193 protein-coding genes, 2 tRNA genes, 1 pseudogene and 1 riboswitch (1 of these 197 running past the window's edge) are annotated in these 230,686 nt (G+C 42.5%); of the genes and pseudogenes, 91 read left to right on the top strand and 105 right to left on the bottom strand.

Annotated elements, in window-relative coordinates; genetic code table 11:
- The 4 genes from BTV98_RS07990 to BTV98_RS07975 form a co-directional block, all read right to left on the bottom strand.
- Complete coding sequence (locus BTV98_RS07990; protein WP_256713873.1) at positions 1-324, bottom strand: hypothetical protein; 324 nt, start codon at positions 322-324, stop codon at positions 1-3.
- 90 nt (positions 325-414) lie between these two features.
- The gene (gene dapA, locus BTV98_RS07985) at positions 415-1,320 is read right to left on the bottom strand and encodes a 4-hydroxy-tetrahydrodipicolinate synthase (protein WP_058367899.1); all 906 of its coding nucleotides are present in this window, start codon (positions 1,318-1,320) and stop codon (positions 415-417) included.
- A 250-nt stretch (positions 1,321-1,570) separates the two neighbouring features.
- Positions 1,571-2,845, bottom strand: coding sequence for a hypothetical protein (locus tag BTV98_RS07980; protein ID WP_075103357.1), 1,275 nt, complete (start codon positions 2,843-2,845; stop codon positions 1,571-1,573).
- Between the two features lie 144 nt (positions 2,846-2,989).
- Positions 2,990-4,447 carry a Do family serine endopeptidase gene (locus BTV98_RS07975; protein ID WP_256713872.1) on the bottom strand — a complete coding sequence of 486 codons (1,458 nt, stop codon included), beginning with the start codon at positions 4,445-4,447 and terminating at the stop codon, positions 2,990-2,992.
- A gap of 785 nt (positions 4,448-5,232) precedes the next feature.
- Here BTV98_RS07975 and BTV98_RS07970 point away from each other — a divergent pair.
- Positions 5,233-7,566, top strand: coding sequence for a cation:proton antiporter (locus tag BTV98_RS07970; protein ID WP_058367896.1), 2,334 nt, complete (start codon positions 5,233-5,235; stop codon positions 7,564-7,566).
- Between the two features lie 287 nt (positions 7,567-7,853).
- On the opposite strand, the gene tmk is transcribed toward BTV98_RS07970, so the two are convergent.
- Positions 7,854-8,561 (bottom strand): dTMP kinase, encoded by a 708-nt coding sequence (gene tmk, locus BTV98_RS07965; protein WP_082637978.1) that lies wholly within the window; start codon positions 8,559-8,561, stop codon positions 7,854-7,856.
- Between the two features lie 101 nt (positions 8,562-8,662).
- Positions 8,663-9,928 (bottom strand): endolytic transglycosylase MltG, encoded by a 1,266-nt coding sequence (gene mltG / locus BTV98_RS07960; protein ID WP_058368424.1) that lies wholly within the window; start codon positions 9,926-9,928, stop codon positions 8,663-8,665.
- 176 nt (positions 9,929-10,104) lie between these two features.
- On the opposite strand from mltG, the gene BTV98_RS07955 reads away from it, so the two are divergent.
- Entirely contained in the window at positions 10,105-10,869 is a 765-nt protein-coding gene (locus BTV98_RS07955) for a DpnI domain-containing protein (protein WP_075103356.1), read from the top strand.
- Positions 10,870-11,017: 148 nt separating this feature from the next.
- Positions 11,018-11,209: a DpnD/PcfM family protein gene (locus tag BTV98_RS07950; protein WP_058367894.1), complete on the top strand. Its 192-nt coding sequence runs from the start codon at positions 11,018-11,020 to the stop codon at positions 11,207-11,209.
- Positions 11,210-11,213: 4 nt separating this feature from the next.
- Here BTV98_RS07950 and BTV98_RS07945 read toward each other — a convergent pair whose 3' ends face one another.
- A complete protein-coding gene (locus BTV98_RS07945; protein ID WP_256713871.1) occupies positions 11,214-12,230 on the bottom strand; it encodes an aminotransferase class IV in 1,017 nt (338 codons plus the stop codon).
- A 2-nt stretch (positions 12,231-12,232) separates the two neighbouring features.
- The gene (locus BTV98_RS07940) at positions 12,233-12,916 is read right to left on the bottom strand and encodes a hypothetical protein (RefSeq protein WP_227511672.1); all 684 of its coding nucleotides are present in this window, start codon (positions 12,914-12,916) and stop codon (positions 12,233-12,235) included.
- A gap of 138 nt (positions 12,917-13,054) precedes the next feature.
- Here BTV98_RS07940 and BTV98_RS13770 point away from each other — a divergent pair, with 138 nt between their 5' ends.
- Positions 13,055-13,177, top strand: coding sequence for a hypothetical protein (locus BTV98_RS13770; protein WP_256713869.1), 123 nt, complete (start codon positions 13,055-13,057; stop codon positions 13,175-13,177).
- 363 nt (positions 13,178-13,540) lie between these two features.
- On the top strand, positions 13,541-14,398 hold the full coding sequence (gene aroE / locus BTV98_RS07935) for a shikimate dehydrogenase (RefSeq protein WP_058367892.1): 858 nt from the start codon (positions 13,541-13,543) through the stop codon (positions 14,396-14,398).
- Positions 14,399-14,419: 21 nt separating this feature from the next.
- On the opposite strand, the gene BTV98_RS07930 is transcribed toward aroE, so the two are convergent.
- The gene (locus tag BTV98_RS07930; RefSeq protein WP_058367891.1) at positions 14,420-15,511 is read right to left on the bottom strand and encodes an FUSC family protein; all 1,092 of its coding nucleotides are present in this window, start codon (positions 15,509-15,511) and stop codon (positions 14,420-14,422) included.
- 419 nt (positions 15,512-15,930) lie between these two features.
- Between BTV98_RS07930 and BTV98_RS07925 the strand changes: the two genes are divergently transcribed.
- Positions 15,931-17,751, top strand: coding sequence for an acyl-CoA dehydrogenase C-terminal domain-containing protein (locus tag BTV98_RS07925; protein WP_075103355.1), 1,821 nt, complete (start codon positions 15,931-15,933; stop codon positions 17,749-17,751).
- Between the two features lie 138 nt (positions 17,752-17,889).
- Here BTV98_RS07925 and BTV98_RS07920 read toward each other — a convergent pair whose 3' ends face one another.
- The gene (locus BTV98_RS07920) at positions 17,890-18,264 is read right to left on the bottom strand and encodes a 5-carboxymethyl-2-hydroxymuconate Delta-isomerase (RefSeq protein WP_058367889.1); all 375 of its coding nucleotides are present in this window, start codon (positions 18,262-18,264) and stop codon (positions 17,890-17,892) included.
- 89 nt (positions 18,265-18,353) lie between these two features.
- Complete coding sequence (gene ybaK, locus BTV98_RS07915; RefSeq protein WP_058367888.1) at positions 18,354-18,842, bottom strand: Cys-tRNA(Pro) deacylase; 489 nt, start codon at positions 18,840-18,842, stop codon at positions 18,354-18,356.
- 205 nt (positions 18,843-19,047) lie between these two features.
- Here ybaK and plsB point away from each other — a divergent pair, with 205 nt between their 5' ends.
- Entirely contained in the window at positions 19,048-21,753 is a 2,706-nt protein-coding gene (gene plsB, locus BTV98_RS07910) for a glycerol-3-phosphate 1-O-acyltransferase PlsB (protein ID WP_058367887.1), read from the top strand.
- A gap of 94 nt (positions 21,754-21,847) precedes the next feature.
- Here the strand turns inward: plsB and ettA are convergent, their stop codons facing one another.
- Positions 21,848-23,509, bottom strand: a complete 1,662-nt coding sequence (gene ettA / locus BTV98_RS07905; protein WP_058369877.1) for an energy-dependent translational throttle protein EttA — start codon at positions 23,507-23,509, stop codon at positions 21,848-21,850.
- Between the two features lie 392 nt (positions 23,510-23,901).
- Between ettA and BTV98_RS07895 the strand changes: the two genes are divergently transcribed.
- Together BTV98_RS07895 and BTV98_RS07890 are read left to right on the top strand one after the other, a co-directional pair.
- Positions 23,902-24,192: a GNAT family N-acetyltransferase gene (locus BTV98_RS07895; RefSeq protein WP_058369875.1), complete on the top strand. Its 291-nt coding sequence runs from the start codon at positions 23,902-23,904 to the stop codon at positions 24,190-24,192.
- A gap of 230 nt (positions 24,193-24,422) precedes the next feature.
- Positions 24,423-24,716 (top strand): 4a-hydroxytetrahydrobiopterin dehydratase, encoded by a 294-nt coding sequence (locus tag BTV98_RS07890; protein ID WP_058369874.1) that lies wholly within the window; start codon positions 24,423-24,425, stop codon positions 24,714-24,716.
- A 136-nt stretch (positions 24,717-24,852) separates the two neighbouring features.
- Here the strand turns inward: BTV98_RS07890 and BTV98_RS07885 are convergent, their stop codons facing one another.
- Positions 24,853-25,008, bottom strand: coding sequence for a DUF1328 domain-containing protein (locus BTV98_RS07885; protein ID WP_021814049.1), 156 nt, complete (start codon positions 25,006-25,008; stop codon positions 24,853-24,855).
- 417 nt (positions 25,009-25,425) lie between these two features.
- Between BTV98_RS07885 and BTV98_RS07880 the strand changes: the two genes are divergently transcribed.
- The 3 genes from BTV98_RS07880 (at position 25,426) to BTV98_RS07870 (ending at position 28,859) form a co-directional block, all read left to right on the top strand.
- Entirely contained in the window at positions 25,426-26,724 is a 1,299-nt protein-coding gene (locus tag BTV98_RS07880; protein WP_083606148.1) for a trans-acting enoyl reductase family protein, read from the top strand.
- Between the two features lie 398 nt (positions 26,725-27,122).
- Positions 27,123-27,953 carry a hypothetical protein gene (locus BTV98_RS07875; RefSeq protein ID WP_075103354.1) on the top strand — a complete coding sequence of 277 codons (831 nt, stop codon included), beginning with the start codon at positions 27,123-27,125 and terminating at the stop codon, positions 27,951-27,953.
- 414 nt (positions 27,954-28,367) lie between these two features.
- The gene (locus BTV98_RS07870; RefSeq protein ID WP_075103353.1) at positions 28,368-28,859 is read left to right on the top strand and encodes a hypothetical protein; all 492 of its coding nucleotides are present in this window, start codon (positions 28,368-28,370) and stop codon (positions 28,857-28,859) included.
- A gap of 131 nt (positions 28,860-28,990) precedes the next feature.
- On the opposite strand, the gene BTV98_RS07865 is transcribed toward BTV98_RS07870, so the two are convergent.
- Positions 28,991-31,507 carry a Tex family protein gene (locus BTV98_RS07865; RefSeq protein WP_058369871.1) on the bottom strand — a complete coding sequence of 839 codons (2,517 nt, stop codon included), beginning with the start codon at positions 31,505-31,507 and terminating at the stop codon, positions 28,991-28,993.
- A gap of 613 nt (positions 31,508-32,120) precedes the next feature.
- On the opposite strand from BTV98_RS07865, the gene ompR reads away from it, so the two are divergent.
- Together ompR and BTV98_RS07855 are read left to right on the top strand one after the other, a co-directional pair.
- The gene (gene ompR / locus BTV98_RS07860; RefSeq protein ID WP_058369870.1) at positions 32,121-32,876 is read left to right on the top strand and encodes a two-component system response regulator OmpR; all 756 of its coding nucleotides are present in this window, start codon (positions 32,121-32,123) and stop codon (positions 32,874-32,876) included.
- Between the two features lie 23 nt (positions 32,877-32,899).
- Positions 32,900-33,598, top strand: coding sequence for an exopolysaccharide biosynthesis protein (locus BTV98_RS07855; RefSeq protein WP_178379369.1), 699 nt, complete (start codon positions 32,900-32,902; stop codon positions 33,596-33,598).
- Positions 33,599-33,644: 46 nt separating this feature from the next.
- Here the strand turns inward: BTV98_RS07855 and BTV98_RS07850 are convergent, their stop codons facing one another.
- The 4 genes from BTV98_RS07850 to ubiG form a co-directional block, all read right to left on the bottom strand.
- The gene (locus BTV98_RS07850) at positions 33,645-33,911 is read right to left on the bottom strand and encodes a DksA/TraR family C4-type zinc finger protein (RefSeq protein WP_058369868.1); all 267 of its coding nucleotides are present in this window, start codon (positions 33,909-33,911) and stop codon (positions 33,645-33,647) included.
- Positions 33,912-34,031: 120 nt separating this feature from the next.
- Positions 34,032-34,820, bottom strand: a complete 789-nt coding sequence (locus BTV98_RS07845; protein WP_075103352.1) for a YciK family oxidoreductase — start codon at positions 34,818-34,820, stop codon at positions 34,032-34,034.
- Between the two features lie 110 nt (positions 34,821-34,930).
- Complete coding sequence (locus BTV98_RS07840) at positions 34,931-35,641, bottom strand: HAD family hydrolase (protein WP_058369866.1); 711 nt, start codon at positions 35,639-35,641, stop codon at positions 34,931-34,933.
- Positions 35,642-35,671: 30 nt separating this feature from the next.
- Positions 35,672-36,469, bottom strand: coding sequence for a bifunctional 2-polyprenyl-6-hydroxyphenol methylase/3-demethylubiquinol 3-O-methyltransferase UbiG (gene ubiG, locus BTV98_RS07835; RefSeq protein WP_227511821.1), 798 nt, complete (start codon positions 36,467-36,469; stop codon positions 35,672-35,674).
- Positions 36,470-36,874: 405 nt separating this feature from the next.
- On the opposite strand from ubiG, the gene BTV98_RS07830 reads away from it, so the two are divergent.
- Positions 36,875-37,495, top strand: a complete 621-nt coding sequence (locus BTV98_RS07830; protein ID WP_058369864.1) for a thiol:disulfide interchange protein DsbA/DsbL — start codon at positions 36,875-36,877, stop codon at positions 37,493-37,495.
- 127 nt (positions 37,496-37,622) lie between these two features.
- Here the strand turns inward: BTV98_RS07830 and yjgA are convergent, their stop codons facing one another.
- The 8 genes from yjgA to mazG form a co-directional block, all read right to left on the bottom strand.
- Entirely contained in the window at positions 37,623-38,135 is a 513-nt protein-coding gene (gene yjgA / locus BTV98_RS07825) for a ribosome biogenesis factor YjgA (protein ID WP_058369863.1), read from the bottom strand.
- A gap of 120 nt (positions 38,136-38,255) precedes the next feature.
- A complete protein-coding gene (rapZ, locus tag BTV98_RS07820; protein ID WP_143505702.1) occupies positions 38,256-39,224 on the bottom strand; it encodes an RNase adapter RapZ in 969 nt (322 codons plus the stop codon).
- Positions 39,225-39,490: 266 nt separating this feature from the next.
- Positions 39,491-40,369 (bottom strand): pantoate--beta-alanine ligase, encoded by an 879-nt coding sequence (gene panC, locus BTV98_RS07815; protein WP_075103351.1) that lies wholly within the window; start codon positions 40,367-40,369, stop codon positions 39,491-39,493.
- 51 nt (positions 40,370-40,420) lie between these two features.
- Complete coding sequence (gene panB / locus BTV98_RS07810; RefSeq protein WP_075103350.1) at positions 40,421-41,221, bottom strand: 3-methyl-2-oxobutanoate hydroxymethyltransferase; 801 nt, start codon at positions 41,219-41,221, stop codon at positions 40,421-40,423.
- Between the two features lie 90 nt (positions 41,222-41,311).
- Positions 41,312-41,842, bottom strand: a complete 531-nt coding sequence (folK, locus tag BTV98_RS07805; protein WP_075103349.1) for a 2-amino-4-hydroxy-6-hydroxymethyldihydropteridine diphosphokinase — start codon at positions 41,840-41,842, stop codon at positions 41,312-41,314.
- A complete protein-coding gene (gene pcnB / locus BTV98_RS07800; protein ID WP_075103348.1) occupies positions 41,835-43,997 on the bottom strand; it encodes a polynucleotide adenylyltransferase PcnB in 2,163 nt (720 codons plus the stop codon). The genes folK and pcnB overlap by 8 nt, the downstream gene beginning before the upstream one ends.
- A 166-nt stretch (positions 43,998-44,163) precedes the next feature.
- Positions 44,164-44,538 (bottom strand): ComEA family DNA-binding protein, encoded by a 375-nt coding sequence (locus tag BTV98_RS07795; RefSeq protein ID WP_075103347.1) that lies wholly within the window; start codon positions 44,536-44,538, stop codon positions 44,164-44,166.
- Positions 44,535-45,401 carry a nucleoside triphosphate pyrophosphohydrolase gene (gene mazG, locus BTV98_RS07790; protein WP_075103346.1) on the bottom strand — a complete coding sequence of 289 codons (867 nt, stop codon included), beginning with the start codon at positions 45,399-45,401 and terminating at the stop codon, positions 44,535-44,537. Before mazG ends, BTV98_RS07795 begins: the two co-directional genes overlap by 4 nt.
- A gap of 154 nt (positions 45,402-45,555) precedes the next feature.
- On the opposite strand from mazG, the gene BTV98_RS07785 reads away from it, so the two are divergent.
- Entirely contained in the window at positions 45,556-47,043 is a 1,488-nt protein-coding gene (locus tag BTV98_RS07785; RefSeq protein WP_058369856.1) for a phosphomannomutase/phosphoglucomutase, read from the top strand.
- A 7-nt stretch (positions 47,044-47,050) separates the two neighbouring features.
- Here the strand turns inward: BTV98_RS07785 and BTV98_RS07780 are convergent, their stop codons facing one another.
- The 20 genes from BTV98_RS07780 to sdhC all read right to left on the bottom strand — a co-directional run bounded on the left by BTV98_RS07780 (position 47,051) and on the right by sdhC (position 76,873).
- Complete coding sequence (locus BTV98_RS07780) at positions 47,051-48,433, bottom strand: UDP-glucose/GDP-mannose dehydrogenase family protein (protein ID WP_075103345.1); 1,383 nt, start codon at positions 48,431-48,433, stop codon at positions 47,051-47,053.
- A gap of 96 nt (positions 48,434-48,529) precedes the next feature.
- Entirely contained in the window at positions 48,530-50,203 is a 1,674-nt protein-coding gene (gene pgi, locus BTV98_RS07775; RefSeq protein WP_075103344.1) for a glucose-6-phosphate isomerase, read from the bottom strand.
- Between the two features lie 19 nt (positions 50,204-50,222).
- Positions 50,223-51,116 (bottom strand): UTP--glucose-1-phosphate uridylyltransferase, encoded by an 894-nt coding sequence (locus BTV98_RS07770; protein ID WP_075103343.1) that lies wholly within the window; start codon positions 51,114-51,116, stop codon positions 50,223-50,225.
- Between the two features lie 35 nt (positions 51,117-51,151).
- Positions 51,152-52,153 carry a glycosyltransferase gene (locus BTV98_RS07765; protein ID WP_075103342.1) on the bottom strand — a complete coding sequence of 334 codons (1,002 nt, stop codon included), beginning with the start codon at positions 52,151-52,153 and terminating at the stop codon, positions 51,152-51,154.
- A gap of 61 nt (positions 52,154-52,214) precedes the next feature.
- On the bottom strand, positions 52,215-54,404 hold the full coding sequence (locus BTV98_RS07760) for a hypothetical protein (RefSeq protein WP_075103341.1): 2,190 nt from the start codon (positions 54,402-54,404) through the stop codon (positions 52,215-52,217).
- Positions 54,405-54,459: 55 nt separating this feature from the next.
- Positions 54,460-56,211 carry a glycosyltransferase gene (locus BTV98_RS07755; protein ID WP_075103340.1) on the bottom strand — a complete coding sequence of 584 codons (1,752 nt, stop codon included), beginning with the start codon at positions 56,209-56,211 and terminating at the stop codon, positions 54,460-54,462.
- Position 56,212: 1 nt separating this feature from the next.
- Positions 56,213-58,573, bottom strand: a complete 2,361-nt coding sequence (locus tag BTV98_RS07750) for a glycosyltransferase family 4 protein (protein WP_143505700.1) — start codon at positions 58,571-58,573, stop codon at positions 56,213-56,215.
- Positions 58,574-58,584: 11 nt separating this feature from the next.
- Positions 58,585-59,505 carry a glycosyltransferase family 2 protein gene (locus BTV98_RS07745; RefSeq protein ID WP_075103338.1) on the bottom strand — a complete coding sequence of 307 codons (921 nt, stop codon included), beginning with the start codon at positions 59,503-59,505 and terminating at the stop codon, positions 58,585-58,587.
- 102 nt (positions 59,506-59,607) lie between these two features.
- Complete coding sequence (gene wecC / locus BTV98_RS07740) at positions 59,608-60,852, bottom strand: UDP-N-acetyl-D-mannosamine dehydrogenase (protein ID WP_075103337.1); 1,245 nt, start codon at positions 60,850-60,852, stop codon at positions 59,608-59,610.
- Between the two features lie 39 nt (positions 60,853-60,891).
- Positions 60,892-62,037, bottom strand: a complete 1,146-nt coding sequence (wecB, locus tag BTV98_RS07735) for a non-hydrolyzing UDP-N-acetylglucosamine 2-epimerase (RefSeq protein ID WP_075103336.1) — start codon at positions 62,035-62,037, stop codon at positions 60,892-60,894.
- A 39-nt stretch (positions 62,038-62,076) separates the two neighbouring features.
- Entirely contained in the window at positions 62,077-63,141 is a 1,065-nt protein-coding gene (gene galE, locus BTV98_RS07730) for a UDP-glucose 4-epimerase GalE (RefSeq protein WP_075103335.1), read from the bottom strand.
- Between the two features lie 418 nt (positions 63,142-63,559).
- Complete coding sequence (sucD, locus tag BTV98_RS07725; protein ID WP_075103334.1) at positions 63,560-64,435, bottom strand: succinate--CoA ligase subunit alpha; 876 nt, start codon at positions 64,433-64,435, stop codon at positions 63,560-63,562.
- Positions 64,436-64,557: 122 nt separating this feature from the next.
- Positions 64,558-65,724 (bottom strand): ADP-forming succinate--CoA ligase subunit beta, encoded by a 1,167-nt coding sequence (sucC, locus tag BTV98_RS07720; protein WP_075103333.1) that lies wholly within the window; start codon positions 65,722-65,724, stop codon positions 64,558-64,560.
- A gap of 222 nt (positions 65,725-65,946) precedes the next feature.
- On the bottom strand, positions 65,947-67,398 hold the full coding sequence (gene lpdA, locus BTV98_RS07715; RefSeq protein WP_075103332.1) for a dihydrolipoyl dehydrogenase: 1,452 nt from the start codon (positions 67,396-67,398) through the stop codon (positions 65,947-65,949).
- A gap of 262 nt (positions 67,399-67,660) precedes the next feature.
- On the bottom strand, positions 67,661-68,926 hold the full coding sequence (gene odhB, locus BTV98_RS07710) for a 2-oxoglutarate dehydrogenase complex dihydrolipoyllysine-residue succinyltransferase (protein ID WP_075103331.1): 1,266 nt from the start codon (positions 68,924-68,926) through the stop codon (positions 67,661-67,663).
- 184 nt (positions 68,927-69,110) lie between these two features.
- Positions 69,111-71,996 carry a 2-oxoglutarate dehydrogenase E1 component gene (locus BTV98_RS07705; protein ID WP_075103330.1) on the bottom strand — a complete coding sequence of 962 codons (2,886 nt, stop codon included), beginning with the start codon at positions 71,994-71,996 and terminating at the stop codon, positions 69,111-69,113.
- Between the two features lie 961 nt (positions 71,997-72,957).
- Positions 72,958-73,668, bottom strand: a complete 711-nt coding sequence (locus BTV98_RS07700) for a succinate dehydrogenase iron-sulfur subunit (RefSeq protein ID WP_058367878.1) — start codon at positions 73,666-73,668, stop codon at positions 72,958-72,960.
- A 179-nt stretch (positions 73,669-73,847) separates the two neighbouring features.
- On the bottom strand, positions 73,848-75,698 hold the full coding sequence (gene sdhA, locus BTV98_RS07695) for a succinate dehydrogenase flavoprotein subunit (RefSeq protein ID WP_075103329.1): 1,851 nt from the start codon (positions 75,696-75,698) through the stop codon (positions 73,848-73,850).
- Positions 75,699-76,079: 381 nt separating this feature from the next.
- The gene (sdhD, locus tag BTV98_RS07690; protein WP_075103405.1) at positions 76,080-76,466 is read right to left on the bottom strand and encodes a succinate dehydrogenase, hydrophobic membrane anchor protein; all 387 of its coding nucleotides are present in this window, start codon (positions 76,464-76,466) and stop codon (positions 76,080-76,082) included.
- Between the two features lie 20 nt (positions 76,467-76,486).
- Positions 76,487-76,873, bottom strand: a complete 387-nt coding sequence (gene sdhC, locus BTV98_RS07685; RefSeq protein ID WP_075103328.1) for a succinate dehydrogenase, cytochrome b556 subunit — start codon at positions 76,871-76,873, stop codon at positions 76,487-76,489.
- Between the two features lie 1,187 nt (positions 76,874-78,060).
- On the opposite strand from sdhC, the gene gltA reads away from it, so the two are divergent.
- Positions 78,061-79,356, top strand: a complete 1,296-nt coding sequence (gene gltA, locus BTV98_RS07680) for a citrate synthase (protein ID WP_075103327.1) — start codon at positions 78,061-78,063, stop codon at positions 79,354-79,356.
- An 88-nt stretch (positions 79,357-79,444) separates the two neighbouring features.
- On the opposite strand, the gene BTV98_RS07675 is transcribed toward gltA, so the two are convergent.
- Both BTV98_RS07675 and BTV98_RS07670 read right to left on the bottom strand, forming a co-directional pair.
- On the bottom strand, positions 79,445-80,395 hold the full coding sequence (locus tag BTV98_RS07675) for a hypothetical protein (protein ID WP_143505696.1): 951 nt from the start codon (positions 80,393-80,395) through the stop codon (positions 79,445-79,447).
- Between the two features lie 124 nt (positions 80,396-80,519).
- Positions 80,520-81,044 (bottom strand): type IV secretion protein Rhs, encoded by a 525-nt coding sequence (locus BTV98_RS07670; RefSeq protein WP_075103326.1) that lies wholly within the window; start codon positions 81,042-81,044, stop codon positions 80,520-80,522.
- Between the two features lie 319 nt (positions 81,045-81,363).
- On the opposite strand from BTV98_RS07670, the gene BTV98_RS07665 reads away from it, so the two are divergent.
- On the top strand, positions 81,364-82,653 hold the full coding sequence (locus BTV98_RS07665) for a replication-associated recombination protein A (RefSeq protein ID WP_075103325.1): 1,290 nt from the start codon (positions 81,364-81,366) through the stop codon (positions 82,651-82,653).
- Positions 82,654-82,746: 93 nt separating this feature from the next.
- Positions 82,747-83,880: a bifunctional 3,4-dihydroxy-2-butanone-4-phosphate synthase/GTP cyclohydrolase II gene (ribBA, locus tag BTV98_RS07660; RefSeq protein WP_075103324.1), complete on the top strand. Its 1,134-nt coding sequence runs from the start codon at positions 82,747-82,749 to the stop codon at positions 83,878-83,880.
- Between the two features lie 106 nt (positions 83,881-83,986).
- Here the strand turns inward: ribBA and BTV98_RS07655 are convergent, their stop codons facing one another.
- The 6 genes from BTV98_RS07655 to BTV98_RS07630 form a co-directional block, all read right to left on the bottom strand.
- Positions 83,987-84,439: a thioesterase family protein gene (locus BTV98_RS07655; protein WP_143505720.1), complete on the bottom strand. Its 453-nt coding sequence runs from the start codon at positions 84,437-84,439 to the stop codon at positions 83,987-83,989.
- 131 nt (positions 84,440-84,570) lie between these two features.
- Positions 84,571-85,515, bottom strand: a complete 945-nt coding sequence (locus BTV98_RS07650; RefSeq protein ID WP_058367768.1) for a hypothetical protein — start codon at positions 85,513-85,515, stop codon at positions 84,571-84,573.
- A gap of 59 nt (positions 85,516-85,574) precedes the next feature.
- Positions 85,575-86,540, bottom strand: a complete 966-nt coding sequence (locus BTV98_RS07645) for a uroporphyrinogen-III synthase (protein ID WP_058367767.1) — start codon at positions 86,538-86,540, stop codon at positions 85,575-85,577.
- 166 nt (positions 86,541-86,706) lie between these two features.
- Positions 86,707-87,732, bottom strand: a complete 1,026-nt coding sequence (gene hemC, locus BTV98_RS07640; protein WP_058367766.1) for a hydroxymethylbilane synthase — start codon at positions 87,730-87,732, stop codon at positions 86,707-86,709.
- A gap of 241 nt (positions 87,733-87,973) precedes the next feature.
- Positions 87,974-88,711, bottom strand: a complete 738-nt coding sequence (locus BTV98_RS07635) for a LytTR family DNA-binding domain-containing protein (RefSeq protein ID WP_058367765.1) — start codon at positions 88,709-88,711, stop codon at positions 87,974-87,976.
- Positions 88,712-89,174: 463 nt separating this feature from the next.
- On the bottom strand, positions 89,175-90,221 hold the full coding sequence (locus BTV98_RS07630; protein WP_227511667.1) for a sensor histidine kinase: 1,047 nt from the start codon (positions 90,219-90,221) through the stop codon (positions 89,175-89,177).
- A 227-nt stretch (positions 90,222-90,448) separates the two neighbouring features.
- Here BTV98_RS07630 and argH point away from each other — a divergent pair, with 227 nt between their 5' ends.
- The 3 genes from argH (at position 90,449) to thiC (ending at position 94,763) form a co-directional block, all read left to right on the top strand.
- A complete protein-coding gene (argH, locus tag BTV98_RS07625) occupies positions 90,449-91,822 on the top strand; it encodes an argininosuccinate lyase (protein ID WP_058367770.1) in 1,374 nt (457 codons plus the stop codon).
- A 234-nt stretch (positions 91,823-92,056) separates the two neighbouring features.
- Positions 92,057-92,347: an oxidative damage protection protein gene (locus tag BTV98_RS07620; RefSeq protein ID WP_058367763.1), complete on the top strand. Its 291-nt coding sequence runs from the start codon at positions 92,057-92,059 to the stop codon at positions 92,345-92,347.
- 90 nt (positions 92,348-92,437) lie between these two features.
- A riboswitch (TPP riboswitch) is annotated at positions 92,438-92,554 on the top strand.
- 235 nt (positions 92,555-92,789) lie between these two features.
- Entirely contained in the window at positions 92,790-94,763 is a 1,974-nt protein-coding gene (thiC, locus tag BTV98_RS07615) for a phosphomethylpyrimidine synthase ThiC (RefSeq protein WP_143505694.1), read from the top strand.
- An 87-nt stretch (positions 94,764-94,850) separates the two neighbouring features.
- On the opposite strand, the gene BTV98_RS07610 is transcribed toward thiC, so the two are convergent.
- Positions 94,851-95,741: a fructose bisphosphate aldolase gene (locus BTV98_RS07610; RefSeq protein WP_058367870.1), complete on the bottom strand. Its 891-nt coding sequence runs from the start codon at positions 95,739-95,741 to the stop codon at positions 94,851-94,853.
- A 322-nt stretch (positions 95,742-96,063) separates the two neighbouring features.
- The gene (locus tag BTV98_RS07605) at positions 96,064-96,954 is read right to left on the bottom strand and encodes a hypothetical protein (protein ID WP_058367869.1); all 891 of its coding nucleotides are present in this window, start codon (positions 96,952-96,954) and stop codon (positions 96,064-96,066) included.
- A gap of 337 nt (positions 96,955-97,291) precedes the next feature.
- Between BTV98_RS07605 and BTV98_RS07600 the strand changes: the two genes are divergently transcribed.
- The 3 genes from BTV98_RS07600 to BTV98_RS07590 are packed head-to-tail and all read left to right on the top strand — an operon-like array spanning position 97,292 to position 100,752.
- Complete coding sequence (locus BTV98_RS07600) at positions 97,292-99,199, top strand: ABC transporter ATP-binding protein (RefSeq protein WP_058367868.1); 1,908 nt, start codon at positions 97,292-97,294, stop codon at positions 99,197-99,199.
- Between the two features lie 36 nt (positions 99,200-99,235).
- Complete coding sequence (locus BTV98_RS07595) at positions 99,236-100,126, top strand: alpha/beta fold hydrolase (protein ID WP_058367867.1); 891 nt, start codon at positions 99,236-99,238, stop codon at positions 100,124-100,126.
- Between the two features lie 8 nt (positions 100,127-100,134).
- Positions 100,135-100,752, top strand: a complete 618-nt coding sequence (locus BTV98_RS07590; RefSeq protein WP_075103323.1) for an alpha-ketoglutarate-dependent dioxygenase AlkB — start codon at positions 100,135-100,137, stop codon at positions 100,750-100,752.
- Between the two features lie 11 nt (positions 100,753-100,763).
- Here the strand turns inward: BTV98_RS07590 and BTV98_RS07585 are convergent, their stop codons facing one another.
- The 3 genes from BTV98_RS07585 to BTV98_RS07575 form a co-directional block, all read right to left on the bottom strand.
- Complete coding sequence (locus BTV98_RS07585; RefSeq protein WP_058367875.1) at positions 100,764-101,759, bottom strand: NADP-dependent oxidoreductase; 996 nt, start codon at positions 101,757-101,759, stop codon at positions 100,764-100,766.
- 79 nt (positions 101,760-101,838) lie between these two features.
- Positions 101,839-102,594, bottom strand: coding sequence for an endonuclease/exonuclease/phosphatase family protein (locus tag BTV98_RS07580; RefSeq protein ID WP_058367874.1), 756 nt, complete (start codon positions 102,592-102,594; stop codon positions 101,839-101,841).
- Between the two features lie 248 nt (positions 102,595-102,842).
- Positions 102,843-103,955, bottom strand: coding sequence for a hypothetical protein (locus BTV98_RS07575; protein ID WP_058367866.1), 1,113 nt, complete (start codon positions 103,953-103,955; stop codon positions 102,843-102,845).
- Between the two features lie 550 nt (positions 103,956-104,505).
- Here BTV98_RS07575 and BTV98_RS07570 point away from each other — a divergent pair.
- From BTV98_RS07570 to BTV98_RS07545, 5 genes are all read left to right on the top strand, one after another.
- The gene (locus BTV98_RS07570; RefSeq protein ID WP_075103321.1) at positions 104,506-106,683 is read left to right on the top strand and encodes a M3 family metallopeptidase; all 2,178 of its coding nucleotides are present in this window, start codon (positions 104,506-104,508) and stop codon (positions 106,681-106,683) included.
- Positions 106,683-106,940, top strand: a complete 258-nt coding sequence (locus BTV98_RS07565; protein WP_058367864.1) for a YheV family putative metal-binding protein — start codon at positions 106,683-106,685, stop codon at positions 106,938-106,940. Before BTV98_RS07570 ends, BTV98_RS07565 begins: the two co-directional genes overlap by 1 nt.
- A 157-nt stretch (positions 106,941-107,097) precedes the next feature.
- Positions 107,098-107,622: a hypothetical protein gene (locus BTV98_RS07555; protein ID WP_143505692.1), complete on the top strand. Its 525-nt coding sequence runs from the start codon at positions 107,098-107,100 to the stop codon at positions 107,620-107,622.
- A gap of 77 nt (positions 107,623-107,699) precedes the next feature.
- On the top strand, positions 107,700-108,320 hold the full coding sequence (locus tag BTV98_RS07550) for a hypothetical protein (RefSeq protein ID WP_227511670.1): 621 nt from the start codon (positions 107,700-107,702) through the stop codon (positions 108,318-108,320).
- A gap of 159 nt (positions 108,321-108,479) precedes the next feature.
- Positions 108,480-109,352: a hypothetical protein gene (locus tag BTV98_RS07545; protein WP_058367861.1), complete on the top strand. Its 873-nt coding sequence runs from the start codon at positions 108,480-108,482 to the stop codon at positions 109,350-109,352.
- Positions 109,353-109,500: 148 nt separating this feature from the next.
- Here the strand turns inward: BTV98_RS07545 and BTV98_RS07540 are convergent, their stop codons facing one another.
- Positions 109,501-110,424, bottom strand: a complete 924-nt coding sequence (locus BTV98_RS07540) for a glutaminase (protein WP_256713868.1) — start codon at positions 110,422-110,424, stop codon at positions 109,501-109,503.
- A gap of 409 nt (positions 110,425-110,833) precedes the next feature.
- Positions 110,834-111,718, bottom strand: coding sequence for a LysR family transcriptional regulator (locus BTV98_RS07535; protein WP_058367860.1), 885 nt, complete (start codon positions 111,716-111,718; stop codon positions 110,834-110,836).
- 100 nt (positions 111,719-111,818) lie between these two features.
- Here BTV98_RS07535 and BTV98_RS07530 point away from each other — a divergent pair, with 100 nt between their 5' ends.
- Positions 111,819-112,265 carry a PACE efflux transporter gene (locus BTV98_RS07530; RefSeq protein WP_058367859.1) on the top strand — a complete coding sequence of 149 codons (447 nt, stop codon included), beginning with the start codon at positions 111,819-111,821 and terminating at the stop codon, positions 112,263-112,265.
- 592 nt (positions 112,266-112,857) lie between these two features.
- Here the strand turns inward: BTV98_RS07530 and BTV98_RS07525 are convergent.
- The 15 genes from BTV98_RS07525 to tpiA form a co-directional block, all read right to left on the bottom strand.
- Positions 112,858-113,883 (bottom strand): RimK family alpha-L-glutamate ligase, encoded by a 1,026-nt coding sequence (locus BTV98_RS07525; RefSeq protein ID WP_058367858.1) that lies wholly within the window; start codon positions 113,881-113,883, stop codon positions 112,858-112,860.
- A gap of 848 nt (positions 113,884-114,731) precedes the next feature.
- Positions 114,732-116,840 carry a polyribonucleotide nucleotidyltransferase gene (pnp, locus tag BTV98_RS07520; RefSeq protein ID WP_075103402.1) on the bottom strand — a complete coding sequence of 703 codons (2,109 nt, stop codon included), beginning with the start codon at positions 116,838-116,840 and terminating at the stop codon, positions 114,732-114,734.
- 623 nt (positions 116,841-117,463) lie between these two features.
- Positions 117,464-117,730, bottom strand: a complete 267-nt coding sequence (gene rpsO, locus BTV98_RS07515; protein WP_075103320.1) for a 30S ribosomal protein S15 — start codon at positions 117,728-117,730, stop codon at positions 117,464-117,466.
- Positions 117,731-118,112: 382 nt separating this feature from the next.
- The gene (locus BTV98_RS13645) at positions 118,113-118,289 is read right to left on the bottom strand and encodes a hypothetical protein (RefSeq protein ID WP_178379368.1); all 177 of its coding nucleotides are present in this window, start codon (positions 118,287-118,289) and stop codon (positions 118,113-118,115) included.
- Between the two features lie 106 nt (positions 118,290-118,395).
- Positions 118,396-118,557: a hypothetical protein gene (locus tag BTV98_RS13640; protein ID WP_156410048.1), complete on the bottom strand. Its 162-nt coding sequence runs from the start codon at positions 118,555-118,557 to the stop codon at positions 118,396-118,398.
- Positions 118,558-118,633: 76 nt separating this feature from the next.
- Positions 118,634-119,158: a type 1 glutamine amidotransferase domain-containing protein gene (locus tag BTV98_RS07510; RefSeq protein ID WP_058367857.1), complete on the bottom strand. Its 525-nt coding sequence runs from the start codon at positions 119,156-119,158 to the stop codon at positions 118,634-118,636.
- A gap of 417 nt (positions 119,159-119,575) precedes the next feature.
- Positions 119,576-120,622, bottom strand: a complete 1,047-nt coding sequence (truB, locus tag BTV98_RS07505) for a tRNA pseudouridine(55) synthase TruB (RefSeq protein ID WP_058367856.1) — start codon at positions 120,620-120,622, stop codon at positions 119,576-119,578.
- Positions 120,623-120,631: 9 nt separating this feature from the next.
- Complete coding sequence (locus BTV98_RS07500) at positions 120,632-121,021, bottom strand: ribosome-binding factor A (protein WP_058367855.1); 390 nt, start codon at positions 121,019-121,021, stop codon at positions 120,632-120,634.
- 147 nt (positions 121,022-121,168) lie between these two features.
- Positions 121,169-123,901: a translation initiation factor IF-2 gene (infB, locus tag BTV98_RS07495; protein WP_058367854.1), complete on the bottom strand. Its 2,733-nt coding sequence runs from the start codon at positions 123,899-123,901 to the stop codon at positions 121,169-121,171.
- Between the two features lie 191 nt (positions 123,902-124,092).
- A complete protein-coding gene (gene nusA, locus BTV98_RS07490) occupies positions 124,093-125,577 on the bottom strand; it encodes a transcription termination factor NusA (RefSeq protein ID WP_058367853.1) in 1,485 nt (494 codons plus the stop codon).
- A gap of 148 nt (positions 125,578-125,725) precedes the next feature.
- A complete protein-coding gene (gene rimP, locus BTV98_RS07485; RefSeq protein ID WP_058367852.1) occupies positions 125,726-126,226 on the bottom strand; it encodes a ribosome maturation factor RimP in 501 nt (166 codons plus the stop codon).
- Between the two features lie 439 nt (positions 126,227-126,665).
- Positions 126,666-126,742 (bottom strand) — tRNA-Met (locus tag BTV98_RS07480).
- A gap of 126 nt (positions 126,743-126,868) precedes the next feature.
- Positions 126,869-126,953, bottom strand: a tRNA-Leu gene (locus tag BTV98_RS07475).
- A gap of 207 nt (positions 126,954-127,160) precedes the next feature.
- Entirely contained in the window at positions 127,161-127,469 is a 309-nt protein-coding gene (gene secG / locus BTV98_RS07470) for a preprotein translocase subunit SecG (RefSeq protein WP_058367851.1), read from the bottom strand.
- Positions 127,470-127,676: 207 nt separating this feature from the next.
- A complete protein-coding gene (gene tpiA / locus BTV98_RS07465; RefSeq protein WP_058367850.1) occupies positions 127,677-128,495 on the bottom strand; it encodes a triose-phosphate isomerase in 819 nt (272 codons plus the stop codon).
- 326 nt (positions 128,496-128,821) lie between these two features.
- Here tpiA and pilB point away from each other — a divergent pair, with 326 nt between their 5' ends.
- The 4 genes from pilB (at position 128,822) to coaE (ending at position 133,620) form a co-directional block, all read left to right on the top strand.
- Positions 128,822-130,525 carry a type IV-A pilus assembly ATPase PilB gene (gene pilB / locus BTV98_RS07460; RefSeq protein ID WP_075103319.1) on the top strand — a complete coding sequence of 568 codons (1,704 nt, stop codon included), beginning with the start codon at positions 128,822-128,824 and terminating at the stop codon, positions 130,523-130,525.
- Between the two features lie 120 nt (positions 130,526-130,645).
- Positions 130,646-131,869 carry a type II secretion system F family protein gene (locus BTV98_RS07455; RefSeq protein WP_075103318.1) on the top strand — a complete coding sequence of 408 codons (1,224 nt, stop codon included), beginning with the start codon at positions 130,646-130,648 and terminating at the stop codon, positions 131,867-131,869.
- 7 nt (positions 131,870-131,876) lie between these two features.
- Complete coding sequence (locus tag BTV98_RS07450) at positions 131,877-132,776, top strand: A24 family peptidase (RefSeq protein WP_075103317.1); 900 nt, start codon at positions 131,877-131,879, stop codon at positions 132,774-132,776.
- Positions 132,777-132,936: 160 nt separating this feature from the next.
- Positions 132,937-133,620, top strand: coding sequence for a dephospho-CoA kinase (gene coaE / locus BTV98_RS07445; protein WP_075103316.1), 684 nt, complete (start codon positions 132,937-132,939; stop codon positions 133,618-133,620).
- Here the strand turns inward: coaE and rlmB are convergent.
- Both rlmB and BTV98_RS07435 read right to left on the bottom strand, forming a co-directional pair.
- The gene (rlmB, locus tag BTV98_RS07440) at positions 133,583-134,353 is read right to left on the bottom strand and encodes a 23S rRNA (guanosine(2251)-2'-O)-methyltransferase RlmB (RefSeq protein ID WP_075103315.1); all 771 of its coding nucleotides are present in this window, start codon (positions 134,351-134,353) and stop codon (positions 133,583-133,585) included. The genes coaE and rlmB overlap by 38 nt on opposite strands.
- Positions 134,354-134,471: 118 nt before the next feature.
- Positions 134,472-134,807: a pyrimidine/purine nucleoside phosphorylase gene (locus tag BTV98_RS07435; protein WP_058367843.1), complete on the bottom strand. Its 336-nt coding sequence runs from the start codon at positions 134,805-134,807 to the stop codon at positions 134,472-134,474.
- A 525-nt stretch (positions 134,808-135,332) separates the two neighbouring features.
- On the opposite strand from BTV98_RS07435, the gene recN reads away from it, so the two are divergent.
- From recN to BTV98_RS07400, 7 genes are all read left to right on the top strand, one after another.
- Positions 135,333-137,012 (top strand): DNA repair protein RecN, encoded by a 1,680-nt coding sequence (recN, locus tag BTV98_RS07430; RefSeq protein ID WP_075103314.1) that lies wholly within the window; start codon positions 135,333-135,335, stop codon positions 137,010-137,012.
- Between the two features lie 161 nt (positions 137,013-137,173).
- Positions 137,174-137,737 (top strand): YqgE/AlgH family protein, encoded by a 564-nt coding sequence (locus BTV98_RS07425; protein ID WP_058367841.1) that lies wholly within the window; start codon positions 137,174-137,176, stop codon positions 137,735-137,737.
- 68 nt (positions 137,738-137,805) lie between these two features.
- Positions 137,806-138,327: a Holliday junction resolvase RuvX gene (gene ruvX / locus BTV98_RS07420; protein WP_058367848.1), complete on the top strand. Its 522-nt coding sequence runs from the start codon at positions 137,806-137,808 to the stop codon at positions 138,325-138,327.
- 53 nt (positions 138,328-138,380) lie between these two features.
- Positions 138,381-138,878, top strand: coding sequence for a hypothetical protein (locus tag BTV98_RS07415; RefSeq protein WP_058367840.1), 498 nt, complete (start codon positions 138,381-138,383; stop codon positions 138,876-138,878).
- A gap of 56 nt (positions 138,879-138,934) precedes the next feature.
- A complete protein-coding gene (gene tusA / locus BTV98_RS07410; protein ID WP_058367847.1) occupies positions 138,935-139,261 on the top strand; it encodes a sulfurtransferase TusA in 327 nt (108 codons plus the stop codon).
- 66 nt (positions 139,262-139,327) lie between these two features.
- A complete protein-coding gene (xerD, locus tag BTV98_RS07405; protein WP_058367839.1) occupies positions 139,328-140,266 on the top strand; it encodes a site-specific tyrosine recombinase XerD in 939 nt (312 codons plus the stop codon).
- A gap of 167 nt (positions 140,267-140,433) precedes the next feature.
- Entirely contained in the window at positions 140,434-140,772 is a 339-nt protein-coding gene (locus BTV98_RS07400) for a DUF3817 domain-containing protein (RefSeq protein WP_058367838.1), read from the top strand.
- A gap of 181 nt (positions 140,773-140,953) precedes the next feature.
- Here BTV98_RS07400 and BTV98_RS07395 read toward each other — a convergent pair whose 3' ends face one another.
- Positions 140,954-143,467, bottom strand: coding sequence for a penicillin acylase family protein (locus BTV98_RS07395; protein WP_058367837.1), 2,514 nt, complete (start codon positions 143,465-143,467; stop codon positions 140,954-140,956).
- A gap of 214 nt (positions 143,468-143,681) precedes the next feature.
- On the opposite strand from BTV98_RS07395, the gene BTV98_RS07390 reads away from it, so the two are divergent.
- Positions 143,682-144,290: a class I SAM-dependent methyltransferase gene (locus BTV98_RS07390; protein WP_058367836.1), complete on the top strand. Its 609-nt coding sequence runs from the start codon at positions 143,682-143,684 to the stop codon at positions 144,288-144,290.
- Positions 144,291-144,366: 76 nt separating this feature from the next.
- Here the strand turns inward: BTV98_RS07390 and lptG are convergent, their stop codons facing one another.
- The gene (gene lptG / locus BTV98_RS07385) at positions 144,367-145,584 is read right to left on the bottom strand and encodes an LPS export ABC transporter permease LptG (protein WP_058367835.1); all 1,218 of its coding nucleotides are present in this window, start codon (positions 145,582-145,584) and stop codon (positions 144,367-144,369) included.
- On the bottom strand, positions 145,584-146,822 hold the full coding sequence (gene lptF, locus BTV98_RS07380) for an LPS export ABC transporter permease LptF (RefSeq protein ID WP_256713867.1): 1,239 nt from the start codon (positions 146,820-146,822) through the stop codon (positions 145,584-145,586). Before lptF ends, lptG begins: the two co-directional genes overlap by 1 nt.
- Before the next feature lie 473 nt (positions 146,823-147,295).
- Here lptF and BTV98_RS07375 point away from each other — a divergent pair, with 473 nt between their 5' ends.
- From BTV98_RS07375 to sstT, 4 genes are all read left to right on the top strand, one after another.
- Positions 147,296-147,901 (top strand): cysteine hydrolase family protein, encoded by a 606-nt coding sequence (locus BTV98_RS07375; protein ID WP_058367834.1) that lies wholly within the window; start codon positions 147,296-147,298, stop codon positions 147,899-147,901.
- Positions 147,902-148,215: 314 nt separating this feature from the next.
- A complete protein-coding gene (locus tag BTV98_RS07370; protein ID WP_058367833.1) occupies positions 148,216-149,886 on the top strand; it encodes a leucyl aminopeptidase in 1,671 nt (556 codons plus the stop codon).
- A gap of 7 nt (positions 149,887-149,893) precedes the next feature.
- Complete coding sequence (locus BTV98_RS07365; protein WP_058367832.1) at positions 149,894-150,373, top strand: DNA polymerase III subunit chi; 480 nt, start codon at positions 149,894-149,896, stop codon at positions 150,371-150,373.
- Positions 150,374-150,695: 322 nt separating this feature from the next.
- Entirely contained in the window at positions 150,696-151,898 is a 1,203-nt protein-coding gene (gene sstT, locus BTV98_RS07360) for a serine/threonine transporter SstT (RefSeq protein ID WP_058367831.1), read from the top strand.
- A gap of 103 nt (positions 151,899-152,001) precedes the next feature.
- On the opposite strand, the gene BTV98_RS07355 is transcribed toward sstT, so the two are convergent.
- Positions 152,002-152,325: a chaperone modulator CbpM gene (locus tag BTV98_RS07355; protein ID WP_058367830.1), complete on the bottom strand. Its 324-nt coding sequence runs from the start codon at positions 152,323-152,325 to the stop codon at positions 152,002-152,004.
- 33 nt (positions 152,326-152,358) lie between these two features.
- Entirely contained in the window at positions 152,359-153,378 is a 1,020-nt protein-coding gene (locus BTV98_RS07350) for a DnaJ C-terminal domain-containing protein (RefSeq protein ID WP_075103313.1), read from the bottom strand.
- A 334-nt stretch (positions 153,379-153,712) separates the two neighbouring features.
- On the opposite strand from BTV98_RS07350, the gene BTV98_RS07345 reads away from it, so the two are divergent.
- Positions 153,713-154,075 carry a septal ring lytic transglycosylase RlpA family protein gene (locus tag BTV98_RS07345; protein WP_058367829.1) on the top strand — a complete coding sequence of 121 codons (363 nt, stop codon included), beginning with the start codon at positions 153,713-153,715 and terminating at the stop codon, positions 154,073-154,075.
- 112 nt (positions 154,076-154,187) lie between these two features.
- Here BTV98_RS07345 and BTV98_RS07340 read toward each other — a convergent pair whose 3' ends face one another.
- The gene (locus BTV98_RS07340) at positions 154,188-156,209 is read right to left on the bottom strand and encodes an ATP-binding cassette domain-containing protein (RefSeq protein WP_075103312.1); all 2,022 of its coding nucleotides are present in this window, start codon (positions 156,207-156,209) and stop codon (positions 154,188-154,190) included.
- A gap of 472 nt (positions 156,210-156,681) precedes the next feature.
- Here BTV98_RS07340 and erpA point away from each other — a divergent pair, with 472 nt between their 5' ends.
- The 8 genes from erpA to BTV98_RS07300 all read left to right on the top strand — a co-directional run bounded on the left by erpA (position 156,682) and on the right by BTV98_RS07300 (position 165,198).
- The gene (gene erpA, locus BTV98_RS07335; RefSeq protein WP_058367828.1) at positions 156,682-157,062 is read left to right on the top strand and encodes an iron-sulfur cluster insertion protein ErpA; all 381 of its coding nucleotides are present in this window, start codon (positions 156,682-156,684) and stop codon (positions 157,060-157,062) included.
- 423 nt (positions 157,063-157,485) lie between these two features.
- Positions 157,486-159,060, top strand: a complete 1,575-nt coding sequence (gene gshA / locus BTV98_RS07330; RefSeq protein WP_083606141.1) for a glutamate--cysteine ligase — start codon at positions 157,486-157,488, stop codon at positions 159,058-159,060.
- A gap of 66 nt (positions 159,061-159,126) precedes the next feature.
- Positions 159,127-159,648: a disulfide bond formation protein B gene (locus BTV98_RS07325; protein ID WP_075103310.1), complete on the top strand. Its 522-nt coding sequence runs from the start codon at positions 159,127-159,129 to the stop codon at positions 159,646-159,648.
- A 433-nt stretch (positions 159,649-160,081) separates the two neighbouring features.
- Complete coding sequence (locus BTV98_RS07320; RefSeq protein ID WP_075103309.1) at positions 160,082-160,744, top strand: copper resistance protein NlpE N-terminal domain-containing protein; 663 nt, start codon at positions 160,082-160,084, stop codon at positions 160,742-160,744.
- 266 nt (positions 160,745-161,010) lie between these two features.
- Positions 161,011-162,543 (top strand): UDP-N-acetylmuramate:L-alanyl-gamma-D-glutamyl-meso-diaminopimelate ligase, encoded by a 1,533-nt coding sequence (mpl, locus tag BTV98_RS07315; RefSeq protein WP_075103308.1) that lies wholly within the window; start codon positions 161,011-161,013, stop codon positions 162,541-162,543.
- 390 nt (positions 162,544-162,933) lie between these two features.
- The gene (locus BTV98_RS07310) at positions 162,934-163,188 is read left to right on the top strand and encodes a GlsB/YeaQ/YmgE family stress response membrane protein (protein ID WP_075103307.1); all 255 of its coding nucleotides are present in this window, start codon (positions 162,934-162,936) and stop codon (positions 163,186-163,188) included.
- A gap of 227 nt (positions 163,189-163,415) precedes the next feature.
- Positions 163,416-163,970, top strand: a complete 555-nt coding sequence (gene def, locus BTV98_RS07305) for a peptide deformylase (protein WP_075103306.1) — start codon at positions 163,416-163,418, stop codon at positions 163,968-163,970.
- A 52-nt stretch (positions 163,971-164,022) separates the two neighbouring features.
- Positions 164,023-165,198, top strand: a complete 1,176-nt coding sequence (locus tag BTV98_RS07300) for a type III PLP-dependent enzyme (RefSeq protein WP_075103401.1) — start codon at positions 164,023-164,025, stop codon at positions 165,196-165,198.
- A 191-nt stretch (positions 165,199-165,389) separates the two neighbouring features.
- Here BTV98_RS07300 and dapB read toward each other — a convergent pair whose 3' ends face one another.
- Positions 165,390-166,220, bottom strand: coding sequence for a 4-hydroxy-tetrahydrodipicolinate reductase (gene dapB / locus BTV98_RS07295; RefSeq protein WP_075103305.1), 831 nt, complete (start codon positions 166,218-166,220; stop codon positions 165,390-165,392).
- Between the two features lie 190 nt (positions 166,221-166,410).
- Positions 166,411-167,547, bottom strand: coding sequence for a molecular chaperone DnaJ (dnaJ, locus tag BTV98_RS07290; RefSeq protein WP_075103400.1), 1,137 nt, complete (start codon positions 167,545-167,547; stop codon positions 166,411-166,413).
- Positions 167,548-167,936: 389 nt separating this feature from the next.
- Here dnaJ and BTV98_RS07285 point away from each other — a divergent pair, with 389 nt between their 5' ends.
- The gene (locus tag BTV98_RS07285; RefSeq protein WP_058367822.1) at positions 167,937-168,596 is read left to right on the top strand and encodes a DUF2939 domain-containing protein; all 660 of its coding nucleotides are present in this window, start codon (positions 167,937-167,939) and stop codon (positions 168,594-168,596) included.
- A 145-nt stretch (positions 168,597-168,741) separates the two neighbouring features.
- On the opposite strand, the gene BTV98_RS07280 is transcribed toward BTV98_RS07285, so the two are convergent.
- Together BTV98_RS07280 and BTV98_RS07275 are read right to left on the bottom strand one after the other, a co-directional pair.
- Positions 168,742-169,818 (bottom strand): disulfide isomerase DsbC N-terminal domain-containing protein, encoded by a 1,077-nt coding sequence (locus BTV98_RS07280; RefSeq protein WP_058367821.1) that lies wholly within the window; start codon positions 169,816-169,818, stop codon positions 168,742-168,744.
- 351 nt (positions 169,819-170,169) lie between these two features.
- A complete protein-coding gene (locus BTV98_RS07275; RefSeq protein ID WP_058367820.1) occupies positions 170,170-170,874 on the bottom strand; it encodes a pseudouridine synthase in 705 nt (234 codons plus the stop codon).
- A gap of 224 nt (positions 170,875-171,098) precedes the next feature.
- Here BTV98_RS07275 and BTV98_RS07270 point away from each other — a divergent pair, with 224 nt between their 5' ends.
- From BTV98_RS07270 to BTV98_RS07240, 7 genes are all read left to right on the top strand, one after another.
- Positions 171,099-171,695: a YigZ family protein gene (locus BTV98_RS07270; RefSeq protein WP_058367819.1), complete on the top strand. Its 597-nt coding sequence runs from the start codon at positions 171,099-171,101 to the stop codon at positions 171,693-171,695.
- Positions 171,696-171,803: 108 nt separating this feature from the next.
- Entirely contained in the window at positions 171,804-172,973 is a 1,170-nt protein-coding gene (locus tag BTV98_RS07265) for a YheT family hydrolase (protein ID WP_058367818.1), read from the top strand.
- A gap of 48 nt (positions 172,974-173,021) precedes the next feature.
- Complete coding sequence (locus BTV98_RS07260) at positions 173,022-173,564, top strand: acyl-CoA thioesterase (RefSeq protein WP_058367817.1); 543 nt, start codon at positions 173,022-173,024, stop codon at positions 173,562-173,564.
- Between the two features lie 175 nt (positions 173,565-173,739).
- A complete protein-coding gene (locus BTV98_RS07255; RefSeq protein WP_058367816.1) occupies positions 173,740-174,117 on the top strand; it encodes a DsrE family protein in 378 nt (125 codons plus the stop codon).
- A gap of 256 nt (positions 174,118-174,373) precedes the next feature.
- A complete protein-coding gene (locus BTV98_RS07250) occupies positions 174,374-175,417 on the top strand; it encodes a nitronate monooxygenase family protein (RefSeq protein WP_075103304.1) in 1,044 nt (347 codons plus the stop codon).
- Between the two features lie 463 nt (positions 175,418-175,880).
- A complete protein-coding gene (locus BTV98_RS07245; RefSeq protein WP_075103303.1) occupies positions 175,881-177,449 on the top strand; it encodes an MATE family efflux transporter in 1,569 nt (522 codons plus the stop codon).
- A 409-nt stretch (positions 177,450-177,858) separates the two neighbouring features.
- Complete coding sequence (locus tag BTV98_RS07240) at positions 177,859-178,113, top strand: DUF2798 domain-containing protein (protein ID WP_075103302.1); 255 nt, start codon at positions 177,859-177,861, stop codon at positions 178,111-178,113.
- On the opposite strand, the gene oppF is transcribed toward BTV98_RS07240, so the two are convergent.
- The 5 genes from oppF to BTV98_RS07215 form a co-directional block, all read right to left on the bottom strand.
- A complete protein-coding gene (gene oppF / locus BTV98_RS07235; RefSeq protein WP_299185812.1) occupies positions 178,107-179,138 on the bottom strand; it encodes a murein tripeptide/oligopeptide ABC transporter ATP binding protein OppF in 1,032 nt (343 codons plus the stop codon). The genes BTV98_RS07240 and oppF overlap by 7 nt on opposite strands.
- Before the next feature lie 3 nt (positions 179,139-179,141).
- Positions 179,142-180,242: an oligopeptide ABC transporter ATP-binding protein OppD gene (gene oppD / locus BTV98_RS07230; RefSeq protein ID WP_256713866.1), complete on the bottom strand. Its 1,101-nt coding sequence runs from the start codon at positions 180,240-180,242 to the stop codon at positions 179,142-179,144.
- 27 nt (positions 180,243-180,269) lie between these two features.
- Complete coding sequence (gene oppC / locus BTV98_RS07225; protein WP_075103301.1) at positions 180,270-181,175, bottom strand: oligopeptide ABC transporter permease OppC; 906 nt, start codon at positions 181,173-181,175, stop codon at positions 180,270-180,272.
- A 78-nt stretch (positions 181,176-181,253) separates the two neighbouring features.
- Positions 181,254-182,174: an oligopeptide ABC transporter permease OppB gene (gene oppB / locus BTV98_RS07220; RefSeq protein ID WP_075103300.1), complete on the bottom strand. Its 921-nt coding sequence runs from the start codon at positions 182,172-182,174 to the stop codon at positions 181,254-181,256.
- A gap of 153 nt (positions 182,175-182,327) precedes the next feature.
- Positions 182,328-184,001, bottom strand: a complete 1,674-nt coding sequence (locus tag BTV98_RS07215) for an ABC transporter substrate-binding protein (RefSeq protein WP_075103299.1) — start codon at positions 183,999-184,001, stop codon at positions 182,328-182,330.
- A 735-nt stretch (positions 184,002-184,736) separates the two neighbouring features.
- On the opposite strand from BTV98_RS07215, the gene BTV98_RS07210 reads away from it, so the two are divergent.
- The 3 genes from BTV98_RS07210 (at position 184,737) to BTV98_RS07200 (ending at position 188,057) form a co-directional block, all read left to right on the top strand.
- On the top strand, positions 184,737-185,714 hold the full coding sequence (locus BTV98_RS07210; RefSeq protein ID WP_075103298.1) for a zinc-binding dehydrogenase: 978 nt from the start codon (positions 184,737-184,739) through the stop codon (positions 185,712-185,714).
- A 289-nt stretch (positions 185,715-186,003) separates the two neighbouring features.
- Entirely contained in the window at positions 186,004-186,984 is a 981-nt protein-coding gene (locus BTV98_RS07205) for a zinc-binding dehydrogenase (protein ID WP_075103297.1), read from the top strand.
- A gap of 53 nt (positions 186,985-187,037) precedes the next feature.
- A complete protein-coding gene (locus BTV98_RS07200; RefSeq protein ID WP_075103296.1) occupies positions 187,038-188,057 on the top strand; it encodes an oxidoreductase in 1,020 nt (339 codons plus the stop codon).
- A gap of 74 nt (positions 188,058-188,131) precedes the next feature.
- On the opposite strand, the gene BTV98_RS07195 is transcribed toward BTV98_RS07200, so the two are convergent.
- From BTV98_RS07195 to guaA, 3 genes are all read right to left on the bottom strand, one after another.
- Positions 188,132-188,506 carry a hypothetical protein gene (locus tag BTV98_RS07195; RefSeq protein WP_075103295.1) on the bottom strand — a complete coding sequence of 125 codons (375 nt, stop codon included), beginning with the start codon at positions 188,504-188,506 and terminating at the stop codon, positions 188,132-188,134.
- Between the two features lie 207 nt (positions 188,507-188,713).
- Complete coding sequence (locus tag BTV98_RS07190; protein WP_075103294.1) at positions 188,714-189,247, bottom strand: NADPH-dependent FMN reductase; 534 nt, start codon at positions 189,245-189,247, stop codon at positions 188,714-188,716.
- A gap of 290 nt (positions 189,248-189,537) precedes the next feature.
- Positions 189,538-191,157, bottom strand: coding sequence for a glutamine-hydrolyzing GMP synthase (guaA, locus tag BTV98_RS07185; protein WP_075103293.1), 1,620 nt, complete (start codon positions 191,155-191,157; stop codon positions 189,538-189,540).
- A 69-nt stretch (positions 191,158-191,226) separates the two neighbouring features.
- Between guaA and BTV98_RS13635 the strand changes: the two genes are divergently transcribed.
- From BTV98_RS13635 to BTV98_RS07175, 3 genes are all read left to right on the top strand, one after another.
- Positions 191,227-191,379 carry a hypothetical protein gene (locus BTV98_RS13635; protein ID WP_178379367.1) on the top strand — a complete coding sequence of 51 codons (153 nt, stop codon included), beginning with the start codon at positions 191,227-191,229 and terminating at the stop codon, positions 191,377-191,379.
- A 72-nt stretch (positions 191,380-191,451) separates the two neighbouring features.
- The gene (locus BTV98_RS07180; RefSeq protein ID WP_083606139.1) at positions 191,452-191,970 is read left to right on the top strand and encodes a cupin domain-containing protein; all 519 of its coding nucleotides are present in this window, start codon (positions 191,452-191,454) and stop codon (positions 191,968-191,970) included.
- Between the two features lie 31 nt (positions 191,971-192,001).
- Positions 192,002-193,876 (top strand): BCCT family transporter, encoded by a 1,875-nt coding sequence (locus tag BTV98_RS07175; protein WP_256713865.1) that lies wholly within the window; start codon positions 192,002-192,004, stop codon positions 193,874-193,876.
- A gap of 76 nt (positions 193,877-193,952) precedes the next feature.
- Here the strand turns inward: BTV98_RS07175 and BTV98_RS07170 are convergent, their stop codons facing one another.
- A complete protein-coding gene (locus tag BTV98_RS07170; RefSeq protein WP_075103292.1) occupies positions 193,953-195,125 on the bottom strand; it encodes a MalY/PatB family protein in 1,173 nt (390 codons plus the stop codon).
- A 343-nt stretch (positions 195,126-195,468) separates the two neighbouring features.
- Between BTV98_RS07170 and BTV98_RS07165 the strand changes: the two genes are divergently transcribed.
- The 4 genes and pseudogenes from BTV98_RS07165 (at position 195,469) to BTV98_RS13860 (ending at position 198,500) form a co-directional block, all read left to right on the top strand.
- Positions 195,469-196,293, top strand: a complete 825-nt coding sequence (locus BTV98_RS07165; RefSeq protein WP_227511669.1) for a hypothetical protein — start codon at positions 195,469-195,471, stop codon at positions 196,291-196,293.
- 578 nt (positions 196,294-196,871) lie between these two features.
- Positions 196,872-197,453, top strand: coding sequence for a hypothetical protein (locus BTV98_RS13550; protein ID WP_075103291.1), 582 nt, complete (start codon positions 196,872-196,874; stop codon positions 197,451-197,453).
- Positions 197,454-197,471: 18 nt separating this feature from the next.
- Positions 197,472-198,083 (top strand): annotated as a pseudogene (locus tag BTV98_RS13865) (hypothetical protein); the annotation flags it as partial.
- Between the two features lie 210 nt (positions 198,084-198,293).
- Positions 198,294-198,500, top strand: coding sequence for a YadA-like family protein (locus BTV98_RS13860; RefSeq protein ID WP_143505716.1), 207 nt, complete (start codon positions 198,294-198,296; stop codon positions 198,498-198,500).
- A 226-nt stretch (positions 198,501-198,726) separates the two neighbouring features.
- Here the strand turns inward: BTV98_RS13860 and BTV98_RS07150 are convergent, their stop codons facing one another.
- Both BTV98_RS07150 and BTV98_RS07145 read right to left on the bottom strand, forming a co-directional pair.
- Positions 198,727-199,674 carry an AEC family transporter gene (locus BTV98_RS07150; protein ID WP_075103289.1) on the bottom strand — a complete coding sequence of 316 codons (948 nt, stop codon included), beginning with the start codon at positions 199,672-199,674 and terminating at the stop codon, positions 198,727-198,729.
- A 102-nt stretch (positions 199,675-199,776) separates the two neighbouring features.
- Positions 199,777-200,595 (bottom strand): crotonase/enoyl-CoA hydratase family protein, encoded by an 819-nt coding sequence (locus BTV98_RS07145; protein WP_075103288.1) that lies wholly within the window; start codon positions 200,593-200,595, stop codon positions 199,777-199,779.
- A gap of 164 nt (positions 200,596-200,759) precedes the next feature.
- Between BTV98_RS07145 and BTV98_RS07140 the strand changes: the two genes are divergently transcribed.
- Positions 200,760-201,440 carry a LysE family translocator gene (locus tag BTV98_RS07140; RefSeq protein ID WP_075103287.1) on the top strand — a complete coding sequence of 227 codons (681 nt, stop codon included), beginning with the start codon at positions 200,760-200,762 and terminating at the stop codon, positions 201,438-201,440.
- A 64-nt stretch (positions 201,441-201,504) separates the two neighbouring features.
- Positions 201,505-202,527: a 23S rRNA (adenine(1618)-N(6))-methyltransferase RlmF gene (gene rlmF, locus BTV98_RS07135; RefSeq protein WP_075103286.1), complete on the top strand. Its 1,023-nt coding sequence runs from the start codon at positions 201,505-201,507 to the stop codon at positions 202,525-202,527.
- Between the two features lie 99 nt (positions 202,528-202,626).
- Here rlmF and BTV98_RS07130 read toward each other — a convergent pair whose 3' ends face one another.
- The 5 genes from BTV98_RS07130 to dnaA all read right to left on the bottom strand — a co-directional run bounded on the left by BTV98_RS07130 (position 202,627) and on the right by dnaA (position 210,841).
- Positions 202,627-203,235 (bottom strand): manganese efflux pump MntP family protein, encoded by a 609-nt coding sequence (locus tag BTV98_RS07130; protein WP_075103285.1) that lies wholly within the window; start codon positions 203,233-203,235, stop codon positions 202,627-202,629.
- Positions 203,236-203,382: 147 nt separating this feature from the next.
- Entirely contained in the window at positions 203,383-205,938 is a 2,556-nt protein-coding gene (gyrB, locus tag BTV98_RS07125) for a DNA topoisomerase (ATP-hydrolyzing) subunit B (protein ID WP_082637935.1), read from the bottom strand.
- 550 nt (positions 205,939-206,488) lie between these two features.
- Complete coding sequence (locus BTV98_RS07120; RefSeq protein WP_075103284.1) at positions 206,489-207,700, bottom strand: DNA replication/repair protein RecF; 1,212 nt, start codon at positions 207,698-207,700, stop codon at positions 206,489-206,491.
- Positions 207,701-207,897: 197 nt separating this feature from the next.
- On the bottom strand, positions 207,898-209,073 hold the full coding sequence (gene dnaN / locus BTV98_RS07115) for a DNA polymerase III subunit beta (protein ID WP_058367792.1): 1,176 nt from the start codon (positions 209,071-209,073) through the stop codon (positions 207,898-207,900).
- Between the two features lie 322 nt (positions 209,074-209,395).
- Positions 209,396-210,841: a chromosomal replication initiator protein DnaA gene (gene dnaA, locus BTV98_RS07110; RefSeq protein ID WP_058368924.1), complete on the bottom strand. Its 1,446-nt coding sequence runs from the start codon at positions 210,839-210,841 to the stop codon at positions 209,396-209,398.
- 597 nt (positions 210,842-211,438) lie between these two features.
- On the opposite strand from dnaA, the gene rpmH reads away from it, so the two are divergent.
- The 8 genes from rpmH to BTV98_RS07070 all read left to right on the top strand — a co-directional run bounded on the left by rpmH (position 211,439) and on the right by BTV98_RS07070 (position 218,815).
- Complete coding sequence (gene rpmH, locus BTV98_RS07105) at positions 211,439-211,573, top strand: 50S ribosomal protein L34 (RefSeq protein WP_007394757.1); 135 nt, start codon at positions 211,439-211,441, stop codon at positions 211,571-211,573.
- 185 nt (positions 211,574-211,758) lie between these two features.
- Entirely contained in the window at positions 211,759-212,130 is a 372-nt protein-coding gene (gene rnpA / locus BTV98_RS07100) for a ribonuclease P protein component (RefSeq protein ID WP_075103283.1), read from the top strand.
- A 1-nt stretch (position 212,131) separates the two neighbouring features.
- Positions 212,132-212,506 carry a membrane protein insertion efficiency factor YidD gene (gene yidD / locus BTV98_RS07095; RefSeq protein ID WP_075103282.1) on the top strand — a complete coding sequence of 125 codons (375 nt, stop codon included), beginning with the start codon at positions 212,132-212,134 and terminating at the stop codon, positions 212,504-212,506.
- A gap of 208 nt (positions 212,507-212,714) precedes the next feature.
- On the top strand, positions 212,715-214,394 hold the full coding sequence (gene yidC, locus BTV98_RS07090) for a membrane protein insertase YidC (RefSeq protein ID WP_058369797.1): 1,680 nt from the start codon (positions 212,715-212,717) through the stop codon (positions 214,392-214,394).
- 197 nt (positions 214,395-214,591) lie between these two features.
- On the top strand, positions 214,592-216,055 hold the full coding sequence (mnmE, locus tag BTV98_RS07085) for a tRNA uridine-5-carboxymethylaminomethyl(34) synthesis GTPase MnmE (protein ID WP_075103281.1): 1,464 nt from the start codon (positions 214,592-214,594) through the stop codon (positions 216,053-216,055).
- Between the two features lie 113 nt (positions 216,056-216,168).
- Complete coding sequence (nrdR, locus tag BTV98_RS07080) at positions 216,169-216,627, top strand: transcriptional regulator NrdR (protein WP_058369796.1); 459 nt, start codon at positions 216,169-216,171, stop codon at positions 216,625-216,627.
- 39 nt (positions 216,628-216,666) lie between these two features.
- On the top strand, positions 216,667-217,722 hold the full coding sequence (ribD, locus tag BTV98_RS07075) for a bifunctional diaminohydroxyphosphoribosylaminopyrimidine deaminase/5-amino-6-(5-phosphoribosylamino)uracil reductase RibD (RefSeq protein ID WP_058369795.1): 1,056 nt from the start codon (positions 216,667-216,669) through the stop codon (positions 217,720-217,722).
- Positions 217,723-218,140: 418 nt separating this feature from the next.
- On the top strand, positions 218,141-218,815 hold the full coding sequence (locus BTV98_RS07070) for a riboflavin synthase (protein WP_058369794.1): 675 nt from the start codon (positions 218,141-218,143) through the stop codon (positions 218,813-218,815).
- A 75-nt stretch (positions 218,816-218,890) separates the two neighbouring features.
- Here BTV98_RS07070 and BTV98_RS07065 read toward each other — a convergent pair whose 3' ends face one another.
- Complete coding sequence (locus BTV98_RS07065; RefSeq protein WP_075103280.1) at positions 218,891-221,749, bottom strand: response regulator; 2,859 nt, start codon at positions 221,747-221,749, stop codon at positions 218,891-218,893.
- 476 nt (positions 221,750-222,225) lie between these two features.
- Between BTV98_RS07065 and fmt the strand changes: the two genes are divergently transcribed.
- The 7 genes from fmt to BTV98_RS07030 all read left to right on the top strand — a co-directional run.
- On the top strand, positions 222,226-223,281 hold the full coding sequence (gene fmt / locus BTV98_RS07060; RefSeq protein ID WP_075103279.1) for a methionyl-tRNA formyltransferase: 1,056 nt from the start codon (positions 222,226-222,228) through the stop codon (positions 223,279-223,281).
- 40 nt (positions 223,282-223,321) lie between these two features.
- A complete protein-coding gene (locus BTV98_RS07055; protein WP_075103278.1) occupies positions 223,322-224,920 on the top strand; it encodes a transcription antitermination factor NusB in 1,599 nt (532 codons plus the stop codon).
- A gap of 189 nt (positions 224,921-225,109) precedes the next feature.
- Complete coding sequence (thrC, locus tag BTV98_RS07050) at positions 225,110-226,531, top strand: threonine synthase (protein WP_058369790.1); 1,422 nt, start codon at positions 225,110-225,112, stop codon at positions 226,529-226,531.
- A 352-nt stretch (positions 226,532-226,883) separates the two neighbouring features.
- The gene (locus tag BTV98_RS07045) at positions 226,884-227,981 is read left to right on the top strand and encodes a LysM peptidoglycan-binding domain-containing protein (protein ID WP_075103277.1); all 1,098 of its coding nucleotides are present in this window, start codon (positions 226,884-226,886) and stop codon (positions 227,979-227,981) included.
- A gap of 29 nt (positions 227,982-228,010) precedes the next feature.
- On the top strand, positions 228,011-229,240 hold the full coding sequence (gene dprA / locus BTV98_RS07040; RefSeq protein ID WP_075103276.1) for a DNA-processing protein DprA: 1,230 nt from the start codon (positions 228,011-228,013) through the stop codon (positions 229,238-229,240).
- A 158-nt stretch (positions 229,241-229,398) separates the two neighbouring features.
- Positions 229,399-230,046 (top strand): L-threonylcarbamoyladenylate synthase, encoded by a 648-nt coding sequence (locus BTV98_RS07035; RefSeq protein WP_075103275.1) that lies wholly within the window; start codon positions 229,399-229,401, stop codon positions 230,044-230,046.
- Between the two features lie 230 nt (positions 230,047-230,276).
- Positions 230,277-230,686, top strand: the 5' end (the start) of a protein-coding gene (locus BTV98_RS07030; protein WP_075103274.1) for a TIGR01777 family oxidoreductase. It continues 550 nt past the right edge of the window; 410 of the gene's 960 nt are visible here — the first part of the coding sequence; the start codon lies at positions 230,277-230,279; the stop codon falls past the right edge of the window.

The raw sequence follows: 230,686 nt of genomic DNA, 5'->3' as shown, positions 1-230,686 counted from the left end.
CTAATTAGCAGGGACAGCAGTTACTGGAACCGCGCGTTCAGGCTTTGGTAGCCGATACTGCTTGCCTGATTCATTCTGTAGTTTGAGCGTGTTTGCTCCAAGATTTGGCGTAGGGTACAAAGGCACAAATGGTGCTGCTTCTTGGGAGACAGGCATCTCTAATGGCGCAAGCTTTTTACTATCTTGGTATTCTAAGCTACCATTGTCACGCTTACCAAGTAGCTCTTTCGTAGCCTGACAGCCACTTAATACTAAAGTGCTACTTAACACTAAAGTCACTATGGCGGTCAATCGTTTTGGGGTCGTTAATGATGCTTTCATCATATTATCTCTCAGAGTTAGCAATCGACACTTATATAGATACGGTACGAATACTGTTCCCAGCGCATCTAATGATTGGTTTGTAGCCGATATTTATAATAAACCTGCCTGTTCTAAGGCAGTATCAATCGTGGCATGGTGTTCTTTGGCCAGCCATACTAGCGGCAAACGAATACCTGTATCTATCATACCCATTTTATGTAACGCATATTTTGCTGGAATAGGGCTCGACTCAATAAATAAATCACGGTGCAAATGCTTAACGACATCATGTACTGCATACGCTGTATCAAAATCTCCACGTAGAGCAGCTGAGAAGGTTTCACTCATCGCTTTAGGTGCGACATTGGCAGTTACTGAAATATTACCCTTGCCGCCCACTTTCATTAAATCAAGCGCAGTGCCATCATCACCAGATAGGACAACCATTCTATCACCGACTGCTTTAATCAATTGCTCTCCGCGTTCAACAGAGCCAGTCGCATCTTTAATCGCCACGATGTTATCAATATCTGCTAGACGCTCTACAGTTTCTTGGGCAATATCGACAACCGTACGACCTGGTACATTATAGAGCATCTGCGGCATATCCACGGCTTCAGCAATAGCTTTATAATGCTGATACAAGCCTTCTTGAGGCGGCTTATTATAGTAGGGCGCAACCAATAAAGCACAGTCCGCTCCAGCTTCCTTAGCATCTTGAGTAAGCTTGATTGCTTCCATCGTATTGTTAGCACCTGTCCCAGCAATGACTGGCACACGGCCATTGACATGCTTGACGAAGTAGCAAATAACATCGCTATGCTCTTGCATAGATAAGGTCGCAGACTCACCTGTAGTCCCAACTGCCACAAGACAATGTGTGCCTTGCTCAATCTGCCAGTCTATAAGCTTGGCCAGACGTTTATAATCGACCGTACCGTCAGGATGCATGGGTGTTACTAAAGCTACCATTGAGCCTTGTAGTCGGGTTTGGATGTCGTCGTATGCTGTACTCATAACTGTGCCTTACTGTATTGTCTTAGCTTTGATTAAAGCTATTACATGATAGGTCGTATGCAAGGACTACTGCCCTGCTTCATATTACTGCTGTTATAAATGCTCGATAGTGTAGCATATTTTGATTTAGTCACTCACTAACAATTGAGCGTCAATTGGCTATTATTTGTAGAGAATAAAAACTTATGTTTTTTGCTACAAAAGTGCGTCTAACACCAATTATTAACCTTGATAAAATTTTTACTTACTTTTAACGAATCGTCAATACATCAATGGTAGGACGACGGAGACGAAATGGCAACCCGCGCGTACCGATGCCACTACTGACAAATACTTGAGCGCTAGCATGCTGATATAAACCGCGTGCATTATCGAAGCCTGCATAAGAAAAAATAGTAGATTTGATACTAGCATCACTATTAGTGCGTTGCGGCTTGGGTAGGTTGCTCAGTTTCTCGCTAGATTTTGCTGATTTTGCCGCCGCTGCTATCAATAGCGGTCTTGGCTTTAATGCTTTTGGTAAATCTGTAATACTATCAAAGCGTGACGCCAAAATAACAACTGGCAGTACCGACTCCTCGATTTTAGTACATAGCTCCGCTTTGTTAGCTACTACGATGATATCGCTATCGGCAGCGTTATTTTGAGTAGGTTTGGGTAACTGAGATGTTTTTGCTACAGGGTTCTTACAAGATTGCTTAGCATTAAATTGTGGGCTGTTGCCCTTATAAGATGACGGCATATCTTGCCAGCCGCACAGCATCGCCACATGCGATGTCAGGTTTGAGCTTTGAGGTTGCGCACTTGGTGTGGCGTTTTTGGCGAGGTGAGTTGCAATCGGTGGTAGTAATCGGCACTGCTGACCAATATAGGTAATGTCGAGTACATCAAAAGCACAAGCCAAAGTATCTTCTAATAAAGGTTGACCTTGCTTGGTCGTATTCATCGACTGATAACGTAAATCCGAGATGCTCATGACGGTATAAACGGGCTTATTGACCCCTTTAAAAAGCATCAACTGCCCAACCAAATCAGCACCCGGATAATAAAGCCAATCACCGGTGATCAATACCGCATCTACCGATAGCTCATTAATCGTCGCCACAAGCTTACGTATATGTCGTGGCTTGCCACTATATAACCCGATGCGTAAATCCGCCAATACGGCTACGCTCAGCGATGTTTTTAGGTCAATATCCACTGTCTGTCGATGTATACGTAAGCGAGTGGGCTGCACGATAACCGTATAAAAATACAACCCCATAGCTACTAACGCTATCAATACTAGCGATAATGGTAGCTGCGCCACTACCGAAGTCACGTTTTGTGTTCGATCAATCACTAACAGCAGTGCCCAAATCGGCATGGTATAGGCTGCATAATATAATGCCAACTTTGGCCAAATGCGCATAAAGCGCTTACTGGGGTTGGCATTAAAGGTCTGTAATCCTGACCACAATACTACGTACGCTAACAGTGCTGTTGCGATAAGCATACTTAGCGTATAAATGGCGTGGTCAATCATGAATACCTAGCTGTAATATAGACGTACAAAAATAAAGAAATACTGATTCTGACTAAAATCAAAAAACCAGCCATTATAAAGGGCGACGTCGATGATAAACAAGTCTCTTTGACGACCCTTTATGACCAGTTGTTATAATTGGCCCTACTCGATACGCAGTCCGATAATCGCTGGTATCCCTTGACGCATCACTTCAATCGTCACCACGCCTTTAGTCGGTAGCGACGAGATAGCATCAGAGAAATCGCTTGCACTGGCTATGGGTTTTTGATGCAAATTGGTAACGATATCCCCTGCCATGATACCTGAACGCGCAGCCAGTCCTGTTGGATCAACAGCGGTAACGAGTACGCCAGTCTTATCATCGGTTGCAAGCTCCGCTTGCTCATCTGGCGTGAGGTTACGCAGACGCAGACCTACACGCACCTCGTTGTTTTGCTGATCACGGCCCTGGGCTTGGACATCACTTGGAGCCTGACTAAGCTTGCCTGAGACAGTCAACTGCTTACCATTACGTTGTACTTGTGCGCGAAAAGTATCATTGGGATGCGCGCGATTGATGAGATTTAATAGGTCTGATGCTCGCATGATTTTGCTATCGTTATACTGCAAAATAATATCACCTGTTTTGAGTCCCGCCTTTTGTGCAGGTGAATCTGGCGATACGCGGGTCAAAAGCGCACCTTGTGGCCGTGCCAACTGATAGACCTCGGCCAAGTTACGGTCGATGTCCTGTGGATAGATGCCTAAGTAAGCACGCGCCACTTCACCGTTAGATTTGAGCTGCTCATAAATATCCATCGCCGCATCTATTGGGATTGAAAACGACAATCCCATGTAGCCTCCTGTACCACTAAATATCCGTGAGTTGATACCGATGACTTCACCGCGCTGGTTAAATAATGGCCCGCCAGAATTACCAGGGTTGAGCGCTACATCTGTTTGGATAAAAGGCACACTGGTCTCGCGTGAGAAGCTGCGTGACTTAGCACTCACAATGCCGGCGGATGCTGAGTAATCAAAGCCGAATGGTGAGCCAATCGCCAATACAGGCTCACCAACTTTTATAAGATTAGAGTCACCAATAGGTAGCGCTGGAAACTGCCTACCTGATACTTTTAATACGGCTACATCTGAGCGCTCATCACTCCCAATCAGCGTTGCATCAAGCTCTGTACGGTCATTTAAAGTGACCGTAATGTTATCTGCGCCTTCTACTACATGATGATTGGTCAGCATATAACCGTTAGAGGTCACAAAAAACGCGGTACCATAAGCATGTTCAATCGTTGGTGTCACCGCCTGTTCAGGGATACGTACGCGATCACCAAAGAACTTGCGCAATAAGTCAGCAGTTTGAGCTTTGGCCAGCTCAGCTTCACTGACAGTCTTGGTTACGTTGACCCGCGCCACGCCTGGCGTTACTTGCTGTACAAGATCAGAGAAGTCAGTAGTAATGACGGCAGCTTGCGCACTAGAGGCAGTCATAGCACTGATAGCTAATGCGCTGACACTTGTGGTCATCGCTGTACTTAGCATAGCTGTCAGTATACTGCGTTGTAGTTTGCGCTGTAGCGGATGAGATAGTGATTGGCCCTTCATCTTGTTATTCTCCATTTTAAACGTTCAATCATTTTGGCTTCTATAGTAAATACTAAATAAAATGGATACACAATCATATGACGCGTGACTGGTGCAAACCCTCTTGCTCATCTCGCTAGTTGGTAAAGGCTTCATAAAATTTATACCAGTCCCACTGTAACTTTTTTATATTGAGCTGACTATATTTTTATCGTATTTACACGTTTATCCTATTTATATTATGCAGTAGAACATTCTTCATAGCTATGTGCCTGCTTCTTTATGCGTGGATGAGTTACCTAAACGAGTATAGAAAAAATCGGTTTATAAGGTGTTCACTTATACTGGCATTTACTACTGCTGCTAGTAGCTCGATATGCTTATACGTAAAGTACGTTTCACACAAGCTAAATTAAATCATGGTATGATAACAAACCAAATAAATCTATTAACAAACAAAAGTTTGCATTTAAAATTATGCTATTTTTACAAAGTTGTCAAATGACAATCTTTATTTCTATTGGTTTGCCCTATCTGTTTGAGCATTATAAGATGACTTATAGCTGTTTTTGAACGCTTTTTCCTATTATATAGATTTCTACTACTATTTTTGCCGATTGCACTATATGGCATGATTACCCCTGTATGATAACCAATAGTAATAAATAAAACCGTTATAACCGTTTGCAATAACCATTTACTATCATAGTCTTAGGGTCTATTTGACGTTTGCAAGAAGCCATTGTTAGATTGTGAGCGCCCCTTAACGTATGTACAGTATGACAAGCTTATAAAAGGATTAATTTATGGATACCGCCCTACTGTTATCCGGCGTGGTTGGGATCGGCATCGCGGCCCAATGGTTGGCTTGGTACTTAAAGCAACCGTCCATTTTGTTTTTGTTGCTGATCGGCATTATTGTCGGTCCAGTATTGGGTTACTTTGACCCTGATTTGGTTTTAGGCGAGCTTATGTTCCCTATTATCTCTTTGGGTGTGGCCATTATTTTGTTTGAAGGCTCGTTGACACTTGAGTTTGATGAAATCAAGCAGCATGGAACCGTGGTGCAGATGCTGGTGTCAATCGGGGTGATTATTACCATTGCGGTAGTGGCACTATCGACCTATCTGTTATTCGATGTTGACCCTCTAATCGCGTTATTATTTGGTGCTTTGGTTTGCGTGACTGGGCCAACGGTGATTATGCCGTTACTACGTAGTGTACGGCCAAATAAGACCATCTCTAATATTCTCAAGTGGGAAGGTATCATCATCGATCCTATCGGCGCGATTGCGGTAGTATTGGTGTACGAGTACATCATCTCAGGCGGTGAAGCCAGTAGCTTTTTATTGTTTGCCAAGATTGTCGTTTTAGCAACAGCACTCGGTATGGCGGGCGCTTGGGTATTAGCATTCTTAATGCGTCGTCATATGGTGCCTGAGTTTTTACGTAATGTCTTTACCCTTGCCTTTGTCTTAGTATTATTTTCGATATCGAACCATTTAGAGCATGAGTCTGGCCTCTTAACCGTGACCGTACTTGGCGTGGCACTGGCAAACTGGCCAAACTTCCCGCGCGATACGATTTTGGAATTTAACGAATCGTTGACTGTTTTATTAATCTCTGTATTATTCATTATTCTTGCGGCTCGTGTAGAGCTGGCAAGTCTTATGAGCGTAGGTTTTGCAGGGATTATATTGCTGGCAATCGTAATGTTCATCGCACGTCCACTATCCGTTTGGGCGTCTTCTATTGGCTCCAACCTAAAGACCAACGAAAAGCTGATGATTAGCTGGATTGGTCCACGTGGTATCGTCGCTGCCGCCATCTCATCGCTGTTTGCCATTCGTCTGCAAGAGTACGACATTCAAGGTGTTGAGCTATTAGTACCGCTGGTCTTTATGGTCATCATCGGTACGGTCATGATTCAAGGCTTGGGCGCAAAAATGGTCGGTAATTTGCTGGGTGTACGTGAGCCTGCCACCAACGGTATTTTGGTCGTCGGCTCAAACCCAATCGCGTTGTTAGTAGCGACGTCTTTACGAGATCAAGGGTTTGATGTGATCGTGGCGCACAATAACTATACCAATATTGCCGGTGCTCGTATGAGTGGCCTACGCACTTACTTTGGTAACCCAGTCTCGGATCACGCCGACCATCATCTCGACTTAATCGGTATCGGCCATCTGTTTGCTATGAGTACAGATAAAGAGCTAAACACCTTATCTGAGATACACTACCGTCATGAGTTTGGTGAACAAAAAATATTTCGTCTAAAGTTCAGCGATGAAAAAGTCAAAAATGAACGTGATACTAAACAGGCAAATTTCCACTCACAGTGGCTGTTTGGCAAAGACGTCACTTATACCAAGCTTGCCAGCATGCTATCTAAAAAGGCGCGTATCAAGATTACCAATATCACTGACAGTTATAGCTTTGAGCAATATAAAGCGGATAACAAGCAATTTGTCCCTCTATATACGCTCGATAAAGAAGGCAAGCTTAGTGTGATTACGGACAAATTCGATGGCAATGTACCCCGTGATCGTAAGCTGGTCGCTTTGGTCGTCGACGACGATATACAGCCAAAGCCTGTAGATGTCACTGACAAGCAAGTACAAGCACGCGCCGTCGCTGATGCACATTTTGAAGCCAACTCAAAAGCGCCTGAAAAACGCAAAGAAAAAGAGATGATTGAAGAAGTAGGCGATGAATTGAAGCAGGACAATGCTACAGCAACCAAAACTGAGTTAGGTGATCAGAGACAAAGTCAACCGACTCAGTCGAATGCTGCATCAGTAACAGAGCCGCCAGCAGAGTCAGATGTCTCGGCCGCTAAAGAGAAACCAGGTAGCTCTGTAGCTAATAGTCAAGAGACTGTCGTCTCAGCATCTAAAGCCGCTAATAAAGCCACTGAGACTACAAAGCCCGCGCAAAAAACATCAAGCTCAGTCGCCGCGTTAAAAGCCAATGCCAACGGTAGTGGCAGCGCACCCAAGAATAAAAAAGGCTCGCTTGATCCAAATCGTCTACCTGATACAGACAAAAATACGGCTTCTAACAAAGCTGCTGATAGTGATGATAGCGCCGACTCCGTTGATACAACCTTAAATAAGAGACCGGACAATGCGGATAAATAGTCCAGATAAACAGTAACGTCAGTTTTTCATAGCAGCAATTTATCTTAATGCCATAAAAAACCCCAGCCATTAAAGCTGGGGTTTTTGTTTAGTAGGTTATAGACTACAGTCAGGTCAATATACAAAAGATACAGCGAGACTGGGATAAATTTTTTGCCGCATCTGTCTGCGCAAGCACAGCACGCAAGAAAAATTTGTACCAGTCTAGCGAATCTATGCAGTGCATCTCTTTTATTTAGTAACGACTATATAAGAGTAGCTATAAACGCTACACGCTTACAAACATCCTAAACAAGCCCAAACTGCGACTCAACCGCTTGCCAAATACGCGCGCTAACCTCCTTGGCAGTGCCTGACGCATCAATGCGACGAATACGCTCAGGGTGCGCGGCAGCAAGCGCAGTAAACCCTACGTGCACTTGGGTAAAAAACTCCATTGCTTGCTGCTCAAAGCGGTCAGCCGCACTACGTTTACCTGCACGGCTCATGCCCTCGAGCACAGGTAAATCAAGCCAAAGTGTCAGCTCAGGCAGCCTTGGGACAAACTGTGCAATAAGCGTCTCAATTTTTGCTAATACCTCACTATTACCCTGCGCACGACCAAAGCCTTGGTAGGCAATAGTAGAGTCCGTAAAGCGATCACAGATGACCCAAGTACCGCGTTGTAATGCTGGGACAATCACTTGCTGAATATGATCGCAGCGAGCGGCAAACAATAGCAACAGCTCAGTGTCATCGTTGATGTCGGTCGTAGGGTCTAATAAAATAGCACGCAGACGCTCAGCGAATGGACTACCGCCAGGCTCACGTGTCCGTAGATAGTCAATACCCGCCGTTTCTAAACGCGTGCAAAGCTGCTCGATAGCGGTTGTTTTGCCCACACCTTCGGTACCCTCAAAGCTGATAAAGCGTCCATTCTTGCTCAGTGTTTTTATGTCGGACGCTCCTTTTTGAATAGCCAGTTGGGTTGCTTGTGTGTTTATGGGTACTGACATGGTATTGCCTTGTATTTCAAAATTGTTTTACTTATTTTTATGCAAAATAAAAATGGCTATCGAGCCTTTAACACTCGTAACCAAGACTCGTTGCTACTCTCTTACTCTGGCGGTATTTGGGACTTTCTTTCACGCATGACTTTTAAGTAGTCTCTTACCGCTTGGTTATGCTCGTCCAAGCTATTGGTAAACTTATGACCTCCATTGCCTGTTGCCACAAAATATAAGGCTTCGCTATCAGCTGGGTGTAATGTGGCTTCGATAGAAGCAGCAGATGGCAGGGCGATAGGCGTGGGCGGCAAACCATCAATCTGATAAGTGTTATACGATGTTTTCTCATCGATGTCTTGACGGCGAATATTGCCATCGTAGCGGCTACCCATGCCATAAATAATGGTCGGATCCGTCTGCATGCGCATCCCTTTATTCAATCGATTGGTGAATACGGCGGCCACCAGCTCACGCTCTTCAGGCACACTGGTCTCTTTTTCGATGATAGAGGCCATAATCAATGCTTCATAAGGCGTCTTATACGGCAAGTCTGGTGCACGGTTTTCCCAAGCTAGGGTCAATGCTTGCTGCTGGCGCTTATATAGATCAGTCAACACCTGCTTGTCACTGGCATCTTCGCCATAATAATAGGTATCAGGAGTGAACCAACCTTCAAGATTGTAGCTAACAATAGGGTCGTCGCTATTGGTCACTGAGTCAGGCAGTATACCCACCAAATCCAGCGCTTTTGCGATACTGGCATTGTCACTATCGGCGGTCAGTACTTCTTTTTTGATACCTGGGTTGTCGCGTAGATTTTGATACAAGTCTTTAGCGGTTTTGCCTTCGATGACTTGTACTTTTACCATCGCCACCTTCGCACCTTGTTGCAAGACGTGCAATGCTTCTGCTATCGTCGGGTTCTCTGGCAATTGATAGATACCTGCATGCAGCGGTGCATCTACTTGCGACTTGATATAAAACTTGGCAATGCTGGCAGAAAACAGCGGGATTTGCTGTTGCCACTGCGGAAGCAAGCCATAATAAGTGTCGCCCTGTTCAATCGTCACCTTTTGCTTGGGCTGCTCGATACGACCAAACAACGTTTGATAAACCATCACCAATAAAAAGGCAGCAATCAGTCCCAATACCAATAGAATCTGATAACCACGCTGCATAAAAAACGACTGGTTGTCTTTTTTGTACTCGCGCGGGGTGTTTTGACCATTGACCAAAGAAATATCTGTCGCTGGTGCTTTGTCGTCAGTCTCAGTGTCTTGAGATGTCTTAGCAGGGTCGTTAATAGTGCCGTCTCGCTTGTCTGATGGAGTATCATTAGGACGTTCAGGAGGCGTTTCAGGTGTAGGCTTGCTCATGGCAACTCGCGAGGCAGATGTTTGCTAGAATTTAGCATTGAACCGTGTGCTTTTCAATGTTATTTGTTTAGCTTATCGATTAACTTGGCATTTAGGCTAAGTTATATGGCTTAATATTAATACCTTTTATTGGGGTTGATACGTCTACATCCTTTTATTAATAATAAAAACTGATTATGAATCTACATTTCGATCAAAGCCTTGCTAAAAACTATAACTCTCAGGCTCAAAAGATTCGGGTACTCAGTGAGGCATGGGTGAAAAACAATGGTTACTGCCCCAACTGTAGCACTCAGCCGTTATTTGAATTTGCTAATGGCAGGCCGGTCGCTGATTTTTATTGTTCAAACTGTGACGAGCAATATGAACTAAAAAGTAAAAAGGCAAAATTAAGCAATATCATCAATGATGGTGCTTATAAAACCATGATTGAACGTATCAATAGTGACGATAACCCAAGTTTTTTCTTTTTGACTTACTCCAAAGAATGCACCGTTAATAGTTTTTTGATCATTCCTAAGCATTTTTTTAAGCCGGATATGATTGTAAAACGTAAACCTTTATCAATAACTGCCAAACGCGCAGGTTGGGTCGGCTGCAATATCGACTTGCGTAAAGTACCAGAATCAGGAAAAGTGTTTTTAGTCAAAGACCAGAAAGTCGTAGCACGCGCAAATGTCACCCAGCAGTTTCAAAAGACCTTGTTTTTACGTGAGCAAACACAGCAGACACGTGGTTGGACGTTAGATGTTTGGCAGTGTATCGATAGACTTGATGACAAGTTTTCTTTGCAGCAGGTTTATTCTTTTACCAATGAGCTCCAGCTCAAACACCCTGATAACAACCACGTTGACGATAAAATCCGCCAGCAATTACAAGTTCTTCGCGATAAAGGCATTATTGAGTTTTTGGGTCGTGGGCACTATCGAAAATTATACTAATCGCGTCTCGTTATACCGCTCAGGTTTAGGCTGTCCTCTTCTATTGCACAAGTCCACGTAACAAAAGACGATCACTTCTTCTAAGACTTTTTGCGATGTTAAAAAGCATAATGTTAAATATATTGACTTAAAATAAGAGAGGAAAGTAATGTCAGATAAAAAAGGCTTGAGAACTTATCAAATAGAGGTCATAGAAACGATGAGCGCTCTAATAGAAGTAACTGCCGAGGATGGCGAAACTGCTATATTAAAAGCGAGCGAAAAATATAGAAACGAAGATATTGTGTTATATCCTGATGATATGCTCGATACCAAATTTATTATATTTGCAGAAGAGTAATCGACTAACCAAACTCTACTACTTCTCCCGACAACAAAGCCAAACTTGTCACTGGCATCACCCCGCGCAAAGCATTACAAAAAAACATCTGGGTTAAATCTAGCAAATCATCATCATTTAACGCGCGCACAATCACTGGCGTCTTGGTCTTAGCGAAAGCATCAATAATGACTTGACGCATCACTCCAGCGACACCGGATTGCGTCAACGGCGGTGTAAACCACTGACCTGTTGATAGAGAATTATCAGAGTAATTGGCATTATCGTTAGAGTCAGTTAATTGAGTGCTAGATAATTGATAAAAGACATTGCTTATCGTGCCTTCCACCCAGCTACCGCTCATATCGCGCAGTAATCCTTCACCAATGGCCAACCCTTCACCAGCATCTAGTTCTACCTCAGATTCTAACGATTTGGCTTTAAGACGTTGGAGCTCACCGCTCGCCAGCACATTATCCAGTCGATTAAGGCTTTTGAGACCCGCTAACGGCGGCGGCAAGCAAGCAAGTTGCGCAGTTAGACATACCGCCGATGTCGTAGGTTGTATCAATACACTGTTCCCATCTGGTAGATAGGTATGCTGCGCGGTATCGATAGTCATAGCGATTGCTTTACACCAAACCTCGCAAGGGCTAGCATCCACATTCGCTGCAAAACCATAACCGCGTACAGCTTGTACAGCACGCGTGACGATGACTTTTATTACGCCTTGTTGTAGCTGCTGAGCGTGGGCTTGCAAAGTGGCGAGTAGCGAGTCGCTATCGATAGCTAATTGTAATGCATGGGCATGAGAGAGCAGTCTTTGATAATGATACTCTGGCCATAATATCGAGCCATCGATGACACCGATGGTAGTAAAGAAACCATCTCCATAAGCCATCCCGCGGTTGTCTGGGGTAATGACAACGCTATCTACATTGGCAACCACATTATCAGACTGCGGATATAGACGCTGCCATTTAGAGGCATGGTTAATAAACTGACTGCTATTGGACTCACTGTTATGGGAATCAGCCATCATACTTAGCTGTCTTCCGCTTGTTGCTCACCTGACTTATTTAGCACCAGCATACAACTATAAAACTCGCATTTGCCAAGCTCTATCTTTTGTCCACCAATGGTTTTGTTTTTTATGATTTGACCTCTGAGCATGTCTGAGATGACTTTTCCGCCATCATCATTCATAAGCTGACGCGCAAGCTGATAGGATTTTTTCGCATGGGCTTTACTCAGCTCTTTTTCTTTATCTGAGTCAGTAGGATTGGCGAAATACCAACCAAGCTCAAGATACTTTTCAGAGTCAATCAAGTCCAGATAAGGCGCATCTGTATCCATAAAACGGTATTTGACTGCTGGGTTGCTGGCATAGTCCAAGCTATTCTCATCGGTCGTAACGACCTTGCCAAAGGTTGATTTGATTTGATCAACTTCTTGTATACTTATAGGCTGGACTTGCTTGTCACCCCATGAGGATACATCATACTTGACTGGAGTGCCTTGCTCAGCTGTCGCCCCATCCAAGTCTGTCTCTGGTGCAGGACTTGCCTGGACGGGACGGGCTTGTTCAGTTGTATTGTCAGAGTCAGCAACATCAGGGGTGACCTCTTGCGTTGGGCCATTACACGCGCTCAATGAGACACCAGCTGCCATCATTATACCGACCGCAAAGGTCTGTAGGCTGTTATTCCACATGGGCAATTTACTCACACTTTTTGGGTCTAAATTATATTAACAAGTCGCAAGCGGTGCGGCTTGTTAATTAAGAATACTTGTTAACATGGTGCGTTATTAATAGATGTCATTATTAATATAATAGGTTATCGGTATAATAAATGAGGTCAATCAATGACCTATATCATAAGGCACTATACCTCAGTTACTACTTATACGGCGATTTCTATAACAAGTGCGCTTGCAATAAATGCGCCATTTATCAGCTTGACTTTGGATCATGATGCCAATATCTAATGTCATCATTATACTGCCCTCATGTCAACAGTGTACCCAACTGCCTAGCGCTTGACTAGCCTTTACGTTACGGATAACAATCCTAGAAGGTGCAAATTTGTTAAAAACATTGTTATCCCCTATGATGAGTAAGTTTTGATTGTTTCTTCTATCTCTTACTGCTTGTTATTTCTTTGTTATCATGGATTCAATATAAAAAGAGCACAAGTTAAAAAGAGCAAAAGGCTGCTGGAATAAATTTTACAAAGCCTCTGTCTGGCAACGCGCACAGCGAGCAAGGAAGATTTATACCAGCGATGAACGTACTTTTATTGTTTTGAACTGCATACATTTTGAACTAACTACATAGCTAGTGGACCGTTTATGACCCAGCATTTTATCGTTATTGGCAATCCCATTGCTCATAGTAAATCTCCTGAGATTCATCAGACATTTGCCGCGCAAGTGGGTATTGATATCAGCTATCGGCGTCAATACTGCCCTGATGATGTCGCAAGTTTTGATGCAGTTGTTGCAGCGTTTTTTAATGGTGGCGGCGTGGGTGCCAATGTGACAGTACCCTTTAAACAGCTCGCTTATGCATTATGCAAATCACAGGGCCGTCTATCTGAACATGCGCGTGTTGCAGGCGCGGTTAATACGTTACTGTTAACCGGTGACGGTTCACCAAAAGATAAGACGCTATATGGTGATAATACCGACGGTCAAGGCTTGGTTAATCACATTACGAGCTTAGGCTGGACGCTTACCAACGCTCGCATCGCTATTATTGGGGCAGGCGGGGCTGCGCGTGGGGTGATACTGCCACTGATTCAAGCAGGTATTGGACAGCTAACCCTTGCTAATCGGACTTTGAGTAAAGCTCAGGTATTGGTTGATGAGCTTAGCGCGGCCAGTAATACAATTAACGAGCATGCAGTTGAAACTTGCGCGACAACTGAGCTGACAGGAACGTTCGATCTGATTATTAATGCGACTTCTATTGGGCTATCGGGCGACACTTTGCCTATCGCTGAAGATCTAAACTGCCATTATGCCTATGATATGATGTATGGACGCGCTCTGCCCTTTTTGCAGCATTTCGCAGCGCGCGGTGCGCAAACCTCAGACGGCTATGGGATGTTGATTGGGCAAGCCGCGTTAAGCTTTGAGCGCTGGACCGCTCATACTATTGATGTAACTCAGGCGACTAGTGCGATTCAAGCGAGTAAGAAGCGTTGAGGAGTTTGCATCCATAAAGTGCTACGATGGCGATGATGAAAAACGTATTAATAGCCATTTTTCTATGCGCCGGAGCGGTACCCGTAGCCTGACTGAATGTATCGCTAGCCCTCCACTCAAGCCTACTACGCAGCCTAGGGCAGTATCGAACATTCGAGCCCGAATGACCTCTTCAACACTTGCCTGCACAAGCGAGGTGACACTGCCATATTCTGCGATAAATATCGTTAACGGAGTGATAAGTATCACGGCCAGTCCGTAATGTCGATCGACCAGCGATTCAATGCATAGCATCATAAGCAATATTGCGAGTGCCACCTCCCACATCGATAGATTCCAAGACAACATCCAACCAGCAACCACCATACCTACCAAGGTGCCCAGCAGACGATGCAACTGTTTAATCCATATCGTGCGCATCTGTATGCCCTGAATAATAATAAAACAGCTGACCGCAGCCCAGTATGGATAAGGCATATCTAGCATCACTGCTATCAATAGTGCCAAGCTGACAAAACTTGCAACGATAATACTGTCACTGATCGTATCGGGCTCATAACGATACTCTGGCACAGTAGTAGAAGGACGCGTCACCAATAAAAACAGCGTGTATAAAAGTGCCATAAACATTGAAAAGCCACTGCCCAACATTACAAGCCCGGTGGCTGATAATATCTGCTCAGCTGAAACAGGAATGAATAGAGCAATCGCACCCGCCATCATGACAAACAGTCCTGCAGGTGGCGGCTGACGATAATAGCGACCAAAAACAACGACGCTAAATGCAATCAGCGCAAATACTGGTAGTTTTAGTAAGGGCACTTGCTGCGCAATCAGTCCGAGCGCAAAGCAAAGCGTCATAGCAAAGCTCCAAGCCATCACCGTCACTAAGCGATAAGGTAATGAGCCTGCAAATGGTAAGTTTAATATAACCATGGCTCCTAAAGACGCCTTAATCCCTGCATGTAGTAAGCCAAAATATGCGCCAACAAAGACGGGGAAACTAATCGCTATAGCGGCGATGATTGGCATGTGCCATGGTCGACGGCTTTGATTGACTGCCAGCAGATGGTCAAGCTCTCCACGAATTAAATGCTTAATATAAGTGAGCATTTATTACCTCTCCTGTTTTTGCGATGTGAAGAACCCAAGTACGGTCATAAACTACTATCCTGATATATTGCTTGAAGCTGTCATTCGTTGATCTGTTTACCTAGGTTTAATCATAAAACCTATACATTAAATTTATAGTTACTCTACAATCTTATAAATTAAATTAATACCTAAACAGATGACTCATGAAAATTGGTTATGGATTATATATTTGTTTCAAAAGAACATTTATACTAATCATATGCACATGGCTAGTACTCATATAGCTTGCGATTTTGCGCAGTAGACTTTGATTATAACGATAATAATCTAATAGCAATAACCAACAGTATTTATTCATTCTTAACTCTAGTACGAATAGAAGCTTATAAGAATTAGCCATCGATCGCACTAGAGCAAACCAACTAAAGAGATCAACTATGTTAACTTACAAAGCTCCTTTACGTGATATTAAGTTTTTGATTAATGATGTATTTGACTTTCAAACGCACTATAAAGATTTAGACAACGGCGCAAATGCTGACCCTGAGACTATCGACATGATCTTACAGGGAATGGCTGATTTTTCAGAAAATGTCTTAGCGCCACTTTATCAACCTGCTGATGCAGAAGGTTGTCATTTTGAAAACGGCGTCGTGACAACTCCTAAAGGTTTTAAAGAAGCTTACAATCAGTTTGTTGAGGGCGGCTGGCAAGGAATCTCTTACCCTGAAGAATACGGCGGTATGAACCTGCCTATGTCTATTAACCTGATTAAAGCTGAGATGATCGGTACAGCCAACTGGCCTTGGGCGATGTATCCTGGTCTATCGACAGGGTGTATCAATACATTGATGCAATATGGTACTGACGAGCAAAAAGAGACTTATTTACATAAGCTGGTTGATGGCTCATGGGCAGGTACGATGTGCCTGACTGAGCCACAGTGCGGTACGGATTTGGGACAAGTCAAATCAAAAGCAATCCCGCAAGAAGATGGCAGCTATAAGCTTAGCGGTACTAAAATCTTTATTTCAAGCGGTGAGCATGACTTAACCGAAAACATCATCCATATCGTACTGGCTCGCCTACCTGGCGCACCTGAAGGCACACGCGGTATCTCATTATTCATCGTACCAAAGTTCCTGCCAAATGCTGAAGGCGAGGTTGGCGAGCGTAATGGCGTCACTTGTGGTTCTATCGAACACAAAATGGGCATCAGCTCTTCATCAACTTGTGTATTGAACTTTGATGATGCCGTTGGTTATCTGATTGGAGAACCAAATAAAGGCCTAAAAGCAATGTTCACATTTATGAACACTGCTCGTATTGGTACTGGTATTCAGGGTTTGGCCCATACCGAGCTGTCATTCCAAAACGCCCTACCCTATGCCAAGGAACGCCGCTCTATGCGTGCCTTATCAGGGACTAAAGACCCTGAAAAAGTAGCGGATGCTATCATTCATCATGCGGATGTACGCCGGATGCTACTGACCCAAAAAGCCTTTGCTGAAGGCGGTCGTTCGATGATTTATCACTCAGCACGTTATGCAGATAAGATGGCGCAAGGCGTGGCTAATGGTGATGATGAAGAGTTTGAAAAATGGGACGATAAGCTAGGTTTTTATACGCCAATCCTAAAAGGTTTTTTAACTGAGCTTGGTATCGAGGCGGCCAAACATGGTCAGCAGGTTTATGGCGGTCATGGTTACATCAAAGAATGGGGTATGGAGCTTATCGCTCGTGATGCCCGTATCGCTACTATGTACGAAGGCACCACTGGCGTGCAGGCACTGGATTTATTAGGTCGTAAGGTTATTTTGCAGTCTAAAGGTAAAATCATCCGTGACTACACGTCAAGTATTATGAAATGGTGCGGTGAGTATGCGCTTGATAAAGACATGCGTAAGTTTGTTTGGGCATTGACTAAGCTATGTGCTGAGTGGAACACGCTTACGGTACGCCTGATGCTCATGGCACGTAAAGACCGTGAAGTCATCTCAGCGGCCTCAGAAGACTTTTTGATGTATTCAGGTTACATCATGATGGGCTATCACTGGGCGCGTATGGCGGCAGTCGCTTATGACAAGCTAAAAAATGGAGGCACTGAATCACCAGAGTTTTATAAAGCCAAAGTTCAAACGGCAGAGTTTTATTTTGACAAAATCTTACCACGTACATCAGGACATGCTGAGAGTATGGTTGCACCAAGTGAAAGTATGACGGCGATGGACATCGAGAACTTTGCCTTTTTAGACTAATCTTAAGTAGCACCTAAGCTTAACTAAACCTAAGAAAAGTAAAAAGCGTCCAACTTATCAATGGCTGGGCGCTTTTTTATACTCTAGGCACTATGTTTCCAAGTATTCTATAAGTGAAAATTTTAATTAAAATAGAACCTAGCTACCGAGTAGCTTTTTTTGATAAATAGGACTGATTTCCTCCACTTCTACGCATACTTGTAGCGCTGCTCTTCCTGATTGCTCTTCGCTTAATGTATTCTCTATCGTCGTCACCAATAGCTGCGCCAATTGGTCAAGGACATCACTGTCACGCCCTGGCATCAATTTTAAATGTGCATAGATAAAACCATGTGCTTGCTCATCATCCTCTACGCCAACCAAAAACGTATCGATAGGGATTATTCGCGCCTTAATATCAGTTGGTTTACCAAAATGACCACTATCCCATAATACTTTATTCAAAGATTTGAGTAACGACTCTTCGTGAGAGATACTGACATTAGGAGACGCTTGGATAGTTAAATGTGGCATAAATACGTCCTTATAATAGATTAAGAAATTTACGTATGAAGACAAAATGAGTACGTCTGGTTATTTTATAGAACTCTCAAAAATAGCCATTATGTATCAGCAATATCTTCAAAAAGAGCGCCAAGCGTTTTAGCCAGTTGTAATGGCGGTAACTCAATCTCAAGCCCGCGACGTCCAGCACTGACATAGATGGTAGGCTGATCTTTAGCCGTTATATCGATTATTGTGATTAAACGCTTCTTTTGCCCAAGCGGGCTGACACCGCCAAGCACATAACCTGTACTACGTGCAACGCGCTTTGGATCGGCCATTTGCGCTTTTTTACAGGGCAGCACTTTATTAGAAGAAAGGGCTTTGGCCATCTTTTTAAAGTTCAAGGTGGTATCGACTGGCACAAGAGCAACAGCTAACGTACCAGTATCTGTCTCTATCACCAATGTTTTGAAAACTTGCGCAGCTTTTATACCCAGCTTTTCAGCAGCCTCTAAACCAAAAGACGTCGCACTGCTATCGTGGACATACTCATGCAGTTGATAATCAAGGCGATACTGCTTAGCTATCTTAATAGCAGGAGTCATAAGGCACTCTCATTAAACTTAAAACAAAAATAGACAATAGTGTTCAATTAACGATATATCAAAGCATTGATATATAAAGGTACTGTTAACTCGAACACGTTGGCATTTATAATATATTCAGCACAGATACCGACACCATATATCGCTTTGATTGCTTTTATGGCATCATAAGCGCATTACATTTTACAAAGTCTGACTTTTGATTATGATACCCAGTTTCCTAAAAAACAAGCTCTTAAAAAACCGAACGTCCAAAGCGCAAGCCACCTCTGAGGCTAGCAAGTCGTCAGCTGCGACGACTTATACCAATGCACCCATCAATCAGTTATACCGAAAAATATCGGGACAAGCACTTGATGTCGCAGTCAAAGCAAAGCTTCTAGGCGAGCTGCCCATATTGGATAACGATGATCAAACGCTAACCTTTTATGTGCTACAAGATTATTCGCGCTCCAATAGTATTTTGATCGATCTGCAAACTGGGGAACACAAGCTACCACCTGCACTGATGAGCGTAAAAGACAGCATACATGATGTCAATGAAAATGCTGGCATCATATTTTTGCATCACCCTAAAGCCAAAGACAATCAATTATCGCCGCGTTTGTCACGTTTGGTTGCGGCCATTCTACAACACCCGGACTTACAAATACGCCTGATACCGGTATCGATTCTTTGGGGCCGCGCGCCTGAAAAAGAGGACTCGTTGTTTAAGTTATTGATGGCAGATAACTGGCAAGATCCAAGTATTACCAAGCAATTATTTAATATCGGTGTGATGGGGCGCGACACCTTTGTCCAGTTCCATGCGCCAAAAGACTTACGTACCATCATTTATAACAGCTTGCATGGTGAGTCATCAGATAAGCTCGGAGTTGCAGACACTGCAGATAGCCGAGATGCACGTCACGCGTTAGTACCAACAGCAGATGCCAACCGTGAGTTGGTACGTGACTTACAGCAACAGCTTCATACATATCTTGATAATCAGCGTACTACTATGCTTGGTCCTGACTTATCAGATCGGCGCAATTTGGTGGATAAGCTGATTTACTCTCCTGCCATTCAACACGCCACGCAGATCGAAGCGGATGAAAAAGGCATTAGTGTACGTGAAGCACGCGGACTTGCTAGGAACTATGCAAATGAGATGGTCAATGATTACTCTCATTCTATCATTCGGGTCTTTGATAAATTTTTGACTTGGTTATGGACGCAGCTGTATGACGGCGTCGACGTCCATCATTTTGAGCGCGTACGTGAGCTTGCAACCGATCATGAAATCATCTATGTGCCCTGCCATCGTAGTCATGTTGATTACTTGCTCTTATCCTACGTTATCTATAAGCGCGGTCTGAGCATTCCTTATGTGGCAGCAGGTGATAACTTAGATGTTCCTGTATTAGGACCTTTGTTACGCGGTGCTGTGGCTTTTTATATTCGTCGTAGCTTTCGTGGTAACGCGCTTTATACCGCAGTGTTACGTGAGTATATGCATACCCTTATCACCCGTAATACGCCGATTGAATACTTTATAGAAGGCGGACGCTCACGCTCAGGACGCTTGTTACCACCAAAGATGGGTATGCTAGCGATGACGGTACATAGCCAGCTACGTCAAACCAATAAACCTGTGGTGTTTATTCCGACCTATATTGGTTATGAGCGCATTATGGAAGGTGGCACTTATATCGGTGAGCTAAAAGGCAAGCCAAAAGAGTCCGAATCCTTAATTGGGTTACTAAAAGTTGGACGCAAAATTGAGCGTATTTTTGGTAATGTGCATTTAAGCTTTGGCACACCGCTGCATCTAAGCGACTTTATGCAAAAATTCGACGTGCCTACTGATAGCTTACCCGCTGATCGTACCGATACGCCACTTGATGAAAAAGCCAGCGCAATGGTTGATAATATTGGCGTGAAGATTATGCAGCATATCAATAAGGCTGCAGTCGTCAATCCCGTATCATTACTGTCCCTAGTCTTACTCTCAGCGCCAAAAGCGGCTCTTGATGAAGACATCTGCCGCGAACAAATCGCTTTATATCAGGGTATTGCGCGTCAAATACCCTACTCTGATGACACGATTGTCACCGATATGAGCCCGCAACAAATCATCGACTATGGCATTAAGCTCAAACTTATTGAGCGTATACCGCATATTTTGGGTGATATCATTCAAGTCGCTGGCAAGCAAGTTGCACTCTTGAGCTATTTCCGTAATAACATTTTGCATGTATTTATTTTATTGTCTTTCTTAGCTGCCTTGGTTGCACGCAATGGTCGCGTCAGTCGCGGTCGCCTCGATGATATCGTTACGCAGATGTATCCTTTTTTGCAAAGCGAGCTGTTTTTATACTATCCAGCGCACGGTCTGATGAATACGCTTAATCAAAAAATCGACAACCTGATCGCTCACGGCCTAATTATCGACTTAGGTGATGGCATGCTCGGTGTACCAGATGCCAACAGCAGCTGTTATCAGCAGTTAGAAGTCCTTGCCGCTCCTGTTGCACAGAGTCTTGAGCGTTACTTTATGACCTTGGCGTTGTTGTCACAACAAGGCTCAGGAAACTTGACCACAGAAGAAGTGGTTGACTTGTGTCATCTGCTTGGTCAACGTTTATCAGTATTGTATGCTGACGATATTCCTGACTTCTTTGATCGCTCCTTGTTCTTAAGCTTTGTCACAGCCCTGACTCGTCTGAACTACTTACAAGTAGATAAAGATACAGGCGTGCTAAACTTCGATCAGCGTATTGACGATATCGCTCATCATGCTAAATACGTGCTAAGCCCTGATATGATGCAAATTTTACAGCAAGTTGCCAGCCTTAATGATGAAGAAATTGCCCATGCAATTACTGAGATTAGTAATAAAAAGCAGCGCAAATTTGGTCTTAAGCGTTAGTGCGTACTCGCTTCTTTATATGCTAATAAAAAAGACCTCTAATAATTAGAGGTCTTTTTTTATTGTATAAAACTTAAGCTTTTTAAGCCGTCAACTAGGTAGAGATTTTCTTATACTTCATACGCTTAGGCGTGGCATCGTCACCCATGGTCTTTTTGCGATAGGTTTCAAACTCAGAGTAGTTACCATCGAACCAGATAGGGCCTTCTTCTTCAAAGGCCAAGATATGTGTGGCGATACGATCAAGGAACCAGCGATCATGCGAAACCACCATGACCGTACCTGGGAATACTTGAATCGCATCCTCTAGCGCACGTAGGGTCTCGATATCCAAATCGTTTGAGGGCTCATCAAGAAGCAAAACGTTGGCGCCCTGCTTTAGCGTTTTAGCCAACTGCAAGCGGTTACGCTCACCACCAGATAGCTGCCCGACGTGCTTTTGCTGGTCTGAACCTTTAAAGTTAAAGCGGCCAATATAAGCACGACTTGGCGTAGTATAGTCACCAACGGTGATAATATCTAAGCCATCAGACACTTCTTCCCAGACGGTTTTATTGTCATCTAGGTTGTCACGTACCTGACCGACATAAGCGACTTTGACACTTTCACCCAAGTCAACCGAGCCTGTATCTGGCGTATCACGTTCGGTAATCATATTAAATAGCGTAGTTTTACCTGCACCATTTGGACCGATGATACCGACGATAGCACCCGCTGGGACGTTAAAGCTAAGGTTTTCATAAAGCAAGCGATCACCGAATGACTTGGAGATATCGTTGACTTCGATGACTTTGTTACCCAAACGTGGACCAGGTGGAATATAAATCTCAGAGGTCTCGTTACGTTTTTGGAACTCTTGTGAGTTTAGCTCTTCAAAACGCTGTACACGAGATTTGGACTTCGCTTGCTGGCCTTTTTGGTTTTTACGAATCCACTCAAGCTCTTTTTTGAGTGCTTTAGCAAACGACTCTTCTTGCTTGTTCTGCTGCTCAAGGCGATTGTTCTTTTGCTCTAGCCACTCAGTATAGTTGCCCTCGTACGGATAGCCATGACCACGGTCAAGCTCTAAGATCCACTGCGCCACATTGTCCAAGAAATAACGATCATGGGTAATAGCCACGATCGTACCGCTGTAGTTCTGTAAGAATAGCTCAAGCCAAGCGACAGATTCGGCGTCCAAATGGTTGGTCGGCTCATCAAGCAATAGCATGTCAGGACGCGACAATAATAGACGACATAGGGCCACACGGCGCTTCTCGCCACCTGACAGTTTGCTAACGTCAGCACCCCATGGCGGCAGACGTAGTGCATCAGCCGCTTTTTCTAGCTGAGTGTTTAAGTTGTGCGCATCCCATGCTTGAATAATATCTTCCATCTTGCCTTGTTCTTCAGCAAGTTTATCAAAATCGGCATCAGGTTCTGCATATTCAGCATAAATCGCATCCAGACGATCAAGCGCATCTAACGCCTCACGCATACCGTCTTCGACATTACCACGGACGTCTTTACTATCATCAAGCTGCGGCTCCTGCGGCAAGTAACCGACTTTCGTACCTGTTTGTGCACGTGCTTCACCGCTAAACTCAGTATCGACGCCTGCCATGATACGTAGCAAAGTCGATTTGCCAGAACCGTTGATACCGAGTACACCGATCTTGGCACCTGGGAAAAATGATAAATTAATGTTTTTTAGGATTTCGCGCTTGGGCGGAACAAGTTTTGACACGTTGTTCATCGTGTAAATATATTGAGCCATTGACACTCCGATAGACTACATAGACGAGGACTGTCATCACAATTAGCGATTATGCTAAGTGAACTGCGCCTCAAAAATCAGGGTTATAAATTGTCTGCTATTATCGCATTGTGGCGCATGCCCTGCAAGCTAACCGCAGCTTTTACAGCTGGTTTTGTGTCTTCTGCAACAAAGCGTGACACCTTTGATATAAAAGCTTCTATAAAAAATAGCATCCTAGCGTGTACACTTAAGAATAATAACGTTTGCTCTATTCACTTTTACTATAAGCCACTGGTCAACGATTTTATTATCACTGATAATTATCATTAAGTTAAATTGTTAGCTTCAAACGTGATGGTATCGATTGTGAATACCATACGCATTTAATTTTAATAATAAAGGAGAGTTTTATGAGTACAGTAAATAGTCAAAAATTGGACATTACTCACAACGAACAAGCAAACCGCTTTGAGACTACGATTGAAGGTCAAACTGGCTATATCAGTTATCAAAAGCGCGGCGTTACTTTGGTTTATGACCATACAATTGTACCGCAAGCCCTAGGTGGCCGCGGAGTTGGTTCAGAATTGGTCAAACATGCCTTAGACTATGCACGTGACCATGACAGAAAGGTTGTTCCACAATGCTCTTTTGTATCTTCATATATCAGCAAGCATCCAGAATACAAAGATCTGCTATAACGTCGGTATAAGACATATTAGTATGACATGATTACGTAGTCTGTCATGGTATTTATCACCATTTAAATGATTCATTCTAATCTTACATAGTAGAACCGATCAACCAATTGTCCTACCTATCTATTTAACCTCACTATATATTTCTTAATGGATATATGGCAGGATATAAAGGATAGGTGGGTTTTTTGTTCTATCTTAAATCGGCAAACATAACAATAAAGGATATCGATATGAGTAGTTTATCCAACAAACAAGTTGATATGCAGCTAGAAGACCTTACCGGTTGGCAGCGTGATGGGAATAGCATAGTAAAAACTTACCACTTTAGTAACTTCGTCGAAGCCATCAGCTTTATGAATCAAGCCGCATTTTATGCTGAAGCACTTGAACATCATCCTGAATGGAAAAATATTTATAATATCGTTGAAGTACGTTTGACGACCAGTGATACGGGCGGTATTACCAGTCATGATATTCGTCTAGCAAAACGCATGGAGCATATTATTCAGCCCAAACGTCTATAATGTCCACGAAAGCACAATGATTGACGTCTCTGATTGACGCAGAGTTGATAAATACAAAAATAAAAACGTCCCCATTTGAGGACGTTTTTTTATTTCACATAAGCGATGATTAACAATTATGAGTACATTATACTGTTTACATTTTGCGGCTAACGAACGCCACAATAAATAGAATAACCGCTACTGCTAAGAAAATGTAAGCCAGATTAGCAGACAAGCCAGCAACACCGCCGAACCCTAATAAACTCGCTAATAAAGCGATAACAGCAAATATAATCGCCCAACGAAACATAATCATTCTCCTTAAATAAAAAGCATCCGACATTTGAATCAAGCAAACTCACGTACATCAGGAATATATTTAGTTGTTAACCTATAAACAATTAGTACTTTCCAGTTCGCTAAATCTCATTACCCTTAGTGCTTATTGTTGTTAATATTATTTCTTATAAGTTGTAGTAGTAGATTAGCAATCTTTTAGAGCAGATAAACGTTCAGTTTGGTAATGATCACGATATGTTATGTAACTTATGTATGCTCATTGCCCCGTTTTGGACAAATTTAGGTTATTACACATTTATTAAACCAACCTATAGGTGATATGGTTTTAAGATTGCCTTGAACTTATGACACTGTTAAATATGTACTTGATGTAAAACCTTAATTATCAGTCTGCTTTTATTTATCTAAAAAATAGTAAGGAAAAAATATGAATAATGATATGGATACTCAAAAACGTACATACGCTGTTGTTTTATACGGCGCAACAAGCTTCGTTGGTCAAATTACTGCGCATTATTTGGCGCAATTTTTGGCAGATAATAGTAAGCAAAGTGATGAAGGTTCACAATCCGTCACTTGGGCTATCGCTGGTCGCGACCAAGAAAAACTAGAAAAACTGCAATCAGAGCTAAGCTCAGCGCAGCAGAATGGAGACTCAGAAGCGAAGGTCGATATTATTGTCGCTAATAGTAACGATGATGCCAGCCTTGATAAGATGACCAAGCAAACACAAGTTATTATCTCAACGGTTGGTCCCTATCTCAAATATGGTGAACCTTTGATTAAATCTTGTACCAAAAACGGTACCGACTATGTCGACCTCACAGGTGAAGCTATTTTTATTAAAGATATGATGGACAAATACCAAGACGCTGCCAAGCAAAGTGGAGCGCGTATTGTAAACTCTTGCGGCTTTGACTCTATCCCCTCAGACCTGGGTGTCTACTATACTCAGCAACAAGCTGAGAAAAAGTTTGATGAGGCTTGTACTGTTATTAATATGAGAGTTAAAGCGGCAAAAGGTGGTTTGTCAGGCGGTACGGTTGCTTCTATGGCCACTATATTTGAAGAAGTCGGTCAAGATAAAGAGCGCCGTAAGCAAGTTGCTAACCCTTACTTACTCAATGACGATAAAGACGCGCCTAACGTACGTCAAGAAAATGTCAGCCGACCTGAGTATGATGATGAACACAAGCGCTGGTTGGCGCCATTTGTAATGGCAAGTATTAATACGCGCATCGTTCACCGCAGTAATCAGCTTCTGGGCTACGAATATGGTCGTGATTTCAAATATGATGAAGCGATGTGGATGAAGGATGGTATGAAAGGCAAGCTGATGAGCTATGGTATGAGTGCAGGATTATTGAGCTTTGCTACGGCAATGGTATTTAAGCCAAGTCGCGAGCTGCTCTCAAAACATATCTTACCAAAATCAGGCTCTGGACCATCTAAAGAAGAGCAAGAAAACGGCTATTTTGATATTCGCTTCTTTGGTGAGACTGCCAACAATGATAATATCAATACTAAAGTTACAGGTGATAAAGACCCAGGTTACGGCAGCACGTCACGTATACTTGCTCAATCAGCCTTATGTCTCGCTCAAGACATTGCTAAAGAGGATGTGTCAGGTGGTTTTTGGACACCAGCTTCTGCGATGGGCGATAAGTTATTGACGCGCTTAGAGGCTCACGCCGGTCTTAGCTTTGAAGTTGTTGACCACCAATAATCACAAAAATATATATCATTAATGATAGCCGCACTTTACTTATAGAGTGCGGCTTTTTTATTTTGAACTTTCAAACATTCAAGTAACTTAACAGCGTCCTTTAATCTTTTAATGACTAAACTGATATCTAGCAAGTTCGCTAAATAAGACGCAAAGTCGTTAATGTTAACAAACGATAATTGTGTATTTTATGCGTAAGCAATATTGCCGATTAATCGTTATATGCCACACAACGACACACTTTGTTAATGCAATGAAACAGCGACAGCCAAATATATCACGTACCCTTAATTAAGTTATCGACCTGTGAAGATTGTGTCTACAAATCTGATTAAATAAAACTTTGAGACAGCGCTTGTATAACAACGATGAATAACAACAATTAAGAGGAGTTTATTATGAAATTAAATATATTAACGACAGCTATGTTAGCGTCAGGCTTAGCTATGTTTGCACATTCTGCCAATGCTGCCATGGTTACTGATGGGCATGGCAATGTAGGCTACGACAGCTATGAAGAATGTGTCACAGCGGTAAAAGACGGCTCTGCTAAATTCTACACCCCTTATACTTATCAAGAGCCAAAACGCCGCCCTGGTGAAGCTTCTGTCAAAAAAATGCTTTTGTCCGAAGTCATGATCCCTCAAAGTGTGGTTAGTAGCAATGATTTGCAGACGTCGGATTATGCAGCGGGTGCTTGTGATTTAGGTGTCGGTCAATCGGATGGTCGCTACGGTGTTTCAGGAGCATTGGTTGGAAAATATGTCCCTATTGCCCCTGATATGCCTGTCAACGTCTACATGGATAATCGTGGTCATCCTGTACGTCTAAGTATGCAGCAGTGCGACAATCATTTTGGTGATAAGTTTCCAACTCCTGTGGTAAGCGAGGCTGTAGCTCCTGAAGCGCAAGTAGCTGTGGCAGAGGTGCGCACTGTAGAACCAGTTGTCATTGAAACCAAACGCGTTATTCGTCCCACTAAATATAGTGTAAAAGAAGTTATTTATGCCCCAGAAGACCAGATTAAACATATTGAAACGGCAGAAGGTACAGCGGTAGCCATCGAAGATGGTACTGAGCGTGCTACGATCATTGGTCAAGAAGCAGACGAGCAAATCGTTGATAAGATCGAAATCAATCAGACGTTTCCAGTCACTCGTGTGCCTAACAATGATACACAGCAGCGTGTCGTAGACCCAAATACTGGTAAATACGTCATTGTAGAATAAAGAGCTGACTTATGATTAAAGGAAAATGTGTCGTATTTGATTAATTTTAAATCGTGGATAAGTTGATTAAATTTTATACAAACTTATAGACACAGCACTTGCATAACGTCACACGAATACATCAATCTGTTAGACCTTTAATGAGTTTACTACTGAAATACCAGCCTGAAAGCTGGTATTTTGCGTGTTGAGATTATAGCTATTTTATAAATCTTTTTACTTATATGTATCATGACAATCTATAAAGCAATTGTCATGATTTTGTTTTATCTACAGTTGACGTTTTAAATATATTACACATCTATATTTAAAACGTTAAGTAGATAGATACCCTTAGGAATAACGCTAAGTAACGATCAAGCTTAAGCGTATTTTAAGCTGATTAATAAAACTTGTGACTCAAGGAATTAACTGATGCAAAATCGTACTTTATCATTGATTATCGGCACAGCTTTAGCTATGCCAGGTATAGCCATGGCTGCTCCTATGGATCAGGGCAATATTACACCAGCAGATATGCGTGTTACTCCTGCTCCCAATACTCTACAAGCTGAGATTGAAGGCCCAGATGGTGAGTTATTGGCCACTCAACCGGGTGAAGTAGAAAGTGATGTAAATGTTGCTGAAACAAACTCTGACGAGATGAACGATCCAAACATGATGGAAAACCCTGAAGAGATGGCCAATCCTGTCTCTGAGCAAGCTGCACCGCAAGCGCTAAACCAACAACATAGCAATAATGAATATCAACCATTGATTGCAGGCGAGGTTCTTAACGATGACCCTAACAGCGCAAACGCAACAGTTACGCTACAAGAGAAAACTAAAGACAACCGTGGTGAGTTACTAGCAACTCAGCCTGCCGAAGTTGAATTTAGCGAAAATCGCCGTGTTGTTCCACGTTAATACTTTTTAACCAATTATGATTAAGTTATAGCTGGTTAAAGATATATAGCTATTGGAAACATACGTGACGTTCATAAAAAAAGGCAGCCACTAGGCTGCCTTTCTTATATATCTCTATTAATTACTTTTTACTACTTCTTAGTTTTCGTCACGCCCGCTTCTTGTAGCAGTGCCCCAAGCGTACCCATTTTACTCGGTAACTCAGTCTTTTCAGCTTTTGACGCCTTACTACGACTATTGGCAGGCTTGTCCTGACGGTTGCCACGTGACTTTGCTGGACGCTTATCCGCTGCCGGACGATTGCTGCGTGGACGACTGGTTTTGTCATCATTACCAGTGTTTGCTGCAGTAGGCTTCGCTGCTGGACGTGCTGGCTTTTCAGACTCAGGTTTCATACTAAAACCAATGCGACCACGTTTTTCATCGATAGAAATGACGCGCACCGAAACGATGTCACCTGGTTTGACACGGTTCATCGGATCGGCAACGAAATCATTGGCCATCTGTGAGATATGTACCAAACCATCTTGATGTACGCCGACATCAACGAAACAACCAAAGGCAGTCACGTTGGTCACGACGCCTTCAAGCTGCATACCCTCTTCTAAGTCCTTGATACTGTTTACGTCTTCACGGAAATTAGCAGTTTTGAACTCAGGACGCGGATCGCGGGCTGGTTTTGCCAGCTCTTCGATGATGGCTTTTACACTAATATTGTCATCATTTGCCGCGAGCGCAGTCGTATCGATAGTATTTAGTACACCATCGTTACCGAGCACCTCTGGCAATGCTTTGTCTGTTTGCGCCAGTAAGCTATCAACCAAATCATAGCTTTCTGGATGCACGCCTGTGGCGTCCAGCGGGTTACTGCCGTCATGAATACGTAGAAAGCCTGCTGCTTGCTCAAAGGTCTTAGCGCCTAAGCGTGGGACGTTTTTGAGCGCCTCACGACTATCAAATGCGCCATGCTCTTTACGGTAAGTGACGATTTGCTGGGCGACATTTTTGTTCAAACCTGCAATGTGCGCTAAAATAGCAGGACTTGCCGTATTGACATCAACACCGACAGCGTTCACGCTATCTTGAGTCACTTTATCAAGGCTATCTGCTAGCTGGCTTTGGTTCACATCATGCTGATATTGACCAACACCAATCGCTTTTGGATCAACCTTTACCAGCTCCGAGAGTGGATCTTGCAAGCGGCGAGCGATAGACACCGCGCCGCGTACAGACACATCTAGATTGGCAAGCTCATCACTGGCAAGCTCGCTTGCAGAATAGACTGATGCGCCAGACTCATTGACGATGACGGCTTTGGCTTTTAGCGCAGTATTGGCCGCCAAAATCTCTTTTACCATCGCGTCTGTTTCGCGGCTAGCAGTACCGTTGCCAATAGCCACTAGATCAACGTCATAAGTACTTAATAACTCATCAATGACTTTTTTGGCCTCAGTCAACTTATTGTCAGGCGCAAATGGATAGACAGTTGCTACTACAGGCTTGTCTTCGCTATCTAGCATAACATGACCTTGAGCATCGATAATCGCCATTTTGACGCCATGACGAATACCAGGATCGACCCCCAAAATGACTTTACGACCAGCTGGTGCTGACATCAATAAATGCTGCAGGTTATTGGCAAATACATCAATTGCATCGGCCTCAGCAGTCAGACGCTTTTCAGTCAACAAACGATGCTCAATATGCGGACGCCATTTGTCTTTCCACAGGCTGCTAGCCGCTTGTGCTAAAAACTCACGACGCTCAGCGGGTGCTTTGGCATCGACATCGAAATGACTAATGATTTTTTCGATGAACGGTGCATCTTCGCCTTCAATTTTGAGACCCAAGACGTTTTCTTGACGACCGCGCAGCATCGCCAATAAGCGGTGATTAGGCAGACGCGCAAGGCTTTCGCTATGCTCAAAGTAATCTTTGAATTTTTCACCGACTTCGCGCTTTTCATCACTTGCAACAGTGGAGACAATACTGGCCGTTTTTGCAAAACCGTTACGTAAATCATCAAGTAGATTTAGCGCTTGTGTCCACTCATCGACGATGATGGCTTGTACACCAGCCAGCTGTTTATCGATGTCACCAAAGTCAATTTCAATCTCATTACCGCTATCATCAGAAAGGCTACTTGGTGCTTGATAGTCAGCCAAAGCCTCTGTTGGGGTAATCTCTTGCGTCAAGACCGCTTGTGCTACCACATCGAGACCAGCGGCGCGTGCTTTGGCGGCCGGTGAACGGCGACGCGGACGGTACGGTAAATAAATGTCTTCAAGCTCAAGCTTAGACGTCGCATTATCGATACGGGTCTGCAACTCGTCTGTCAAATTGCCTTGTGTGCGTAGTAGCTCAGTAATCTTGAGGCGACGTGTTGCCATATCGCGTTCATAATTGAGCGACTTTTCTAGAGCACGTAGCTGCGCATCATCTAGATTTTGCGTCTTTTCTTTGCGATATCGCGCAATGAATGGAACTGTTGCCCCTTCATCGTAGAGTTTGACAAACGCATTGACTTGAGCAGTCTTAATGCCAAGCGCGCGAGCAAGTTTGTCGTGAATATTCGCGTGTGTGGTTGCATCCAGACCCTGTAAATTCGTCGAGGGTTGAGACGCCGTTAAGGTATCAGTGCTACTCATATCCGTATCAATCGTTGAGAAATGTAGTTTGGCATTATAGCAAAAGCTGCATGAATAAAAATCCTTTTTATATCTTCATTACTTATCATAGTCTTTATCGCTCAAATAATAGTCTTTATGGTTTAATTTTTCATATAAACTAGCGCTAATCGCTACGTTAAACAAACGCATACAGCATTTATGTCTATGGATGATGCAATTGCCTGTCCAATCTTATACACTAAAGCTAGAGGATTAAAAATGCCAATCTGCCTCAAACCCTTCAATAAAGGTATGAATGGTTAGATTTGCTCTAAAAGCTCTTTTTTTATTTATATAGATAAAATAATTGTCTTCAAAAACTGTTTTTAATACTGATAATTTTTTTAGGATTTTGACCGTAGAATTTCTGGTTTTATGTTATAAGTGTTTAACGGGATAGATACAGTATAAATTACATTAACCGTCAAATAGACTGATATGAGCTCAATACGATCAATACCGCATGAGGGTATGAATATCTGATTCATCGATGATCGATAATAATCATAATTTTTGCTAATAATCTTTGGTAATAGCAGTTTTTGACAATAAAAGTTTTTGGTAATAATAATATTTATTAAAGGATATCTGCATGACTGATAATAAAAGCACCGATAGCATGACTCAACGTATCTTAGTCGTCGATGACGATGCGCGCTTGCGTTCTTTATTGCAGCGTTTTCTAGAAGATGATGGCTTTGTAGTACGGACAGCTCACGATGCCAGTCAAATGGACAAATTAATGCAGCGTGAACTGTTTTCGTTAGTAGTGTTGGATTTGATGCTACCAGGAGAAGACGGTATCAGTATTTGTAGACGTCTACGCGATGACAATGGTGATATTCCAATCATCATGCTGACCGCTAAAGGTGGCGATGCAGATCGTATCGCAGGTTTGGAGGCAGGCGCTGATGATTACTTGCCCAAGCCCTTTAATCCAAAAGAGCTATTAGCACGTATCAAAGCGGTATTACGTCGTCAAAACCGTGAGCTACCAGGTGCGCCAAGCTATCAGCTAGAAGTGGTTGAGTTTGGACCATGGACGCTTGACTTGTCTACGCGTACGCTTAAACGTGACGGCAATGTGGTGACATTGACGACAGGTGAGTTTTCTGTCTTAAAGGCCCTCGTACAGCATCCACGCGAACCATTGACTCGTGATAAGCTCATGAACCTTGCTCGTGGCCGTGAATGGGGCGCTATGGAACGCTCAATCGATGTTCAAGTATCGCGCCTGCGTCGTCTAATAGAAGACAACCCGTCACAAGCTCGCTATATCCAGACAGTTTGGGGTGTGGGCTATGTATTCGTTCCAGATGAGTCGGATACTGAAGCTGAAAACGGGTAAGAGCTAAGCGCTTAGGAGCTATAGTGACAGACAATAACTCTTCCCCTCACAAATCTGGCGTTCGTACAGACCACCATCCAGCGACTCTAGATGAGCATAAAAGTGCTCGTTATGATAAAGAAGATTCAAAGTCGAGTCATTCTGTATCAGAACATAGTTTGACTACTGTACTTAAACAATTAGACCCTGATAAAGATGCGGGCAAGGTAAATATCGGCGATATCATGGATACGCTTAACTCTAAAGGCTTTGGGCCTTTGATATTTGCCCCTGCCCTCATTGCTATCATGCCAACAGGCGGCATCCCTGGGGTGCCAACGGTTTGTGGTGTGATAATTACTTTGATCAGCATCCAGATGCTCTTTGGTAAAGAGCGACCTTGGTTACCGCAATTTGTTGATAATATCTCTTTTGATGAGGACAAACTGCACAAAGGGGTGCACATTGCATCAAAAGCCACGAAGTGGATTGACAAAGTCGTTAAACCCAGACTTGAGTCGCTAACCTCTAATAAGGCAAAAAAGTTGGCGGCAGCCCTTTGTATTTTTGCCGCCCTTGCTATGATTCCTCTTGAGCTAATGCCTTTCGCAGTTATGATACCTGCGGCCTCTGTCATTTTATTTGCCATCGCTTTGATTACAGAAGATGGGTATGTGTTTTTAGCCGGCTTACTGCTAAATCTGGTCACTATTTATTTTTTGATTACTCAAGTACTTTTATAAATAACCAACCGCATTAGGTTGGTTTTTTATGGTAAATATAAGATTATTAGCGCAATTGACTGTCCTTACTGCCGCGGCGATTAAATAGCTCTGCCGCTCTTGCATCTTTTTCAAGCTCAGTCTGACAGCCAATGCAGTGCTGAACACCAGGTACAGCCATACGCCGCGCCTGTGGAATCGAGTTGCCACATTCATCACAAAATTCAGCACTATCACCCTTAGGTATGGCACTTCTGACACGATCTAATGCATCATTAACGGTTGCATCCATCTGTTCGTGCTCAGCACCATCTCTTGACCAACCACCTGCCATAATTTATCCTTTCTTTTAATAAAAGTCTTTAAGAACAAATAGATGGGGCTAAATATCATTGTTTTCAATACTCTTGTCTGTGGCAATACTTAAGAAAACAAAGCTGGCTATCAGTACGTTTTAATCTTTTGGTTGTAACGCGATGACTTGTCCGCGTACACCAATACTGTCATCACTCATCAGACAGACATAACCTGCCATGATATCCTCAGGTGTTTTGAGACTCATAGGATTTTCACCAGGGAATGCATGCGCACGCATGTTGGTACGCGTACCGCCCGGATTGATACAATTAAAGCGCAAACGAGTCGTGCTTTGTGTCTCTTGAGTAAAGATATCACTCATGCCTTCTACGGCTTGCTTTGAGAGCGCATATGCACCCCAAAATGCACGCGGATATGTACCAACGGTACTAGAGGTAAAGACGATAGAACCATTGTCCGCATCTTTGAGTAATGGTAGCAATGCTTGGGTCAGCATAAAGTTAGCGGTAAAGTTGACTTTCATCACCTTAGCAAAGGTATCGACATCGTACATCTCAAGTGGTGTCAGCTCACCTAATAACCCTGCATTGTGCAGTACGCCATCAAGTTGACCGATTTCTTTGACGATCAAGCCTTCTAATTGCTGCATTTCTGCGTAAGTGGCTTTCTCTAAGTCCATCGGTAACATCGCAGGTTGTTTAGCGCCCAAACTTTCAATCTCATCATAGACAGCTTCAAGCTTACTGGTGGTACGACCGAGTAACAGTACCGTTGCGCCATAGCGCGCATAGGTCAATGCAGCAACACGTCCAATACCATCTCCTGCACCTGTTACTAGGATGTTTTTTCCATCCAGACAATTATCCTGCGGCTCAAAATTACGAATATCATCATGATTTAGAGGCTGATTAACGTTGTCGCTCATAGATTCATCCACTACTTATCCATTTATAATAAAATTTATTTTTAGAGTATAAGGCTGGCTTGAGTTAACTGGCCAGAAATATCGAAACATTCAAACCAAATACATTGAAGTTATATATATTCAAACTTACTGGGTGATAATAGTAACTTGCTCAGCTGCTTGGGCGTATCAACAATATGATCTGCGCCCCAGCTCTTTAGGCTTTTTTGATCTTCAGGTGGAATATACCCATAAGCAGCCAAAATCGTCGACATCCCAGCCGCCTTCCCAGCTTCTATATCACGTATATGATCGCCTACATACAGCACGCAACCAGCAGCGCCACGTGGTATCCCAAGCTTTTCTAGGGCCATATACATGGGCTCTGGATCAGGCTTGGTACGTGATACATCGTCGGGACATACCAAAACCGCACAGCGCTCATCTAACTGCATCACTTTGAGCAGTTGCTCTGACAAGTAACGCGGTTTATTGGTTACAATACCCCATGGCACACCTTTTTTTTCAAGTGTCTCCAATACCGCTTCAAGCTCATCAAATACGCAGCTGTCGACACAGATATCTGCTTCATAATCATCCAAAAACTGCTGACGAAAACCAAGCAAGGCTTCTTCGCTCGTCTCGATTTGATCGTTGTGACGTAGCATGAGTTGCACCATAGCCGATGCACCAGCAGAAACTTGCTCACGAATCTGAGCCTCAGGCGGTGCTTGCCAACTGTTTTGTATACTCATCTTACCAATAATACGTACAAAATCTGCTGCAGTATCAATAAGCGTACCATCCAAATCAAACAAAACAGCTTTTACAAATTGAGTCATATCGTCTGCTCTTATTATTAATAATTTATGTTAAACCAGTGGCTTTTGGACAGCCAGCATGTAATTAACATCGACATTTTGTGCCAACCAATAGCGTTTGGTTAACGGGTTATAATGAAGCCCGATGATATCCTGACGGTGGAAGCCTGAGTTTAATGCCATTTTATCAAGCTCAGCTGGAGTGATAAATTTTGCATAGTCATGTGTGCCGCGATCTAGCAAGCGCAATATATACTCTGCTCCGACAATCGCAAACAAGTAAGACTTTGGATTGCGATTGATGGTAGAGAGCACACAGACACCACCTGGGGCTAGCAGATCATAACATGCTTGTACAATCGCGCTAGGATCTGGTACGTGTTCGAGCATCTCCATGCAGGTCACTACATCGAACTGTCCTGCATGAGTGGCTGCTAGGCTCTCAACAGGTACATGCTGATAACGTAAACAATCCTCCAAACTGCTTTGCTCTGCATGTAAGCTGGCCGCTTTTAAATTCTCAGTACCCAAATCAATACCGGTGACATCAGCGCCGCGGCGTGCCATCGATTCGGCTAATATGCCACCGCCGCAGCCAACATCTAATATCTTTTTGCCAGTCAGACCCGTTTCAGCCGTTTTGTTAGCATTACTGTCTTGATCGCTACTTTGATAGCCACGTTTGACGTTTTCTTCTATCCAGTTAAGACGTAGCGGATTGATATGGTGTAAAGTTGCAAATGCACCCGTACTATCCCACCACTCGCTAGCAAGTTTATTAAACTTATCGACTTCGCTTGGATCAACATTGGTGATATCTGTATTGTCTGCAATATCGGCTGTCATCATATCTGACTGAAAGTCATTAGGTGAAGATGAATTGGCTAAGCTCATGGTGTTTCCTTTATTGTCATTATTTATCTGTTATGCGTTGTTATGCGCTATCATAGGCTTTATGTTAGCATGAGAGCGCGCGCTTTGTCGTAAGGACATCGTGACCGATTATTAGAGGTATTGTTAACTTATGCCAAGTGATATATACCTTTAAATTATGAATTGACCGATCAAAAACAACTGTTTAATTTGTTTGTAGGTAAGGTTGCGTAAATACTATCTAACAGCTTTACAACGGTTGATTAAGAATCCGGTTCACAAACAGCTCTATTTTACGTTATTATAAGCAGCTTGCGCCTAGCGCTTTATCAATAAACATCGTCACTAAAAATTTAAACATTTATTCCCAAAGGAAGACGTATGAAACGTGTCATCACATTGACTGGTCTGGCTATTGCCATTGGAATCGCCAATATGGGCGCACAAGCAGCTGATTATGTCGCAGGGAAGGACTACCGCGTCCTAGACAACCCAGAGAAGATCAGCGGTGATGCTATTATCGTACGCGAATTCTTTTGGTATGGTTGCCCTCATTGTAACGTTCTTAATCCGCACATGGAAAAATGGGCCAAGACTAAAGATAAAGACGTGGCTTTCTTTAAAACGCCAGCAGCGCTAAACCCAGTTTGGGAAGCCAGTGCGCGCGGTTTTTATGCCGCGCAGCTATTGGGTTACGAAAACAAAACCCATGATGCATTGTTTGATGCTGTTCATAAAGACGGCAAACAGCTGTTTGATCAAGCTTCGTTAAGCAAATGGTACGCGACAAAAGGCGTTGATCAAAAGAAATTCAACAGCTTGTACAACTCATTTGCAGTGGGTACCAAAATCGGCCGCTCACAAGCAGGTGCTAAACGCTATCAGCTCTCTGGTGTACCAGCAGTGGTCGTGCAAGGCAAATACGTGGTAACAGGTGAAAGCGCAACTGTTCCTAAAGTAGTAGATTATCTAGTAGACAAAGTCCGCGCTGAGAAAAAATAAGTTAGTAATTACTATTTTTCCATAAAAAGGCCAATCATTAATGATTGGCTTTTTTATTGCACTTGTAAACATAATGGCTCTATAGCATTTTTATTTATGATATAGCTATCAATAGCTATCAAACGTATCAATACTTTAGCTGAGTCAAAATCGCAACTTCTCGGATATAACTGGCCAGATCTTGTTCCGATTCTACTAGTAGCTCGTCATCTTGCATATGTTTGGCATACTCAATCCAAAGCAACAGTTGATATAAGCTATTGCGCTCTGAGGCTTTATACTGTTTTACAAACTGCTTGAGCGTACCTTCATCATTGATATTAAGCCTACCCCGCCAGCTTTCAATTTTAGCAATTTGTTCATTGGGGAAAAAAGCATCAAACAGTGCTTTTACCAGTTCATGGCGGTTTTCTTCGCTAATAAGCTTACCAACACGTTTGGTCTGGCGATTACGAGCATTTGCGCTAGTGATATCAGCAAGTGCCATCAACTCTGCCATAAAGTAATCACTGGCAGGTAGATTTTTGAGCTGCTTTTTTGATAAGTTGGCAAGCGGTATCGACAGCTCTTGCAAACGCTCATGAGCTTTTTTGAGTTCGGTGCGTGATACGCGCATATCCTGTTCTGACCAGTTAATCATATAAGCTTTCCAAAATAATAAGTAAAAATTAGGGGCGATGGGCGACCATTTGCACCAGCATGACCTCTATGTTGCATCATGAATATCGCCTACCTACTCATGCTACCAGCAGTCATAAAACTACCAACGGCGTTTTTCACGATGCTTGGCCACAACCGTCAAGCCTTGGGGCAGACTCTTTGCAAGATAATGTTGCAGCTGTTCAGTAATAAAGACTGAGCGATGCTTGCCGCCCGTACAGCCTATAGCGACTGTCACCGTATGACGATTGTTGTGCAAAAAATCTGGCAACCAACGATCCAAAAATGTAGCGATGTCATCGGTCATCTCGGCCACTTCTGGATAATCAGCGAAAAACTCACCAACCTTTGGATCAAGTCCGGTTGCCGTACGCAGCTCAGGATTCCAGTGCGGGTTTGGTAAAATTCTCACATCAAATATAAAATCAGCATCGATAGGACTGCCATATTTAAAACCAAAAGACAGCAGATTGATCACAATCTTATTGTCTGCACCAATGTGATCTCGCAGACGATCTTTTAGCTGATGAATGTTTAATTTACTTGTATCAATTTTTATATCAGCATAACTGGCAATAGGCTCTAGTAACTCTTCTTCTTTTTTGATAGCAGCGGGCAGATTGTATGTCGGATAGGTAGAGCTTTCAAAATCTTGAGCCATTAAAGGATGGACGCGGCGAGTGGCATTGAAGCGTGCCACTAAAATAGCGTCTTGCGCGGTCACATAGATCACTTTGACCGTCTGCTCCCCGTAGGTTTGCTTTAGCACCTTATGAATAGAGGCAAACTTGCTCAAGTCTGCACGTGGAGTACGGATATCGACACCAAGGGCAATACGGCGAATACAACTCTCACCAACCAACTTATCAACGGCATTAGGTACCAAGGAAAGTGGTAAATTATCAATAGAGTAATAGCCCAAATCCTCTAAAATATTTAATACTGAGGTCTTACCTGATCCTGAACGTCCTGAGACCACAAGAATGCTGACACTATTGTCTTGTAACTTTTCTATTATTACTTGCTCTGATGTTACTTTGTTTTCTTGGTTTGGGCCTGCTGCTTCCATGATCCACCATCCTAGTTTGTTCAATCACTGACGCATACGTTGTATAGTCGATACCAAATAAAATCAATACGTTGTAACGTGATGCGCAACTGGTATAAATATTTCTTGCTTGCTGTGTCTACGCTGACAGAGGCTACAAAAAATTTATATCAGTCTCGCTGTATCGTTTTTATAGTGAATTGACTATATTTTATCATCTACTTTGTCTACGAGCATGTTAAGCGTTTTCTGTCTTTTTAGTATTACCACACGTTGTGAATCCATCATTAAAAAGACTCATTAATAGTGAAAAACTCGTTATCTAATAGACGGGCTCTTCCCAACCAAGCGGCAACTAAAATAATAAGCCGTTTGTCCGCTATATCAAAATCTTTAGCATCGATTATCGAATCTAGCTGATCAGTTTTTATCTCTAAATAATCAACCCTAAAACCAGCATCAGTAAGACGTAGGTGGGTCTCTACCAATGAGGCTTCTATCCTTTGCTGACTTAGCTTGCCAGTTGCTAGCTGCTGAGCCAGACGTTGTAGCTCTTGATGTAGTACCGGTGCGATTTGACGCTCAGTGTTAGTTAGATACTGATTGCGCGAGGACAATGCTAAACCATCATCAGCCCGGACAATAGGCGCGCCTATGATTTCAATTTGATAACTTAGGTCGCGTACTAACTGCTTAATAATTGCTAACTGCTGGTAGTCTTTTTGACCGAATACGGCCAGATCAGGTTGTATAATATTAAACAGTTTAGATACCACAATCCCAACACCATCGAAGTGTCCAGGACGCGATTGACCACATAATTGCTTGGCAATAGACCCAGCAAGAACAGCAGTCGGTGGCGGCAATACAGGGTACATCTCATCGTTACTCGGCGCAAAGACATAATCAGCATTGACGGTTGTCAGTTTTGCAACATCGCTATCAAGTGTGCGTGGATAACTGTCAAAATCCTCCCCTTCACCAAACTGAGTAGGATTGACAAAGATACTCACGATTACGATATCCGCGTGCTGCTTAGCAAGCGTTACTAGCTCAAGATGGCCTTCATGCAAATTGCCCATCGTTGGCACTAAAGCAATACGCTGTTGCCCACGATAACTCTGTAAAGCGGTACGCATCGCTGAGATATGATGAATGACTGGCATTATTAGATATTCTTCTCTATAAGCGTTAAAAGCAAAAGGTTAGGATACACCCTAACTAAACTGGTGCTGCTCTGCTGGAAAACTGCCTTCGCGTACTGACTGCTGATAAAGCGCAAAAGCGCCTTCAATACTATGTGTCGTATTGCGCTCATCGGTCAAAAAGTCATGGACAAATCGTGGAACTCGGCCATGCACCATACCTAGCATGTCATGCATAACCAATACTTGCCCGTCCGTATCTGCACCTGCACCGATTCCGATCACCGGCACCGCAACCGCTTGTGTAACTGCTTTGGCAAGATCAGCGGGCACACACTCTAGTACGAGTAGCGCCGCACCAGCAGCGACGACTGCTTTAGCATCAGACAGCAGTTTATCAGCGGCTGCATCACCGCGGCCTTGGATTTTGTAGCCACCAAAAACATTGACCGATTGCGGCGTCAAACCAAGATGTACACAAGTTGGCGTGCCTGCTTGCGCTAAGGTGGTAACCAACTCACAAAGCTCACGACCGCCTTCAATCTTAATCACATGTGCCCCAGCTTGCATGAGCCTGCGACTATTGATGACTGCATCTGGTAGCGTCACATAGCTCATAAATGGCAAGTCAGCCAATATTAGGGCGCTGTCGTTACTCCGCGCGACATTAGCCGTATGATATACCATATCGTCGACGGTAACTGGTAGGGTTGAGTCGTGGCCTTGGACGACCATACCCAAACTGTCTCCTATTAAGATAGTATCAATCTGCGCCTTATCCATCATGCGTGCAAACATCGAGTCGTAACACGTCAGACACGTGAACTTGGTACCGTCTTTTTTAAATTTATTTAACGTAGATAATGTCGTCATATGAGCCTCAATTGCTTATCAATGTATCTAATTACCCGACTACCCATGCATTTATCTGACTATCAGTGTGCTACTACTTTTAATAAACACTCAATCTGCTGCTAGCTTCTTTAGGCCTGTCCAATCACTACTGGGCACATAGCTATCTATAGGCTTGCCTGCAATGATAAGCTGTGGCGCTAACTCTCGTAATGGTATTAAGACAAAATTACGCTCAGGCAGTCCAGCATGCGGTATGGTTAGTTGCGGCTCTGCAATTTGCGCTTCACCATACAATAAAATATCGACATCCAGACTACGTTCACCCCAACGTCGTATGCGTGCACGCTTAGCTTGCTCTTCTAGCTGCTGGCAAAATGCAAGCAACGCAAAAGGTGACAACGTTGTCTCAAAACCAGCGACCGCATTAACAAAGTCTGGCTGATCTTGTGGTCCCATCGGCACTGAGGCATAAAACGAAGAAACCCGAACGTCATATATTTGCTGATGCTCACCCAGCGCTGCAAGTGCTTGCTGCAAATGCTCTATAGGTGAACCTAATTCATTAGCCAGATTGCTACCTAGGCCTACATAGACTGTCACCCACTTGGCATTGCCCCTATCGTTATTCATATTAGACATTATCAATACTGGGCTGACGACGGCGACGCTTTGATGGTACAGGACCTTTGTCGTTATCGGCTTGAGCGTTTTTATTGGGTTTTGGGTTTGGTGTCTTTGCTGGCTTATTCTCTGTAGTAGATTCGGTACGTGCTACTGTCTTTTTGGCCTTCGTATCGACTTCACTCTTAAACTGCTCTGCCGGTTTCGGCGCTTTTTTGGCGTACTTAGTGGCAGTTTTTGATGCAGGTTCATTATTAGCGCTGTTAGCAACGCTGGGCTCACGGCGGCGACGCTTATGCGGTATCGGCTCGTTATTCATACTGACTAACGCAGGCGATCTTGCTATCGTTTGAGTGGCCTTTTGTTTAGAGGTAGAAGGTGATGGTTTGTCTTCTAAGTGCTCTGACTGATGCGCTTCTTTATTAGCCGATGCATTTTTAGCGACGGTCTTTTTTTGCTCAGGCTTTTGATGAGGCTTGGTCTTATCTCTAGCCGTCTTAGGCTTATCGCTACCTGATAGCTGCTTTTGTAATGGCGGCACGACGCTTTGGTGTTCGATGACGAACAACGGCGCAGGTTGGGCGTTTTGCTGCTTATCCGACATTTGCTTATTGCTACTAGCAAGAGATAGCTTTTGTAACTGCGCAAGCTCATCTGTCGCTTGTTTTACTGGCTGCGTAGCATCAGCCTTACTTTTATGGCTACCAGATTGCTTAGCCGTGGTAGTCTGACTGGCGGCGCGGCGACGACGTGCTGGAATGTTTGACGAATCATTTGTCATTGTCTGATCACTATTACGGTTTTCGGCACTGCTACTGGCTTTACCATTAGTCTTACTGTGCGGTACGCTTTTTTGATTGGACAGCGATTTATCAGCGGTATCGGCCTCTGATTTTTGACGATTGCGCCCGCGACCACGCTGGCCTTTCTTATAAGCACCGCGGCGTATACTTTCATCAAAATCATCGATTGCTTGTTGCTGCTGACGCTCAGACAAGGTCTGATAAGTCTGCCACCACTCGCCCATACCATTGGTCGACTCTGATAACGGATGCTCAGCATCACCGCACTGCTCACGCAATAATAAAAAGTCAAAACCAGCACGAAAGCGTGGATGTTCAGAGAGCTGGACGATTTGCTTACTACGCGGGGCGGCAAGCTTTGGCTGCAAGATCCAAATGTCACGGATAAACTGCTCAGCGAACTTTGGAATCGCCGTCTTGATACGTTGACGATCGATAACTTTACCAGCAGCATACATCTGTGCTTCAGCGAAAGGCATGTTACGCTTTTTGGCTTTTTCTAACTGATGCAGATAATTTTCCCATAACAGGGCTGCATAAAAAAACGCTGGATTGATACTTTTACCTGCCGCAATGCGCTTATCAGTATTGATAGCCACTTGTTTGACTAAGGCGCTTGGCTCAGATGGCGGATAAATGATGAGGCTATCAATCGCACCGGACTCAAACAATAGTGGCAACAATGGTACTAAGTAGCCACCAGTAAACATCTTCTGCGTTTCATCATAAAGGCGATGCGGAGATATTTGGTCAAGTAGCGCCCAATTATCATCATGAAACTGCTCGGAGAGCTCTTTGTCAAATTCAAAGCCCAACTTGGCTTTAAAACGTAAGGCACGTAACAATCTTACTGGATCTTCTTCGATACGAACGGGGGCATGACCTAATAGGCGAATTATTTTATTATTAATATCTTCAATCGCTCCACAAAAATCATGAACCACGCCTTTGAGTGGCTGATAGTACAGCGCGTTGATAGAGAAATCGCGACGAGAGAAGTCTTGTTTGATATCGCCCCAGACATTGTCACGAAGGATCATACCATCCTGATTGGTATTGGCGTTACTCGTCGGTGGACCGCGAAACGTCGCTACTTCAATTAGCTCTCGCCCTGAATACACATGTGCCAACTGAAAGCGACGACCGATAATGCGGCAGCGCTTACCAAAGACGTCTTTGATCTCATGTGGCTTGGCATCAGTCACTGCATCAAAGTCTTTTGGGCGCAGACCCAATAAGGTATCGCGCACACCACCACCAACGATATAGGCATCAAACCCAGCACGGGTCAATGTCGCGATCACTTCAGTAATGGAATTGGGTAATTCAGATTTATTCAGTTCTAACTGCTTGGCGGCACGCTCGGCCATGCATCTACTCCTCGCCGGTATTCTTTAACCACCACTGACGAACACAGCGTTTGTCAGGCGGATGTAACTACTAGTTTAACAAATTTTGTGCGTGGTAGGTGCGTTATGACATTTACTTACGTGCTATTTTGTCAATATTAGGATTAATTAAAGCAAAATAATGCTATTAATCTTGCACCCTTAAACGACTTCGATTTTTCTCAATCGTTTTTGCGCCGATACCTTTGACCTTCATTAATTCATCAACCGTTTTAAAATCGCCAAACATGTCACGATACAAAATAATTGCTTGAGCTTTACTACTACCGATACCGTTTAGTGAAACCAGCTCACCCTCAGAAGCACGATTGATATTGACGGTAGTTTGATCGCGCGCTTGTGTTTTGGCATTCTCTTGCGCTAAAAGGTACTTATAAGCACTTTGTGGATTATCAAAACAAGGCGCCGCATTCCCACTATTTGGCATCATAATAAGCAAAGCGAAGCCGAACGCAGCGTTCGTTATTAAATTGATGAACGAGGCTTTATGATGAACGTTCATGACGATCTTTCATGTCGTTTCGCCGCGTCCCATAGTGCATCCATCTCTGTTATATCACTGTCCTCGACACGCTTGCCAGCCGCTGCTAGTTGCTCTTCAATATAACCAAAGCGCGACCTAAATTTATGTACACAGGTCAGGGTTGCAGTCTCAGCGTCAAGGTTGAGTTTGCGTGCAACGTTGACTAGAGCAAACATACAGTCGCCCAGCTCTTTTTCAATCTCTCTATTATTGGCTTGAATTTCTACGCTGGACTTCTCTATTAGCTCAGCCTTTAACTCGTCAATCTCTTCCTCAAGTTTTTCAAACGCTCCTGCTATGCCTTCCCAATCAAAGCCTAATTTTGATGCCTGCTTTTGTACATCTTGCGCTTGCATCAAAGCACTTCCTGCTTTGATATTATCCAAACGACGCTTTAATTTGCCCCGTGCCTCGCGCGCTTGCTGCTCCTCCAATTTAATCTCATCCCAGCGCGCTTTAACCGCCGCTTCGTCTGTTAGGGATTCAGCTTCAAACACATGCGGATGACGGCGAATCAGTTTTTCTTGGAGGGTAGTAATGACGTCACCTACATCGAAACGCCCTTGCTCAGCGTACATCTGGCAATGAAAGACAACTTGTAGCAGCACATCACCAAGCTCACCTTTGATATCTTCGTCATCATCACTTTGTACCGCTTCACCCAGTTCATAAGCTTCTTCTATAGCATAAGGAATAAGGCTATGATTGTCTTGTTTTTTGTCCCACGGACAGTCAGCTCGTAGCCGCGCCATCAGTGCTAACAAGTCATTAAGTTGACCACTGGCTTTTGGAGTGCCTTGTACAGGTTTGGGTGCTGATATTTTATTTTTTACAGTACTCATAAAGGATGCTCTTATACTTTTATTTGTTATTGGTTAGAATAACGTTAATTTCATAACGATTTTTTCGTTAGTGTAGCATTGAACGCTGATTGGCTTATAATTGTGCTATCTATTGTGAACTTATTACTGCTTTAGCGTAAGGAATTCTACCACTATGTCTACTTCTGCGACCCTGAGCTACCAGCCAGCGACCGATTTTGACCCTATTACTATCAGCTCATTTAAAGCTTATGATATTCGCGGTGAGCTTGGTGTCAACCTAGACGAAGCAATCGCTTATCGTATTGGACGCGCTTTTGCACAGATTTTATATCAGCGTTATCACGCAGCAGCCGCTCAGCAAGATAACGATATGACAGACTTACAACCTGCTATCGTTATCGGTAGTGATATTCGCCACTCAAGCGAGCAGTTAAAACAAGCGACGCTTAAAGGCATCATCGACGCAGGTGTCGATGTCATCGATTTGGGCATGACTGGAACAGAAGAAGTGTATTTTGCCACCAGTCACTATCGGGCATTAGGCGGTATTGAAGTCACGGCAAGCCATAATCCTATTAACTATAATGGACTAAAACTGGTCAAGGAGCACTCAAAACCCATTAGCGCTGATGAGGGTCTGGCAGAGATTCAAGCTTTAGCAGAATCGGGACAATTCACCACTGATCACTTGGCAGGAAAATTACAATTATTGGCTGATAAAAGCGCCTATGTTGATCACGTTATCAACTTTATCGATACTGATAAGCTTAAACCACTTAAATTGGTTATTAACTCAGGTAACGGCAGTGCAGGCCCTGTCGTTGATCTATTGATTGAGAAGCTTGCACAAGCGGGCGCACCGATTGAAGTCCTTAAACTGCATCATACCCCCGATGGTAGCTTCCCCAACGGCATCCCCAATCCTATGATTGAAGCCAATAGAGTCGCTACCCAGCAAGCTGTCTTAGAAAACAAAGCTGATCTCGGCATTGCCTTCGATGGCGACTTTGACCGCTGTTTTTTATTCGATGAGAATGGTGAATTCATCGATGGTAGCTACGTCGTTGGCATGCTGGCGCAGGCTTTTTTAAATAAATATCCAAATGAGTCCATCGTCTACGATCCGCGGGTCATATATAACACCGAAGCCGTGATCAATGAACATAATGGCAAGGCGGTCATCAGTAAGTCTGGACACTCATTTATCAAGCAAGTCATGCGCGAGTCGGGCGCAATCTATGGCGGCGAGATGTCCGCCCATCACTATTTTCGTGACTTTTTCTATTGCGACAGCGGTATGATTCCATGGCTTTTGACCATTGAGCTATTATCTACTACTGGTAAGACGCTATCAGAGTTGGTCACAGGCTATATTCAAGCGTATCCTAGCTCAGGTGAGCTCAACTTTCGTCTCACTACTCATGATGCACCGACTATCATTCGCGCTATCGAAGACAAGTTTGACGCTCAAAATCCCACTAAATCAATGCTTGATGGCCTAAGTCTTAACTTTGGGGAGTGGCGACTTAATCTACGAGCATCGAACACCGAACCGCTGATCAGGCTTAATATCGAAACCCGTGGTGATAAGTCGTTATTAGCCAACAAGGTAAGAGAAATACAGGAATGGCTTGAAGCGCAAGGCGCGGTGTTGGCTTAAACGCGTATTATTTAGCCCGACCAATACCCATATATCCGCCAATTAAACTGTCAATTTGCGTAAACGTTAATGCGTTTTGGGCATCAAAAATAGGTTGCGCTGTGTGGTTGATTTGATTCACATCCAAGTCACTGTCTAATGGCCAACTCATGATAAACAAGGCTTGGGTATCATCAAGTCTTGCATAAGGATCATCAACCAACACTAATAAAGGCTGCTTGCCATATAGTGTCTCTAACTCAGTCTGTGCTTTTTCGCTATAGACCAGCGTCTGAATATTATAAGACCAAAGCAGCGCTAACAGTGGATGGATAGCAGATCCTACGGTACGCCCTGAGCCTGACTTATAACTACCGCCCCAAATCATCACGGTCTTGTTATCAATAAAACCATCGAAATATTGCCAGAACTTACGGAATATCAGCTCTTTTTGATCTTCATTGATATCGATCACTGATTGTAGAAGGGGCATATCCACACGACTCGCCTGCCCCGACTCATTTAGTTGCAAGAGCTCAGTCGGCAGCGTATTACCACCAAAGCCCCAGCCTGCTTGCAAATAGCTACTCCCAACGCGCTCATCTAATCCCATAATGTGACTGACTTGCTGAATATCGACATCGTGACTATCAGCAAGGCGCGACATCTCATTCATAAAGCTTACTCGCGTCGCCAGCATACTCATGATACTGCTACGGGCAAACTCTATCGTAGCGACATCCGCACAATGACGGGCATGAGCTTGTTGCATTAATGGCTGTAAGACCTTTAAATGCTGGCTGTTGCTATCTGTTGTCTTTTCGCCAAGTAGCCACAAGGAAGGATTCAACATCGAGCTATAGGCATCACCATCTTGTAAGAATACAAAGGGTATATAGTATACCCATGCTCGCTGTAAGCGCTGGCTAAGTGCTGAGATATGCCCTAACTGCTCAATGCCACTTATAATCACAGATATGGTCTGCTGATGACTGTGATTGAAGGCAGTAATCCAGCTCTCCTCTGGCCATACTGACTTTATGCTGTCCAAAAACAGCCAATAAAGCGCCACTTTTGTGTGTTGCTCGTTACCCTGAGGACTAGCATGATGACCTGTCGTTTCATCTGTTGCTTCATAGATTTGCAACAGCTTGTCAGCTCTGCTTGGCAACGCTTGACTGACGATCTGCTTTTGCTGATCATACATCTGCCACAGCGCCTGCAAATGACGCTCAAAGCTATATTGCTGCAACTGCTGCTCTAACATCTCTATGTCTGCATATAAGTGTACAGTCTGTCCTAAGCTTGCCAGCACTACAGCACTGGTAATGGCTTCGACACCATGGCCAACGATGACGCAGACTGCAGATTCTTTATTGATATTATTGGCGTGGCTTGGATTGATAGACATCTTATATCCTTATTATGATGGTGCATGGAATGCACCCTACGATAGCTGAGTTAAAAACCCAGTCTGCGATGGCTTCATCATTAAACCTACGATAGCTTAAGACAACCGCTTAATATGCTCTAAAAGCTGATCTGTAGAAGTATCAAACTGACTACTATCCTCTTGTTGCATGGCATGGTGCACTGACTTAGCCATCTGCTTACCCATCTCAACGCCCCACTGATCAAACGGATTGATGTCCCAAATACTGGCCATGACATAGACCTTGTGCTCATAGAGCGCAACCAGCGCTCCTAAGCTATGCGGTGTCAGCTCATCGATAAGTAGCGTCGTCGATGGCTGATTGCCGTGATAGTACTTATACTTGTCCGCCTCAGTTATGACAGTAGCATCAGTGATAGTATTTTCAATCGCGGCGTTACCAAAGGCTAACACGCGGCTTTGCGCCAGACAATTCGCTAGCGATAGCTCGTGCTGCTGCTGCAAAGGGGCATTGTGTACCTTATCACTATAACGACGCACGCATGCGATAAAGTCGCAAGAAACCTGCTGCGTCCCTTGGTGTAGCAATTGGTAAAATGCATGTTGCGCATTAGAGCCAATCTCGCCCCACAGAATCGGACAGGTATTGTAATCAATGTGATTGCCATGTCGGGTAACCGACTTACCATTGCTCTCCATCTCAAGCTGGGTTAAGTAGCTTGGCAAGTAGTTTAACCGCCCATCATAGGGCAATACGGTATGAGCGTTTACTTGTAAAAAAGTACTATTCCAAACGGCAATCAGGCCCAATAACACAGGTAAGTTTTGGGAAAAATCAGCCTGCGCAAAGTGTTCATCCATACTGTGGGCCCCAGCAAGTAAAGCTTTGAAGTTGGGCATACCAATGCGAATAGCAGTTGCCAGTCCAATCGCTGACCACAACGAAAACCGTCCTCCCACCCACTCCCAAAGCTGGAGCTGATGCTCAGGATGGATACCCCATGCGCTCATCTTGTCACAGTTGGCCGAGATACCGATGAAGTGACGACGCAACACACAGCCCTCTGTCCCAGCACGGCGCTTGGCAGTGGCAAGCAGCCATGACAATGCCGTCTTCGCATTAGATAGCGTATCAACAGTACCAAAAGACTTAGAAGAGATGATGAATAAAGTGGTCTCAGGATTTAAATGCTTGAGCAGATGATCAAGATGAGTGCCATCCATGTTGGAGACAAAGTGTACTTCAATGTCAGTATCTGTCCACTCATCCAGCGCGGTCGTCGCCATCAGCGGCCCCAAATCTGAGCCACCAACGCCGATATTGACGACATCGGTGATGGCCTTGCCTGAAAATCCGCGCCATATACCATTACGCACTCGCTCAGATAACCTAGCAACCTGCGCCAGACTATGATGCACATCAGCAACGACATTTTGCTCATCGACTTGTAGCTTCGCTGTCTCAGGTAAGCGTAACGCGGTATGCAAGGCTGCACGCTGTTCACTGGTATTGACCATCGCCCCTTGTAATAGTGCTGTAATACGAGCCGATAAATCGCAGCTCTCGGCCAGACTCAATAGGTTAGATAACACTGTCTCATCGATACGCTGTTTGCTATAGTCCATATAGAGCGCGCCCGCTTGCGTGCTAAAACGTAATGCACGCTCCTCGTCTTGTGCAAACAACGTCGTAAGTGACCAAGGCTGCGCTGCTAACGTTTGCAACTGCTGCCAGTACTTAGAGCTGCGAGCACTGCGATAGAGCTCGTCGTCCTTGATATTATCCATTAGTGTGATTACCTATCAGTTATTCATCTTTTGCTAATTGCTGCTCGGCAAAATAGATAAACGCTTGCATATATGAGCGCATATCCCCTGCATCATAGCTAGCGCCGCGCATGGTCGTGACATTGACGCCGTATTCGCTAATCAAGGCATCAATGGCATCCGTGAGCTGGATTTCACCGCCGACAGAAGCCGTCGTATTGGCCAGATAATCGAATATTTGATTGCTAAATACATAACGACCAACCACCGCTAAGTTGGATGGCGCATCTGCTAAACTCGGCTTTTCTACAAAGCCTGCGACTCTAAAGCTGGCATTACTATCTTTTGTAACAGACTGATCGTCGACATCTTTGGCAGCATTATTCTTTAACTTAGCGATACCGTATTTATGCACATCTTCATCAGCGACTTGATCGACCAGGATTTGTGAATGACTGTCTGTAGCAAAGGCATCCATCATAAAGGCTAAATTGTCAGTAGACATATTAGTGGTAAAGGGATCAAGCACAACATCTGGCAGCAAGACGGCAAAATCATGGGCGCCTATAATGGGACGCGCGGCCAACACCGCATGGCCCAGACCTAATGGCTTGCCCTGACGGATCATCGATACCGTCACATCCTCTGGTAGCCAGTTGAGACTGTCCGCCAGCTCGTCTTTGCCTTTATGACGCAATTGGTTATCCAGCTCGGCATTGATATCGAAGTAGTTTTCAATCGCGCTTTTTTGTGCGTGGCCGACCAAGACAATATGCTTGATACCGGCAGCGATCGCTTCTTCAACGACATAATGAATGGCAGGACGATTGCCCAGTGGCAGTAGCTCTTTGGGCACTGACTTAGAGAGTGGCAGCATACGAGTGCCAAAGCCTGCGACGGGGATGACGGCGTGGGTGATGGTAGATGTAGGCATAGTAATAAAAAGTCTAATAGAAAATTAATTCATTACTATAAACCAATAAATTCAACAATGCGTTGTAACCATTTATCATAATTGTAATTTTGTAGTACATGGTCGCTGGCGTAACGCATCATCTCTATCTGCTCTTTGGTATAACCTCTAGCCAGTTGGGCAAATAGTTCGTCCGCTTGCTCACGATTATCAATAACTTCGCACATCCCGTCAAAGCGGGTGCTGACTGCCAAACTCGGATTGGTCACTGCCAATCGCCCGCAAGCCATAATCTCGATCAGACGACGGGAAAACATACTTGGGGAGTCGGTCACGGTATTGACGTTCAAGCAGTGTGAATACTGCCTAAACAGCTCACCTGTCTGGTCATAAGGCACGGCAGACTTGATGGTCATATTCGGTAGGTCAGGATAACGATAGACGTCAGACTTACGATCAGAGTTACGATCAACGATGGTTAATCCATAAGGCGAAGCGGCAGTAAACGCCATATCCTGCCATTGCTGACGCGCGCTATGGATATGTTGACTATAGCTACCGACAAACAAGCTTTCATTATAACGTGGTGGTAAATCGGTGGGATAATGAAACTTAGGCTGCACCGCAAAGGGTAGCACCCCTACTTTTACGCTATTGCCTAATATAGCTTGGTAGCGTTCAACGCAGTTTGAATCAACGGTCAAAATGTACTTAAATAAACTGGCAGAGTCGATAAAACGGTTAAAATGGGCACCGTCTTCTTTATTCCAAAATACGGCTGGAATATTATATCTATCTGCCAGCTCTAGGAGTTTGCGCAGCTCGACATTATTGCGTTCAGGATAACCAGGATAATTGGCAATCTTATAGCGCCATTTGTCTTTGTGACCGCGCCATGCTGATTCGACTAGGATGAAACCAGATTTTTTAAAAGGATGTTGCCAAATATACTTACTATTTTTTAAGTTTTTTATTTGAAAACTACTTTTTTGCAATGCGGTAGAAGTAAGAGCATCACTAATTAAAAATATTTTATATTCACACTTTGTATAGGTCATAATTTTTCCAAACATCAAAATGACTCAGCAAATTTAGTTATCTAAAAACTATTTACCACAACTAAGTGTCAATAAAATCGGACCTTACAATAATAGGATTAAAAGCCTTGTCCTCAATAAATATCTTTAAGAAAAAATGAACAACATACCTTTTTCCCTTATCTAAATTGTTGTAATGATACTCACTCTTTTCACCATACCAACACTTATCCAAAATCTTCCCATTCTCATGTAAGTAGAAAGCATACTCAACCTTATCGAATAACTCATCAAACTTAGAGCTTAGATTTACTTTAAAAGAAAGGCTTTCACTTACAACGAATGTATAGTCCAAATTTTTAAAGCACTCTTTTTTCGTCGATAAAAGTTTTTCTTGACTTTCAAGATTACAATAATCCAAATATTTCCTGCTAAATGGCACATTTACTGAAAGCAAGTTACAAGAAGTATTATATTCCTCAAAAATATTCTTGTAATCAATATATTTCAAAAAAACTTCTACAGGAGAGGCTTTTCCTGAGTGAATATTTTTGATAATTTGCTCTATATGGTTAAGTGTATACTTGCGTTCGTAAACTAACTCTAAAAGACTATTAATAGCGAGATTGTATATTTTGTAACGTGAAAGATTTTGTTCAGAATCTATTTCATATTTGTTGATGTCAACAGGCCTGTGAGCTAAAGCAGAATTCTTAACTTGTACTTCATAATATTCTTTATAGAGTTCTGTATCCTTACTCAACTCTTCTAGGGTAGGACCAAAAGTAGTATCAATATCTGACCAATGACCATTATCAAAAGTAATTTTATTAAGCTCTGGATTTAGCTTCTCAATAATGTCGTAGCAGATCTTGCCACCCCTCCTCTCATCTATATTATAATGATTAGCAGCATATAGGAACTCTTTCTGCATTAAAGGATGAAAAGCTAATTCATTTTTACTAAATGAACTTATGTAGTGTCCAAAATGAACTCTATTTCTATAGTAATCAAAGTGCCAATCTATATTTTGCTCGAGAGAAAACTCTTTATCAAAAACAAAAGATTCAGTGAACAACTCTTTGCATCTAACTATATAATTGTTTGGTATGGTCTTAACGTTTATGTATAAATTAAATAATGCATCAACCTGAGTATCAAAGTCCAACGTATTAAAATTAGGATATTTCGTCTGAAGTTCAGCTATAGCCTCTCTTGAAGTATCATGAGCTCTAAAAAGCTCTCCTCCTCCTCCTCTTAAAGCAAGGTAGCTATGAGTAGGCAGAGTTACTCTATTACTTGGTGCTATAGTCCAAGCAAACTGGGCACCGTACGATAAGATCCTTTCTAAGGACTTTTCAAAATCCAAATTTAATCTGAGGTGTTCACTGAACTCGCTGTGCTTCATACCAAATTCATTAGCTAAATAAGTAGAAACGTAAAGATCCTTCTCTACGACCCTTTTCGCTAATCCAGATAAATTCTGAGGATTACCCATTGCAGTCGTGAAATCTTTTTCAATTCCTAAAGATGATAGCAAAGCTAACACCATTCTTGAATCACGACCTCCAGACAAAAATATTCTCTTATCTTCATAAAATTTAACTAATGAAGCTATGTCTTTTTTAGCTTTGTTGACCCCAATACTAATAAGCTCTTCATAGCTTCTTCCTTTAGGATCACGAATGAATTCTTTCTTATCAACTTTGAATATATCTTTCAAAGTATCAAAAGACAAAGTCTCGTCTACTCCTAAAAGCTTTATTTCACGACAAAAAGACTCACTAGAGAAGGCTGTACGCAAATGTACATTAGTTGCACCCATCGCTAGATAGAACTGTTCTTCGTTAAAATTGTATGGCAAAAGGTTGTTTTTAGAATACTCAATCAATGAGTTATAACTTGTACTAACTGATAATTGAGAATGACCTTCATCAATAATATCATAACGATAGAAAACACTCTGAAAACCAAAATAGTCAGCAACAATTTTAAATATACTTCGCTTTTCATTAGTTAATACGGCAGCCCATTGACCTTTTAAGTTATCCAAATCCTTACTAACAGCTGGCAAAGAGCAGTCAGAAAAATTATATAATTTCGGCTGGTTATCAACAGAATAAACCAGCCCAGAAAATGCAAAAACATTATAGCTTTCTGTCGAATAATTATAAGATTCAGAGTCTATAATATTCGTTTTCTCTTCACTATTAAGCTTGCAACCAATAGTAATTAAATCAGCAGTCTTAATCACTGGATTTAGTAAATTCATCAACACTTACCTCAAAGGTTAATACTCAAACAAGAAAACTGGATACTATAGATTCTTAATTAAAGACTTGAACTTCAATTTTTTCAATAAATATCTCTTCAAACTCTTTAGCTTGCCACTTTTTGAGTCTAATCTCCTCTATTTCAGAGCTATCTTTAATAAGGACATCAAAACTAAACTCCCACATAAAGTTCTTCAAAGGAACATATTTAAAATAGCCAATATTTTCATTTGCCGAAACACTTAATCCTTCTACATTATGCTTCTTTGCACCTTGGTCAGAATCATGGTTTTTGAATAGAACTGACATAATCATCGGATTGATTTCATGATCTTTATCATGTGTCATTGCTCGAATTTTGATTCTCACTTTATGACCATAATTGGCTTTTAAGTAACTTTCAAGCTCAACATTGACACCATCGTTTAGATAGACACCTTCTTCACTTGAAAATATCAATTCTCCCTCATTGACAGAGTCTGCTACTTTAATTCTACTATCTCGAATAGCATAGCTGTGAGGTTTGACAAAGCTACCACTATTTTCTAACAAACCTAAAAACTCTTGATATTCAGTAGTTAAATTTTTCTCTTTACGTAACATTATGTCTTTGACGATATATTTTTTAAATACAGGAGAGGTGTATATTTGTCCTTCTATGGGTTTATTATAAAAACACATTAGATCGTATAAAACTTGAATGTCCTTATTTTCTTTAAATTCCATATAAGTTAAATACTCTCCTACATTTTCAGTCCATTTATCTGTCTCACTGTAGTCCTTTTCAATCATACTTCTTATTTCAACCAAATCTATCTCATGAACTTTATTAACTTCTGTAACAAAATCATTCAAATCTAAATCAGGCAGATCTCGACCACAAAAATTGGTGTAAGCAAGTCTTTTAAAATTATCAGCCTTCAAGAAACCTTTGATTCCACCGTTATACCCCAAAATACAAACTGGCTTCATGCTACTACCAGCCTCTAAAACGACTCTATCAACGCCAGCCACTGCACTGTAATTGTGTACCAATTTATGGATATCTTTTCTAGCACCTAAGAAGGTCACATAATCTACGATACCTGCCTCAGATAGTAACTGTTTAAGTTTATCTACCAAGCCCCCATCACCGGCTATGACAACTCCAGGTATACCAGCGCGATAAGCATACTCAATAAACTTGACCAGCCCTGGGAACTTTTCAGCATCTATTCTGCTTACGATCAACCAACGATTATCGACATCATCGACATTATTAGCATTAATTGGGTTAAAGCGTTCAGTATTTACTAGATTGTGATATAAGCGAAGATTAGTCTCTGGAGCATATATCTGACTAATCGTAGTCAATGCAGGCGACATGCACGTCACTAAACTTGCGTAAGGATAAACGAAATTTCTCAAAATAAAATGCTGGAATGGATTATTAAACAGATGAAAGCCAATACCGTGAAGCGTAATCATGAACGGTACTTTTAACCTTTGAGATGCAATAGCACTTATAAAATACATATCTGGATGATGAGAGTAGATGAAAGAGATATTATTTTCCAAAATCATAGACTCAACATGGTTAAGTGCTTCAATGATTTTGTCAACCGTATTACATTCGCCTAGATCGGCTATCTTAACTTGTTTGACTCTAGGGTTGGTTGCATAACTACATTCCTTTACTCGCTCGTCACCCAGAAGATAGACATCAACGCCTTTATCTATGAAAGCGTTTACTTCACCCTCCATCCTAGTTGATACACCACCGATAGAGCTATTAAGGCATACTATTAAAACTGAACTGTGCTTCATACTAAACTCTCTCAATAGAAAATAAGTTATTTATTACGCTATCTATAGATAATGGTGTATCGATATACGACTTGTGAGTTACTTCTGTATGATTACTCAAAGAACTACCTTTCTCACAATGAGCCCAAATTTCAGCTTTAGACCCCAAATAGTCACTCAATTTAGATGGCAAATAAGGATTTACTTCAAAAGTACCATCAGTATTGGTATCCATCAAAAATAGGTAATCAAATTCATCAAGGATATTTAAAAAATCTAAATAGTCTAAGTAGTTTGATACCACAATATTATCTAAAACTCCATATTCAGTCGCGGCCTCAATAACATCATCTATTTGATTAGTGTAAATATGCAGCTTAATTTTCTGTTTTTTATCCAATGAAAGTCTGTTAATAGCCTCGAATACATCATTGAAATTACGGTTTATATAAAATGAACCGAAATAAGCAATATTGATATAATCATCTTCTATATTATTTTCAACTTCTTTAAAAGTGTAAAAAAATTCAGGTAGGGTCGGCTGAGATTTAACAATAGATTTATTTTCTACAATGCTTCTTAACTCATTTATCTCTAAGTTATTTAGCATCACTCGTCGTTGATTCTCACAAGTAAACATAATACTATCTGCAAAGCAGAACGGCAGAAGTTCTGACCAAAAGTATATATTGTCATTTTCTTCTAAACGATACTTTTTAAAGTCAGGAAATTTTTCATAGACCAATCTTACATATTTATCACGGACTGCCAAGTCTCTAAACCATGAGTATCTTTTATTACCTTGCACATCAAAGACACCTGGGTCTGAAAACTCCGCAAGCCAAGTAATTTCTGGTTTTTCAACCTTAACTTCGAACCCTAAGAAATGTGCCGCTACAAAAAAACTTCTGCTATAAACTTGCTCATACTTACTTAGATCTAGCACTTCAATAGATTTATCGACAAACTCCTGATAATGTGGCTGATGCGCAAAAGTCGGCTTAGTTTTAATCGTAATGACTGAATTGATATAAGGTTTACCAATGAATGCTAAGCTTTCTGAACGTTTTCTGATAGCTGTCATGTCATTACAGATTACATCCGAATACCACTCCTCTTCTTGTATACGTTTGGCCACTACTATAGCCGATGGATCTACAAAAGGTGTGAAGTTATAAGCTATTACCAAAGTTGAAGTATTTTTAAAACTGCAAGGAAAGGCTTTTTTGAAATCTATTCTATAAGCATTTTGCTGCATAGATATACTAAGCAAATTATCCTGATCAGTATTTCTTAGATCGGCATAGAGTTTGTTTAGTTTTTGAGTAACGATATCAGTCTCATTGAAGGCTGGTAGACTACTTAAATTCTGAATATATTCTACTGTATCTTCTAATGTTAGCTCTGCACAATAATTCATCATAGATGAATAAGGCACACCAACCATATCGTAAGTATTATTTAGTCTAATGAGCAAAAAGTTAAACGTGAATACATCGATTACTTTGAAATCATATTTTTTCATTAAATAGGTAGGAATAATAGCGCCGTTGCTACAATTACTATTAACTAATGCTTCAAAATCTTCATCACAGATATTAGCTGGTAATAATAATGAGTTGTAAGCACTTTTATTCAAACACCCTTCAATGTCGATATCAATAAACTGAGAATCAAAATCTATAAATCCTGTATTTTTAGTATCAATATCTTTGACTAATTGTTGGAAAGAATTTAGAGAGTCTACAACCCTAAGCTTGATATTATAATATTTTGATAACCTTGCTAACTCATTTATCTCACCAATTTCCAGATCTCCTACAAATTTAACCGTTAGGAGATTTAAACTTTGTTTATTTTTCTCTAAAAAATTAGTTAATATTTTTTGCTTTTCCATTGAAAAATTAATAAATATTATAGTCAAACCTTGCTTATATTGCTTGTAAATCTCATTTGATAGGAAATGATTACTTTTGCCTTTTGCTCTAGAGACTTTCGATCTTAATACTGTGATCTCACCCTTTTGAATTCTTTTATCTGATTTCGCAATTGTTGCTGGTTTTGACTCATAACTATTACTTAATAATCTAGACTTTTTAGTAGTATCAACAAGCTGAATATTTTTATAATCTTTAGTCTCGTTAAGAAATAGCTGTATGTAGCTGATGATTTTATCTAAATTCTTACTATTTTTTAAGTGCTGCTCTCTTCTCAAATACAAAGCCGTAGCACGGATTAATGCTTCATCGTAATTTGTATCGTCGTTTAAAAACTCATGAGCCAGTAGCTTGAATCTATCTCCTATTTGATCGTTACCTTTAGGTTTAGGTACTTTATCTTTTAAAGATATTCTTATCTTTTTGAATAGTTTATTCTTTTTCATAATTTTTACCATTAAGACAAATTGATATAAAACCTATCGTTCTTAAACATCATAAGATTAGATAAGCTTCTACTTTCAAAAGATTTTCGTATATTACTAAGACTGTTTGAGTTTTGAATGAAATATTTGTTTAAAAATGATAGTTGTGCATTTATCTTACTTTGAAAAAAATCATTTAAATCAGCAGTTGCTAAATCCACTAGTTTGTTTATTACGTCAAGTCTTTGTTCAACATTGAACTCATAGCTCATCGATTGTCTAGATGTAGAGTCTTCAGTTTTTAGACGATAGTAGTAGCAACCACTATTATCAGCATGAGCAAAGCTTGGTCTAAATCTACTTACGTACTCACAAAAATATACTACATCTTCACCGCTCATCAAGGATTCATCAAAATTAACTTCTTTTGCATAAATAGCGGGAATCAGTTTGCACGCATTGAGAGTAAGTGCTCTTGAATATAGAGATAGATCATTAGGATTATCAGACTTTAGAAATCTGTTAATGTCTTCTCTTGACTCTTTTCTGCCATCCATACTCACATCTACTATAGGAGCAAAAGCTATATTAGAGAGGTCTGTTATCTTGTATAACTCATTTATGTAATTGACACCTATCCAATCATCATCATCACAAAAACAAATAAAGTTTTTATTGCTTGCTTCTAACCCTATGTTTCTAGCTTTAGAGGCACTGCCCACACTATTATAAAGCAGTCTGACTTGCTGCTTACTTTTGAGCTTTTCTAGCTTATCAGTAAACCCCTCAATAATGAACTCGTTATAACCATTAAATACTAAAATGACTTCAATGAAGTCCTGATTCAATCCTTTCTGGTTATAAATGGAATCTAGAAGCCTACCAAGATGCTCATTAGGGCGAGCACAAGGAACTATGATAGATACACCTTCTCTAAAATCTTTGTTACTCATATGTTAGTCATTTTATAAAAATACTAGTTGGTTTATAGCAATCGAATTAAATTGAGCAGTTATAAAAATATTTTTTTATTATTTACTACGTAATATATCAAGCTAGACGATACCTACTGCATCTATTATTGCTTTATCAATATTAAAGTCTGTGTGTTTAAACTGAGCATGTCCTACCAGTATTGCCACAATATCGGCTGTTTCCATTGCTTCTTTTAACGAAGTAAGCTTTCCTGACTCCAATGTCTTAGGTAGTTTATCGATATTAGGCTCGACTAGCAGAACTTCTGCTGAGTCAATGTCCAACATTTCTCTAGCAATATAGACTGCTGGACTTTCACGTAGATCATCAATATTAGGTTTGAATGCCAAGCCCAATAGCGCTACTATCGGTTTCTCGATACCTTGCGTTTTTAAACCATCTACCTCTGCGTTGATTTTTTTGATGACCCAATTAGGCTTGTTATCATTGATCTCACGAGCCGCACGGATGATCTTAGCTTCATCTGGGTTTTGATTGACGATGAACCATGGATCGACAGCGATGCAGTGTCCACCAACGCCAGCACCAGGCTGCAATATATTGACACGTGGATGATGATTGGCAAGCTCAATCAGCTCCCAGACATTGATATCGAGCTTATCTGAGATGATAGACAGCTCATTAGCGAAAGCAATACTGACATCACGAGAAGCGTTTTCGGTAAGCTTTGCCATTTCAGCCGTACGAGAGTTGGTTGCGAGCAGCTCCCCTTCGACGAAGATACGATAAACTTCTTGCGCTTTTTTGGTCGACTCTTTGGTCATACCACCGATGATACGATCATTTGAAATTAATTCTTCTACCACCTTACCCGGCAGTACGCGCTCAGGGCAGTAAGCAACATAGATATCGGCCTCAACATCAGGCTCATGATATTTAGGAAAGGTTAAATCAGGACGGGCTTCAGCGAGCCATGCAACCATCTGCTCTGTAGCGCCTACTGGTGAGGTTGATTCTAAAATCACTATATCCCCTTTCTCTAACAAAGGAGCGAGCGCTTGACTAACTGCTTGAATATAAGAGAGATCAGGTGTGTGGTCTTCACCCTTAAACGGTGTTGGCACTGCGATCAGATAAGCATCTGAATGGACAGGCGTTAAATTAGCTTTGAGATTACCATTGTCTACTGCTTTTTTAACTATCGTTTCAAGTCCTGGCTCTACAATATGAATTTTACCTTGATTAATCGTATCAACGGCATGCTGATTGACATCGACACCGACGACGTTTGCCCCATGGTGTGCAAACATTGCAGCTGTTGGCAGACCAATATAACCCAGACCAAACACACAAATATTTTTCATTCTAATCTCACTTACTTTATATATAGTTAATTTACTTCGTTATTCGTTAGTCGCTGACTGATCAAAGTATTCAACGATAGTCGCTGCGATACGGTCTGAAGCCTGCCCATCGCCATATGGATTATGTGCTTGGCTCATTTTTAGATAGATGGCTTCGTTTTCAATGAGATTACTGACTTCAGCGACGATGGTTGGAGCATGTGTCCCTACTAGTTTGACCGTACCTGCTTCGACTGCTTCTTGGCGTTCAGTCGTGCTGCGCATGACTAGTACTGGAATACCTAGTGATGGTGCTTCTTCTTGAATTCCACCTGAGTCAGTGAGAATAATATGGCTGGTACTCATCAAGTACACAAAAGGCAGATAGTCTTGTGGCTCAATCAGCTTGACGTTATCAAGGTCTTTTAACAGTCTATTGACAGGCTCTTTAACATTAGGATTTAGATGAACAGGATAAACGAACTCATAGTCAGGGTATTTTTTGGCAAGCTCTCGAATCGCTTGGCAAATGGACTCAAATCCATTACCAAAGTTTTCACGGCGATGACCCGTAATGAGCACACGTCGCTTTGTAAAGTCCAGCTCAGAAAACTTCTGCTGTAGTTTATTTTTTAGAATCTCATCAGTTTCAAGCTTATCTTTAACATCTAATAGCGCATCAACGACCGTATTGCCAGTCACATAAATATAATCAGGATTGTTATGCTCATCATAGAGATGCTGCGCCGCTGTCTTAGTCGGTGCAAAGTGCAGCTTAGTAATGATACTGGTGAGTTGTCTATTAGCTTCTTCTGGCCAAGGAGAGTAAATATCATAAGTACGCAAACCAGACTCAACATGACCGATAGGTATCTGCTGATAAAAAGCAGCCATGGCCCCGCACAATGTCGTTGAGGTATCTCCGTGCACAAGTACTAAGTCTGGTTTACATTCTTTTAGGATAGGTTCAAGAGCGAGCAGCATTCTTGAGCTGGCTTCTGTTAAGCTCTGTCCAGATTTCATAATATCTAAGTCATAATCTGGAGTAATCTCAAACAGCGATAATACCTGATCGAGCATTTCACGATGTTGAGCAGTCACACAGACTAAGGATTGAATATTTGGGTCAGTTTCTAATGCTTTAACAACAGGAGCCATTTTGATCGCTTCAGGACGGGTACCAAATATACTTAATACTTTTATCATAGTAGGATCTTTTTAAAGTGAGTTTAATATTGCTATGGTTTATATATTTATACTATAACCATTTGGATTACGACTTTGCCATCGCCATGTATCTTGACACATATCAGTAATTGATAATTTTGCCTTCCAATCTAGTAACGCTTGTGCTTTGTCAGCACTGGCATAACAGCTAGCAACATCACCTGTTCGACGCGCGGTGAACTGATAAGGAATAGGCTGTTTGGTAATTTCAGTAAAAGCAGTTACAAGCTCTAATACAGAAGTGCCTTTGCCCGTACCTAAGTTAATCGGCAAAAACCCTACTGAGCTTTTTTGGTCTGAACAGTTTTCTTTTACAACAGCTTGCTGCTGTAAGTAATTCAACGCAGCGACATGCCCTTGCGCCAGATCAGTGACATGGATAAAGTCACGTACACCAGTACCATCGACGGTAGGATAGTCATTACCAAAGATACTAAGCTGCTTGAGCTTACCCACAGCTACTTGCGAGATATATGGCATTAGATTGTTCGGAATATCATTCGGGTCCTCGCCAATCTGTCCCGATGGATGCGCCCCTACTGGATTAAAATATCTAAGAGTAATCAGATTCCAGTTACCATCCGATACCGCTAGATCTTCTAGGATATGTTCGACTGCAAGTTTGCTCTGACCATAAGGATTGGTGCAAGAGCGTGGTGATTCTTCATTGATAGGTAGGTTTTCAGGGTCGCCATATACAGTAGCTGATGAAGAGAAGATGAAGTTATTGACGTTATATTCTTCCATCACCTTAAGTAAATTAATCGTACCGCTAACATTATTATCATAATACTTCAAAGGCTTAGCAACGGATTCACCAACGGCTTTTAATCCTGCAAAGTGAATGACACCAAAGAACTGATGCGTAGCAAAGACTTGTTTGAGCAACTCACTGTTTCGAACGTCGCCTTCAATAAATTCGATTGGTCGTCCAACAAGCTTAGAGACACGATTAACAGCTTCATAGCTGCTGTTAGACAAGTTGTCATAAACTACAATATCATAGCCTGCCTGATGTAGCTCTATACAAGTATGTGAGCCGATATATCCAGCGCCACCCGTTACTAAGATCTTGTTATTCATGACAATTCGCTACAATAAAAACACCTCATTGTAGGGTTGTAGTAAAGTTTTTTCAAGGTGTTAATTTAGCGGGTAAAAAAGGTTAAATCGACATCGTTTACTCGTTTATTCCCTTTTATCAATGTAAGCTTTGACTGGTAAGCCTTACAAAATATTCACAACAATGAATATACAGATATCCGGTACTCAAACTTAATTAAAAAATATTCAATTTTTTAAATAAAAGACCGATTATCGCTATAATTACCTACTTCGTCCGTGTAAGTATAACAATAGCTGTCATATGATGACTTGATAAGATTTTTTTGCAAAGACGTTAAAATGTGCTACATACCTTCTTTTTCTATCCAAAAAAAACACCCCAATGTAGGAGTGTTTTTGTCGATATTGTAAGCTGTCTCTTAACGCTAGCTCTGTATTACCAACCAGTCACTTCTTTTAGCTTATCGCCAAGCTTGGATGGGTCACGAGTATACGCGATACCAGCATCTTCAAAGGCTTTGAATTTCTCTTCAGCAGTACCTTGACCACCAGAGATGATCGCGCCAGCATGACCCATACGCTTGCCTTCTGGAGCCGTTACACCAGCGATGTAACCAACGACAGGCTTAGTCACATGGTCTTTGATATAAGCTGCCGCTTCTTCCTCAGCAGTACCACCGATCTCGCCGATTAGAATAATGGCTTCGGTTTGTGGATCATCTTGGAACAATTTTAGCGCATCGATCTGGTTCATACCTGGGATAGGATCACCACCGATACCGATACAGGTTGACTGACCAAAGCCAAGCTTAGTCGTCTGCGCGACGGCTTCATAAGTTAGCGTACCAGAGCGTGAGATGATACCTACTTTACCTGGCTGATGGATATGACCTGGCATGATACCGATTTTACATTCGCCTGGCGTGATGACACCTGGGCAGTTAGGGCCAACTAAACGCACATCGCCAGCTTCTTCTAGATAGCGTTTTGCTTTTAGCATATCGATAGTCGGTACGCCTTCAGTGATCACGACGATCAATTTAACACCAGCATCGATCGCTTCGACGATTGAGTCTAGTACGAATGGTGCTGGTACGTAGATAACAGAAGCGTCAGCTTGAGTCGCTTCCATCGCTTCCGCCATGGTGTTAAATACTGGTAGGCCTAGATGCGTTTGACCACCTTTACCTGGCGTGACACCGCCGACGACTTTTGTACCATATTCGATGGCTTGTTCAGAATGGAACGTACCGTTTTTACCAGTAAAACCTTGTACCAATACTTTGGTATCTTTATCGATTAATACACTCATTATATTTTCCTTGTATTCGGTTGTCTTGTAACAGTGGCCCTTATAACTAACATTATCAAATTTTGATAACCAATCTTTATTATAAAAACCACTATTACGATTTGACTACTATGCTTAAAGACTTAGGCTTTAACAGCATCGACAATTTTTTGAGCCGCGTCAGATAAACCTTGAGCTGAAATCAATTTCAGGCCAGATTCTTCTAGGATCTGCGCGCCTTTCTCAGCGTTGTTACCTTCTAAGCGAACGACAACTGGTACTTGTACGTCAACTTCTTTGATAGCAGCGATAATAGCTTCTGCAATCATGTCACAGCGTACGATACCGCCGAAGATGTTGATTAGAACGCCTTCAACACTGCTGTCTTCTAGAATGATTTTGAACGCTTCAACCACGCGATCTTTGGTTGCGCCGCCCCCAACGTCCAAGAAGTTAGCAGGCTTGCCGCCATACAATTTGATGATGTCCATGGTCGCCATTGCAAGGCCAGCACCGTTAACCATACAGCCAATATTACCTTCTAGGGCAACATAGTTTAGGTCAAACTCAGCGGCTTTAAGCTCACGCTCATTTTCTTGTGTCTTGTCTTGTAGTGCTGCGATTTTTGGCAGGCGATACAGAGCATTTGAATCGATACCAATTTTGCCATCTACACAAACGATTTCGCCATTTTCACGTACTGCCAATGGGTTGATTTCCATTAGAGCAAAGTCGTTTTCGACAAAGGCTTTATAAGCACCAGTCATTAATTTAACGAACTGATTAATTTGCTTGCCTTCTAGACCAAGTTTGAACGCAACGTCGCGCGCTTGGAAAGGCATCAAACCAACTAGAGGATCAACATTTACTTTAAAGATTTTTTCTGGTGTGCTGTGTGCTACTTCTTCGATATCTACGCCGCCTTCGGTAGATGCCATGAAGGTTACACGACGAGTTGCACGATCAACGACTGCGCCAAGATATAGCTCAGTTTGTACTGGGTACATGTCTTCTGCAACCAACACAAAGTTGACTGGCTGGCCATCAGCATCAGTCTGAAACGTAACTAGATTAGTACCGATCAGCTCATCAGCGACTTGCTTAGCTTCTTCACGAGTCTTAACTAGCTTAACACCGCCCGCTTTACCGCGGCCACCAGCGTGTACTTGCGCTTTAATTACCGCAATGTCAGTTGGCGTCTTATCAAAGGCCGCTGCAGCTTCGTCGCCACTATGGGCAATGATGCCTTCTTGAATTGGCAAACCATAGCTTTTTAATAGCTCTTTTGCTTGATACTCATGTAAATTCATTGATTGTATCCTTTATTTTTTACAATTAATAAAAAGTGAAAATAAGTGCACGATAACATTTATATGGTGCACTTATAACCGTAGCCCCAGTGGTTATAACACTCATCGTTATAACCATTATCATAAGCATAGTCATCATAATTATCATAGTTATCATAGTCATGAGGTCTACTGTACTACGGTCAATTTATACCTTAATACCTACTCGGTAACCGCTAGCGATTACTTACGTTTTTTGCGCTGAATGGCGTGAATAGCACGGCCATCTGCAGATAGAGCAGCTTCATGCACTGCTTCTGAAATCGTTGGATGCGCAAACGTCATTAGCTGCAAGTCTTCAATACTAGAGACAAATTCCATCGCGATCATGCCTTGATGGACGATGTCGCCTGCACCAGCAGAGATAGCATGCATACCTAGCAAGCGATCGGTCTTAGCGTCAGCGACGACTTTAACAGAGCCTTGCGCTTCACTTTGTGCCAAAGCACGGCCGTTAGCAGCTAGGTTAAACGAGCCTGTTTTGACTTCATAACCTGCTTCAGTCGCTTCTTGCTCAGTCAAACCAACCCATGCGATTTCTGGATGGGTGTAGATAACATTGATGATGGTATCATAGTTGACTTGCGCCTTTTCACCATGGATACGCTCAACCGCCATCATACCCTCTTCCATCGCTTTATGAGCCAGCATTGGACCACGGACTAAGTCACCAATGGCATATACGCCATCGAGGTTAGTTTTGCATTGATCGTCGACATCGATAAGACCACGCTCGGTCAAGGTAATACCGCTATCTTCACCAAGTAGTTTTTCAGAATAAGCACGGCGGCCGACACAAACAATCAGCTTATCAAAGCTCTCGTCTGATGACTCGCCTTTGGCTTCGCTAGTAACGACCACTTGATCGCCTTGTACTTCAGCATTGGTGACTTTGGTATCGACACGGATATCGAGGCCTTGCTTTTTAAACATCTTACGTGACTCTTTAGCGATGTCTTTATCAGCAGCTGCTAAAAACTCAGGTAGCGCTTCATAGACGACCACTTCACTACCTAGGCGGCGCCATACTGACCCAAGCTCAAGACCGATAACGCCCGCACCGATGACACCTAAACGCTTAGGTACTTCAGTAAAATCAAGTGCGCCTGTCGAATCTACAATACGATCACCGTCAGTTTTAGCGACAGGAATCTCGATAGGGACAGAACCTGCTGCCAAAATGACATTTTTAGCAGTAATAGTACTTTCCGCTTCGTCTTCTAGCGCAGTAAACTTAACTTTTTTCTCGCTACCTTTGCCGTCAACTAATGTACCCCAGCCTTGTAGCCAGTCAACGCCATTACCTTTCAATAATGCTGCTACGCCGCCAGTCAACTGCTTGACGATGCCTTCTTTACGTTCTATCATTTGTTCGATATCGATAGAGACGTCACCTGTACTAATACCATGCTCATCAAGGTCATGTTTAGTCGCTTCATAACGATGCGAGCTATCAAGTAAGGCTTTTGATGGGATACAACCAACGTTTAGACAAGTACCGCCAAGCGCAGGCTCGCCCTTATAAACACGTTTTTCGATACAAGCAACACTCATACCCAGCTGTCCTGCACGGATAGCCGCTTCATAACCACCGGGACCGCCGCCAATGACGACTAAATCATAATTGTCTTTCATAGTACGTTCCTTTTCTAATTTTAGTTTGAGCTTTGTTTTTGTTTATAGATACCGTTACTACATATTCCAATAAAAAAGCCATACGTCACCCGATCGTTATCTAGTCAATACACTAAGTTAGCATCGTGTATCATATAGCGCTTATTGATTATCTTAAAGACTGAATGTTATAAACGATAAAGCCTTTTAAAAAGGTATCTATAAATTTTTAGTATAAAAGCAAAAAGCTTGTATCAGTGTGGGCCGATACAAGCTTATAAGCTTATAGGTCTAGTAGTAATAATGATGGATCTTCAACCAATTCTTTGATAGTCACCAAGAACTGTACCGCTTCTTTACCATCGATCATACGGTGGTCATAAGATAGGGCCAGATACATCATTGGTAAGATTTCAACCTTGCCATCGACTGCCATTGGACGCTCGTTGATAGCATGCATACCTAAGATAGCAGTTTGTGGTGGATTCAAGATAGGCGTTGACATGAGTGAACCAAAGACACCACCGTTTGAGATAGTAAACGTACCACCAGTCATCTCATCCAAACCTAACTTGCCTTCTTGCGCTTTGCCGCCAAGCTCACGGATTTTGCTCTCGACATCCGCCATGCTCATGCGATCCGTATCACGAAGTACTGGAACCACTAGGCCACGATCTGATGATACAGCAACACCGATATCATAAAAACCATGATAAACGATATCATCGCCATCCAATGACGCGTTCACTGCTGGGAAGCGTTTTAGCGCTTCAGTAGCGGCGCGTACGAATAACGACATAAAGCCTAGACGTACACCATGACGCTTTTCAAACTTGTCTTTATACTTAGTACGTAAGTCCATCAATGGCTTCATATTGACTTCGTTAAACGTAGTCAACATTGCAGTATCTTGTGATGCTGACAATAAACGCTCGGCAACACGCTTACGCAAACGTGTCATTGGTACGCGTTTTTCAGTGCGCTCACCAACTGACTCAGCAACAGGGCGACCGCTATCAGATTTGATAGAGCTGTCAGCTTTTAGCTTTGGATCTGCCATATCAGTCTTGGTAACACGGCCACCGCGGCCACTACCTTCGACATTCTTTGGATCTACGCCACTTTCTTTGGCAGCTTTACGAACCGCAGGGCTTTGGTCTTTATGATCAGCTTCATCGTGCGGCGCATTTGGACGATTTGAGGTATCGCCGTATCCAGTTTCTTTTTGTTGTACTGGTGCAGCTGGTTGATTTGGATCTACTGCTGGCGCTTCATCAGAGCCAGTATCGGTGTCAGCATCAGAGCTACCACTTGCACCAGCTTCAAACTCTGCGATTAGGTCCGCTGATTCAACCGTATCATCGACTTGTTTGACGATTTTGGTTACAACACCGTCATCAGGTGCAACGACTTCCAACACTACTTTATCAGTTTCGATCTCTGCTAAAAGGTCATCACGATTAACCTGTTGGCCTTCAGTGACATGCCATTCAACAATCGTGCCATCGGCAACCGATTCTGGAAAAACGGGGGCATTAATTTCAGCCATCGATATACTCCTTAGATTTAGATATTACTACTTATTATTAAGTCGTGATAGACAGTTATTTCCTATTTGAAGGTATGTTATTAATAAGAACATACCCACATACATCGTCTACTTCTTGATAATCTAACCATGCAATAGGAACTAACTGCTATCGTCTCATTGATTAATCTTATATTGGTAGCGCTTATTCAGCCAACTCATCGACACTAACGCCTAAACCTTCGGCAACCAGTGTTTGCTGCTGCTGAACATGCAACTTCGGTGAACCAGTCGCTGGCGCTGCACTAGGAGGACGTGCTACTGGCTCCATTACTTTCGCTCTAGTCGGATGCGGTACCACAATACGGAACATATGCGGTGCTAAATAATACCAAGCACCTTGGTTCAGTGGCTCTTCTTGCGTCCAGACGATTTCTTTTAGGTTGCTGTATTTTTCTATCTCAGCAATTAGACGCTCTTCTGGAAGCGGATAAAGCTGCTCAATACGAACGATGGCGACATGCTCTAGACCCAATGCACGGCGCTGCTCAAGTAAGTCGTAATAGACCTTACCGCCACATAATACTAAACGTGTGATCTGATCGGCATTTTGCTCATCAATCTCTGGCAGTACTGTCTCAAACTTGCCATTAGCAAGCTCTTCTAATTGTGAAGTTGCAAGCTTATGACGTAGTAAGCTCTTTGGTGACATAACGATCAAGGGTTTACGTATCGGACGTACTGCTTGACGACGTAATGCATGGAAAATCTGTGCAGGCGTCGTTGGCGTAATAACTTGCATATTGTCTTCAGCACATAGCTGCAAAAAGCGCTCAAGACGGGCTGAAGAATGCTCGGGACCTTGACCTTCAAAGCCATGTGGCAATAGCATGGTTAATCCACACACACGCTGCCATTTGGTCTCGCCACTAGAGATAAATTGGTCAATAACGACCTGGGCTCCGTTGACGAAATCTCCGAACTGCGCTTCCCAAACGATCAATGCGTTAGGTACTGTCGTCGCGTAGCCATACTCAAAGGCTAACACCGCTTCTTCTGATAGCAATGAGTTGTAGGTAGCAAAACGAGCTTGCTGTTCACTAATATGAGCCAACGGCACATACATACTGCCATCGTTGACATTATAAATTTCGCTATGACGGTGTGAGAAGGTACCTCGGCCAACGTCTTCACCAGTAATACGTACCAATATATCGTCATTATCAACGAGAGAGGCATAAGCTAGGGTCTCTGCTGCACCCCAGTTAAGTGGCTCTTCACCGGTTTGCATCGCTAAACGCTGATCTACAACTTTTTGTACTTGGCGTTGAAGCTTATAGCCTTCTGGCATCTCAGCCATACGGCGACCATACTCTTTTAGTTTTTCAATATCGACACCGGTATCCCAGTCGTCGACTAGGTCATGACCTAAGTAAGGCTTCCAATTCACAAAAAGCTGTTCATCAGGATCACTGACTAAAGAATTCACCACATAATCACCACGATCTAGCGACTCACGATATGAGTCCTCGTAGTTTTTGGCTTCACTCTCATCAATTACACCATCTTTGATCAATTGCTGGGCATATATTGCACGAGTCGTTGGTAACTTTTTGATGACTGAATACATCAGTGGTTGAGTTGCAGAAGGTTCATCTGCTTCATTGTGACCGTTACGGCGATAACAGAACAAATCAATAATGATGTCTTTATCAAACTCATGACGGTAATCAAGCGCAAGTTGAGCGGCAAATACCACTGATTCAGGATCATCGCCATTTACGTGTAAAATAGGTGCATGAACCATCTTCGCGACATCAGTACAGTACTCTGTCGAGCGCAAGTCTTCTTGACGGCTAGTAGTAAAGCCGACTTGGTTGTTGATGACGATGTGTAGTGTCCCACCCGTAGTATAGGCACGCGTCTGTGACATCTGAAACGTCTCTTGCACTACGCCTTGACCAGCAAATGCTGCATCACCATGGACAACGATTGGTAGCACCGAGTTACCATCTTTATTATTGTGACGAGCTTGGTCATTACGACGTACTTGACGAGCACGGACAGAGCCTTGTAATACTGGCGCGACAATCTCAAGGTGTGATGGGTTAAAGGCCAATGCTAAGTGCGCTTCACCGCCTGGCGTCATCACATTAGATGAGTAACCGTTGTGATATTTGACATCACCTGAGCCTTTTGCTGGCTGTACTTTACCATCAAACTCATCAAACAAATCAGCTGGGTTTTTACCCAAAATATTAACCAATAAGTTAAGACGCCCGCGATGTGCCATACCGATAACCATCTCTTTGGTACCGTAACCACCAGCACGTTGAATGATTTCGTTAACCGCAGGAATAAAGCTTTCACCACCTTCTAGACCAAAACGTTTTACGCCCGTATATTTACGCGCCAAATACTTCTCTAACCCTTCAGCAGCGGTCAGACGCTCTAAGATAGATAAGCGTTTTTCTTCATCGAATTTGATATAACCTAGGTTGGTCTCAAGATACTTTTCCATCCAGCGCTTTTCAGTACTAGTGGTTACGTGCATGTACTCTACACCGATATGACGGCAATAGACGCGCTCCATAATTTCGATAATCTCGCGCAATGGCGCTTCTTTTTTACCGATATTAAGATCGCTAGTAGGATAGATAGTATCGAGATCAGCTTCTGATAAGCCATGATAAGCGAGGGTTAAGTCTTCTACTGCCGCACGCGGATGCAGCTCTAAAGGATCAAGCTGCGCACGGCGATGTCCACGACGTCGATACGCTGAAATCAGTTGCTGAACACCCATTTGTTTAGGATCAGCACAGTCTTCTGACGTACTTGTCGTTGAGTTATCAGAGGCAGGGCCAATTTTATTGGCAGTCTGATTACGGGCAAGCAATAAAAACTGATCTTTAATGTCATTATGCTTGGCATCGTTAGGAGATTGGTATTGCTTAAAATAATCTTGCCAATCTGTATCGACACTATCTGGATCGCTTAAAAACTGCTCATAAAGGGATTCGATATAAAGGGCATTGTCAGCGGCAAGTTCAGTATGTTCTACGCCAGCTGCTTCTTTCGTTATACTATTCATAATAATCGTCTATTTGATAGATAAATGAATGGAATCGTGCTTATTATTGTGTGTTCTATTATACGCTAAGCTTCTAAAAAAGTTGGTATACATCGTTAAATACTATTGTTAAATACCATTTGCCAGTTACTAACTATTCTGTCAGTGACTAGTAATCAGTGACTATTGTTTACGAGTAATGATCATCAATCGGTTACGTTAAGATTCACTCATAGTTGCCTGATATCATAAATGAGTATGAGCAATGATGTTATCAAGTCCAAACTCGCCAGTATTAACTAATCGAGTAGATAACCTCTTCTTAATCAGCAATTAACAGATGTTTTCAAAGATTTTTTGTAATGAGCATACACTGCTATATAGGGTAACATGTATGAATTACCTGACATAGTTTGTTTGTTCAATACTAAGTATTTACATATTAAATATCAATTATCACTTTACGGACATCATGTATGTATCATCAGTAAAACATCGCTAATAGCTTATAAAAAATTCGCATAAAGAGAGTGATTTCTAATACTTGTGGCTGCCGCTATGATAACATTTTTATGGTTCAAATTTTATGACAAGTTGAGCCACATTGTCTTTATTTATAAAGCTGTCTTAATCTGGCAAAAACCACACTTCTAAAAGATCCTAAAGACCGTAGCTTGTTTAAACTAAACGCATTCTTAGCATTTACTTCTATCATCAATAAGACCATATGATAGCTTGTCAAATAAATAGACTTTTTACCGTGCATAAATTATACAGGTAAATAGTGACCAATCTTTGAACTCTTACACGCTACCAACGTACTGTACGTATAGACTTACATTGATTAAGATAATCTATTTAACTGCCATAAACTGCTAAATACTCACTTTATTGATCTATAAACAGAACCTATCATGCAATAAAGACACCGCCTGATTCACAGACGGTGTCTTTGTATATATGAGAATATCTGGGTATTTAGTTAACCAGCTTGATCTAGTAGTAAATTACGTAGGTTACCGATCGCTTTAGTAGGGTTTAGACCTTTTGGACAGACCGATACACAGTTCATAATACCGCGGCAACGGAATAGGCTGAACGGATCATCCAAGCGTGCTAGCCGAGCTTGCGTATCAGTATCACGGCTATCAACCACAAAGCGGTTAGCGTTAAGCAGCGCTGCTGGCCCTAAGAACTTATCAGGGTTCCACCAGAATGATGGGCAGCTGGTAGAACAGCAAGCACATAAGATGCATTCATACAGACCATTCATCTTTTCACGCTGCTCAGGTGACTGCAAACGCTCGGTTGGCGGCGCTGGTTGCTCATTGATTAGGTACGGATGTACCTTTTCGTACTGCTCGTAGAATTGATTCATGTCAACGACTAAATCACGAACCACTGGCAAACCTGGTAGAGGGCGAACTGTTACCTTTTCAGGTAATGTGTTCATGTTAATTAAACAGGCCAAACCATTTTTGCCGTTGATGTTTACGCCATCAGAACCACAGATACCTTCACGGCATGAGCGGCGGAAGGTGATGGTTTCATCTTCCTTTTTTAAGCGTAATAACACGTCAAGCAACATACGATCGGACTCAAGTAGCTCAATCGTATAAGTCTGCATGCGCGGCGCTGTGTCCTGGTCAGGATCATAGCGATAGATTTCGATGGTGCGAGTACCTCGGCTCATAATGCTAAACTCCACACGTAGGTGATGGCGGGCATACAAAATGTTTGTCATACCAGCGCTGTTGTTCAATCTTCCTCACAGCACTGGCATAAGCTTGTAGCTAGCGGTCACCTTTTTAATAAATGAATAAGGGATAAAACGGTAATCCTATATGTACATAAAATGCATGTCATATAAAATTAATAAACGCGAACTTTTGGCTCGACATAATCGACAGTTAATGGAACCTTGCGAACTGGCTTATAAATGATACGGTTGCCTTCAGAATACCATAGAGTATGCTTCATCCAATCATGATCATTACGGCCGTTTGGTGCGTAATCATCGTCTTCTGGACGATCATAATCAGCAACACTGTGAGCGCCACGGCTCTCATGACGATTAGCAGCCGATATCATAGTGGCCTTAGCAACTTCATAAAGGTTGGCAACTTCAAATGCTTCGATACGCGCTGTGTTAAACACTTGCGACTTATCTGCTAGATGAATGTTTTCAACCTTGTCACCAAGCGCCAAGATTTGCTCTACGCCTTCGTCCATCAATGCTTGCGTACGGAATACACTTGCATGCTTTTGCATGGTTGCACGAATCTCATCTGCCACGTCTTGTGCATTGTAGCCTTCTGTAGACTGTTGCAATTTATCCAAACGACGTACAGTAAAGTCTAATACATGCGGGTCGAGCGGCTTGTAGTTATGATCAGCATGATGATATTCATCAACGATATGCTTACCTGCCGCACGGCCAAATACTAATAAATCAAGCAGTGAGTTGGTACCTAAACGGTTGGCACCATGGACACTAACGCAAGCACACTCACCAATAGCATACAGACCTTTGACGACATCACCTTTGGCATAAAGACCGTCTTCATCCTTACCCGCTTCTAAGTCTGGTACAACTACTTGACCATGAATCGTAGTAGGAATACCGCCCATCATATAATGAATGGTCGGAATAACTGGAATAGGCTCTTTAGTAATATCGACGTTTGCAAAGTTTTTACCAATCTCAAATACCGATGGTAAACGCTTCATGATGGTATCTACCCCTAAATGCGTCATATCCATAACGATATGATCAGCATTAGGACCGCAGCCACGACCTTCTTTGATCTCTTGGTCCATAGAGCGCGATACAAGATCACGTGGGGCTAAGTCTTTAACGGTTGGGGCATAACGCTCCATGAAAGCTTCACCGTCTTTGTTACGTAAGATTGCACCTTCACCGCGACAACCTTCAGTCAACAGTACTCCTGCTCCGTGAACGCCGGTTGGATGGAACTGCCAAAACTCCATATCTTGTAATGGAATACCAGCTCGAACCGCCATACCGATACCGTCACCAGTATTGATATAAGCGTTGGTAGAAGCCGCAAAAATACGACCAGCACCGCCTGTCGCTAACACTGTAATCGGTGACTGGAACACAGCTACCGCGCCTGTTTCTTGCTCAAGTGCTACCACACCATTGATGTTGCCAGCTTCGTCTTTGATCAAATCAAGCGCAATCCACTCGATAAAGAACTCAGTACCTTGCTGTAGGTTTTTTTGATATAGCGTATGTAAGAGCGCATGACCTGTACGGTCAGCAGCAGCGCAAGCACGTTGCACAGCTTTTTCGCCATAGTTTGAAGTGTGACCACCGAATGGACGCTGATAAATCGTGCCATCTTCGTTACGGTCAAATGGCATACCCATATGCTCAAGCTCATAGACGACTTTTGGCGCTTCACGGCACATATACTCGATAGCGTCTTGATCACCCAACCAATCTGAGCCTTTTACCGTGTCATAAAAGTGAAAGTGCCAGTTGTCGTTACTCATGTTACCTAAGCTTGCCCCAATACCGCCCTGCGCTGCAACTGTGTGCGAACGGGTTGGGAATACCTTGGTCAAAACTGCAACCTTCATACCCGCTTCAGCCAAATGTAGTGAAGCACGCATACCTGAACCGCCACCACCGACGATGACTGCATCGTAATTTAAGGTTTTGATGTTACTAATGGTATTATCTTGTCTTGTTGCCATTACGGTTTTCCTAATGCTTGTGAAGTAAATATAAGGAAGTCCAATCAAATATCACGTCAGATTTTTAAGCGTCTTTTGACGATGCTCATTAATCTAGTAATGTTCGTAGACCACCTTTAGCCACTTACTAAAATTTGCATATTCTTCATCATACTCAGCTTAGGATATCTGTCGCTCAATAAGCTTTGTAACGGTGCTCACTACATGATGTCGCGTACTCTATAATGATGAATACGCCTAATTGACACTGTAAATCCGCCCCATACAACATGATGAATCTAATATGGCCACTGACTGACTGCTTTTAAAGGCGTTAAAAGCAATTAAAGTTAACTATACAGTCTGTCATCGTAGCGTCTAAAAATGAGAGGTCTATAATAATTAAACAGCCACAACACCGAAGCCACTACCCCAAAAGATCATAACTCCCCAGAATAGATAAACTAAAATGGCGATAATCATTAAGGTTTGTAATACCATACGTAGTTTTGGCGCGCTTTCACCCATCTTACCAGAGGTAATATAGTCAGTGAATATGGTCCACATACCGACCCAAGCGTGGCCAGCAAGTGCAAGTACCGCAACCAAACTGAATAGACGCATAGGCAAACTGGTCATAAAGTCAGACCATTCGATAAAAGTCACATTACCATGCATCAAAAAGAAGCCAAGTAACACGACGCTATAGACTGCTAGGACGACGGCACTAATACGCTGGACTACCCAATCACGTGTGCCTAGTCCTGTTAGTCCTGTAGCACTTTTGATTCCTGAATCATTTTTTATCATTAGAACATCACCCATACAAATGACGCGACAATTAGAATCGCTGCAATCACTAAACTGACAACAGACACCATACGTGCTGATTTCAGCTCTTCGTTGTTACCGTTATCAGCAAATAAATGCTTGATACCCATTACAAAGTGATATGCAATCGATGCAACGAATATCCATGCTAAAAAGCGAACAAAAACATTATCAAATACGGTTGCAAAGCTCTCAGGTGACGCAAGAGAGGTCTGTAACAACCAAAGCATGACAGGGATTAATAAGAATAGAACAATGCCAGATATACGATGTAGAATTGAAGCTATCGCAATCGGTGAGCGATTAACGGCCATCACTTGGCTCAAAGGCAGATCAATAGGTCGGTTGCTTTTCACAGCGGGCATCCTTTTTGCGGTTATACTCCTGTATCTACTAGCAACGCTAAGTAAGAATCGATCCTACTAAACGTTCAGCAACACATGAGACGAATAAAGTAAGGAAGAGCTAGCTGACTGTGCTAGTTTACGCTAAGTATTAACATGCACTTAACATATAAAACATTTACGATTCACTGTTTATACTACTGAGACAGCGCTCGCTCGTTATCAGTAATCATAGTACTCATATATCATGCTTATATAATGATAATAATTTGTGAGTTCATCTATGGCTATGCTTAAATTGAAACGCTTGTTTTGTCTGTCTAAATTGATATCTTGATAAATATCTAAAATACTATGTTTGCTAGCTTTAAGTTTTAGCTACTAGTATTAAGTATTTTACTTCATAACAGTTAGCCGTCTTTTGAGACGTACAGTTAACTGGTCTATTTTTAATTGGTTTCTTAGTATAACAAGACAAGATCGTTTGACTGCCTTTTCCACAACAAACCGTCTTAAGAACAATATAAAAATAGAACAAAATAAAAATAGAACAAACAACGACAGCACTAAGACTATAAACTATTGTTATGATTACAGATTTACGTATTCAATTTAGCAAAGTATTGTTCGATTTGGTACTTAATAAACGCACGCATGATAATCAACATTGGTTAATATGCGATTAGCATCAGTCAAATCACGCCATTATAAAATGGCTAGCCGACAATTACAAATTTATCCCTTAAATAGTGAAGATCGTGGCGGTTTTAACACAAAACCCATTAATTGTAATAAAATTGTCGCAAGCTTACCTTTTTATAGATATTAATAATTGAGACCAAATTGTGCTACTGGTCATATGCTATACGTTTTTGACAGCATCAACATAAAACCTAGAACAGTAAAACAGATAAAAAGAGTCAAATTCTATCAGATTAATAGTCTTCCTACTTCTTTCATAAAAACGTCAAATTTGCACTAAATAAGCCAACAGACATATTTTGATACAAAAATTACCTAATAGAAATACCCTGAAACCACGTGAATCAGCGGTATAGCTGCTAAAACTCTTTTCTAATTGTATTAAATTACTGGTAACATAGCCTCAATCTTAAATTAGTTAAATCCATATTTGTTCATATAACGACACGAAGATAGGTGTCGTTAGTATTTTATTCTAACAAGCTAAAACCAATGGAGAGGAAATTATGGCTGACAACATTAAGTCAAACAATGAAGCCACATTAACAGTAGATGGTAAGGAATACCAACTTCCTATTATTAACGGGACACTAGGCCGCCCAGTTATCGATGTTGCTGCCTTGCAAGAAGCCGGTTACTGGTCTTATGATCCAGGGTTTAAGGTCACAGCTCCTGTCGAATCAAAGATCACTTTCATTGACGGCGGCAAAGGTGAGTTACTACATCGCGGCTATCCTATCGATGAGTTGGCAAACAACGCTGAGTATTTAGAAGTTGCTTATGCTCTTATTCATGGCGAGCTACCTAACAAAGAACAAAAAGCAGATTTTTTTGAAAAAATCCGCAAGCATTCAGGTGTTCATGATCAACTGCGTAAATTCTTTGAAGGCTTTCGCCGTGATGCACACCCAATGGCCATTATGGTTGGGGTCGTGGGTGCGCTATCAGCGTTTTATCATGAAAGCTTGGATGTCAGCAACGAAGAGCATCGTGAGATCACTGCTATTCGTCTGATCGCCAAAATGCCAGCGCTTGCAGCGATGAGTTATAAGTACTCGCAGGGCGAACCATTCATGTATCCGCGTAATGACTTTAATTATGCTGAAAACTTCATTTACATGATGTTTGCTACGCCTGCTGATGTTGATTACAAAGTAAACCCTGTTATTGCTAAAGCAATGGACAAAATCTTTACTCTACATGCTGATCATGAGCAAAACGCTTCAACTTCTACGGTACGCCTAGCAGGTTCTACTGGTGCAAATCCATATGCTTGTATCGCTGCTGGTATTGCTGCGTTATGGGGTCCATCACATGGCGGCGCCAACGAAGCGGTACTTGAGATGTTAGACGAAATCGGTACTGTTGAGAATGTGCCTGAGTTCATGGAAAAAGTGAAAAGCCGTGAAGTGAAGTTGATGGGCTTTGGCCACCGTGTCTACAAAAACTTTGATCCACGCGCACAAGTAATGAAAGAGACTTGTGATGAAGTATTGGGCGCATTAGGTATCAACGATCCTAAACTTGAGCTTGCAATGGAACTAGAGAAAATCGCTCTAGAAGATCCGTTCTTCATTGAGCGTAACTTGTATCCAAACGTTGACTTTTACTCTGGCATTATCCTAAAAGCCATTGGTATTCCAACGTCAATGTTTACCGTGATTTTCTCATTGGCTCGTACTTCTGGCTGGATCAGCCATTGGTTAGAGATGCATAGCGCACCGTTCAAAATCGGTCGCCCACGTCAGTTATATACTGGTGAAACTAAGCGCGATTTTGTTAAAGTTGAAGATCGTAAGTAACACCTAATAGCTATTATAACCATAAAAAATCCCGCCATTGTGCGGGATTTTTTATGGTTATTTAAATGATGAAGAATGATAAGGATAATTACTGAAACTCTTGCAAGGTTTGCTCATATTTAGCAATTTGCTTATCGTAGTCTTTGATAGTCTCATTAAATTTTGTCATCAAACTTTCAAACTCTTGCTGCTGCGCGAGTTTCATTTGTTGCATATCTTGAGCTTGTTGCGCTTCTATCTGCCGCCATACTTGATGCTGGATAATCAAGCGCGCGAGGGCAGGACTCTTTACGTTTACTCGCTCAGCAATCTCTGCATGTTCAAATAACTGCGGCACTAAAGTGACGATATTGAGCAAGGTATCCGCGTTTTGCGCACTAAGTACAGTAGCTGCTGGTTGATAGAGTGCTTGCATGGCTTGCTGATAACGGTCGATGATTTGTTCTTCTGTCAGTACTTCGGGTTTGCGCGGCTCAAGACTGATACGCTTTAATACTTCTAGATCACGCTCTCCTACTTCCGTACTGACGTTTATTTCAGTTTCAGCATCATTGCTAGCACCCTCAACCGCCGTGTTAGAGGCAGTACCAGCATTAGTGTTGGCACTAGCGTTGGTGTCGTTTTGGCCCGTTATGTTTTCTACTGGTTCAGACGCGCCATCGAGTAATGTTGGGGTGGCACTATCAGAAGCATCAGCTGCTTGCAGTGCCTCATACTCTGCTTGCAAACGTCGCTGCAAACCTTGCATTTGGGCGACGTATAGTGGCTGAAACTGCGCTATACGTGCCTTAGCCGAAGCACTTAACGGCGCAGGCCTGGTGTTTTCGGCCTCAGTTTGAGCGTTTGTTTGACCATCGTCATCTGCTATCGTAGGGTCTGATTGCTGCTGACAGCCAGTCAGTAATAGCGCACCTGCCAGCATCGCTGCTACCACACTGGTTGGTTGCAATGAATATATCCTCGCACTCTTATTTCTGGTACTTTTTTGACCAATTCTATCAACCGCGTCAGGCTTTGAATTCCAAGAATTAAATATCAAGGTACAGCTCCTTTGTTAAAAACAAATATAGCAGATACAATTTATTGTTTATTTCTATGTTGCTAATAGTCATTGCCAAGACAATTATATTTTATAGTAACCATTATAAAATCTGAGTTGTGGATTAAACTGTGAACGGCTTATCATTCTTAATATCTGGCTCTGGCGTCAAAAAAGGAATACAAGCTTGTAAATCTTGACAGTCCTTGCCCAGCTGATGGCGGATAAAATAGTCCTGAACCATACGTGCTTGTTGTTCGATACCATACTTAAAAAAGGGCTTGCCAAGCTTTAAGTCATACTCATAACGACGATTTATAATAGCGCCGCGCACTACTTTTAGACCTTGCTGCAACTGCCAAACGTGAGTGAGCTCATGAATAAGCCAGCTTTGCTTGCTGAGGCTAGCATTGCTAAAATCAGCCACCCAGTCTTCAGGGTGAAAGTATATATTTCCGTTAGGACTGACTGCATAATTTTTGAGTACCCACCATGCCGTTTTCAATTGGACTGCATCAAGCTCGATACTATCGCCAAAGACTGAACGCGCAAGCTTAGTTTCTGCCTTGCTAAGCTTGCGTGATCGCTTGGCAAAACGACTTGATAAACGTAGCCTGTGACTCAATAACTGCTTTATGGAGTAGGTCATGATTATCTCCATCATTAAAATATAGCATCTTTGGCTAATTAACCGATAGATACATGTATAGGCCATACATAAAGCCTATGACCACAAAATAAAAGCATACAGAACATAATCTATATGATTTTTTGACACAAAAACTATCAAAAACCTGTCGCAAACTGTTATTTAGCTGATTTTAAATAATGACAGTATTATAGCTTGGCTGCTACTTGTATGATGTAAAACGAGTATTACACAGACAGTAAACATGAGATGGCAAATACAAATACTTGTCACTGTAGCGAATTTATAGGCAGCTGCCTACAAAAATATAGAGAGTCTTATGGCCCTTAATTTTCATGCTGATGCGCCCCTTGCCCAGCGCATGCGCCCTGCCGCTCTTGATGCGATCATTGGTCAAGCACACTTATTGGCAGAAGGTGCACCGCTACGGCGCTTGGTCGAGCAAAACCATCTGCCTTCGATAATATTACATGGGGAAGCAGGTATTGGTAAGACGACGATTGCCATGCTCCTAGCTGATGCAGTTGGGCGTCCCTTTCATGCACTCTCAGCACTCAATACTGGCGTGAAGCAATTACGTGAAGTATTAGATAGTAAAGATTCATTAGCTTTTGAATCTCCAGTAGTATTTATTGATGAGATTCATCGCTTTAATAAAGCTCAGCAAGACGCGTTGTTAGGTGCTGTCGAGTCTGGTGATATTACTTTGATTGGCGCAACGACAGAAAACCCATCATTTAGTGTCAATAATGCCCTGCTCTCACGCTGCCAAGTATATCGATTAGAACCACTCGATACAGAGCAAATCGCGGCCGTACTAACGCGCGCTATCACAGAAGATACGGTATTAAAAACGCTATCTATTGATTTGCAAGCGCAGGATTTTATTAGCCAGTTAGCGCATGGCGACGCACGCAAAGCATTAAACCTATTGGAGCTGGCGGTACAAACCGCCGACCCAAAGCAGTCGCCTATTATTATCGATGATAAGCTGGTCGGCCGAGTAGCGCAAACTGCGCTAGTACGCTATGACAAAGATGGCGAGCAGCATTATGATATCGTCTCAGCGATGATAAAATCTGTACGTGGCTCTGATCCTGATGCCGCTTTATACTGGATGGCACGAATGCTTGTTGGCGGTGAGCCTGCTGACTTTATAGCTCGGCGCTTGGTTATTTTGGCCAGTGAAGATATCGGGAATGCCAATCCTAATGCTTTACTGCTTGCTGATGCTGCGCTGCGTAGTGTGCAGTCGATTGGTATGCCAGAAGCGCGCATTATTCTAGGGCAAGTCGTGGTCTATCTTGCGACCAGTGCCAAAAGTAATAGCACCTATAATGCGATCAATGCGGCAATGTCGCTGGTAGAAAAAGACGCCTCACCTGTACCGCTGCATTTGCGTAATGGGGTGACCAAACTTATGCAAGAGCAGGGGTATGGTAAAGGCTATGTTTATCCACATAACTACTCCAATCATTATTATCCGCAGACTTATTTGCCTGACAATCTAGTGGGCACACGTTTTTATGAGTATGCAGACAATCAGCGCGAACAGCATAGTAAGCAGTTTATGGATTGGCTTAAGAGCCAAGCACCAACGAGTAAGTAACGATAGTCACAGCTTTTTAGCCTATCTGCTACAATAGGCAGATAATCTTTATCCCTCCACATATTGATAAATATTAAAACATTGAGATCCCTTATGAGTTTAAATACGATTCCTGAAATTATTGAAGACATTCGCGCCGGTAAAATGGTCATTTTGATGGATGATGAAGATCGTGAAAACGAAGGTGATATCATCATGGCAGCCACGCATGTCCGTCCTGAAGATATTAACTTTATGATCACCCATGCCCGTGGCTTGGTGTGTCTAACCTTGTCACAAGCGCGCTGCCAACAGCTCGCATTGCCACTGATGTCAGATCGTAACGAAGCAAAATTCAGTACCAACTTTACCGTTTCTATCGAAGCGGCTGAAGGTGTCACTACTGGTATTTCTGCAGCAGATCGTGCACGTACCATCCAAGCAGCAGTGTCATCAGCGGCGAAGCCAGAAGACATCGTCCAACCTGGGCATATCTTCCCAATCATGGCACAAAATGGTGGTGTATTACACCGTGCCGGACATACCGAAGCTGGCTGTGATCTGGCGCGCCTCGCAGGACTTGAACCTGCAGCCGTCATTGTAGAAATCATTAATGCTGATGGTACGATGGCACGCCGTGATGACCTTGAGGTATTCGCCAAAGAACACGATATCAAAATCGGCACCATTGCCGATCTTATCAACTATCGCATCGCTAATGAGCAAACAGTAGAAGAGATTGAGTCGCATCCATTTGAGACTGAATACGGGACGTTTACTTTGCATCGTTTCCGTGAATTCGGTGCTGATGAGACCCATTTGGCTTTAGTCAAAGGCGATGTTAGCGAAGGCGTCAGTACGGTACGTGTACATGGTTTTCACCCACTACGCGATTTATTTGCAGCCAAAAACGATACCACAGGGCGCGGTGGCTGGAGCGTCCAATCTGCTTTAGAAGAAATCAGTGCTTCAGAGCGTGGCGTCTTGGTTTGGATTGGCAGTCATCAACCTGTGGATTTAGGGGATGCACTAGATAAAGCATCTGAAAACCAGTCGATCTCGACCATCGCTCAGCAGCCTTATCGTAGTATTGGTGTTGGCGCGCAGATTTTGCGTCATCTGGGTGTGCGCGATATGCGTCTTTTGTCTTCACCGATGAAATTCTATGCGTTATCAGGGTTTGAGTTGAATGTCATTGACTTTATTCAAGCACCCAAGCAAGATTTGCATCAAGAGGGTCAAGAGTAAATCTACTTAGATTATATAGTTTAAATAAGGCACACTAATGAGATTGATTAGTGTGCCTTATTATTTTTTATCTTACTATCGGCTTACAAACTAAAAAGGATGAGCGCTATAATTGAGGGGTATGACCAACCTTTTGTTCGAGCGCTAATAAACGTATACGCTCCTCTTTCGTCCATGGCAGTTTGGTCTTGCCATCACTGTCCAACCGGACAATCACTGCCTCAGCAGTCGCAACTATAGTTTGCTGCGCACAACTATAATAGCTATATTCCATCACGATGCTGGTGGTACCCAAACGTTGACAGCGTACCCCTAATAGCAAGGTATCTGGATAAAAAACTGGACGTAAATACTGACAGCTTGATTGGGCCAATACCGTCACCATATTGCCATCAAACATCCCTAAGGTCTGCAAATAAGCGATACGCGCCGACTCAGCATAACGATAAAACACGACGTTGTTTAAATGATTAAAAGCATCCATCTCTCCCCAATGTATCGGCTGGGTATGCATGACTGGATAATGGGCCAGATCTGCAGGATAGCTATCGGTTGGCATGTCTGCTGTTAAGCGTGTAGAGTGATTAATGTTATCCATAATTTGCCTTAATTTTTGGTTCCCACATATAAATGTATGAGAGTATCAGCGCTCAAAATGCTTGAGTATACTGACAGTCTCATACTAAAAGTCTATTTGTGCTCAGGCTTATCCAACATTTGAGTAGTCAATAAATGCGTGGGCTTGGGTGTGTTAGCGATTAGCTTATCAAGCCAAGCAATTGCTTCTACAATATCCTCTGGTGACTCCATCGTCATCGGAGTTTTTTGCTGTTCAGTCGTTGGCTTGTTATCCATAAATGATAATTGTGATGAGGTACTAGGTTTCGTTTGCGAGCTAGAAGAGGTATCTTTGACCAAAGTCTGTAACTGCGCCTGTGCTTGGTTTAAGTATTCAATCAGCTGATCTTGCTCGCGCATATTGCTGGCTTGAATGGCTAAATTTAAAACCATAATAACTTCATGACCAGCTAATTGCTGACGAGTTAATGCTACGCTGTTTTTCTGACTGCTGGTACGCACATAACGGTGCAAAAACTCTTGAACATTCTGAATAGCTAAGGTTTGTAGCTGCCAGGGACTAGGCTGCGAGCTTTGGGCTTGTAAACGCTCAATATCCTTAGTCAAGCTTTGTTTAATCACAATAGTCAACGCTGGCGATATCTCGTTACTATCTTGCGACAACTGCCATAGTAGACCCTGTAATAAATCAATTGATCCCTTATAATTGTTGTCTGCTATTAGTCTATCGACTGCCTGTATTTGAATACGTAATAAATCAAGTTGATTTTGTGCTTGGCTGTTTGGCGTTTTACTTGGCTCTGGTAGCGTTCGTTGGCTGATAGCAAATAGACGGTCATCCATCTCATTTAGACGACTAACCATATGCTCATTACTCTGTAGACGTTCATTGATTTGGTTTTGAAAACGTTGCTGAGTAATATATAACCAAGCTAAAGCGATAACCAATAACAAAATAAACAGCCATTGTAAGCGTAATAACAACATACGTGCCTGTTGCTGCTGCTGATTTACCGACAAGTCATTCGCTGTAGAATCTTTAGACTTGGTTGACATAAAGCGGTACCGTTATCGATAGTTTTAGTGACACATAAAAATGAACGCACAAGACAGGTTTACTGTTTTATGGCTAACCACCTGCCCTGCTTAATGGCAGCCGAGATAGTCGTAGGAGACAAATCTTCTACTTGCCAATAGTGTAACTGCTCTGCTGCTACCATGTTGGCTAAGCGCTCACCCAAAACCACATAGTTAAAATCTGTCAGGGTCGGTAATATGATACTTTTTGAGGCGACATCTAAATCTGACTGCGTCTGCTTAACGATGTCTGTCCAATGCTCAAATGCTGTACCACTACTGATAATGACGATAGGCTTAGATACTTGTGCTTGTACAGTCTGCTGCGATTGACTGGTACTTTGATTAGTACTTTGATCAATAAATTGCTTAACCCATCGCTGATAGTTTGCCTTTGCATCGGTAGGTTGGGTACGCTCATACCATGCAATACTGTCAATATGCACACCGCGCGCTTTTAACGTATCGACCAATAACCGTCGTCCTCCCAAACCGCGCCAGATGAGTAGTTTATCACCAGCTTGCAAACGCTCAATCTCAGGCATTGCTAGCATACCTTCATTATTGGCAACCTTCGGCTGTAACACCTGATACTTAAATGGCAACTTAGAATCTTGTAACACAGCCGCTGTCGCCTCTCCTACTGCAATCAGATGACTTGGTGGCTGACTAGGGTAAAGTGTCTTTGATTCTGACAATAGATCATCAGTAGACCTTTCTGTGGTCTTTTTAAGGGCTTGCCAGACTGCTAGTCCTGACGCTGCTGCAGTAGGACTGACGATAACGAGTGCGTCATAACTACCTGACAGCCAGTCTTGCATCAAATCGATATCCGCGTCGCTTACTATTCGCGGCTTTAGTGTGAGCATTGGCATATCGACAACGCTGAAGCCTGCATTTTGCAAATGCGCTGTCAATGGCGCTGCACGTTCTAGCGGACGAGTATTGATGACGACTGTCGATGATAAGTCATTAGTTGACTGAGACAAAAATGCGCGTGACATAGGCCTACCACTGCTTAAAGTATCGTGTAGTTAGATTCAGCTAACATAGATATTAAAAAGTAGATATCAAAATGTAAATATTAAGATCTATATAACTGTATGCTATATACGTGAGCGGTATATAGCATAGCTCATTGCTGCTTATATCAGCAGTACTTATCAGTATTTATGTTTCAGGGTGATAGATCGCTGACAAGATAGCCCCTGCACCGTCAACAAGTAACATTTTAGCGACATCAATACCTAACTGATTTGCTTGATCTTCTTTTTCCGCTTGCGTGCCAGACAATACGATGCGCTTTTCAGCTTTGAGTAATTCACTACCATCTGCTTGCCCAACACGGCCGCGCAACCATAAATGACTGCCGTTATCATCGTTGTCATAAACGGTAGTAGCTTCTGTTGTCTCATCTGTCTGCAATACGGCATAAGCTGCAATCGGAACTTGGCAACCACCTTCTAGATGACGATTTAACGCGCGCTCAGCGATGAGACGAATGCGAGCTTTGTCATCATTTAAGGGGGCGAGTAGCTCTAATACGTTGGTATCGTCTTGACGGCATTCAATGGCTAACGCCCCTTGACCGACGGCTGGCAAACAAGTATCGATAGCCAGCTCCCCGCGGATACGTTCATCAAGCTCAATACGTTGTAAACCGCTGGTCGCCAAAATAATGGCATCATAATCGCCTGCGTCAAGTTTACCTAGGCGTGTGCCAACGTTGCCGCGCAAGGTCTTAATTTGCAAATCTGGACGATAGGCTTTGATTTGACATTGACGACGTAAACTTGCAGTACCGACGATCGCCCCTTGTGGCAACTCATCAATATTATTATAAGTATTGGAGACAAAGGCGTCGGTCGGCGCTTCGCGCTTGCAGTAAACCCCTAATGTCAGTCCTTCAGGTAGCTGCATGGGGACATCTTTTAGTGAGTGCACCGCAATATCCGCCTGCCCATCGTATAAGGCTTGCTCTAACTCTTTGACGAATAAGCCTTTACCGCCTATTTTTGCCAATGGCGTGTCTAATATCTTGTCACCTTTAGTGACGATTTTTAGTAGATTAATTGTCAGCTCTGGATATAGCTTTAACAATCGATCGCGAATATGCTCTGCTTGCCAGAGCGCAAGTGGACTTTGACGGGTAGCAATATTCAAGGTATGTAAATCAGATAGCTGTGTATTACTCATGATAAGCCTTAAAATTGTTAATACTAAGTCTAATGCGCCAGTAAACCTGCTGCTTGCATGCCTTTATTAGGTAAGAATTTTTGTCTGACGCAAAAAAATACCCCTATTTAAGCATAAATAAGGGTATGAAGATATGACTGAGAGATTTTGGTTGTTACTAACTATTTATAAGTAACTGGTTATTCGTGCATAACAGTGAAGACGCATACGTCCTGGTCTTTTCCATAGTCAGCAGTAACGATTACATACTTTGGATTTTCTCTCGTAGCGCTGGCAGATGTCGCCGGCTAACCGATAACGTTTCATCCAGTCCTTTAAAGCGTACTTGATACTGACCTGAATCTACTGTCTCTAAGTAATCCAAAAACCCTAGGTTAATGATCGCATTACGATGGACTCGAAAAAGTCGACTTTCAAACTCTTGCTCAAGCTCTTTTAGCGTCTCATCAATAAGTACTGTGCCTTCTTTATGACGGACTTTGACATACTTTTGATCAGCAGTGAAGTAATAGATATCTTTAAGTTTAATCAGCTCCACACCGCGATGCGTACGCGCTGCGATATGTTCACGAACAGGTCGAGCAGTGGGATCTTCAAGCTTACGAATCTCATTTAACTGAGCGGCATTTAGGTTTTTTGCTTGACTTAAGGCTTCTATTAGTTCGTCTTTATTGGCCGGTTTTAGTAAATAGCCAATGGCATTTGCTTTAAATGCGGCAATGGCATAATGATCGTAGGCAGTAACAAAAATAATAGCGGGCGGGTGTTCAAGCTCATTTAGCGCTTGGGCACAGCGCACCCCATCCATTTCTGGCATACGTATATCGAGCAATATTATATCAGGCTGCTGTACTTTCACTGCCGTTATAGCCTCGGCGCCAGTAGTTGCTTGGGCAACAACTTCGTACCCTGATTCTTGCACGATTCTGACCAAGCGCTCACGAGCAAGTGGCTCATCATCACAAACTACAATCCGCATGTAGACTCCTCTCTTACAGCATAATAATTATACTATTAACTACCTTTAAGATTATATTTGTACAAAAACGTAGTAGCTCAGCATACATAAAACGATTATTTAGTGACTCTATAATTAATTAGTTAGACACCGAGAACTAGCCTCTATATTACTCTCATCAAACAATAAAGCTTGCATAATTTTTAGAGAGTGTTTGTCCTTTATATGTTATTAGAACAGGCAAGGCGACATAGCACTTACGCAGTTTTGGACTTAAAACCTTTCATTATAAGTTAGTTAATGAGTCAAAATGTATTTTACTGATTTATTCTTTAAAGTAAGGTTATACAAGATAAAGAGCAATAAATATGCCATGTTTATATTGGCGGTAGTAATATTTGAATAAAAGGTAGAAAAATGGCACGATTTAAAACAAATGCTAGAAATTGGCTTAGACAATTTACCTTGCATAGCCTATCGTCCACTAAATGCCCACATCATATAAAGGATAGTGGATGACAGTCACTATTCGCTCATTGGTGACATCACTTTGTATGTCCGCACTCTGATCAAAATAAGCCCGAAGGCGCTCAGCTTGAATATGAAAATTTACATGTCGACGTAGGTCATGGACGACCATTAAGGTCTTGCTGGGCAACTGGACAGTAACAGTAATAGTAACCCGGTGCTGTTGCCACTTTATTGTAATATCAATAAAAATAGTTTCAGTCGTCATCTCAACGACATTGAGTAGCATTTTTTCGAGGACGCTTTGCAGAGTTAAGGCCGTAATCACCATATCGTACATGACGTCATCATCAGGAAGATTCCAATTGACGACCAGCTTTTCGCCCAAACGACTCGATTCAATGGCTAAATAATGCTCGCAAAGTGCGACTTCTTCTTCAAAGCTGATCTCGCGCGTCCCATCAAAAGCGGCACGAAACAGGGCTGATACATGATGCAAAAGTTCAGCGGCCTTTGGTGGATTGGACTCAATAAGAGATACCAGACTATTCACTGTATTGAAAAAAAAGTGCGGGGCAATACGAGCTTTTATCAAATCGTTTTGAGCAGTTAATTTATGCTCAAATGACTGCTTTAGAGCAATCAGCTCACGATAACGCCTGATAAAGTACATCATAAACACCAAAGTGAAGCCAACCGTAATCACAATATTGAATAATACGTTTAGAATAAACGCTTTACGCTCATAAACCAGCCAGCCAGTATTGATCATAACCAGCATAACTAAAGTCGCAGACACAGCCGACGTAATCGCAAACAAAAGCAGTATTTTCATACTGACATTGATAGGATTTTCGCGTTTAAAGATAGGCCGTAGGTAATCTATAAGATATAAAGATGGGATGATACTCAAAGTATATTGAACAATTCTGCTCAAAAATTTAACGAAAAACTGAGGCCAAGTGGCTAGGTCGTGACGATCAATCGACGTCACAAATAGCGCCCAAAAAAAGATGTAGAGCATCCATTGCCAAGGCTTCATCATCTCTATAAGCTTGGGCATGAAAAACTCTAAGCGCTCAGCTAGTAAGGCGACCTCATCCTTTGCTATACTTGAGCTCTTATTTTTCTGACTTGTCTTAGACCAATATGAACGCCAATTCTTCAAATTCTAGTAATCCCAAGCAAGATAATAATTCACGTGCCTCTGCTGATTCTAACACAGATGCCTCTTATCCGGACAACCATATGCCAAGTAGCCAACCTGAAAACAGCGCACCAGGACAACAAATGTGGGGTGGACGCTTTAGTGAAGCGACTGATAGCTTCGTTGCAGCATTCACAGCTTCGGTCGGCTTTGACCAGCGCTTTGCACGTCATGATATCGAAGGCTCGATTGCCCATGCAACTATGCTCAAAGAGTGCGATATTTTAACAGCTGACGAAGTCGCAACCATTATTGACGGCTTACAACAAGTCTTACGCGAGATTGAAGCTGGAACGTTTAACTGGTCAATTGCGCTTGAAGACGTGCACATGAATGTTGAGTCGCGCTTGACTAGTATTGTCGGAGCGGTTGGCAAAAAACTACATACGGGACGTAGCCGTAATGATCAGGTTGCAACCGATATACGCTTGTGGCTGCGCGAAGAGACTGACAATGTTATCGCACTGTTAGTACGTCTACAAAGTGGCCTACTTAGCCTAGCTGAACAACATACTGACACGATTATGCCAGGCTTTACTCATTTACAAACGGCGCAGCCAGTAAGCTTTGGTCACCACGTGATGGCATGGTTTGAGATGTTATATCGTGATACCGAGCGCCTGGTCGATACGCGCCGCCGTATCAATCAGATGCCACTTGGTAGTGCTGCCCTCGCTGGTACAACGTTTCCTATTGATCGTACTATTACCGCTGAGTTGTTAGGTTTTGAAGGTATTTGTCAAAACTCATTAGATGCCGTGTCAGATCGTGATTTTGCCATTGAATTTACCTCAAACGCTTCCATCCTAATGATGCATCTATCACGCATGAGTGAAGAGATTATCTTGTGGATGTCGGCACAGTTTAATTTTGTGCAGATACCGGACCGTTTCTGTACCGGTTCATCTATCATGCCGCAAAAGAAAAACCCTGACGTGCCAGAATTAGTGCGCGGTAAAACAGCGCGTGTTTATGGGCAATTAATGACGCTACTTAGTCTGATGAAGAACCAGCCACTTGCCTACAATAAAGACAATCAAGAAGACAAAGAGCCTTTGTTTGATTGCGTCGACACCTTAACTGGTTCGCTACTCGCTTTTGCTGATATGTTGCCCAATATCACCCCTAATATCGAGGCCATGCGTGAAGCGACCATGAAGGGTTATGCCACTGCGACCGACCTAGCAGACTATCTGGTGCGCCGCGGTGTAGCATTTCGTGACGCGCACGAAGTCGTTGGCAATGCCGTTGCGCTAGGTATTAAAGAAGGCGTTGATCTAAGCGACTTATCACTAGCGCAACTGCAACAGTTTAGCGATGCAATCGGTGATGACGTCTTTGACTACTTGACGCTTGAGGGTTCATTGGCTGCTCGTGATCATCTAGGTGGCACTGCACCCAATCAAGTCAAGCAAGCGGTCATTAATGGTCGTGCACGCTTAAAAGCGTTTGCTTAAACGCCTGATCTAAAAAACCGCTTTAGATTGTATATTTAACACTCGCTCCTAATATGCATGAGTTAGGGCGAGTGTTTTTATTTGTCATACCATTGCCAAAATTTATATGAAGCCGGTTTACTGTTACCTTCTATACACCTGATACCCTTGGCTAAACGGTCTAAGACCGCTATCATAGATAGATATCAATATTCGACTTAATAAATCAATAATTTACTTAATAAGGAGCGCCCTGTGACTGAGAGTTTTAACCCGCAAGCCAATACCGTTTTTTGTCGCAAATACCAGCAAGAACTGCCAAAGATGCCGCATCCGCCTTTTCCTAATAAAAAAGGTCAAGAGCTACAAGAAACGGTCTCTGATAAAGCATGGAAAGAGTGGCTTGAACAGCAGACGATGCTGATCAATGAGAACCACCTAAGTATGTTGGACCCTCAAGCTAAGAAATTCTTAACTGAGCAACGTGAGAAGTTTTTAGACAACGAAGATTATGAGCGTGCACAAGGCTGGACACCAGAGACTTAAAACCTAAACCGATAAAGCTAATATTGGCACGCTTGGTAAATAACTATAATTTGTTATAGAAGTTTGCTAGTATAAAGCTGATTTACAACACTGACAGACTCGGGGTGCGGTGTACGAATGGTTGACTGCCTTTGTACATTCGCTGAGAGATCACCCGCCGAACCTGATGCGGTTAGTACCGACGCAGGGAAGTCTTAAGCTTTAGTTATACCTAACTAAAGGGCGCGCAGAAATGCCTTTTTGTTACCGTCATTATTTTTACTCATTAAATTTTAGAGTGACGGTCAATACTAAGTTGCGTTCACTGATTTTTAAAATTATCTTTGACTAGTTTTAGTAGGAGATGGTTTTATTCAATCAAAAGTATAGGGATAATTAATGCTTACCCCGCAGCTACTGGCGGTGTTGATTTTATTCAAAAACCAACACGCTAGGACAGCATATGACAACCTCAACCGTACCCCCAAAAATCCAGCAAAACGCCTCTAATAAAAAAGCAGACGCGTTAAAAACGCCTGCGCATCGTAACCAAAAAGATGTCCGTTTTGAAGAAGACGCGCGCGACTTACACCGCATTCTCCCTGCCTCCAAAAAAGTCTATATCGAAGGCTCAAGACCCGATATCCAAGTGCCAATGCGCAAGATCACGCTTGACCCCACGCCTATTCAGGGTGTTGATGAGTCCAACTGGGAGCAAAACCCGCCGTTTTATGTCTATGACACCTCAGGCGTCTATACCGACCCCAACGTCGATATAGACCTGACCCGTGGCTTGCCAAAACTGCGCGAGGGCTGGATAGCGGAGCGCAGTGATACCGAACAGCTAGACGGTCTATCTAGTTCATATGGTCTTGCCCGTGCTCGTGATATCACCACAGCCAATCTACGTTTTGCCCATATCGACAAGCCACGCCGCGCGTTAGTAGGAAAGAATGTCACGCAAATGCATTATGCACGTCGCGGTATCATTACCCCAGAAATGGAATATATCGCTATTCGCGAGACGCAAAAGCAGCATGAGATGACTGATATGCGCCAACACGATGGCGAGAGCTTCGGTGCCAATACCCCGAAAGTTATCACGCCTGAGTTTGTTCGTAGCGAGGTCGCGGCAGGTCGCGCGATTATCCCAAATAATATCAATCACCCTGAGTCCGAGCCGATGATTATCGGGCGCAATTTCTTAGTGAAAATTAACGCCAATATTGGTAACTCAGCGCTTGGCTCCTCTATCGATGAAGAAGTATCGAAGATGACGTGGGCGACGCGCTGGGGCGCAGATACCATTATGGATTTGTCGACAGGCAATCATATCCATGAGACTCGTGAATGGTTAATTCGCAACTCGCCTGTGCCCATCGGTACGGTACCAATTTATCAAGCATTAGAAAAAGTCGACGGCATCGCCGAAGACCTGACGTGGGAGATATTCCGCGATACGCTGATTGAGCAAGCCGAACAAGGCGTTGATTACTTCACCATTCACGCAGGCGTGCTGCTGCGCTATGTACCATTGACTGCCAATCGCTTAACAGGCATCGTTTCTCGTGGCGGCTCAATCATGGCGCAGTGGTGCCTTGCCCATCATGAAGAGAGCTTTTTATACACGCATTTTGAAGATATCTGCGAAATCATGAAACAGTACGATGTGGCATTTAGCTTAGGCGATGGTCTGCGTCCCGGCTGTTTGCAAGATGCCAATGACGAAGCGCAATTTGGCGAGCTACGTACGCTTGGTGAGCTGACGCAAGTCGCTTGGAAGCACGATGTACAGGTGATGATTGAAGGGCCTGGACACGTGGCGATGAACCGTATTAAAGAAAACATGGACTTGCAGCTTGAGCTATGTGCAGATGCGCCTTTTTATACTTTAGGACCGTTAACGACTGATATTGCTCCTGGTTATGACCATATTACTAGTGCCATTGGTGCAGCCATGATTGGCTGGTTTGGCACGGCGATGCTTTGTTATGTCACGCCCAAGGAACATCTCGGTTTGCCAAATAAAAAGGATGTCAAGGACGGTATCATCACTTATAAAATTGCCGCTCACGCTGCTGATCTCGCTAAAGGGCATCCAGGGGCACAAGCACGTGATAATGCATTATCCAAAGCGCGCTTTGAGTTCCGCTGGGATGATCAGTTTAATCTAGCACTCGACCCTGATACTGCACGAGAATACCACGACGAAACGCTGCCAAAAGACGCACATAAATCAGCACACTTTTGCTCAATGTGTGGCCCCAAGTTCTGCTCAATGAAAATCACCCAAAACGTGCGCGAGTACGCCAAGGGTTTGGATGTTAAAGAAGATCTGGGCGCAGACGCTATGAGCGCAGCAGAGATTGAGCAGGGCATGGCGCAAATGACTGAAAAATACCATAGCGAGGGACGTCAGCTGTATAAAGAATTGTGATAGTCAGAATTAACTTTTGTCCCACAAAAAAGCGCTACTAATCAGTAGCGCTTTTTTTGATAGCTAATTTCTTAGTAAAAGACCCGCTTAAACCTTTGACGCTTTATAAATCTCGTCAATAGAGGCATTAATGGTATCGGCAAACTCTTTATCGCTTTGCTGCTTACTCAACCCTTCAGTAAAGGCACGTGAGAAACTGGCAATCATACCTGGATTTTTCTTGAGCTTTTCACAAGCATCGCTACGACTATAACCGCCAGATAATGCAACGACTCTTAACACTTTTGGATGATCGATCAGCTCTTGGTAAAAACCCTCTTCTTCAGGCAATGTCAGTTTGAGCATCACTTGGTGATCATCGTTTAAACGCACAAGATTACGTAAAATATCAGCTTTCAGTAGTAACTCGCAATCATGCTTATTAGCACTATCAATATTTACTTCTGGCTCAACAATTGGCATAAAGCCTTTAGAAATAATTTGCTTTGCAACGTCAAACTGCTGCTGGACAACCAGTTCAATACCATCAGCGCTTGGTTCATAAATAACTGAACGCATTTTGGTACCAAACACTGGATAGTTTTGGGCTTTATCTAACAACGTTTCCAAATTAGGAATTGGACGCATCACTTGTACGCCACTCATTTGTTCTGCCAAGCCTTTATCGACTTTTAAAAACGGTACAATGTTTTTGTCTTCCCACAGATAGTTGGCTGTTGGCTTACCATTAACTTCGCGATCCATCGTATCTTCAAACAAAATTGCTCCAAGAACACGTTCATTATCAAAGCAGTCGCAAGTCATGATCCGAGCACGCATCTCATGTACAAGGTCAAACATAGCCTCGTCATTGTCATACGCATCACCAGTGACACCATAGTTCTCGAGAGCCTTAGGAGTACTACCACCACTTTGATCAAGTGCTGCGATAAACCCTGAACCTTCTTTTATTCGTTGTAATTGCTTTTGATATTCCATTAACGATACATCCTCTAATGATTAATAAGGGTAAATGTTTACTTTGCTAGATTGGGCGGTATACGACAACTTGCATATGTTTCAACTATAAGCAACCTTAACATAGGACGTGCTATGTGCCTATATTCGATAAGTTAACAATCAATGTATTTTGAGAACAGTTGTTGATTTTGTGTATGGTAATATTATGTTTTATTATATATATTGAATTGAGAATATACAAACCTAACCTACTGTTCACCTACAAAATTCCATCATCATAGAAATTGCCAATAAATTTTGCATTATTTGTTATATGACTGACTTCACAAATGTAATGTCTTTAAGCTAAGAATAGAACGGCAACGCAGCTTACTGCTAACAACAATCCTAGCATGTTGATACGATTGAGTGACTCCTTGAACACACCTACCCCAATAATAGTTGCTACTGCAATGACTCCAACATTCATACCAGTAAATACAATACTTGGCGAGTCAGACAACATTTGATGCGCACGCACATAAGCATAGATATTACCCATATTCAGCGCACCGAGCAGTAATCCTGCGACAAGGGCATTACCTTGCCAGCGCACGCGAGTGATAAGTAAATATACAAATAATAATACCCCTGCTAGACCAAAACTGACAAACAAAGTCAGAGGAAATGCCGTCCCTTGTTTAGCAACTTGTTTGAATAAAATATCAATAACGCCATAACCTGCCCACACGCCAAAAAGCCATAAAGGTGTTCTTAGCGCAGAGTGTTTATGAGTCATCTGATTCGTTTTGTTATTGCTACTCACATTAGAGTTATTGGTTTGTTTTGGGCGATAAATCAGTGCGCCAAGTGCTAAAAACCCTAACGCTAGCCCCAATATACGGGTGCCAGTCAACACTTCGCCAAATAATAGAAAAGCGGCAATGATAGGTATAATCAATGATAAACGTTGAGCAGCATCGGTTGCCACCATTCCGACGGCTTCGATGGCTCGTCCTAGAACCACAAATACTGTAGGTAGCAGTATGCCAAGCGCAATAATGATACCCCATGCACTGCCAAGCGTATTAATACTACTCACTTCTGGCTTTAGTAATAGCCAAGTAAGCAAAAAAGCGACTGGATAACCGGCGACGATCGTTTGACGGATATCTATGTTTTTTTGTCGTAGTACTTTGAGTAGAACAGAAACAGCGACACTACAAAGCACCGCAATCGTTAAATACATCATCAACTTCTACCTTATTGAGTCGCAATTTTGCGTATTTTTCATTCTTTGACCAGTGCGAAAAATCTTGGCACAGTTGTTTTCAATGCTTCATACTTGACTAAGTTAGGTTGTCGAATACTACAAAGCAGTGAAAGGTAACAAAATACTTTTTGTACAGCAATTTATTTATAGTAGTTTTTATCAACTAGCGCCAAACATGTCCTGCTGCGTTCAAATTACAATTAGCATGCAGGGGTAAGCGCGAAGTTTTGCTAAAATAGCACACAATCCTAACAACACAAGTAATTGTCCAAGATAGTGTCTAATACCACTTATCTTGGGCGTATCGTCATTGCCTATGAATGCTCTATTTCGTTTTTTTGAAAACCGTCTTTCTGCCTTTCCTGATACGCCTATGCCATTGCCCTCACCTACTGATGGGCTATTAAAGTTTTTGTGGGCATGTACTAAAGGCCTGCGCGGATGGCTGTTGCTTTTTATGGTTTTGTCCGCCGGTATTGGTGTTTATGAGGCAATGCTATTTGCTTGGATTGGCAACATAGTCGATTGGCTTGGTATCTATACCCCGCAAAATCTATGGGCAGAAAAAGGCGACCTATTACTCCTCATGCTTGCAGTGTTGATATTAAGTCCGTTATGGATTGCCTTGTCGTCTTTTATACATTTTCAGACTTTGCAAGGCGTGTTTCCCATGCAAATGCGCTGGCGTTTTCATCAGCGCATGTTAGGTCAGTCCATGCAGTTTTATCAAGACGAATTCTCTGGTCGAGTCTCAGCAAAAGTGATGCAAACGGCACTGGCAGTACGTGATACTGTTATGACTGTCACTGACATGTTTACCTACGTGACTGTATACTTTATTACTTCTGGTATTATTCTATTCAATCTTGATAGCTTATTACTAACCCCTTTTGTTATCTGGTTTGTCTTAGTGGGCCTCACCATTTGGTTTTTTATTCCACGGTTAAAACGCACTGCTATTGTGCAAGCGGATGCCCGCGCTTTGATGGTCGGGCGTATTACCGATGCCTATGCCAATATTATGACGGTCAAGCTGTTTAGTCACTCACGCCGTGAGTTGGGTTACGCCAAAAACGCTATGGGACAGTTTTTGGGAACGGTACATGCCCAGATGCGCTGGGTCAGCTATCTTGAAGTATCAACGCATCTGATTAGTGTCATCTTAGTGAGCAGTACTGCTGGGATAGGATTATATTTATGGCAGCAAGGTGCAGTAGGCGTTGGCGCTATTGCCGCAGCGACTGCTATGGCGCTACGCCTTAATGGTCTCACTCGTTGGATTATGTGGCAGACGGCTACCTTGTTTGAGAGTATCGGTACTGTACAAGATGGCATGCGGACTTTATCAGCGCCTCAGACCATCATTGATATGCCTAATGCTTCTGCGTTAAAAGTTACTGATGGACATATCGTATTCGACAACGTTGACTTTAGTTATGAAGATGAGAATACTGAAAATGTAATGGCTAGTGAGTCTGGTGATAGCAGCCCTACTCTTACATCTGCACCAATCAAACTACTTGATAGCTTTTATTTAGATATCAAACCCGGTGAGAAGATTGGTTTGGTGGGACGCTCAGGTGCTGGTAAGTCAACCTTGGTTAATTTGCTCTTACGCTTTTTTGATGTCGATAGCGGTAAGATTTACATCGATGGACAAGCAATTGACGAAGTCACGCAAGAGTCATTGCGTCAGCAGATTGGTATGGTCACTCAGGATACCTCACTCCTGCATCGTACTGTTCGTGAAAACATCGCTTACGGTCGTCCTGATGCCACGGATGAAGAGATTATTTTTGCGACCAAGCAAGCTCAAGCTTGGGACTTTATCAAAGACTTATATGATGACAAAGGCAATACCGGTCTTGATACCCAAGTTGGTGAGCGCGGCGTCAAACTCTCTGGCGGACAACGTCAGCGTATTGCCATATCACGTGTCATGTTAAAAAACGCTCCTATTTTGCTTTTAGATGAGGCAACCAGTGCGCTTGATTCTGAGATTGAATTTGCCATTACCGAAAGCTTAAATGACATTATGACTGGTAAAACCGTTATTGCTATCGCGCATCGTCTATCAACGATTGCTGCACTAGATAGATTGGTCGTTATGGATAAAGGACAGATTATCGAACAAGGTAGCCATGACGAATTGTTAGCACTAAAAGGTGTCTATGCTGGATTATGGCAGCGTCAAAGCGGTGGTTTTTTGGGTGAAGACAACTAATCTTCATCCAAAAATAATAAAAAGGGAAGCCTTAACATGGAAGCATTTACAAATAGTATCGATATCAGCGGCAAACAAGCACGTTATTACGACCTCCATCAGCTCAATAGCTCAGAGAAAACCATGACGCAAAAACGTCCACCTGCCCATTTTTATGGTGGCAACAGCTTTACGGTTGGTACTTACTCCCCGCTACTAACCGAACTTGCAGATAACTTCGATATCATCTCGCTGGCGCTGCGTGGCTATTGGTATGATAAGCCTAAAGCTCGGTGCCTAACTCGTGAGCAAGATGCCGATATGCTTATTGAGTTTTTGGATAAGACTCAAGACAAGCCTATTATCGGTATTGGACACTCCCAAGGAGCGACTGCAACGGCGATGGCAGCAGCTAAGCGTCCTGATCTATTCTCGCAGCTGTATCTTATTGAGCCGGTCACCTTTACCAAAAAACAAACCGCATTATATAACCTACTCCCACGTGCTTTTATGCTTAGCCGTGAACCGTTTAAGAGCACCCTGACCAAGCAAACCAGATGGTCAAGTATCAATGATTACTACGAGCATCTGCGCAAGCAACGCGCGTACAGACGTATCAGTGATGAACATTTGCTAGTATTCGCTGAGCAAAGCCTCGCTGCTAATACTGACGGCAGCTACTCTTTAATCTTCGATCCAGAACAAGAGCTTGCCAACTATTTTGGTACGCCGCATATTGATAGTGCTCTTAAAAAACTACGCTGTCCTTATACACTGGTCACAGGCAAGCCCACTTTATTTATTAACCATAAAGTCCGTAAACAATGGCAAAAATTCGTACCTGACAACAGCCTAATATCACTGTCTGAATATGGGCATTTGTTACCGATGGAAGCGCCTGAATTATGTGCGCAGATCATAAATGAGCACTATAGAGACAATAGATAAACCAAACGATGACTGACCTTTTTGCACCATTACCGACTGATAATCTATTGCCTTATGATGGCAAGGTAAACGATTTGGGGGTTATTATTGATAATCCTAATAGCCTCTACGACATTCTCTTAGCTGAGCTTCTTTGGCATTCGGACGTCGTGACTTTATTTGGTAAAACTCATGTCACTACACGTCAAATTGTTTGGATGGGTAATGACAATACCAGCTATCACTATTCAGGACATAGGCGCCAAAGTGTACCATGGTCAAAATCTGTGTTTCATGTGAAACAACGTATCGAAAAACAGTTAGCAGATATAGGAATCGAAGTTGATTTCAATTCCTGCTTACTGAACTACTACCCTTCAGGCGCTGACGGTATGGGCTATCATGCAGACGATGAAAAGGAGCTCGGCGTACAGCCAGTTATCGCGTCTTTATCACTGGGTGCCACGCGCAAATTTGTCTTAAAGCACAAAAAAACTCAAGATAAAGTCGAACTTTATCTTGAGTCAGGTCAGCTTATTGTCATGCATGGTGATACCCAAACGTTTTGGAAGCATACCATTACTAAGTCTAAGACCGTTGCCGATGGACGAATCAGCCTGACCTTTCGGCAAATAGCATTTAGTTAATCAAATCAAGTTTAGCTAACTTTTAAAACAATTTTGCCAAAGGTATCACCTTTTTGTAGCTCACGATGCGCAGCGACAACTTCAGATAGCGGATAAGTCTGCTGAATTTGTAATTTCAACTTTCCATCTCCTACTTTATGTAAGACCTGACTCATAACCTCTCCACTACGTTGAGCCTTAAAGCCTGCCACATTTAGGTTGTCCTGGCTACCCGCCTCTTGAAGTTTGTCAACCCAAATAGTAGGTAATACATTGACGCGTCCGCCAGATTTAAGCACATCAAGCGCACGTACGCCAGCATCATCACCGACTAAGTCCAGTAGCACATCAGCTTGTAGATCAGGAAATGCATCTTCTTTAGTATAGTCAATCCAGCCTGCAAGCTTGCTCTTATCTACGAGAGTATCGAGCTTGCTATATTTTTCTGGTGAGCAGATAACAGTGACTTTGATGTCATCTTGATTGACCTTTTCCATCAGTAACTGAATAAGTAGATGACCAACACCGCCTGCTGGGGCATTGATGACGACATGCTCGCCTTTTTTAATATCAGCAAACTCTACAAACTGTAGCGCTGTTTGTCCGATACAAGGCAATGCCCCTGCTTGCTCTAGCGTTACCGACTCTGGTACTTTGGCAAGTAGATTGGCATCAACTGCAACGTACTCAGCATAACAGCCACCATCAAAAGTCAGAGCTGCAACTTGTTCACCGACTGTGAATTGCTCGTTATTACTTTTAACTACAACGCCAGCCACATCAAAACCCAAAATGGCAGGTTTACCGTGCTCAAACTTATTGTTGCGTATGTTTTCTGCACCCCAACCCTTACCTTGGCGAGTTTTATAATCGACAGGATTGATACCTGCATATGCTACTTTTACCAAAACTTGGTCATCGCTCAAGTCAGGGATAGCGACACCATCTTGATAGTGCATGACATCGGGCTCCCCAAACTCACGAATAAGAACGGCATGTTGAGTCGTTGGTAAGGGATTATTAGAAATGGTAGACATAATTATATATCCTTATATTTTATGTAGTTATGGTTGTTTGTCTCATTAGTATATAGATTGAAAACCCACACTATAGCAGAGCGAGTTCAGCACTGATAGGTAAATGATCTGAGAGCTTAGACCATGGTTTGCCATTATGTACCCAAGCACTTTTTATAGAAAGATTGCGAACATAAATACGATCTAAGCTGAGTACCGGCAGCTTTGCTGGGAAGGTCGGTAACAGCTTACCATGACAGTGCCTAAAGGTCTCAGTCATTCCAAGGTCACTGGCTAATGTATCACAAGACAGTTTTTTCCAGTCATTAAAGTCGCCTGCCAAAATTAGCGGTTGATCTGAGGCAATCTCATTGCGTACATAGTCACTAATTGCCTGATATTGTTTGATACGGTCGCGCTCAAATAAATTAAGATGAGCACATAACACCACTACTGGCTTCCTCCAGCCAGTTGGCTGTACTTCACAGTGCAACACACCGCGTTGCTCTAGCTTATTCACAGTGATATTGACATTGTGCTTGGGATCTAATGGGAATCGACTCAATACCGCATTTCCATGATGACCGTTTTCGTATTCTGAGTTTTTGCCATAGCTATTTTGCAGCTGCAAATACTCACCAAACCATTCATGCTGAGATTGATCAGGGTATTCGTTATAGTGCATGTTGCGCCTCAAGTGTTGACCTTGCACCTCTTGTAAACATAGGACATCAGACCCTACCTCTTCAAGAGCTTGAGCAATTCCTTGCATTTTTACTCGGCGATTAAGTGGCGACATACCTTTATGGATATTATAGCTGGTCACAACAAAAGAGTTTTTATTCATCATAGATTTAGTATTCATAGCATAAGTGTTATAAACAATTATAGGCGTTATCCATACTATAACAACATTAATGATAATTTTAGCTTTATCGTTATTGCATTAGATCGTATTGAGCATTTAACTGCTAGAAGTGGTTTGTGAATGACCAATACACCTAGATGTTTGAAACAGAAAAAAGCATTGGCCCTTATCGAACCAATGCTCTTGTTAGCGATAAACCATCATTATTCAGTTAACTGATTGGATAATCAGTAGCGCGTAACCAAAGCAATTGGCTGGTCTTCGCTCATAATGTCTTGTGGCATAAACACCACTTCACCACCATTATGCATGACATGTTCTATAATCTCACCAACAGCATCATCCGTTACATCGTTTGCAGCAGCGTTGTCTGCCAGCATAAGTGTTTGAGCTTTTTCATCAATCTTAGCTGATTGCATATAGCCACGGCGTACATAAAGCGTCTCGCCTGCTCCTTGGAAGGCACTACGATAAACTTCTTGCAAATCGGTACGTAACATCTCTGCACCGCGCGCTTTATCAATCTCGCCAAGTGCGGCTTCGTGTAACGATGTACGATAGCTCTCTACTGCCTCTTGGACACCATCGATAATATGTTGAGCGCTGCCATCTTCTAGATTGGTAACGTTCGAGACTTTAGCAATGATATTGTCTGGGCGATCACAGACGTCGTTATAATAGCTGATATTGCGTGCATCACCGACCACAACCAGTGGCATTTTGTGCTCGCCCCATAGCTCTTGTACACTTTTATCAACTTGGTTAAAAAACTCTTTTAGATAGTTATCTTCTTTGTTTGCTGAACGATCAGACCCTGCATCACCTGTGGTATATAAACCATTGTTTTCTATAGGAAATGGGATGTTTTCCATATTGTTCTGGCTATCAGAATCATTGTCAAATTCTCTGACAACGCGATCATTAGACGCTTCGATCAAACGCGCCACGTCACGTGTGAGGACCACCGTATAATAATGTACAGCACTTGCCATATCACGGACAAGATCACGAGTTGCAAAACGATCAGATATTACGACGCGCTCTTTGGTATCAAGTGGCATACGAATGATTTGTACATCGTCAGTGCTAGCAAAAATTGCTAACGTATCAAGGTTATAGTTATGGTTGAGATCATCTGTTTTAGCATGAATATTTTCTAAAATAGTAGACGCTGTCTGCTTATCATACTCATTGGTCAAGCGCTCTTCGACTACTTTTAATTGGTTCTTTAGTGCAATAGGATCTTGTTCATTTCCCGGATGCTCACGGTGTGTTTTTACAAATATACTTACTGCAGGATCAGCTTTTGTTTCACGTAAACTCTTGAGGGTCGCTTTCATAAATACTTTTCCTTATGTTGTTGTTATGGATTCCAACTCATAAAATACTCATACAGACTTAATGGCTTTACTTGATGTATGTAGTCTAGTTTAGATAATCAGCTTATTACGCTCATCTGGCATCGATTGTCTTTTTTATAGTTATTAGTATGCAAAACCTGATTTAACATCATGTTCTGCACATGACATATATAATAACCATCAGATGAAGCCGCAGTTTTATGTTGGAACAACTATGATGCTACCAAGTTAATCTAGCGAGCTATAGGGTTAGTTTGCAAGCAAATGATAGCGCTTTGTAAGCATAAGTAAGAAAGATTTATTATTACAACTGCCGATACTCACTATAAACCCAATATAGAATAATCAATATAGACTATTTACTTATCGTCCATCACGGTAAGCTTGTATTCTGAACAAAACAGACCCATCATTAAAGTGACCTTTCATTCTTTTATTTACTCCATTAAATATGCGAGTAAAACCCAAGCTATTAAAAAATAACACGTGTGTTTTACTAACTTGACCTTTATTGTCGTTGGATACTTCTATGACTACGATCGACCCAAATCTACATCTTATTGACTTTGATGCAACCGACCCTATTGACTTACAGATAAAAGTAACGGATGCAATTAAACAAGGTAATGACTTTTTAGATAAAGTTGCAGCATCAGCAGATAAAGAATCTAACACTATAAATGCTAAGCAAGCATTGAGCGATATCATCATGTTTGATCATATCAATTTAGCGTTGGATCGCAGCTGGGGTGTTTTGTCACATCTCAATAGTGTAATGAGCAACGACGAGATTCGTCACGTTCATCATGAGTTATTACCTAAACTCTCAGCTTATGGTACTCGCGTCGGTCAGCATCAACCATTATTTAATCGTTATCAGGCGATCGCTGACGATAAAGAATTCTTTGCAACGCTTGAGCCTGCTCGTGCGCGCGCTATTGAACTTGCCCTGCAAAGCTTTGAGTTATCAGGTGTGGCATTGCCAAAAGATAAGCAAGAGAAGTTTGCTGATATTCAAAGTACACTCTCAACACTGTCTGCGACTTTTTCTGATCATATTTTGGATGCCACCCAAGCCTTTGTGTTGCCATTACAACAAGAGCAATTAGCAGGCTTAACGACAAGTGGCTTGGCGCTATTGGCAGATGCTGGCGAGCAATACAAATCTCGCGAACTTGCTAATGGTACGCGTACGCAGGCTGAGATTGATGCGCTACCGACACCGTACTATGTAGCAACTTTGAACATACCTGTGTATTTGGCTGTCACGACCCATGCCGACGACCGCAAACTGCGTGAGACGCTATACCGCGCTTATGTCACCCGTGCTTCGGAGTTTGATCAGCATACCAATGCCAAAGGCGAGTCGCTAAATAACGCTGACATCATGAGTCAAATTCTACAACTGCGTGAACAAAAGGCTCAGCTATTAGGCTTTGAGAACTACGCTGAAATCTCGCTTTCGACTAAAATGGCCGACAGTGTCGCCGAAGTTGAGACCTTTTTACGGAATTTGGCGACCAAAGCCACCCCCACAGCTAAGCAAGATTTAGCCCAGTTACAAGAATGTGCCCGTGATTATAACATCACTGAGCTACAGCCATGGGACAGCGCTTATATTGCTGAAAAGGTAAAACAAAATAAATTTAGCTTATCGCAAGAAGAGATTCGTCCGTACTTCCCCTTACCGAAAGTTATTGACGGCCTCTTTGCTATCGTAGAACGTTTATACGGTATCACCGTGCAAGAACACAGCGAGTCGATATCGCGCTGGCATGAAGATGTGCGCTTTTATCAACTATTTGATGCTGATGACAACTTACTTGGCGGTTTTTACTTTGATTTGTTTGCCCGTAGTGGTAAGCGCGGTGGAGCGTGGATGAGTGGTTTTCAATCACGTTACAGCAACAAGGAGCAAGCATATCAGCAGTTACCAGTCTGCTTTATGGTTGGTAACTTTACCCCAGCGCTAGATGGTCAACCAAGTTTGCTCACTCATGATGAAGTATTAACCTTATTCCATGAGTTTGGTCATGGTCTACATCATTTATTGACGCAAGTAACGGTTGGTGATGTCGCAGGCGTAAACGGGGTTGAGTGGGATGCGGTCGAGCTGCCTAGCCAGTTTATGGAAAATTGGGCTTGGGAGAGCGATGGCATTGCACTTATTAGCAGTCATGTCGAGACAGGTGAGCCACTGCCAAAAGATAAGCTTGATGCGTTGTTGGCCGCCAAAAACTTCCAAAGTGGTATGCAGACATTGCGTCAAATTGAATTTGCATTGTTTGATTTATTGATTCATGCGCATACGCCAGCGCTTGATTATGCAGGTATTTTAGCGACCCTACAGGCAGTGCGCGATGACATCGCTATTATGGGAACCCCTGACTATAACCGCTTTGCCAATGGTTTTAGTCATATCTTTGCTGGCGGTTATGCAGCAGGTTATTACTCTTACAAATGGGCTGAGCTATTGTCTGCCGATGCGTTTAGTAAGTTTGAAGAAGACGGTATCTTTAATCCAATCACCGGTAAGGCGTTTCGTGAGACCATCTTATCTGTTGGCGGTAGCTTACCAGCAAAAACCAACTTCGAGAATTTCCGTGGCCGCAGTGCCAGTATTGATGCTTTACTACGTCATAGCGGCTTTGATGACACCGTTGCCAATACGGCGGCAAATGCCCAAACTACACGCGAGGTGAGCTGATGCGCTATCAATCAAACCGGCCAAAAAGACAATTTTTAGCAGGAGTACGTTGCCCCAAGTGTCAGGCATTAGACGCGATTGTACAAGTCAACATTGTGACACCTGTGCCTGATGAGTATATCGAATGTACTCAATGCGGTCATAGTGAGCATCGTCCTGACTCCGATGAAATCAGCGCAAAAAACCATCTTGAGGATCAGCTGATCCGTGATGCAACAATCACGGGGACTAGCGGTACAGTTAAGTTTAAAAATTAAACTTAGCGTCTTAAGACTTATTTACGCTCGTAAATTCGCTAAAGATTTAGACCTATACATGACAGTTGTACTTACCATTAGCCTATCTATTGATAGGCTTTTGTTTTTTAGTTTGCTATAGTATAAAAAACTGCCCTCGATACAAACTGGCCCTGGTATGACTTCTAAACAACCTTCACCTACTTTATCTAAAACAGCAACTAGCACTCGTTCAAAAAAACTCATAATGATGGCCTTATTATCGCTAGCTGTTGTTATCGCTTATTTTGTATGGGCACGCCCCCTATCAACAACGCCGACTCCCATAAAAGAGACAACAACAAAAACTGTGCCTTCTCAAGTTGATACGTTATCAAAAAACGTAGATAGCAATTCATCAGAAGCAGCAGGTGTTGTTAAAACTAATAATCCATCTTCACCCACTGAAAATACTGAGTCAATTGAGACGCAAGTAACTGATTCTGAAGTTATATTGAATGCCAAGTTACCAGAAACTGATACTTTAGCCAAAGAAGAGGTTGATCGCTTAGAAGATGAACGTCAACGCTTAATAGAACAAGAAAAACTGGCAGTTGAACAAGTACAAATGAATAAAAAATTAACCGACATGAAAGCTGAGCAAATTAAATTGCTTGAACAACAAATCGCCCAGCTAGAAGCTGCACAAACGACGACTCAGTAATATAAAACAGTTTATTAAAGATATAAGTAGCTAACCGTATGTCAGCCTATATAGACTGCTACTAAATGCCAGCTTGAATGCATATCACTTATCAAACTATTTATATTCAACCATTTATTTTTGGGGTATCTGTTGTGACCACTTTGCGTTTGACCCATGCCCCGATTCTAAATAGCAGCGCGCAGGTATTGATTTTGCCGGTTAATAATGCTGGTGTATTGCTAGATCCTATACTTATGCGGACGAAGACCTTGTATCCTGACAACTATCAACGCTATCTTCGCGCTTGTCGCGATAGCAGCCTAAAAGTGGGTAGTTGCCTACTGCATAAAAGGTTGCGCGAGTCGGCAGGTCTTGGTATTAGTAGCAATGGTAATCAGCCAAGTTATGTGGCTAATTTAATCATATCAGATCACCCCTACCATCCGGTCCGGTCACAGTGGCTCACTGCTGCACTCATTGATTTACGACAGCAGCTAATACCGTTAATACGTTACCAAGGTATACGCAGGATTGCCTTATTAGCACGACCGCTTCTCTTTACTCATTCACAGCGTCATACAGACAACGAACCTCCTACTTCAAATATGACTATTCTAGACTGGGATACAGAGACCTTACCCCTTCTCACTCAATATCTGCAAGATATACCAAAAGTTCGTATTGATATTCATCTTCCTAAAAGTATAACTGTCTGAACTTGTTAAATTTCCTAGTAAAATGTTTTTTCCTGTAGGTCTTAATAAGTATATTTATGTCGTGATATTGATTAAAAGGTCACTCCAGCCTAGTATCGAATGTGAGTGCCCTTAAGCATAAATATTTTTTAATTAACGACCTAAACAGGAGAATTAATTATGCCAAATAATAATTCTAGCAAAAATAACACTAAGAACGAAAACAACGATGCGGTAACAGCTGTAGAGGTTGTCAAAGACGATACCGTGGTATTTGAAGATGGTAATTTCGAAGAATATAACGCTGAGCATGACTACCAAGAGGATAAGGAGCAGGACAAGAAAACTCAAGACGATAAGACCAAAGACAAGCAAACCCAAGAAAAGAAAGTTGGCAGTGCTGCTAAAGATGATAAATCAGCAGCTAACAAGTCTAAAAGCCAAGACAAACCTGAAAGCTCTAGTAAAGCTAAAGATACTGACACTGATACTAAGTCAGACAACAAAGGCAAATCTGAAAGCGCTAGCAAAGATGCAGAGGCTGACAAAAATCAGAAGTCTGATAAAAAAGAAGCGTCTAAAAAAGACACTAAGGCTGAACAAGACGATCAGTCTGACAAAGCTGGCGATACTAACAAAGAAAGTAAATCTAGCCAAGAAGAGAAGACTAGCAAAAGTGACAAGTCTGACGACGCTGAAGAAAATAATGCCAACCAGCAAGACGACACCGAACAAAACGACGCTGATGCAAAAGAGCAGTCCGATGAGGATAGCAACTCTAATATGTCGATGGCAGGTCTATTCCAGTGGGCAAACAAGCTCAGAGAAGACTTTATGTCTGAAGCGATGGGCATGACTAATGGCGTTACCGGAAAGGCTACTGCTATGACGCTAGAGCGACTAATCGCTGTAGTAGATATGGAGCTTGCCGCCTTTGATAAAAGCGTAGAAGTTGCCAAAAAACTCATCGCAAATGTAGAAGAAGAGCGCAACAAAATCGCAAGCAGAAAAGAAAAATATCAAGATATGATTGATGATTTAAATCAAGAGTAAGCACTTTAAATCGTTAGTCTAAAGTTTAAGTAATCCAATGTTAGACGTTCATTTAAGCGTTTGGCATTGGATTTTTTTTGGCTGAGTAAACGCTTTGGCAAATGCTTATACGGGCATATTTGTACTTTTAATTTTACTACAAGCTTTTTTATTTTGAAAACACTGACCAGCCTGTTCTCTCTCCTAGTAGCTCTAACGCTTTAGTCCCAAGTTTTGAGTTGCCGACCGAATTTAGGCCAGGTGACCATACTGCAATTGCACCCTTACCTGGCGCTATCGCTAGAATACCGCCACCGACGCCGCTTTTGCCCGGCAGACCCACCTGATAGGCAAACTCCCCAGAGCCATCGTAGTGACCACACATCATCATTAATGAATTGATCCGCTTGGATTGCTGCGGGCTGATCACCTTTGCCCCTGTGGGTTGATTGATACCATTAGAGACCAAAAACAGGCCAGCACGGGCTAACTGCTCACAGCTCATTGCAATCGAGCATTGATGAAAGTAAGTATTAAGTATCTTATCGACATCATGCTGTAGATGTCCAAAAGACTTCATAAAGTGAGCGAGTGCGGCATTTCGATCTTCGTGGTCGATCTCAGATCTTGCCACTTTATAATCAAAACCGATCGAATCATCGTCTGCTATAAAGTGCACAAACTCTATAATCTCATCCAGTATCTCTTTTGGCTCGCGTCCCATCGTAATAGCATCCACTACCGCAATCGCCCCTGCATTGATAAAAGGATTACGCGGTCGGCCCGACTCATACTCGAGTATGGTAATGGAATTAAAGGGGTCACCTGAGGGTTCACGGCCGACATGATTCCAAAGTGTACTGCCAAGCTTACTAAGACCAATAGTTAGCGTAAATACTTTGGAGATACTTTGTATGGAGAACAGCGTACTGGCATCTCCAGCCGAGTATACTTGTCCATCAGGAGTCGCGACGGCGATACCAAACTGATTGGGATCGACATGCGCCAGCTGCGGGATATAATCTGCTACCTTTCCGCGGTCGGTCTCAAGTGCCATTTGGGCAGTAATGTCATCTAGAATTTGTTGCATCATAAAGGGGTAACCGTGTTTTTATTGAGTTTTCTGAATAGGCATGATTTTAACTGAATTTGGCAGGATAAGACGGAGAAATTATATTTTGCTATTATTCATCATGACACATAAAGTCTGATATAAGTAACTCCATTCTAGCGGTCTGTTTTGGGTAGTCTATTGATAGATTTAATAAGCAAAATAAATGTTTCCGTTGGAATATACCGATAACATACTGAACAATTAAGCCCCTTTTTTCGACCAAACACAATCACCATAAGTTGTTGAAGAAATATCAAACTATAGAGAAAATACTGAGCCTCTAGCCGACAGTTTACTTGGTACTGTGCCGCTCACACTCAAAATACCCCCTGACTACAAGGCTAAAAGGCTTCGAGCCAATCTTCCATTAGTTTATTGAATAAAGCCATTATGCTTGCTGGTCTAAAGCAATGACTGCCTGTTTCAACCAAGTACCCGCCTTACCTAAAGGTTTTTCTTTATGCCAAACCAACTCGACCGCAACTGGCCAACTGTGCTTATCAAAGTCCAGCTTTGGTGACACCAAAGAGCCATCTTTTAATGCGTCAAGAATAATATGCTCAGGCACCAACGCCCAACCAAGGTTACGTTGGACAAGCTCGATAATAACCCATTGACTCTCCACCCACCATACATCAGCAGCAACCCTTAAACGTGATTTTTCTTTACTCTCGTTTCGCGTTGCTACAATCAACTGACGATACCTTTTTAAGTCCTCCCAGCTTACCAATCTATTTGCTATTTCATGCTCGGGTGAGCAAACCATTTTAAGGGGAATCCAGCCTAAGGTATGAAAGCTAATAGCTGACGGTAAATCTTCTTGGCTCCACATAATGCCCAAATCTGCCCGCTTTTCTAAAATCAAACGACTGACGTCTTCCATGATGGGAAGAAGCAATTCTAACTCCACACTTGGAAATAAGTTATCAAATTCATCCAGCAATCTAGCCAGCCACTCTGATGGATAAAGATCGTCCACTGCAAGCACTAAACGGCTTTCGACCCCTTCGCTTAAGCTTTTGGCAACACCAAAAAAATGCTCACAGCGCTCTAAGATTAGATAAGCTTCAGCTAAGAGACGCTCACCTTCTTCAGTTAGCTTAGGATAACGACTATCTCGGCCAAATAAAACGTTATCCAAGTCGACTTCTAAATTAGCAACTGCCGCACTAACCGATGATTGAGCTTTGCCTAACCGACGTCCTGCTGCCGAAAACGACCCTGTTTCCACAGTCGCCACAAATGCTTGCAACTGATCTAAAGAAAAGTTCATGTATCGGTTTTTCCTATGGATAGTAACTTTGAACTATTATTTTAGCAGATACAATAGATTTAAATTAACAATATGAACTAATATTCTATAAGGATTGAACATGCGAACTCATAGAGATCGTATTCGTCACGCTGTTGGATTTGAAATAATTGCATTAATACTATCCATCCCAATTATGAGCTTCTTCTTTAATTTTGATATTAAGGATATCAGCGTTATTGCCATCACAGGCTCTATCATAGCAACCCTATGGAACTACGGATTCAATATTGCCTTTGATAAGGGGATGGTGAGATTTAAGCGCAGTACATTTAAGACGCCAGCGTTAAGGGTGCTTCATGTATTACTGTTTGAGAGTGGCCTGCTGATTCTATATCTGCCGATGGTCTCTTGGTATCTTGGCATTACTTTATGGCAAGCCTTTATTATGGATGCGTCATTGGTTGGATTTTATCTGGCTTATACCTTCTCTTATAACTGGGCTTATGACAAGATTTTCCCAATACCGTATTTTAACTATGAAAAAAATGAAGCGGTTTCTATATAGACTGCTTTATCTATCTACAAAACAACTTTCTAATTATTCAAAAACAAAAAAAACCGCCCTGACTGCTATTACTGACAGTTCAGAGCGGTTTTTTATATCAAACTAAGCTACTTATTCAGCAGTTGTCGTTGTACCCTGCTCAATACCTTTCATAGTCAACTTAATGCGACCAACATGAGATTACTCCAGTGCTCATCTTCTTTAACCAGTTCCATTAAACTCAAATAAAATTTAAGTATAGCTTATTGTACTCTACAAAGTTGAATTGTGGCTATTTCATCACTTCAACGGATAAATTTTTGAATCTAATAAATACTACTCGTAGACTATCAACTGATAAGTTAGGCTCAACCAACTCCCTCCTTCCTATCTTTTCATTAATGATCTATAAATAGTATTAAGCGTTACGTATTACTGGTTTCATTTATGTACATCCTAATCACGCTGATATACGTTTAGACAAGTGAACCTATAAGATACTTGGGCTATAACTTAGTAATTAATGCTTAACACAGAAGCCAACTACAAATTATTCTATAATGACTCCAATATGAAGGACTCATTTAAATTGATATCTGAGTAAAAAATACGTTTATTTATCTCTTAAAAGCCCTTCAATTATCCAATTTTGAAGGTTTAAATCACTCTCATGCCAATTTATATCTTTATCCCAATACCCTGCAGAGCGCTCAAGAAAATTCAACATAGGAAAGCCATAACTCATTTCTACAACTCTAATTTCATCATCTATACCGTGGATAAGGTCTATGGCTAACGACTGAGTTTGAAGTTTATCAGAAACGTTAAAAGCTAACTCTATATACCTTTTATCAATTTTTTCGTTATCAAAAACCAAATTCCCGCTTCCTGATGCTCTAAAATCGTTCTCTCTAACCATCCTCTTTAAAGCTACTGCTCTATTATCAATCACGACAACTCTAACATCAAAACCTTTGTTTTCTATAAAGTCTTGAAAATAAGCATAATCACGTTCAGGACTTTGTTTTTTAGCAAACTCACTATTAAAAACAAATCTTGTAACACCTTTTAAAACATTTGTTAACGAACCTACACTTAATGTATCTTTTCCACTCTTTCTAAGCGCTTCTTTTAAATACCCAACCCTATCTAGCTGAGGGAATCCCTTTCCAAAAGACTTGTTTATAAACTTAACTGCGTCCGATTTTGATCTCGCCAACTTAACATTACTAGATCCTGCACCTCGAGTTAGTTTGAAAACTTTGGGATAGCTAGTATTCTTTGCCCATTTCTTCGCTTGTTTCTTATCATAAAAAATATAGCTAGGAACTATTGGTATACCAGCAGCTTCAAGAAGATACTTCTGAGCGACCTTATTATCAAAATGCCAGTTTGTTTTAAAATCAGGAAAAACCCTTAATCCTGAATGTTCTATAGCAAAAAGGATATTTTTAGCAGCGAGAACATCCTTGATTTGGGAATGATGATGATGCCACATGAAAACATCATAACCTTTTAATTGTTCTATAATATCAGTATCAAAAGCATTAACTAACTTATAATCAATATTTTTATTTTTGCAATATTCAATCCAACGATCGGAAAAACTCCCTGGTCTATGATGAATAGCTACTTTCATTTATATTTTCCTTAAAAAAATCATTGAATATTTTAAAAAACGGAGTCAATAGATTCTGCTTTTCTTAAAAAAGAAGTCATTAAAACACAAAATTGAATTAATAGCACAATTGACACCGTATTAATGAAGCAAAATTATTGGTGTGATATGGTTGATGTGATATCCAAATTAATTGTATATCGTAAAATTAAGTACATCTTAAATAGACACCAAAACGTAAGTTGCTTTAACATAATGCGGTACATTTTGAGTACTAGATTTTAATAGCATTGGATAGCAGTTTAACAGCCATTATGAAGCCCGTACTCAAAAATAAAGACAGCAACATCTTGATGTTATTAAAAATATTTTAAAAGAATAGCGAAAACTACTACAAAAAAATTGATAATTAACACACATTCTAATATTACGAGTAATCTATCTAACTATAAAACACTATATAGATAGAATCAAACAATATGTTGCAATCCGAATATAAGACAAAAATTTAGAAAAACACTTATTTATTACTTAGATAAAACCAATAAAATATTGAAATCAAAACTTATGATTCAACCAAAAAGTCCATAACCACTATTATAACGATGCTGATGGCAAATTAAAGAAGACTCAATCTATTTTAGAAAATATTACTACATGTGGACCACAAAGTATATTGTCATTATGTCAATAGCTAGATCTATTGTTACGTATAGCGCACAGCCAGAGACTAATATCCTTACTAAGAAACTAAATGCATTTGATAAAAGTAATATTTAACTATTTAGTAACATTAAAGAGATAAAAAAAACGCCCTGACTGCTATTACTAACATTTTAGAGCGGTTCTTTTACATCAAACTAAACTATCTATTCAGCAGCTGCATCCTGCTCTACCCCTTTCATAGTCAACTTAATGCGACCACGGTTATCGACGTCTTGAACAAATACATTAACGGTCTGACCTTCTTTTAGATAGTCAGACACATTCTCTACGCGCTCTTCTGCGATTTGTGAAATATGTACTAAGCCATCCGTGTTTGGCAAGACGTTAACGAACGCGCCAAAGTCAACGATACGAGCGACTGTACCTTCGTAAGTTTTACCAACTTCAACTTCGGCCGTCAATGCTTCGATTTTACCGATAGCAGCTTTAGTTGCCGCTTTGTTCTCACCAAAGATACGAATCGTACCAGCATCATCAATATCGATAACCGCGCCAGTCTCTTCTGTGAGCTGACGAATCATCGCGCCGCCTTTACCGATGACATCACGAATCTTGTCAGGATTGATTTCGATAACCGCGTAGTTCGGTGCATGAGCGTTGATTTCAGTACGGCTCTCTGGCAATACCTGGTTCATCGCATCTAAGATATGGATACGACCAGCATGAGCTTGTTTTAACGCTTGCTCCATGATATCAGGCGTAATACCTTCGATTTTGATATCCATCTGAAGCGCAGTAATACCATCCTTAGAACCAGCGACTTTAAAGTCCATATCGCCAAGATGATCTTCATCGCCTAAGATGTCTGATAGAACAGCAAAACGCTCGCCTTCTTTAACCAGACCCATTGCGATACCAGCCACAGGTGCTTTTAGCGGTACACCAGCATCCATCAATGCCAAACTTGCACCACAAACAGACGCCATAGAAGAGGAGCCATTTGATTCAGTGATTTCTGATACTACGCGGATGACATACGGGAAGCGCTCGCTGTCCGGTAGCATCGCCTGTACACCGCGACGTGCTAAGCGACCATGACCGATTTCACGGCGTTTTGGGATACCTTCACGGCCTGTTTCGCCCACTGAGAAATGCGGGAAGTTATAGTGCAACATGAAATGATCGCGAATAGTGCCACTTAACGAATCAATCATATTGACGTCACGGCTGTTGCCCAAAGTAGTCGTTACCAATGCTTGGGTCTCACCGCGAGTAAATAACGCTGAACCATGAGTATATGGCAATACACCTACTTGTACATCTAACGCACGAACCGTCTCAAGATCACGACCGTCAATACGCGGCTTACCAGATAAGATATTGTCACGCACTGTACGGTACTTAAGATCGTTATAGATCTCTTTTAGTTCAGATACGTTATCATTGTATGATTCTGACTCTACATCGCCTGCTAACGCGTCAATAGCAGCGTTTTTGATTTCATCAAGCTTTGTGTAGCGGTCTTGCTTACTAGTAATGGTATAAGCATCAGCCACTTGCTCGCCAAACTGCTCTCTCATGCTAGATTCTAGCGTTTCATTATGCTTAGGTGCTACAAACTGTTGCTTGGCAGTACCGACTTCTTCTGCCATCGAAGTAATGTTATCTATGACGATTTGCTGCTGTTCATGACCGTACAGTACAGCACCAAGCATTTGATCTTCTGACAGCTCTGCCGCTTCAGACTCTACCATCAATACTGCAGACTTTGTACCAGCTACGACTAGGTCGAGATCACTCTCTGTAAGCTGCTCAAGCGTTGGGTTTAGTACGTATTCACCATTGATAAAACCAACACGGGCTGCCGCGACAGGTCCGTTAAATGGCGCATCAGAGATAGCTAACGCTGCTGAGGCACCGATTAGGGCAGCGATATCTGCAGATTGAGTTTTGTCTGATGACACGACTGTCGCTGTGATTTGAATTTCGTTGACATAACCTTCAGGGAATAATGGACGGATTGGACGATCAATCAGACGCGAAGTTAGAGTTTCAAACTCACTAGCACGGCCTTCACGTTTACCGTAAGCACCTGGGATTTTACCCGCTGCATACATTTTTTCTTGATAGTTTACCGTTAATGGAAAGAAGTTTTGGCCATCTTTGGCTTCAGACTTTACTACCGCTGCCACCAATACTGAAACACCGCCCATATGGACCATAATTGAGTTAGCTTGGCGGGCAACACGGCCAGTTTCAAGGACGACTTTTTGGTCGCCATATTGAAATTCACGTTTAATAGTATTAAACATTGTCGAATTTGTCATATATTTTTCCTAATGTTGAATGACGAAAACAATATTAATTGCATATGCATTCTAATATTGGTCATTAAGTGTTCTGTCGTAATTTGATGTACTGATAAATTGTATTTACAATCCTATTGCGGATCATATACTTATCAACGGTACTACTGTATTTTCTTTATTATTCAAATTTGGTTTTTATAGCCATTGGTCATGATAATCTCTAATAGAAACTTACACCAATTTTACATTTCCATCTCTACGTAGATTATGCCATACAACCTACTAATATTCAGAGAAAGGCTATAGAATAAATACTGTGACTTGACCCATTATAAAATTGCACAATGCACTATTTTACAGTGATTTATGAGCATTGACCAATTAAATACAAAACTGAACGTTCTTTTGGTCAAAAGATGGACTATCAAGTACTGATAATATCTGGCCTTTACTAAATTTCCATAAAAAAGCGGTGTGAAACTATTCCACACCGCTTTTTTATTACTTACATATTATGTCAATAACAATCAATTGTTTTTCTCAAAACTTAAAAGGCATTTTTAAAATCATATTGCAAATTAATCACACCTTTTCACCTAATTGCTATTTATATAATAGACGTTAAATTAACGACGTAGACCCAACTGTTTGATGACAGTCGTATAACGACCAAGGTCTTTGCCTTTTAAATAATCAAGTAGTTTACGGCGAGTATTAACCATACGAATAAGACCACGACGGCTATGATGATCCGCTTTGTGCTCTTTAAAATGGTTTTGTAAATCGTTAATACGAGCACTCAATAAAGCGATTTGTACTTCTGGTGAACCCGTATCGTTTTCGCTACGCTGGTATTGAGCAATGATTTGTTCGCGATCAGTATTGGTTAGCATAAATATCTCCGGCAATGCTAAAAGCTCAAAGATGTACTTGGAATTAAGCCACCTTCAAAGCATTAGAATAATAACTAAAATAGCTTTATCGTCATTCAGGACAACCCTGCATTACTAGAGTAGACCTAGCGTACGATAAGCTCAGTAGATAGTAACAACTATTTAGAGATAGGTTAGAGTGACAATATACTGTACAAATCAATTCCGTAATTAGAATGAAGGCAAAGTATGTTGGCTTATCTAAAATCCTAAATAAATGTGGCAGCAATTATAACAAAAAACTGCTGAACTCGCAGCAGTTTTTCATATTAGTTTTTCATTGAATTAATGCTTATTAAACATACTAGATGTTAGGGATAATGAGATAAATACCTACTCTTAGCTATTTATTTTTGGTGTCGTCTTGAGTTGCGTTACCACCAAGCTCATTGTCGTCTAAAGGAGCAGTCGTTGCTTCTGCTAAGCTATCTGGAATATTATCTTCGCTAGGATTGATGTCTTCTGCAAGTTTCTCAATTTTCTGTTCTTGTTTGTCCATATTTTGCTTTGATTTATTCATGATATCTCCCTTAAACCATTTAATAATAATGAGTACTAACCATCGCTTGGTTAATACTCATGGTGCAGAATTCATTTAACAACGCTATATTGAGCTACAAAAAGCTCTAGTTATCATCTTTAGCATTTTCTAAGTTATCTGCAATACGATCTGCTGCAGCTTCAGTATCCTCAGTATGATTGTCTTCAGTTTGGCTCTTAAGTGCTGCAGTTGCTGACTCAGAACGTTGTTGTTCAATTTTGGTATCGTTTGGATTAGGATTGGCCATAATAGTTTCCTTAGTTAATGTAATTTTAGTTTTAAACAAAAATGCTTACTGTCTATTTTCTAAAGTAGTTAATCGATTAAGATAATGCTTTATCAATAGCTTCAACGAAGTTATCAATGTCATCTGGATTACGAGAAGTAATTAAATTACCATCTACTTGTACCGTTTCATCGATAAAATTTGCACCAGCATTTTCTAAATCTGTTTGCAATGAATGATAAGCGGTTAGGTTTTTTCCCTTTGCGATGCCAGTATTAATAAGTACCCAAGGCGCATGGCAAATGACTGCTAATGGCTTTCCTGCCTCATACACAGCATTGATAATACTGTGAGCTTCTTTATTGCCGCGGATAGTATCCGCGTTTACAGTCCCACCTGGCAGCACTAAAGCATCGTATTCATCAGCTTTTGCCTCATTGGCGAAAATATCAGCAGTAAAAGTATCGCCTTTATTGACGTCCTGATTCATGGCTTGAACTTCTTTATCTTTGTTAGTTGTAATCAAGATCGTTTTATAACCTTTCTCTTTTAATTGGTTATTGACGTCTTCATACTCAGCTTGCTCAAAATTGTTATGTAGTAAAAAAGCGATGGTTTTCATACTATTCCTTATCTTGATAATTGTGAGTTTATACAAGCGAATTGGCTATTAACCATAATTTCCTAACTATTTATTATTATTAAATACTTGTTATTATTGGCTGTCTGCTAATTTTAATCAGCTCTGACGCTTTACTAGTACAACGTTTCCTGTTGAAAATATTTTTTATTATGTTCCTTGTAAAAAGCGTCTTCTATCGTCCTTTTTTATTATTGGTTTGAATTTTTATTGTTATCCTTCAGTTTATAATTTTAATTATTAAGCCGTCTCACTTTCCCTAGCTGACTTAATCAATGTACAAAAAAAACAGGCTTCACCATAGGCGAAACCTGCAATAAAATGTGACGATATGTGATTAGTGTAAACTGTTAGTAAGTCATTCAATGATTATCTATGAAGTACTTTAGAAAAGTAACATTAACGTTGAATTAACTTCTTTGGCTGCAAGCGCCCATTGAGGCTAACAGCGCCTAAACCCAAGAATTGACCTTGCTCATTTATTAAACGAATATCTATCGGTATTTCATGCTCTGGTATTTGCGTATTGCCAGAGCCATTAGATTCCTCGTGAGTAACTTTATCGCTATTAAATGATAGCTTGTTACTAACTTTGTCTAAAATATAACCCCTAAGCTCATCCGTCAATTGTGCAAATACGTTTAAGCGTTGACCCATATGAATGCGTTTACATTGCTCAGCTGTCAACATCAGCGTCATATTTATATCGATGCACGCATCCACTGGCATCAACTGTGTTTGGCGACTATCCAACGCTTGTGCTTCTAGTGCCGGTAAGGTAACTGCATTAACAATATCAAACTTGCCAACTTTTAAGCGCCGCAGTGCTGACAGATGTCCTAATGTCCCCATTGCCTTAGCGATATCTTCACCAAGTACGCGTACGTAAGTGCCTTTGGTACAAGTAACTATCAACTGTATTTTTTCATTATCAAGCGCTTTTAAATCAATAGTCTTGATTTCAATGTCTCTTGGTGAACGCTCTACTTCGATACCAGCTCGTGCATATTCATAAAGTTTTTTGCCATCTTTTTTTAGCGCAGAATACATCGGTGGTATTTGCTGCTGAGCGCCCAAAAACTGCTGTGCGATTTTCCCTAACTCTGCCTCATCAAACTTTGGCACAGGCATTGTCTTAACAATCTGGCCCTCTGCATCACCAGTATCAGTCTGACTACCAAGTAAAATAGTCGCTTGATAAGTTTTATCCGCATCCAATTGATAGTGGCTAAATTTTGTGGCTTCACCTAAACAGACAGGTAACAAACCAGTTGCCATGGGATCAAGCGTACCAGTATGACCCGCTTTTTTACTATTATGGTTTGGTGATTTAAAAAGATATTTTACTTTTGATACCACTTGCTGTGATGTCATGCCATAAGGCTTATCGATTAAGATAACCCCTGAGACTTTTACCTTATCAGTTTGCTTAGGTGGAATAGACATAATATTGGCTTACTCGTCATTCTCGTTTTGTTCAGTTTTACTGACGGCTTGATTAATCAAGTCCATCATGTAATTGCCACGCGCAGTTACTTCATCATAATGAAAACGCAAACGTGGCGTAGTACGCGTTTTTAAACTATGGCTAAGCTCAGTACGTAAAAAACCTGCCGCTTTATTAAGAACTTCTATGCTTTGCTCATGATTGGTTTTAGTCATGGCGTCGTTGAGCTCAGGCTCCATAATAGTGACGTAGACATCAGCATAACCCAAGTCTGGACTTACTTTGACACTAGAGATAGTCACAAAACCTGTCAGACGTGGATCATTAACCTCATCCCGAATAAGCACTGCAAGCTCACGCTGTATCTGATCTGATAAGCGTTGTAGACGTTGATTCATTTTATTATCCTATTTTAAAACTAATTTAGTGACGGCTTTTAGGAGCAGAAATATACGATAAAAAAGGCCTACCAGGATAATCCTGTTAGACCTAAATACATCATTATATCAATACTCTAAGATTTACTGAATGAAAATGCAATACGATTAAATTGTACGTTCAAACTGTTGAATTTCAAAGACTTCAATCTTATCGCCAGCTTCGACATCGTAACCACGAACTGCAAGGCCACATTCCATACCAGTACGTACTTCATTAACGTCTTCTTTGTAACGACGTAGTGACTGTAATTGTCCAGTGAAGATGACCTTATCATCACGTAATACGCGAATTGGCTTATTACGATAAATAGTCCCTTCAACCACCATACAACCAGCAGCAGCACCGAATTTGCTAGAACGGAATACTTCACGAACTTCAGCAATACCAAGAATCTTCTCGCGATGTTCAGGAGCAAGCAATCCACTCATTGCAGCTTTTACATCATCAATCAAGCCATAGATAACGCTGTAATAACGAATATCCATATTAGCCGTATCAGCTTTACGGCGTGCTGTTGCATCTGCACGAACGTTGAAGCCTAATAATACAGCTTCACTTGACTCTGCAAGTGTGACATCAGACTCAGAGATTGGACCAACCCCTGAACTAATCACTCTAACTTTGACTTCATCAGTTGAAAGCTCATTTAAAGCAGCAAGCAAGGCTTCGAGTGAACCACGAACATCAGTCTTTAGTACAATATTTAAGAATGACACATCGCCTTGTTCCATCTGATCGAACATGCTTTCTAAACGCATGGCATTTTGACGTTCAAGTTGACGCTCACGCTCACGATTGGTTCTAAAGTCTGCTACTTCACGTGCTTTTTTCTCATCGGTCACGACTAAGAATTCACTACCAGCTGCTGGAGTTTCAGGTAAGCCCAAGATTTCGACCGGTATAGACGGACCAGCTGACTTGATACGCTGACCGCGCTCATCTGTCATCGCGCGGACTTTACCATAGTGCTCGCCAGCTAACACTAAATCACCTTGCTTAAGTGTCCCTTTTTTGACCAATACACTAACAACAGGACCACGACCTTTTTCAAGTTTTGATTCAATGACCACACCTTGGGCAGCACCGTCTAGTGGCGCTTCTAGCTCCATTAGTTCAGCTTGTAAGCTAATATATTCTAGAAGATCATCGATACCTTCACCTGTCTTAGCTGAAATACGTGCCATTGGTGTATCACCGCCCCAATCTTCTGAGACAACTTCTTTTGTAGTTAACTCATTAAGGACGCGATCAGGATCTGCACCTGGCTTATCCATTTTATTGATGGCTACGATCAAAGGTGTACCAGCAGCGCGTGCGTGGTCGATTGCTTCTTCCGTTTGCGGCATCATACCATCGTCAGCTGCTACAACTAAGACTACGATATCAGTAGCTTGAGCACCGCGAGAACGCATGGCACTAAATGCGGCATGGCCTGGAGTATCAAGGAAGGTGATAACGCCGCGATCAGTTTCTACGTGATAGGCACCGATATGTTGAGTAATACCGCCTGCTTCACCTGTGGCAACTTTTGTTTCGCGAATCTTATCAAGTAATGATGTCTTACCGTGGTCAACGTGACCCATGATAGTGACTACTGGTGGACGCGCTTGTATGTTACTACTACGCTCGTCAACAGCATCATGAAGATCATCTTCAACTTTGGTATCACTAACGGGCACTGGGTTGTGCCCCATCTCTTCAACGATCAGACTGGCTGTTGCTTGGTCAATCGTATCTGACTCTCGTGCCATCTCACCCATTTTCATAAGGAGTTTCGTGACTTCGCGAGCTTTAACCGCCATGCGTTGAGCCAAATCTGCAACAGTAATATGTTCACTAATCTCTACATCATAAACAATCTTTTCGACAGGCTTTTCAAACTTATGTTGCGCAGCTTGAGAAGATCGTAAACCGTTTTTAGTGTTTTTGATTTCACGTTCACTTTGATTTTTGCGACGGCGACCACGAGTACCTGTACTGTTTGCTCCTCGTTTGATCTCACGACGCTCTTTTTCAAAAGACTCTTCTAATGCGTCTCCAACCAAACCTTCAGCCAGTGGCTCGTCCTTGCGAACTTCAGTCACAGGCTCACGATCAGTATACTTACCAGCCATCTTACGCATTTGCTCGAGTGTACGTTTTTGTGCTTCTTCAGCTTGTACGCGACGAGTTTCGCTCTCAATTTGACGCAGACGTTCTTCTTCTTTCTCACGTGCTTCGCGAACTTTACGTTCAGCAGCTGTTTCAGTTTTTGGCTTGGTAGCAGCGACCTTTTTCTTCTCTTTCTCTTTTTCTTTAGGTTTGACTTCAACGCTAGCTTTACCACCTTTTTTGACTACGACTGAAGTAGAAACTTCTTCGTTTTTACCGTCAGAGCTTTTACTCGAACCCAGACTCGCTCGCATAGCAGCTAGGGTAGCTGCTTGACGCTCTTCTGCTTTTTTCTTAGACGCCTCGCGTTCTTCTGCCTCTTTAGCAGCACGTGCTTGTGCTTCAATCATTGCTTGTTCACGTGCAGCCAATTCTTCCGCCATTTTTTCTGGGTTTGGCTTATCGAACACTTTCTTTTTACGTACTTCAACGTTGATGCTCTTAGATTTACCCGAAGAACCAGTCACGCGCGCAGTACTGGTCGTCTTAGATTTAAGACTAATACGACGCTTCTCTTGCTGCCCATGACTTTGTTTTAAGTACGTCACCAATTTTTCTTGCTCAAGTTCGGTGACTGAGTCATCCTCCCCGCGAGCAGGTAGCCCAGCATCCTGTAGTTGCTGTTGTACAGCACCAACGGTTTTGCCTACCATTTCTGCCAGTTCTTTGACGGTCTTATCTGCCATTTATTATCACCTACTGTCTATTATTTGCTATTTGTTCAATTCAGTTGTTGGCTACAAATGATTGCGTTTTGACCAATATAGATAATATTTAACATAACTAATTATTATATAAGCATACTAAATACTAATCTTTTATCAGCCTTTCATTATTAATAGCATACCACCAAAAGACAGCGATATGCAGTTAACACCTATTCATCGAACCAAGATTCCCGAGCCTTCATGATAAGCTTACCTGCTGTTTCAGCATCTAAGCCTTCAATATCTTCTAAGTCAAAAACTGCTTGTTCAGCCAGATCGTCAACGGTAATGATGTCTTTTTGGGCCATTTTGTAAGCCCAGCTGACCGTCATACCTTCAAGATCTTGCAGCTCTTGACTTGGCTCTTTCATGTTTTGTTGTTTAAATAATTCATCTGCAATGACTACTTCTTTAGCACGTTCTTGAATCATGTCAATTGCTTCATCGTCTAACCCTTCAATATCGTAGAAAGTCTCGACTGGTACATACGCTACTTCTTCAATACTGGTAAAGCCTATATCAACCAAAGCTTGAGCAAGGTCTTGATCCACTTCTAAACGCTCATAGAACAATTCAATAAATGCTTTACTTTCGTTTTCCTGACGCTGTTGATACTCTGCTTCTAGCATCATGTTTAACTTATAACCAGTCAATTCTGAGGCCAAACGTACGTTTTGTCCTTGTGAACCGATGGCACGTGCAAGCTGATCATTGGTACTAAAGATAATATCTGCTGTTTGGGTGTCTTCATCTAAGATGATACTACTAACATCGGCAGGCTCAAGCGCACTAATAATGTATTGGGCAGGATCATCGGACCATACCACGACATCAATACGTTCTCCATCAAGCTCTTGCTGTACTGCCTGAATACGTGTGCCACGCATACCAATACAAGCACCCACTGGATCAATACGATGATCATTGGTTTTAACAGATATTTTAGCACGAGTACCTGGCAGACGAGCGACATTACGAATTTCGATAATTTGCTCAGCAATCTCAGGTACTTCTTTTTGCATCAACGCTGAAAGCATCTCAGGATGCGTACGCGACAATAATAGCTGTGCACCACGGTTTTCACGATTCACATGATACAAAATAGCATTGATGCGAGCTTTAACACGTAACTGCTCACGTGGCAACATATGATCACGCGCTAAATACCCTTCTGCATTGTCGCCCAAATCGATAATATAGCCGTCACGCGTCTGCTTTTTAACTTCGCCATACATCATTTCACCAATACGTGGCTCAAAAGCATCTGCTACTAACGCACGCTCAGCTTCACGAATTTTTTGGATAATAACCTGCTTTGCTTGAGTAGCTGCAATACGTCCAAATTCGATCGACTCAATCTGCTCTTCTTTTACATCTCCGATTGACCACTCTTCTTGATCAAGGTCAGTAATAGCAAGCTGACAAGCTGGCATTTCATGATCTTCGTCTGCAACCACAGTCCAATAACGATAAGTATCATAATCACCAGTGGTACGATCAATAGCCACTCGTACTGCCACTTCTGGCTGTTCGGTATATACTTTTTTCTTAGTCGATACTACTAAAGCGTCTTCTATAGCTTCAAATATATCTTCAGGGTTTAGGCCTTTTTCATTACTGACGGTTTCGACTACCGTTAAGATTTCACGACTCATGCTATACCAGTCCTATACTTACTTAAATTTTATAATTTGTGTATTGGCGTTATGTTGCTAAAGTAAACCATACGTTATTTAACGTTTTGAACAATCTATGATTATTAGGCGCAGTTATCAACAGTGATATTTAAATTTTGCTGCAACACTAAATATCTTCAAAAACAAGATTCGCTTTATCAATATTACTAAAAGCAATTTCAAACTGTTCGTTATCAGTAGCAGTAAGATTCAATGAGGTCGTACCCATACTATCTAAGTTACCTGTTACTTTTCGTCGTTTTTTGTCACCTTGTCCTATCGCTTGGATCAAACGTAAGCTAACCGTTTGACCAATGTAGTCTCGCATTTGCTCTTCTGAGAAGAACGCACGATCAAACCCAGGCGATGACACTTCTAAAATATACTCACCAGCAATAGGATCATGTACTTCAAGAATACCACTCACTTGATGATTAACTGCTGCACAGTCCTCAATAGTTACCTGTTTATCTTGTGCTTGCTCTTCTGGTAATGACTCAATATAAATACGTAATAATGAGCGACGTCCTTGTGGTACAAACTCTACGCCCCACAAAGCCACATCACATGCTGCTACTGCAGGAGCGATAATATTGGTCAATTCTTCAACTTTGGTAGAAAGTTTCATAATTCGTTTATAGTTTCCTATTTGCTTGTGTACAGAGCTTAAGCGTCTTTTTGTATATTTTATGAAGAACGTCTAAGAATTACACTATAATCGTTGTATCTTTTATTATCTAAAATGCATAGCTTTGTACAGTGAATCTAAACACTGTATTGTCTTATATTTATAGAGCAATACAAATTATAGACGTTAGTGTAAGACTCTGCATTCTAATAGAATACATGCAGCCAGATTATCACTGAGAGAGTATGAAATAAAAGGTATTAGCGCTTATAAATCGCGGCACAATTAACCGATATTACCTTACTCTATAAGGATAGAGCTTAGCATAAGTAGGATAAATACCGAGATAACACAGACTCTCAGATACAAAAAAACCCACAAACATAATGGTGGGCTTATTGCAACTGACAATTTAGTGTACAAAAATCAGTATTGAAAGTGGTAGCGGGGGCTGGATTTGAACCAACGACCTTCGGGTTATGAGCCCGACGAGCTACCAGACTGCTCCACCCCGCATCAATTTAGAATGCACATTATAGGTAAGTTTTATAGACCTGTCAATCTTTATTTAAAATAATTATAAAATAAAAATCTCATCTCTATAATAATAGTCAACTTACATACCACGTGCTGTAAAAAAGTTGGTGCGATTGGGGGGACTTGAACCCCCACAGCTTGCGCTACCACCCCCTCAAGATGGCGTGTCTACCAATTCCACCACAATCGCTTATCGTTGTTTGTAACGACAACTTCTTTTACTTCTCTATTTTTAGCCAGCTTACTCTTAATGCCATGAGGATAGTAATCGCGAGTAAATATCGCTGTGTAAAAACAGACGAGCATTGTAAAACTAACCCAAAGAAATAGCAAGGCCGACTATAAAAAACTTGCCTACGACTACTCATTGCAAGCCAAGTTTTCATAAATCAACTTATTATTCAGGATTTTGTGTCAAGGGACGCGGCGTTTGCGGAGCTGAGACCGGAGCATCTAGACGAAATTGATCTTCAGCCTGTTCACGCGCATTTACAGCAAGAATCATACTGGTTATGAAGAAAATAACAGTCAGTACTGCAGTAGCACGCGTCAAAAAGTTTGCCGTGCCTGCTGCACCAAAAACCGTGCCAGAAGAGCCAGCACCAAAAGAGGCTCCAGCGTCTGCCCCTTTGCCATGCTGTATCAAAATCAAGCCAATCATGGCAATCGCCACGATGATATGCAGGGCTAATATAAACGTAAACATGGTGGCCTCTTTTGCCGACGAATAACGAAAGTTAACTCTTACTATTTAGTACTAAAATCATAGCACCATAATAAGATGCAACTGTAATAAGAATAAATAAGGCGCATTGTACACGATTGCAAGGGCACTGTTAAACCCACTTTTAATGACTGATAAAAGCTTTCTGCCTAATACATAATCTGAGTAAATAAACTTAGTAGCTAATTATTATAAAGTCTCTTTATTTTTAGCTTGCTCAAAAGCATGAGCAATCGCCAAAAAGCTATCTGCTTTTAATGATGCACCGCCAACCAATGCACCGTCTATCATAGGACTGGCTGCAAAGCTATCAGCATTATCTGTGTTAACGCTACCGCCGTATAAAACCATCATCGCAGGTAGCGTCGTATCAAAACTGGCGACTGTCTCTTTAATATGCTGATGAGTAGCTTCTACTTCCATCACTGTAGGAACCTTGCCTGTGCCAATCGCCCAAACGGGTTCATAAGCGATAATCAAACGCTCCGCTAATCTCTGCACAAGCTCAGGCGCTTGTTCCTTACTCTTGATAAGTAAGTCCTTTATTACGGCTAACTGATCGTCTAATACACTAAAAGTTTGCTTATTATCGTACTGAGTTTGAGTTTCGCCAATACAGTACACCACACCCAAGCCTTGCGTAAACGCATGACTTAATTTGTCTAACAGTGTCTCATGAGACTCTTGATGATATTGACGGCGCTCAGAGTGCCCTAGTATCGTCCATGTCGCGCCTGCATCAACGACTTGCTGCGCTGAGCAATCTCCAGTATATGCTCCACTACTGTCACTAAGCGCACTGATGTCTTGGGCAGCAGTCAGTATAGAGGTATTTTGCAAGCGTGCGCTCACACTTGCTAGATGTATGCAGCTAGGCGCTACCATCAACTGACAAACATTACTGGTATTGTCATCAGCAACAGCCGTCAATAATGTGTCTAATAGTGCATCAACGTCTTTAGTCGTTGCTGGATTTTGTTTCCAGTTTCCAATTACCCAAGCTTGCATGGCTTATCTACCTTCTATCATTTGTCGTTGTCAATATGGCTGATATGCGCGTAAGTATAGCAAAAATTTCTTCGATGCTGTTATAAGTGTCGTTATCGTGCCATAACCTACCACTTCTTATTCTCATATAAGCTTTTTTATTCTTTATGGACTAAATGACAAACTGTCATGTTTCTTGCATATATACATTAATAGCCTATTAAACCAAAGTATAAGTCACGACTTATAAGCTTGCTTTGCTTATTAATAACGAATCAAAAAATCAAATAACTTTAAGACTAAAACTTATATATTTGCCATATATGCAGTATTAAGGAGAGAGGTTAATGTCTACTACATTTGGCGGTTTAGCACAACAGCTAACTCATGCAGGTATCGTGAGCGAAGCAAACATGCAAACTGCACAGACTGAATCAAAGCAGCAGCAGCTCAGTCTTGTATCGTATTTAGTAGAGCATAATATGGCCAATGCCTATCAACTTGCTCAATTGATGTCGCAGTCTTTTGGCGATCCGTTGTTTGACCTTAATGTCCTCAGTGACGATGTTATCCCAAAAGATTTGGTAGACGAAAAGATTGTCCGTAAGTTTAATGCGTTGCCTATCTTTAATCGCGGACAGCGACTATTCGTGGCTTTAAGCGACCCTACTCGTATTGATGCCATAGATGCCATTGCCTTTAACTCTCGTCTATCAGTTGAGACAGTGGTAGTCGAAGAAGACAAGCTTAAAAAACGTATCGATAGTGTATATGCAGACACTATGCAAAGTTTTGACAGTTTCGCTGATAGCGACTTAAGCGTCGATTTTGAAGATACCGAGGAGGGTGACAGCGGTGAAACCACGCTTGCCGACGGTGTGGATGAAGCCCCTGTTGTGAAGTTTGTGAATAAAATGCTGGTAGATGCCATTCGTATGGGAGCGTCTGATCTGCATTTTGAACCCTATGAGAAGTCTTATCGCGTGCGTTTTCGCGTCGATGGTGTGATGGAAAAAATAGCAAATCCACCCGTCCAACTAGCAGGAAAGATTGCCGCTCGTCTTAAAGTTATGTCGCAAATGGATATCTCAGAGCGGCGAATACCCCAAGACGGCCGTATTAAGCTCAAACTATCTAAGAATAAAGCGATTGATTTCCGAGTGAACTCGTTGCCAACCCTATTTGGTGAAAAAGTCGTACTACGTATTCTAGATCCTTCAGCGGCAAAGCTTGGCATCGATGCTTTAGGCTATGAGCCTGATCAAAAAGAGATGTTTTTAGAAGCACTCCATAAACCGCAGGGTATGCTACTGATTACTGGCCCTACAGGCTCAGGTAAAACGGTATCGTTGTACACAGGTATCAATATTTTAAATACTGGAGCAACCAACATTTCTACAGCAGAAGATCCTGTTGAAATTAATCTTGAGGGCATTAATCAGGTTAATGTCAACTCAAAAGTAGGTCTGACATTCTCTAATGCTCTAAAGTCGTTTTTGCGTCAAGATCCAGACATCGTCATGGTTGGTGAGATTCGTGATCTTGAGACGGCTGAGATTGCCATTAAAGCGGCACAGACTGGTCATATGGTGCTCTCAACGCTCCATACCAATTCAGCGCCTGAAACCCTGACTCGATTGCGGAATATGGGCGTTGCATCCTTTAATATTGCCACCTCTGTCAACTTAGTTATTGCTCAGCGATTGGCACGACGCTTGTGCAAAAACTGTAAGGTCGCTCTTAACGTACCAAGACAGAGCTTACTTGAGCTTGGCTTTACTGATGCTGACTTAGATGATCCAAACCACAGTATTTATGAACCTGTTGGTTGTAACGAGTGCCGCGAAGGCTACAAAGGCCGTGTTGGTATTTATGAAGTCATGAAAGTCGACTCAAATATCTCACGTATCATTATGGAGGACGGTAATGCCATCGATATTAAAGACGCCGCGCTCAAAAACGGTTTTCGTGATTTGCGACGTTCAGGCATTTTAAAAGTGCTCCAAGGTGTCACTAGCATACAAGAGATGATGCGAGTTACTTCTGAATAATAGTAAGTCAGCGCCAGTCATCGTATAAGACTGAAAAGTGATTAAATAACCATCTCAAAAATACCTATTAAACAACGCTGATTAAAACATATAGATTACGAAACACTTGAGGGTAAAGACATGGCACAAGCTAAGACTGACATGCTATTAGACTTTGTCTATGATGGAGTCAATCGGCGTGGACAGAAAATCAAAGGTGAAACCACAGGTCGCAGTTTAGAGATTGCAAAAGCGACGCTGCGTAAACAAGGTATCACAGTCAAAACAATCAAGAAAAAACCTAAGCCCTTGTTCACGGTAAAAAAAGCGATTAAGCCCATTGATATCGCTATTTTTGCGCGTCAATTAGCTACTATGATGAAGGCTGGCGTCCCTTTGACTCAATCGTTTGAAATTGTCGCGGATTCGTTAGATAATCCGAGTATGAAAGAGTTGGTACTGCAAATCAAAACGGACATTGAAGCTGGCGGTACTTTTGCTTCTGCGCTACGTAGGCATCCACGTTATTTTGACGATCTATTTTGCTCTCTTGTAGACTCTGGTGAGCAATCAGGCGCACTTGAGACTATGCTTGAACGTGTCGCCACTTACAAAGAAAAAAGCGAGCTACTTAAAGCCAAAATCAAAAAAGCCATGAAATACCCTATCGCTGTAATCGTAGTAGCTATAATCGTCACCATCATCCTACTGATTAAGGTAGTTCCTGTTTTCTCGGGTCTATTTGAATCTTTTGGTGCAGAACTACCCGCTTTTACGCAGATGGTTGTCGGTATGTCAGACTGGATGCAGGCATGGTGGTTTATTCTTATAATAGCCATTGGTGGTAGTATTGTTAGCTTTACAGAAGCCAAAAAACGCTCTAAAAAGTTCCGCGATTTTCTTGACCGTGCTACTTTAAAGGCACCTATATTTGGCAATATCGCTTACCAAGCTGTTATCGCCCGTTTCGCGCGTACACTGTCTACTACCTTTGCTGCTGGTGTACCATTGATTGATGCTTTAGACTCTACCGCAGGCGCCGCTAATAATGTGGTATTTTATGATGCCATTCAACAGATTAAAAATGATGTTTCAACTGGTCAACAATTACAGTTTTCGATACGTACGACCAACCTGTTCCCAAGCCTAGCGATTCAAATGGTCGGTATTGGTGAAGAATCAGGTAGCTTAGAAGAGATGCTTGACAAGGTAGCAGTGTATTATGAAAACGAAGTCGATAACGCTGTTGATGGTTTGACCAGCTTGATGGAACCATTGATCATGGCGGTGCTAGGGGTTTTAGTAGGTGGTTTGGTCATTGCCATGTACTTACCAATCTTCCAAATGGGTTCAGTAGTAGGGTAGCAAATTGATGCAATTGTTAGAGTTATTACAAAGTAATATGACCTTGGCACTCGTTGTATTTGCAATATTAGGGCTATGTATAGGCAGTTTTTTGAATGTAGTGATTCATCGTATACCGCTTATGATGATTTATAGCTGGCGACAAGAATGCAGTCAGTTTATGTTTCAGCAAGTAGATATACCACATGAGCCTACTAAAACGATAATGGATATTACGACGAAAGATACACCGATTACTTTGAGTAGACCAGCATCACGCTGCCCTCATTGTGCGCATCAAATAAAATGGTATGAGAATATACCCTTAATAAGTTGGCTTGTACTACGTGGACGTTGCTCTGATTGTAGTGCAGCGATTGGTATACGCTATCCTATCGTAGAGCTAGTCACTGCGCTACTATCAGCATTGGTTATTTATCAATTTGGCGTCACAGCTGCTGGATTGTCTGCTCTTATCTTGGTATGGACATTGATTGCCTTAACTGGTATCGATTTTGATACGCAGCTACTACCTGATCGACTGACTTTTCCATTAGCAGGGCTTGGCTTGGCAGTGAACTCTCAAGGCTGGTTTGTCTCTCCTACCCAATCGATTTGGGGATTGCTGCTAGGATTTTTGTCGTTATGGATAGTGGTCAAGGTGTTTTATCTCATCACCAAAAAACATGGTATGGGACAAGGAGATTTTAAGCTACTAGCAGTATTAGGAGCTTGGCTTGGACCTATGATGCTGCCGTTGATTATTCTTTTATCTTCTTTACTAGGCTCAATTGTCGGTATCATTTTGATGAAAAGGCACGGAGAGAGTCAGCCTTTTGCTTTTGGACCTTATATCGCGATCGCTGGTATCGTTGCCCTCCTTTATGGCTCTAATATCGTTAATTGGTATTTGAATATGTATGTTTAATATAGAATTACAATATAACAAACTAATGCTTATATCTTTATTAGAGGTACGCGTTAAGCTAGTAAGTTCGAGACAATTGCTTAATAATATTAGCTAAGTTATGAATACTAAGGTATTCAATTGTCTTTTCTACCAACTTACGAGCCAATAAGTCACAGTTATGTCAATATATTCTGAAATGCCTATACATGAACGCCAGCAGGCTAAAATACAAAACAAAACCTTAGTGGTTGGGTTAACGGGCGGGATTGGTAGTGGTAAGTCTGCGGCTAGTGATTGGTTTGCAGCACAAGGAATTGATATCATTGATGCTGACGTGATTGCTCATGAAGTAGTAAAAAAAGGCAGTCCTACTCTACGTAAGATTCAAAAAAAGCTTGGTGAATGGGTAGTTGATGCAGAAGGTCATATGGACCGGGCAGCTGTACGTACCCATGTATTTGCTAATCCTGCCGCGCTTATTGATCTTGAAGCGATTACCCATCCTGCTATTCGCGAAGCTGCAAAACAACAGCTAGCAGCAAGCACTTCACCCTATATCATATTATCAGCGCCACTGCTTATTGAAGCTGCAGAAGCAGGGCTTGCTAACTTATGCCAGCGTATTTTAGTAATTGATGTAGATGAGGAGACGCAACTTGCGCGTGCAAGTCTGCGTGATGAACAAAGTATGGTGAAGATAAAAGCCATCATGGCAAACCAACTTCACCGTACTGAACGCAATCGCCATGCTGATGATTTGGTGGTAAATGAAAAAGATTTAGCAAGCTTACATCAACAGCTAGAGCCACTACACCAGAAATACCTCAAGCTTGCCCAGCAGCTAAAGTACGCTGCCGATTAACTTCGTAGAGCGCCATACCAGTAGCCACACTTACGTTAAGACTTTGTAAATTGCCATGCTCGTTTCCTGACATTGGAATGTACACCAGCTCATCACAGCTCTCTGTAGTCAACCGGCGCATACCCTCGCCCTCTGATCCCATAATTAAAGCCGTCTTTCCTGTTAAGTCAGCCGCGTGTAGAGGCTTGGCTTTTTCATTTAGGGCTGTACCGAATACAAAAACGCCGGCATCCTTAATGTGCGTGAGCGTACGTGCTAAATTAGTCACACTAATGATAGGCATCATCTCAGCTGCGCCTACCGATACTTTAGCTACCGTCGGAGTCAAACTTGCTGCATGGTGCTTCGGACAGACCACTGCATCCACGCCCATTGCGACTGCTGTACGTAAACAGGCACCAAAATTATGCGCATCAGTAATTTGATCAAGTACCAGCAATAAACATTGATCGCGTCCGATGATATTATCTAATATGCCTTCATCTGCAAATCCCAGTGGACGAGCATGCAATACAACCCCTTGATGCTGCGGACTACCACATAGTTGCGTAAGCTTATCTTTTTGCGTTGGCTGCATACTAATGCCATTTGCTTGGGCTTGCGCAATGATGTCTTTGACATGACTGTCGTTTTCGCGCCCTTGTTGCACAAATAAGCTCAAAGCATCGAGCGAACGATGCTCAAGTAAAGCATCAATGGCATGAATACCATAGAAGTAACTGGGTTTTGCCATAATAGGCCTACTAATAAGAATTGAATATCGCTAATATGATATGAATTGGGATATCACGATGTTTGTAAAAAAACTTAACAACTGTGATTATAATAGATTTATACCTGCCTATTTAATACTAGCCTTCTAAATGGCAGACATACTGTACAATCTCTTCAGTACGTAGAGTGAAACTACTATTGCCTTCAACCACAAACGATTGACCAGCACGATAATAGCTAAACTCCTCGTCACCCTCTATTTTGACTTCGCATTCACCGCTAATAATCTCGATACGCTCTGAAGTATTGGTACTAAAATGGTATCGCTCAACAGTATTGTCACAAGGCAAAATGACACCCAATGTTTTATGTCGACCATCTTCAAACATAATGGTATGGCTGGAGCAGCGCCCATCATATGTTACTGTAGCCTGAGCGTTGACCGTTACGTTAGTATATTGTGCCGCTGACATAGTGGCTTCCTTATCAAATAATTATTACTAAACTAAAAAATAAGTGTCTTATGACATTACAGTTTAAACCTTTATTCTTAACATAGCTTATTTTAAAACAACTGCTTTTAACATAGTTATTCTTAAAATAGTTGTTCTTAGATAAGTATATTATGTTATCGGTTTAATAACTCAACCACTTATGAACCAAGTTTTCTGCCATGCAAATTTGATACTCATCAAACAAGTATGTGTAGAGACTGTGGCTCAAGTTTGTGATTAAGTGAGTTTATGCTACCACATTATATCTAAAAAGTTTGTTACAGCACTGCTGAAAATATTATCTATTAATCAACCTTACCCTATATTAGAATTCTTGAGCAATTGCTGTGTATACTAATATTGGTATAATTTGGTAGATTTATTACCGACAGCCAAGCCGTTCATTAGTTTAAAATAAGACACCAAACGCAGTTGCTTTTCACAAGCCTTATCGCTAGTCTAATTAAGATTACCAATGCCAATTGCCGACCATGAGAGACTTCAATGCTTCTATCGTTAACCTTATATCAGTTTGCGCTGATTGCTGAACATGAGCTGAGCATGGCTGAGGGATTTAATGTCATTACTGGTGAGACAGGAGCAGGAAAGTCGTTGCTACTAGATGCATTATCGCTTTGTATCGGTGAACGCGCAGACAGTGCAATGGTCAGACATGGCGCTGCTCATGCCGATATCTATGCGCAGTTTGATGTGGCAGATAATACCCTTGTGACTGATTGGTTTATTAAGCATGAGCGCTCTCTAGATGACCCTGAAGTATTGATTCGTCGACAGCTTAGTAATAGCGGACGCTCAAAAGCATGGCTGAATGGGACACCTGTGAGCTTAGCAGAATTGAAAAGCTTGGGGGCATTGCTCGTCAACATTCATAGTCAGCATGCTCAGCAAGCACTACTAAAGCCGCAATTTGTGGTGCAATGGCTTGATGAGATGGCAAAATTAACTTCCCTAGCAGCACAAACAGCGAGCAGTTACCAGCACTATCAGCAGCTAAAACGTCAAGCGGATGAGATTGCTAGCCGCGAAGCTCAGCGCCAAGACCGTATTCAATTGCTACAAAACCAATTGGCTGACATTGCACCATTATTGGCTGTCGACTATCATGATGTCGAAGCTGAGCATGAAGAGCTATCTAATATTGAAGCCTTAATGACAGAGGCCAGTCATGGTTTACACTTACTCGATAACGATAGCGACGAGCCTGACGTGATGACCTTACTTGGTCAGGCGATCAAACTGTGTGACCATCAAATAGGTGTCAGCCAAACCTTTGGGCAAGCCTCAGAGCAACTACATCTCGCGCAGCAGCAGATCACTGAAGTGACTGCCCTACTCACAGACTATGCCGAACAACAACTCCCTGATCCTGAACGTTTGCAAACCTTGGACAGCCTTATAAGCCTTGGTCATCGTCTATCGCGCAAACATAATTTACCGGCAAAAGATTTGATCTCTGAAGCCAATGTTTGGCAGCAGCAGTTAGAACAGTTAGAAAACGAGCCTAGTAGTGATGTGCTAGCTGCACAAATCGAAGATGCTTGGCAAGCGTACCTGCAGCTTGCGACCAAGTTAAATGACAGCCGTTCAAAAGCGGCACCTGTCATTAGTGAGCAGCTTGTTCAGCAACTGCAGCCCCTTGCTTTGCCTAACGCTCGCTGTGAGTTTGTTTTTACTAAAAGGACAAGCTCCAATCTTTATAATGCGCAAGGTTGTTATGATATTGACCTATTGTTTAGCGCCAACGTCGGTATGCCGATGCAGCCGCTACATAAAATTGCCTCAGGTGGTGAGCTATCGCGCATGGCGCTGGTCATGCAAGTATTGCAAGCGACGAGTTCTGACAACAATGCTGCCAAACCGATGCTAGTCTTTGATGAGGTGGATGTCGGTATCAGTGGCGGTACTGCCCAAGTGGTGGGTGAATTACTGCGCAGCCTTGGACAGACACAACAACTGTTAGCGATTACCCATCAAGCTCAAGTCGCCGCCCAAGCGCATCAGCATATCATGGTGCAAAAACATCATAATGAGCAGACGCAAAGTGAGCTTATAATTTTGACCAAAGATGCGCAGGTAAATGAGCTGGCACGTATGTCAGGCGGTGTTACCATTACTGATGTCACTCGTGACCATGCACGTAGTTTATTGACTGGCATTAAGTAAAAGTCTGCTGCTAAAGCGTGACCTCATCTTAAAAATACTGATAAAACATCAGCTCATGTTTTACGTCCATTGATTGTGCTCACACGTCATTTCTATATTGCTTTTTTGTTTAGTATCACCATATAGTAGTGTCTCACCTTTTTTATATTGCATTTGTCTCTATGTCCAAAGCTAATTTGACCCATCACTTCTTAATTGCCGCACCTGACTTGTCAGACCCAAGGTTTGAGCGGGCGCTTATTTACATTTGTCGCCACGATAAACAAGGTGCACTAGGGCTAATGGTAAACCGTCCACTTGAGCAGGCACGTGTGGGTAAGCTGTTAGAAGACTTAAGCATCGATGTGACCAATCCTCAAATTATGGAAGACTTAGCATTAGAAGGCGGTCCGATGTATCCTGAGGTAGGATTTGTACTGCATACGGGTCAGCCTGAGTGGGCATCGTCGTTTGCCATCTCAGAGAACGTCTGTATCACCACCAGTCAAGATATCTTACAGCGCATCGCTGCAGGACAAGGCATTGGACACTACCAGCTATGTTTAGGACATGCTAGCTGGAACAAAAAACAGCTTGAGCGTGAGCTTGAAAGTGGTGACTGGTTAATATGCCCTGCCGACTTAACATTATTGTTTGATACACCGTTTGAAGAGCGCTGGCAGCTTGCCGCTGAGAAAATCGGTGTCAATTTTGATTATCTTAGTAGTGATATTGGTCATGCATAAGGTATTTGCCATAGTAGAGTCTCATCTTAGTAAATTGGGCCTCATAGAAATAGGAGATACATAGAATGATGGTAGATTCTAATCCTTCTCTTAAAGCTGTCGACACGGCTGTAACAGAACCTGAGATTAAGCCTCACCTTATATTGGCACTAGATTATGGTGTCAAAAAAATGGGAATGGCACTTGGTAATACTGTGACCGAGACTGCACGCGCATTTGATATTTTGGCCATGAATAATGGACAGCCAGACTGGGACAATCTATTGGGCATCATTAAGGTTTGGGGAATTACCCAAGTGCTTGTTGGACTTCCTTTAAATATGGATGGCAGTAGTTCTATGCTCTCAAAGCGAGCGCACAAATTTGCGCGTCGCCTAGCTCACAGACTAATGGAGCAGCGCTTGCCTGCAAAAGTGACACTATGTGATGAGCGCCTAACCTCCATGGCGGCAAGAGAAATAGCTTGGGAGAATGGCTGGATCCAAAATGAGCGTGACCCAATTGATGATATCTCTGCCTGCATTTTATTATCAACGTACTTTACCGATCCAAATAGTAGCATGGCGATTAGTGCTATCAAACCTGATTAGTTAAACCATTAAACAAAGTAACATAAACCTTTACGGATAAATGACTGATCGTTATGACCAATGTTTTAGACCAATCAACGCAATACGGTTTTGCTCCGCTTGCTATCGCACGTATTAAAGGTGCACAGCGTGCCAACCAAATAGCGATTTATCTTATTTATGCTGCTATTATCGCGTTTATGGTCTTTGGCACCGTTGCTAGTATTAAAGCATTTCACGACAATCAGCTACTTTACCGTTTATTTTTTAATTTGCCCTATGCGCTGATAGCGTTAACCATACCTATCACTCTTTATGATGGTTTTGTCATTTACCGTTATCGCTTAAATCAACCTTCAATGATTGCTTTAAGCATCGGTGTATCTACGATCGTATTAGTCGGTGGGCTGTTATTCGCTGATACCGCATGGTTGGGACTGGCATCATGGCTTGGAGTAGCGTTTTTATTTAAAGCAAACTTTAAGCGCTTTTTTAATTTTTTAGAAGCGCAAAAAGAAACTGAAGATGAGATTGCAGATGCTGAAAAACTGCAAGACACTTCTAAACAATAGCCAACAGCAATTAAGAGCAATTTTTAAACTCACAACTCATGTGTAATATGACGATTATGACTACCTCGACACCTAACACCGCGATCAATCATCATCTAGATACTCAAGGACTTATATGTCCGGAGCCAGTCATGATGCTGCATCGAACCATTCGTAAAGCCGATGGCGGCGATATCATTGAAATCCTCGCAACCGATCCTGCGACGACGCGTGATATTCCTAATTTTTGTCGTCATCTCGGTCATGAGCTTGTGCAACAAGAAACACTGGCTGAAAACGTACACTTAAATGCCGATCCTGACGAAATCACCATTGATAGCGATGATGCTACGCCTACAAGCGTGACGCTCTATCGATATTTGGTTAAGAAAAAAACGGCATAGTATTTCTAAGCGTGTCTTTGTGAGTATCTTTCGTCGCTGTCTTTATTCTTATTTGAGCATTATTTTATGAGTCGTGATCGCGCCGTACAGCAACGTCAGCCAAAAGCACTGGCTGTAGATGATGAACCAGCCTATTTAACTGAGTTTCGTCAAGCGATGCTGGCCCGCGGTCTGGCAACTCGTACGCGTAATGCTTATGTTCGTGACCTGCGTACTTGTGAGCTGACCTGCCCTACAGCATTGACAAAGTGGCAAGCCGAAGATGTATTGCATTGTCTTTCTCACCTTGCCACCGAGAGCAAAACCCCGCGTACCCAAGCGCGAATGCTCTCAAGCCTACGCCAATTCTACTTGTGGATGATCGCCAGTAACCTGCGCGAAGACAACCCATGCGAGCGTATCAAAAGCCCCAAGCTTGGACGTCCATTACCAAAAGATTTAGCGGAAGCAGATGTCGATAACCTACTCGCTGCACCTGATACTAGCACCGCGTTGGGTCTACGTGATAAAGCCATGTTAGAAGTGTTATATGCTTGCGGCCTACGGGTTAGTGAGCTGATTAATCTTGCGCTTGAACAAGTCAACCTCAATGCTGGCTGGTTACAGATTACTGGAAAAGGTAATAAAACGCGGCTGGTACCGCTAGGCGAATATGCAGCGGACGCGCTGGACGATTATCTGTCTCATGGACGCGGCGATTTGATAGCGCATTTAAAGTCTGGCAATTGCCAAGCGGTATTTTTGACTGCGCAAGGCGGTTATATGACGCGGCAGAACTTTTGGTACTTATTAAAGAAATACGCCAAAGTCGCCAGTATTGATAAAGAGCTATCGCCGCATACTCTACGTCATGCCTTTGCAACTCACTTGCTCAATCATGGCGCGGACCTTCGCAGCGTGCAGTTGTTATTAGGCCATAGTGATTTATCGACCACTCAGATTTATACCCATGTGGCGACGGCAAGATTGCAAAAATTACATGCAGAGCTCCATCCACGTGGGTGAGAGCCGTTAAAACGAAGCACTGCTTCGTTCGGCTCGCAAGAGAAAATCCCTTAAAGGGGATTTTCTGTATGATATTAAGATAATGATGGATTACGCTTGAGCTAACCTAGCCAAACCATTTAACCTATTGCATAATTATTAATAGAAGATCGTAAAAGGAATAATCCGTGTTGCAAGCTCAGCCCTCTGCCCTGCCTACGCTAACCAAAAGTCAAAACTCTGTACTTAAAACGCTGACTGTTATGGGTTATTTAGAAGGAACTTCTTTTCTGTTATTGCTTGGCATTGCCATGCCGCTCAAATATATGTTGGGCATTCCTGAAGCGGTGAAATATATTGGTATGGCGCACGGAGTACTATTTATCGGCTACATTTTGACACTTGTATATGCTGCGAGCAAAATAAAAATGCCACTGTGGGCACTGCCTGCTGGTGTGCTCGGCTCGTTTTTGCCTTTTGGTCCGTTTATATTTGATCATTTGTTGAAGAAGAGTTTGAGGGGATGAGATTAGAAGGTTTATGGTAACGGTTGCGTTCAAAAATTTTAGATTTTTTAGTATAAGATGCGTAGGCTAGGTTTTTATCTCAACTCTATTTATAAAATGAACCCACAACTAAAAACGCACACACTGCTTAATCAATCACAGCGTGTGCGCTATTTCTTTAGCTTAAACTTCTTTGACTCATTTACTCTGATCTTTTAATAGAGATTGTCTGCGTATAAACCGTATTAGCATCCACTTCTTCATCCGTAAACCAAACGCGCTTACGACCAAGTTCAGCATATTCACCGGTTTGATCATTATAGTGAGCTGTCGTTGTACCATCGGGCGCGATAAAACCGCTTTGACCAGGTGGTACAGTTTCCCACGCTTTTACACCATCTTCGGTAAAGACTGTCATGTTGTTTTCAGTACCGCGGTTCATTGCTATAGCGGTGTCTTGCTCCTGAGCTGGCAGGGTTTGTGGAATCTCGCGGAAGTTTTTATGATTGTAGCGGATGATGCCGACGGGGGCTAACCATCTTGCTATGTCGTCTCCGTATTCTTTGCTAAGCGCTTTGTCGGTAGCATCGAGTGCTGACAAGATAGCCGCATCTGGTTTACCATTAAAGAAATCATAGCCCTTACCTGATAAATTGTAGTGTAGAACTTTAGTGCCTACTTGGATGTTTTGTCCGGATGCTGTGGTAACCTTAGGCCCTGGGTAGCCTGCGTTGGCAAAAATACCATTGTAAGGTTCAGGTAGGGTTTCTTTGAAGGTTTGCGTTAAAAACTGTGTCAGCCACGTTTGCATAATGGCAGCGCCAGGATGATCGTATTTACCATCATTGTCTTTATCCTCAAGCATCTGATTCCAATCTTGTAGCTGCATCGCCAACTGATGACGTGAATCATCTGCGGGCAGCCCTTTTACGGCGTCTAGTACAAATGGAATCATCTCGCCTGCATTGACATCTTCAAACGAAGCATGCTTAACGACAGCATCCCACACCTCATCAGCGGTAAAATTTTCTTTGCCCTCAAATTCATCAAACAAAACTTTGACACGATCTGCAAGCATCCACGAGTACCAATATTGATCAGGACTTGGGAAGCCTTCGGCAGGACGGTTATTCCAGTTTAAGATCATATGGTTTGAAGGGTTGAGTACTTGCGGGTTGGTTTCAAACGGCATGATGCCTTGCCAGTCCATATCGCCTTCACCAGATGCAGGTGTGCGTCCATCATGACCTGCAGCGCGTTTGGGATAATGACCACCAAAGATATAACCGATATCACCCTTCGCATCGGCATAGTAAAGATTGACGTTTACCGCTGACCTTGCAGCAGCCGTTTTGAACTCGTCAAAATTTTGGGCTTTCATGATATCGACCCAAGATTCAAGGGTGCTGAGTTCCTTACCACTCCAAGCGCGCTTTTGTGCGTAGGCAATATTGGTATCTTCATCTCGTGCCACGACTGGACCGTGTACGGTACGGTAGGCGGTAAACGGTACCGAGTCGCCACCATTTACATTGATGGTTTGCTCACTGACTTTCATGTCTTGCCACGTGCCTTTGTACTTATACTGCGCAGGATTCTCTGGGTTGAGCGTTTCACGAAACAAATCCACCAGATCGCCTGCCGCCCATGTACTTCCCCAAGCAATCTGTCCATTATGAGCAAACATAATACCTGGATAGCCGTAGACGGTATTGCCAGCGACATTAAAGCCTGCACCATGTAAGCCAATCGAGTAGGTATACGCAGGTTGATACCAGCCGAACTGTGGTCCATTTAAGAGTACAGATTTTGCACCATCTAGCTTTTGCGGCCCAAGAATGGCCATATTTGAGGCGCCCTCATAGCGTAAAGCTGAAGGACCTTGGGCTTGTAGGGCTTTTAGATTGGCCTCTCTCCACTTCTCGCGTGGTAGAGCGGCTCCGTCAGCACCAACAAAATCAGTCGGCGCTCTAGCGGCTTGACGTAATATCTCAGGAGACACTGCCCCTTTCAATACAGGGCGCAAGTTTAGATTGGGGTTTTCACGTTTTGCTGGGTCCCAGTCCCCTGGTGGAATAGTGGTTGGTGCCTCAGGCACATCTAAGGACAATAAGGTATTAAAAATTTCACGACCCTTGGTTTCGCCATGTTTTTCAACCAGTGACTCAAGCAGAGCTGCATTATCGAGTTCAGTATTATAATCACCAAAGCGGTAAATCATGGAACCAATAAATACCATCGCTACATCATAACCTGTCCAAGCCTTGGGCTTGACGCCATGAGTCAAATACTCCTTCGGCATTAGAGTGTCAGGTTGTGCATTAACGCGAGCGATCCAAGCATTGATACCTGCAGCATAGCCATTTAATACATCGCGCTGCTGTTTACTGGCATTATTAACCTGCTCTTGTACCCGCCAAGGCCAATAATTGCCGCGTATTTGCTTATCAAAATCAACGAATTCCGCCCCTAACACTTCTGAAACTTCGCCTGTACCTGTACGGCGCGCCATATCAAGTGAAAACAGTCGATCTTGGGCGATAGAATAACCGTAGCCATAAAACAGATCATACGTATTGTCTGCATATACATGCGGGGTTCCATACTTATCCCGCTTTATCTTGATGTCATCAGCCCAAGCTGGGGTGGTAGCAAGTACAGCGGTGGCCATAAGTACTGTGAGCAGAGGACGTGCAAATACGGTTGAGAGTGCCATAGAAAATTTCCCTATAATGTCTATTACATTGTTAACAATCTTTCCTTGTTGCTTGAGTATAGGCGTTCTTTTTGTTACGAGCAATCAATTATTAATCGATTGCTGCAAACCTTCCTTTTTGTCGCTACAATACCCTCAATAAAGTGCGTCATGACGTGCCGACTGGCTAATTGACCGCGCGCCCTTTTTTACTTATTCATTATCCGAGAATTCTATGAGCCATAGACCACCTGCTGACCTAATAAAAAACGCTGCACACTGGCGCGAAGACATTCATTTTAAAGAGAATGTGCTGGGTAAGCCGTTTGACTTTACTACCACGTGGGGCATTTTTTCACCGCAAAAGCTCGATGATGGTAGTCTCATGCTGCTTGACTATGTGGATTTTCAAGCGGATGATGACTCGATAGATTTGGGCTGCGGTTATGGCGTGCTCGGTATGACGGCAGCACGCGAATGTCCGAATGGTCAGCATACATTAATTGATAAAGACTTTATGGCGGTAGAGTATGCACGCCGTAACTGTGAAAAAAACAGTCTAAAAAATGTCGATGTGCATTTATCAAACGGCTTTAATCATGTGGCAGCGGACAAAAACTTTAGTCTTGTGATGTCGAACTTGCCAGCGAAGGTCGGCAAAGAGCAACATTATCTATACTTCCTTGATGCTTATGAGCGTATGCGCCAAGGTGGACGTTTTTATGTGGTGACAATTAACGGCCTGCGTCAGTTTATGAAGCGCTCATTTACCGAAGTATTTGGCAACAGTGAAAAAGTCAAACAAGGCAAGACTTATACCATCACCATGGCAACCAAAGACTAAGATAGTTTAACTCTGCCATAAAAAAACACGCTAATGTTAGCGTGTTTTTTTTGCATACTTTAGGGCGCGCCTTAGGCTACATCTGTCGTTTTATGAGATAAAAACCCAACGCGGCACTACCGATAATCGGCAATAACACCATAAGCATGGGCGAAAAGCCCGTTGCTAATGAGACAAAGCCAACCAAGTCTTGCACATAGCTAAATAGCAGACCAAAGAGTAACGCGACGACGATACGCAGGCCTAAGCTGTGCGTACGCAATGAGCCAAAGACAAAAGAACAAGCAACAATCACTAGCGACAAGATAGACAAAGGTGATAGCAGCTTTTGCCAAAATGCAAGCTCATGTGGCAACGAGCGCTTACCTTGCTGTTGCATAAATTGACGGTGCTCATAGAGCTGAGTGAGCGATAAGTCTTCTGCATCACGAGTCAGCAAATAGACGGACTCGGGTGCGAAAGGCAAACTTAGAGTATTCAATGGAGTTTTCGACTGACTACTCTCAAAGCCTCGATTAATGGTCAGCTCAGTCATATTATTTAGCTGCCACTCGTAACGATACTGCTCGCTTAGCTTGCCAGTAGTGCCCAAAGATTCACGACCAATATACTGCCCACCCATCGCATGAGTGGCCGTTTGCAAGTCACCATTATTATCCAAATGCCAGCGCTTAACCTCACCAATGTTGCCTTGTACATCCGCATAATCAATGTATAAAATATCACTGCCATCAGGCTGTGCGCTACCATCCATGTTGCCTTCAGTTGAACTTTGAAAGCGTGGCTGCATCGTCCAGTAGCCGCGTACTGAGGTGACCAGTGAGCTGCTGTCTTCGTTATTTATTTCACGAGCCAGTTGGTTGGAGTTGGGCAATACAAACTGATTTAGGATCAATGCTAATAATACAAACAACAACGCTGGTTGTAGCACCCAGCCAACGATGCGATAAATACTGACACCAGCGGCGCGCATGACCACAAGCTCACTTTTACTGGCTAGCAACCCTAAGCCTACTACTGCGCCAAGCAGCGCGCCTGTCGGCATAAATTGTTCTAAAAAATAAGGCGAACGGTAAAAAATGTATCTAAGCGCATCAGACATGGTGTAGCTATCAGACAAATCCTCAAGCTCAGACAAGTAGGTAAATAGAACTTGTAATGCCCACAGCCCGACTACTGCGGCGATAATCGCGAGAAGTGCATTGGTTTTGACATAACGTCCCAGCACTTTCAAATTGGAGGAACGGCTTTGAGGAATCTGAGCTTTAGATAACTTAGATAACAAGGAGCGCATTATAGTTGCCCTCCATTAGAGTCTTTTTTTAGATGGTCGACGCCCAGCGACTTACCTTCTAAGCGCACGCGTAATCGATGCTGGAATCGGCTGCCCCAGTTCATATAAAGCGCCAATGCCATAAATCCTAGTACGAGCCATGCATAAGCCCAGACGCTCACGCTACCTTTACCAACGGCATTTTTCAAAGATATGATGCCAAGCGCACAGCTGACAAACAATAAAATGGATGGGAACAGACGCAGCCAGCGACCTTGACGCGGACGTACTTGTGCAAGTGGTACAGCGAGCATCGGCGCGATAATCATCAGCCAAGGCAGCGCAAAGCGGTAACCAAGCTCGCCTTGTGCTGCACGTAGAGCATCGACACTACTAACTTGCACGCTGCCGGTAGCTGCTTGCCACAAAGGTCCGATTTCTTGGGTTTCGATATTGTTTTCAGTCACTACCTCTTTTGAGGATTCGGTCAACGTAATACGGTAACGATCAAAACCTACTTGGTTGTACTTTAAGCTGCCTGCACCTACTTCATAACGACGACCTTGAAACAGATCTAACTGCGTCACACCGCTACCAGCATTGTCTACTTGCACAGCACGTTTAGCTAAGGTAATCGTGTCTTTATTAATAGGCTGATCTGTATTGTCAGCTGTCTTTTTGGATGGTTCAGATTGGATAAGTACCACATCTTGCAGCTGTTTTTTGTCATCGCTAAGACTGCCTACATACAAATGATAATTACCGCTACTAATAAACTCATTGGGACGAATCAAGTCAAAAGCACTAGTCAGTGCTTGCTGCTGCCAAACTGCCTCTGATGAGCGCACACCCCAAGGTTTTCCGACAACCGATAGTGATGCCTCTCCGACAAATAACGCCAAGATTAATGGCGTCATTAATCGTGCAAGCTTACCGCGAGAGACCCCGCTGGCATTGATAACCGCCATTTCTTGATCGACATACAGACGCCCAAACACCAGCATCAAAGCAATAAAAAACGCCAACGGTAGAATAAGCTCTAAAAAATACGGCAAATTGTAACCGATAATGACAAATAACAAGCCAATATCGAGATTCCCTTCAGCAGCAATTCCGAAATAACGTATCAAGCGGCCACCGAGCATCATTACTACCAAAAAACCCAATACCAAAGCAGTGGTTGAGGCAACCTGACGGGTCATGTAGCGGCGTAATATCACAATAGGTACTCTTAAACAGTTGGTATTGGCGCGATTCATCGCAAACTTAATGACGGTTTTTCATGTGTCGATTGGGTATTATAAAGACAGTCTTACTCAGAAAAATACTTAAATAAATATAAACATAGCTGAGCCACTGATTAGCCACGTCATATAAAAATTAGCAACTATTAGCGGTCAAGATAACCGCTAATGCTAGCATGTTTTGGTAAAAAATAGCGGTGAAATGTGTTTGAAAACATTACCTAACCCTTGCTAATGGCCTATTTGTTTGTGTTTATGACAAAGAATAGTTCGAGACGATAAAAAACAATATAGCTTAATAAAGCGATAGGTAGATAGGTTTAATCATATAAAGTCTTTGGTTTATCTGATTTGGAAAGCCGGAACAGTTTGTTTGTTTGTCATTCGTATCACTGACCGAATATTGCCACCATTAATTGCTAAACTCATGAACTATCAGAACTTAATAATAACCTAATTTTTAATTATAACACCTCATGGAGAATAAAATGCCTAGTCCCTCTACCCTGCTTGAGTTAGCTGGTGGCGAATTTGATACGCTTGATTGGTCAAATTGCGCTATCGTCTTTATCGATTATCAAAACGAATATGTGGACGGTGCTATGCCGCTAGGTCAGTTAGGTAGCAAGGCGATTGCAAATGCGAGCCTGTTGCTTAATAAAGCTCGCAAAAAAGACATTCCTATCTTTCATATTGCCCATCATGGGGAAGACAATGGCAACGTTTTTGATCCATTATCTTCTAATGTCGTTATCGTTGACGACTTAAAACCGATGAATGGTGAAAAAACCATTACCAAAAAGCACCCCAATGCCTTTTATAACACCGACCTTAAAGAGCTTATCTCCGCCACTCAGAAACAGCAGATTATTTTTGCAGGTTTTATGAGTCATATGTGTGTCAGCTCAAGCGTCAGAGCGGCTTTTGACTTAGGCTTTCAAAATTTTGTCTGCCATGATGCTTGTGCGACGCGCGATCTTCCTAACGCTAACAAAGAAACGATAAGTGCTGATATCATGCACGACACGGCTATGGCAGCTTTGCAAGATAGGTTTGCCGCGTTGGTATCGACTGATAAGCTGGTTAATGATTAATCACTGGCAGATGATAAGCTGGGTGAAATAATATAGAGGACCATACGGAAACATTCACTAACCCTTGCACTCTGCGCACAAATTATTCGATATGCTACACTACAGCAGTAGTCAAATGTGCCAAAATTGATCGCTATTAAAGCAGTCACTATAAAGTATAAGACTCATGCTTTAACCATCCTCGGTACAGAATTTATCGATTAATGACTGAGTAATATCCAGTCCTGCTTTACTTTTTATTTTAGAATTTTGATGTAAATAACTGCATCATTTATCGACACTTTTTATGTTACTACTCTAATAAGGATAACTATATGAATATCAAATTATCTCAGCAGCTGCCTAAAACTCATACGCAAAAAATACTTAAAAAAGAAGCAAAGAGTAAAGATGAAGCTTGTCTTGTGGTCTTAGTTGACGACAAAAAAAACATTCTTGCAAAGTCTTCTTTAACCGACTATACAGCACGTATTGAGCAATTGATTGAAGTCTCACACTTCAACGGTAAAGCTTGCGAGACAGTTGCAGATTACGCACTGGCAGGGGACAAAAAAACCACCAAGCAAAACCCTGTACAACTACTATTAGTCGGTGTGGGCAATGTTGATAAACTTAATGAAACTGTACTACAGAAGATTGCTAAAACCATCTATAGCAGCACCCAAAAACGTGTGGCATCGATTACTGTCGCATTGGATGATACTCTAGAAGAAAACCATTTTGGTCAATTTGCCCTCAATCTATTGGCAGCAAGCTATCGTTTTGACAAATACAAGTCAGAGCAAACCACGCCAGTATTGACCGATATCTATTTGGTGGCTGATGCGTCACTACAGTCTGCGCTAGATTTTGCCCAATCGGTATTTGCAGGTCAAAGTTTGACTCGTGATGTGGCCAATGAGCCGGGCAATATTTGCTTCCCAGCGTATATGGCAGAACAAGCCCAAGCGCTTGCCAAGACCTATCCTGACTTATTAAAAGTGAGCGTACTTGGTGAAGATGAGATGTCAGCGCTAGGTATGGAGTGCTTTTTAGCAGTAGCCAAGGGCTCTACCAAAGAAGGTAAGCTGGTACTTATGGAATATCGCGGCAAGTCCAATTTTAGTGCCAATGCTGACGCTAGCAAAGAAGCGACTAGCAACGCTAAAGTTTCTGGTGGTCTAAAAGCATTGGCTGATAGATTACCAACCAAAACTTCTAATAAGAAAACTGTCAAAAATGCAGTTACCAGTAGCGATGATAATGCACAAGCTGTAAATGATGATGCTCCTATTGTGTTGGTCGGTAAAGGCATAACCTTTGACTCAGGTGGTATCTCAATCAAGCCTGGTGCAGCCATGGATGAGATGAAATTTGATATGGGCGGTTCAGCGTCTGTGCTTGGTACGCTCAAAGCCTTATGTGAAGCGCGTCTACCAATCAACGTCGTGGGCGCCCTCGCTTGCGCTGAAAACATGCCATCAGGTGATGCAACTCGCCCAGGTGACATCGTCAAAGCCATGAACGGCAAATCGGTTGAAATCTTAAATACCGATGCTGAAGGCCGTTTAGTATTGGCAGATACCTTATGCTACGTACAACGTTATCAGCCAAAAGCCATCATCGATGTTGCGACGTTGACTGGTGCCTGCGTAGTCGCATTAGGTCACGTACGCTCAGCGGTCTTTAGTAATGATGAAGATGTGTTATTTGAATTAGAGAACGCCAGTAATCAAACAGGTGATCTTATCTGGCATATGCCAATGGATGACGCTTATCAAGCACAGCTTGACTCGCCTATCGCTGATATGCAGAACATCGGTGGTAAAGGTGCTGGCGCTGTGACTGCTGCCTGCTTCTTGTCACGCTTCGTCGAAGAAGGTCAAGCATGGGCGCATCTGGACATTGCTGGTACCGCATGGAGCTCTGGCAAAGATAAAGCGGCAACGGGTCGCCCTGTACCATTATTTATGCAATACTTAAAAAACAGCGCAAACATGGCTTAATCGATTTATGAAAATCAGTTTTTATGTAATAAGTGAGAGTAAAGCCCAAGATTTCTTGGGCTTTATTTGTCAGTTGACCCAAACAGCGCTTAATAAGAGTACTCAGTCGTTATTGATTCTTACTCAAGATGAGATGTTACTGTCGATGCTTGATGAGGCTCTGTGGGCACAAGAGGCGACAAGCTTTATTCCGCATCAATGCCTTGCGACTTCAACTAATGACACTGCTGATGATAATGCAACTAAAGTAGATAGTGAGGTATTAGCCCCTGTCTTACTGGGTAGCTATATGCCAACCGATTTCAACGGTATTGTACTCAATACCACGCTACATCCAGTTAATGACTTTATGGCAGCGACCAGTAATGCCAAGCCTACTCGAGTCCTTGAGCTTATCAAACCTGATGCGACCAGCGTACAAGAAGGTCGTCACAAATATAAGCACTATAAACAGTTAGGCTATGAGTTGACCCACTTCAAGGTATAACTTGCCCATTGTATACCTTGCCTACCTTAAAGTTATAAAGCTTCCTCTCTCATCACATTTTTTCTTATTTAACAAACCTAATAGACAAGCCAATTGATAAAAACTGGCTTGCCTATACTTATCTGCTGGACTTGCCTGCTTATTCTATTTTAATCGTTTTATCTTTACTTTTTTATCGCCACTGTCACCGCTTCTATAGTCAACTATCACTTACCTTCCTTATGACTGGTAGGCGAATATCTGAAAAAATGCTACCATCCTCCGATTGTTTTTCTACTTTTATAATTAATTTACTTCTGACTGACTACTCGAGGGTGTACAAATGCGTTCATTGATTGCGATGTACCAGCGTATAGGGCTGGTGCCGCTCATTATTATTGGTTTAATATTGGGGGTGTTAATTGGCTGGCTGGCACCAAGTGTTGGTATTGCTTTAGGATTATTAGGTACGCTATTTGTCGGTGCGCTAAAAGCAGTGGCTCCAATATTGGTATTTATTTTAGTTATGGCAGCGATTAGCCAGCATCGCAGCGGTAATGAAGTTTATGTCAAACCTGTGCTTATCATGTATATGTTTGGCACTTTTTTGGCAGCACTAACCGCTGTGGGAGCGAGCTTTTTATTTCCGACTGACTTAGTTCTCGTAAATGCTGATATTGAGCAAGTACCACCGGCCAACCTCAAAGAGGTGTTGACTAACCTGCTCATGAATCTAGTCGCAAACCCTATCAATGCGATCGCTGAAGCCAACTATATCGGTATCTTAGCATGGGCAATCATTATTGGTTTTGCGCTGCGTCAAGCCAGTGACACTGCTCGTACCATCGTTGGCGATTTTGCTGATGCCATCTCGCAGGTCGTAAAATGGGTCATTGCCCTAGCTCCATTTGGTATTTTAGGCTTGGTTGCCAATACAGTCGCTGAAACCGGCTTTGCCTCTTTAGCAGGTTATGCACGTATCTTGATGGTACTGGTCGGTTGTATGCTATTTATTGCATTAGTTGCTAATCCACTTATTGTGCTAGTTAAGACTGGCAAAAACCCTTACCCCCTTGTATTTACTTGCCTACGTGAATCAGGAATTACGGCATTCTTTACGCGTAGTTCGGCGGCCAACATTCCAGTCAACATGAACCTTGCAGGCAAACTGGGTCTACACGAAGATACGTATTCTGTCACCATTCCACTGGGTGCGACCATTAATATGGCAGGTGCAGCCATTACGATTAATGTTTTAACGCTTGCAGCGGCTCATACTCTAGGTATCGAAGTAAGCTTTGCCTCAGCGCTTTTATTGAGTTTGGTTGCCACAGTCAGTGCTTGCGGAGCTTCTGGGGTCGCTGGTGGTTCGCTACTGCTGATTCCATTGGCTGCCAGTTTGTTTAGTATTCCAAATGACATTGCTATGCAAGTGGTTGCGATTGGCTTTATCATTGGTGTCATCCAAGACTCAGCAGAAACCGCGCTAAACTCTTCAACGGACGTACTATTTACCGCAGCAGCTGATCCTAAATACTCGCGTTAATTTTTAGAAAGCTAACATTTATAAACTAAGAATCACAAACAGAAAAAGGCCTCATTTAATCGCTGAGGCCCTTTTTTTTGTCTATTATTCGATATTAGTTTGACTATTTTAAACTGTCAAAATCTACTTCAATGATTGGTGCTTGCCTATCTAACTGACGTTTTAATTGACGTAATTGTTCAACCTCGTCTAGCAGCTCGATTATCAAACCGATGGCAGGCACACTGGCGTCAAAGTCACGACTTAGACGTGAAGCACGGCGCACAGTCGTTAGCTGATAACCTGTGAACTGCTCGCGCTCTGGTACGTCATACTCAATGATGTTTTCTTCTATCAGCTCGATAACCCATTGGCGCTCTTGACCACAGGCGGTCACTAGCTCATCTAAACTCATAATAATGTCGGTAAATTCAGGCGAGTGTTTCATAATTATTATCCTCGTTTGCTCTTTATTTCGTCATCAACGATTAATACTGGTATCGGCAAAAGCTTGCTTTAGGTGCTCATAAGCCTTAGTGGCAGTCTCGCTACTGATATCAGGATTAACGATGTTTAAGGTTAAGTATAGGTCGCCCGCTTGTTTAGCAGGGATACCTTTACCTTTTAGACGTAAGTTACTACCTGACTTGCTGTTTTTGGGAATCGTGACGCCAAGTGTACCTGCTGGCGTACTGACATTGATTTTGTCACCCAATGCTGCTTCCCATGGCGCGATATTTACTGTCTGATAGACATCTGCGCCTTCGATACGGATATTAGATGCGTGACTGATTTTAACCTTTAAAAACAAATCACCATTTTTACCGCCACCCATGCCAGCAGCACCTTGTCCCGCTAGGCGGATTTGCTTGCCATCTGTGATGCCTTTAGGGATTTTAATTTTAAGGGTTTTATTTTCATAATCCACGCTGCCATTGGGCTGACGAACCGGCACATTTAGTTTAATGCTATAGTCATCACCGCTATATACCGAGGCCAAATCCACCGTAATTTCTGCATGTTGGTCTTGACCTTTGTTATCTTGTGCGCCAAAACCACCGCCAAACTGGTCAAAACCACTACTTTGCGTACGACCCCCTGTCTGTCCACGTGCTCCGCGACCAAAAGCTGAAAATATGTCGTCGAAACGAAAGCCTCCACCGCCAAAGGCCTCACCATCGCCAAACTGATCCTTGATGTCTTCCCAGCGGAAACCGCCTTGCCCACCGCCAGCAGACTGTCCACCAAAACCGCCGAAACCTCCAGCACCGCCTTGACCAGCGAATGGATTATCTAACATGGCGTCATACTCGCTACGCTTGTCTTTATCTCTAAGCGTCTCATAAGCGTTGTTAATCTCAGCAATTTTATTATCAGCATCTGGATCGTCACTGACATCTGGATGATATTGACGCACAAGCTTACGGTATTTTTTTTTGATATCAGCGTCTGAAGCGTCTTTTTTGACCCCTAAAATATCATAGTAGTTTTTTTCTGCCATGTGGTATTTCCTTAAAACAAAAGCATGTTGATGATATTAATATGCCAATTTTAAACAATATGGTATGAATTTTTTATGTAACTTAATGATGATAACAATAAAAGTAGTAAAGACCGTTATATAAATATTACGATTAATATTGCTATTAATAGTATAACTATAAAAATAAACATATATGGACTGGACAAAATGTGAACTCAAGCGTTTTTTACAGTGTGGTAAGGTTAAAGAAAGCTTTTTATAGTAAAATAGCTATATTATTCATACTCATAGGGACTATGAATAACATAGGCAAGAATATCTGTCTATTTTATAAACTGCATATAGGTATTAAATGTCTTATTTGATCAAGTCTTTGATAGTCACGTTATCACTACTACTGACGACCACCGCATTTGCTGGTAATACCAGTTATTATGGTAGTAAGTTCCATGGCAAACGTACTGCTAGTGGTAGTATTTTTAATATGAATGCGATGACTGCTGCTCATAAAACGTTGCCGTTTGGTACGAAAGTAGAAGTAACTAATAAAAAGACGAAGCAAAGCGTAATAGTAAAAATTACGGATAGAGGACCTTTTACTCCGGGACGAATTCTTGATTTGTCTAAAGGCGCTGCTGGTAAAATAAACTGTCAACTTTGTACCACCACCATGAAGATCTTATCTTATGGTGATGGTAAATACCGTAAACAATGATGTAGTAAAAAGGGAGAGCCGACGCTCTCCCTTTTTTATGGCTACTACTATTTTATAGCCACTATAATGACTATTGTAAGCAAATAACCGTTTGGCAACTTGTCAAAGCCATCTAGTCAAATCCTGCTTCCATTTCTTCTAATGTTGTCATCGATGACAATAACTTCTCTTCATTATCGCTATGCTGCTGCTGTAGCGCACTTTGCTCATCTAACAGTTTTAACAAGTCAGCTTTGCGGCTCTCTTCATAAAGATCAGTGTCGGCCAGCTTTTCTTCTAACGTTATTAGTTGCTTATCAATCTTAGCTAAAGTCTTCTCGGTATTCTCAATCTCACGACGAATTGGCGCTGTCAGTTTACGTTGTTCAGCAGCCAGCTTGCGCTGTTCATCTTTACTGAGTGCAGGCTGAGCAGTTTTGACTTTTAGGGCGGTAGTAGATGCTGCACTATTTAATAGACTGTTATCTGTTTCACGTGAAACAAATTTTTTACTCTCTTTTTTACTTTTTTTCTTGCTCGTATTTTTGTCTGCGGAATTCTCTTGTTTGCGTTTTTCCGCCAGCCATTTACCGTAGTCACCGATATCACCATCGAACTCATCAATTCGACCATCATGTACCAGATATAGCTCATCACAGACATTGGCGATTAGCTCACGATCATGTGAGACCAGCACCACTGCCCCTTGAAACCCTTGTAGCGCGATAGTTAAGGCTTGGCGCATTTGTAAGTCTAGGTGGTTGGTTGGCTCATCAAGGACCAGCACGTTTGGACGCTGCCAGACAATCAAAGCCAGCGTCAAACGCGCGCGTTCTCCGCCAGAGAATAGCTTACTTGGCGTATCAATACGATCCCCACGAAAGTCGAAGCTACCAAGGAACGAGCGCAAATCAGCGTCTGATGTCTTGCCCGCTAGGCGGCGCAGCATTTGTAGCGGGGTGGCCGCTGCATCTAAAGCATCCATCTGATGCTGGTTAAAGTAACCAAGTTTTAAGGTATCGGACACGCGGTAAGTACCTGACAAAATTTTCAGCTCGCCGACCAAGGCTTTAATTAGCGTTGATTTACCAGCGCCATTCATACCAAGCAGACCAAGACGGGTATCAGGCGTTACTTGTACGCTTGCGTTATACAAAAGCGGCGTATCGCTATAGCCGATGTCCGCTTGCGTCATCTCAATTAGCGGTGAGCTCATATTGGCTGGCTCATAGAAGCGAAAAGAGAAAGGATTGTCCGCCATCATCGGTGACAGCTCTGCCATACGCTCAAGCTGCTTGATACGGCTTTGGGCTTGCTTAGCCTTACTGGCTTTGGCACGAAAGCGACGTATAAAATCATCTAAATGTGCGCGGGTGGCTTGCTGCTTCTCAAACGCTTGCTGCTGCTGCGCCATGCGCTCGTGACGGGTACGGATAAACTGTTGATAGTTTCCTGTATAAAGGGTGATTTTTTGTTGTTCGACATGCAAGATATGACCGACTGTCGCATCTAAAAACGCTTGATCATGTGAGATGACTATAACCAAACCTGTAAAAGCATTGATCCAAGTTTCAAGCCATAAAATAGCATCCAAGTCCAAATGGTTGGTCGGCTCATCGAGTAACATCAAGTCCGCGCGGCTCATCAAAGTCTTTGCAAGGTTTAAACGCATACGCCAACCGCCCGAAAACCCTTCGACTGGCAGCTCATGCTGGCTTGTCTTAAAGCCAAGACCTGCCATGATTTGTGCCGCTTTGGTCGGTGTACGATAGCCATCAATTTCATCGAATTGCTGATGCAAAACCCCAATCTGCTCATCACTGACGGCGCTTAAATCATTTAAAGCTGCGTTAATCTCATACCATTGCTCATCGCCGCTCAAGACATAATCAATCGCTGTTTGGCTACTGGCACCGACCTCTTGCGCCATGTGGGCAACTTGCCAACTGTCAGGAATACTCACCTCGCCCTTATCAAGCGTGACTTCGGTATCACCAGCGCCCATCTGCGTGAGTAACAAGGCAAATAAAGTAGACTTGCCTGTGCCGTTGTTGCCCGTTAGACCTACTTTTTGGCCCGGATGGAGCTGAAAGCTTGCCCCTGCAAACAACTCGCGCCCATCGCGGCGCACGCTCACGTCTTTAAATTCGATCATATAGTTTCTTCATCTCAATAATAATATAGAACATAAGGCTATAAAAAATACACGACTAGCATGTTTACTGGCGGCTATTATTTCAAACGCCTAGCCGATAGGCAAACGATTAAATAACTATTTCAAATTCAAGCGAATTTATGGAGACAAGCTTATTTATAATGATAGGCTTAAATATAGAGGCTCGTTTGAACGATAAATACTTATCCGTAGGGAGTTAGGGTAAGGTAACCAACGTTACGCTTGACAAATCCAACGCCACCCCCATTATGATATACTGCAATAAGATAAATACCAGCAACAACCAAAGTGTTGTGATGGTACAAATATAATATTTATAATGCTTTAATAGTTTTGCCATAATGACAGCACCCAATCGAATCAAACGCCGTACGTATCTTTTTTTGCAAACTTTTGATTGCAAACCCAAACAGGACGACGATAGCATTTGATCCTAGCAACTGAGGTAGATATGAACGAATCAGCCACCCAATTTAGTCCAAGCTCAAGCCAGCCCGTAGATCCCACTGTTTTGAATTTAACGGATAGTGCCGCCCAAAAAGTACGTCGCCTACGTGAAGAAGAAGGTGACAGCAACCTGATGTTACGTGTCTATGTGACTGGTGGCGGCTGCTCAGGGTTTTCCTATGGTTTTAACTTCGCCAATGACCTAAACGAAGACGATGCCAACTTTGATAATGGTGACGTGACGTTGGTTGTCGACTCAATGAGCTATCAGTACCTACAAGGCTCTACTGTAGATTATACCGAAGGCCTAGAAGGCGCACGTTTTATTGTGACAAATCCAAACGCGACCACTACTTGTGGCTGCGGTTCATCGTTTTCTATATAAATGATTGCTTTGATATTAAAGACTTAGTTTAGCTATTATTTAAATTTTTTTGGTTAAGCACCTATCTTATTGTTAGGTGCTTTTTAGTCTAAAGTTTTAACTTAAGTGTTTTAGTATAGTTGAATCGAATAAACAGCTGATGAAGTACTGTACATTTAATGAAAAAATGTAGATAAATGCAGATAAATGAATATAATTAGCCCCCATTAGTTTAGTTTTTTGCTATTATTTCCTAACCAATTTTTTCGTCAGAATTGGTCAAGTTAACCTTAGATAAAGCTTATTGTATTTGTAATTGTTCGTGGTTTTCAGAATAGCTTTAAGCTAAACTGACGGAATTCTTCACCCTAATATCTACCTCTTTTATGGTCAAACATCAGTTGCGCTTTGATCCGCCATAATAAATAACAATAGATGACTATTATGAGTAATTTTGCGAGTAGCTTTGAGAACTTTAAAATCCCAAATTGGTTCGACAGTCAGCATTTAGCGGGTATGCTCCGCGGTATCGAAAAAGAAGGTTTGCGCGTTAAGCCAGATGGCTTTTTGGCACAAACACCGCACCCAACCAAACTTGGGTCAAAGCTTACCCATCCGTTTATCACCACGGATTATTCAGAAAGCCTGCTTGAGCTCATCACCGATCCCAAAACCTCCCCCAAAGAAACCTTAAATATGCTACGCCAACTGCACTTGTTGGTTTATCAAGGTATGCCCGAAGGTGAGCTGATGTGGCCATTATCAATGCCATGCATGCTGTCATCGAACGATGAAGACATCCCGCTGGCTGATTATGGCAGCTCTAATACTGGTAAGCTTAAAACACTATACCGTAGTGGACTTGGTATTCGTTATGGTCGCCGTATGCAGGCTATTGCAGGCTTACATTATAACTTATCTTTTGGAGATAACTTATTTGAAGCTTGGCAGACTAAGACACCAACTGCACAAAGCCAGACGCTGACAGAGTTTAAGAACGAAAAATATCTGGGCCTTATCCGTAACTTTAAGCGCTTAACCAGCTTGGTACTGTATTTATTAGGAGCCAGTCCAAGCGTTTGTCCTTGCTTTGTGGCGGGACGTGAGCATGATTTAGAGCGATTAAATGACTCAACTTACTATAGACCTGCCGCCACCAGCCTACGTATGGGTAAGCTTGGCTATACCAATAGTGTGCAAGAGCAGCTCGATATCCGCTATAACAACTTGCCTGAGTATATCAAAGGGTTACGCCGTGCGATTCAGACGCCGCACGAGAGCTTTGAAAAACTTGGCTTAGATGATGCTGATGGCAATCCTATCCAGATTAATAATCATATACTACAGATAGAAAACGAATACTACAGCCCTATCCGTCCAAAACAAATCGCGATGAGCGGTGAGACGCCAACAGAAGCGCTTGAGCGTCGCGGCATTGCCTACGTTGAGTTTCGCGCCATCGATCTCGATCCTTATAGCGATATTGGTATTCGTCTTTCTAGTGCTTGTTTCTTAGAAGTCATGGCCCTGTACTGCCTACTAAGCGATTCGCCTGATTTGCTACCTGATGAAGAAGAAGCACTGGCCATTAATCTTGAGCGCGTAGTCAACGAAGGACGTCGTGAAGGTTTACATATTATAAATAATGGTGAAGAGCAGTTACTTGAGAGCTGGATGCTTGTACATTTGGATCGTATGCAGCCACTTGCAGCATTGCTTGATTCATATTATGGGGGCAATGACTACCGTACGGCTGTGGCTTTGATGCAAGGCAAGGCTGGACATCCTGAGTCAACCATTTCTGCACAAGTAAACTCTGATAGTAAACGACTAGGCAGCCTCTGGCAGCTTGGTTTTACCTTGGCACAGCAACATCGTGATTCGTTATTACAGCAGACGCTTAATCCAAACACTCAAGCTAAATATGAAGTATTGGCAGAAAAGTCTATCTTGCAGCAAGCAGAACTTGAAACAGCTGAGACTGAAAGTTTTATAGATTTTCTACAGCAGTATCGTTAGTAAATGACTAACTACTGCTAATGTATAATACTGATAAATAAACCATTCTATAAGAGTACCCTGCTAATGCAAAAACTGACCAATTATCGCAGTTTACAAGTATTTTTGGTTTTTATGACCGTGATTGGTATGAGTTATGCGTTGTTTTTTTTACAGCGTTATATGGGGTTATCTCCTTGTCCACTCTGTATTTTCCAGCGTATTGGCCTAATGGTAATGGGTGCTTTTGCGTTAATAGCGGCTTTATTTAACCCTAAAAAGCTAGGGCTACGATTGGTATTATGGCTTGGTAGCTTGGCTGGTATCGGCTGGGCTACAACCGTAGCAGCGCGGCATGTTTGGCTACAGCACTTACCTGCTGACCAAGTTCCTTCTTGTGGTCCGGGTTTAGATTACTGGCTCGATACCTTGCCTATGCAGCAGGTACTAAAAGAAGTGTTTGCCGGATCAGGCGAATGCGCAACTATCGATTGGACATTTATGGGACTTAGTATTCCTGAACAATCATTAATATTCTTTAGTATCTTGTTGTTGGCGCATATATTGATATTGTGGCGTATTTTTCGTCCAGTGAAGATATTAGCTTAATAAGAGTAACTCGAATACTGTTGTGCCTTTTTTGTATCTTGTCTTTTAACCTTTCTCGTATCATATTCATGGTAGACCACCTTAGGCACTCAACTAAGAATTTATCTCGTCTAACTTTACTTACTCCTAACAAAATATCTACATAGGAGTAATATCGGTTTGCTAAAGTACCTAGCGTTTATTCCTCTTATACAGTCGTCTATCGGTCAACTTTGACTACTTTCAACCTAACTTATCTTAGAAGTGGTATTTAAGACAGATAAGCGGTCGTTTAATAAGAATAAAAATATAAAACTAGATAAATTTACTTAATTAAAGCCAGTGACGTTTTTACAACGTTGCTGTGACTTATTGGCGCTACTATTGAGATAGACACTAATAGATATCTAATTTTCTTTTTTATTATAAAATAAACCTTTATTTTCTTTTTTATATGATGAAACAATTTATCTCTACCCCGCTTGTGGTGGTCTCCTCAATCAAACGCTTTGGTAGCCTTTTGTTGCCTTTGCCGCTTTGTATGATTTTGATTGGCTGTGATAGTCAGTCATCTACTACCGCAGCTGCTCACAGTGCATCAATAAAACAATCTTTAACTGACAGTAAAGTCCGCCATGATAATAAGCATGATTCTATGCAGGTAGATGGTGATAGTGAAAGTGTTGCTGTAGCAGATGATATAGTGAGCGTTGATGAAGGTGACTCTTTACTAGCAGTAGCCGAACCTGATAGTCATGACACCAATGTACAGAGTCGTCGTACTCCGATGATTTCAAATGCCACTATGGATAGTGATTTACAGGCGACTTTGATTGGTGATTATGTAGGTATTTTGCCATGTTCTTTTTGTTCTGGTATGACAGTAACACTAAATTTGTTCGCTGATGGTACAATCACCAAGACGAACATCTATGAAAACCCAACCACTCCCAAAGTACCCCTTACTGAATATGGTATCTATCGTCAAGACAATGACACTATCACTATCGTTTATGAAGATGATCAAATCGAGAGCTACCGTATTCAAAACAATCATCTTGTTATGCTAAATGATGATGACACTTTGAACACCGATTACACCTTGTCACTCAAATAAGCAGACATTTATAGTGCTGGATATAACTCTATATGTAACAATATAGTCGCAACTTTATTGAAGCTGTTTAAACGACTATTTACGCCTACTTGTTGGGCGTTTTTTATCGGTTATCTATTGGTGTTTACTTTACAATAAGCGCTGCTAACATTAATACACAGGTTAGTAGCTGTTAAATACTGAATCTTTTTTAATTTATTTATTGACTGTTTATTCTTGTCAGTATGACTTCATTTAATTTCTTATCATCACAGCGTGGACCATCTATGCATATTCATATTCTTGGTATTTGTGGCACTTTTATGGGTTCATTGGCCTTGTTGGCGCGAGAGCTTGGACACCAGGTCACAGGTTCAGATGCTAGTGTCTATCCTCCTATGTCGACCCAGCTTCAAAACGCTGGCGTAACTATCCAAGAAGGCTATCTTATAGAGCATTTGCAGCCAACGCCTGACTTGGTGGTCGTTGGTAATGCCATGAAGCGCGGTATGGATGTCGTCGAGTATATGCTTGATCAAGGTATGAGATATACTTCAGGGCCGCAGTTCCTCTCTGAGCAAGTATTGCAATCACGACATGTATTGGCAGTAGCTGGTACGCATGGTAAGACAACCACAACGACTATGCTGGCATGGGTATTACATTATGCAGGTATCGATACTGGGTTTTTGATTGGCGGTGTGCCGTTAGTAGATACGACAGATGCGCGCCTACAAAACGTATTTGCACATAGCAGTTATTTAGGCGCAGCTACTGTACCCAATGAAGCTGCAAACTCTATCGAAAGTAATAGCACAACATCTGCAACATCGGGGTATTTTGTCATAGAAGCGGATGAATATGATTCTGCGTTTTTTGATAAACGCTCAAAATTCGTCCATTATCGACCTCGGACTGCTATTTTAAATAACCTAGAATTCGACCATGCAGATATTTTTGCTGATTTAAATGCTATCCAGAATCAATTCCATCATATGGTACGTATGATTCCAAGTGCTGGCAAGATTATCATGCCAGCAGCGACCGCCAGTTTAGAAGATACCTTGGCTAAAGGTGTATGGACGCCAGTCTGGCGCACCGCAGTGACGGACCAGAAGTTTACGAATATTGAAGCAGTCGATACAAAAAGCGCTACCAATGAGACTATTACAAGTGACTGGCAAGCAGCTCTGTTGACAGAAGACGGTAGTCAGTTCAAAGTAAGCTTTAACGCTGATCCATCAACGAGTGCTACTGTTGATTGGTCGATGAGCGGTATGCATAACGTTAATAATGCGCTAGTTGCAGTAGCTGCAGCTTATGATGTCGGAGTAGATATTACGACAGCATGTGCCGCCCTCTCAGCGTTTGCAGGTATTAAACGTCGCATGGAGTTAATCGGAGATGTTAACGATATTTTAGTATTTGATGACTTTGCTCATCATCCGACAGCGATTACGACGACCTTAGATGGTGCCAAAAAGAAACTCACTAACAGACGGCTATGGGCGATTATCGAACCACGTAGCAATACCATGAAGATGGGTATTCATAAGGACAGTCTGGCACAATCAGCAGCGTTAGCGGATCACACAATTTGGTATGAGCCTGCTGGCCTTGAATGGGGGCTACAAGAAGTCATTGAGCGTGCTGAACATAATGATAATCAGCGGGTTGTAAATAGTATAGAAGATATTATCGAGCATATTACGACGCATGCACAAACAGGTGATGCGATTGTTATTATGTCAAATGGGGGCTTTGAAGGTATTCATCAGCGTCTATTAACATCATTATCTGAGCTAAATGCTCAAACTTAGAGCTTCCTATTTTATTTTTGACTCATTGTAATTAAATAGCATTACATAGGTGGTTTAGCTAAATTTAAAAGCGTTATTCTTAACCATAAGAATAGCGCTTTTTTTATCTCACCATATACTCGACTTTTATTCTATAATTTATAGACAAAAGTCCAATCTATATTAGTAACTGCCGTATTACTGTAATTACTTTTGTAACCTTTCATTTACTTATTTCATCTGCAAAATAGCAAATGGTGGTTTTTTCTCACATAGTGCTTACACTGGTAACACTTTACGCTTATTTATTTTGACGTTAAATGTTTACAATGCTGCTATCAACATTAGAAAAGACTTAAGAAAAAATTAATATAAAATTTCTACCATTTGTAATACATTAGGAGAAGAATAATGAGCTTTATTTGGATGATTATTGTAGGTCTTGTTGCAGGTTTATTGGCCCGTGCTATCAAACCTGGGAGCGATCCTATGGGTTGGATTATGACCATTGTATTAGGTATCGTCGGCGCGATGTTAGGTGGTTTTATTGCCGGTCTTATCGGTATTGACGCTGATGGTGGCTTTACTGGTCTAGTATTCTCAGTCATTGGTGCTATTATATTATTGTTCTTATATGAGATGATTGTGAACAAGCGCCGCACATAATGAGTTTAGACAACATAGTTTATTGAGTGTCACAAAAAGACTTTACATTATGTAAGGTCTTTTTTTGTGGCTGGTATTACCATTATCTCATACATGTCGTTAACTTGCGTTGTGTGACACTGTAGTACATCCTTTTATATGCCCACCCGTTGATTATTATCACTTTTGCCCTTATTTAACTTATAATACATCGCCTATTCAATCCGCTATTATCGAGGTGCTCCGTCATGGCATTACTCCCTATCTTAAGCTATCCTGATCCACGCTTGCGCACTATTGCCAAGCCAGTTAAAGAAGTCGATGATAAGATCAAGACTCTAATTACCGATATGATCGAGACCATGTATGATGCAGAAGGGATTGGTTTGGCCGCGTCACAAGTTGATCAGCATATCCAATTGATCGTCATGGATTTATCTGAAAACAAAGACTCACCTATGGTGTTTATAAATCCAAAAGTAACACCGCTAGTAGAAGAAAAACAGCCTTATGAAGAGGGGTGCCTTTCTGTCCCCGATGTCTATGATAAGGTTGAACGCCCTAACAAAGTACGTATCGAGGCAATAGATGAAAACGGTCAAGTCATTGATAAAGAAGTAGAAGGACTACTAGCTGTCTGTATTCAGCATGAGATGGATCATTTAAATGGTGTCATTTTTGTGGATTATTTATCGAGATTAAAGCAGACTCGCGCACGTGACAAAGTCCGTAAAGTACTCAAAATACGTGAGAAGCAAGGTGAAAAACAAGTGAGTAAAGAGGCGCAGACGACTAACGCTTAACTGATTGTTTTCTTTTTTATGTGATTTTTCTTAAAGGCTTCTTATCATGACCATGATTAAAATTGACCAATATTTTGACCCTATTGGCTGGAAAAAGTTTACTAAAGCTGCTGAAGGTCGTGAGACGCCTTTGCTGGTGGTTGATTTGAGTCGTATTAAAACTAAATATGCTGAGATAGCAGGTTTGTTCCCGACTGCTAAGATCCATTACGCGATGAAAGCCAGTCCTGCTGTGGAAGTTATCAACTTGCTGGCTGAGCTTGGCTCAAACTTTGACTGTGCCTCTATCTATGAGCTTGATCGCGTTCTCGATTGCGGAGTCGATGCTTCTCGTATCTCTTATGGCAATACGATTAAAAAAGCGGCGCATGTCAAATATGCTTTTGAAAAAGGTATTGATTTATATGCAACCGACTCAGAAGCTGACTTAAAAAACATTGCTAAGTATGCACCTGGGTCCAAAGTGTTTGTGCGTATTTTGGTGCAAGGTTCGGATACCGCTGAATGGCCATTGTCACGCAAGTTCGGTTGCCACCCTAATATGGCACTCGAGCTACTGGTACAGGCACGTGACTTGGGTCTGGTACCTTATGGTATCTCATTCCATGTAGGTAGCCAGCAAAAAGATGTAGCGGCGTGGGATGATGCACTTGCTAAGGTCAAATATATGTTTGACTGGATGAAAAACGAAGAAGATATTAAGCTACAAATGATCAATTTGGGTGGCGGTTTTCCAGCTAATTACATCAGTGAAGTCAATCCTGTAAAAGTCTATGCTGAAGAGATTACGCGCTACTTAAGCGATGATTATAGTGCTGAGGACATGCCTGAGATTATTCTTGAGCCTGGGCGTTCCTTGGTTGGCGGTTCAGGTGTCTTAGTGAGTGACGTGGTACTCATTTCGCGTAAGTCGCATACTGATTTGACCCGCTGGGTATATACCGATGTGGGCTTGTTTCAAGGTTTGATTGAAACCTTGGGTGAGGCGATCAAGTACCCGGTCTATACGCCAAAAATGGAAACGTCGACTAGCGAAGGGACAGTCGTACTGGCAGGTCCAACATGTGATTCGACTGATATCATGTATGAAGAAGCAGGTTATCAATTGCCCGAAGAGCTAGAAGTTGGTGATAAAATTTATTGGCTAACGACTGGTGCTTATACTAACTCTTACTCATCTGTTGAGTTTAATGGCTTTCCACCATTAGAAGTGGTCTATATCGATTAATATTTCATCGGTATTATTGATAAAAAAGCGCGGTACTGCTATTAGCAGTACCGCGCTTTTTTATATGATTATTTATTAACCCTAAAAATTCTAACACCATGATCTACGCAGAAATTATTAATATACAGTGGCTGTTAACAAGCCTTATGGCTGGCTACTGCTTTAAGTCCTGTCTGGATCATAGATGACAGCTACTCACTTAAACCCAGTACATTTTGCATATTATATTGTCCAGCGTTTTGCTGAATAACCCAAGTCGCTGCGCGTACGGCGCCTGCGGCAAAGGTCATGCGCGCGCGTGCTCGATGCGTAATCTCAACGACTTCACCATCGGCGATAAACATCACAGTATGATCACCGACTATTTCACCGCCGCGAATAGCGTGAATGCCGATTGTACCCGTTTCACGTGCACCTGTTTGGCCTTCACGACCATATACGGCTACGTCTTTTAGATTCTGTCCACGTGCTTCTGCGACTGCTTCTGCCATCATATAAGCGGTGCCCGATGGTGCATCAATTTTATGCTTATGATGCGCTTCGATGATTTCGACATCAGCATCTGTACCGAACGCTTTTGCTGCCATGTTCAATAGCTTCAATGATAAGTTGACACCCGTAGAGTAGTTGCCAGCATAGACAATAGCCGTATGCTTGCTGGCTTCGGTTAATACTTGCTCTTGCTGTGTACTAAAGCCAGTCGTACCAATGACCATCGCTACCTGATGCTCAGCACAAATTTGCATGTTTTGTTCGGTGGCATCGGGTAAGCTAAAATCGATTAGGACGTCTATGTCATTAATCACAGCCGTTAGGTCATCGACGATCTGTATCTCTAAACGACCTATAGCAGCTACTTCACCTGCATCCGCACCGACTAAGCTTGAGCCTTGACGCTCAATAGCTGCACTTAATAACGTTTGTGGATTGTCCTGCACAGCTTCTATAAGCATACGCCCCATACGGCCGCCAGCGCCAATCACGCCAACTTTAATAATCTGCTCTTTTGCTTGTTGACTCATACTTTTGTCCTGAATGCTTTATTTTTAGTAAAGGAGTTTTTAGGTGGTATTTATCGTAAGTTTAGCAAATATCCTCACCTAGGTGGTTCTTTCTACCCACATAAAAAAAGCCTAGGAGTTTCACGTGAAACTCTCAGGCCCAAAGTAATAAAGTCAGTTGTGCAGTTCAACCTATCAATCGAACGATTTATCAGTCGAACAATTCTCCGATTTTTTTAAAAAACGACTTTTTGTGCGGTGATTGTTGATGTTTGCTATCACCATCGAGAGTATCTTGGAACTGACGTAGCAAGTCTTTTTGCTCACGAGTTAAGTTCACCGGCGTTTCAATAACGACACGGCAAATCAAATCACCTTGCATCGTTGTGCGTACAGGTGTGACGCCTTTACCGCGTACACGTAACAACTTACCACTTTGCGTACCTTCAGCAACTTTGATTTTTACCTTACCATCTAAAGTTGGAATTTCAACTTCTTTACCAAGTGCTGCATCGGTGATGCTAACAGGCACGTCCATATACAAATCTGCGCCCTGACGGGTAAAGACGTTGTGCGGTTTGACGCGTACTTCAACATACAAGTCGCCATTTTGCACGCCTGCTCCGCCCGCTTCACCTTCGCCAGCCAGACGTACGCGATCACCATCATCTACCCCTGCTGGAATAGAAACTTCTAGCGTACGTGACTTTTCTTTGACGCCATCACCATGACAATCGGGGCAAGGGTTTTTGATCTGTTTACCCGTACCACCGCAATGCGGACAAGTTTGCTGCACAGCAAAGAAACCTTGCTGCATACGAATCTGACCTTGACCATGACAGGTCTGACAAGTCACGACATCAGAGGCATCTTTTGCGCCTTTACCATCACAAGTATCGCAAGGAGCTGGTGCAGTAAAGCTGATCTCTTTTTTGCAGCCACGTACCGCTTCTTCTAACGTCAGCTCGATTACATAACGCAGATCAGAGCCACGGCGCGAACGTCCACCGCCGCCACCGCGTGACTGACCAAAGATATCACCGAAATTCCCAAAGATATCACCGAAAATATCTTGGAAGTTACCCGCGCCTGCACCGCCAAAGCCGCCACCGCCCATACCATTCTCAAAGGCTGCATGACCCATACGATCATAGGCAGAGCGTTTGTCTGCATCGCTTAGGACTTCATAAGCCATCGACGCTTCTTTGAATTTGTCTTCTGCTTCAGGGTCATCAGAATTACGGTCGGGATGATACTTCATTGCCAGCTTACGATATGCACGTTTGATCTCTTTGCTGTCTGCAGTCTTATTAACGCCTAATACTTCATAAAAATCACGCTTACTCATGGGCTCTCCTCTCGTCATTACAGTCACGCCAACTGGCAAATTCATCAACCCACTTCCTAATTTTTACAACTAGGCATCCGCAGATGTTTCACATGAAACATAAGCTGTATAATAAAAGTGTAGGAAGTATATGAAAATTGCGAGTTAATACGGCGATATGCTGTTTTAACCAAATCAATTAATATAAGTTTGCGCTATTAATGGAGACCATAAGTTGATTTATCAAGTTGCGAATTATTAAATTCTTGATTGCTGTATCGATGTTTATCTAATCAGTACTCAGACAGCAAACCTACGTAACATTTTCATACTTTTATTGACCAAAGTCATGCTAGTATTTATCGCCATATTGATGCTTGTATTTAGTCCGCAAAAAGGTAGCCCACTCTATGAAAAAGCTCATGACACTGCTGATATTATTGGTAGTCATTGTAGTAGCCATTTATGCAGGTTCGCCTTATTACAGCGCCTATCAGCTCAAAAATGCCTATGATGACAAAGACGGGGCGACTATCGCTGCTGCCATCAATTATGAACAAGTACGGCCCAGTATAAAGACGCAACTGACTAATAGATTCGCCGATACAATGAATCAGTATCCATTGGTTGCAGAGCTTGGCGGTGAACCTCTGGCAAAAGCTGCCAATAGTTTTATTGTGCAGGCAGTAGATAGCGCGATCACACCGCAAAATGTTGAGAGACTCATCAATACTCAAGGCCAAGCTAATACGGCGACCAAAGAGCTTGCTGCGGCTTGGGCAATCTCTAGCAATCAAATCGATCTCAAAAACCTTATCCAAGACTTGATTATACATCGCGGTGATGTCGATATCGTAGTCAAACAACAAGTGCAGCAAATGATGAATCAGCAAGCTGCGCAGCTAGAGCAGCAAGCAGCACAAGGGACAGACAGTGACAAGCCAACATTAAGCTATTGCGGTCTTAATTGCTTTAACATTAGTGGACAAATCAAAGGCTACCCAATTACTATAAACATGCAGCGTGAAGGCTTTATTGAATGGAAAATCGTAGATGTCGTGCTCCCATAAGTAATTCAGTTCTATCATAAACGCTGTTACAAACCATATAAAACCGCCCTATAGACTCTGTTTATAGGGCGGTTTTTATTACTAATAAATCTATACCAATCAACTTTACGTAGCTGATTGTCTTGAAGAAGAATGTCGGAGCTATCTATTTTACTCCTAAGAACTCTAAAAATTCAGGACTCTCAAAACTGGCTTGATAGAGCACTCCATCTTCACGGTAAATAGCAGGCGTAGCCATGACCGCCAAGCCAGCTGCCTTTTCGCGATTCGGTGTTACATAATCTGCGCTACAGCTGGCTGGTGCAGGCGTCATCTCGCCCGCTAACATTGCTTTATCAAAAGCCTTACGACGACTACTTTCATCTGCTTGACACCAGATACCGCGCATCTGCGCCGGTGATTGCTCGTATATCGGATAGCCAATGATTTTTACGGTTACGCCCTTTGCATTGAGCATCGGTAGTTGTTGATGCAGTCTGCGGCAATAAGGACAGTTGACATCGTCAGCCACATAGATAACGGCTCTCTCAGCGCTAGTTGCCGGATAGGTTATGAGTTGTTTGTCATCTAAGGTTTTAAACACCGACTGGTTTTTACGCTTTTCAAACTCTTCATCCAGCCCTGTAAACTGTCCATTCTCAATGACGGATATCTCACCATCGGTAATATATTGCGCGTCATCGGATAATAAAAACGGCACGCCCTCTAAAGTCGCGCTCCAAAGCACGCCCGGTACCGCGGTATAAAAGAACGGTGTTTTGGCACTCATGTTTTTAAGCTCGTTCATATTAGCAAGTACAGCCGATTTGACCGCAGCGCTCACAGGCATACCTACTTGCGCACTCTTACTACGCGCTGGAGTATCGGTCACGACACGCTTGCTTGGGTTCTTTTGTAGCTCGCCTTGAATGACGTATTTACCATCTTCAGTAATATGTAGTGGCGGTTGACCAGCCAGATCAACTTGATACATGTTAGGTAAGTTAGATGGCGAAATAGAAGTGATCTGCGTCTTAATACCAGCTTGGGTCAGCACTTGGCGTAGCTGACTATCAACAGCTGCACTAACATCTCCAGCTGCTGGCGTATTCTGTGTGTTTTGGCTAGTGTTTTGGTTGGCACTTTTGCTTACGGAGTTAGAAACCGATGGCTCGGCACAAGCGGTCGTCGCTAACAATATGGCACTAATAAGACTAGCAAATTTTAATACAGGTCGTTTCACAAGCGTTGTCCTATCAAATTCGTAGTAGATTACTGAATCAAAACTTCTAATTTCTTTTAATCAAGGTTCTTCAGTTAATTTTAAAAGAAACTATATTTAGAAGACTATATTAAAAACAGTAACACTATGTAAAAAAGTAGATTAATGAAGCTGAGACTGTAGCACATTGACTAGTTTTGATAAGCGCTCAGCGTTTTATTTTGCAAAACTGCTACCCAGCTTTAAGAGACAGGCAACATCAGCAGTCAGACGACCGATATGGTGTCTGCTACTGATAGTTGTTTTGGGTAACGGGTTTTTTACGAGTGGATTTTGGATAGAGTATGAGGCAACTTTTCTGCTGCATAAAGTTTAGAATTTTGCGACTTCTTCTGCTGTCAAAAAGCGGCTATCCCCTTTATCCAGACCTTCTAGCGTAATATGGCCGATACTAGCGCGGTGTAGCTCAACAACCTTATTACCAAAATAGCCCATCATGCGTTTAACTTGATGATACTTACCCTGCTCTAGTGTCAGACGAGCATGGGTTTCATCGATGAATTCAAGCGTCGCAGGTTTGGTCGGCTCGTAATCCCCTTCTAGTAAAATACCTTCAGCGACCTTTTTAATGGCTTTTTCTTGTGCATCGCTGTCCATCGGATCCGCTAAGGTCAACTCGTAGACTTTTGCGTGCTCGTGTTTAGGGCTGGTGACACGGTGTAGCCAACCACCATCATCACTCATCAGTAACGCACCAGTGGTATCCACATCGAGGCGTCCAGCGATACGTAAACTGCCCAATTCTGGTACTGCGATCAGCTCGGTGACGATAGGATATTCTTTGGCTTTTAATGTACATTCAAAGCCTTCTGGCTTATGCAATAGAATATAACGATTGCCTGTCGCCACTGACAGAGGTTCGCCTACCCACATGACATCATCATTAACGATATCGACATGTACACCAGGGTCTTTAATGACTTCGTCGTTGACAGTGACTTCGCCTGCGTGCAAAATCTTTTTGGATTCTTTACGCGACAGTTCCGTGGCTTTACTAATAAATTTATCTAAACGCATGCTATTTGCTACCATTAGTTTTGTTATAGTGAGGCAAGTTTAACATATCCCATCTAAACCTAGGTGTATCATCAAAACAATATAGACGCTAAAAACGAAACTGTGATATGGGCTGACGTGCTACTGAAAATAATTTTTCCTTGCATGCTGTGCCTACGCAGACAGAGGCTACGCAAAATTTATTTTCAGTAGCACTATGTCTAATTTCAGATTGGATTAATTATATGAGTTATCATACCTTGCAAAAAGCTGTTACTGCCAGGCTGGAGATTAAAAAGTCTGAATTTATCGCTTATGCTCATCCGGTCGATTCACGTGAGCAAGCAATGTTTCACGTGGAACAGCTGCGCGAACAATATCCTGATGCGCGGCATTGGTGTTGGGCTTATATCATCGGTGATCCTGATAATACAACGAGCGCAGGCTTCGATGACGATGGAGAGCCCAGCGGTACAGCAGGCCGCCCAATCTTAAACGTCTTACAGCACAAGTCTATCGGTAACGTTATTATTATCGTGGTGCGTTATTTTGGTGGTATCAAACTGGGTGCTGGCGGCCTGACTCGCGCCTATGCAGGCTCTGCACAAGCGGCCGTTGATGAGATGATACTGCGCCCTTATGTACCAATGGCACAAGTACAGATACTGGCAGAGTTCGCTACTGAAGCGCAATGTCGCTATATCGTCGAAAGTCTAAACGGTAGTATTGATGATGTGTCTTATAGCAAGCAGGTTACGTTAACCGTGACCATTGCTGAACAAGATATTGAAACGTTAAAAGAGCGACTGGCGATGGATGGACGGGTGCTAAATAAATCATAGAACATGAACAATTTTTAGTAATCATGCGTTCACGATAAATCATTGGATTTAACCTGGCCGAACGTTATGATAAAACACTGTTTAATAACGACTTGATAAGATTAACTTATGCCAACTTCAAAACTTTCAAACACTGCAAAGTCTTCAAATACCGCAAAACCGTTTGCACCCACTCCTTTTAAGCCGCCATTTTGGCTGACCAATCCACATCTGCAAAGTATCTTACCTAAGTTTTTAGCGCCAGAGGTACCAAAGTATCGGCGCGCAGTCAAGCAAGACTCGTTATGTGAGACAGACATTGCTTATGACTTCTACGATGCGCATCCCATAGAGGCAACTGACGACGGTACGCTTGAGCAAACCCCTTTAGTGGTGCTATTCCACGGCATGGAAGGCAGCAGTGACAGTCATTATGCACGAGCCATGGCGTATCAGATGCATAGCGAGGGCTGGCACTTTGTAGTGGCACACTTTCGCAGCTGCGGCGGTATTCCGGCTAATGGTCGCGTCTTTTATAATGCTGGCGACACCGAAGAGGTGCATCATATGCTCCAGAATTTACGTGAGCAGTATGCACATATCTATGCGGTAGGCGTCTCACTAGGCGGAAATGCACTGGCAAAATACATGGGCGAATATGGCGATGATGCGCTATGTGAAGGTGCTGTGGTAGTCTCAGCTCCTGTCGATATGTCGTCGGCTGCACTCAGTATGCATAGCTTTTTGAGCCATCGTATTTATACGCCGTATCTGCTCAATCCAATTATCAAAAAAGCCTTATCGAATGACATAAGCGAAGAGGAAATCGCCTCTATTAAGGCCGTCAATCGTATCAGCGATTTTGATGATATCTTTACCGCGCCGCGTCATGGCTACCGTTCTAACAATCACTATTATTATACTGCCTCCGCACTGCCGCATCTTATCAACGTTACTCATCCGCTACTGCTGATTAGCGCCAAAGACGATCCGTTCCTTGGCTTTACCGCCACACCAAACGATGTGTCTGATAGCGTCACTATTTTGGAGACTGAGCACGGTGGACATATTGGTTATTTGCGTTATCGCTCAACAAGCAAGCAGAGTGATACGGTAAGATTAAACGCTAAGCAATCGAAAAAGAATGGTAAAAAAACCAAGACTTCAAAATTCGATATCAATTGGATCCCTGAGACCGTTAGCGCCTTCTTTCACTCGATTGGCATTTCGTCTAACGATATTTCACTTGATAACACTTCAAATAAAAATACTTCACCTAACAATGCTTCTAATGAATAATAATTTAATAAGTCATAATCCTAATCCTTAAACTACTGAGAATCTGTCATGTATCCATTTTTTCGTTATGCTAAATCTATCACTAAGGCTGTCATCGCTCACCAAAAAGGCGCTCAACTAGACTTAGCAGATACCAGCGAGATTGAGATTCGTTGTAGCTTGACAGATATTGATAATTTTTTAGAGATGAATAATGGTCGCGTGCTGACCTTGTTTGATTTGGGACGTACTGACTTTGCCATTCGTACTGGTCTTGGCAAACAATTATTGCATAAGCGTTGGGGGCTGGTCGTAGCTGGCAGCACCGTACAATATCGCAAACGTATTCGCGCTTTTGATAAGGTCACTATCAAGACGCACGTCGCTGCTATCGATGAGCGCTGGATCTACGTGGAACAATCAATGTGGGTAAAAGGCCAGCCTTGCTCGTCTGCCCTATTACGAACGGGTGTCACTAGTAAAGGTCGCGTGATTGAAACTCAAGAAGTACTGGATGCGATGGGCAAATCTGATTGGGATATGCCGCCGACAGGCTACGTAGCCGAGTGGATTGAGAGTGATGATGATCGTCCGTGGCCGCCTTTAGGTTAGGCTAACTGTAAATTTATTTTTGATAATCTGTCACAGCCAGTTAACCTTAAGACTACTGTTCTATAACATTACATTATATAAATACATATAATAAATGTTAGGATATTAGTGAGTAGAATATTCAATTGGATATTAATTAATGACTAAGTAAACACAGTCTAATAAGGAGAATAAAATGGTTAATAATACGGATTATGTAGGTACGCTGTTTGATAATAGTGAATCAAACCCGAGCAAAATTACTTTAGCCTTTACAATGGCAGGTGTCGCACTTAAAAAAGGGCACTCTGCAACCGTTATATTGATGGTAGATGCAGTACACCTAGCATTGCCTAATGCTTTGGATAACGTCGATATCGGCGCACCATTTGATCCTGCTAAGGATTTGCTAGAAGCCTTTATAGAGAAAGGTGGTAACGTATTGGTCTGCGGTGCCTGTATGAAACACGGCGGTGTGGAAGAGTCAGACATCGATAAGCGCTTTACTGTCATCAGCGGCGATGATGTGGTTGAGCTGTTGATGAATGCGAAGGGATCTTTGCAGTTGAACTAAGCGTTTAAGCTAAGTAAGTAGTTTATAAAAATAGGTCAGTTTTCTTAGTCATCTTTTTGATGGTTTGGAGGCTGACCTTTTTTTGATGCTATTATTTAACTACAAAACCGTAGTCAAATGTCTTAACTACAATCTTGTAGTAAAAACTCACCTTTTCTATTTAGAAACTAAATACACATTATCTAACATGCAAGCCGTCCAGCTTTGCTAAAGTAAGTCATGTAAAACGCCTAATAAAATAAACAGGAAGCCCGTCATGACCTTACTTAACACCTTTGATTTAACCTACCCTATCGTGCAAGCACCTATGGCAGGAGCAACCACGCCTGAGCTGGCGGCGACAGTCAGTAACTTTGGTGGATTGGGGTCATTAGGGTCCGGCACGACGGCGCCAGATGTTTTGGATAAGCAAATTGACACTATTAAATCGCTCACCGATCGCCCTTTTATGATCAATCTGATGGTGTTGTCTGAGCATGATTCTAGTACGTTGGACAGCGAGATTCCTGCTTGGCTAAGCCAGTATTATAAACAGCAAAATATTGAAATAGAGTTACCTGCACGCCCAGCGCTTAGGTTCGCAGACCAGCTACAAGTGCTCTATGACAATCCTGTTCCTGTCGCTAGCTTTACCTTTGGTATTATTAGCGCCGAACAAGTGCAGCGCCTGCAAAGTCTAGGCACACGCGTCATCGGTACCGCCAATCATCCATTGGAAGCAAAAGCTTGGGCGGATATTAGCGCAGATGCAGTATGCGTGCAGGGGGTAGAAGCTGGTGGCCATCGCGGTGGTTGGTTGCAAGAAAGTGCAAAAGATCCCATGGGACTGTTGACATTGATTAGTCAAACACATGCTTGTACCGATATTCCGTTAATCGCGGCCGGCGGTATTATGACCGGGCAAGCTATCAAGGCGATTCAAACGGCAGGTGCTGAGCTGGCGCAAATAGGAACGGCATTTTTGACCACAGATAAATGCGGCATTAATGATATTTATAAACAGGCGCTACTCGATGTCAGTCAAGATAAACGCAGTTCTGAGACCCGCTTAACAAGACTGTTTTCAGGTAAGCAGGCACGCGGCTTATTAAATGATTATCTGCGTAATTTTGGCCAATTTGAGAGCGCACATGAGCTACCACCTTACCCACAATTAAATGCCATGACCAAAGACCTGCGTGCGCATGCGAAAAAGAACCTTGATGCAGAACACCAGTCTTTATGGGCAGGACAAGGAGTCGCTTTGGCCAGACAAGAAAGCACGACTGAGTTACTAGAGCGACTGGTAAAGGATTTGTAATTGCTATAGCCAAAAAAAAGAAACACCAGACCAGCTGATGTTTCTTTTTTTAGTTTTAAACAAACCTTTTAACTTAAATAATTATTTCTTCAACCTTTCCCTAAACGCCTTATAATCCTTCGCCGTTTCTTTTACCGCTTCGATCATTGGCACATGACCGACTGCTGGCATCATGATAACCTGCGCTTGCGGCATGATATCAAGCATTAGTTCGGCAGTTTCAGGCTTATCGACCAGCCATATTCTGATAATGATGATAAAAGCGAGTTAAATTTGTGTCGAACATAGTCATTATCTTCCTCTCCAAACTGTATGACAATCACATAAAAGATAACAGTCAAACGATCATAAAGCATGCCGAGGGTTTACAGCTCTAATAAAGACGGTACAAGCTTTCTGGTTTATGATGAGCGTTTTCGTTTAATCAGCCTCACATTAAAGGTCTAGCGCAAAAGGACAAACATTGAGTAAAACAAATACCGCCACTGGTAAACAGCGTGACCTCACCCAAGGATCAATTGCCAAAACGATGCTCCTGTTTGCATTACCAACCCTTGGATCATCTGCCCTACAGTCGTTAAACGGCTCAATCAATGCTATCTGGGTGGGTCGGTTTTTAGGTGAAGAGGCGTTGGCAGCGACGGCGAACGGCAACATCTTGATGTTTATCCTGATATCCTTCGTTTTTGGTTTTGGTATGGCTGCTACTATTTTGATTGGTCAATCAATGGGCCGCCGTGACGACGCTATGGTTAAGAAAACCATGGGCACAGCGCTGGGTAGCATTATTCCGATAAGTGTATTGGTATCAGCAATAGGGTGGATATTTGCCCCGACGTTACTTGATTTGCTTGGCACACCGGCAGGTGCGTTAAACCTTGCCCTGACTTATCTGCGGATGATTTTCGTTGCGATGCCCATCACACTGACCTTTACACTGCTAATGATGGCACTGCGCGGAACGGGCGATTCTACGACGCCGCTTTGGTTTATCATTATATCGGTGGTTATTGATCTGATTTTGACGCCGACGCTGATTTTGGGGCTAGGACCATTTCCCGAATGGGGTATATTTGGCTCAGCCTTTGCAACCGCCGTCGCAAACACGCTAGCGCTTATTGGCATGGTTGTCACCTTGTACTGGCGTGGCTCGGTGTTGACCCTTAGGTTACCAGAGCTACGCTTTTTACGCGCGGACCGAGAAATCCTAAAGTCGATGTTCTCAAAAGGGTTGCCGATGGGTACTCAGATGATCGTTATCTCTTCTGCGGCATTAACCATGCTATCGCTTATCAACCGTGAGGGGGTGCAGACGACAGCAGCCTATAGCGCAACCCAGCAGCTTTGGACGTATGTGCAGATGCCCGCAATGGCACTAAGCGCTGCAGCCAGTGCGATGGTCGCACAGAATATTGGTGCCAATCAATGGAGTAGAGTTGCAGGAATCACCCGCTGGGGACTCATCTTTAATGTGATGTTGACAGGGGCTATGATTGGGGTGCTGACCATTTTTGATGAAACTATTTTGGGCTTGTTCCTTGGTAGTGACAGCGAAGCGGTGCCGATTGGGCGGCATATTCAGTTGATGGCGACATGGGGCTTTGTGTTTTTTGGGATAGCGCAAGTACTGTTCGGTACCATGCGTGCGAACGGCTATGTAATTTGGCCGCTGATCGTCATGGTGATTTCGATGTACCCAGTGCGCCTTGGCTTTGCTTTTGGGCTTTATTCATTACTTGGGACCGATGCGCTTTGGCTGTCGTTTCCAGCAGGCATGGTAGCAACCGCTGTGATGGGGGCAGGACTATATCTGCGTGGTGGATGGCGCAAAGGCAAACATTTAAACGTAGAAGAGGCTGCGCAAAGGTCTGAGGAGTTTCGCGCGCATACAGGCACCAGCGCGTCGTTTCGTGATATTTTACCGACCACGGTATGGAAACTATCGCCTTTACGCCGTATCACAAGATTGCATCGACGACTACAGAGACGACTTCATAGGCATCGTATGATTAGAAAGAATAAACGATCATAGCTTGGTTTATATGTACAATTTTAATTTAGCTTGGCTTGGCGGTTTTTGCACATTGGTATGGTGAGCAATTTTTCATGATACTTACCTATTACTACGATACTTGAGTTTTTTGTAGAGAATCTTGCTGCTGCTGATTTGCTATGTTATGGCCTTATTAATTTGTTGTGAGCTTGTCCATCGTAGCAAAACTGACTGTCTCAAGTAAGACAATTTCAAAAAGTTAACTATTGTCATTAAGATATAGCAAAGCTTATCATTGATAATAGTTGTTTTATCAATAGCTCTACACGCTATATCATAGACACTAAAAAATTAAGTATAGTGCTTTACTCAACTGTTTACCGAATTATAAAGTCATGCTGATATTATTATGCGAGCGTGACTCTTTTATGTAGGACTAGATAATATTATGGCAAAACTACCTACTATTAAAATACGTACTCGCCGCAAATACTATCGGCTTATCTTTACAGGTCTTATGGCGCTGATGATGTCACTCATTATCTCCACTGCGTTGATATTGGTCAAAGCTGGGTACAGCGATCATTTTTTTGCCGATTTGTTAGGGTCGTGGGGGCTGGCGTTTGTATTTGCATGGCCAAGCGCGTATGTCTGCGCATATTTTGTGCAGGAGCATGTACTTAGCCGGATTGAGTTTTATTGAGCTGTGTCCACCTTATTTTTTAAACAAGCCACCCTATGATTTAACGTTCCTTCCAGTATTGGCTCAATCCGAGCACACTCTTCATCAGCCAACGGACAGCGGGTTCGAAACACACAGCCTGACGGTGGGTTGATTGGACTAGGCAAGTCACCTTCTAATAGTTGAATGGTTTTGTTACGCTCAGCGATAGGATCAGGTAACGGCACAGCAGACATCAGCGCTTGCGTATAAGGATGTGTTGGATTGCTATACACGGCTTTATCCACCCCAAGCTCAACTGCGTGACCCAAATACATCACCAGCACCCGATCGGCAATGTGTTTTACTACCGATAAATCATGAGCGATAAAAATAAGTGCCAAACCCATTTCTTGTTGGATATCTTGCAACAAATTAATGACCTGGGCTTGAATTGAGACGTCAAGTGCGGAGACTGGCTCATCACAGATAATGATTTTAGGTTTTAATATCAGGGCACGAGCAATGCCAATACGCTGACACTGACCACCGGAGAACTCATGCGGATAGCGGTTGATTTGGTTGGGCAATAACCCAACCTTTTTCATAATAGCGCGCACCTCGTCTTGTACTTCCGGTTTTTTTATTTTTGGATAATAAGTACGTAGCGGCTCGGCAATGATATCACCTACGGTCATACGCGGGTTGAGCGAGGCCAGTGGATCTTGGAAGATCATTTGAATATCTTTACGTTTTAGGCGCATAGTCTTTTTGGAAGCACCAACCATCTCAGCATTATTAAACTTAATACTGCCAGATTTGGCACGTACCAAACCAACGATGGTTCGAGCCAGCGTTGATTTGCCGCAGCCAGACTCACCAACCACCCCCAAGGTTTCACCTGCAAACAGCTCAAACGATACCCCATCGACCGCTTTTAGGGTGTCAGGCTTTTGCCAAAAGTATGAGCCTTTACGCTTAATATCGAAGCTTGTATGCACATCTTGTACTTGTAATAGCGGTGTTTGGCTATCGGATTTAATCATTTCTACATTTAATGTTGACATATCCTAGCCCTCCATCTCTGTTAAACCTGATATTTCATCTACTTGTATCTCAGGCTGCCAATGGCAGGCACGTTGACGATCATGCGGCAAAAATTCAAGAGGCGGTGGTACATCGCGGCAAATATCCATCGCGTGAGGACAGCGCTCATGAAATGGACAACCAGTCGGTAAGTTAAGCAGGTTGGGCGGACTACCTGGAATAGTGGCAAGCTGACCACCGTCATCATCGAGACGTGGAATGGCTTTGAGCAGACCGATAGTATAAGGATGCGTTGGCGTATAAAAAATCTCTTCCGTCTCTCCGTACGCCATAGTACGACCTGCATACATCACTAGCACCCGATCACAAATGCCCGCGACCACACCCAAATCATGAGTAATCATAACAATAGTGGTACCAAAGTCGCGTTTGAGCTCGTTAAGTAGCACCATAATCTGTGCCTGTACAGTGACATCAAGCGCTGTGGTAGGTTCATCAGCGATCAACAGCTTGGGGCGACACAATAGCGCCATCGCAATCATCACGCGCTGGCGCATACCACCTGAGAACTCATGCGGATACATACCGATACGTTTTTTGGCCTCCGGTATTTTTACCGCATCGAGCATCTTTACCGACTCATTCCAAGCTTCTTTTTTACTCATACCTTTATGGAGAATCAATACCTCGGCGAGCTGATCGCCTATTTTCATATAGGGATTGAGCGAGGTCATCGGATCTTGAAAGATCATAGCGATTTGCTCAGCGCGAATTTTATTCAGAGTTTTTTGCGGTAAGCCCAATAGCTCCTGATCTTCGAAACGTACTGAACCTTGGGTACGACCGTTTTTTGCAAGCAGACCCATGATAGCAAATGCAGTCTGTGACTTGCCGGAGCCGGACTCACCGACGATGCCTAAAGTCTCGCCCTTATGAAGGTCGAAGTTTAAACCATTAACTGCAGTTACCAGACCATCTTCGGTAGTGAATTGTACGGATAAATCTTTGACTGCTAGTAAACTCTTCTCTTTATTAGTTTGTTTATTAATAGTTGAGTCAGCGCCTACTTTATGGACAGTAGAGTCTATTTTCATAGGGACGTTATTGATGTCTTGAGTTGTCATGATGTTATTCTCCTAGCGATATTTGACCTAACGGTCTTTGGGATCAAACGCATCACGCAGACCATCGCCGATAAAGTTAAAGCAAAATAGAGTAATGACCAAAAATGCAGACGGAATCAAAATCTGCCATGTTGCCACCTGCATGGTTTGTGAGCCTTCTTGTAGCAGTGCACCCCAACTGGTCATCGGCTCTTGCACACCCAGTCCTAAGAAACTCAAAAACGACTCAAATAAAATCATCGTCGGCACTAGTAAGGAGGCGTAAACCACCACCACGCCAAGTACGTTTGGCACGATATGACGAAGGATAATGTTAAAACCTGACACCCCACCGACGTGTGCTGCCTCAATGAACTCTTTACTCTTTAGGCTCAATGTCTGACCACGCACAATACGCGCCACATCAAGCCAAGAAACCAAGCCTATAGCGACAAAAATTAAAATAAGATTACGACCAAATATAGTCACTAACAAAATGACGAAGAACATAAACGGAAAGGCGCTTAAAATCTCCAAAAAGCGCATCATGATCATATCAACCTTACCACCTAGATAGCCTGACGTTGCGCCATACACGGTACCAACCAAAACCGCTACCGTTGCGCCTGCGATACCTACTAATAAAGATATCCGTCCGCCCATAGCCGTACGTACGAGCAAGTCGCGACCGAGCGAATCAGTGCCAAAATAATGCTGGTTTTCAATCGATGGTGCCGCTTGCATAAAGCTCCAATCGGTCTCAGCATACCCGTAAGGTGCTAGCATAGGTACAAATACCACAAAAGCACCTACTAACAATAAAATAAAAAAGCTGGCCACTGCGGCTTTGTTTTGATAAAAGCGTCGCCACGCATCTTGCCAGAGGCTACGGCCTTTAATCTCTTTGGTAGGCAAATCAGCCATGCCAGTAGGTTGGTCTGCAATAAGGCTCATAGTCGTCCTTTTAGTAATCTGTCATTTAAAGTGTTAAGCGGCAGTGCGCTCTAGTTAGCGGCTCGTTTTTGATCACAATCAATACTGAACTTTGGGATCAATAACGGCGTATAGAATATCGACAATAGCGTTAAAGGCAATGGTCAATACGCCAACCAAAATGGTCAGACTCAGTACCACACCATAATCGCGATTAAGCGCTCCATTGACAAATAACTGGCCGATACCCGGTAGACCAAAGATGGTTTCAATAACAATAGAGCCTGTAATAATGCCTACAAAAGCAGGGCCTAAGTAGGAAATAACAGGTAGTGACGCTGGGCGCAAAGCATGCTTTAACACAATTTGACGCATCGGTAACCCTTTAGATTTGGCAGTGCGTATATATTGACTGTTCATCACCTCGATCATTGAGCCGCGCATAATCCGTGCAATACTTGCTACATAAGCCAGCGCCAAAGCTGTAACAGGTAAAATAAGGTTTTGTGGCGCCCCATCATTCCAGCCGCCTGCAGGCAACCACTGCAAAATGATGGCAAAGATAAGCACGAGTAGCGGCGCTTTTACAAAGCTTGGAATCACAACACCAGTCATCGCAAAAGCCATGAGCACGTAATCAAGCCATGAGTTTTGTTTAAGTGCAGCGATAATACCAAGTGCCAAACCCAACACTACTGCTACTACAAAGGCATAAAACCCAAGCTCTAACGAGACGGGTAAAGACTGAGATAACAGCTCATTGACCGTGTAATCTTTGTACTTAAAAGACGGTCCAAAGTCGCCTACTGCCAATTGCTTTAAGTAGTTGACATATTGTAGCCACATCGGATCGTTGAGATTGTATTTGGCTTCAATATTTGCCAATACTGCAGGTGATAAGTTGCGCTCTGTCGTAAAAGGACTACCAGGCGCTAGGCGCATCATAAAAAAAGACACGGTAATCAAAACAAACATAGTCGGAATGGCTTCTAAGATACGCCGAAAGATGAGCTTTAGCATAGAACCTCTTCATAGAACCTTTATATAAAGGCTCCTATCTCTAAAAAATTTTTTGAAATAATGACTTCCAAAATTTATAAGTCCAAACAGACAAGCGCTATAAATCAGAACAAATCTTTTTCATAGCGCTCACTTATAAAGGTGATTTAATGACTAGTGTTTGGCAATAGAGATATTTTTGCCCTGCCAATTGCCCAAAGGATCATTCTCCGAAAATCCGATAACATAAGGCTTAACCATTCGCGGACTGACGTAGTGATAGATGTTTAACAGCCCCATATCGTCATCCAACTGAGCCTCTGCTTGCTGATACAAACCTGCACGCTGCGCATCGGTGACGCCAGGTTTTAAAGTTTGCGCCATCAGACTGTCAAATTTGGGGCTATTGTATTTACCGTAGTTGCCACTATTGTCAGATTTTGCGATATTTAAAAAGGCTGAAGGCTCATTGTAATCCGCACACCAGCCGGCACGCGCAATTTCATAATTGCCGTTACGGCGCGTATCGAGGTAGGTTTTCCATTCTTTATTGACTAAATTGACATCGACAAATCCAAGTGCTTGCTTCCACAATGAAGTGGCAGCAACCGCGACCTTTTTATGGTTGTCATTGGTATTGTAGAGTAGCTCAAAGCGAAGCGGATTATTCTCATCATACCCTGCTTCATTGAGTAGTTTTTTGGCCTCAGCGATACGTTTATCTTGATCCCAACTGGACCATTCTGGCGTGTTTGCCACATCACCATTAGTCACAGTAGGCGTAAGCTGATAAGCGGCCGTTTGGCCTTGGCCGATTACCTTATCAACGATAGTGTCGCGATCTAAGGCTAGCGCCAAAGCGCGGCGTACTTTAGGATCATCAAAAGGCGGTTTTACGGTATTAAATTCATAATAGTAAGTACAAAGGTAAGGTGATACTCTCAGCTCTTTTCCGTAATCTGCTTGCAAAGAGTTAAACTGCTCGGTTGGAATCTCATTGTAGGTGACATCAACCTCACCTGCCTGATAGCGTGATACATCGGTCACGCTAGAGGGAATCGGTAACATGGTAATCGTATCAAGCGTAGTATTGGCGTCATCGTAATACTCAGAGTTGCGCGATAGCACCAGCTCGTCGTTGATCTGCCATTTACTGACTGTATAGGGACCATTGACTACGATATTAGCAGGGTCTGTCCATTTATCGCCAAATTCTTCGACAGTCTTTTGATGTACTGGTTTAACTGAATTATGAATAAGCATATCGGGGAAGTACGGTACTGGTTCTGTTAATGTCACCTGCAGCGTCTTATCGTCGATGGCTTCTACGCCTAGCGTCTCAGTACCAGCGGCGCCCTCAACGATTTGATCAGCACCTTTTACTTTGGCATCGACCAAATAGCTTGAATAAGGGGATGCTGTATTTGGGTCGACTAGACGACGCATGCTATAAGCGAAATCCTCTGCGGTAACCGGATCGCCATTTGACCAGTTAGCGTCGCGCAGTTTAAACGTCCATACCTTATTATCGTCACTCTCCCAGCTGGTTGCCATTGCCGGAATGGTTATGCCATTAGCATCGGTATTGGTAAGACCCTCAAATATTTGACGTCCAATATTAGACTCGGGTACGCCCGATACTTTATGCGGATCTAGCGACTCAGGCTCGGTGCCGTTATTGATGGTCAGCTCTTGCGTTTCAGCCAAGACATTAGGGTCAATGTCAGCTGCAGCATCGGCATTGCTAGTATTGGCAGTATTGTCGCTACAGCCTGTCATAAACATAGCAAGTACAAGAGAAGTGGGTAAAAACACAGTAGTACGGAAGGTAACAGAATTGCGCGTCATATAATATCCTAGCAGAAAGATCGACTAACGTTTAGTAAATCCATTTAAGTTTAATATCTATTATTTCAATATCCATATTTATGTCGTTAGAGGTCAGAGTCCGACTACTAATCTTGCAATTGCTATGATTGGACCGTCTGTCACTTAAATCAGCAACTGCTATTACTGACACAATGTAGAAAACTATTAGTAATATTAATAGTAGAAAATTTTTATAATGTCAACAGCTCTCAATCCTTTAAAAAGAATATTAGATAAGATCGGATTTTTAGCTTTGATAATATTAATAGTTAAAAATAGATGAAAATTCTGCTAATTCTTAACTTTTTGCATTAATTCATCGCCTTTTGTCTCGTAAACCACACCATTGGTCAAAACCTTGTTTTATTGTTACGAATTGTAGCTTATTTCTATTTAATATTATTGTGGTGTTCATAAGTAATGATTTGCCTGATTCAACTTAAACAATAACACCATAGTGCTACTATTTTTGCGCTAAATACGAAGTCTGAAGAATTTGAAAAACTGTATGAAGTTTGAATATTATTGAATCCCTCAAACTAGACAGCTAAGACTTCATAATGAAGAGACCACGACAACGTTAGGTAACGAAAGTAATATTGCGATTGATGGGCCAGACTTGTTACTGTTGATGACTGATTAAACGCCCCTCTTACAAGCGTTCGTTATCTACCACTCCCCCAAATTAATCAAAAAATAAATAAAGGATTTATTATGCGTAGCGCAACTTATGACAATTTTGGCAAACCGACTGAAGTGCTTAGCTTAGGTGATAGCCCTATTCCAGAGCCAAAAGCAAATGAAGTGCGAGTCAAAACCATACTCGCCTCCATTCATAACCATGATCTATTAACCATTCGCGGTAAATACGGCTTTAAACCAGAACTGCCAGCGATCGGTGGTTCTGAGGCCTTAGGTATCATCGATGCCGTTGGCAGTGACGTCAAAGACTTAAAAGTCGGTCAACGTATTGCAGCAGCAAGCGTCCAAGCGACATGGGCTGAATACTTTACCGCGCCTGCTAGCATGATATTTCCTGTACCGGACAGCTTGGATGACGAGTTGGCTGCACAATTAATCGCCATGCCGCTTAGTGCCTTGATGCTGCTTGAATTCTTAGAAGTAGAGAGCGGTCAATGGGTTATTCATAATGCTGCCAATGGCGCAGTCGGTAAATCGCTTGCGATGTTGGCTGCAGCGCGCGGGGTGAATACAATCAACGTCGTACGTAGTAGCGATGCGTTAGAAGAGTTAGAAGCCCTCGGTATCAAAAACAATATCAATAACTCAGACGAAGATTGGAAAGATCAAGTCCGTCACATTATAGGCGATGACAGCATCAGCGCCGCAGTAGACTCGGTCGGCGGTGAGGCCAGTGGTGATTTATTGTCGTTGCTAGGTCATTATGGCACCTTAGCATCTTTTGGTATTATGTCAGGTCAGCCAATGACGCTTAACCCCACACATATTATCTTTAAACAAGCCACTATTAAAGGCTTTTGGGGTAGTAAGATCAGTCAAGAAATGAGTGTCGAAAACAAGCAGCGTTTGGTTGATGAGCTGATTGAGCGCGCGGTTGATGGCAAGTTAAAACTACCTGTTGAAGCGACTTTTGATTTAGCCGATATTACCAAAGCGGTCGACGGTAAATTGCAGGCCAGCAAAAACGGTAAGGTGTTATTAAAGCCTTAGCTTTTAGGCAATACTAAAACTATCAGTGATGGCAGTGTTCTTCTTAGAATTCTGCCATTTTTTTGTGATTTTTTTTAACAATACCAACCCATTCATCGACTTTACAATGATAAGCAAGTAACAACGTTAGGTAACCAAAGTAATATTGTGAGAGCTTAAGCCATATTGTTAAGGTGAATGTTGTTATTCATAATGACTGATAAACACTATTATTAATAAACACTGTTACTGTTAATTAAATAGTTTCATACTCTAAAATCCACCTAAAAAATAAATAAAGGAAATGACGATGCGCACTGCAACTTACAATGAATTTGGCAAACCATCGGACGTGCTTAGCGTAACCGAAAGCCCTACTCCAGAACCTAATAACAACGAAGTCCGTATCAAGACTATCTTATCTTCCATTCATAATCACGACCTTGTTACCATCAAAGGCGAGTACGGTAATAAACCTAAACTGCCTGCGACAGGCGGTAGTGAGGCGGTAGGAAAAATCGATGCTTTGGGAGAAGACGTAAAAGGCTCTGAAAAAGGTCAGCGCGTCGTCGTATCAGGCGTACAAGGCACGTGGGCGGAGTATTTTATCGCGCCAGCTCAAAGCATCATCCCTATACCAGACGCTATCGATGATGAGATGGCCGCTCAATTAATCGCCATGCCGATGAGTGCGCTGCTGCTCATTGAGTTTTTAAACATCAAGCCGGGTCAATGGATCATCCAAAACGCTGCCAATGGCGCGGTTGGTGAATCTATGGCAATGCTCGCTCCCGAGCGTAATATCAATACGATTAATTTGGTGCGTAGTACAGAATCGGAACAAGAGCTTATCGATTTGGGTATCGTTGATAACAATGTCGTGACCGATAATGATGACTGGAAAGAGCAAGTAAAAAATATCGTTGGTGACGCCAAAATTAGCGGCGCGGTCGATGCGGTCGGCGGCAAGTCTGGTGGCGAGCTAGTAACACTGCTGGGTAAATACGGTGCGCTAGCATCTTTAGGTGCCATGTCTGGCAAACCGCTCACACTTAATCCTAGCAATTTGATTTTTAATTTGGCGCAGGTAAAAGGCTTTTGGGCGAGCGATATGATGCAAGAGATGAGCCACGATGATATGCAGCGCTTGACTCGTGAGCTGATCGAGAGCGCGGCAAGCGGTGTATTAAAACTCCCTACTGGCGGCATTTATTCTTTAGATGATATCCAAAAAGCAGTCTCTGATGAGGTACAGTCAGACAAAAAAGGTAAGATATTGATTAAGCCTTAATATATGTGTTTAAAACCTATTTAATCCAAAAGTAATAAAAAAGGAACAATATTATGTCCAATCAAACAAACTCTGATAATAAAATTTTTAAAGCCTTAGTGGTCGAAGAAACCAGCGAAGGCACATTCGCAAAAAACATTCAAGAACGCCACGTCAGCGACCTGCCTGACAATGATCTATTGATCGAAGTACATTACTCCTCGCTCAACTATAAAGATGCCATGTCGGCCTCAGGCAATAAGAGCATCACCAAAAACTATCCGCACACCCCTGGTATTGACGCGGCAGGCGTGGTGATCAGCGACAAGTCAGGCACTTTTAGCGAAGGTCAAGAAGTCGTGGTATTCGGCTATGATTTAGGTATGAACACCGCAGGTGGTCTTGGGCAAATGATTGCCATCCCTGCCGACTGGGCATTGCCTTGCCCTGAAGCGCTGAGCCTAAAAGAAGCGATGATCTATGGTACAGGCGGCCTAACGGCGGCGCTAAGCATCCAAAAGCTGGAAAAAATGGGCGCAAAACCAAGCGATGGCCCCGTTGCCGTATCAGGCGCGACAGGCGGTGTGGGCACTATCAGTATCGCCATCCTCTCGCAGCTGGGCTACGAGACTATCGCCTTCTCTGGTAAGCCTGAGCAAAGCGAACACTTGAAAGAGTTGGGCGCCACCGAAGTGCGCCATCGTGACACCATCAATGAAGTCGGCAATCGCCCTGTTGGCCGTCCGCTATGGGCCAATGCCATCGATACCGTCGGCGGTGACTATCTTGCCAACCTACTCAAGCAAACCAAACCAGGTGGCGCAGTGACGACCTGTGGCCTTGCAGCATCAGCGTCATTTTCGATGACCGTATTGCCGTTTATCACCCGCGCGGTATCGCTACTAGGTATCGACTCGGTATTTATCCCACTTGAGGACAAAAAAGCGATTTGGCAGCGCGTGGCAACGGACATGAAACTACCCAATCTGGAGCAATACGCGGAAGAAATCACCCTTGAGCAAACCCCTGAATACCTAGAGCGCTTTATTGATGGTAAGGCAGTGGGTCGTTATGTGGTGAATGTGAAGGGTTAGGTTTAGGCTTGCTATAAAAAAAGCAGCGCTCGTTTGGGAGGGCTGCTTTTTTGTTAGTTAGATATTGCTACTATTTATGGGTTATTTGCATGCCATGACTCATTTGATGAGATACATTGCTGACAGCGCATATCATCAAGCTGATAAGCTGCAAGTAGCTGTTCGTCTTCAATAAACTCAGTACCTAAACATGAAGAAGACCCATCTTCATGAAAACCTATCATTCCTTCACAATATACCTGACTGATTAAAGGTTGTATTACCTTATCATAATGATACTGCTGTTTTTTACTCATACTAGCGAAGTTATCACGATTACCTAGCAAAAAGTTAGCAACACCTATGCTAGAGTTTTCTTCAACACTCTCTTCTTGTGCTCTTTCTATAATTAACTCTTCTCGGTTATTCACAATATATTCTAGTGTGGCTATCTGATCGTTATTCAACATTATTGATCCTTATAATTTTATTTTTAGTATGTAACGCGCCATGCATGCTACATTTTCTAATATGTGCGCTATATTCATTTTTACAAGTAACACAGAGAAAAAAAGCACACAAAAGTATATTTTCTTGTACTTCTTACTAATACCTCATAAAAAAAACACCCAACCAAGTTGAGTGTTTTTTTATTCCATATCACGACTGTCTAAGGCTTATAGCTTACTGATAATCTCATTTAATTGCTGATTAAACGTTTCATCCGTCACTTCGCCTTTCTCGACATCAAAGTTATCAAAGAAGTTAGGCAATGACAGCGCGCCTTTAACATCAGCGGCAAAGAATGGCGCTGAGCCTTCGGCCGCAGCAAGGACGCTTTGCGCGCCGCTCGGCCCTGGTGAAGTGGCCAACATAATCATTGGCTTGTCTTGATAGACTTTCATGTCGATACGCGATGCCCAGTCAAACAGATTTTTATAAGCAGAAGTGTACGAGCCGTTGTATTCCGCAAACGAGATGACGATAGCATCCGCCTCGCCAATCGCTTGATAAAAATCATGGGCAAATTGCGGGATGCCACTCTCTTTTTCGCGCTCTTCACTGTAGATTGGCATCTCAAGATCATGAATATCGAGCAAGGTCACATTGGCATTGTCGATAGTGTTGGCGATTTGCTCAGCGCTATAGCGTGCCAGCTTTTGATTGATAGAGTTTCTGCTGTTGCTGGTGCCAAAGGCAAGTACGTTCATTATAAAATCCTTATGCTTATTTTGTGTGATGGCGGCAGCGTTGGTCATTGCCTGTTTATCATTCGCTGTAGGGCAATCTATACCGCCTTATTACGTGCCACTATGATACGCCTGATAAGCGCGATGACCGATTTGTAATAGTTGATAATGTTGATTGATATTACCAATCGGTTGGGTAAAGATGGCAATTTTTAGTCTTGTAGTGCAGCGTGTGCCGCAAATGTGAGAATGCCACCCACAAAAAAGCCCATACAACGATGGGCTTTTTTTATGCGCTTAAAACTAGAAAATTATTCCCATTCAATCGTCGCAGGTGGCTTGCTTGACACATCATACGTCACGCGTGAGACATCAGCGATTTCATTCATGATGCGATTCGATACCGTCTCAATCAGATCATACGGCAGATGAGCAAAGCGTGCGGTCATAAAGTCTACGGTCTCAACCGCACGTAGCGCGATTACCCACGCATAACGGCGGCCATCACCGACCACGCCGACCGATTTGATTGGTTGGAATACCGCAAAGGCTTGCGCCGTTTTGTCATACCAGCCTGAACGCTCCAGCTCTTGCATAAATATCGCATCGGCAAGACGCAAGATATCAGCATATTCTTTTTTCACTTCACCAAGGATACGCACGCCTAGACCTGGGCCTGGGAACGGATGACGGTAGATCATCTTCTCTGGTAGGCCAAGGGTGATACCAAGTTTACGCACTTCATCTTTGAATAGATCGCGTAACGGCTCAACTAATTCAAACGCCAAGTCATCTGGTAGACCACCAACGTTATGGTGGCTCTTAATGACGTGTGCTTTACCTTGATGTGACTTAGCAGATTCGATCACGTCTGGGTAAATCGTACCCTGTGCTAAGAACTCAATGGTTTTGCCATCGCTTTGTGCGCTGATTTCGCGGGCACTATTGGCAAACACATCGATAAAGGTTTTGCCGATGATTTTACGTTTTTTCTCTGGATCAGACTCACCTGCTAGCGCATCTAAGAACAAATCTTCGGCATCAACACGGATGACTTTTACGCCCATGTTTTCTGCAAAAACTTGCATGACCTGATCGCCTTCATGCAGACGCAAGAGACCATTATCCACAAACACACAAGTCAGCTGATCGCCGATCGCCTTGTGCAATAGCGCGGCAACCACTGAGCTATCGACACCGCCTGATAGACCGAGCAATACTTGCTTATCACCGATTTGCTCTTTGAGCTGTGCCACACGCATATCAATGATATTGTCTGGCGTCCAGTCACCAGCGCAGTCACAAATCTGATGGACAAAGCGGCCGAGTAGTGCCTGACCTTGTAAGGTATGCGTCACTTCCGGATGGAACTGGAGGCCATAGTATTGCTTGTCGTCATTGGCCATAATGGCAATCGGACAGCTTGGTGTGCTGGCGATGATATCAAAACCTTGTGGCGCTTCGATGACCTTATCACCGTGACTCATCCAGACGTTTAGCGTGGTCGATTTGTCTTCACTGACGCTATCTTCGATGCCACTAGTAAGTTTTGAGTGGCCATTGACATTGATGGTCGCCGCGCCAAATTCATGGATATCGCTAGCATGAACCTGCCCGCCGAAGCGATCTGCCATCGCCTGCATACCGTAGCAAATACCAAGCACTGGTACGCCAAGCTCAAACACAGCGTCATTGATACGCGGGCTGTTCTCGGCATGTACGCTCTCAGGGCCACCCGATAATATGACGCCTTTGGCGCCAAAGTCATGGATGCGCTGGGCGTCGATATCATAAGGGAACATCTCACAAAACACGCCAGAGTCGCGCACACGGCGAGCGATGAGCTGGCTGTACTGCGAGCCAAAATCGAGAATAAGAATGCGGTCTTGCTTGATAGTAGGTAATGCAGTAGTGGCAGCGGCAGTGGTCATAAATCGATGTCCATCAAGAAAAAATTAGTGCCCTATTTTAACAAGTTTGCGCCCATTAATGGCTATTAGATGATGAATTATTCGCAGTTATTGACGATTATTAGCCGTTTTGCCAATTATTCGCAGTTATTTGAATTTGACAGTATTGAATGTGAGAAAAGAACAGGCAGCAATATCGATAATAAGAAAGCTGGACGCTTACTAACCGCATTTTATACGTAATTAAGCAAACAAAACCACGCATTTATAGCTACTATAAGATTATGCACAAAATAAAAGTAACGGAGACAAACCATGACTAAGCCATTGGAAGGGTTATCCCTAGAGCTACCGCAAGAGACGCTCAAAAGTACCCAAGATTACATCCTAACCAAGTCTGATATCGAAGATACGCCTGAGACCAAGCATGTTCATCAGTTTAATGAGCGCGCTATTCGGCATACAGTTTCGTTGAGTGATATCACTGGTCTGACCAAATTTGGTTTGCATCTTGTGCGCGTTGAGCCGGGTGATGAGACCACACAGCATCATTATCATGAAGAGTCAGACGAATTTGTCTATGTATTATCAGGACAGCTTTTATTGCATTATGGAGAAGAGTGCTATCAGTTAGCTGCTGGTGATTTTGTAGGTTTCCCCGCGCATGGTGCTGCGCATTCTATGATTAATGATAGCGATACGGACGCAGTCTATCTGATGGGCGGCAACAGACCACCGTTTGATATTTGCCATTACCCAGGGATCAATCGAAAAATGTATACTATTCACGGAAAAAAGGAATTTGTAGACTTAGAAAATTTAGGCGAGGTATAAAATTTAACATCCAATACAAAGAGAAAACAACATGGGCAACACTGATAACAGTAAGGGCATTAAAAAACCTGATAAATCTACGTCAGGTCTCGGGCTATCAAAAGAATATCTTCCAGACTATGTAAAAGCACGATCCAAACATCATAAACCGCCGCATCTAGGTACCTTCGATGTGGGTATGTCTATTCCGCAGTGGCGACCTGATCATGTACCCGATACCCGTATTGACAAATTTACTTTTTTTATGGTGCTTGTCATACTTTTTAGTATTGCTGTGCCTTTGATACTGTTTCCTGAGCAAGGCAAAGAATGGGTTGGGATCGCTCGCAGCTTTGTCAGTGCTAACTTTGGCTTTGCTTATCTGGCCTTTGGTGTCATTGCTTTATTGTTCGTCATTTACATTGTACTTTCGGATATTGGCAAGATCAAACTGGGCCGACCAGAAGAAACCGCTGAATTCTCCGATGTCTCTTGGGCATCGATGCTGTTCTGCGGGGGTATTGGCGCCAGTATTCTTTACTGGGGTTTGATTGAGTGGGCGTATTATTATCAAGGCCCGCCTTTTAACTTAGCAAGCGGCTCACCAGACGCCATTCGCTGGGCCACCACCTATGGCATCTTTCATTGGGGACCTGTCGCTTGGGCCATCTATTTAGTACCAGCGGTTCCGATTGCTTATTTTTATTATGTGCGTCAGACCCCAGTACTTAAGGTCAGCCAAACGCTTATGCCATTACTAGGCGAAAAGCTGGCTGGTAGCAATTGGGCTAAGATGCTCGACGTGCTGTTTGTCTTTGGTATGGTGGGGGGCGGTGCGACGACACTGGGTCTTGCCTCTCCGCTTATCAACGAAGGTTTATACAATTTATTTGGTTTACCGCGTAACATAACTATGCAAATTGTGGTGTTATTAGTGACTACCATGATTTTTGCCTATAGTGCGTATCAGGGGTTAAAAGGCGGCATTCAAAAACTCTCTAACATCAATTTTTATTTGGCTGTGATATTTCTGCTGTTCATCTTAGTCGTTGGGCCAACCGTCTTTATCTTAAATACGGGCTTAGAAGCCATCGGGCGTTCTATCACCGAAATGCCGCGTATGATGACTTATATCGAACCCTTTAAAGACTTTCAAGCGTTTGGTTTTGAACACACCACTTTCCCGCAAGATTGGACGGTGTTCTATTGGGCATGGTGGTTGGTATTTGCGCCGACTATTGGCTTATTCATCGCTAAAATCTCCAGAGGACGTACGATACGTAATATGGTCTTGGGATCGATGTTTTATGGCTCGATGGGCTGTGCGATGTTTATGATTATCTTGGGTAACTATGGTCTTTATCTACAATTGACAGGGGCAGTCGATGTGGTCGCTGTCCTAAATAATGAGTCGCCAACTGCGGCCATCTTTGCGATATTAAATAGCCTACCGATGTCTTATATCGTCATCGCTATCTTTACCTTTTTGGCCACTATCTTTACTGCCACGACTTTTGATTCTATCTCTTATATTTTGGCGTCCGTGGTACAACGAGAAGTCGATGACGAGCCGCATCGCTGGAATCGCTTATTTTGGGCATTCACATTATGCTTGTTGCCCGCTATTTTGATGTTTTTAGGAGACCTGCAAACCTTACAGACCGCGTCTATTATCGCGGGTGCGCCGCTCATTATTATCCTATCAATGATGATTATCTCGGTGATTAAAGCGGCACGCTATGATTTGGCTTATCAGCCTGATTATGGGGTAAAAACCATTCATATCGAAGAGCTGCCTGATAATGCACCGTGGGAAGAGGGGCTAACATCAGAGGCGCTCGAAGGCTCGATATTGGCTCAGCAAGATGAATGGAAGCAGATGCGTATCAGTCCTGGACAATCTGAGAACGATCCAAACGGGAAGTAACATACTTATGCTTAAGCTTTAACTAAATTAACAAGTCAAAAGGCTGAGAGATATAGTCTCCCAGCCTTTTCATTGTTTATTTATGACCATTCACACTATTAAGTGCCGCATGCATACGATTTAACCCCTCAATCAATAGCGCTTTAGGACATGCTACGTTTAGGCGCAACTTAAGATGACCAGCGTCACCGTATTGAATACCGGCACTGAGCTCAACTTTAGCGTCTCTAAGCGCGTCATAAAGTGTCTTATCGTCTTGACCATATGCTGAACAATCAAGCCATATCAAATACGACGCCTCTGGGCGCATGACCTTAATATCAGGCAAATGCTGATTCAAAAACTGCACAGCGAACTCTATATTGGTTTCGATATACGTTAACGCCTGCGCCAACCACTCCCTACCTTCTTTATAAGCACTATAAGTCACTTCATAAGCAAACAAATTAAGATCGTGCTCATCACTTAAGCGCTGCTGCCAGTTAATTTTATTGATTAACGCCTCATCTTTAGCAAAGATGATTGAGCTTTTAATACCAGCGACGTTAAAGGTTTTGGTCATCGAAGTTAGGCTCACTACTTTATGCTCATAACCTTCTGCTAGCGTTAAAAAAGGGGTAAACGTATGACCGTTCAAAGTTAAATCTTGATGAATCTCATCGCTGACAATCGCTACATCATGCTTTTTGCAAATCGACAGCAACGCTTGAAGCTCATCCCTCGTCCACACGCGCCCGCCTGGATTATGCGGATTGCATAACAAATACAGCTTGACCTCATGCTCGACTATCTTAGCTTCTATATCGGCCAAATCTAGCTGATATTTACCCTCAACCTCTTTTAAAGCAGAAGTCACGAGCGTACGACTATTTTGCTCAACCTTAGTCATAAAAGGGGCATAAATGGGATCATTAACCATGACCGCATCTTCTGCCTCAGTAAACATTCTCAGCATCAATGCCAAACTTGGTATGACACCGTGAGAAAAGAGGATGTGTTTTTTGTTCAATGCTAAACCATAACGGCTACCATGCCAGTCAATAATCGCTTGATATAGCGCATCAGTGGGTTTGGTATAGCCCAATACGCCATGCTGCAGTACGCGTTCAATCGTGTTTAGGATAGGCGGCGCAGCTTTAAAATCCATATCTGCTACCCAAAGCGCAATAGTGTCATCGTTATAATGCCATTTAAGGGACCCTGTACCGCGTCTGTCAATTATCTCATCAAAGTTATAGGGCACAGGCATTCTCCTTCATTGAAAAATAAGGGTTTAGGGTACAACAGGAATGGCCTTATCGCCAATTACTTTATAGAAATTACATAGATATGCAATGAGATGACAATACGCAGACTAAAACCATTGGGCATTGTTTAGCGATTTATCGGCTTAGATAACATTTGAAATAAAATGCTAGCATTAGTTGAGTTATTAATATAAGTTAATAGTACGTTTGCATTTATAAATATAAATATACATTTGTATTTTTATTATTGGAGGGATTCAACACTGCAAGCAGTATAAATTCTGTTATTACCTACTCAAACCACTACTTAGCCAAGTTGGCTTTTTTAACATAGGATAACTTATAATGAAAATGGATTTTTCACCAAACTTAGCACTCAAAATGAGCGTACTTACTTTAGCAATCGTAGGCGTCGCTTCATGCACGACTATGGCAACAAGCGCTGAGTCTCAACCAATGAATGCAAATGCTACTAGCAGTACTGCTCTCGCTCTTGGCAATACTGCTATGGCTGGCGGTACTAACGATACTGTCGCTATCGGTAGTCAAGCCAATGCAGGACTCAACTCGGCCACCGCTGTCGGCGGCCAAGCCAATGCCGCTGGTCTCGGCTCAACGTCTATCGGTTGGCAATCAAAAGCCACTGCTGAACGTGCGCAAGCTTTTGGCCATCTAGCCAATGCGAGCGGCGTACGCGCGACCGCGGTGGGTGAAGCGGCCATGGCTGGCGGCACTAACGATACCGTTGCTGTCGGTAATAAAGCCAATGCAGGACTCAACTCAGCAACGGCCGTTGGTGGTGAGGCTAACGCTGCTGGTCTCGGCTCAACGTCTATCGGTTGGCAATCTAAAGCTACTGCTGAACGTGCGCAAGCTTTTGGGCACATCGCCAACGCTAGTGGCGTACGTTCTACCGCAGTGGGTGAGGCGGCAGCAGCACAAGGGGCAAATTCGGTCGCCGTAGGCAATAAATCTATGGCAGGCGGTATGAACAGTATCGCTATCGGTAACGAAGCAATGGCGGCTAAAAACAACCAAGTCGTCTTAGGTAGCGCTGGTCAAGTGCAGTCTAGTACCGCGTCACAGTCAGGTACGGTCAGAATAGTCACTATCGATGACAACGGTACTTTAGGCACGATGCTCGTTGACTATTACAAGTCGGCTAAATAATCATAGACAAGTTATCAATGCTGGTGCAGATATAACCAATCATACTCGATAAGGTCGTGAAACCTCGCTATGGCGAGGTTTTTTTGACATAAAATAATGGATTACAAGCTTTTTTAAAAAAACTTCTTTCTAAACTCAATACTATACTTTTCAACTATGAACTTCTCGAACATCTCATAAATAAAACAAAAATAGAAAATAGCCATGAATGTTCAACAGACTCTAATTAAATAAATACAGACTACAGATTTTTGTCATTACCTCATAGTCACCATGTCATTATTAACTCTATTCAAATTGACAGTATCGTCATTCTATTTATACAGAGAAACCAAATTTTCATAAACTATTTAGCATTGGTTAACTATTGATTAACTTAGATATTTTTTAGAATAAAAAACTAGCATTGGTTGAGTTATTGCTATAAATTAATAATATATTTATATGGGAAAATATGAATATATTATTCTTATCTTTATTATCGGAGTGATTCAGTACCGCGAGCAGTACAACTTTTGTTACTACCTAACCAAACCACCTAATAAGCCAAGATGGCTTTTTTAAAAGGATATAGCATTATGAAAACGGATTTTCTACCATGCTCAGCACTTAAAATCAGCACCCTCACCCTAGCTATTGCCGCGGCAACACTGATATCAGTTTCTGCCTCAGCTGATGCAACTGCAGATTGTAATCAAAATGCTGGTGACCCAACTGCTCTAGAGTGCGGTGTTAATGCTACTGCAACGGGCGTAGATGCTCTCGCTGTCGGTACAGACTCGACTGCAACTGGCAATTCCACTACTGCTGTGGGCGGTGAATCAGCTGCTACCGGTCCTGGTGCAACTGCCGTCGGTTGGCAGGCTATCACTCAAGGAAATCGCTCAACAGCGCTAGGACACCAGACCTCCGCAATCGGTGTTCAATCAGTCGCTGTCGGTGAAGATGCAACTGCTACAGGTAATGGTGCAATCGCTATTGGCGGTAACAACGACGTAAATGATGACGGAACCTTGGACGAAGACGGTGTCGGCTCAAATGCCAATGGTAATGACGCTGTAGCAATTGGTGCTGGCGCCAGTGCTCAGGGTAACTCAACCACAGCAGTTGGTGGCGAATCAGTGGCTACCGGTCCTGGTGCAACTGCTATTGGTTGGTAGTCGGGAGCAAACGCTGAGCGCGCTCAAGCATTCGGTCATTTGGCTCAGGCAAACGGCGTACGCTCTACGGCAGTTGGTGAAGCGGCAACCGCTGGTGGTGATAACGATACGGTCGCCGTCGGTAACCAAGCCAACGCAGGTAATAACTCCGCTACTGCTGTCGGTGGTCAAGCAAACTCAGCAGGATTAGGTTCTACCTCAGTAGGTTGGCAATCTGAAGCGACTGGTGAACGTGCCCAAGCATTCGGTCATTTAGCATCTGCGACTGGTCTACGTTCAACTGCGGTTGGTGAAGCGGCTAGCGCTGAGTCAGACAACGCTATCGCTATCGGTAATAACTCAGTAGCTTCAGGTCTTGACGGGGTTGCAATTGGCGGAGACAGAAGTGGTGTACGTCAGACGACTGCTTCTGGCACATCTTCAACTGCCCTCGGTGCTCAAGCTCAGGCAACTCAAGCAGGTGCTACCGCGGTAGGTTGGCAGTCAACTGCAAGCGCTGAGCGCGCTCAAGCATTCGGTCACTTAGCTTCAGCAACGGGTGTTCGCTCTACAGCAGTTGGTGAAGCGGCAACCGCAGGCGGCTTAAACAGTATCGCTATCGGTAACCAAGCCTCCGCGGCAAACGACAATCAGATCACGCTGGGCGGCGCAGGTCAGCTGCAAGCAAGTACAGCCTCACAAACAGGCAATACCAACATCGTCACCACCGATGCCAACGGCACTTTAGGCACTAGTAGTGTCAGCGTAGATTCACTAGCAACGTCTAGACAACTTAACGATTTGCGCAGCGAGTACAACCGTCATGAAGATCGCTTAGATGAAGCGGAAGACGGTATCGCTATGGCACTGTCGTTTGAGACGCCAGTCATTCCTTCGGATAAGCGCTACGCGATGACAATTGGCACGGGTTATTATAGCGGTGGCTCAGCACTAAGCACGTCTTTTGCAGGCAGACTCAATGACAGCACGACCATCTCAGCTGGTGCTGGTGTTGGTCTTGATACGGGCAAAGTTGGCGCACGTGGTGGGGTCACTTTTGCTTGGTAGACATAATTAGTCTTAATTAAATCACCTAAAATTAAGAAGACCTCGCGATTGCGGGGTTTTTTGATAACTAAAAAAGCTCAATTAGTAGTCAGGTTTATTTAGAATTAGTTGTATATCTTATAGCTTTAAACTCTTTAAATAATACTTAGTTACTGCTGTAAGTATAAAGCTTCAATACCTTAGATTCAGTTCTCTTCTCTCAGTTATCGCTATTATGCCCTAGAGTCTAAAACCCAACTGTCATCTGCCAATGAATCAGCACCGCACTCATACTAAAGAACGAGCCGATGGTAGAGACGATGACGATAGCCGACATACGATTGACTAAGCCATAATACTGCCCGATGATAGCGATGGTCGAAAATGTCGGCGCGGCAGCAAACAGCATCGCCACATACTTACCTTCTAGCGTCCCGCCCGGGATTAGGGTTATGGCGAGTAGTATCATAAGCGGGTGTAGTATCAGCTTACCCAAGCCGACCGTAGTGATTTTTGGTAAATCGCCTTTAAGCTCCAGCCCATACAGGCTCATACCGATCACAAACAGCGCAACAGGAGCCGCCGCGCCAGTAAGTATTTGCGCAGTTTGAGCGACCACTTGCGGTATAGGCAGACTAAAGATAGAAAAGATCACGCTGACCACTAAAGCAATGATCAGCGGATTACGAGTAAAGTTTTTGCCAATACCGAGCAGCACACTGGCTAAAGACTTATTGGAAGTGGGATTGATATCAGCCATGATAAACAGCATCGGCAGGATTATCAGGTTTTCGATGAGGACGCCCATAGACAAGTAGCTGGCAGCTTTGTCAGATCCGACCACCATGGCGACGACTGCATAGCCGATAAAGGCGCTGTTAGAGAACGATAGCGCCGTAGAGTTGAGCGCCGCAGAGACATTATCTTGTCGCCAGATCATTTTGGTCAGCACGATACCGATCACAAAAGCCATGACCGAGCCCAAAGCGTAGGTAAATAGATAATACGGCCGTATAACTTGTTGAAAAGGCATGTCTGCGATAGCATTAAACATCAGTGCAGGTAGCGCAACATTCATTACCAGACTACCCATGCCCTTAGCATGCTTGGGATCAACGACCTTGAGGCGGACACTCAAGTAGCCAAGAGCAATGAGAATAAAAATAGGGGCAGTAATGTTAATGATGTCTAACATAGTAATGATTGCCCCTTATAGGCATTGATACAGGTAAGCATTGATATTGATATAGTCGATTATTTTTAAGATGAAAATAAACTTAAACTCTAACCTTTTTCTTTAGCGCCCTTTAAACTCAGCATCCCTTCTCTCGACCATCGCCATTGCACCCTCGCGAGCATCTTCTGAATGGAACAAATCCGGCAGATAACTATGAATATTGGCTAATGCCGCAGCGGCGCCACTTCGACTGGCATCTTGCGCTGAGGACAACAGACCTTGTACACCAAGTGGTGCGGCTTTGCATATCTCTTGGGCGATAGTGAACGCCCGCTGGTATTCTTCACCATTTGTCACCACTTCGCTAACTAAATTTAGTCTATCGGCAGTTTGCGCGTCAAAGTTTTTACCCGTCAGTAGATACGGCATAGCCTTCTGCCAGCCTGCCGCTGCGACAAATCTTACGGTTGCCCCGCCAAACGGCATGATACCGCGCTGCACTTCCATTTGTGCAAAGTTGCAGTTATCACTTGCGATAACCACATCACTGTTTAGCATTAGCTCAATGCCAGCGGTAAAGCAAGTACCTTGTACTGCGACGACGACGGGCTTGCTGCGCAGTTTACCACCGATGCCCCACGGGTCGATCTCATCGTCATTAAACTCAAACGCGCCTTTGTCCCATTTATCTTGTAGCTCCATCAAATCAAGGCCTGCGGTAAAGTGCTCACCATACGCGAATATCAACGCACAGCGTAGATTATCGTCATTTTCGTAATGAGTGAGCGCTTGGGAGAGCTGTTTGATCATATGACTGTCAAAGGCATTGCGCTTATCCGCACGATTGAGTCCGATAAGACAGATAGTGTCGTCGATTTTGTAAGTAATGCGATTGCTTGTGTGGTGATTGTTTGTACGGTGATTATGTTCCGTCGTCATAGTCTTATCCTTTTTTATTAATCCGGCACGTGTGCTTTTAATATAGACATCTCTGCACTCTTACACAAGTGACAACGCGTAGCGTCCTCCGTATTGATAGTGGTTGACCTGATTTACGATTAATGCAACCATTATCCAAACTAGGACGTTAATCAGAGCATTTTATGGAATTTTGGCATGGATTTTTGCTTATCACTAGCGTACATCTGCTGGCAGCCGCCTCACCAGGACCTGACTTTGTCTTAGTTTCACGTGAAACCTTAACCAAAGGACGGCGTACTGGACTGCTTTGCAGTTTAGGCATTACAATCGGTCTTGCGGTGCATATTGTTTATTCCGTATTGGGACTAGCAGCAGTGATCGCCCATTCGCAGCCGTTATTGACCGCCATTAAATGGTTGGGCGGTGGTTATCTGATTTATCTTGGTTGGCAAGGTATTGGGGCCAAACCAAAGCCTGCCTCTGACTTAGCCATAGACGCTTCTCATCAAAAGAACATCCAGCAAAAATCTATCCAGCATTCAACGCAAGACGTCTTCAAAGACGACTCAACCCTTGCTACGCTCCGTCGTGGCTTTTTTTGTAATGTGTTTAACCCCAAAGCGCCGGTGTATTTCGTCGCTATATTTACTTTAGTATTATCACCCGATATTCCGCTTTGGCAACTTTCTATCTACGGTGTATGGATGATGGTGCTGCAGATGGCGTGGTTTAGCGCTGTGGTGATGCTGCTCTCTATTCCTGCTATTCTACGTCGTTTTGGACGTATTGAGCACTGGATAAACCGTATCTTAGGTAGCGCGATGATAATATTAGGGTTAAACCTCATTTTACGTAGCCGATAAGACATTCGCTACTCGCAAAATCTGCTAAACTGAGCAGTTATATTCAAACTTCAAAGCCCATACTATGACCAGTAGACCAAACACTAATAAACACCGAAACCGCGCACCTGCGACTGCCAAAAAACTTGGTAAGCTCCACCCGCGCAACCCGCACCAAGGTCGCTACGACTTTACGCTATTGACCCGCGCTTTACCTGAGCTTGCTAAGCATACGATCACCAATCCTAAGGGTGAGCCGACGATTAATTTTTCGGATCATCAGGCGGTACGGGTGCTCAATCAAGCGCTATTGGCCCATTATTATGGTGTCAAGTTTTGGGACATTCCAGAAGGTTATTTGTGCCCCCCTATCCCTGGGCGCGCCGATTATATCCACTATATTGCTGACCTGTTAGCGCAAACCAGTCATATCAATGCAGATAATACACCGCCAACAGGCAAAGAAATTCATGCACTCGATATCGGCACCGGTGCCAGCGCCATCTACCCTATCATTGGCAGTCAAAGTTATGGCTGGCGCTTTACTGCAAGCGACATTGACTCTATTTCGGTAAATACCGCTGCATTAATTTGCGAGGCCAATCCAAAGCTAAAAGGCGCAATTAAGGTCAAACTACAACCTGAGCCTAAGTATATTTTTAAAAACATCATTGGACGTCAAGACTACTTTGATGTGGTGGTTTGTAATCCGCCCTTTCATGCCTCCTTAGATGAAGCCTTGCAAGCAAATAGCCGCAAACAGCACAATCTGCAAAGACACCGCGGCAAAAACGAAAGCGCGCAAATCAGTCGTCACTCTACAAAGTCAGGTAATGCCGCGCAAAACCTTAACTTTGGCGGTCAACATAAAGAATTGTGGTCTGAAGGTGGTGAGATTGCTTTTTTGAGTAATATGATAAAAGAGAGCCAAAACTATGCTGAGCATGTTGGTTGGTTTACCAGTTTAGTCTCAAAGTCTGAAAACGTAAAGCCACTGCAGATGCTGTTAAAACAATTAAATGTCGCGCAAATGCGCATTATTGAGATGAGTCAGGGTCAAAAAAACACCCGTGTCTTAGCATGGCGTTTTGATACTGACGAAGCGTAATCATTGCCGAAACGTCTTGTCAGAGTTTCACGTGGAACAGAAAAGCCTCTATAAAGATTTATAGCGGCTTTTTATTTGAACATAAAATAACGTCTCTATTTAGCTAAAAAACATGATTTTGAGCCCAATCAAAACCAATACGATGCCGCCGAGTGCTTCTGCTTTATCTTCAAGATACGTACCTGATTTTTTGCCCAAATAGATGCCCACTGCGCTAAAGACAGCCGTGACAATCGCGATGATCACACAAGCAAGCCACGCATTAAGTGCGAGTAGGTTTAAAGTAAAACCAGCCGCCATAGCATCGATACTGGTGGCAATCGCGAGGGTAAACATGGTGCGGTGATTGATATATTTTTCTGCGTTATCTCTTACTAAAGTGGCATTATTACTTATATCAAGCTGTTGATCTGCGATAGCCTCCTTACTACCCAAAAACACCTCATAGAGCATCTTGCCGCCCAGCCCAATAAGAGTAAAACCACCGATCCAAGGAGCAGCAGCGGCAAGCCAGCCTAATAAAGCTGCACCCAGCAAATAACCAATAACCGGCATCATCCCTTGTGCAATCCCAAAATATAAGGCAGCGTAGACAGCCAGTCGCCCTATATATTGACGGCTTTGTTTTTGCGATTTAGCGCCCAGTCCTATAGAGACCGCAAACGCATCCATCGCCAAAGCGATAGCCAGTAGTACCACTTCAATCATTTTATTATCCAGTTATGCATTAGTTCAAAATATAGCAAAGGTATTAAAAGGTGTTAAATGAAGTTTCACGTGAAACAAATATATTATTAAAAAAATACCGTCTTGGAAGACAAGGCGGTATTTTATACTTAACGTAAAAGCTAAACCTTAGATATCAAGGTTAGAAACCGTTAATGCATTTTCTTCGATAAAGATACGACGCGGTTCGACATGATCGCCCATGAGACAAGTAAACATATGATCTGCGGCGATAGCATCTTCGATGGTAACACGTAGCATCCGGCGGTTTTCAGGATCCATTGTCGTATCCCACAGCTGGTCGGCGTTCATCTCCCCTAGGCCTTTATAACGCTGAATTGCCAAACCACGACGAGCATCTAGCATCATCTGTTGCCAGAGATAGTCAAAGTCGCGCACTGGAATATCTTTAGTCGTACCCGAGCTTGCTTCACGGCGGATAAAGGCATCGTCTTCAAGCAGCGTGTTCCATTCGCTTGATAAGCGGAGCAGCTTGCTATACTCACCTGAATTAATAAAACTTGCATCAAGCAAGTAATGATGTGCTAATTGATGCACATAAACGGTAATACGTGGTAACCACTGCGCTTTATTAGATATGGCTTCTACGTTTTCTACGGCTGGCTCAATATTCAACATATCTTCTGCAGCGTCCATATCCTCTGGCTGCTGCTCGTGAATATTTACCAGCTCAATTTCAGGGCTTAAGTCACTACCGAAGTGATTAAGCTGAGCTTGCATGGCCTCTTTCCATCCTTGCATGGCAGTTTTATCATACGTCATATCCGTGCTCAGCTTTGGCGTATGCGTCAACGCATCCAAAATCACTGCTGGAAAACGTATCTGCAAACGTGCCTTGATCAACTGCGTTTGGTTGTAGTCGTTCAGTAGCGTCTCAAGCGCTTGACCAGTAATAGCGGGAGCATCGGCACTGATGTGCAGCTTAGTATTATCAATCGTAGATGACAATAAATAGGCTTTGAGTGCTTCATCGTCTTTTAGATAGAGCTCTTGGCGACCTTTTTTTACTTTATACAGTGGTGGTTGCGCGATATAAATATAACCACGTTCGATCAGCTCCGGCGTTTGACGGAAAAAGAACGTCAGTAACAAGGTACGAATGTGCGAACCATCAACGTCGGCATCGGTCATGATGATAATTTTATGATAACGTACTTTATCAGGATTATATTCATCAGGGCCAATACCGCAGCCAAGCGCGGTAATCAAATTACCCACTTCTGCAGACGATAGCATCTTATCAAAACGCGCGCGCTCGACGTTTAGAATCTTACCTTTTAGTGGCAAAATCGCCTGCGTCTTACGGCTACGCCCTTGCTTCGCTGATCCGCCAGCAGAGTCACCCTCCACGATGTATAACTCTGATAAAGACGGATCTTTTTCTTGGCAATCTGCCAATTTGCCTGGCAAGCCTGCGATATCCAAAGTAGTCTTGCGACGCGTCATCTCACGTGCTTTACGTGCCGCATCACGAGCCCTTGCCGCATCAATAATCTTATTGGCAATACCTTTAGCAGCGCTCGGATTTTCAAGCAAATAATCATTAAACTTATCATGCATCGCTGACTCAACAGCAGATTTGACTTCGCTTGATACCAGCTTATCTTTGGTCTGACTAGAAAACTTTGGATCAGGAACTTTCACTGAGACAATAGCACTTAGACCTTCTCGAGCATCATCCCCACTGACCGCGACTTTCTCTTTTTTAAACAGGTTTTCACGATCCATATAGCTGTTTAGACCACGGGTAAGCGCTGAGCGAAACCCTGACAAGTGCGTACCACCATCACGCTGCGGGATGTTATTCGTGAAACAAAGTACTTTTTCATTATAAGTGTCCGTCCACTGTAGTGCGACTTCTACTGCGATACCATCATCTTGTTCGCTAGTAAAATGGAACACTTCATTGATGCCATCTTTGCCTGCATTGATATAGCTTACAAACTCAGATAACCCGCCTTTATGCTCAAACTCATGGCGCTTATCAATACGCTCATCAGTTAAGACAATACGCACGCCTGAGTTTAAGAAGGACAGCTCACGTAAGCGTTTGGCTAAAATATCGTACTCAAAAATGGTACCAGTAAACACCTCATCGCTAGGATAAAAACGGATTTGTGTACCCGTCTTATCGGTCGCTTCCATTTGCTGAATATCAGCATCTGGCACACCGTCGGTATAAGTTTGATGATAATGATAGCCTTCACGCCAGATATTCATCTCAAGCTTTTTCGATAACGCATTTACAACTGAGACACCAACGCCATGTAGGCCGCCTGAGACTTTATAACTGTTGTCGTCGAACTTACCACCAGCATGCAGTACGGTCATGATGACCTGTGCGGCAGAAACCCCTTCTTCTGGATGAATATCAACAGGGACACCGCGGCCATTGTCCATGACACTGACCGACTCATCTTCATGAATGATAATATCGATCTGATCACAGTGACCAGCTAGCGCCTCATCGATAGAGTTGTCCACTACCTCAAAGACCATATGATGCAAACCTGTGCCATCATCAGTATCACCGATATACATACCGGGACGCACGCGCACTGCTTCTAGGCCGCGCAATACACGAATGTCTTTGGAGCTGTATTCAGATGGAAGTCCTTCAGAAATAGTCGCTGGCGCAATAGTCTCAACGATAGTATCTGACATCATATTATCTGACGCCAGTTGCTCGTAATCGGTAGGTAATGAATCACTCATGTGCATTCCTTAATCTAGCCAAAATCAGCCATATATCATCAACTCACCACTTTGGTGAGACTTTACAGTATTATCTTAAAATGAACGTTTTACCGTTAAAACCTTGGGCTTGTCTCATTAACCAAAGCTGCATAAAATATAATATTGATTTCGAGCCAATACAGTATGTCTGCCTATAATTTCTACTTTGCATCAAGACGATAAACAATTGATAAAACAGTAAACTTATCAATTACTTAAAGACTCACAGGTAATAACTAACCATGATATAAAGTCATAAGATAATTTGCTGAGAATAGGGCAAAAATAAAGCCTTATTTTAACATTTTTTTAGCTGTAAGTCACTGTTTACTGGCTGTTTTATGCCTTGGAAACAGTCGTTTTAGAGTAGTAAATGTTATATAAAGACCAGACAGCAGTTAGCTGCAAATATGAAAGGATAGAAAAATAATAAGGAGGTAGTAAAGAAGTAAAAATAGTGATCTAATAATGAAATTTGCTAAGTCAAATAGATCTGACCATGTTTCACATGAAACGTTTTAGGGTTTGACCATAATTCTTCAACTAGGGGTACAACATCATCAGTTAGACTGGTCATAAATACTTGACAAGGTAGGCGCGCTAAAGTTGTTAGTAATATTTTTATCGCTCTACTGTCCAATTCTGCCGTAATATCATCTAAAAGTACGACAGGAGTCATTCTCGTTTGGATGTCGCTATTAGGTAATTTTGTGACCATCTCATTATTAAGTAGCAAAGGCAATTGAGACAAACGCAATGCAGTAATCAAAAGCTTCTTTTCACCGCGAGATAAGACATTGGCTGCCTGTTCTTTCAAAATCGGCAACTTGTGGTTTAACTCATCTCTTAAAGCGACATCTACCTTTTTATCAGTACTTTTGGATTCTGTAGAATCACTAGAGCGCCAATGTACATGAATATCAGCACGATGGTTGCCGATACGAGTGTATCCTAACTGTAGATCCTGTTCTAGACGCTCATTAAGCTGCACGTCAAGTCCCATACTTGTATCATAACCAGCATTATAACTTAGGCTTAACTGCTCAGCATAGGCAGGTAGTAGTTGTGCAATACTTTTAGCAAAGTAAGGCTGCCATTCGGTAAATACTTGCTCACGATAATGGTGAATAAGCGCAGCGTGGTTACCAAGTCCTTTATCCCAAGATCTTAGCTCTGCAAGCTGAACATGTGATAAATGATTCGTCTTTTTTAATAAACTATTGCGCTGTTTTAAAAGTCTTTGATAAGCAACCCACTGCGGATGAAAACCCTGTTTCATGTGAAACACTAACCAGTCTAGTAATTGCCGTCGACTGGCACTACCCTGCTCTAACATATCCATACTCGAGGGATCGATCAGGAGTGTCGGTAGTTGCTCAGTGAGGATACTTTGATTATAGACAGTGGTTTGATTAAGGCGTAATAATGTCGTCGCATCGGCTTGCTTTTGAATAGCTAATGTACTGTTATCAGTTAGCCTAGCATGTACAGTAGTACTGTCTTTATGATGCTGAATATAACGTTTGGGCTGATGATGACGAAAGCTTTTACCTCTTGATAATAAAAATATTGCTTCAAGTAGTGAAGTTTTGCCGCTACCATTGACACCGATGATGACATTACAAGCGGCAGAAGACAGGTCAACTTGAGATAAGTTACGCAAATATGAGACTTGTAGACGTTCAATCATAATAGCGACAGCCGCCTATTAAAAATGTTTACACAAACAGATAAAAGTTTGTGAAAATAAAGATTTTAAGAGTTAACTCAAGTTAAAGGTTTAGAACTTACAAAGGCTGCTTTTGATCCAAATTGTCAAAAAACAACCTCAATAACACCATCAAAAACCATATGCACGTTATTTTTAATGTTGATAAACCGCGAACACTATATACGCATTGGCATAATCACATACTGATGGAAGTCATCATTTAGCTGATTGACCAGTACAGAAGCGTTTGATTGGCTCATATGCATTTGCAAATCACCTTGAATAACACCTAGCACATCTTGTAGATAAGCGGCGTTAAATGACAACTCCATAGGCTCACCTTGATACTTAGCTTGTATCATCTCAACAGCTTCATCTTGCTCAGCGTTGTTGGCGCGGACTTCTACCATACCGTCACTAGCAAAGTTGAACACCACTCCGCGAGATTTTTCATTACTTAAGATTGCAACACGGCGCAGTACTTCCGTCATTTTTTCTTGATTAAACAAGGCCAATTTGTCAGTGTTACTTGGCATAACGCGGCGATAGTCGGGAAACTTACCATCAATCAAACGCGCGGTAAAAGTCACCATTAGATCTTGACTGACCTGCCCTGTACTATCCACCTCACCAAAAGGCAAACTGACTTGCAAAAATTCACGACCAAAACTTAAGGTCACCGGATTGTCTTTATCGCCCAGCATTTTACCAAGCTCAGAAGCCAAACGCTCAAGCTCAATGACAGCTTTACGTGGTAAAATGGCTTGCATATTCAAATCGCTACTGACATCGATCACACTACGTGCTAAAGCCAATCTATGCCCATCGGTCGCAACCGTCGTCAGCTGCTGCTGTGAGACATCAAATAACATGCCAGTTAAATAATAGCGTACGTCTTGGATTGCCATTGCAAACTGAGTCTTATGGATCAAATCAGTCAGACGACTGCGACTGATCGTCAATGGCGTGATGTTTTCTGGGTTGCCTAAGCTTGGATAATCTTCACTAGGCAAAGTACCCAAAGTAAAACGGCTCTTGCCACTAGTTAGTAAGCAGCGCTCGTTTACCTGGGTAGTAAGGTTTACCTGTGCTTGAGTGGGCAAAGACTTGCAAATCTCTTTTAATTTGGTTGCCGGTAATGTCGTTGTCCCCGCTTCAATACAAGCACCTGTAGGCAATCTCAATGTCGATGTCAGCTCTACTTCTAAATCAGACGCGGTCAAAACAAGCTCAGACTCAGACAACTGCAGCTTTATATTACCTAAGATCACCATGTTATGACGCTTGTCAGCAGCCTTGGCGATTAAATTAATAGCTTTTAGTAACGACTCTCGATTAATCGATAATTGCATGCTTAGTTACTCTTATTTAAGTTACTATAGTCGATTCTACATAAAACAGACACGTTATATGCCAACGCGGAACTGGTATAAATTTTTCTGGCGTGCTGTGCCTGCGCAGACAAAGGCTGCGTAAAGTAAAATTTATCCCAGTCTCACGGTATCGGTTTTATACTGAACTCACTATATTTAAATGACTCTATTTTTATAAAATTCAAACGATGGTTTAATAATACCTTGTCTACTGGCTATAATCCATCAACTATCTGTGCGCTTATGCGCTCAATATTATAAACCATATCACTCCACTAAAATATAGTATCTCTAGGCTGGTTTATGCCGCCTGTAACATGAGTGCAAGCGTTTTATAATCCTTATCAAAAGCAGGATCAGCCGCTCGCAATTGATTGACTTTATCACAAGCATGCATGACCGTTGTATGGTCGCGTCCGCCAAATGACTGTCCAATCTCAGGAAAGCTATCACCCGTGAGCTCACGTGCTAGCGCCATAGCTATTTGACGTGGTCTTGCAATACTACGCGTACGTTTACGTCCCATGATATCTTTCACTGTAACGTCATAATATTCTGCGACCACTTTACGGATGTTGTCCATATTGACGGATTGTACTCGCATTGCCACGATATCTTTTAGTGCATATTGCACCATCTCAAGAGTAATAGGTGCCCCAGTTAAATTGGCATTGGCAAATACCTGATTTAAAGCGCCTTCCAAACGCCTCACATTAGAGACCACATTTTGAGCGATAAACAGCGCGCACTCTTTAGGAAGAGCCATTCCATAAGATGCTGCCTTCTTCTGCAAGATTTGCATACGAGTATCAATTTCGGGGGGATCAACAGCCACAGTCAGCCCCCAAGAAAATCGTGATCTAAAGCGTTCATCAAACTCCGTCATTTGTGATGGATGACGATCAGAAGCCAAAATCAACTGCTTATCACCACTAGTAAAGTCAGCAAATAACGTTAAAAATTCATTACTACTTTTTGTTTTTCCAGCCAATACATGAATATCATCTACAATTAATAAATCAACCTTTTTTATTTTCTTTTTAAAATCTTCTATTTTATTATTTCTTAATGAATAAACTAATTGATTAATAAATTTTTCAGAAGTGAAATAATAAAAACTTCGATTATTTTTTAAATAGCGATGAGCAACAGAATGCATTAAATGGGTTTTTCCCAATCCTGAAGGACCGTAAATAAACAAGGGATTATGACGATTCTTTGATTGACGTTTGCTAAGCTCATAACATGCTTTATAGGCTAGATTATTAGATTTACCAGTCACGAAGGTCTCGAAGGTAAAATCTGGGTTAAGGTAACTTAAAGACTTGGCGTCAGCAGAGTGAACCAATTCAGTATGGCGCATATTAGCGTCAATATCTGCTTTAGCAATGCGATGATGTGTGGTTTCAGAGTCATAACTTGACAGGGTAGGGGAGGGACTGTCTGCTACCAACAAGGAGTCTGCCTGCGCCTGATTACTCTCAGCTGACTCACGACCAGCATTATCCACACGTACAATAACTTCTTCGATACTACCTTGGCTATGTTTGGCCACTAGCTGCTGAATATCATGCAAATGGTTTTTTTTGATGTATGTGACAAAATAATCATTCGGCGCAAGAATAATAAGAGTTTGTGCTTCTTGATGTGCTGATAATGGTCTTAACCACATAGTAAAGACGTTATCTTTAACATGATAACGTAAGTCGTTCAGACACTTATCCCAAATAGCTGCTGTATCTATCATGAAAAGTAAAAGCCCTATATTCTAAATATAACAAGTATTCTTCAACGTATTGACTTGTTGATAATGAAAACAACCTATAGTTATCACCTAAAAAGTGATGATATAAAATAGCTAAAAAATCACTCATTGAACTGGGGCATAATCTAACATAAATAACCTGTGGATAACATCATGTTTTTTGTGGATAAGATTGTGGATAGTATTGTGGATAAGTTTATAACTGGAGTTATCCATATTTCACCCACAGGTTATCCACAGGTTTACCCATAAGCTACTACTTTGATAAAAAACAACAAATACTAGTTAACCACAGAAAATTGGGATCCCAATAACAACAATACTAATATATATATTAATAGTTAATTATTATAGAGTTCGCCGAAAACTGTGGATAACTTAAGAAATAATCAATCTTTTCTAGACAACCAAAACTAGATTTAACAGGACTAACATATAAAATTAACTGGAAAAGCAGCTACTACAGATATGATTACAAATAACTTTGAGAAGCTAAATTAGTTCATTGACCAAAATAATTGAGAATGGTATAATCCTCCGCTATTACGAATTTAGTCCCATTATTTTGATAGGTGAGTTATGAAACGTACATTCCAACCAAGCGTGATCAAGCGTAAACGTACTCACGGTTTCCGTGCTCGTATGGCAACTAAAAAAGGCCGTCAGGTCTTAGCTCGTCGCCGCGCTAAAGGACGTCATCGTCTTACTGTATAATCAGTAAATTACGATAAGCATGGTCAATAGTGCTTGTTGTGTTTCTATTAATTATAGAATGCGATAGTCAATCATCACAACTGACACTAGCCATATATCAAAAGCGCCCACTACGGCGCTTTTTTTGTCTCTAAACTTTGTTGTTATTTCTGCTACCGTTATTAGCTCTTATACTGGGTTGTACTATGTCCAATACTGTTTCAACGACACCTAACGCTTGCTTCACTAAAGAGCAGCGCCTACTGACACCTGCAGCCTTTCGTGAGGTATTTGATGCACCTGAGCGTAAGCTTCACCAAGCCCACTTAATGGCCTTTGTACGTCCTAATATGCATAAGCAACCACGTATAGGTATGGCTATCACTAAACGTAAAGTACCTACTGCTGTTGCCCGAAATTTTATAAAAAGACATATACGTGAAGAGTTTCGATTAAAATCTTCAAAAATAGAGAATAAGGATATTGTATTTATTGTCAAAAAACCTATCAAAGGCTTAGATAATAAAGAATTAAAAAAAGAAATAAATAATATATTTAAAAAAATAGAAAAAAAATAGAATGAAGTTGTTAATAAATAAATTAGAAAAAATTTTTTACAATATTATTTATTGTTTTATTATATTTTATCAAAAAATAATAAGTCCAATTATTCCAGCTCGTTGTCGTTACTATCCAACTTGTTCAAACTACGGTAGACATGCTCTGTCTTGGTACGGTGTTAGGATTGGAAGCTGGTTGTTGATAAAGCGAATGAGTAAGTGTCATCCATTAGGCGGACATGGTATTGATTTTGTGCCGCTACCTTTAGCTTCTTATCACTATCAATATGTGTCCCCTATTACCTTAGCTACTATTAGACTTCAAGGTATTTATGTTTATAAAGATAGTAAGAGTTACGTTTCTCGTTTAAACCATATGATGAAGTTGATGTAATTTTTATGGCTAAACTAGATAACTGTGGATATCTATTTAGTTACCCACAAGTTATCCACACTCTTGGTATCATTTAGAATGGTTTTTTAGTAAAATGATGAACATTTTATGTGATTGACTGCTGCTCAAGGTATGAATTAATACTATGTAGCGGTCATGACACATGCCTGATTTTTCATTCCCTAATTTTTTAATCTAGGAAAGGTTTATGCAAAAGATATTTCGGGTGATGATCATCATTGCGATGTTAATCACCGCTTATCTGCTGATTTTGGCATGGCGAGATGATTATGCCGATGTGCCAGCTGTAGACACTGCGCCAGAAACGGCAACTTCAGTAGGTGCGGATATTCCATCTACGAGTGGTGCAGCAGGTGACATACCGGTACAGACATTACCTGTTGGAGCTGATGCTGTGACTACGGCACCTGCCAAAAATGCAGGACTAATCACAGTTACGACTGATCGCTATGACATCAAAATCAATCCAGAAGGTGGCGATATTGTCTATGCTGCTTTAAAGCAGTATGATGCCACGCTTAATAGTGATGAGCCTTTTGTATTATTAGAGAATAATGGCAATCGTGTGTATGTCGCGCAGTCTGGCCTGATTGGTCAAGATGGTATTGATACGGCTGAAGGACGTGCAACTTATAGCCACGCTGCCAATAATTATGTGATGGAAGCAGGGCAACAAACCTTGTCAGTACCGCTTACGTATAAAAAAGATGGCGTGACAATCACTAAGACCTTTACTTTCACGCAAGACAAATATCCGATCGATATCAGCTATCAGATTCAAAACGCTTCTGCTAATGCATGGCAAGGACAGATGTTTGCACAGCTAAAACGTGATGATAGTAAAGATCCTGGTATGTCTGATAAGGGTGCGCTAAGTATGGCGACTTATCTAGGCGGGGCTTGGGGTACACCAGATGACCCTTATAACAAACTAAAATTCAAAAATTTTAGCGATGAGTTGTCAGTAACGAGTGATGATGGCTGGGTTGCTATCGTACAACATTACTTTGTCTCTGCGTGGACACCTGAAAACTTCACTGGTAAATTCTTTAGCCGTGAAAGCGGTAACGATTACTTTATCGGTTTTAACAGTCAGCCTGTTAATGTAGGACCAAACAAGCAAGCCACATTAAATGCAACCCTTTATGCAGGACCAAAAGTCCAATCTGAGCTAAAAGAAGTTGCCGTAGGTCTCAATCAAACTGTCGATTATGGTCTGTTGTGGCCAATATCAAAAATATTGTTTGCAATTCTTGATGGTATTCACAAAGTTATTGGCAACTGGGGTTGGTCAATTATTGTTCTAACCATCTTGGTTAAGTTTGCTTTAATGTGGTTTTCAAATAAGAGCTACTACTCAATGGCGAAGATGCGAGCTATTGCTCCAAGACTTGCGACGCTTAAAGAAGAGCATGGCGACGATCGAATGAAGATGTCGCAAGAAATGATGGCAATCTATAAAGAAGAAAAAGTCAATCCAATGGCAGGTTGTTTGCCAATCCTTATGCAAATGCCAATTTTCTTAGCTTTATATTGGGTGTTAGTCGAAAGCGTTGAGTTACGTCATGCGCCATGGATCTTATGGATTCAAGATCTTTCAGCGATGGACCCTTGGTTTATCTTACCGCTGCTAATGGGTGCTTCTATGTTTGTACAGCAGCAGTTAAACCCGCAACCAGCTGACCCAATGCAAGCGAAGGTCATGAAGTTCTTACCTATTATTTTTACCGCTTTCATGCTGTTTTTCCCAGCAGGCCTAGTATTGTATTGGACGGTGAATAACTTGTTCAGTATGACGCATCAATATATAGTGAATAAAAAAGTAGAAGAAGAACAAAAACAACGTACTGTTAGAGTATTGGATTAACACTAATGACCTTTTGAACAAAGAACCATCGCCTAAGCGGTGGTTTTTTTATACGTAATATCCTCATATTACCTATCTTTAATGATCAAAACCATGCTGACAGAGAATCGTATAAGATAAAAACTATGCTCTACATCAAGGTATAAAGTTTGCTTTGTCAGTCTGTGTCTAGGCGTCTATAATGGAGCTTTTATTCAATGAGAATGATTGTGGATTCTTTAGAGCTGGCGCAAGCCATACCTGCTACATCTAATACGTCTAACTCCTCAGGCTTGGCTACGATTGCTGCCATTGCGACGCCACTTGGGCGTGGCGGTGTCGGTGTGATACGGCTGTCAGGTGCGCGTGCCTACGATATTGCTTGTCAGCTGACAGGCAAGACGGTATTTACTCCGCGCATGGCCAGTTTTTGCCGATTTTATCAGGCGGATGGTACGATCGTCGATGAAGGCTTGGTGTTATACTTTAAAGGCCCGCACTCATTTACAGGCGAAGATGTAATTGAGCTACAAGGGCATGGTGGCATTATTTTACAAAACCAGCTGCTCGCACGTGTGTTTGAGTTGGGTGCCAAACAGGCCAGTGCAGGCGAGTTCTCCTACCGCGCTTTTGATAATGATAAATTAGATTTAGTGCAAGCAGAAGCAATCGCAGACGCTATTGATGCCACGAGCGCTGCAGCGGCTAGTAGTGCCATTCGCTCGCTAAGTGGTGAGTTTTCACAAAAGATCAATCAGCTATTAGAGCAGCTTATTCATCTGCGCTTGCACGTTGAGGCTGCCATCGATTTTCCTGATGAAGAAGACGTTGATTTTTTATCGGATGGCGTGATTCAAGACAAGCTTGAGCAAACCCAGGATAAAATCCAGCAAGTGCTGGCAACGGCAAAACAAGGCCAGTTGTTACGCGATGGGATTCATGTGGTGTTGGCAGGGCGGCCCAATGCGGGCAAATCAAGCTTGCTTAACCGTCTGGCTGGGCAAGAGCGCGCCATCGTGACCAATGTGGCAGGCACCACGCGAGATACGCTACAAGAGACCGTCGTGCTCAATGGTTTGACCTTGCATCTCACCGACACCGCTGGGCTGCGCGATACCGAAGATACCGTGGAGCGCATCGGTATTGAGCGCGCACGTACTGCTATCACGCAAGCCGATATGCTGCTGTTGGTCTACGATGTTACCCGTGATCTTGAAGAAGATACCACACCGCTACAGCTTGCTGAGCAGCTATTTGGCGAATTACCAGAAGCCAAACGTTTATTAATCATTGCCAATAAAAGTGACTTATTAAACGATGATGGCGATGAGAAAATAATCTCTGTATCACAAGTCGAAATAAAAGACCGAGGTTACGAACAAGTCCATGTTTCATGTGAAACTGGTCTTGGTATCGAAAAATTAATCGAAACATTATGTGCTAAGGTTGGTTTTCATCCACCAGAGAATAGCCTTATTGCGCGTACGCGTCATATAGATGCGCTTAGACGGACAGCTGAGCATTTAACAGAAGCGCGTGAGCAGCTAACGGTCTTTCAGGCAGGGGAGCTGGTTGCGGAGAGCTTGCGTCAAGCGCAATTAAGCCTAGGTGAGATCACCGGTGAGTTTAGTGCTGATGATTTATTGGGTAAGATATTTGGTAGTTTTTGTATTGGCAAATAATGTCTCTGATTGGCTGTTTAAGATCGCGTATCAACTTTTAAAAGTACATCAGCTATCAAACTCAGCCTTATAAATGACGCCATTTATTCTTAATATCAAAATAAGGAAATACTATGCACTGTCCGTATTGCAATGCGTCAGATACTAAGGTGATTGACTCACGTCTGGCGGCAGAGGGTGCGCAAGTGCGTCGTCGCCGCTCATGTAATAGCTGCCAAGAGCGTTTTACGACCTTTGAGATGGTCGAGGTGGTAATGCCGCGTATCATCAAATCGAGTGGCAAGATTGAGCCTTATGATAACGAAAAGTTGCGCCGCTCTATTTTGTTGCCGCTACAAAAGCGACCTATCACGATTGATGAGCAAGAGGCGATGATTAGCCGAATCGAAAAGCGCGTCAGGCAAATGGGGGAGCGCGAGATTAGCAGTAAGGTACTAGGCGAGATTATCATGAGTGAGCTTAAAACGTTAGACGATGTCGCTTATGTACGCTTTGCCAGTGTTTATCGCGATTTTCAGGATATCGATGCGTTTCATCAAGAGATTGCCAATATCCGCCCTAATGAAAAATAGGTTTGTCGCCACATATTCTTTATAAATTAAGCCAATTTTATGTTTACTTCTAACCACGCACAAGATGCACAAGACCGCTACTTTATGATGCTTGCAATTGAGCAAGCCAAGCAAGGACTATATACCGCAAGACCCAATCCTGCTGTAGGCTGCGTGATTGTTCAGGCAGGGATGGTGGTCGGGCAAGGGTTTCATCCCAAGGCAGGTGAGCCTCATGCAGAGGTGTTTGCACTTAAAGACGCGGGTGCGCAAGCGGTCGGTGCCACTGCTTATGTGACTTTGGAGCCTTGTAGTCATACAGGGCGTACACCGCCTTGTGCTTTAGGTTTGATAAAAGCAGGCGTACAGCGGGTGGTGATTGCTGGCCTTGACCCAAACCCGCAAGTAGCGGGACGCGGTGTCGAGTTATTAGAGCAGGCTGGTATCGATGTGACAGTTGGCGTACTGACAGAGCAAGCAGAAGCATTAAATCGCGGGTTTTTAAAGGCGATGCGTACTCACATGCCTTACGTTCGGCTTAAGATCGCTACCAGTCTCGATGGCCGCACCGCGATGGCGACAGGGGAGTCAAAATGGATTACCTCGGTAGCGGCTCGTGAGAATGTGCAAAAGTTTCGCGCCCTAAGTGGAGCAATTATCACTGGCAGTGAAACCGTCATTACTGATGATCCACAGCTCAACGTGCGCTCTACTCAGTTGGGCGTGCCAGCTGAACAAGTCCCCGCTCCTAAGGTGGTCGTACTCGATAGGCGTCAGCGCTTAGCGCACAGCACGCAATCAGAATACCAACTATGCCGCCGCGTAGATACGCTTTATTGGCGCAAGGACGACTTAACCGAGCTGTTAAAGTATCTGGTCAGTGAGCATCAATGCTACGATGTGTTGGTAGAGGCGGGCGCTAGCGTCGCGGGTAGTTTTTTACGCCAACAACTGGTAGACGAGCTGATTGTCTATCAAGCGCCTTGTCTGTTGGGTGTAGCGGCGCGGCCGATGGTGAATTTTCATCCGCTGTCTTTATCTGAACAGCTACGTTTTAAGGTAGGTAGCCACGAGCAACTTGGTCCTGATCTTAAATTGACCTTATATCCTTTATAAATCATAAGTTATAAACAACTTATCCACAGCGATTGGTCATTATTATTAAAGTCATCTCACTTATGAATAACCGTTCGGACGATTGGCTGTTTCACATGGAACTGTGTATAACTTTGTTTCATGTGAAACAAGAAAGTAGATTCCTTTCTTAAACTATTATAAAAATACTATATAAATCAAATACTTAAATTTAAAAAACCAGAGGTGTACGAAAATAAGGGAAAAGTGTGTCTTTGTGGATAACTTAGTCTAGAGAAGGTTATTATTGGCAGGTGACTTGATTTATCTTTACTTATCCACAACTTATCCCCTTATAAGCTTAAAAATCAGTGCTTTTAAAGTTAATCTAGATTAATTTACCATCGTTGAGTAAGTGTCACGATCGATAACAGCAAAACAATTCAGATATGAGGTTTATATGTTTACCGGAATTATAGAAAGTGTTGGAAAGGTCACGTCCATGCAGCCTACAGGCGGTGACATACGCCTAACCATAGCGTCGGATGATTTAGATTTTAGCGATGTTAAGTTAGGCGACTCTATTGCCTCAAACGGTATTTGCCTAACTGTGGTAGAGATCGGTAATAACTCTTACTCTGTAGATGTTTCACGTGAAACAATTGCTCGAACTGCATTAGAGGAGCTAAAAGCGGGTCATATTGTCAATTTAGAAAAAGCGATGTTACCGACCACGCGTTTTGGTGGTCATATCGTCGCAGGTCATGTCGATGGGGTCGGGCGCGTCAGAAAATTACAACAAGATGCGCGCTCTATCTATATTGAGATAGAGATACCCAAGGAGCTAGCACATTATACCGCAACCAAAGGCTCTATCACGGTCGATGGCATTAGTTTGACCACCAATTTAGTACGTGACAATATCGTTTGTCTAAATATCATTCCGCATACGGCCAAGGTAACCAATATTGCCAAACATTGGCTGGTTGGTAGCAAGGTCAATATCGAGGTGGATATCGTCGCTCGCTATTTGGAACGTCTGTTAAATAAGTCGCAAACAGGCAGCATGAACGCACCAAGCCTGCAAAGCCAAATTACTGAGGATTTTTTAGCCGATAATGGCTTTATGAAATAACCAGTGTCATAGTATCTGTTAGAGCGATATAAGATAATAAAGCCTAATGATAACTTGTCACGGTATTCAAACCATTTATTCGGTTGTCATTAAGCTTTGCAACACTGTTTGTAATTTATCTTTATTGATAGGTTTTGCTAAAAAATCATCCATTCCCGCTAGGCGGCAAGCTTCGCGATCTTCCTCTGTATTATTTGCAGTTAATGCCACAATAGGAATACTACTCCCTTGCGAGCGTATGGCTTGAGTGGCTTGCAAACCATCCATAACTGGCATTCGGCAATCCATAAGAATTAAAGAGATTTGTTGTCGCTGCGCATCAAGTCGTTCTAAAGCTTGTCGGCCATTGTCTGCCACTAGGCTAGGATAGCCCAACTTATCTAACATCTTACAAGTAATTTTTTGGTTGGTGAGATTGTCATCGACAACTAATACTGTAGGAGCGATGAGCACTTCTTCAACATTACTATCCATTGTTGGTTTTTCTACACTTTCAGAATTACTACTGGTATCTTCGTGTTTGGAAGTAACTCTCGTAGTCTGTGATAGACGTATTAGCTCAGATAGCAACAAGGCCACATCTAACGGTTTATTCAAAAATCCATTAAACTTACCTAACAATGAGGATGTAATACTGCGTTCTGGTTTCATGCTTAATAACAATTTTGGCAAAGAGGTATCGTTCAATAATTTATGAATAACCTGATTTTGTTCATTGTCGGTAATTCTTTGCTGGCTATCTATGCGTGAGCCATTAGTAGCGACTGTAGAAGGAACTAGGCGAGTATGGGTTTCATAGTACTCATAATCTAACAACAATATTGGCTGTAGGGTCTTTGCTTCAAGCTCTAGCTGCTTATATAGCTTTTGGGCAGCCGTATTGTCCAAGTTTGTATAGATATTAACTGGCAGGGACAAATGTGAGCATAATTGCTGCAAAAAGGTCGCGCAGATGTCTTGCTCTACAACAACGATAAAACGGATATGTGACAGGCTACTATGAAAGTGATAGATGGGCTGGTAAGTTGCCTGATGACAAGGTAAATAAAGAGTAAAATTGCTACCTACCCCAAGCTCGCTATCTAATTGGATAAACCCGCCTAATAACTGCGCAAAGCTATTAGAGATCGCAAGCCCCAGTCCTGTGCCACCAAAATTTTGGCTGATTTGTCTGTTTGCTTGATTAAAGTAAGAAAACAGTTTGTCTTGTTCCGAATCTGCAATACCAATGCCAGTATCTTTAACACTAAAGCGCATCCATTGATGATCGGCGCCAGTATTGGCGATGGTATTGGGTAAGCGATTGTCAGGGGCTAAACTTTGATTACGTGCAATAGTGGTTAGGGTGCGCTTACTATCAAGGCTAGTGATAGACTGCATCTGCTCATAAGTAATAGGCTCGATAACCAATGCCACATAACCTGATGGGGTAAATTTGATGGCGTTATCTAGTAAATTGAGAAGGATTTGACGTAAGCGGTTGCCATCAGTGCTGATATAACGCGGGCTATCGGGCGTAAAAAAATACAATAAATTGATACCTTGCCGACGCGCACTACCAACCATTAAATCACTAACATGCTGCCCAAGCTTAAAGATATCAGTAGGCTCATTCACAATATCAGCCTTTCCTGCTTTTATTTTTGCCATATCGAGCATATCGTTTAGCATCGCTAGCATTGACTGGCTGGATTGGGTCAACATAGACAGCACCTCTTGCTGTCTTGGCGTTAATCGATGCGCCTCTATCAGATCTAAGGTCCCGATGATAGCGTTCAGTGGTGTGCGTAACTCATGACCAATAATAGATCTAAGCTTGGTAAATTCTTTTATCTGCAATTGTAATTGTTGATTTTTTAGGTGCAAGTCATCAGCTTGCGTGATGAGATTATCGATATTATTAAGTATTACCGTAAACCCATGGACCTGCCCATGAGTCCCAAACCATGGAGTGATGTGTAGCTGATAGGCCTGCTTATCTTCTAGTCCATAAACCAATAGGTTACGAGTAACGCGTAGAGTAGAGAGCTTTTGCAGCAGTTGCTGAGTTGCTTTATCACTACCGGTCAAAAAATCCGTTAAACTGTAGTTGTTATTACGTTGAAATGCTGTGGTAAAAACTTGTTCAAAGCGCTGATTAAAAAAACTTATATGTCCTTGGCGCATGACCATTAACATGGGTAATGGTGCTTGATTGACCAAATGCTCTAAACGCTGATTGAGGGTTTTGATACGGCGATGATGATCATGTAGCTGATAGCTAACACGGCTAAGGGCATGGCCTATGCGTAAAAACTCAGGGGTGGTCTTTTCTGTCACGAATGGAGGCGGTATATAAGCCTCTTTGGAGCTTATCGTTAAATTGTCCGTATACTGTACCAATTGCTCCCAATTAGTACGGCGTTTAAGCGCATAAAGTAGTGCCAAACTAAATAACATGATCGCTGTCATCAACGGCAACCAAAATTGATAGGATATCCAGCTTATATTGAGAGGTTGATGGCGCAGTACGACATATATTTGATGACCGTTTTTAAGCTTAATTCTACCTGTTAGCGTATCGTTATTTATCTGAGATGAACTGCTACTCATAGTAGATGTCGTGGTAAGCGTAGGAAAAGTCACATTAGTAAACTTGGCTTCCTGAGGCTGTATGTGACGATATACATAGGTTTGTCCAGACGGCAACATAAAAATCAGCTGATAGCTGATGTCTTGAAAAAAAGGTTTGGTAATGATCTTTTCGATTTCAGTTTCTGTCGGTACGGCATGATCAATAGTCTCATGCTGTAACGCTGTAAAGACAACTTGGCTGTGTCTCTGACTTTGAGTTTTGAGGGCCGAAAACATCATAGCGTAGTATAAAGCTAGCATTATCAGCAGGGACAAAACATAAAAGAAAAGCAGACGTTTTAATGACTGAAACTGTTGCATGTGGGTATGTTCCTATACCTGCGCGACAATGCAGTGCGATGGTAAGCTAAAATAATATAATCTATTTGTTGGATAGTACGTGTTGATGGCTTTTTTATATACAAACCTTTAGTTATATGGTGAAGAGTTAATTTATTAATAAAACAGTCACGTAGAATCTTATAGTAACAAATTAACCACCAAAGCGGTTATGACAATGCTACTAATTTCAATGTTTACTTAAGCTTCAAGTTATGCACGATATAGTCATTTGATAAATCATCTAAACATACTAAACTAACTGATGACTAGATAAGTACCGACCAGTAGCGAATAGTACTAAAATTATGTCAATACAGACTAAATGGAGATAGGTGTCATAAACCAGTTACCTCAATAACCAGTGGCAGATAGATAACTCAGCTCGCAATTATGGCACAACACTGTAAACTCACCTATAATGTGACGACCGATCACATAATATATAATATGGTGCTATGACCACAACTAATGCTGTTTTTAATAATATGGTACAAACCAATCGATTGCGCGTGGTGTTTGCAGGCACACCTGAATTTGCCGCTGCTAGCCTTGATGCACTCATTGCTCAGCAAGAGCAACTTAATATAGATATCGTTGCAGTATATACGCAGCCAGATCGCAAAGCGGGACGCGGTCAAAAGCTATCTGCCTCTGCCGTCAAACAAGTAGCGCTTACTCATGATATTGCCATCGAACAGCCTGCTACTTTCAAAAAATCTAACACTGAAGGATTGGCTGCTAGACAGACATTGGCAAGCTATCAACCTGATGTCATGATTGTTGCAGCATATGGACTGATTTTACCTGTAGGTGTATTAGATATTCCTACTTATGGCTGTCTCAATATCCACGCCTCCTTATTACCACACTGGCGCGGTGCTGCACCTATTCATCGCGCACTGTTGGCAGGAGATACCGAGACTGGTATTACTATTATGCAGATGGATAAGGGTTTAGATACTGGCGATATGCTCTATAAAGTCAGCGCTCCTATCGAGACTAATGATACGGCTTCTAGCCTACATGATAAAATGGCTGAGCTAGGCGCGGCAGCGATTAGCACCGTCTTAAAAGACTTGGCACATTATCAAGCGCAGGCGGTTGCCCAAGATGACAGTCAAGCCAACTATGCTGAAAAATTGGTAAAGACTGAGGGCGAGATTGATTGGACGCAGTCCGCTAGCGTTATTGAGCGCCAAATTCGTGGTTTAACACCTTGGCCTGGTGCCTATACTTTTTTGAATGGTGCGCGCGTAAAGATATTAAACAGCTTGCCGGTGAACCCAACACAGCAAACCAATGAGCCTGCTGGCACAGTTATTAGTGTCGGACGAAAAGCCATTTTAGTAGCTTGTGGTAAAGGTGAGCATACAGACGATAAAACACCAGCAGCTAGCACGCTTGCGATAACCAAATTACAGCTTGCAGGTAGCAAACCTGTCACCGCTGAGCAAATCTGTCATGGCAATCAGCTCGATGATGGTGACCAGTTCGGCCCCGAATCCAATTAATTAATGCAGACGCTCCAATGCGTACAGGATATCAATACTAATGAGACATAACGCAACTGCGTCTAAAAGCACTAACAGTAGAAATAACCAGAACAAGCCGTCCAGTAACCTTAAAATGACGGGTAGCGTGCGCGTACGCGTCATTCGCAGCTTACTTGCCATTCAACAGGGTCAGTCACTCTCAAGTGTGCTTGATCCCCTACTAAATAGCTTACACGACGGTGATAAAGGCTTTGCCCATGCATTATTATTGACCACGCTGCGTCAGTGGCACGCACTTGCAAGGCTGCTCGATAGCTTAGCTGACAACCCTATCGATGAGATAGAGGTGCGCACCACTATTCAAGTGGGCCTAGTACAGCTGCTTTATTTAGAAGTAGCTGACCATGCCGCCATTCACGAAACGGTAGAAGCAGCCAAAGAGATTGAATTTGCGCGGGCCTCTGGTCTTGTCAATGCAATCTTGCGTAAAGTTGCCAAAAACACCAATAAATTCCGCAAAAAATGCGACAAAAACCATAGTTTGCCTAATTGGTTAGCACACCAGCTTAAACAAGATTGGAGTGATGAGTATGCAGCATTAACTCAAGGTCTACGCCAACCTGCACCGATGTTCTTACGGGTAAACACAGCCGTTAAATCAACCAATGAATACCAGCAAGTACTTACTGATGCCGACATCAGTACTGAATTGGTTGAGTTATCTAGTGGCTTACAATTAACTGATACCGTTAAAACTGCTATGTTACTGACTCAAGCATTACGCTTAGAACAAAGCACAGCGGTCAGTTTTTTACCCCAATTCGCAGAAGGTGTGGCGAGTGTGCAAGATATGCATGCCCAGCTTGCTGCTCCGCTGATAGAGCTTGCACTAACTGATAAGCTGGCTAAAGATCAGATAGCTGATAAAGTGAGTCAAAATGATAAGGCGTCTACAATCCAATTGTTAGATGCTTGTGCCGCCCCAGGCGGTAAGCTTGCCCACTGGTTAGAGCTATTAACAGCAGACAAAGAGTCGTCAATGTTTCATGTGAAACTTGATGATAGTACAAATAAAACCAATACCATTAAGCTCACGGCTATTGATAACGAAGCTCCGCGTATTAAGCGTATTTATGAAAATTTAGAGCGTTTAAATTTACAAAAGCATGATTTAGAAAGCTTAGCCAAGACTGATATCAAGCTTGACATCGTCTGCGCTGATGCGACGACATGGCAAGGTGGTTCTGAATCTAAAAAGCAAAAATCAAACCAAGACCGAGCAGTTTTTGATGCTATCTTGTTAGATTCACCTTGTACCGCGACTGGGGTGATTCGTCGTCATCCAGATATTAGCTTATTACGTCACGAAGAAGACATTGCCCAAACGGTACAGTTACAAGCGCAAATTTTAGATAATTTATGGCCACAAGTAAAAGTAGGCGGTTATTTGCTGTATGTGACTTGCTCAATTTTAAAGCAAGAAAACGTTGAGCAAATGCAAGACTTTACCGCACGCCACCCCGATGCGACTGCTATCGAATTTGCGAAAGAGTGCAACTGGGGTATTGAGCAGGCGATCGGTCGCCAATGCTTACCGATTGATAGCGATGGCGGTGATGGCTTTTATTATGCGCTGCTGCAAAAGACTGCTGAATAAAATAACACAATGACAGAACCTCATTCTCAGTCTTCTAAACGTATTGTGGTAGGCTAGTGTTTTTTGGCCGAACATAAACCTTTGCAAAAGCAACATGCTAAGCCAAGAATATTGGCCTATGACAGCTCATACGATTTTGAGATTTAAGTACTAAAGACTAACTTTAGACGTTTTAAGTAGGGATGCACTATGAAATATATCAGTACCCGTGGTCAGACAGCGCCAATGGATTTTAGTGATGTTCTATTGATGGGTCTTGCGCCAGATGGTGGTTTGATGCTGCCTGAGCACTATCCAAGTATTGATAGCGCTGTACTCGATGAATGGCGTACGCTTAGCTATCCAGAGCTTGCGCTAGCCATTATGCAGCGCTTTGCTACCGATATTCCTTATGCTGATTTAAAAGATATTATTGAGCGTACTTATACGACTGAAATATTTGGCAGTGCAGAGATTACGCCAGTGCGTCAGCTTGAGGACAATCTCTATATTCTAGGACTGTCAAACGGTCCAACTCTCGCGTTCAAAGATGTGGCGATGCAGTTTTTGGGCAATGCGTTTGAATACGTGCTTAAAAGAAAAAATGCCCGTATTACCATCATTGGTGCGACCAGCGGTGACACGGGTAGTGCGGCAGAATATGCACTGCGCGGTAAAGAAAATATCGAAGTCTTTATGCTATCACCACATGGCAAGATGAGCGAATTTCAGCGCGCGCAGATGTATAGCTTAACCGATGATAATATCCATAATATCGCTATCGACGGTATGTTTGATGATTGCCAAGATATCGTTAAAGCCTTACAACAAGATGCGGAATTTAAAGCCGCTTACAGTTTAGGTACAGTCAACTCCATCAACTGGGGGCGTATCTTAGCGCAGATTGTTTATTATTTTAAAGCCTACTTTGCGGTGACAAATAGCAACGATGAGCAAGTCAGCTTTAGCGTACCGTCTGGCAACTTTGGTAATGTTTGCGCAGGACACATTGCGCGCGAAATGGGGCTACCAGTTGACCGCCTTATCGTCGCGACCAATGAAAATGACGTGCTAAATGACTTCTTTAATCAAGGTGCTTACCAGCCACGAGCAACTGATAAAACCTATGTGACCTCAAGCCCTTCAATGGACATCTCTAAAGCGTCAAACTTTGAGCGCTTTGTTTATTTGTTACTAGAAAAAGACAGCGCGCGTGTTCATGAACTATTTGAAGGGGTAAAGTCTGGTCAAGGTTTTGATTTATCGGATGTGTTAGATGCTGTTAATACTCGTTATGGCTTTGCTGCAGGCAAGTCTACCCACGTTGACCGCCTGCAAACGATTAAATCTTTGTATGAAACATACAGCGAATTGGTTGACCCACATACTGCTGATGGTATCAAAGTTGCCAAAGAGCTACAGCAAGATGGCGAAGTTATCATCTGTGCTGAGACTGCTTTACCAGTCAAATTCGCAGATACGATTATTGAAGCCGTTGGTCAAATAGACATTGAGCGTCCTGCTCACACTGAAGGACTAGAAGACTTACCACAACATGTCATAGTGTTGAATAATAAAGCAGAGTTGGTCGCTGAACAGATTCGTCAGCATATAACGGCTGATTTGACGTAGCTTATAGACATAAACTTAAATACTTCGTTTCACGTGAAACTTTGTCTATATTGAGAAAAGCCTTGCTTTCCGTACATCGGATAGTAAGGCTTTTTTTATCTTCTTCAATAGAGCTTATGAATTCATATTCTTTAGGTTGTATAAGATTTGAAATACATAATTATCCAGTTTGAAGCAGCTTGAATTTTTGTAAATAGATGTCTAGTTATATGCTATTGTGTATATAATTGTAATTTTAACTGTCTTATTACTTAATAAGCTATTCTAACAACTTGTTGGATTCAATCTTGCAAGGATAAGTAGTAAAACAAAATCCTATTTACGCTGTACTTTAAAACTTGTGGATATAACCATGAAAATGAGCCGAAACTCTATAGCAAAAGCGCTGATTGCTACTGCTTTTAGTAGTGCAATGTTAATAAATACTGCTCACGCTAATAACCCACCGCCAACTATCAAAGCTGATGCACCTAACCGTTACATCGTCAAAAAAGGCGATACGTTATGGGATATTTCAGGTCGCTATTTAGATAGTCCATGGCGCTGGAAAGAGATTTGGGCCACCAATAAACAAATTAAAAATCCCAACCTTATCTATCCAAATGATGTGCTTATCTTATGCGTGATTCAAGGTAAGACGCTGATCGGTGTGGATACAGGTGAGGGCTGCGCAGGTATTGAAAGACAAGTAACAGGCAATGTGGTGGCTAGTACAGTCACAGTCACTTCAGTCGCCAATAGTATTCCGGCGATTCCACGTGCAGCGATCCAGCACTGGTTAGACAAGACAATTATCGTTAATCCAAAAGACTTTAATACTACCCCTTATGTATTAGCGTCCAAAAATCGTAACTTGATCACCGCTAGTGGCGATAAGATTTATACCAAAGGAATACCACTGATCGTTGGCCAACGCTACGGCGTTTATCGTGAAGGTGAGATGTATGTTGAACCTAGAACCCAAGAGGTCATTGGTCTTGAGGTGACGCAAGTAGCCACCGGCTTGGTAACGAGTGTTGAAGAGAATGGTGTGAGCAGTCTGCAATTGACGGACTCTTATGGCAAAGAAGTACGGGAAGGCGACCGCGTGTTTGTCGAATTAGACGACTCTATTCCGCCAGTATTCTATCCTGCGCCTGCCACTGTGAACCGTGGCGGATTGATCGTTCGAGTGATGGATTCAATCAGCTCTGCGGCGAAGGGTAGTGTGGTTGCTATCAACTTGGGTAGTAACCAAGGGGCTAAACCTGGTGATGTATTGACAGTCTATCGAAAAGGACCTTTAGTACGCGATACTATGGACAATGACACACCCGTACGCTTGCCAAGCGAGCCTGCTGGTATGGCAATGGTATTTAATACTTTTGATGATATTAGCTACGCTTATATTTTAAGCTCAGAGTTGCCTTTAAATGTCGGTGATCAACTGTTGCCACCACCTTACCTATAGTCTTTTATATTATATTGAGTAAAACCGTTATGACAGTACATCTACCTCCTCTATCAATTGAACAGCGTGCAATTTTGGCGCTATGGTATGAGGTGAATGCGTCATTATCTGCTTATCATAAACTTATCACGTTTTTTGGCGATGCGCAGCTTGCTTGGCAAGCGACGGTAGAAGCATGGCGACAGTTGGGTATTCATCATACTCATCTCAAACGTCATGAGCAGCCAGATCAAACGCTCGCCAATATTGATAGAATTCAGCAGGCGTTGCTAGAAAAACGCTATAGTATACTATTCGCCGATCAGCCCGATTATCCCTCCCAGCTTTTACAGTTATATGATCCACCGCCATTGTTATTTTATCGAGGTAATAGCGCACGTTTGCACCAAGCTCAAATCGCTATCGTCGGTAGTCGAAAGCCGACAGCACATGCGCAAAAGATCACTTTTGACATTGCGCAGTACTTAGCGCAAACAGGTTACGTCGTGACAAGCGGGCTTGCAATGGGTGTAGATAAGCGGGCACATCTAGGCGCACTGTCCCAAACAGACGTTGAACTTCAAGGCCGTACGATAGGGGTCATGGGTACAGGGATTGATGTGCATTATCCCAATCATCATGACAAATTGTTCGCACAAATTATCGAGCAAGGTGGTTGTATCATCAGTGAGCTGTTACCGCATACGCCGCCGCACAAACATACTTTTCCGCGTCGCAACCGCCTAGTCGCTGGACTGAGCTTGGCGACGATTGTGACCGAAGCGACTATTCAAAGTGGCTCCTTGATTACCGCGCGCCTAACTTCTGAGCAAGGCAAGCAAGTCTTTGCGATTCCAAGTCATATTGATAACAGTAATGCAGAAGGCTGCCATTATCTGATACGTGAAGGCGCTACTTTGATTTACCATCCCAAACAGGTCATAGAGGATGTTAATAATCAGCTAGATTATGGTAGTCGCTCGCACAAAATAGCCGTGAGAACCACATCAAATATTAGCCCCATTTCTCATTTGTCAGATCTAAATAGCCGCCCCGCTACTCACTACTCACAATCATCTACCCTTAAGCCTTCTAGTAGCACTATAGACGTCGCTGAACATTTACAGAGTGTTTATGATCAACTTGACTGGCATGGACAGGATTTAGATGCATTGTTAGTGACCACCAAGATGGCCCCACCGCAGCTAATTGGCCAGTTGATGGAGCTTGAATTGTTAGGGGTTATCAGTGTGCAAGGCGGGCGCTACTTACGCGTCTAAAACTATTTCTTACTTAGCTTGAAGTTCTTCTTTATTCCAGTTATTGAGTATTTAAACCAAGAACAATTTTGGTAATTTCAAACTCTGCTATCCTAGTCTTTCTTTGTCATATGTTATTATGAGTGCTTAAACTCCTATCTTTTTGAAGCACTCAAGCCATGAAACAATCTGCATCCATCACTACTGATTCTGTCGTTCAAGCTGCTGATTGGCTTAAAGAAGGAAAGCTACTCGCTTATCCAACTGAAAGCGTCTGGGGTATCGGCTGTGATCCATTTAACCAAATGGCAGTGCAGCAGTTACTGGCTATGAAACAACGGCCAGTACATAAAGGTATGATTGTAGTCACTGATGATGTTCACCGCATAGCGTCACTATTAGATGACCTAAACGACAGTCAACGTCAAACGGTCCTTGAGAGTTGGCATATGCACCCAGAAGCTATCTCAAAACAGGCTCATACTTGGTTACTGCCCTTATCAAAACAGCTGACTGTACCTATTCCGTCATGGATTACTGGAGAACACGATAGTGTGGCCGTACGTATTATTGCCCACCCTGTAGTCCAACAGCTATGCACGCATATGGTTTCACCAGACAACCCTTACGGCTTTGTTGTGTCGACGAGCTGTAACCCTTCAGGAAAACCTCCAGCATTAACGTTAAATCAAGCACAGGCTTATTTTCTTGATGACAATAAACACAGTAATCTGGACAAACGAGTGCATTATCTAACGGGAGATACACTAGGTTATAAGTTACCAAGCCAGATCGGAGATGCCTTAACAGGAAAAATAATCAGATAGCATTTAAATAAACTACTCATATTTTTTTTGTCACGTTTCTACCAGTCTGTTACCTAAGAGTTAATTACCTAAATTAAGTCTGTCTTATCCTATGTTTCTTTCTATGCAGCTGCCAAATTACATATTCTAAATCTGTACTGAAGTAGTTGCTTCTACAATTATCCTATTGTTTTTATAGCTTATTTTTTGTCACACTGTTCATTATGTGATAAACATTTAGGGAGTCGGGTATGAATATTCTAATCAGTGGGGGTTCAGGGTTTTTGGGTAGTGCATTTAGTCGTGAGCTGATGACACGTTACCGCGCACAAGATAAAGCGCTGCAGATTACTTGGCTTACCCGCGATAGCAGCCAAGCACACCCTGACGATATCGCTATGATGACTTATGATGAGTTTGCAGAGACTGATAAAAGCTTCGATGTGATTCTCAATCTAGCAGGTGCTGGAATAGCAGACTCGCGCTGGAGTGATGAGCGCAAAGAAACACTGCTTGCCAGCCGTGTGAAGCCTACCGAGTCAATATTAGCATTTATTGCACGCAGCAGCGCCAAGCCCAAACTCTTAGTTAGCGGTTCAGCCATTGGCTGGTATGGCACGCAAGGCGACAAACCGTTGACTGAAAATAGCGACTTTAAGAC

The organism is Psychrobacter sp. Cmf 22.2, assembly GCF_001921745.1.
GTDB lineage: Bacteria > Pseudomonadota > Gammaproteobacteria > Pseudomonadales > Moraxellaceae > Psychrobacter.
The sequence above is the reverse complement of the archived record's forward strand: the minus strand, read 5'-3'. Positions and strand labels throughout refer to the sequence as shown.

What these genes read in the sequence shown, in the direction of transcription:
- BTV98_RS07990 (WP_256713873.1), bottom strand. Translation starts at nt 324, where the DNA reads ATGATGAAAGCATCATTAACGACCCCAAAACGATTGACCGCCATAGTG.
- dapA (WP_058367899.1), bottom strand. Translation starts at nt 1,320, where the DNA reads ATGAGTACAGCATACGACGACATCCAAACCCGACTACAAGGCTCAATG.
- BTV98_RS07980 (WP_075103357.1), bottom strand. Translation starts at nt 2,845, where the DNA reads ATGATTGACCACGCCATTTATACGCTAAGTATGCTTATCGCAACAGCA.
- BTV98_RS07975 (WP_256713872.1), bottom strand. Translation starts at nt 4,447, where the DNA reads ATGAAGGGCCAATCACTATCTCATCCGCTACAGCGCAAACTACAACGC.
- BTV98_RS07970 (WP_058367896.1), top strand. Translation starts at nt 5,233, where the DNA reads ATGGATACCGCCCTACTGTTATCCGGCGTGGTTGGGATCGGCATCGCG.
- tmk (WP_082637978.1), bottom strand. Translation starts at nt 8,561, where the DNA reads ATGTCAGTACCCATAAACACACAAGCAACCCAACTGGCTATTCAAAAA.
- mltG (WP_058368424.1), bottom strand. Translation starts at nt 9,928, where the DNA reads ATGAGCAAGCCTACACCTGAAACGCCTCCTGAACGTCCTAATGATACT.
- BTV98_RS07955 (WP_075103356.1), top strand. Translation starts at nt 10,105, where the DNA reads ATGAATCTACATTTCGATCAAAGCCTTGCTAAAAACTATAACTCTCAG.
- BTV98_RS07950 (WP_058367894.1), top strand. Translation starts at nt 11,018, where the DNA reads ATGTCAGATAAAAAAGGCTTGAGAACTTATCAAATAGAGGTCATAGAA.
- BTV98_RS07945 (WP_256713871.1), bottom strand. Translation starts at nt 12,230, where the DNA reads ATGATGGCTGATTCCCATAACAGTGAGTCCAATAGCAGTCAGTTTATT.
- BTV98_RS13770 (WP_256713869.1), top strand. Translation starts at nt 13,055, where the DNA reads ATGACCTATATCATAAGGCACTATACCTCAGTTACTACTTATACGGCG.
- aroE (WP_058367892.1), top strand. Translation starts at nt 13,541, where the DNA reads ATGACCCAGCATTTTATCGTTATTGGCAATCCCATTGCTCATAGTAAA.
- BTV98_RS07930 (WP_058367891.1), bottom strand. Translation starts at nt 15,511, where the DNA reads ATGCTCACTTATATTAAGCATTTAATTCGTGGAGAGCTTGACCATCTG.
- BTV98_RS07925 (WP_075103355.1), top strand. Translation starts at nt 15,931, where the DNA reads ATGTTAACTTACAAAGCTCCTTTACGTGATATTAAGTTTTTGATTAAT.
- BTV98_RS07920 (WP_058367889.1), bottom strand. Translation starts at nt 18,264, where the DNA reads ATGCCACATTTAACTATCCAAGCGTCTCCTAATGTCAGTATCTCTCAC.
- ybaK (WP_058367888.1), bottom strand. Translation starts at nt 18,842, where the DNA reads ATGACTCCTGCTATTAAGATAGCTAAGCAGTATCGCCTTGATTATCAA.
- plsB (WP_058367887.1), top strand. Translation starts at nt 19,048, where the DNA reads ATGATACCCAGTTTCCTAAAAAACAAGCTCTTAAAAAACCGAACGTCC.
- ettA (WP_058369877.1), bottom strand. Translation starts at nt 23,509, where the DNA reads ATGGCTCAATATATTTACACGATGAACAACGTGTCAAAACTTGTTCCG.
- BTV98_RS07895 (WP_058369875.1), top strand. Translation starts at nt 23,902, where the DNA reads ATGAGTACAGTAAATAGTCAAAAATTGGACATTACTCACAACGAACAA.
- BTV98_RS07890 (WP_058369874.1), top strand. Translation starts at nt 24,423, where the DNA reads ATGAGTAGTTTATCCAACAAACAAGTTGATATGCAGCTAGAAGACCTT.
- BTV98_RS07885 (WP_021814049.1), bottom strand. Translation starts at nt 25,008, where the DNA reads ATGTTTCGTTGGGCGATTATATTTGCTGTTATCGCTTTATTAGCGAGT.
- BTV98_RS07880 (WP_083606148.1), top strand. Translation starts at nt 25,426, where the DNA reads ATGAATAATGATATGGATACTCAAAAACGTACATACGCTGTTGTTTTA.
- BTV98_RS07875 (WP_075103354.1), top strand. Translation starts at nt 27,123, where the DNA reads ATGAAATTAAATATATTAACGACAGCTATGTTAGCGTCAGGCTTAGCT.
- BTV98_RS07870 (WP_075103353.1), top strand. Translation starts at nt 28,368, where the DNA reads ATGCAAAATCGTACTTTATCATTGATTATCGGCACAGCTTTAGCTATG.
- BTV98_RS07865 (WP_058369871.1), bottom strand. Translation starts at nt 31,507, where the DNA reads ATGAGTAGCACTGATACCTTAACGGCGTCTCAACCCTCGACGAATTTA.
- ompR (WP_058369870.1), top strand. Translation starts at nt 32,121, where the DNA reads ATGACTGATAATAAAAGCACCGATAGCATGACTCAACGTATCTTAGTC.
- BTV98_RS07850 (WP_058369868.1), bottom strand. Translation starts at nt 33,911, where the DNA reads ATGGCAGGTGGTTGGTCAAGAGATGGTGCTGAGCACGAACAGATGGAT.
- BTV98_RS07845 (WP_075103352.1), bottom strand. Translation starts at nt 34,820, where the DNA reads ATGAGCGACAACGTTAATCAGCCTCTAAATCATGATGATATTCGTAAT.
- BTV98_RS07840 (WP_058369866.1), bottom strand. Translation starts at nt 35,641, where the DNA reads ATGACTCAATTTGTAAAAGCTGTTTTGTTTGATTTGGATGGTACGCTT.
- ubiG (WP_227511821.1), bottom strand. Translation starts at nt 36,469, where the DNA reads ATGATGACAGCCGATATTGCAGACAATACAGATATCACCAATGTTGAT.
- BTV98_RS07830 (WP_058369864.1), top strand. Translation starts at nt 36,875, where the DNA reads ATGAAACGTGTCATCACATTGACTGGTCTGGCTATTGCCATTGGAATC.
- yjgA (WP_058369863.1), bottom strand. Translation starts at nt 38,135, where the DNA reads ATGATTAACTGGTCAGAACAGGATATGCGCGTATCACGCACCGAACTC.
- rapZ (WP_143505702.1), bottom strand. Translation starts at nt 39,224, where the DNA reads ATGGAAGCAGCAGGCCCAAACCAAGAAAACAAAGTAACATCAGAGCAA.
- panC (WP_075103351.1), bottom strand. Translation starts at nt 40,369, where the DNA reads ATGCCAGTCATTCATCATATCTCAGCGATGCGTACCGCTTTACAGAGT.
- panB (WP_075103350.1), bottom strand. Translation starts at nt 41,221, where the DNA reads ATGACGACATTATCTACGTTAAATAAATTTAAAAAAGACGGTACCAAG.
- folK (WP_075103349.1), bottom strand. Translation starts at nt 41,842, where the DNA reads ATGTCTAATATGAATAACGATAGGGGCAATGCCAAGTGGGTGACAGTC.
- pcnB (WP_075103348.1), bottom strand. Translation starts at nt 43,997, where the DNA reads ATGGCCGAGCGTGCCGCCAAGCAGTTAGAACTGAATAAATCTGAATTA.
- BTV98_RS07795 (WP_075103347.1), bottom strand. Translation starts at nt 44,538, where the DNA reads ATGAACGTTCATCATAAAGCCTCGTTCATCAATTTAATAACGAACGCT.
- mazG (WP_075103346.1), bottom strand. Translation starts at nt 45,401, where the DNA reads ATGAGTACTGTAAAAAATAAAATATCAGCACCCAAACCTGTACAAGGC.
- BTV98_RS07785 (WP_058369856.1), top strand. Translation starts at nt 45,556, where the DNA reads ATGTCTACTTCTGCGACCCTGAGCTACCAGCCAGCGACCGATTTTGAC.
- BTV98_RS07780 (WP_075103345.1), bottom strand. Translation starts at nt 48,433, where the DNA reads ATGTCTATCAATCCAAGCCACGCCAATAATATCAATAAAGAATCTGCA.
- pgi (WP_075103344.1), bottom strand. Translation starts at nt 50,203, where the DNA reads ATGGATAATATCAAGGACGACGAGCTCTATCGCAGTGCTCGCAGCTCT.
- BTV98_RS07770 (WP_075103343.1), bottom strand. Translation starts at nt 51,116, where the DNA reads ATGCCTACATCTACCATCACCCACGCCGTCATCCCCGTCGCAGGCTTT.
- BTV98_RS07765 (WP_075103342.1), bottom strand. Translation starts at nt 52,153, where the DNA reads ATGACCTATACAAAGTGTGAATATAAAATATTTTTAATTAGTGATGCT.
- BTV98_RS07760 (WP_075103341.1), bottom strand. Translation starts at nt 54,404, where the DNA reads ATGAATTTACTAAATCCAGTGATTAAGACTGCTGATTTAATTACTATT.
- BTV98_RS07755 (WP_075103340.1), bottom strand. Translation starts at nt 56,211, where the DNA reads ATGAAGCACAGTTCAGTTTTAATAGTATGCCTTAATAGCTCTATCGGT.
- BTV98_RS07750 (WP_143505700.1), bottom strand. Translation starts at nt 58,573, where the DNA reads ATGAAAAAGAATAAACTATTCAAAAAGATAAGAATATCTTTAAAAGAT.
- BTV98_RS07745 (WP_075103338.1), bottom strand. Translation starts at nt 59,505, where the DNA reads ATGAGTAACAAAGATTTTAGAGAAGGTGTATCTATCATAGTTCCTTGT.
- wecC (WP_075103337.1), bottom strand. Translation starts at nt 60,852, where the DNA reads ATGAAAAATATTTGTGTGTTTGGTCTGGGTTATATTGGTCTGCCAACA.
- wecB (WP_075103336.1), bottom strand. Translation starts at nt 62,037, where the DNA reads ATGATAAAAGTATTAAGTATATTTGGTACCCGTCCTGAAGCGATCAAA.
- galE (WP_075103335.1), bottom strand. Translation starts at nt 63,141, where the DNA reads ATGAATAACAAGATCTTAGTAACGGGTGGCGCTGGATATATCGGCTCA.
- sucD (WP_075103334.1), bottom strand. Translation starts at nt 64,435, where the DNA reads ATGAGTGTATTAATCGATAAAGATACCAAAGTATTGGTACAAGGTTTT.
- sucC (WP_075103333.1), bottom strand. Translation starts at nt 65,724, where the DNA reads ATGAATTTACATGAGTATCAAGCAAAAGAGCTATTAAAAAGCTATGGT.
- lpdA (WP_075103332.1), bottom strand. Translation starts at nt 67,398, where the DNA reads ATGAAAGACAATTATGATTTAGTCGTCATTGGCGGCGGTCCCGGTGGT.
- odhB (WP_075103331.1), bottom strand. Translation starts at nt 68,926, where the DNA reads ATGGCTGAAATTAATGCCCCCGTTTTTCCAGAATCGGTTGCCGATGGC.
- BTV98_RS07705 (WP_075103330.1), bottom strand. Translation starts at nt 71,996, where the DNA reads ATGAATAGTATAACGAAAGAAGCAGCTGGCGTAGAACATACTGAACTT.
- BTV98_RS07700 (WP_058367878.1), bottom strand. Translation starts at nt 73,668, where the DNA reads ATGAGCCGAGGTACTCGCACCATCGAAATCTATCGCTATGATCCTGAC.
- sdhA (WP_075103329.1), bottom strand. Translation starts at nt 75,698, where the DNA reads ATGGCAACAAGACAAGATAATACCATTAGTAACATCAAAACCTTAAAT.
- sdhC (WP_075103328.1), bottom strand. Translation starts at nt 76,873, where the DNA reads ATGCCCGCTGTGAAAAGCAACCGACCTATTGATCTGCCTTTGAGCCAA.
- gltA (WP_075103327.1), top strand. Translation starts at nt 78,061, where the DNA reads ATGGCTGACAACATTAAGTCAAACAATGAAGCCACATTAACAGTAGAT.
- BTV98_RS07670 (WP_075103326.1), bottom strand. Translation starts at nt 81,044, where the DNA reads ATGACCTACTCCATAAAGCAGTTATTGAGTCACAGGCTACGTTTATCA.
- BTV98_RS07665 (WP_075103325.1), top strand. Translation starts at nt 81,364, where the DNA reads ATGGCCCTTAATTTTCATGCTGATGCGCCCCTTGCCCAGCGCATGCGC.
- ribBA (WP_075103324.1), top strand. Translation starts at nt 82,747, where the DNA reads ATGAGTTTAAATACGATTCCTGAAATTATTGAAGACATTCGCGCCGGT.
- BTV98_RS07655 (WP_143505720.1), bottom strand. Translation starts at nt 84,439, where the DNA reads ATGCCAACCGATAGCTATCCTGCAGATCTGGCCCATTATCCAGTCATG.
- BTV98_RS07650 (WP_058367768.1), bottom strand. Translation starts at nt 85,515, where the DNA reads ATGTCAACCAAGTCTAAAGATTCTACAGCGAATGACTTGTCGGTAAAT.
- BTV98_RS07645 (WP_058367767.1), bottom strand. Translation starts at nt 86,540, where the DNA reads ATGTCACGCGCATTTTTGTCTCAGTCAACTAATGACTTATCATCGACA.
- hemC (WP_058367766.1), bottom strand. Translation starts at nt 87,732, where the DNA reads ATGAGTAATACACAGCTATCTGATTTACATACCTTGAATATTGCTACC.
- BTV98_RS07635 (WP_058367765.1), bottom strand. Translation starts at nt 88,711, where the DNA reads ATGCGGATTGTAGTTTGTGATGATGAGCCACTTGCTCGTGAGCGCTTG.
- BTV98_RS07630 (WP_227511667.1), bottom strand. Translation starts at nt 90,221, where the DNA reads ATGCCCAAGCTTATAGAGATGATGAAGCCTTGGCAATGGATGCTCTAC.
- argH (WP_058367770.1), top strand. Translation starts at nt 90,449, where the DNA reads ATGTGGGGTGGACGCTTTAGTGAAGCGACTGATAGCTTCGTTGCAGCA.
- thiC (WP_143505694.1), top strand. Translation starts at nt 92,790, where the DNA reads ATGACAACCTCAACCGTACCCCCAAAAATCCAGCAAAACGCCTCTAAT.
- BTV98_RS07610 (WP_058367870.1), bottom strand. Translation starts at nt 95,741, where the DNA reads ATGGAATATCAAAAGCAATTACAACGAATAAAAGAAGGTTCAGGGTTT.
- BTV98_RS07605 (WP_058367869.1), bottom strand. Translation starts at nt 96,954, where the DNA reads ATGATGTATTTAACGATTGCGGTGCTTTGTAGTGTCGCTGTTTCTGTT.
- BTV98_RS07600 (WP_058367868.1), top strand. Translation starts at nt 97,292, where the DNA reads ATGAATGCTCTATTTCGTTTTTTTGAAAACCGTCTTTCTGCCTTTCCT.
- BTV98_RS07595 (WP_058367867.1), top strand. Translation starts at nt 99,236, where the DNA reads ATGGAAGCATTTACAAATAGTATCGATATCAGCGGCAAACAAGCACGT.
- BTV98_RS07590 (WP_075103323.1), top strand. Translation starts at nt 100,135, where the DNA reads ATGACTGACCTTTTTGCACCATTACCGACTGATAATCTATTGCCTTAT.
- BTV98_RS07580 (WP_058367874.1), bottom strand. Translation starts at nt 102,594, where the DNA reads ATGAATAAAAACTCTTTTGTTGTGACCAGCTATAATATCCATAAAGGT.
- BTV98_RS07575 (WP_058367866.1), bottom strand. Translation starts at nt 103,955, where the DNA reads ATGAAAGCGACCCTCAAGAGTTTACGTGAAACAAAAGCTGATCCTGCA.
- BTV98_RS07570 (WP_075103321.1), top strand. Translation starts at nt 104,506, where the DNA reads ATGACTACGATCGACCCAAATCTACATCTTATTGACTTTGATGCAACC.
- BTV98_RS07565 (WP_058367864.1), top strand. Translation starts at nt 106,683, where the DNA reads ATGCGCTATCAATCAAACCGGCCAAAAAGACAATTTTTAGCAGGAGTA.
- BTV98_RS07555 (WP_143505692.1), top strand. Translation starts at nt 107,098, where the DNA reads ATGACTTCTAAACAACCTTCACCTACTTTATCTAAAACAGCAACTAGC.
- BTV98_RS07550 (WP_227511670.1), top strand. Translation starts at nt 107,700, where the DNA reads ATGCATATCACTTATCAAACTATTTATATTCAACCATTTATTTTTGGG.
- BTV98_RS07545 (WP_058367861.1), top strand. Translation starts at nt 108,480, where the DNA reads ATGCCAAATAATAATTCTAGCAAAAATAACACTAAGAACGAAAACAAC.
- BTV98_RS07540 (WP_256713868.1), bottom strand. Translation starts at nt 110,424, where the DNA reads ATGATGCAACAAATTCTAGATGACATTACTGCCCAAATGGCACTTGAG.
- BTV98_RS07535 (WP_058367860.1), bottom strand. Translation starts at nt 111,718, where the DNA reads ATGAACTTTTCTTTAGATCAGTTGCAAGCATTTGTGGCGACTGTGGAA.
- BTV98_RS07530 (WP_058367859.1), top strand. Translation starts at nt 111,819, where the DNA reads ATGCGAACTCATAGAGATCGTATTCGTCACGCTGTTGGATTTGAAATA.
- BTV98_RS07525 (WP_058367858.1), bottom strand. Translation starts at nt 113,883, where the DNA reads ATGAAAGTAGCTATTCATCATAGACCAGGGAGTTTTTCCGATCGTTGG.
- pnp (WP_075103402.1), bottom strand. Translation starts at nt 116,840, where the DNA reads ATGTTTAATACTATTAAACGTGAATTTCAATATGGCGACCAAAAAGTC.
- rpsO (WP_075103320.1), bottom strand. Translation starts at nt 117,730, where the DNA reads ATGCTAACCAATACTGATCGCGAACAAATCATTGCTCAATACCAGCGT.
- BTV98_RS13645 (WP_178379368.1), bottom strand. Translation starts at nt 118,289, where the DNA reads ATGAATAAATCAAAGCAAAATATGGACAAACAAGAACAGAAAATTGAG.
- BTV98_RS13640 (WP_156410048.1), bottom strand. Translation starts at nt 118,557, where the DNA reads ATGGCCAATCCTAATCCAAACGATACCAAAATTGAACAACAACGTTCT.
- BTV98_RS07510 (WP_058367857.1), bottom strand. Translation starts at nt 119,158, where the DNA reads ATGAAAACCATCGCTTTTTTACTACATAACAATTTTGAGCAAGCTGAG.
- truB (WP_058367856.1), bottom strand. Translation starts at nt 120,622, where the DNA reads ATGTCTATTCCACCTAAGCAAACTGATAAGGTAAAAGTCTCAGGGGTT.
- BTV98_RS07500 (WP_058367855.1), bottom strand. Translation starts at nt 121,021, where the DNA reads ATGAATCAACGTCTACAACGCTTATCAGATCAGATACAGCGTGAGCTT.
- infB (WP_058367854.1), bottom strand. Translation starts at nt 123,901, where the DNA reads ATGGCAGATAAGACCGTCAAAGAACTGGCAGAAATGGTAGGCAAAACC.
- nusA (WP_058367853.1), bottom strand. Translation starts at nt 125,577, where the DNA reads ATGAGTCGTGAAATCTTAACGGTAGTCGAAACCGTCAGTAATGAAAAA.
- rimP (WP_058367852.1), bottom strand. Translation starts at nt 126,226, where the DNA reads ATGAAACTTTCTACCAAAGTTGAAGAATTGACCAATATTATCGCTCCT.
- secG (WP_058367851.1), bottom strand. Translation starts at nt 127,469, where the DNA reads ATGTTTACGTTTATATTAGCCCTGCATATCATCGTGGCGATTGCCATG.
- tpiA (WP_058367850.1), bottom strand. Translation starts at nt 128,495, where the DNA reads ATGCAAGCTTGGGTAATTGGAAACTGGAAACAAAATCCAGCAACGACT.
- pilB (WP_075103319.1), top strand. Translation starts at nt 128,822, where the DNA reads ATGTCTACTACATTTGGCGGTTTAGCACAACAGCTAACTCATGCAGGT.
- BTV98_RS07455 (WP_075103318.1), top strand. Translation starts at nt 130,646, where the DNA reads ATGGCACAAGCTAAGACTGACATGCTATTAGACTTTGTCTATGATGGA.
- BTV98_RS07450 (WP_075103317.1), top strand. Translation starts at nt 131,877, where the DNA reads ATGCAATTGTTAGAGTTATTACAAAGTAATATGACCTTGGCACTCGTT.
- coaE (WP_075103316.1), top strand. Translation starts at nt 132,937, where the DNA reads ATGTCAATATATTCTGAAATGCCTATACATGAACGCCAGCAGGCTAAA.
- rlmB (WP_075103315.1), bottom strand. Translation starts at nt 134,353, where the DNA reads ATGGCAAAACCCAGTTACTTCTATGGTATTCATGCCATTGATGCTTTA.
- BTV98_RS07435 (WP_058367843.1), bottom strand. Translation starts at nt 134,807, where the DNA reads ATGTCAGCGGCACAATATACTAACGTAACGGTCAACGCTCAGGCTACA.
- recN (WP_075103314.1), top strand. Translation starts at nt 135,333, where the DNA reads ATGCTTCTATCGTTAACCTTATATCAGTTTGCGCTGATTGCTGAACAT.
- BTV98_RS07425 (WP_058367841.1), top strand. Translation starts at nt 137,174, where the DNA reads ATGTCCAAAGCTAATTTGACCCATCACTTCTTAATTGCCGCACCTGAC.
- ruvX (WP_058367848.1), top strand. Translation starts at nt 137,806, where the DNA reads ATGGTAGATTCTAATCCTTCTCTTAAAGCTGTCGACACGGCTGTAACA.
- BTV98_RS07415 (WP_058367840.1), top strand. Translation starts at nt 138,381, where the DNA reads ATGACCAATGTTTTAGACCAATCAACGCAATACGGTTTTGCTCCGCTT.
- tusA (WP_058367847.1), top strand. Translation starts at nt 138,935, where the DNA reads ATGACTACCTCGACACCTAACACCGCGATCAATCATCATCTAGATACT.
- xerD (WP_058367839.1), top strand. Translation starts at nt 139,328, where the DNA reads ATGAGTCGTGATCGCGCCGTACAGCAACGTCAGCCAAAAGCACTGGCT.
- BTV98_RS07395 (WP_058367837.1), bottom strand. Translation starts at nt 143,467, where the DNA reads ATGGCACTCTCAACCGTATTTGCACGTCCTCTGCTCACAGTACTTATG.
- BTV98_RS07390 (WP_058367836.1), top strand. Translation starts at nt 143,682, where the DNA reads ATGAGCCATAGACCACCTGCTGACCTAATAAAAAACGCTGCACACTGG.
- lptG (WP_058367835.1), bottom strand. Translation starts at nt 145,584, where the DNA reads ATGCGCTCCTTGTTATCTAAGTTATCTAAAGCTCAGATTCCTCAAAGC.
- lptF (WP_256713867.1), bottom strand. Translation starts at nt 146,822, where the DNA reads ATGAATCGCGCCAATACCAACTGTTTAAGAGTACCTATTGTGATATTA.
- BTV98_RS07375 (WP_058367834.1), top strand. Translation starts at nt 147,296, where the DNA reads ATGCCTAGTCCCTCTACCCTGCTTGAGTTAGCTGGTGGCGAATTTGAT.
- BTV98_RS07370 (WP_058367833.1), top strand. Translation starts at nt 148,216, where the DNA reads ATGAATATCAAATTATCTCAGCAGCTGCCTAAAACTCATACGCAAAAA.
- BTV98_RS07365 (WP_058367832.1), top strand. Translation starts at nt 149,894, where the DNA reads ATGAAAATCAGTTTTTATGTAATAAGTGAGAGTAAAGCCCAAGATTTC.
- sstT (WP_058367831.1), top strand. Translation starts at nt 150,696, where the DNA reads ATGCGTTCATTGATTGCGATGTACCAGCGTATAGGGCTGGTGCCGCTC.
- BTV98_RS07355 (WP_058367830.1), bottom strand. Translation starts at nt 152,325, where the DNA reads ATGAAACACTCGCCTGAATTTACCGACATTATTATGAGTTTAGATGAG.
- BTV98_RS07350 (WP_075103313.1), bottom strand. Translation starts at nt 153,378, where the DNA reads ATGGCAGAAAAAAACTACTATGATATTTTAGGGGTCAAAAAAGACGCT.
- BTV98_RS07345 (WP_058367829.1), top strand. Translation starts at nt 153,713, where the DNA reads ATGTCTTATTTGATCAAGTCTTTGATAGTCACGTTATCACTACTACTG.
- BTV98_RS07340 (WP_075103312.1), bottom strand. Translation starts at nt 156,209, where the DNA reads ATGATCGAATTTAAAGACGTGAGCGTGCGCCGCGATGGGCGCGAGTTG.
- erpA (WP_058367828.1), top strand. Translation starts at nt 156,682, where the DNA reads ATGAACGAATCAGCCACCCAATTTAGTCCAAGCTCAAGCCAGCCCGTA.
- gshA (WP_083606141.1), top strand. Translation starts at nt 157,486, where the DNA reads ATGAGTAATTTTGCGAGTAGCTTTGAGAACTTTAAAATCCCAAATTGG.
- BTV98_RS07325 (WP_075103310.1), top strand. Translation starts at nt 159,127, where the DNA reads ATGCAAAAACTGACCAATTATCGCAGTTTACAAGTATTTTTGGTTTTT.
- BTV98_RS07320 (WP_075103309.1), top strand. Translation starts at nt 160,082, where the DNA reads ATGATGAAACAATTTATCTCTACCCCGCTTGTGGTGGTCTCCTCAATC.
- mpl (WP_075103308.1), top strand. Translation starts at nt 161,011, where the DNA reads ATGCATATTCATATTCTTGGTATTTGTGGCACTTTTATGGGTTCATTG.
- BTV98_RS07310 (WP_075103307.1), top strand. Translation starts at nt 162,934, where the DNA reads ATGAGCTTTATTTGGATGATTATTGTAGGTCTTGTTGCAGGTTTATTG.
- def (WP_075103306.1), top strand. Translation starts at nt 163,416, where the DNA reads ATGGCATTACTCCCTATCTTAAGCTATCCTGATCCACGCTTGCGCACT.
- BTV98_RS07300 (WP_075103401.1), top strand. Translation starts at nt 164,023, where the DNA reads ATGATTAAAATTGACCAATATTTTGACCCTATTGGCTGGAAAAAGTTT.
- dapB (WP_075103305.1), bottom strand. Translation starts at nt 166,220, where the DNA reads ATGAGTCAACAAGCAAAAGAGCAGATTATTAAAGTTGGCGTGATTGGC.
- dnaJ (WP_075103400.1), bottom strand. Translation starts at nt 167,547, where the DNA reads ATGAGTAAGCGTGATTTTTATGAAGTATTAGGCGTTAATAAGACTGCA.
- BTV98_RS07285 (WP_058367822.1), top strand. Translation starts at nt 167,937, where the DNA reads ATGAAAAAGCTCATGACACTGCTGATATTATTGGTAGTCATTGTAGTA.
- BTV98_RS07275 (WP_058367820.1), bottom strand. Translation starts at nt 170,874, where the DNA reads ATGCGTTTAGATAAATTTATTAGTAAAGCCACGGAACTGTCGCGTAAA.
- BTV98_RS07270 (WP_058367819.1), top strand. Translation starts at nt 171,099, where the DNA reads ATGAGTTATCATACCTTGCAAAAAGCTGTTACTGCCAGGCTGGAGATT.
- BTV98_RS07265 (WP_058367818.1), top strand. Translation starts at nt 171,804, where the DNA reads ATGCCAACTTCAAAACTTTCAAACACTGCAAAGTCTTCAAATACCGCA.
- BTV98_RS07260 (WP_058367817.1), top strand. Translation starts at nt 173,022, where the DNA reads ATGTATCCATTTTTTCGTTATGCTAAATCTATCACTAAGGCTGTCATC.
- BTV98_RS07255 (WP_058367816.1), top strand. Translation starts at nt 173,740, where the DNA reads ATGGTTAATAATACGGATTATGTAGGTACGCTGTTTGATAATAGTGAA.
- BTV98_RS07250 (WP_075103304.1), top strand. Translation starts at nt 174,374, where the DNA reads ATGACCTTACTTAACACCTTTGATTTAACCTACCCTATCGTGCAAGCA.
- BTV98_RS07240 (WP_075103302.1), top strand. Translation starts at nt 177,859, where the DNA reads ATGGCAAAACTACCTACTATTAAAATACGTACTCGCCGCAAATACTAT.
- oppF (WP_299185812.1), bottom strand. Translation starts at nt 179,138, where the DNA reads ATGTCAACATTAAATGTAGAAATGATTAAATCCGATAGCCAAACACCG.
- oppD (WP_256713866.1), bottom strand. Translation starts at nt 180,242, where the DNA reads ATGACAACTCAAGACATCAATAACGTCCCTATGAAAATAGACTCTACT.
- oppC (WP_075103301.1), bottom strand. Translation starts at nt 181,175, where the DNA reads ATGAGCCTTATTGCAGACCAACCTACTGGCATGGCTGATTTGCCTACC.
- oppB (WP_075103300.1), bottom strand. Translation starts at nt 182,174, where the DNA reads ATGCTAAAGCTCATCTTTCGGCGTATCTTAGAAGCCATTCCGACTATG.
- BTV98_RS07215 (WP_075103299.1), bottom strand. Translation starts at nt 184,001, where the DNA reads ATGACGCGCAATTCTGTTACCTTCCGTACTACTGTGTTTTTACCCACT.
- BTV98_RS07210 (WP_075103298.1), top strand. Translation starts at nt 184,737, where the DNA reads ATGCGTAGCGCAACTTATGACAATTTTGGCAAACCGACTGAAGTGCTT.
- BTV98_RS07205 (WP_075103297.1), top strand. Translation starts at nt 186,004, where the DNA reads ATGCGCACTGCAACTTACAATGAATTTGGCAAACCATCGGACGTGCTT.
- BTV98_RS07200 (WP_075103296.1), top strand. Translation starts at nt 187,038, where the DNA reads ATGTCCAATCAAACAAACTCTGATAATAAAATTTTTAAAGCCTTAGTG.
- BTV98_RS07195 (WP_075103295.1), bottom strand. Translation starts at nt 188,506, where the DNA reads ATGTTGAATAACGATCAGATAGCCACACTAGAATATATTGTGAATAAC.
- BTV98_RS07190 (WP_075103294.1), bottom strand. Translation starts at nt 189,247, where the DNA reads ATGAACGTACTTGCCTTTGGCACCAGCAACAGCAGAAACTCTATCAAT.
- guaA (WP_075103293.1), bottom strand. Translation starts at nt 191,157, where the DNA reads ATGACCACTGCCGCTGCCACTACTGCATTACCTACTATCAAGCAAGAC.
- BTV98_RS13635 (WP_178379367.1), top strand. Translation starts at nt 191,227, where the DNA reads ATGATGAATTATTCGCAGTTATTGACGATTATTAGCCGTTTTGCCAAT.
- BTV98_RS07180 (WP_083606139.1), top strand. Translation starts at nt 191,452, where the DNA reads ATGACTAAGCCATTGGAAGGGTTATCCCTAGAGCTACCGCAAGAGACG.
- BTV98_RS07175 (WP_256713865.1), top strand. Translation starts at nt 192,002, where the DNA reads ATGGGCAACACTGATAACAGTAAGGGCATTAAAAAACCTGATAAATCT.
- BTV98_RS07170 (WP_075103292.1), bottom strand. Translation starts at nt 195,125, where the DNA reads ATGCCTGTGCCCTATAACTTTGATGAGATAATTGACAGACGCGGTACA.
- BTV98_RS07165 (WP_227511669.1), top strand. Translation starts at nt 195,469, where the DNA reads ATGAAAATGGATTTTTCACCAAACTTAGCACTCAAAATGAGCGTACTT.
- BTV98_RS13550 (WP_075103291.1), top strand. Translation starts at nt 196,872, where the DNA reads ATGAAAACGGATTTTCTACCATGCTCAGCACTTAAAATCAGCACCCTC.
- BTV98_RS13860 (WP_143505716.1), top strand. Translation starts at nt 198,294, where the DNA reads ATGGCACTGTCGTTTGAGACGCCAGTCATTCCTTCGGATAAGCGCTAC.
- BTV98_RS07150 (WP_075103289.1), bottom strand. Translation starts at nt 199,674, where the DNA reads ATGTTAGACATCATTAACATTACTGCCCCTATTTTTATTCTCATTGCT.
- BTV98_RS07145 (WP_075103288.1), bottom strand. Translation starts at nt 200,595, where the DNA reads ATGACGACGGAACATAATCACCGTACAAACAATCACCACACAAGCAAT.
- BTV98_RS07140 (WP_075103287.1), top strand. Translation starts at nt 200,760, where the DNA reads ATGGAATTTTGGCATGGATTTTTGCTTATCACTAGCGTACATCTGCTG.
- rlmF (WP_075103286.1), top strand. Translation starts at nt 201,505, where the DNA reads ATGACCAGTAGACCAAACACTAATAAACACCGAAACCGCGCACCTGCG.
- BTV98_RS07130 (WP_075103285.1), bottom strand. Translation starts at nt 203,235, where the DNA reads ATGATTGAAGTGGTACTACTGGCTATCGCTTTGGCGATGGATGCGTTT.
- gyrB (WP_082637935.1), bottom strand. Translation starts at nt 205,938, where the DNA reads ATGTCAGATACTATCGTTGAGACTATTGCGCCAGCGACTATTTCTGAA.
- BTV98_RS07120 (WP_075103284.1), bottom strand. Translation starts at nt 207,700, where the DNA reads ATGATTGAACGTCTACAAGTCTCATATTTGCGTAACTTATCTCAAGTT.
- dnaN (WP_058367792.1), bottom strand. Translation starts at nt 209,073, where the DNA reads ATGCAATTATCGATTAATCGAGAGTCGTTACTAAAAGCTATTAATTTA.
- dnaA (WP_058368924.1), bottom strand. Translation starts at nt 210,841, where the DNA reads ATGATAGATACAGCAGCTATTTGGGATAAGTGTCTGAACGACTTACGT.
- rpmH (WP_007394757.1), top strand. Translation starts at nt 211,439, where the DNA reads ATGAAACGTACATTCCAACCAAGCGTGATCAAGCGTAAACGTACTCAC.
- rnpA (WP_075103283.1), top strand. Translation starts at nt 211,759, where the DNA reads ATGTCCAATACTGTTTCAACGACACCTAACGCTTGCTTCACTAAAGAG.
- yidD (WP_075103282.1), top strand. Translation starts at nt 212,132, where the DNA reads ATGAAGTTGTTAATAAATAAATTAGAAAAAATTTTTTACAATATTATT.
- yidC (WP_058369797.1), top strand. Translation starts at nt 212,715, where the DNA reads ATGCAAAAGATATTTCGGGTGATGATCATCATTGCGATGTTAATCACC.
- mnmE (WP_075103281.1), top strand. Translation starts at nt 214,592, where the DNA reads ATGAGAATGATTGTGGATTCTTTAGAGCTGGCGCAAGCCATACCTGCT.
- nrdR (WP_058369796.1), top strand. Translation starts at nt 216,169, where the DNA reads ATGCACTGTCCGTATTGCAATGCGTCAGATACTAAGGTGATTGACTCA.
- ribD (WP_058369795.1), top strand. Translation starts at nt 216,667, where the DNA reads ATGTTTACTTCTAACCACGCACAAGATGCACAAGACCGCTACTTTATG.
- BTV98_RS07070 (WP_058369794.1), top strand. Translation starts at nt 218,141, where the DNA reads ATGTTTACCGGAATTATAGAAAGTGTTGGAAAGGTCACGTCCATGCAG.
- BTV98_RS07065 (WP_075103280.1), bottom strand. Translation starts at nt 221,749, where the DNA reads ATGCAACAGTTTCAGTCATTAAAACGTCTGCTTTTCTTTTATGTTTTG.
- fmt (WP_075103279.1), top strand. Translation starts at nt 222,226, where the DNA reads ATGACCACAACTAATGCTGTTTTTAATAATATGGTACAAACCAATCGA.
- BTV98_RS07055 (WP_075103278.1), top strand. Translation starts at nt 223,322, where the DNA reads ATGAGACATAACGCAACTGCGTCTAAAAGCACTAACAGTAGAAATAAC.
- thrC (WP_058369790.1), top strand. Translation starts at nt 225,110, where the DNA reads ATGAAATATATCAGTACCCGTGGTCAGACAGCGCCAATGGATTTTAGT.
- BTV98_RS07045 (WP_075103277.1), top strand. Translation starts at nt 226,884, where the DNA reads ATGAAAATGAGCCGAAACTCTATAGCAAAAGCGCTGATTGCTACTGCT.
- dprA (WP_075103276.1), top strand. Translation starts at nt 228,011, where the DNA reads ATGACAGTACATCTACCTCCTCTATCAATTGAACAGCGTGCAATTTTG.
- BTV98_RS07035 (WP_075103275.1), top strand. Translation starts at nt 229,399, where the DNA reads ATGAAACAATCTGCATCCATCACTACTGATTCTGTCGTTCAAGCTGCT.